Here is a 230,686-nt window from a genome sequence, read left to right on the forward strand (position 1 = left end):
TAGCAATTATTTCTCAAGGAACTGTTTCAGAAATTGCTCAAAGTAGTGATGAAAATCGTAGATTGATCTTTGAAGAAGCTGCAGGAGTTTCGAAATATAAATTTAGAAAACAAGAAGCTTTAAAAAAACTTGAACGTACTGATGCTGCTTTATCTCAAATAAATACTGTAATTAAAGAATTAGAAAAAAGACTTTTACCATTAAAAGCTCAAGCAGAAAAAGCGATCTTATATCGAGATAAATCTAAGCAATTAAAAGAAGTTGAAATAGCTTTTTTAGCTAATCAAATTAATGCTTTGGATAAAGAATATAAACAATTAGAACAAGAATTAGCAGGTGTTGGTGAAACTAAAGAAAGTTATAAAAATAACATTACTGATTTAAGTATGAAATTAGTTGCAAAAAAAGCTAATTTAACTGAAGTTAAAGCTTTAATTTCTCAAATTCGAGCTAAAAAAGAAGCGATTAATGCAAGATTAAATGACTTAAATGTTATTTATGCTAAAGAAACTCAACGTAGAGACATGATTGCTAAAGGTGAATTACAAACATCATCTAAAGAGCTTCAACAATCTATTATTTCTAAAATTAAAGATCTTGAACAAAAAGTAGTTTATTTTAATCAAGCTTATGATGAAATTCAACAAAAGTTCATAGAATCTACTTCTAAAATTAGAGATATTAATATTCAAATTAATAATTACAACATCACTAAACAAGAAGCAGAAAGAAAAATGATTGAGATACAAACCAAAATCAACATTTTTAATGAGAAAAAACAATCTCAATCTAATTTATTTAAAGGAACAAGAACTATAGTTCAAAATAAATCACTATTTCCTGGTTATAAAGGTTTAGTAAGTGATTTATTAACAGTTCCTGAACAATATGTAACTGCTATTGAAACAATTTTAGCTAATGCTACTCAACATGTGGTTGTTAATAATTCTAACACTGCAGTAAATTGTGTTAATTTCTTAAAGAAAAACAATGGTGGAAGAGCTACTTTTATTCCTTTAGAATCTATTAAAGGTAAATTCATTAGAGATGATTATTTATTAGTCTTAAAAAATCAAAAAGGATTTATTGGAATAGCTAAGGATTTAGTAACAGTTGATAAAAAATATAATGTTTTAAATGACTTTTTATTAGGAAACATTATAGTTGTAGATACTGTTGATAACGCTAATAATATTTCTAAAATTGTTGATAAGAAATATATGGTAGTTTCATTAGACGGTGATGTTATTCGTGTTGGTGGAATTATTGTTGGCGGAACTAGCGAATCTACTAATGAATTAATTGGTTTAGAATACAAAATTGAACAACTAAAAGAATTAATTCCTGGATTAGAATCTATTATTTATAATGCTGAACTTAAATCAAGTGAATTAAAAAATGAATTATCAAAATTACAAAGCTATAATCAAGAATATACCACTCAAAAAACTAGTGTTTCATTCCATTTAAGCACCACTAATAAAGAATTAGATGAATGAAAAGCTAAAATAATTGATTTTAATGAAGAAGATGATCAAGAATCAGCTTCTATTCCTACTTTTGAAACAATAGGTCAATTAAGTAAAGAAGTTAGATTATTAGATTTAGATTTACAAGCTCAAATCACTATTAAAAATGGTTATGAAGCTGAAATATCAAACTTAGAAATTGAGTTAAATAAATCTAATTCAATGTTAATTCAATTAACCGAAAGCTTTGAAGCTAAAATTTCTAAATTTAATAAAATAGAGTTTAATCTTGACCAATATCGTGAAAGATTAACTAATTTTTATGAACTAACTTTAGAAAATGCTTTAGAAAATTACCAATTAAATATGTCAATTGATGCCGCTAAAGAATTAATAGCAGAATTAAAAGCTGAGATTGCTAAATTAGGTAATGTAAATTTAGAATCTATTGTTGAATTAGAAGAAGTTGAAAATCGTTATGCAGATTTTTCAAGTAATTATGAAGAATTAACTGAAGCTAAAAACACTATTTTAAATGCAATTAGTGAAATAGATAAGATTATTATTAATCGATTAACTAATGTAATTCACGATGTAAACTTAGAATTTGATCGGGTATTTCACTCAATGTTTGGTGGAGGAAGTGCAAAGATTAAATTTATTGATCCAAGCGATCCTTTAGAAAGCGGGATTACTATTTATGCTCAACCTCCTGGAAAAAGTATTAAAAACTTAAAACTATTTTCAGGTGGTGAAAAATCATTGATCGCTATTTCTTTATTATTCGCAATCTTAAAAGCAAGACCATTACCGCTTTGTATTTTAGATGAGGTTGAAGCTGCATTAGATGAATCTAATGTTGTTAGATATGCTAAATACCTTCAACAATTAAAAGATCAAACTCAATTTATTGTAATTACTCATAGAACAGGAACTATGTCTAGAGTTGATTCTTTATTTGGTGCAACTATGCAACATCGTGGTATTACAAGCTTCTTTAGTGTTAAATTAGCTGATGCTAAAAACTTAATAGAACCTCAAACTAATCATAATTAAACAAAAACACTCTAATTAAATTAGAGTGTTTTTTAATTTGAAATTGCTATATGGGTTTTTGTGAAAATTATTCCACATACAAATAATTTGTTTTATAAAATAATATAATTATTATATGAAAGGAGAAATATGCGTTTAAATAAAAAGATAACAAAAATCCTTAATAAATTTTGAAAAATAAGCATTTTGATTCCTTGTATCTCGTTAGTTTCATCAGTTGTTGCTTGCAATAATATAACCAAAGAAGAGTCTAAACCATTAAATAAATATGAAAAATTTTTATCTTCAACTTATGATCTAGAATGAAAAAATCCTAATTTACTTGAACATTATACTAAACCCAAATGATGACTACCTTCAGTAAACAAGAATGATCCACACACTTATCTATATAACAATAAAAAGGTAATTAAATTATTAGAGTCAAAACAAAATATAGAACTTGTAAAAACTATAGATTTTAAATTAAACAAAGAAAGTCCTCGTATCATCAAAAGTATATGAAATAATTCAGAAGAAAGATTGCTTCCTTTTGATGTGAGTTTTGAATTTCAAAACGGAAATACAAATGTTGATATTATTGGAAGTTTTCCTGAAGGAAATGATAAGAGTTACCACGAAAATAAAAAAAGTGTTACATTTAATGACCTAAATGAAAATCATAATTGAGTTATAGAACAGTATCAAAAAATTGAAAACCAACATTTAATTTGAAAATTTATAAAGCGGATTTTAAAGATAATAATATACTAACAAGTGCCACAAAGAAAAAACAGTTTTTTATTGTTGAATATAATTATAATTGATATTTTAAATTAACTTGACATATACCTTTTAGATTTTATCTTTATGTCAAAGATAACACTCTTTATATTTTAAGAGAAATCTCAACAACGAATAATAAATATTTTAATACTAGTTATTTACATACTTCTTGATTAATTGATACTCCTGCGTATATAGCTCTATATAATCCCAAAGATTATAAAAGATTTGTTGAAAGAGAAATTAAGGACAAAAAATTATACACATTTAACGAAACTAAATTAATACCTATAGATAATATCCCGGAAAATTTAAAAGTTGTTATTGAAGATATAGGTATTAAAGATGGAGTAATCACCAAAATAGGTGATCAAACATTTGAATCGTTTGTAGGTGAAGATAACACTAACAAATAAATATTGGTATTAAAAAATTTTTAATTATTATTAAATTAATAACTAATTTAATAAATCAAAAGATGGACAAACCTTTGTCCATCTTTTATATTAGTTAGAAATTTATGAACAACTTTTATAAAAATAAAACTTATTAATTTGAAAATAATATAATTTTAAATACTTATTAAAGATATTTAAAGGAACAATATGTCAAAAAGAAAAATAATGAAATTTACTATCTTAACAATGATGAGTACTTCATTGTTAAGCACATTTATAGCTTGTTCAAATAAACAAGCTAATAAACCATCAAATCCATCAAAGCACGATTTAAATGATATTATCGACAAAATAAATGTAGAAATTAATCCAAACTCAAAAAATAAAACCATTGAGCAATTGAATATAAATGATTTTAATTTTAAGCAACTAGATAATAAACATCAAGTTGCTAATTTTAGTGTTAAAAAAGTTACTAATAAACAAATACAAGTAACTTTTAATATTAAAGACCTAGCAAACAATCGTTCAAAATTTAAATCTATAAATTTAAATTTTGAATCTATAAACGATATTCATAAGCCAATTGTTGATAATTTAAATGATTTAGTTGATCAAGTAGAGGTTAAATTAATCAATCATCCTAAAAATAATTTAATTTCTTTAGTTAAAATAACTGATTTTGAATTTAGTAATTATGATATAGCAAATTATAAGATAAAAGAAAAGAATATCTTAATCAACAACAATGCTATTAATTTAAGTTTTAAATTAGTTAATAAAACTAATAACGAAGAATCAAAACTTAAAACCATAGTATTTAATGATTTTAGTACCAAAAACACTTTATTAGAGCAATTAAATCAAGTATATAACCAACTTAATATTGAATTTAACGGTGATAAAGCAACTACTTTAATCAATAATGTAACTAAGAGTGATTTTAATGTTAATGGTTTAAATGATATGTATCAATTAGAGATTTTAGAGTTAGATATTCATAACAGCGATATTGTTTTAAAGACTAAATTATCATTTAAAAATGATTTAGATCTTTTTGTCAATAAAGATATTAGTATATCAGGATTTTTAACTAAAGAGTTAGTTATTAATCAAATGAATAGTGATTTAGCTAATCTTTCAATTCAATATAAGAATAATATTGAAACCACTTTAATCACTGATGTTAATCAAAATGATTTTACAATTAGTAATTTTAATGATAATAAATACACTTATCAAGTAATTTCGTTTTTAAAATCTAATAATAGTGTTATCTTTAAACTATTAATCACCAATAATCAATATCCAAGCATTGAAATTACTAAAAATTTAGTTCTTTCAGGGTTTAAAACTAATAAAGCATTGCAAAATAAATTAAATCAAGCATTAAATAATGTAGAAGTAAATTTTACTGCTCAAAAGGAATTGTATTTAACTAATAATCTAACTGTTAATAACTTTAGATTTAGCGACTTAAATAACAATTACACTATTGAAGATGTAAATTTAATTAAAGAAAACGGAACTGTTAGAGTAAGTTTTAGAGTAAAAGATTTAGAACATAATTTAGCTTCAAATATTAAAACCATTACTATTAATGGTTTTAAAACTAATGAGCAATTTATCAATCAATTAAATAATAAATTAAATGATATTCAAGTTCAAGTTAATATTGATAAAGGCCAAACATATACTAAAGACATAACTTGAGAAAATTTAGTATTTAGTAATTTAGATAATTTAACTATTGTGCCAGTAGATTTAATTAAACAAGATACAACTATAATAGTTAAATTTAAAATTAAGGATTTAGAAACTAATTTAATTTCAAGCGATACTAAAACACTTGAAATTAATGGTTTTAAATTATGAGTCAATTATCAAGAATTATTAAATCAAAAACTTAATCAATCAACCTTAGTTTTTAATAAAGATAAATCGAATACTTTAGTTAAAGAAGTTAATATTAATGATTTTGAATTAAGTTTAAATAATAATGAAAATTCTGATTATGTTTTAAATACTATAGAAATACTTAATCAAACTCATAATAGTGTGAGTTTGAAATATACTATTAAAGATATAGCTAATGATTTAGTTTCGAATTTTAAAACTATTACTATTAGTGGATTTTTAGATTATGAAGCAAATAATAGTAATTTAATTAATCATCTTTTATCAAAAGTTAGAATCATTGCATCAAATAATGGTTATTTTGAAAATAATAAAGACAATATAAATCTTAATCTTGCTAATGTTGATGCTAAATTAACTAATTTAAAATATCAATGATATTTAAATAATCAACCTATTTATAATGAAACTAATAATAATTTAACCATTACTAAAAATCAATTAATTAATAATTCGATAGTTAAATTAAAATTATTAATTAATTTTGATAATCAAGAGCTTACAGCTTTTACTAATGAGTTAAATTTATATCCTATTAACCCCTTAGAAAATATAACTTTAAAAGATAATAATCAAGGTTTATTGGTTAATAATTCAACTACATTAACCTTAGAAAATATTGATTTATCAAACATAAAACAAATTACTTGATATCAAAATAATCAAGTTATTAGTAATGATTTATCAAGTAATTTAACTATTAATTCTAATGGAAATTATTATGCAAAAATTATTAATAATAATGATATAAGTTGAACTACTAATCTATTAGAAATATCAAATTTAAAATTACAAAATAATGAAGTTGAATTTAGAAATAAATTAACAACTGAGTTAAATTTACAATCATTTAGTTCTAAAATCTTAAGAAGATATCAAAGAACAGCTAATAATCAATATTATGAAACTAATTTAGAAAAAGAATATGGTAAATATGGTTTTAAATATCCTGGATGAGATAATAATTATGAATCTAATGGTAATAAAAATCGTGATGAATATGTTGATAATGGAAAAAGATTAGATTATTTAAACTCTTGATTAAAATACACTGATGAAACTACCCATCAAACAAAATTTGTTAATATTTCAGATTTAGTTTTAAATGAAAAAAATGATCAAAATTTAGATTATGCTGATCCTAATTGAATTAAAGAACAAATTAAAAATAACACCTTAAAAAAACATCCAGCAGTAAAGAATTTTTATCAAAGAAATGTTTTAGATACTACTTCAGCTATTGATAAAAATATTCAAATAAGTTCTAATATCTTAGGATTTAATTCTACTGGAGCATATTTACCTGCAGGAGAAGTTGCTACTATTACTTTTAGTGATAGAACTTATGAAATATTAAAAAAATATTATCAAAACAACAATAATGATTTACCTTTTAAATTTATTATTAATGCTAATTATTGAGTTAATAGAGGATTTGATAATTCTGGAAGAATATCAAATAGATATCCAAAAATCCAATCTGAATTTAGATATAAATTTAGTGAAATTGATCCAGCAACTAAAAGTTTAAAAATAGCTACACCTTTTGGTGGATCGTTAACTATTGAATTAACTAATAAATTATTTAATGATGATGGTTCATATCATACAGTTAATTTAACTTTATCTAATGTAGTTGAGCAATTATTTTATTCATATAAACAAACTACTAAACAAGATTGAATAGAGCAATTAAATAAAGTTAAATCTGGAAAAATATCAGCTCCAGTATTAGCGATTCAAACTGATTATTCATCAATTTTAGTTCCCTTTACTGCTGAAACTTCTATAGCTTATGTACCTTTAGATAAAATAATTTTCCCTGAAGATGTTTTTAGAAAATGAGATTCATTTTACCAAATGTCATTTGCTTGAGGTGGATATAATGGAAGAAAAATAGTTTTAAATTATTGTAATGATGTCTGAGGAGGAGCTGGAGCTTGAGGAGGAAATGGTTATTTATATGCAGATACTAGTTGAGCAAGTGGATATTTAACTGGTAATACTGATTTTAGTTTTGCTAACTGAGGAAATTATCATGAAATTAACCATAACTTCCAAGATTATCAAGATCCTTTTAATATTAGAGATCATGGATGAACCAATATTCCTTCAGTAGTTGATTTAACTTATATTAATGATAGTTCTAGAAAAAGAAATCTCTTAAATGGTTCAGGAAGATGAGAATGAGGGTGAGCTAGATTAGCTAATGCTTATAATTTAGCTAATAATTATAATAAGGATTGATATTCTTTATATAGCTTTATGATATATAGCTTAGGTCCAAGTAATTTTGTTAAATGAGTTCAAAATTCCGCTCGTTTAGGACATAGCTATAAACAAACTAATACTGTTAAATATTTATCAGATTATTTTGGAATTAATTTTTATTATGCTTTAAGAACTTATAGTTATATGGCTGAGCATAATAATAAATTTAGAATTAATGTACCTAAATTAGGAACTGTAGAAGATGCAAATACTACTGCTAGAGCTATAGAAGAATTTAATAAAGCAACTAAAGGTTATGAAGATGCTAATAAAGCTTTAGAAGAAGGTAAACAGAATATTCAAGTTGAAAAAGATAAGATAAAAGCAATGAATTTACCTATTATGCAAAGTATTGAAAAGAACCTTGAATTAAATCAACAATTAAATGATTTAGCCTCTAAACAAAAAGAAGCGTTAAATACTTTAGCTAATACTAAAGAAGCATTAAGATTAGCGGATTTAAATTATCCAAAAGATAAAAAAGTAGTAACAAACATTAAACATATCCAAGAATTACCTGCAATGGATTTTGTAGCTAATTTATATGCTGTTGGTAATTATTTTTACAATCCTAAAACTCAAAGATATGAATATGATTCAGATGTGCAAGCTCCATTTTTAGTACCTGCTTTTGGTGAATATACTTTTGATTTTAATAAAGCAATAAAATCAATTAATCCTAATTTTAAATGATCAAGAATGAGATTTAGTCCAACTACTAAATGATTTGGTAGTTTAAAAGTTGATCCAAATGATAATAAGAAGCTAATTTATATTGCTAATAGCAATTATTTAGATCAAATTGATGAATTTGATCTAACTATTTATCCAGATGATTTTGATAATAAACCAAGTAATTATGTTCCAGGATATAAATTTAAAATCAAGATGCAAAACGTAGTTAATCGTCCAAGTTATTATATTTTTGATCAATTAGATCAAGAATATAGATCAATTGATCAAGCTATTAGTTATGCTAAAAATAATAATGTTAAAAGCTTAAAATTAGTTCAAGATTTTACCTTAGGTGATGGAGAAAATAATTACTTAGATAAAAAAGCAAAACAATTAACTTTATCTAAATTTAAATTTATCCCACCTAAAACTGGTAAATATACCTTTAAAGGTACAGTTGATGATTTAGCTAAAATTTATATTAATGGAACAAGTATGTGAACTGAAAATCATTGAAATGATCAAGCTAAAGATTTCTTTAGCTATGATTTTGATGTAAATCAAGTTTATGATATTGAAATTTGAGGATTTAATATTTCTGGAGCTGGAGGAGTTAATTTCTGATTAGTTAATGATGATAAAGCTTATAACTTTAAAGATTATGCTTTAGTAGATACCATTGATACTTCTAAATATACATTTAATCAGTTAAAATCATTTCTAACTGATAGTAAATATCAATATCAACCTAGATACATTGATTCTCATGATCGTTCAGAATTGCAAATTAATAAATTTATTCCTACTATTAATGCTAAAACTAAAATTACTGCAACAGTAAATGATACTGATGCAAGTAGTGTTTTAGATCAAAATAATGTTTATACTTCTAATGAAAAAGAAGTAACATTTAAATTCACTTTAGAGCAACCTACTTTATTAAATACTGTTTCGATTACCAGATTTGTTGATGTTAATAAAAAATTAACTGATGATAATTTTGAAGTTGAACCTGAAGATCATGATGAAAATAATTCAACAGTTACTTCAATAAAACCTAAAGATAATGAACAAGAAGTTGTGGATAATGAACAAATACCTTCACATTATAAATTGACTGCAGTTGATGAAAGTGGTAATAATGTAACTTTATTTGATTATTATGCTTCAGTAGAAACTCTAGGCCCTAGTTTTGATATTAGTTTTGATCAAAGTTTCAAAGCTAAATACTTGTATTTAACTGTTGATAAAGAAACTCCAGGAATTAAATTGGTTAATGTTAAATTTGGTTTAGCAATTAATGCTAATGCTATTAAACCAATCAATTCTAGTGATATTAATTTCTATGGAAATTGAGAATTAAAGGCTAATGATAAGGATTATGGTTCTTGAGTTAATGCTACTAGTGCAATTAACAATAATGCTAATAATTATTTTGAAACCACTATTAAAACTAACTCGTTCTCTATCATTGGTAAAAAATCACCTAATGGATCAAGTTTTGATGTTTATTTAGATAATAAATTAATAGGTTCAAATATTTCTACAGCTAATAGTGATACGATTTTAAATACTTTAATAGCAAGCTTTAATATTAATGATAATCAAGAACATATATTAAAAATTGTTAATAAAGAAAATAAAGAATTAGCTCTTAATTATATTGCTTATAATAAAATTAAATAGAGGATTTTATGAGAAGATTCGATAATACAAAAATAATTTATGAATATGAAAAATATCAATTACTTTTAAAAGGTGTTGAAGTAAGTAAGGAAAACTTCGAAAAGAGCAATTTATATAATAAATTACTTGAAAACAAAATATATAAAGAAGAAGATTACTACACTGCTAATATTACTTCAATGTGTTTAAAAACCAATCCAACATCAGTAAGAATTAGAAGTGATAAATTTTTAAAATCTTGCATTGAAAATAAAGATTTAAAATTTTTGGTATCCAGTTTTATAGGTAATGAGAACGAAATGATTCATTATATTGTTAGCTCTCATTGATTTATAGATTATAATAAGCAAGTTGATAAAAGCAATAGTTTTATTCATTTTGATGTACATGACTTAAAAACATTCTCTTATGAACCTGGTTTTCATTATAAGAAACTTAAAGGTAAGAATGTTACAAAGTTTGTATTCTTAATAGTTAAAGATAAGGAATTTAATATAGAACAATTATTTGATTACTTTAATTTATCAACTAACTGAAACAGAAGCACAAGTTATCTAATTAAAGATTCAAGAAATGACCCACAAATTCCAGATGGTATAAGAAAATTTCTATATAATAAATTCAATAATTCTTGTGCTATACATTATTTAGATAAAGAAAAATGTAGAACAAAAATAGATTGACAAAAAACAAAAGAAGCTTTAAAAGGAACAAATTTAAATACACCTTTAGATTTTCATCATTTTATTCCTAGATCAAAATTCAAAAATGAATGATTTAATAATAATTTGGATGAGTTGGATTGAAAAATAATCCACAATATTATAAATGTTGTGCCTTTGTGTCAAATATGTCATCAAAGTATTCATAATAGAGATAAAAAGTTAGTAAAAGATACTTTTTATAACATTATTCAAACATTTGATAATACCAATATGCTAGAAGCTTTTAAAGAATATTTAAAAGATACTAAAGTTATAAACTCGATAGATGAATTGCTAGAATACTATTTATCATAATTTTGTTATAAAAGAAAGGGGATTTTATGAAGAAACTAGTTGTTTGAGACCTTTTTGGAGGTGGACAAAATAGTGTTTATAATGGTTTAAAAGAGAATGATTTACTCAAATACTTTGATGTATATACATTTGATGTAACTGAACCAACTAGAGAAAAACACTATAAATTAGATTTATCACAAGATAATATTGTAGAAATCTTTAAAAAATACCCTAAACCAGATATTATAGTTTCATCTACTTTATGTCAATCCTTTTCATGTGTTTTAAATATGAAAGGTGGTGGTACTTGTTTTTGAAAATATAAAGACGATTCAAAAACAGAACTAGAAGAACGTAGTGTCGAAGAATTTGAGCGTCTTAAAGGTGGATTTACACGAAATTTAAAAAGTGATGTGCAATTATTTATTAAAAGATTAGGAGAAAGGTGTATTAATAATACAATCGAGTTAATCAAACACTATCAACCTAAGTTATGATATATAGAAAATCCTAAGCATTCATTGATTTGAAAGTATATTAAATTTAATAGAACAGATTTTTATGATGCTAATAAAATGTTTTTAAATGAAACATCATTAGGTAAATATGGTTTTTTTACTACTAAACCTACTATTTTCCTTTCTAATGTCAAATTAGAATTATTAAAAGGGAAAATTGAACCACCATATGAGGTCAAAGAAATAGATGGAGTTAAATATTATGTATTAAAAGATGATCCATCTGTCAAAGTTGAATATTCATTAGATAGCAGAATGATTGGATTAGCTTCGATTAAAAAGATGATTAAAGCAAGAAGTGTTAAGTCAGGAATGGGTGGAATGGATTTTGTCATGAGGTCTCAAAAACAATATACTCAAAAGAATAAAATGGTGAATGAACAATTGTCAGAAGCAGGTCCAGCTTCTTCAATTCCTCATCCTTTAATTTTTGAAATATTTAAACAATTTTTAAATAATATTGATGATAGTGGAGATTTCTTAGAATTACAATATATTCATCAAGAATTTACAACTTCAAGTGATTCTGAATAACAAAATGGCCTAGTGCCATTTTTATATACTTTTTTCACACAAGATAAGGGTTAGAGATGATTAAATTAAGAAATTTTGTTAATTAAATAATTTAGTATAAAAAATACAATAAATAATAATATGAATAACAATTTAAATAATTGTACTATCGTTATTGAATTTTTGTTAATAATAGCTTTCTATATATATATATATATATAATGTTTCTCACTTGTAGAAAGGAAGAAACAGATGAAAAAATGAAAGTTAATACCCATAACTATAGCAAGTACTGCTATTATTTCGTTATCAATTATGACTATAGCTTGTAATAATTCAAAAGTTAATAAAAAGTCAATTGATCAATTAAATACAAATCCAATTGATTTAAATAAGAAACCTACCAAACAAATAAATACAAAATCAAAGAATCCAGAAGTAAGTATTACAAATAAGGAATTAACAGAAAAGTTAATTTCATATGGTTTAAATGAATTAACGGCTTATGAGCTTGGTGATTGATTAGGTAATGAATTAAAGAATGGAGAAGAATTTTTAACACAATTAAAAGATCAGATACAAAACCCTGATAAATATTATAAACTTAATGAATCTAATGTTTTAAAATCATTAAGTTACGAATGAGAAAATCTAAAAATCTTATATATTCCAGATGCTGTTGATATAGATTTTGATATAAGACAGATTAGTTTGAAAAAACACAATGATAAAATTTCAAATTTAGAAATACTAATTCTACCAAACCTTCGTGTAATAAATGATTTCTTTAATGCAACAGGTCCTGAAAGTAAAAGTAATTTAAAAAATATCTATGCTCCAAAACTTAAAGAAATTGACAGAAATGCTTTCTGAAATACGAAACTAACCCACGTAGATTTTCCTGAACTGGAGAAAATTGAACCATATGCCTTTACAAAATCGAACCTACAATCTATCAATGCTCCAAAATTAAAAGAAATATCGGGTGATCCTTTTGATAGAACTCCTTTCCTTGAGAAGAATAAAAAAATTATTTTTAACAATAGTATTTTAATAAAATACGATAACAGTTTAATACCTGAGAACGGTATAGTGAATTTACCCGAAAATATCGAAGTTATTTCTGATGGAGTATTTTCTCAAAAAGAAAAAATAAAACAAATTAATGCACTAGGAGTGGTTAAAATAGGTGCATCAGCTTTTTTGAGTTCAAAACTAGAATTAATCAATGCCCCAAAACTTAAAGTAATAGGTGATCGTTCTTTTGCATATACCAAACTAACCCACGTAGGTTTTCCGGAACTTGAGAAAATTGGGCGATATGCTTTTGAAGAATCGAACCTAGAATCTATCAATGCTCGAAAACTAAAAGTAATAGGTGATAGTTCTTTTGCACGTAATAAACTAACCCACGTAGATTTTCCGGAACTTGAGAAAATTGGGCGATATGCTTTTGAAGAATCGAACCTAGAATCTATCAATGCTCCAAAACTTAAATTAATAGGTATTGGCTCTTTTGCATATACAAAACTAACTCAGACAAACTTTCCTGAACTTGAAAAAATTGGTACAAGTGCTTTCCGTGGATCAAACCTTAAAAAAATCAATGTTCCAAAATTAAAAGAAATTGGAACTGATGCATTTGAATCTACTCCAAAAGAAAAAGAACTTTATAAAATGATAAACGAACAAATTTCAAAAAACAAAAATGAAGAATAATAGTTAATCCTGAGTTTCCAAGTTTTAACAAAAAACGATAAAAAGAGCATTTTATTGCTCTTTTTTCAACTTTTTCAAAAATTTACATTGTAATTTATGGTTTTTGAGTTTCTAATATCTTTTTGATAATAACAAAATCATTTAAATGTTGCATATTATCTTTATTTTCTATTAATTTTTCAGTGATAATTTTTGAATTTACTACTTCAACATATTTATTAGCACTTAAAATTGCTTTTATTAATCTTGTGTTAGTAAATCTTTCGTTTTTAACACCTAATACAGGTTCTAAGTTTTTATTTACTAAAGTTAATAAATATCTCATAAGAACCAATGATATAAAGCATAAAAGGAAATATCCTTCAATGTGTTTGTCGCTTCGTACATACACAGGTCTAATTCTTAATGCGTTTTTTAATGTTCTGAAGTTTTCTTCAACTTGTCATTGTTTTGCATATAAATCAACAACATCTTGAACCGTGAGATCGTGTCTCGATGTTTCATAAGCATATAAACCATCAAACTTTTTATCTCTTTCGATTTTTTCATAATCTAACTTATATGAAGTTGTTTTACCATTTTCAATTTCTTTAAAGAATTTGTATTTTTTACCAGCAAGTAAATCAGCTTGAGCAACAATACCGTTTTTAGCTTTTTTGTTGAAATTATCAATAAGAATTTGTCTATCTTGTTTATCTTTTTTAGCACGTTTTTCACTATAAGTTATTATTCTACGTCTAGTTCTTCCATTTGGACGTTTTTTCTGTCATAGTGATTCATAAGTTTCTTCTTTGAATTTAAAATTATCTAAATCAACATATCCTTCAGGATCTTGAGCGAATAATTTAGTTCTTTTAGTAGCGATTTTTAATCTGTAAGAGATTATAAAATCTATATTATTTTGTTCTAGAAATCTAATGTTTTTATTAGTACTCATTCCTCTATCAGCAATTATTGTAACCATTCTAACATTGTAAATTTTCTTGATTTCATTGATAAATGGAATGAAAGTATTTGGATCAGCTGTATTACCTTTAAATAATTTGTAATGGATTGGAATACCATTTTCATCAGTGATTAAACCTACTACAATTTGATCTTCTTTGAATTTTCCATCTTTTGAATATCCTGGATGTTTAAATCCTAAACTTGTAAAAGTCTCAAAATATACAGTTGATGAATCAAATCACATTACATCAACAGATCTTAGGTTTTTAGAAATTAACGAATTATTGATGTTTTTTAAAATAGTTGTTTTATTGTCTGAAAGATAATCTAAAGAGTTGTAGAATGTTGTCTTTTTTGAATCAAATTCTATTTCATAATCTGGGATACTTTCAAAAGTTTTAATAAGACTTTGTTGTTTTAAGATACGTGTTGAAATTATAAATTTCAATATTTTTATTAATTCTTTTGATCTTGTTTCTTTAGTTTTCTCAAAAATATCCAAGTCATCAATTGTGTTAAATAAAATCTGATGACCATAATTTACAACTTTTGATTCAACAACTGAATTTTTAAGAACTCTATTTACTTCTTGCAAAATTTTATCTTTAGGTCATTCAGGATCTCAATTAACACAAGCTTCTTTTAAGAGATTAATTGGGTCTTTTGTAGATTTTTCTAATTTTTCTAAATTACCTAAACCAATACTTCGCTTGTAACCTCTAGCATGACCATTTGAGATAGCTGCTGTGATGTAGTATGTGTCTTTTCTTTTACTTCTAACAATAATCCACTTTTCTTTTTTCATACTCCTAATTATACCATAATTACAATGTAATTATGTGGAAAAAATAATTTTTTTACTATACGTAGTATAGTAAGTATGGAAAAGTGTTAAAAAATTGGTCAAAACTTGGAAACACAGGATAAGTTAGGTGTTTTTGAATGTTTAAATAAATATCAAACTGTAAAAGTTTTTAATTTGTTTAAAATTATTTATTTCATGAATAAAAAATAAAAAAATTCCTAAGTTTTATCCTTAGGAATTTTAAAAAAACTAAACTATTTTTTCTTTCTTGTAAATATAGCACCAATTCAAAATGCTATTGAAGCAATTAGTGCAATAGGAATTAAATATCAAGCGGTTTTATTGTTTGATTTCATTCCATCAATATCATTTATTACTCTTTCTAACAACTCTATAGCATTGTTTATTTGATTATGATCATTAGTTAGACCTTTGTTATTTTTACCTAAAATACTATTAGTTTTAATAAACTCAATAGCATCAGTAAGGTTAGTTTGTTTATCTGGGTTAGTTTTAGCAAATAAATCACTATCAATTAAATCATTTGCTTGGTTGAATTTATTAATTAATGTACCGTGTTTATCATTTAAATTACTAGAAGCATCTTTTAATTCAATTAAACTTGGTTCATTGTTTAATGATTTAGCTTTATTAGCTAAATCCTTAATTAATTCTGGTTCAAGATTTGGTAAATTGCTAATGTGATTTATAGTTTGATCAATTAAATCTTTGATTAGTTTAATTTCTTTATCAGCTTTATTTAATTGTTCTTTGATTTTATTATTTATTTTAGTTATTTGGTCTTTAACTTTAGCTGGATGGTTATTTAAAACATCAATTGCTTGGTTTATAGCATCGTTGATTGCTTTAATAATTGGGTCTTTAATATTGCTTAGTAAGAAATCAAAGTTATTATTTTTAATTAAATCATTTTTACTATCAATTGCTTCTAATATCGCATCTTCAAGCTTAATTTTGCCCACTAAATTGTTGATTTTATCTTTAGCTTTAGCATAATTGATTGCTGTAGGGCGTTTGATTTTATTTAATTCTTTATCGATATTATCCACTAAATTATTAAATTTGTCTTTAAGACTGTTAGATAAATTAGAATTATTAATTTCTTTTTTAGCTTTTTGTTTAGTATCTAAATAATCTGCTTTAGCTATAGCATCTTTAACATTATCTACAGCTTTATTTAACTGATTAATTAAATTATTAATATCAGTTTCACTAGCATCTTCATCATTAATCGAGTCATTAATTTGTTTGATTAAATCTTTAATTTCTTTAGATAAATTGATTTTATCTACTGGATTTACTAATGAATTGCTTAGATCTTTTAATACATCTTTAGCATCTTTGATTGATGCTTTAGCTTTGGTATTAATGATTTCTTTAACTAATTCCTTAGTAACTTCTTCAACTAATTTAGTATTAGATTTATCAAGGCTATTTACCTTATTAACAAGATCTTTGATCTTATTGATTTCATTAGGATATTTATCTTTTAATTTCTTGATTAAATCATTTGCGTCAATAATAGTTTTATCTAATTTAGCATTAGCTAAATCATTCAGTAATTTATTATTATTGTTGATTATTTGATTTGAAGTTTTATTATCTAAATTATCTAATGCATCCTTAATTGAATTATCTAATTTATCAATTATAGGATTATATTTATTGTTATCAATAGTATCTATATAATCCTTAATTTTGTTAATTGTAGCATCAATGATTGTTTCATTGATTGCTTTATCAACTTCTTCTTTAGCTTTTTCATAATCTATTGCTTTAGGATTAGTTATTTTGCTTAATTGATCTTTGATGTTATTTACTTTGTTAACTAATTCTTCTTTAGTTTTATCATCTAAAGAAGAATTATCATTTGTTAAATCATTAGCTAGATTAATACTATTTTCATAATCAGCTTTTTTAACTTCTTTATTTGCTTCAGTGATTGCTTGATCTAAATCATTAATTGCGTCAATTATTTCTTCTTTAGATAAATTATTAATTGCATCATTAGTTTTATTGATTAAATCATTGATTTTGGTAGTTAAATCTTGTTTTTGATCATCATTTAACAATGATTTATCTACTAGATCTAAAATTTCTTTTGCATCAGTGATTTTAGCTTTAGCTTTAATATCAATAACGTCTTTATTTAATGATTTAGTTGCTTGATCAACTAAATCATTAGCATCTTTATTGATGTTTGAATTATTATTGATGCTATTGTTTAATTGATCAATTAGATCTTGATATTTATTTGGATTTTTATTTAATTCATCTAATAAATCTTTAGCATCAATAATTGCTTTATCTAATTTAGCATTATCTAAATCATTAATTAACTTATTATTATCTTGAATGATTTCATTAGTAGTTTTATCATCATTAGCAATTAAACTAGTTTCAATAGCGTTGTTTAATGTATTTTTGATATCTTGATATTTATCATTATCTTTAATACTATTAATTCATTGTTTAGCATCAATAATAGTTTTATTTAATTTAGCCTTAGCTATAGCTTTAGCTAAATCATCAATCGCTTGTTTTTGTTTGTTTTTTAGTTCATTAGTCATTGCATTAGATGCTACTTGATCAACTACGTCTTGAGCTTGATTGATCGCTTGAGTTAAATCATTAATGATTTTGTTATAAAGATCATTACTATTTAATTGATCTTTTAATTTCTTTGCTTCAATAATTTGATTTTTAAGCTTAATGTGATCTAAAGCATCTTCTAAATCACTAGTAGCTTTAATAATAGTTGCTTGATCATCAGTGTTTAATGTTTGTTTTGCTGTTTCTATAGCATCATTTAATTCTTTTGTCAAATCAGTATCATCAATAGAATTTAAATAATCTTTACTTGTTTGAATCAGGTCTTTGAGTTTATCTAAAACAATACTTAATTGATCATATCTTCTATTAGCTTCAGTAAAAGCTAAGTTTAATTTCTCGATATCATTATTAATAGTATCTAAATCACTATTATGATTAATTAAATCGTTATAAGTATCATTCATTACTAATGGTAAATTACCTCTTAAATTAACTTGAGTATCTTTAGTATTAGTATTTAATCAATCATTAACTTGATTAATTAAATCTTTTAATTGACTTTTAGCTCTTGCTAGATTTAATAGTTCTGGGACATTAATTTTTATACTTACAATTTCATTATAAATAGCATTAACTTCATCATTTAATTTTGCTAAATCCTCTTTAGCAAAATTAGTTGTATCAGTAGCTTTTTTATGCTCTAGTTCAATGAATTTGTTAAAGGTATTTTTAATACCATTATCAAATTCATTATGGATTTTAGTTTTAAAATCTTGCTTAATAGCAGCTAAATTAGCTTCAGTAACTTTATCTGATGCTTTAGCAGTAGTAAATAAAGCATCAATAATAGCATCTTGTTCGTTTTTATATACTATATTACCATTTAAACCATTGCTATTATTGTCAATATCAACCATCTTAATTAATTGATCATAAGTATTTTTAACTATGGCTAAATCATCTTTTAGACCTAAATTAAACTTAATAAGTCCTTTAGGTGCTAAAGTTTTAGCAATTAAATCATTAATTACATCTTTTAAGTTATTACCTTTATCATCTAAGGTAGTATTTTTGGTAAATTTAGCTGAATTTTTAATACTATTAATTGCAACAATTAATGCATTAAGATCTAAATAAGCTTTATTTAGATCTTTAGCTTTTGCTTCTATTTCATAAACTTCAACATTAGTTTTAGCATTATTAATATCATTAGCTAATTTATTTTTAAGTGTAATATCAAGCTGTTTTAATTTATTAATATTGCTTATAGCAATACTTTGAGCAGCTTTTAAAATATCTAAACCATCTAAAGCTTTAGTTTTAGCATCTAAATCAATTGCTAAAGTATTTAATTCTTTAGCAGGATTATCAACCATAGCATCTTTAGCTAAACCATTATTGTTAAATAATTGATCTTTAGTAATAGTTGTATTAACTAATAAATTATTGCTTTCATTATTTAACTTACTATTAGCATTAGCTAAAGAAGCATCAAAAGCAATTTTACTTATTGAATCTACTACATTTGGATAATTACTATAATCTTTAGCATTAATATATTCAATAGATTCTTTAGTTTCATTAGCTTTATTAACTATATTAATTAAATGATTTGAAGAAGCATTTAATTCATTAATATTATCTAAAGCATTATTTAATTTAGTTGTAGTTATATTAAATAAATCATTGACTTTATTTTCAATTAAACCTTTAATATTAGTTTCATTAGTTACCTCATTATATAAATCATCAACTAATTTATTTATATTATCTTTAGTAGCAGAATCTACATTTGCTACATTAGATTTAACCTTAGAAGCTAAATCTAATAATCTTGTTGCTTGAATAATTTCTTCTAAGTTATAATCAAACATTAAAGTATTATTAGCTTGATCAAACATTGCATTAGTTAATTGAACTTTAATATTATTTAATTCATTAGCAGTTAAATTATTGAAGTTAGTATCATTAATTAAACTTAAAGCATAAGTTTTTGATACATCATTAAAGATTTGATTTAATTTTGCATTAAGTTTTTGTATTAAATTAGGTTGATGTAAGTATCTAATTAAATCTTCTTTAATTTTGTTTTGTTCTGCAGTTGCTGTTGTTGAATTACCATCATTAATTGCTTGAATTACTGCTTGTTTGATTTGTTCTAGATTATCATTGACATTTAAATTAACTTTAGTAGCTATTTTAGCTAATAAGATATTGTCTAAATTGCTTGTAATAATAGTATTAACTAAATTATTAATATTTGAAGTATCTAAAGTATTAGCTTTAGTATTTAAAACGCTATTAATAATGTCTTTATAAATTTGATTGTGCTCAAGTTTAGCATTAATTGCATTAATAATATCATTATCTGTTGCTAAAGTATCAAGATTTAATTTAGCTTTTAAAGCATCTTTATTAGCAATTAATTCTAAAGCTTTTGTAATGTTATTGCTAATAGTTAAATTGTTTAATTTAGCTAAATCACTAGCAGGTAAAAGATCTTTTACTAGATCTTTTAAGGTTTGGTTTTTAGCATATGAATAAACTAAGTTTGATTTAAGAACTTTATTAGCTGCTTGAAGATTATAATCATTAATGCTTGCTAATAGATCATAAAGCTTATCATTAGCATCACTAGCAGTATTTGCAGTAGTATTAATGTTAGCTTCAGTATTTAAATCAATCGCTTCTATTTCTTTAGTTTCATTAACTTTTGAACCTTTACCTTCTTTTCAATTATTAATAATCTTATTAATATCAGTTTTAACATCCTCAATATCATTTAATATCTCTTTAGCAATTTCTTTGAATCGATCATTGTTAAAGATTGGATTATTATTAATTGTGTTATCTAATTTATTAATTTTGTCATTAATAAATTCAACTTTATTAATGATTTCTACAGTTTTAGATTTTAAATTAGTAGCTTCATTTTTAGAATTATCTTTATCAATATTGTTAATTGCATCTAAAATTGAATTTTTAAGCTTTTCTTTAACATCATTATCTGTAATTACTGAATCAGTAATTCTATTATCTAAATCTTTTATAAGATTATCTTTAAAGGTTTTAGCTGATTCTTCTAATTTCGCTTTAGCTAATTTTAATTCATTTAAAATTGTATCTACTTGATCTTTGGTTAAATCATTACCATTTGTCTTATCTAAAACACTAGTAGCATTATTTAATGCTTGATCAAAAGCTAATTGAGTTTCTGTAGAAGCAAATTTATATTCACTAGCAGTTTTATTTTTATAAGTATCTAAGATTGAATTTGCTTGATCATTTTGGTTATTAGGATTAACATAGTCATTTAAAACTTGCATTGAATTATTTAATTTATTAGCTAAATCTAAAATTGAATTTGCTAATGGATGATTAATATCTCTATTATTCCCTATTAAATCATCAATGTAATTAGCAGCTATTACTTTTTGTTTAAATGATTCTTTTTGAGCATTATTAAGATAATTTAAGTTTTGAATTTGATCAATTACTTGATCTTTAGTTTCTTGTAATTTAGCTAATCCATTTAAATTATCTAAAGCAATAGTTAATTCATTAACTTTATTATTAATATCATCTAAATTGCTTGAAATGATTTTAGCATCTTCAACATTATTAATGTCATTAATAATGTTTGACATATTATTAAATTTAGCTTCCACTTCATTTTGTAAGTCTAAATCTGAATTATTAAATTTAATAGTGTTAGCTTTTTCATTGTTATATCGATCAATTACATTTTTAATACCAGTATAACTATTGTTTAAAGCACTAGCTTTAATTAATTGATCATTAATTAAAGTTGAATCATTTGATGAATCAATAATGTTATTAAAATTAGTTTTAATAACATTATCTAAATGTTCTAAATTATTGATTTCAAGCTTGGTTTTAGCTTTTAATAAAGCTAAATTAATATCTTCTAAAGCATTTTGTAATTCTTTAGCTTTAGCAACTAAATCATACCCTTGATTATTAGTTACTTTAAAGATATTACTATCACTAATGTGTTGCTTAATAGCGTCTTTAATAGTATTAAAGTCGCTATTATTATATTCATTTGATCCAAATTCTTCACCAGTAGTAAATTTATTTAATAAGTTATTATATTTTGCTAATTGTTCATTAATTAATTTAGTTCCAGCATTTTTTGCATCAGTTTTAAGTTTGTTAGTTCTTAAAATTAAATCATTATAATCACTAACATTAGTAATATTTAAATTAATATTATTACTATCAAACTTAGATTCATCATCTAAGTTTGAAGCTATAGATTTAATTAAATTATTGTTAGCTGGATTATTATTAGCATTATATGAAGCATCAAGCTTAATATCATTTAAATAATTATTTTCTCTAATAGCATTAATCGTTTTATAAGCATCTTTTAAAGCATTAATAAAGTTATCTTTAACTAAAATAACTTTAGCTTCTCCAGTTAAACTATCTCAAGCAGTATTTAATTTAACTCTAGAGTTTTCTAATTGATTTAAATAGTTATTAAAGTTTAAATCATTAGTTGTTAAATTGCTATGAGTATTAATAATATTGTTATTAGTGTATTCATATAATTTAGTTAATTCATCTTTAGCAGCAATAAATTTATTTTTATTGTTTCTAGAACTTAAAATATAGTTTAATGAATTATTTGAATTACTAAATTTAGTTAAATCATCTTTGATTAATTTAGTTTGTTGATCTAATTGATTTAATTTATTAAATACTTGAAGTTTATTTTCAATAGTACTATCATCATTAATTGCTTCTTTAAATAATTTATCTAAAGCTGTAGATAAATTATTTTTTGTATTAACAGCTTTAGATAATTCATTAATTAAAGCTGTTCTTTTTGTTTCTAAATCAGTAGTTTTATCAACTATCTCATCTGCAGGGTTATTAACATTCATTAAAGCATTAACTTGATCTTTTATAGTATTTAAATCACTAATAGCGTTAATTAATTGGTTGTTATCTAAATCTTTAACTATGGTATTTAAATTATTTGAATAATTGCTTAAGATCTTATTTAATACCTTAGCTGCAGCTATTTTATTTTTATCAATGTTAGTTCATTTATATAAATCTTCTAAATTAGCATCTATTTGATCAATTTTATTAGCAGTTAATAATGCTGTTTTAACATTATTGACTTTATTTTGTAAATCATCTGCTAAATCAGTTAAATCTAAAGATCTAAGCTCTAGAATAACTTTTTTAGCTTCAGTAATATATTCATTAGATTTAGTTTCAATTAATGCACCATGAAGATCATTAATTGCTTTATTTAATTCGGTTACATTACTATCATTATCTCTTTTACTATCTTCTGCAGTAGTGATTGAAGAAGATAATTTAGTTAAATTATCACCTGTTAATTTATTTGAATCTTTTAAATCTTTAGCATAAGTGATTAATTTAGCTAATGCATCATTAGCTAAAGCTACTGCAGCACTACCATTAAGGTTATCTTTAGTAGTATTTAAATTATCTTTAGCTTCAGTTATTTTTGAAATATCTAAATCACTGTAATTGTTATCAATGATATTATTAACTTTCTCTAAAGCTTTACCAAATTCATTTCTAGAAGTTTCATCAGCATTAATATAATTAATTGAACTTTTATCTTTTAAATCATTAGGAATATTATCTAGATTATCTCTTAAACTTTCCATTGCATTATTTAATTTAATCGCTTGATCTAAAATAGAGTTTAAACTAGGGTTATCAACATTATTGTTTGAAGTAATTTGATCTAAAGTAGTGGCTTTAGACACTTGATCTTTTAATGCTTCACGTTGTTTATTGGTTAATTTAAGCAACTTATCTAATTTGGTATTAGCTTGATCTTTAAGATCATTTAAACGCTTTTCTCCATCTAAAGCATTTAAAGTTGTATTTAGATTCTCAATTAATGGTTTAACAGTATCTAAATCAGTTGATATTCCTTTTAATGATTCAGAATCATTAATATTTTGGACTTTAGAGTTATCTAAAGTATTAAATGCTTGTTTTAAGTTATTTTGAGCTTCTACTGAGGAATTATTAAATAGATTTGAACCAAAATTATCTCCAGTTTTTGATTTTAAATCTTTAATAATATCTGCTAAATCTTTATATGCATTATCTAAATCTTTAGCTTTTGTAGTTATATTATTAATATCATTTTCATTAGCGATATCAATATTATTATTTAACTGAGTTTTAGCTTCATTTGATAAATGATTCAATTTAGCAATATCTGCTTTTGCTTTAGCTTTTAAGGTATCTAATTTAGCTTTAGATATTGCTTTATCTAATTCAATAGCAGCATTTACTTTAGTTAAATTATTAGCATTAGTTTCTGCTTGTTTAGCTTTAGCAATAGCTTGATTTAAGTTATCTTTAATCCCGTTAAAGAATGATGATTTATGCTCATCATTATCATATTCATTATTATTAACTCATTTATTTGCTTCATTAGTAGCATTAGTTATTGCTTCAGTTAATGCAGAATTTGCAGCTGTAGTTGTTTTATTAGCTAAAGTTAAGTTTTGTAGTTCTGTTAATTGAGCTTTATTAGTAATATTTACACTTAAACTAGTATCTACATCATCTTTAGTATTAATATTTCCATTTACTGATACTGCAGTAGTTACACTAGGATTAGTTGCTTTAGATATTTCTTCATCTAAATCGATATTTTTAGTTAAATTATTAGTATTATCTTTAATTAAATTATTAATTTCAATCGCTTCTTTTAAGTCATTAATAAATTTCTTTTTAGCTTCTTCAATTTCAGTTAAATCATTTAACTTATTATATTCAGTAGATAATGTACTTAATTTATTTTCTAAACTAGTTAAGTAAGTACTACTATTAGTTACAACATTTTCAGTAAATCCACTATTTGTAGCACTTCCTTTATTGTTTGAATCAATTAATTTCTCTACTTCTGCTAAAGCGGCTTTATAACTTGATCCATAAGGAGAAAGGTCTATTTTATTAGTATCTGTTTCAGTATAAAGAACCTTATTATCTTTAATCTTTTTAAATAACTTATCAATTCTTACAGCGTTATTATAAGCATTAATTGCATTTGTTAAATTATTATCATCATTAGAAATATATGTTTTAAAAGCATTAGCAATAGTAGCATCAATATTAGTTAAAGAATCAATTTCTTTAGCTAATTTAGCTCTTGCATCAGTTATAGAACTATCTAAAGCAGTAGCTTTATTATTAATATCATCCTTATTAACTTTAGGATAAACTAAATCTAATTGACTTCTAGCATCATCTACTGCAGTTATAGAATGTCTTAAAACATTATCCATAGGATAATCATTAATCATTACTGAAACTCTATTATCAACACCTTGTCCCATTTTATCTTTGATTAATTTAGCTTTTAATCTTGATTCTTGGAGTTTGATTTCTGCATCAAGTTTCTCAGCATATAACACTATAGTGCTATTATTTGAACCTGTATTTTGTAAAACTCTATCTAAATCATTAATCTTATTCATTAAAATACTTGATTCTTTAGTTAAATGATTATTATCTAATTGAGTTTTTAATATTTTAGCTTCTAGTATTTTTTGTTTAGCTTTAGCTTTAGAAATAGCTTTGGTTAAGCTTGCAATATCATTATTTAAATCTCTAACACTATTTTTATGAGCTTCTTTATTGGTTGTTGCAGTATTTATAGCGGTTAATAATTCTGCTTTAATGCTATTATCTAATTCATTTGAAGAATGTAAGGTATTAGCATTTGCAATTAAATTAGTAAGCTCATTCATTACATTTCTTAAAATTAAATTACCATCTAAATTGCTAATTGCAGTAGTAACTGCATTAGTTTGGTTTTCTAAAGTGGTTTTTGCATTATCTAAAGCATTAGTATTAGTTATAGAATTAATAGCTGATATTAAGTTATTTTTAATAACTCCTGAATCATTAATATTGGTTGATAATGTATTTTTAGCATTTTGTAATGCATTTTTGTTATTTGCTGAAGCGTTATTATAGTTATTTCTATCTTCTTGAGATAATGAAGCTGAATCTAGTACTAAATTATTATATTTATCAATTACAGCTTTAGTATTTGTTGCTTGAGTATCAATAGCTTTAAGTTTTAAAACATAATTATTGATATCTGCTTCATTTGAATTAGTAGTAATAAGATTTTTTAATCTTGTTTTTTGACCTTGATCAAAGTATTGTAATCTATCTATTTCTGCTTGTCTTTCTCTAACAAAGACTAATTTACCATCTAAAGCATCAATTTTTGCTTTTAAATCACTAGCTCAATCAGTTACTTCTCGTTCATTAACTAATTGATTAATTTTTAAATCATTAATTGATGTTAAAGAATTAATAGCAGTAGCTAATTTAGAATTAATTTGGTTAATTTTGGCATCTAAAGCATTTTTGTTAGATGCTTTAGTGTATACAATGCTATTTTTTACATCTAAATATCTTTGAACTTGAGTTCTAAAATCATTAGCTTTAGTATCAATTCTTTTTAATTCATTAGTTAAATCAGTTGCACCTTGAAGATAAGTTTTATTTCTTCTTGGTCAATCTCAAGAAGTTAAAGCATCCTTATAGGTATCTTTAATACCTTGAGAGAAGTTATTTAATCCTTGAATTTGAGATCTAAGATTTTCTAAGTTAGTTTCACCATTTAATGAATTATATGCATGAGCAATACTATTTGAAGTTGTATTACCAGCCATATATCTATCAATAGTATCTTTTGAAGTTTGGTTTTGTAAATTTGATGGAGTAATAAGTTTTAATTTATACTCATTACCATTACGTTCAAATAATGTCTTAAAACTTGTTAAAAGATCATCATAAACAGTTTTATTATTAGCATATTTATAATTATTTGAATTATAAACAGTTTGTTCAGTATTATCTTTAAGATATTTAATTGCTTTAAATAATGAATTATTATCTCTATTAGTACTTGGATCACCATTAAATTCAACTAAATAATTAATTAATTTATTAGCTTCATCAACTGTAGGTTTATTATAAACTTCATTTAAATAAAAGTTAGCTAAAGCAGTAGTAAATAAATCTAAATTCTTAGCTTTATTTAAATTAGTTAAACGATCTAGCCCATGAAGAGCATCATATCTTAATTTAACTTTAGTTAAAGTACCATTTAATGCATTAATTGTAGTTGATACATTTTTAATATCTAATGGTGTATTTACATATGCATTATGTTTTAGTTTATTATTGTTATCAAACTTCAATCTTAAATCAGTTAAATCTCTATCATAATTAGTTTTAGAACTATCAGTTGCAAATCTATAATTAGCTCTCATATCAGGTGTAACATACATTTCATTAGGTAAATCAAATTTGATAGCTACATATTGCTTATTACCTATTTCTACTGCATTTTTTCCATTATAAACTTGATCTGCTGAAGTATTTAATAAAACCGCATTGTCTTTAATGTGTTTAGCATCAGATAAACTTGAAGAGTTAGTTTTATTAAAACTTGCAACAAATTGAGTTTTAATAGTATCATCAATATAATTTAATGCTCTAACATTATCAGTTAAAGTATCAAAATGAGTTTGAATTGCATTATCTATTGCAGTAATTAAATTATTTAATTCTGTTACATATCTATCATAATTAGAAGTTTTATAAGGAACTACTATGTAGCTTCCAGTATCATTATTTAAAATATTTATTCCATCATTAGTACTATAAACTGCATTAGCAATAAATGATGATTTATTTTTGGCTTCAGTAGCATATCTTTTTAAAATCTCATTAGCATCAGCAACAAATTTAGCTACTTCTGCATTTTCTAAATATTTTTCATTATCTTTTAAGTGTTTATCTAAATCAAACATCTTTTTAAATAAACTATTTCAATCAAAGTTATAACCATTAAAAATATGAGGATCAGTACTATTGTAAAAATTATTTTTATAAGTATCTTTAGTATCTTTTGATACAGCTATAAGAGCTCTATTTCAATCAATACCATCTAATTCAACAACTGTAGATCCAATTCTAGAAAATCTAGTTCTAGGAATACTTCATTTTCTATTAGTTACAGTAGTATCAATATCTGAAGGAGCAGCAAAAACAAAGTTATTATCAACTTTAGGGTTTAACATTTTTGCATATCCATCTCTAGGACCTCAATTATGTTCTTCTCTAATAGAACTAGCGTGGAAAGTTATACCTGATTTTTCATATTCGTTTAAATCATAACTATTAGTTGCATTGTATGTGTTTCAATGAGGATCAGTGGTATGACCAAATACTTCTACTAAGTTACCATTTTGTTTTTGGTAATATTTGTAATTTGCTATAGGAAGTTTAAAATCAATATTAGTTGTATTTTTCTTATATGAATTAATTTTTACTGGAAGAGGTCTATTGGTTGTGCGTTGATGCACTCAAAAATTACCAACAGCTAAATTACCACCTTTATCTCTTCCTGAAAGATTATTTGCATCATAAACTAAATAATTAGTTGCTCCAATGTATGATGCATCTTTACTTCTACTTGCTGAAGAAGGTTTTCAAAAATCTTTCTTTTTGAACTTCATAGTTATATAAATATTTGTACCAGATTGCTCTCATGGTGGGATATCTTTTGCATTTCAACTAAGTTGTAAAGCACTACCAAAAGTAGTAGCAAGGGAATTTAATTGTTTAACTCCAGGCGCTACTTTTGTAACATTATTGTAATAATCTTCCCAAACATTTGAATTACGTAAAAATTGCCCTTGAAAACCTGCAGATAGTATATTAGAATTTAATCCATTAATATTCTTATCAACGTGATGAATATCTTGATCTAATAAATGTCAATTATTTACAACTTTTGGATAACCAAAAGTTAGTTTTTCATTAGAATTTCAATGAGCTGCATAAAATGTAGATCCTATATGACCAGCTTTATCAGAATCTCCATAATATTTAAAAAGTGGTAACCCTCATCCTTGTCTTCCAATTTCATCATTTTTTGAATTAAAATCAATTTTATGATGCTTTAAGTTAAAAGTAAATTCTTTTTTACCCTTATAGTCCCAATTATAGTTATTGTGTTGAGCAACTCAAGTTACTTTCACTTCTTGAGGAGTTCCATCTTGTTTAGTAATAACTGGTTCAAAATCATCTGATCAAATAATATTCATTCTCATTAATGAATTATGATAGTTTGGTAGATTTCCTAATCACGCATTACTTTGATTTCTTAATGTTTGCATCCCGAATTCAAATCTATAAGTTTGCTCATTAGCATTTAATCCACCATCATCAACTCTAACTACTTTAACAAATTGTTCAGCTCCACCTTCTCTAGAAGTAATTGTTTTAAATACTTCCTCTGGAAATTGATCACTTTTACTTAAAATAAGAAATTTATTTTGATCATTAAAGGTTTTTAAAGCGTTAGGATCATTAGTTGACAAATCACCAATATTAAAATCATTTAAATATTGAACTTGAGAGTTATTATTATTTAATAAATCAGGTTTATAGTAACTTTTTATACCTTGTGATCCGTAATTAACAAAATATCTATTATTTTCATCTCTTAAATTCAAATCTGAATTAAAATAACGCATATATGCATTATTAAAATTATAAAAAGTATTGTCAACCTTAAATAAATCAGTATTATTAATTAATGAAGTAAATTTTGTAATTGTGTCTCTCTTAAAGAAATATTTATTAACAGTGTTGTTGATATCTGTAGGTAAATAATCTGTAAACTTCTTAGTATTTGCATTATAACCATTGTTATTTGATGCAGCAATAGAAGCAAAAGAAGTAGTAATTCCCACTGTAGAAAGTATAATAAAAGGTACTTTTTTAAACTTGTTTTTATGCATAATGCCCCTTTTAAAATTATTAGTAAATAAATATTAAAAATATTGTGAAATACCAAAATTATATATATATATATATATATATGCAAGGGGTATTTGAATAGTTAGACAAAATTTAAAGTCTTAAAACTTTTTTATTACTTATATTTTTTAATTTTTTTGAATAAAAAATATAAGTTTTATCATTGTGTATTAAGCGATAGTTATTAAACCATTAAAGGAGTTTGTATGAAATTTTTTGATTTTTGTTCAGGAATAGGTGGAGGAAGATTAGGTTTAGAATTAAATGGTTTGGAATGTGTTGGGCATTGTGAAATTGATCCAAAAGCAGATGATACTTATAAATTATTTTTTAATGATTTTAATAATTACGGAGATTTAACAAAAGTAGATATTCAAAAATTACCTGATTTTGATTTTATGATTGCGGGTTTTCCTTGTCAAACTTTTTCAATCGCAGGTAAAAGAAAAGGTTTGCAAGACAAAAGAGGTCAAATCATTTATTCTTTAATCCAAATATTAATTAATAAGAATATAAAGTGTTTTCTTCTTGAAAACGTTAAAGGTTTAATAAATCATAATAAAGGCGAAACACTAAAAACTATTGTCAATGAATTAGAAAATGCTGGATACAATGTTTTTTACAAAGTTTTAAATAGTATCGATTATGGTGTAGCACAATCAAGAGAAAGAATCTATTTAGTAGGTTTTAAAAAAGAATTAGGAACAGAGAACTTTGAGTTTCCAAACGGTAAACAAAACAACTATGATTTTAATCAATTTTTAGATGAAGATAATGATCTAGAATTGCAAGAAAACAATCCTACTTTTTTAAAGTACTTATCAAATAAATACAACCAAAATAAATACACTATTGATGAGATAACAAATTGAGAAAATTGTGTTATTGATTGACGACAATCAGATCTTAGAAAATATAATAAAGTATTCCCTACTTTAAGAACCGGAAGACATGGGTTGTTATATATAAAAAATAAAAAAATCAAGAAATTAAACGGTTATGAAGCATTACTATTGCAAGGTTTTCCAAAAGAAATAGCAATTAAAGTTAAACAACACAAAATACCAAATAACACGGTATTATCTCAAGCTGGTAATGCTATGACTGTAAGTGTTATTAAAGAAATAACACATCATATGCTAAAAGAAATAAAAGGTATAAATTAATATGAATAAAATTGAATTAGGATCAATGACCGCTAAAAATGGTTTTAAAAACGAAATAGAAATAGTTAATAAATTTAATAATTGAAAAAATGATATTGATGCACAAGTTTGATTGAAAATAATGCAATATAATCTTGAAAATATTGAATATGTAAAAGCGATTGTTATTAGTGGTTATAAAGCTGATGTTAATCTAAAGGTACAAATCAAATTCAAAAATACATTGGATGTTGAAAACATTCAGGTTAAATTAGTAAGTAATAAAAAGGGATTTAATCAAATAGACAAAAGATGATTATCAAGTTATAATAATTTATGAGAAATTCCGCAAGATGTGTATTCAGTTTTGGAATACTTCACCGGAGAAAAACACCCATATAAAACTGGTACAAGAGATAATAGACGGATGTTTATGGACGAATTTACAGAAAATGAACAAAAAATCTTATTAGATTGAATAGATAAAAATAAAATTCTTATTCTTACAGATGTTTTAAGGGGTAGGGGTGAATTTTGTGCTGAATGAGTATTGGTTGCTCAAAAACTTGATAAAAATGCAAAATGAGTTCTAAAAAATATAAATGAAGTTATAAATCATTATTATGATGATGGAAAAATCACAATTAGTCCTAAAGGTTCTATAAAACTTGGCAAGGTTACTATTCAGAGAAAAGGTGGTGATGGTGGTAGACCATCAGCTAATATGCTACAATTTAAAATAGATCCAACAGAATTATTCTAATAAATTAAAATTTATTTGTAGTTTTAATTTAACCCAAAATGAACAAATTTATATTTGTTCATTTTTTAATCGCTCTTAAGGTCTAATTAGCACTAAACCTGCGTTTCCCACTTTCGTATTAAAATAAGCACTTTTTAAGCTGCTTATTTTTTATTATTATAAATACCTGAGTTTCCAAGTTTTAACAAAAAACGATAAAAAGAGCATTTTATTGCTCTTTTTTTAACTTTTTCAAAAATTTACATTGTAATTTACATTTTTTGAGTTTCTAATATCTTTTTGATAAGAGCAAAATCATTTAAATGTTGCGTATTATCTTTATTTTCTATTAATTTTTCAGTGATAATTTTTGAATTTACCACTTCAATATATTTATTAGCACTTAAAATTGCTTTTATTAATCTTGTGTTGGTAAATCTTTCATTTTTAACACCTAATACAGGTTCTAGGTTTTTATTTACTAAAGTTAGTAAATATCTCATAAGAACTAATGATATAAAGCATAAAAGGAAATATCCTTCAATGTGTTTGTCGCTTCGTACATACACAGGTCTAATTCTTAAAGCGTTTTTTAATGTTCTAAAGTTTTCTTCAACTTGTCATTGTTTTGCATATAAATCAACAACATCTTGAACCGTAAGATCGTGTCTTGATGTTTCATAAGCATATAAACCATCAAACTTTTTATCTCTTTCGATTTTTTCGTAATCTAACTTATAAGAAGTTGTTTTACCATTTTCAATTTCTTTAAAGAATTTGTATTTTTTACCAGCAAGCAAATCAGCTTGAGCAACAATACCATTTTTAGCTTTTTTATTGAAATTATCAATAAGAATTTGTCTATCTTGCTTGTCTTTTTTAGCACGTTTTTCACTATAAGTTATTATTCTACGTCTAGTTCTTCCGTTTGGACGTTTTTTCTGTCATAGTGATTCATAAGTTTCTTCTTTGAATTTAAAATTATCTAAATCAACATATCCTTCAGGATCTTGAGGGAATAATTTAGTTCTTTTAGTAGCGATTTTTAATCTGTAAGAGATTATAAAATCTATATTATTTTGTTCTAGAAATCTGATGTTTTTATTAGTACTCATTCCTCTATCAGCAATTATTGTAACCATTCTAAGGTTGTAAATTTTCTTGATTTCATTGATAAATGGAATGAAAGTATTTGGATCAGCTGTATTACCTTTAAATAATTTGTAATGGATTGGAATACCATTTTCATCAGTGATTAAACCTACTACAATTTGATCTTCTTTGAATTTTCCATCTTTTGAATATCCAGGGTGTTTAAGACCTAAACTTGTAAAAGTTTCAAAATATACAGTTGATGAATCAAATCACATAACATCAACAGATCTTAGGTTTTTAGAAATTAATGAATTATTGATGTTTTTTAAAATAGTTGTTTTATTATCTGAAAGATAATCTAAAGAGTTGTAAAATGTAGTCTTTTTTGAATCAAATTCAATTTCATAATCAGGAATACTTTCAAAAGTTTTAATAAGACTTTGTTGTTTTAGGATACGTGTTGAAATTATAAATTTCAATATTTTTATTAATTCTTTTGATCTTGTTTCTTTTGTCTTCTCAAAAATATCCAAGTCATCAATTGTGTTAAATAAAACTTGATGACCATAATTAACAACTTTTGATTCAACAACTGAATTTTTAAGAACTTTATTTACTTCTTGCAAAATTTTGTCTTTAGGTCATTCAGGATCTCAACTAACACAAGCTTCTTTTAAGAGATTAATTGGGTCTTTTGTAGATTTTTCTAATTTTTCTAAATTCCCCAAACCAATACTTCTCTTATAACCTCTAGCATGACCATTTGAGATAGCTGCTGTGATGTAGTATGTGTCTTTTCTTTTACTTCTAACAATAATTCACTTTTCTTTTTTCATACTCCTAATTATACCATAATTACAATGTAATTATGTGGAAAAAATAATTTTTTTACTATACGTAGTATAGTAAGTGTGGAAAAGTGCTAAAAAATTGGTCAAAACTTGGAAACACAGGAAAAATTATTTGTTTAATGAAAAAATTTCATAATATAAGGATAAAAAAAGCTATAGGTAAATACCTATAGCTAATTAAAAGATTTTGTTCTCATTTGCGTCTAAGATATCAAAATCAAATTTAGTATAAACTAAATAATAAGTTGATTCAGCAGAATAATCTTTAATATTGGTTTTGATAAATTTTAATAACGAAAGATTATCGCCAATAAATAAATATCCTTTTTGAATCTTTTTTAAAGAATTAGGAGTTAAACGTAAATATACATTATCAAATAAAAGAAAATCATGATTATTGTTAAATAAATTATTTTCATTAAAATTAATTCTTATATTTGAGTTATATATTTTATTAATTTCGTTAAATCTTAAGAATTTAGGGTCTTGATTTAAACTAATTCAAACTAGTTTATTGTAATTATTTGAATCAATAAGTAGTTGTTCAAAACTCTTATAGGGTTTTGAAACTCATTTGTATCTAGAAGTGGTTAAAATGGATGGAACATTTCAATAACTCCCATTAACATAATTAACTCTTAAAATTTCAAAATCACGACTAAATAATTTCATCTTCTAATTCCTTAATTTTAATTGCAACACCATCTTGGTCATTAGTTAAAGTTATATCTTTAGCTACTTGTTTTAATGATTCTTCAGCATTTCCCATTGCTATAGGATAACCTACAGCTTTAAGCATTTCTATATCATTATCTGCATCACCAAAAGCTACAGCATCATTAAGATTAATATTATAAATTTGAGCTAATTTGATTAACGTATTTCCTTTATTAGTTCCTTTTGGCATAATGTCTAGAACTTCTTGTTGGGAAGCTACAGTATAAATTGAGTTAAATTGAGCAAGAAATTGTTTTAAATCAGCGATTTTAGATTCATTTTTTTCACACAACACCAATAATTTTACAAAGTCTAAGTCATCACTGTTTTTAGCAATTTCTATTTCTCTATAATCTCATTTATACTTATTATCTTCTTTCATAAAAGGATAAATTCTTTGATTAAATCAAGAAGGATTATTAAAGTTTTTACCCACCATAAAATAAGTAGTATAACCTAAATAATCAATTTGATTATCTTCAAGATATTGAGTAATTAATTTAGCTGTAGGTTTATCAATCGTTGATTGATAAACTAATTGTTTAGTAGATAAATCATAAATGATTGAACCATTAGCTGAAATCATAGGGCCTTTGATATTTAAATCATTAAATAAACCTAAGTTCATATAATAAGGTCTACCTGTAGCTATAATAATTTGTTTCTTTTTATTTTGCAATAAATTTAACATTGATGCATTTGCAGATGAAACTTGTTTTTTAGAATTTAACAAAGTTCCATCTAAATCAAATACATAAGTGGTGTAATTAGTTTTTTTGTCCATAAGTTGCATTTTTTCCATGTTTTCTTTGATAATGTCTTTCTATGAGTGCTTCTTGAGCAGGATGAGAAGCATTATTTTCAATAATTATAGTATTAATTGCCATTTTTGCAACTTCTTCTAAGGTTAATGCCATATTTACAGCATCTTTAGGTGATTTATAACTTCATACAAAAGGTCCATGTTCTTTAACTAAAGTAGCTGGACAAGCTTTAAAATCAATCTTTCTTTGTTTAAAAGTTTCTAAAATCACCAATCCAGTATTATGTTCATATTGACCATTAATTTCATCTGGAGTTAAAGCTCTTGCACAAGGAACTGAACCATAGAAATTATCTGCATGAGTAGTTCCATAACAAGGAATATCTTTTCCTGCTTGAGCAAAACCTACAGCATAAGGACTATGAGTATGAACAATTGCTTGCATTTCTGGATTATTTTTATACAACAAAGTATGAGTAGGGGTATCAACTGAAGGATTGTATTTTGAATCATAAATATTATTATCCAAGTCAGTAATAACCATATCTTTGGGTTTTAAAGTATCATAAGATACTCCACTAGGTTTAATTACCATAAATTTACGATCTTTTGTAATGCCTGAAACATTCCCTCAAGTGTGTATTACTAATTTATATTTAACTAATAACATATTAGCTTCATAAACTTCTTGTTTAAGTTGAGTTATTTCATCTAAATATTCTTTAGGTAAAGCAAGCATTATTTATCTCCTTTAGCTAATTGTCATTGTCTATGGTAAAAATCTTTTGCATCAGCAATGTATTTTACTGCTTGATCATAAGTTTCTTTTGGATCATTTAATGACCACATTTCAATCATAATTGGTTGATTAAGTTTTAATTTTTTAAGAATTTTAAGCATAAAAACAAAATCAACAGTTCCTTGACCAAAAGGTGTATCTCTAAATTTATTTGGTACAGTATCTTTAAAATGAAATGCTACAATTCTATTTTTGGCAATTTCAAATTCATTATAAAGATCTTCTTTATTAACTCATTGGTAAATATTACCTAAATCAGGATAAATATTTAAATAAGGACTATTAATTAAATTAACATAAGTTAATGCTCTAGTATTTGAACCCATAAATCTTGTGTCCATAATTTCAAAAGCTAGCATAACTGAATGTTTAGTAGCAAGCTTAACTGCTTGTTTAATTCCTTGAATGAAATGTTTTTTAGTTAATGAATTAGATTTTTCATAATAAACATCATATCCTGCAAGTTGAATAGTTCTAATCCCAAGTTTTTTAGCTAAAATAATAGCTTTTTCCATTATTTCTAAAGCTTTTTGTCTAATTAATGGATCACTTGAACCAAAAGGATATTTTCTATGACCACTAAGTGTCATAGAGTTGAAATTAAAATTATGTTTAACCAATAGTTCTTGAACTTCTTGAATTTGATCATTAGTTCAATCTAATCTTGCTAAACGCTGATCAGATTCATCAACTGAAAATTCCATAAAATCATATCCAGCAGCTTTAGCTATAAGAATTTTTTGTTCTAGTGAGAATTTATTATTAATTGCTTTTTCATAAATTCCAACTAATCTATTATTTTCAGTATTTTGCAAATTCATTTTGGAAACTTTCTCCTGCTTTTAATGGATCATTCGCATCTCTTAAAGATCTACCTGCAATAAAAATATAAATTGGAATATCTTTAAATAGTTGAATGTCTTCTAAACTAACTCCACCAGTAACAGTGACTTTAAATCCCATATCAGCTAGACGTTTTACTGCATTAATATCTTTTTCTCCTCATTTAACTCCACTAGCTTGAGAATCTCTGCTTCGATGTCATACAATTTGAGGAACACCCGCAGCTTTTCATTGTTCTACTTGTTCTCAAGTGAAGTTTGAAGTCATTTCAATTTGAACTTCTTTATCTAAACCGTATTCTTTAGCTACTTTCATAGTTTCAACAATAGTTGGAACTTCTGCAGCACAAATACAAGTGGTGTAATCTGCTCCATTTTCAAAGAACATTTTTCCAAATACTTTTCCAGCATCTGCGATTTTACCATCAGCAACTATAATCTTATTTGGAAAAGCATCTTTAAGAGCTTTAATTGCTTTTTTACCCTCACTAGCAATTAAAATGGTTCCTACTTCAATAACATCAATATAAGGTTCTACTTTTTTTGCTGAAGCAATAGCTTCTTCTATAGTTAAGTTATCTAAAGCAATTTGTAACAATGGTTTAGCCATATATTCTCCTTAAGGTAAATATTTTGTGTAATCAACTGATTTAATAAAATCAATGATTTCTTGTTCAGTTTTAAATTCTTGAATCTTAGTTACATTATCTGGATCTTCAAAAACTGCAATAATTTGTGGGATTGCAATTTGAGTGTGGGTTTCTCCATCTTTTGCAGCAAGACCAATAAGAACACTTACTTCTTGATCATTTTCAAATACTACTGGGTGTCTTAAAGTAATTAAAGAAAATCCATTTCCAAATACACAATCTTCAGTAGCTGAAGCATGAGGCATTGCTAATTGTGGCGCAATAACATAATAAGGACCATATTTAGCAGTTTGATTTAAGATTTCATTGTAATATTTTTCATTAATAACCCCAGATTGCTCTAGAGGTAAGCAAGCTAATTTGATTGCATCTTTTCAATCTTTAGCTTCTAAGTGAACTCTAATTGATTTATTTTCAATTAAATTTTCTAATAAATTTAATTTACTCATTATTTAATACCTTTTGATAATGCATCACTTAATGCTGTTTTCATTTCTTGTTCACTCATTATATTTTTAAGTCCATATACTAAAGCTGAAGTTTTAACTTCAGAAACAAAGTTAGCAGTGCATAAAATAACATCATAATTATTAGCTACAGATTTACCTTGTCCTAATCCTAAAGCATCAACTGAACCTAAAATTCCAAGATCTTTCATAGCTTTAGAAACTTTCATTTTGATAATCATACTAGTTCCCATACCGCTACCGCATAAACATAAAACTTTCATTTTTACTCCTTAAATAAAATAATTAGTCGTATTGCTTTGCTACGACTAATTAAAAATGATTAACCTTCTGTAATTAATTGTGGTTTGATTTTAAATATATTTTGTAAAGCTGTTGCTTTGGTTTGTCTTCCTGAATCCATTAATTGAGCAAAGATAATTAATGATACTGGGATTGAGCTAAATACAATTATTCCAACTGTAGGATTGAATGCTGAAATTGCCATAGCTCCACCATAGAAGAAGTTTCAGTCAAACATACCAATGTATCCGCTTAAGAATGGTGAATTGATATCACCTTTAGAATTAAGTGCAAGTTGTAATGCATCTAATGATGTTTTGTGAGAACTAAATAAGAAGTTCATCATACTTAATCCTAAACTTGATACTATAATTCCAAAGAATCCTAAGATTGCTGGAACGATAAATGCAGCACGGTATCCACCTGAAGCATTTGCAAAAACTCCAATTGATCCAGAGTTGAAGAACAATGTAATAAATAATGGAATTCCAATTGCTAATTTAAATGATGCACTAGCAGGAATTGCAAATGATATTCCTAAAACAAGACCAAATGCTAAATATTGTGCTAAAGTACCACTGAAGAATCCATAAGTTACTGAGTTTGGACTAAATCCATATGTAGCAGCAACATCAACCGCAACTACTGAACCTGGGATTAATTTTTCTCCAATTCCTTGGAATGATTGTTGAAGTTCAGAAACGAACATTCTAACACCCATTTGGATTACTAAAATTGATCCAACAAGTTTTAATACTGTGAAAATAACATTAACTAATCAAAATGCATTTCCTCTTGCAGCTTTTCAGTTTCCAAAGTTAATAACTGCTCCTGCAATTTTTAAATCTTTATTAGATGCAACATCTATTAAATTTTTACCATTAACTTGGAATTTATCATCAACAAATTGACCTGTTTTGGCTTGAATAATAATAATTAATACAATGAAAAGAGCTAAAAGAATAATTACTTGTGAGAAAATATTGTCTTCAAAGATTTTTAATTTTGGATGAAGTTTCATATTTTCTGATGAGTTTTCTTTTTTACCAAAGAATCTACCGATTTTGTATGCAATAGCTAATCCTAGCATTTGTTGGTGACCAACACAAAATCCAGCATTTTCTGTAACAACATCTGATCCTTTAATAGTTGCTGAAGTTGCAACTGATCAGTAAGTACCTAAAATAATACTTCCAAGAACAATAACACCAACTTGAGCTCCAGTAGCATTCATATCAATACCTTGAAGCATAAAGAATGAAACTAAGATTACTGTAATAACAGTTGATTGTTGTAACATAACATGTCCAGTAATCATTAATGAGTGTGTGTTTGTATAACGACGGAAAATAACAAATAAAATGTTAATAAAGAATCCAATCATTAAAATAAATGAGATTGCTGAGGTGTAGAATACTAAATTAAGAGATTTTAATCAAGCGTCCCCCCCTGCTAAAGCAAAATAAGGATCTAATGGAGTAATTTGAGTTCCTAAACTAGCAATCGCTAGGAAAATAGGTTTTGCAGTTGAAACTAATACTCCTGCACCGATACTTAAAATAAGAACACCAATCATAGCCTTAATCATTCCTAAAAACGAATCAACAAAGCTACGACCAAGAACTAAATAACCAATTAGAACCATTAATCCAATTAGTAGTGGGTTAATACCAAAAAAGTTTCCAATTAAAATTTGATCAATGTAAAATTTAAAACCATTTGCATTAAATCCCTTTACTCCTAAAGTTGCAAGTAAAGAGATTAAAAATAAACCTAATACACTACCAACAAAGATTAATGCCCGTCAGTTAATATGAAATTTCTTAGCTGACATAATAACCTTTCGTTAATTAAGTGAAGTTAATTAAATTAAATTTAAATCTTTTTTAAGTTGTTGTAAATCTTCTGGAACTTTAGTTTCATCATAAACTCTTGGTTCATCAAAAGCTAAAATTTCTCTAGGGTTGTTAATTAACATATCTTCAATAGCATCATCCCCAACTCCTAATTGTTTTAAAAGTGGAATAAATCTATCAAATAAATATGCTAAACCAAATGTTTCTTTACCTTTAGTGATTCCATAGTTTCTTTGGTAAAGAATTCTACCTGCGTCTAAGCTTAAAGTAATGTGTTTTTGTAATCCTTTATCAACTAGATATTTAATATTTTCAGCTAGTGTTGAATCTGGATAGTATTTAACACGATCTGGTCCATCAAAACATAAAGTAACACCAGTTTCTTTAATAACTTTTTCATAGTAGTATTTATCTGGATTTTTGTTTAAGTGTGAAATTTGAATTTTACGTGGATTTGCTCCAAATCCAATTAAGTGATTAGCAACTTCTAATGCCATTGTTCCTAATTGAGTATGTACTAAAATTGGACATCCGGTTTGGATTGAAGTTCTTGCTGCAACTTCTAGAGCTTTTAATTCTAAACGATCAATAGCAGCATATCCTGTACCAGCTTTAATAATTCCGGCTTTAGCACTTGAACGCTTAACTACTGGTCCATTATAGTTGTAAATGTCCATTCCTTCTTCAATTTCTGCTACCATCATTTTAACAATATCTTCAGTAGGTACACAAGCTAATCATGAGCAGTATTTGTCATAGAATTTAGCTTTGTGAAATCCTGTAGACATAATCACATGTCCTCCAAGATCTTTAACCGCTGAAGCTACTTCTAATGTACGGATAACATCTCTACCAACATTAGGTGGATCCATTGTAACAATGGTGCTTCCTCCACGATTTATAAATTCTTTAAATTCTTTAATTGAAGCATCAACATTTAACATTAAGAAATCAATGTGTTCTTCTACTTCTGGACCACCATTTTTAATAAAGTGGTCATGGCAATCTGTTACTCCTAATTGAGAAGCTGGAATATCTCCAAAAACAGTTCTTGCAAATTTTTCTTTTTTATTCATAATCTCCTTTACAAAATAAACAGTTTAATTTATATTATTAGTAAGGCTTGTAGAAACAAACTTGCTTACATTCTTATTATTGCATTGAACAAATGCTTAAGTATGATAATAAATGTAAAAAAGTATCATTTTTATACTTATAAAAACCAAAAAACGCTAAATAGTCATATTTAGCGTAATATTTAACAAGTTTTATTAAAAATAATTAACATTTTTAAATAAAAAATTAATTCAAAATGTGGTAATTTCCACATTAAAAAATTCCTTTTAAAATTAAAATATTATTTGCTTAATATAATTAATAATATGCAGAAAAATATAACAAAGCCACTCATTGAACGTAAAAGTGGATTATCAAAAAATGATATTAAGATTTTAGATTTTATTAATAATATTAATAACAATAGGTTTAATTACACTATTAGAGAACTTGCAGAACTTGTTAATGTTTCAGTAGCATCTATTACTAGATTTGTGAAAAAATATGATTTTCGAAATTATCATAAATTCTCAATTGAGATAAATCGAAGAATGCAAAATTTTATCGATGTCTATAAGATCAATAGTAAAATCAATAATAACATTGATGTTATTATTGAAGCTAATAGATATGTTTTAAACACTATTAATAGTGAGAAAATGTTGAATTTAATTCAAGAAAGTGCTAAGTTAATAAATCATTCTAATAAAATTTTTGTTTTTGGTTGTGGTAGTAGTTTAAGAATGAGTCAAAATTTAGCTTCCAACTTATTAAAAATTGGTAAATCAGTCATTTTTGCAAATGATTTTCATATCTTTTTTCCTTCATTAGCTAATGGAGATAGTAATGATGTTTTAATTGTATTTTCTAATTATTTTAGTATTCCAGAAGTTCATTTTGTAATTAATGAAGCAACAAAGAAAGGGATTAAATTAATTCTAGTTGCAAATAATAGTAAAAATATTCAAACTAACATTAATGTTGATGTTGCTATTTTATATGAATTAATTGAAACAAGTTCAATTGACATACCTTTAGCTGGAAAAATGTCTCAATTAATTATTAGTGATCTTATTTTTGAAAACTGTTTAATAAATGATCCAAAATTAAGAAACAATTTAGAAAAAAGTGTGAGAATGATTGAAGATTGAAAAGAATTAAAAAATTCAATTCCATTTAAGGAATTGAATTAATTCTTATAATAAGTAAGATATTTATCTATTAACATTGTTATTATAAAATATAAAAAACTTATTAATAATTAAAATATTGGTTAAAAACCAATATTTTTTTATCAAAAATGAATAAGATTTCACTTTTGGATTTAGCTAAAGGATTTCTTATTTTCAAACACAATTTAAATCTTCGTTAAATGTTTTTATTTCCGTTTTATAAATTTGTAAGATTTCATTGTTATTATGATATTTTTGAGTTAAATCAAAATCAACAATTAAACTTAAATTATTTAAATAACACAAACGATTAAATTCTAAAATATCTATATTAGGATATTTTTGTATTATTTCATAATAATTCAACATTTTATCACTGTTAGATATAGTATTTTTTTGGATTAATTTATTAACCATTTCCTTAAAACGGGTTTGCATTAGTCTAATGATCTTATCATTATATGGATAATCATTTTTGATTTTATTGTCAATTAACAATCTTGTTAAATACATTTCATCATATTTATCATAAATTTTATTAAATATTTTAACTAGATAATATTGGATCATTTTATAAGGTATTAACATTTTTTGCCACCTTTATTTTACTCTTTTTAATATTTGTTCGTAATTTACTAATATCACCCGTTAGTAAAAAGTGATCAATACCATCGAAATATTCTATTTTAAACTCTGGATCAATATAATTTAATTCTAAATCGTATTTTAACTGCATTAAAAACAACAATGCTCTTCCAACTCTTCCATTACCATCACTAAATGGATGAATTTTTTCAAAGTAACAATGATATTTTAAAACTTCATCATATATTTCGTTTTTGTTTTTATTTTTGATTTCTTCTTTAAAACTATTATTAAGTTTTTCTAATTTATAGTTAATAACACTATAGTCATAAGGTATTGTTCTTGAATTATTTATTCTAACATTATGATTTCTAAATACACCATTATTAGTCAAAATGTTTTCCATAATAATTTTATGTATACTTCTAATAGTATCGATCGAAATATCTAAATTTGCATAATTTTCAACGATATATAACACAACATTTTTGAAATTAATTAACTCATAAACTTCCCTTGTGTCCTTATAAGTATCGGGTAAAATATTGTGTTCTAAAAGGTTTTTAGTTTCTTGATAGGTAAAAGTGTTGTTTTCGATTTTACATGAACTATATGTTAGCAATAAAGCTAATTGATCAACTTCTGTTTTAGTAAATTTCTTCATAATGATCACCTGATTTAGAAATGTATTTTTAGATTTTATCTATAAAAATATTATCTTATTTTTATAGAATATTCCTAAAACAAAAAACCAGTTTCATCATATATATATTTAAGAATTTTTAAAGCATTTTTGCAAAATAAAATTTTGCAAAAATATTATTTAATACACTTTTTTACATAAAATGCCTTATCTCTTACAAAATCCTTCAAATATATATATATATATATAATTTGTGTATGAAAAAGATAAAAAAGTTTTTATTAACGCTTTCAACTACTTCAAGCATCACTATTGCTAGTGCATTAGCAGTTGCTTGTAATGAAACTAAATCACAGACAGATAATACTAAAATTATGAAATGAAATCATAAAATCAATACATTTCTATCTATTAATGAATTTTTATCTAAAAAACCTGAGGAATTAGCTTTATTATCTAAAGATAAAGTCGATGATTTAAGAAATAGTTTCAATAATGAAGATGATTTTGAAAAATTAAGTGCCAAATACAATAGTTTATTATCAGAATATAACATTACTAAAGCATCATTAACCCAAATGGTTAATCAATTACTTGATACAATTAAACCTTTATTAACTAATGAATATTTATCAAAAAATGATGTAGATAAATATCAAAATTTAAATCAACAAGCTCCAAGCGATGATACAACTTTAGATGTGTTAAATAATCAAAAAACAACTTTAAATCAAGAAAAACAAGAATTAGAACAAACTATTAGCAATAAAACTAAAGCATACAATGATTATCAAACTTTAGCTACTAAAGCTAAAGATTTTGCTACTACTAATTATCTTGCACAAGAACTAGCAAAATCATTAAATGACAAACTTCAAGCATTGGATATTCAAAAAAATTCAACTCTAGAAGCTACTAATGATGCAATGCAACAACTAGAACAATTATTAAATCAAGCTCAAGTTGATTTAACCAACTTAAAACAAACTCAATTTAATAAACTTCAAGAAGAAATCACTAAAGCAGAACAAGTAGTTAATGGATTATACAACCAAGATTTAACTTCTTTATTAGCTACAGCTAAAGAATTAAATACCAATTCTTCATATGTTGATTTAACTCAAGCTACTTCTAACTTAGCTCAAGAAGTAGTTAAAGTTAATTTATTAAGAGAAGAAAATAAAGATGTATATCAAAAATTAACCGCTAAAAAAGATCAAGTTTTAGCTAAATTACCAAGTGATTTAACTAAAGATTATTTAGTTGATTTAGCTGCTATTAAACAACAATTATTAGAAATTAATTTAGATGCAAATAGTGATTTAATTAGCAAAAAACGTGATATTAATAATTTATTAGATGATTTAGCAACTAAAATTGATCAAAAATTAGCCGCTATTGAACAAATGAATACTGATTTAAATACAAAAGTACAAAAATCATTAGCTGCTATTGAACAATTTAAACAAAAACATCCTGATCAAGCAAGCAGCTTTAACAATTTAGATAGCATAATAAATGATTTAACAACTAATATGCAAGATAAAGATTATTCAAATGCTAAAGCTAATTATGAATTATTGTTAACCACTTATACAAATGATTTAAAAATTTTAGTATCTAGTTTAATTCAAAGCTTAAAAGCTACTTTAGAACAAAATAATCAACCTGATTCAACAGAAGCTAAAGCTAAACCTACTTTTGAACTATTAGAATCAATTTTTACTTCTATATCAAATGTTAATAATATAATGCTTCAAAAAATTAATTATGAATGATTATTTGATCAATTAAGTTTAATTAAAGCTTCAATAGATGGTAATGTTAAAGAGCTTGTTAAAAAAGCAAGAGATAAAGCTAATGAATTTTATGAAGCTAATAAAACTTACTATCTTACAGATACCTTACAACCACTTAAAGGCTTAATTGACAAATATACTAATGAGTACATTGAACAAAACAATGACCTTAATAGCTTAAAACAAGGCATTAGTGATTTAAATTATGAAGTAAATACCATTAACCAATTATTAGAGACTCAATTAGTTACATCAAAACAATTATTATCTACTGTTCAAACAGAAATTATTGATGTTTATAATACTGATTTAGCTACTGATATTGAAGACATTAAAGCAAAACATCAAGCATTAACAACTTTAGTAGAAGCAGCAAAAGATTATAATGCAATTGTAGCAGCTACAAATGAATTAGATGCTTTAGTAAAACAAGATAAATCAAAATTAGAAAATAAATTAAAAAATGTTGTTTTATTAAAACAAGTAGAAAAAGATGAGCCGGTAGTTCAAAATATTTTTAAAGCAGCATATCAAACATATGGTCCAGATTTTTATCCTATATGATTCCCTTCAAAAACTAAAGTAGATAAATTAAAAGCAAAACTTAAAAATGATGTTGATCAACCAAATAGTGAATATTTAGAAACATATAAAGATATTGTTCATGAGTTAAAAGAGCAAATGCTATGAACAATTGGTTACAATAGAGCTAGATATAAACAAGTTACATCTGAAGATTATAATCTTGCAGTTCAACAATTATCAACCTTTGATGTAGCTATTTTGCAAGAAGCAAAAAGCAAAATAGATCAATATTTTAACAATGATGGACCATTTAAGGACTCAACAACTTCAAGACCTAATATTGAAAGCTGAGATTTAGCAACAGCTACAAGTCAAATAGATATACTTGATGTAAAAGTGTCAACATTTATCTCTATAATGAATAAATGATATTCATCTCATTCAACAAGATCATAAAATTTCAATAAAACATAGAATTTTATTCTATGTTTTATTTTTCCAAGTTATTTTAAAAAATCATATTTTGATTAAAAAAAACTTATATATTGTGCGTTTTTGTTTGAATTTACAGTGTAAATTATGGATTCCTGAGTTTCCAAGTTTTAACAAAAAACGATAAAAAGAGCATTTTATTGCTCTTTTTTTAACTTTTTCAAAAATTTACATTGTAATTTACATTTTTTGAGTTTCTAATATCTTTTTGATAATAGCAAAATCACTTAAATGTTGCATATTATCTTTATTTTCTATTAATTTTTCAGTGATAATTTTTGAATTTACCACTTCCACATATTTATTAGCACTTAAAATTGCTTTTATTAATCTTGTATTAGTAAATCTTTCGTTTTTAATACCTAATACAGGTTCTAAGTTTTTATTTACTAAAGTTAATAAATATCTCATAAGAACCAATGATATAAAGCATAAAAGGAAATATCCTTCAATGTGTTTATCACTTCGCACATACACAGGTCTAATTCTTAAAGCGTTTTTTAATGTTCTAAAGTTTTCTTCAACTTGTCATTGTTTTGCATATAAATCAACAACATCATGAACTGTGAGATCGTGTCTTGATGTTTCATAAGCATATAAACCATCAAACTTTTTATCTCTTTCGATTTTTTCATAATCTAACTTATAAGAAGTTGTTTTACCATTTTCAATTTCTTTAAAGAATTTGTATTTTTTACCAGCAAGCAAATCAGTTTGAGCAACAATACCATTTTTAGCTTTTTTGTTGAAATTATCAATAAGAATCTGTCTATCTTGTTTATCTTTTTTAGCACGTTTTTCACTATAAGTTATTATTCTGCGTCTAGTTTTACCGTTTGGACGTTTTTTCTGTCATAGTGATTCATAAGTTTCTTCTTTGAATTTAAAATTATCTAAATCTACATATCCTTCAGGATCTTGAGCGAATAATTTAGTTCTTTTAGTAGCAATTTTTAATCTGTAAGAGATTATAAAATCTATATTATTTTGTTCTAGAAATCTGATGTTTTTATTAGTACTCATTCCTCTATCAGCAATTATTGTAACCATTCTAAGGTTGTAAATTTTCTTGATTTCATTGATAAATGGAATGAAAGTATTTGGATCAGCTGTATTACCTTTAAATAATTTGTAATGGATTGGAATACCATTTTCATCAGTAATTAAACCCACTACAATTTGATCTTCTTTGAATTTTCCATCTTTTGAATATCCAGGATGTTTAAGTCCTAAACTTGTAAAAGTTTCAAAATATACAGTTGATGAATCAAATCACATAACATCAACAGATCTTAAGTTTTTAGAAATTAATGAATTATTGATGTTTTTTAAAATAGTCGTTTTATTGTCTGAAAGATAATCCAAAGAGTTGTAGAATGTAGTCTTTTTTGAATCAAATTCTATTTCATAATCAGGAATACTTTCAAAAGTTTTAATAAGACTTTGTTGTTTTAAGATACGTGTTGAAATTATAAATTTCAATATTTTTATCAATTCTTTTGATCTTGTTTCTTTAGTTTTCTCAAAAATATCCAAGTCATCAATTGTGTTAAATAAAATCTGATGACCATAATTTACAACTTTTGATTCAACAACCGAATTTTTAAGAACTCTATTTACTTCTTGCAAAATTTTATCTTTAGGTCATTCAGGATCTCAATTAACACAAGCTTCTTTTAAGAGATTAATTGGGTCTTTTGTAGATTTTTCTAATTTTTCTAAATTACCTAAACCAATACTTCTCTTATAACCTCTAGCATGACCATTTGAGATAGCAGCTGTGATGTAGTATGTGTCTTTTCTTTTACTTCTAACAATAATTCACTTTTCTTTTTTCATACTCCTAATTATACCATAATTACAATGTAATTATGTGGAAAAAATAATTTTTTTACTATACGTAGTATAGTAAGTATGGAAAAGTGTTAAAAAATTGGTCAAAACTTGGAAACACAGGAAAAAATCATATTTTGATTAAAAAAAACTTATATATTGTGCGTTTTTGTTTGAATTTACAGTGTAAATTATGGATTTTAATATTTTGTGTTCTATATTTTATATATTTAAGAATAAAAAAGTAAAATATATTTATTCTTAAATTAGAATATTTTTAATATAAAGGAATTAAATATGGATAAAAACTATCGATTATTAGGTTTATATAATGTTGCAATTTCGTTTGTTATTTCGTTATTAGGAATGTTATATTTTATTTTTGGTTATGTTTATTTTATCCCTTCATTAAAAGGTGGTAAATATAAAATTGAGATCTTTTTATTAGCGGTTTCAGTTATTGTTTTTGTTATTTTTGCTATATCTTTAGCAATGAAACTTAAAAATTTAAAAGGATTAAATGCTTCGCTTAAACAATCTATTAAAGATGATGATGAGATCAAAAAAGTTGACTTTTTTGATCAAGAATGAGCTAAAAAAGAAGTGTTTATTTGAAAAGGTATCAAGAAATATTTATTTAATAAATATCAAGCATCATTAAAAGAAGCTCAAGAAACTGATGAATGATATACTATAAGAAAATCTTATTTAAAAGAAGCTTTATATAAGGTTGAAAAAAGATTATTAATTATAAATTCATTAAGAAAAATTCTAGGTTATTTAATTTTCTTACCATTTTTATCAGCTGCTGCTGTATATACAGTTTCAGTTGAAAGTAATGATTTGTTAATTATTATATCTACAGTTATTTCAACCATTTTTATGTTATTTTTAGAATTTATTGCTGAAGTAGTTTTTAGTTATATCAATAAAATGTATACCAATATTGTTAATGAAAATAATCTGTTAAATAAATATAATCAAGAACAAATAAATAAAGTTGATGAGTATATGAATCAAGTTATTTATAAAGAAAATCAATTATTATACTTTGCTGCAGCACAATACTTTTTAAATGAAGAAGATATAGCTAAAGCAAATGAATTAGACATAAAAAAATAAACTATTTTAATCAATAGTTTATTTTTTTTATTTAGATAAATTTATCTAAATGGGTTTTTAAAAGAATATAATTTTAATAGGTACAAATTTATTTTATAAATTTTGTAATTCATTAAAAATTATAAACATTACTACATAGATATAATCATAATACTTTTTTGGATAAAAACAAAATTAATTGTACCTAGAAAGAGAAGATTTGTGATGAAATCTAAATTTAGAAAGATATTATTTCTTTCATTTCTTGGTGGATTAACCACCACATTGCCCTTATTAACTTCTTTAAGAAGTAATAACGATCTTGATTTTTACAAATTTAACCGTATAACATACGATGAATATATGGAACTACCTAAGTACTCAGGTTATGGTTATCAAAGTAGATATAAAGTATATAAATCAGGAACAAAAAGAAATTCTATTAGTTATACACTGGGTTGAATGTTTAATCCACAAGATATTAATCGTTTAAATTTATGATTTTGATCATTATTTTACATTTGAAAAGATCATTCGTTCGATGAAATTAAAAGATATGTTGATATTTTTGATACTACGTTATCAGGGATATCTCATGAGAAAAAAAGAACATCATACGAATCAATTTATAACCATTTTCCATACAATGGTTCTGGATCTCCTACCATATCATTAACAGATAATGGTTTTTCAACCATTTCAACAATTGAGAAAGTAAAAATTGATTACAGTGATTATTCAGAAAAAACATTTGATTTTGCTTTTAAAATTAAGGATAATAAAGAATTTGGTGGTGCGTTAGAAGATATATTTGCTAAAGGTGTTTATATAGTTGAGAGTGACTAATATGAAATTTAAATTTTTACTAGGAGCTTTAGCAATCTCAACACCTTTAGTTTGATTAATTTCTTGTTCAAAACACATTAATAAAACCACCTTACTCAATCAATATTTAGCAAAAAATAGTGCAAGTTTCGCTTTTGTTTCAACTAAACCCAAAAATGATGAATTAATTACTAAAATCATTAGTGAAACAAATGAAAAAAAACAAGATCACTTTAGCATATAACTCTGTGATCGAAAATGATAAAGTGATCATTAAACCCAAAGATTCAAACTTAGTTAATTCTAAAGAGTATGTGTTTGATTTTGTTAGAAATGGTTATGGTGATGATAGTTTGATTTATCGCAAATTAAAAGAAGATAACATCGAAGTAGTCAAAGATCCTGAATTCTCAATGACTATTTTATGACCTTCTAACGACAATGTTAAAAGAATATTCGAAGAATATAGAAGACACAAATCATCAGATAGTTTCAGAAAATGAAGTGAGTTTAAAGCTACAGGTTTAAAAGATTTAGGCAAAGATGTAGAAATAAATGATAATGATCAGTATATGGTAATTTTTGCAACCCTTAAAGTTAAAGCGATTGATAAATATAACCCAAAAATTCCTCTAAAACAACTTATTAATGACGAAAATAAACAAATAGATAAAGAAGTTAAACAAAGGTTTCCTGAATCTTCATGGTTTTATTACGATACTAAACTTCAAGCGATAAACGATGGTGGTGAACTAAATTTATTTATTTCTGATGTTAATTATTATGCTGTGAATTCAGAAAACATACCTAGATATAACTTTGTAAGACCAGCAATTTATATACCGCCATTAACAAAAGAAGTAGTAGCGAATATGAAATTTGAACCTCAAACAAAATACTATAATAATGTTTATTTAGTAAAACTTGATAAAACTAATTCAAAAATTAAAAAAGTAAATATTTATAACAATACTATTATTAATGTTTTCAAAGATCCCTATAAAGATAACTTTAGTATAATAAACTGATTGTTTGGAAAAAGTGGTAGCAGGAGTGATGGTGATTATGACAAAGTTTTTGAAATTGTTGATAGTTTCATCGAAAGTCCTAAACTCAATTTATTATACAAATCTATAAAATAACAAAAAACCTAGTTTATAAACTAGGTTTTTTAATTATTATTTAAGACCTTCTCATTTTCAGAATCTAACTTCATCTTCATCGATTCCTACTTCTTTGATGTAGTTTTTGTGGTAAGCGATTTTTTCGTCCATTAATTTGACAAATTCTTCAGCTTTATTGCCTAAAACAGCTTTAGCAGCTGTAATAGACATATGGTATCTATCCATATCTGACATTAAACGAATATCAAATGATGTTGTAATATCTCCATTTTCTCTGTATCCATGAACGAATAAGTTGTGGTTTTTACGTGAGAAGAAGATATCTCTAATTAATCCTTCAAATCCATGGAAAGCAAAAACAATTGGTTTATCAGTAGTGAAAATTTTATTAAATTCTTCATCACTTAAACCTCTTGGATCTAAGTTTGGATGACGTAATTTAAGTAAATCAACAACGTTAACAAATCTTATTTTCATTGATGGGAAGTGTTTGTGTAAGTAATCAATGGTTGCAAGTGCTTCTAAGTTTGGTTCTGTACCAGAAGCTACCATTAAAAGATCTGGTTCTTCATCAGTTAAACAAGTTGAAGCCCAATCAATAACTTTTAATCCTTTATCAACTAATTCTTGAGCTTCTTCAACATTGTATCATTGTTCTCTTGGTTGTTTTGAAGCAACAATTAAGTTAATAACATCTCTTTCTTTAAGAGTTTTTTCTAATACAGCAAGTAATGTGTTAGAGTCTGCAGGTAAGTATTCACGAATTAATTCAGGTTTTTTATCTGCTAAGTGTCCTAAAATACCTGGATCTTGGTGTGTATAACCATTGTGATCTTGTTGGAATGCAGTTGAAGTTGCAATAACGTTTAATGATGGATAATCATTTCTTCAGTGAACTTTTCTTGCTTTAGCAACTCATTTCATGTGTTGTGTTAACATTGAGTCAACTACTCTTAAGAATGATTCATATGAAGCAAAGAATCCATGACGTCCTGTTAATACATATCCTTCTAAGAATCCTTCAGCTTGGTGTTCTGATAATTGAGAGTCAATTAATCTACCAACAGGTCCAACAGCTTCATCTAATTCAGCATCAACTCTTTCCATTCATTGTCTGTTTGTAACTTTTAAGATATCAAAAAGACGGTTTGATTTAGTTTCATCTGGTCCAAAAGCTCTAAAGTTATCTGGGTTTCTTAAAATAACATCTGCATAGTATCTACCAGCATTAACCATATCTTGATCTTTAATTTCTCCAGGTTTTGAGAATTTAAGAGCGAAATCTTGTCATTTACCTAAGTTTAATGGTTTTGGATCAACTCCACCATTTGTAATAGGAGCCATTCCCATTCTTTTTTCACCTTTTGGTGCAATTTCAGCATATTCAGCTTTAAAACTTCCATCTTCATTAAATAATTCATGAGGTTTATATGAAAGTAATCATTTTTCTAATTCATCTAACATTGCTGGTTTTTCTGAAGTTACTGGTAAAGGAACTTGGTGAGCTCTAAAGCTTCCTTCATAAACATCTCCGTTAATTTTGTGTGGACATGTTCAACCTTTTGGTGTTCTTACGATTAAAGCTGGTCATAATGGTCTTGTTGCTTCTTCAGCAGGTTTTTTACGTGCTTCTTCTTGAATTTTAAGAATTTTTTCAACAGCTAAATCAAATTTTTCAGCCATTTGAGCATGAATACCTTCTTGATCATTAACATCAGCTTCAACAAAAATAGCTTCTCAACCAAATCCATAAAGCATTGATTTAATTTCTTCATTTGTTTTTCTTGCCATAATTGTTGGGTTAGAAATTTTACCACCATTAATGTGTAAAATAGGTAAAACAGCACCATCATTAACTGGATTAATAAATGAAGTTGCAAATCATCCAGCAGCTAAAGGACCTGTTTCAGATTCTCCATCACCAATAACTGTTGCAGCAATAATTGATGGGTTATCTAATATAGCTCCAGTTGCATGAGATAATGCATATCCTAATTCTCCACCTTCATGAATTGATCCAGGTGTTTCAGGAGCAGCATGAGATGCAGTACCTCCTGGGAATGAGAATCTTTTGAACATTCTTTTTAACCCTTCTTCATCTTTAGTAATTTCAGGGAATAATTCTGTATAACTACCATCTAAGTAAGAGTTAGAAATCATTACTTGACCACCATGTCCTGGTCCTTCAATATAGAACATATTTAAATCATATTTATTAATAACACGGTTTAAATGTGCATAAATAAGGTTTTGTCCAGGGATTGTTCCTCAGTGACCAATTGGGTACATTTTAACATCTTCAGCTTTTAATCCGTTTTTAACTAATGGATTATTTCTTAAGTATATTTGACCCACAGATAAAAAGTTAGCAGCTCTCCATCAAGCATGAACTTTATCTAAATATTTTTGTTCGTCAAAAATTGTTTTTTTCATAAATTGTTAATCCTTCTATTTAATATAAATTTGGTGTGTGTTGACACATTAATAAATAGTAAATAGTTATTAATATGTACTTAAATTTTATTACATATATTTTTAAATCTAGTTAAAAATTCATATATTAAAAAATTGTGAAAAATTTTTCCCTTTAGTTATAAAAGTACATAATTTACTTTACTTTTATTTAAAATTTGATATATAAATTTACTAATGATATATACTATAAAACTTTTTAAAAAATAATATCTATGGTAAAATATTGCTATATTTATAGTAAAACAATCACGCTAAAAGCAAGATAAAAATATTATTTTTTTGATAAAATTATATTGCTATTCTAAAGGACAGGATCTAATTGAAAGGTTAGACATCGGTTGGTTTTAGCGCTAAAAACAAACAATTTTATTAATTATTAATATTAATATAGAAAGGATTCAAATGGCAAAATTAGATTTTGACCGTAGTAAAGAACACGTTAATGTTGGAACCATTGGACACGTTGACCACGGTAAAACAACTTTAACAGCAGCTATTGCTACTGTTTTAGCTAAAAAAGGATTATCAGAAGCTCGTGATTATGCTTCTATTGATAATGCACCAGAAGAAAAAGCACGTGGGATAACAATTAATACATCACACATCGAATATCAAACAGAAGGACGTCACTATGCACACGTTGACTGTCCTGGTCACGCTGACTACGTTAAAAACATGATTACAGGGGCAGCTCAAATGGATGGAGCAATCTTAGTTGTTGCTGCAACAGATGGGCCTATGCCTCAAACAAGAGAACACATTCTTTTATCTAAACAAGTTGGTGTTCCTCGTATCGTTGTTTTCTTAAACAAATGTGATATGTTAGAAGGTGAAGAAGAAATGATCGAATTAGTTGAAATGGAAATTCGTTCACTTCTTTCAGAATACGGATTTGATGGAGATAACGCTCCAATTATCCGTGGATCAGCTTTAAAAGCTCTTGAAGGTGATGCAGCTTACGAAGAAAAAGTTATGGAACTTATGGACGCTGTTGATCAATACATTGAAACACCTGTTAAAGAATTCGATAAACCATTCTTAATGGCTGTTGAAGACGTATTTACAATTACAGGACGTGGAACTGTTGCTACAGGACGTGTTGAACGTGGAACACTTCACTTAAACGAAGAAGTTGAAATCGTTGGACTTAAACCTACTAAAAAAACAGTTGTTACAGGAATCGAAATGTTCCGTAAAAACCTTAAAGAAGCTCAAGCTGGAGATAACGCAGGGTTATTACTTCGTGGAGTTAACCGTGATGATGTAGAACGTGGACAAGTTTTAGCTAAACCAGGTTCAATCGTTCCTCATACAGAATTTGAAGCAGCAATTTATGTACTTAAAAAAGAAGAAGGAGGACGTCACACTCCATTCTTCAAAAACTATAAACCACAATTCTACTTCCGTACAACAGACGTAACTGGTGGAGTTGAATTCGAAGCTGGACGTGAAATGGTTATGCCAGGAGAAAACGTTAACTTAAAAGTTAAATTAATCGCTCCTATCGCCGTTGAAGAGGGAACAAAATTCTCTATTCGTGAAGGTGGACGTACAGTTGGTGCTGGTTCAGTTACAAAAATTATTAAATAATATAATTCAAATTAAAAATAGAATACATCTGTATTCTATTTTTTTTATATCAATAATCAATTTAATTGATTTTATGTAATAAGAAATATGCTAAAAATAGCATAAATTTTACACCTTTTTCAATAATCAATTATTATTTTATGAAATAAATATATTAAGTATAATTAAACTATGTTAAATTTAAAAGTTAATTATCAAGAAAGAATTGATAAATATATTGCTAATAATAGCGATATTTCACGAAATGATGCACGTTTATTAATTGAAGAAAAAGCAGTAACTGTCAATGGTGTAATTGTTAATAAACCTAAATTTCAAGTTTATGAAGGACAAGAAATCCATATATCAAGAGTTATTGATAAAACAATTGATGTTTTACCACAACAAATGGATTTAAATATAGTTTATGAAGATGAACATCTTTGTGTTATTGATAAACCTTCAGGTATGATAGTCCATCCAGCTCCAGGGCATAAGGATAATACCTTAGTTAATGGATTGTTATATCATTTTAAAAATAATTTATCTAATGAAAATGGATTATTACGTCCAGGTATAGTTCATAGAATTGATAAAGATACTAGTGGGTTATTAATTATTGCTAAAACTAATGAGGTTCATAAATTGCTTGCAGATATGTTCTTTGATCATCAAATTAAAAGATCATATATTGCGATTTGTGATGGTGTAATTCAAGATAAGAAATTAAAGCTTGATTTACCAATTGGAAGAAATGTTAAAGATCGTCAAAAAATGGCAGTAACCAACACAAATTCAAAACACGCAATTACTTATGTAACTTTATTAAGTACATTTTATTTAGATAATTTACCAAAAAGTTTGGTGAAATGTGAATTAGAAACAGGTAGAACTCATCAAATTAGAGTTCATTTAAATTACATTAAAAATCCAATTTATGGTGATCCTATTTACAATCGTTATGTTGATGAATTTGGTCAAAGATTACATGCTTATAAATTAAAATTTACTCATCCAATTACCAAAAAAGAAATTGTTTTATTCTCTAATGTACCTGAAGAATTTAATGTAAGTCATTATGATTTTCAAGAATTTTTCAAAGAAGAAAAGAATTTATAATTTGTTAAAATTATTAAAGGAGAGAATCTATGTTAAAAAAATCAGAATACTTTAAATTCCAAACCAAAGAAGAATTATGAAGTCATGAAAAAGAAACCTTTAGATTTTGAGTTTTTTCTTTTTTAATAACTCTTGTTATTATTTTAGGTTTATATATTGCTCAAATTGTTCTTTTATCATTAGCAATATCTAATAATGTCAACAACATAACAGTGTCACCATTATTAACAACTAGTTTTATTGTGATTATAGGTTGTGCACTTTTATTTTCATATAGTAAATCATTAATTAAATCTTATAAAGAAAAAGATTTTAGATTTTTATCACAATATACTTTGAGTTTTGTATCTTTATTTGCTTTTATAGGGATTTTTATGTTGTTATTTAGTTTATTTGGATTAGCAGGATTTGAAAATATTAAATCAACTAATTCTTATAATAAAGCAGCATTTATAATAAATGCTATTTCTATAGCTTTTGTAATATTAACTTGATTTGTTGTTGGTAGAGAAGTAAAAGTTATTAGACAAGCTTTCTTTGCTTTTGAACTAAGAAAACAAATGGAAAAAGTAAAAGAAGAATATTTAAAAATATTAAAAAATGCAAATATCAATTTTGACAACCAAGCAACTAACAATACTAATCCTTTTACAGGATTTAATTTCAATCAAACACAAGACAATACTACAAACACTGAAAATAAAGTAGAAGAAAATACAAATAAAAATCAAGAGCTAAAAAAATTACTTAATTTACCAAATGCTCAACTTTTTGAGATTGCTAAAAAATTAAATATTTTTGGTTATGAAACAATGACTAAAGAAGAATTAGCAGAAACAATTTATAATTACACTAATATTAAAAATAAATAAAAAAATATTTTGAGTTTTAAAAAATAGTGCTATACTATTATCAGTGGTTATAGCAAAGGGGATCACCTGAATCCATTCCGAACTCAGTAGTTAAGCCCTTTAGTGCCGACGATAGCCGAAAGGTGAAAATAGGGAGCTGCTATTTTTTTATACCTTTTTTTAAGCAACCATTAATATGGTTGCTTTTCTTTTTTAAAAATAATTATCCTAATCAAAAAAATATCTGCATATTTTACCATAAAATATTTAATTTTTAACTAATAGAACAAGTTAATAAATGGATTTTATTATATAATTAAATATATTTATATATTTAATTAAAAATATTAAGAAGGACACACTATGAGCGAACAAAATAATAATTATAATGCAAGTAATATTAAATATCTTGAAGGTTTAGAGCACGTTAGAAAACGTCCTGGAATGTATATAGGAACTACATCTAAAGCTGGTCTTCATCACATGGTTTGAGAAATTGTGGATAACTCAGTTGATGAATGTATGGCTGGATTTGCTAAACATATTTATATTACTATTACCAATGATGAACACATTATTGTTGAAGATGATGGTAGAGGAATACCTACTGATTTACATCCAAGATTTAATATTAGTGCTTTAGAAGTGGTTTTAACTAAACTTAATGCTGGTGGAAAATTTGAATCTAACGCTTATAAAGTAAGTGGTGGATTACACGGGGTTGGAGCTAGTGTTGTTAATGCTTTAAGTGATAGTATGAAAGCATGAGTTAAGCGTAATGGTAAGATTTATTATGCTGAGTTTGCTGATGGTGGTAAAACTGTTAAACACACTGAAATAATTGGTGAGTGTGATGTTGAAAACACAGGAACTAAAATTGAATTCCATCCTGATTATGCAGTTATGGATCAAATACCTTTTGATAAAGAGCTAATAATTGATCACGCTAAGCAAATTGCTCACTTAAACAAAGGTTTATATGTTAGTGTAACTGATTTAAGAGATAATACACATCAAGAATTCCAATATGATAATGGAATAGTAGATTATGTAAAAGAACTTAATGAAGGATATACACCAATTAATGATGAAATTATCTATGCTAGTGGTGAATATCACGCTGGTAGTGATGAAAATGGTAATGAAATGACTATTGGAGTAGAAGTTGCTTGTCAATACTTAAGTGATTTTTACCGTAGCAACATTATTTCATATACTAACAACATTTCAACTCATGAAGGTGGAACTCATGTTTCAGGATTTTATGATTCTTTAATGAGATTGATTAACAATTATGCTATTGAAAAAGGTTTTATTAAAACTGATAGTGAAAAATTTGCTAGAGAAGATTTAATTGAAGGATTAACAGCAGTTATTTCAATTAAACACCCAGATCCTCAATTTGAAGGACAAACTAAAGGTAAATTAGGTTCAAAAGATGCTAGACCTGCAGTTAATAGAGTTTTTTCACAAATTTTAGAAAGAACTTTAAATGAGCAACCTGAAATAGCTAAGAAAATTATTAATAATGCTATTTTAGCTAGAAAAGGTAGATTAGCATCAAACGCTGCTAGAGATAACGCTAGAAGAAAAAGTGCTTTTGATAATGGGGGACTTCCAGGAAAATTATCAGACTGTACCAGTAAAAACGCTGAAATTAGCGAATTATACATTGTCGAAGGGAATTCAGCTGGTGGTAGTGCCAAAATGGGTAGAGATAGAAATACTCAAGCGATCTTACCACTTAGAGGGAAAGTTATAAATGCTGAAAAAGCAAGACAAGAAAAAGTGCTTGAAAATGAAGAAATTCTTTCATTAATTACTGCCTTAGGTACAGGTTTAGGTGATACTTTTAATATCAATAAACTAAGATATCATAAAATCGTAATTATGACTGACGCTGATGTTGACGGTGCTCACATTAGAACTTTATTATTAACCTTCTTTTATAGATACTTTAAAGAATTAATTGAATATGGATTTGTTTATATTGCTCAACCTCCTTTATACAAAATCTCACAAAATAAATTTGTGGATTATGCATATAATGATGAACAAAAAGATGCGATTATTAAAACCTTAAATCCAAATCAAAAAATTACAGTTCAAAGATATAAAGGACTTGGAGAAATGGATCCTGAACAACTATGAGAAACAACAATGGACCCAGAACGTAGAAAAATGCTTCAAGTTCAAATCCAAGACGCTTATAAAGCTGATTTAGCCTTTTCAACCTTAATGGGAGAAAACGTTGAACCTAGACGTGAATTCATTGAAAAGAATGCTAAATACGTTAAAAACATTGATTTATAATAACTAAATTAATAAATTACTAAGGATGAATATGAAATTATTAAATACCTTCCAATATATATATATATATATATATATAAACTTTAAATTCACAAAATCAATTAGTAATGGAGAATGCATAGTTTTTTAACTATGCTTTTTTTGCATTTTTAATGAAAACATTAAGAGTATTTGAAGCTTTTGCGGGAATAGGAGCCCAGCATAAAGCTGTTAAATATGTTAATAAATTAGATAAACCTGTGAATTTTAAAGTTGTTGCTATCTCAGATTGAGATGTTAGAGCTAATATTGCATATGCAGCAATGCATCATAAATTAACCAAAGAAAAGATTAATAACATAATTAAAAAACATCAAATTAATGACCTAGATGCTTATTTTAAAAATAAAGTCTACTCAATGAACTCGAAAAAACCAATTTTCAGCATTAAAAAATTATCTCCAGAGTTTAAAAAAGCTATTATTGCTTCAAGTTTAGTAACTAATAATCATAGCGATATTAATCAACTAAAAGGTAAAGTAATTAATAAATTAAAAATTGATTTATTAACTTATTCATTCCCTTGTCAAGGATTATCTTCAGCAAATATGGGTCGGGATAAAGGGATTAATAATGAAAAATCAACATCTAATTTAGTATGACAAATAGGAAGAGTTATTAATGAAACTGAACATAAACCTAAGTATTTATTGCTTGAAAATGTTAAAACCTTAGTTAAAAAATACAATGATGAATATCAAGAATGAGTTAATTATTTAGATACTTTAGGGTATAAGACCTTTACAGCAATTTTTAAAGCTAGTGATCATGGATCATTGCAAATTCGTGAAAGAGTTTTTGCTTTAAGTGTTTTAAAAGATATTAAATTGCCTTTTGAAGAAAATGATGTAGCTTATAAAGAATATGTTAATAACTTAGCAAAACCAATAGACATAAATAAAAAACAAGCAAAATATTTAAAGATTTTTGATGTTGATAACAACAGAATCAATGAAGCTAAAAGTTGTCTTATGAATAATACTCCTTCAAGAATTAAAATGGTTAAAAGTGGAATAAATCTAAGCGATATGTATAAAGCGAAAGAAAGAAAATACTTTATTAACACTCTAACCACTAAGCAAGATCGTTTACCAAATGCTGGACATATCCCATTAGCTAATAATGAAATTAATAAACTTCAATATAGATTCATTACACCAAGAGAAGCTTATAAAATAATGGGATTTAGTGATAAAGATTTTGATTTATTATTACCGTTTATTCAAGATAAATACCTAAACAATGATTGCTTATGAAGACAAGCTGGAAATAGTATTGATGTTAATGTTATTAAAGATATTTTCCAAGCAATAGCCAATATTGAAGAATTAAACAGAAAGGATAATGATGAATAAATTAGATTTTAGTGAAGTGGATTATTGAAACATAGCTACTAATACCTTTATTTTCATTAAAGAAGGTCTTTATAACTGAATTGATCCTAACGGTACTGTCACAAATATTGATTCCATTATTAAAAACAAAAATACTGAAATTAAAGTTATTGATATTGAAAATATTTATGCTAATGGGCAAAAATTATTTAATAATAATCGAAGAAAAAGTAACTGAAAAACTCAAGTTTATAGAGTTTATGAGTACTTAGGAGTTTTTAAAACTGATTATTTAACTCAAAAACACTATTTTACTAATGAATTTAGGGAACTTTGAAATCAAATTTCATTAAAAACTTATGATGAAAGTATGCGATATATTAATGATTTTTTGTTTAAAAATGTAATTAGTGGAGCAAATGATACATTTATAAAGTTTATGGTTCATAAAACTATTCAAAATTCAAAGTTTTATGCTAGCGTTTTTATCAGTATGATAATGGAGTTAAGTGAGCAAGATAATAATCCATATATTCAAGATTTTGTTAAGACAATTCAACAAGATAACAAATTTAAAAATATCAAGGATTTTAAAGATATCATTAAAGCTAATAAAGAAGGTTGAAAAGAAATGTGTGTTCATCTTTTAAAAGATAATAAAGTTCAAAAAACAAATAAAATTACTGAATTATTAAAATATATGTATAAAGAGAATTATATTGAAATAGAAATAGATTCTAAAGATGAAAAACCTCAAGTTAAAGAGAGTTTTAATGATTTTATTTTAATAACTAAAAGTGATATTTCTACTTACTCTTTGAAAAATTACCAAAGTAATATTGAATCAGAATCAGGAATTAAAACAATTAAAAACTATTTAATGGAACTTAACAATAATGGTTATGTAAATATTCCTATTTTTCAAAGAAATTATGTATGAGATGAAGAAATTGTAGAAATTTTATTAAGTGATATTGATGATAAAGTATCTAAAAATGATGTAGAAGAACATTTTTTAGGGAATGTCGTAATTTCTAATTCTAATAAAAAGATGAAAAACTGTCAAAATATCATTGATGGACAGCAAAGAACTACCACAATTATAATAATTTTATATGTAGTATACAAGTTCTTTATTAAATACAACTTTGATGTTCCACAAGATTTATACAATTGATTTAAGGTTGAAGAAACTTATAATGGTATAAAAACTCCTAATATTTTATCTAAATATAATAATTTAGATGATTCAATGTCTTACAAACATTTTAGAGAAATGTTAATGGATAATTGAAGTGATGAACTTAAAAAAGATGTGAAAAAAATTAAGTATAAAAGCATTAGTCCACAATTTATAATTTATAGAAATATGAAATCTATTTTTAATTTCTTAAACGATAAATTAAGTTCACTTGATGATGAACAAAAACTTAATTATTTAAATAACTTCACTTTTAAATTTTTAAACTGATTTATCATTAATGTTTCGATATTGGTTACTAAAAATGATTATGAATATTATCAAAAAATGAACCTATTAAGTAAACCTTTAAATGATGTGGAATTAATTAAATCCTTAGTTTATGGAAAAGCTTCATCATTAACCGGAAAAGATAAAGATAAGTTAATTAAAGAGCTGGATCAATATTTGTTAAGTCAGTTCTTAAAAACAAATAATGATACTGTTGAAGATATATTTAATGTTGTGATTAAATCGGTAGCTTTATACGAGCTTGGAGAAAAAGAATTTCTTAAAATTGATAATAGTGGATCAAAAAATAGAATCAGTAGCACTTATAAATATTTTGAAAAACTTTTAGATTTTAAAATTAATGAATTTCAAGATATTAAAAAAGCAATCAAATGAATTATTATTGAAGTTAATAGATGTTGTTTTGTATCAGGTTGCAAAAACACCATTTGACAACAACAAGATACAAGAATCAATGAAGCTAATTTTACTTTCTTGGAAAGAATCAAAGTGCATTTAGATTTAATTACAAATTATGGAGAAATTAAAGTTTTCTCACCTTTGATTTTTAGTTTATGTAAGAGATTTGATTTATTTAGTGATGAAAGATGTCCAAATCAAAATTTAACCCAATTTTGAAATATGTTATTTGAAATTGAAAGATTTGGTTTCTTTTGAAAGCACTATTGATTCAAAGGACAATCACTAACCAAGGTAATGAATGGTTTTGCACAAGATATTAAAGATAAAGAAATTAATGATGATATGACACTAAGAGATAAATTAATAGGATCAATCACAGGTTCAAACATCTTATTCAACAAGAGTAAAGATGAGCAAATTAATACACTAAAAGAAACATTACTTGAAAGTGATGTAAAAGGTTGAAGCAATAAAATTAGACTAAACTTTTTACTAAGAATAGAGTGATTTTTAATGAATCAAGGTAAATCATTAAAATGAAATAACGAAGTACCTAATGAAAATTTAGGTATATATCAAGATTATTTCAAAAAACAAATTTCATATGAACATATGTTTGCTAAGAAATCAAACAAAAATAATGTAAGTAGTCAATATATTGAATCCATTGGTAATGGAATTCCTGCTATTTTTGAAACAAATGTTAAAATGGGAAAAGATCCTTTTACTAAAAAGAAAGAAAAGTATTATACCCCAAACAATTTCTCTCGTTATTTCACTTATAAAGGATTAGATGAATACAAAGACCAAAAAGATGAATATCAAGATACCTCAACCAATATAAATCAATGACAAGATATTGATGATAAGAAGATCAAATGTCGTAGAGATGCTTTAATTAACATCTTAATTAAGATGTACTTAGATTAACCAAGCAACATCACAAACTTTGTGGTGTTGTTTTAATAAGGTTAAATTTATTTAATTTATATTAAAAACAATTATTTATTTTAATAAAATAGATTTAGTAAAAACAAAAAAGGAGAAATATGTCAAAAATTAACTTAAAAGACGATTATTATGCTTATGTTAATCAAAAATGATTATCAGAAGCAAAAGTTCCAGCAGATCGTTCATCAATTTCAGCATTTGATGAAATGGATTTAAATTTAGAAAAGTTATTAAAAAACTTAACAAAAGATTGAGCTACTGGAGCTAAAGAACTTCCGAGTGACATTTTAATACAACAATATGTTAAGTTTTATCAAATGATTTTAGATCAAGATAAAAGAAAAGAATTAGGTTGAACTCCTGCAAGAAAAGATTTAGAATTTCTTGAAAACTTAACATCATTTGAAGAAATTAAAAACAATTACAAAGAAATGGATCTAAAATATACTTCATTACCTTTAGCTTATGGAGTAGCAGAAGATTTTATTGATAATACTAAAAAAATCTTATGATTATATGAGTTTAAAACAATTTTACCTTCAAAAGAAACTTATGCTAATGAGCAAGAAAAAACAAAATTACTTCAAGCATGATCAAATATGATGATGGATTTATTAGTCGATTATGGTAAAAGTAAAGAAGAAGCTCAAAGATTAATTGATTTAGCAATTGAATTTGATAATTTATATAAAGATTTTGTTTTAAGTTCAGTAGAAGCAGCTGATTATGTAGCTAGATATAATTTATTTACCAAAGAACAATTAGCTAACAAATCAAAACAATTTGATTTAGTGGAATTAGGTGAAAAATTAGTAGATAATAAAGTCGAAAGTATAGCAATTTATAATCCTAGATTAGTAGATAACTTAGATCAAATATTTAACGAAAATACTTTTGAATCATATAAAGCATTTTTATTTATTAACAATTTACATCATGTAGCTCAATATCTTACAGAAGAATTAAGAATTAAAGCCGTAGAATTTAGAAATTTTGTTTATTCAGTAGATAAATACCGTTCATTAGAAGATTATGCTTATGATTTAGCTTCAAAATATTTTAAAATGCCTGTAGGTATGTATTATGCTAATGAATATTTTGGAGAAAAAGCTAAATTAGATGTTGAACAAATGGTGCAAAAAATGATTGGGATCTATGAAGATCGTTTAACTAATAACGATTGATTATCAAAAGAAACAATCCAAAAAGCAAAATTAAAACTTTCTAAATTAGGCATTATGGTAGGTTTTCCTGAAGAGATTAATTCATACTATAAAGATTTTATTGTTCAAGATTATGACCAAGGTGGTAGTGTTTATAGTAATGTTAAATACTTTAATAAATTAATGACAATTGATGCATTAAGTAAATACTTACAAAAAACTAATCCTAAATTATGATCAATGTCTCCAGCAACTATTAATGCTTATTTCCATCCATTCCATAATCATATAGTGTTCCCAGCAGCTATCTTATCTGCTCCATTTTATGATATAAATCAATCAAAAAGTGCTAATTATGGTGGTATAGGAGCTGTTATTGCTCACGAAATTAGTCACGCTTTTGATAATAATGGTTCTCAATTTGATGAAAATGGAAGTTTAAATAATTGATGAACTGATCAAGATCGCACAAACTTTGAACAAAAAGTTCAAGCAGTAGTAGAATTATTTGATCAAAGAGAAACATGAGTTGGACCAGTTAATGGAAAATTAACTGTATCAGAAAATATTGCTGATATAGGTGGATTTTTATGTGCCTTAGAAGCAGCACAATTAGAAGAAGATTTTAATGCTAAAGAATTTTTTGATAGTTGAGTAACTATTTGAAGAGCTATTTATAAAGAAGGAGCAGCTAAGAGATTATTAGAAAATGATGTTCATGCTCCTGCAAAAGAAAGAGGAAATGTGCAGTTAATGAACTGTGATTTATTTAATGAATATTTTGACCTACAACCTGAAGATCAAATGTATTTAGCTCCAGAAAAAAGAATTAAAATTTGATAGAAAAAAACAATAAACTTAAAAGTTTATTGTTTTTTATTGTTCGATTTCTGCATTAGCAGCTTTTTTCATTTGATTATTTTTGATTTTTCTTTGGGTTAATAAAGTAATAATAATTGATTGTTGAACTACTAACATAATAGAAAATAAGATTACAAAAATAAATAAAACATTAAATTTATATGATTCTCCTAAAATGTTTAAATTTACTTGATTTGGATCAATAAATAATAATGCAACAACCACTGAGAATAGTAAGATTAATAATGAAAAAACAAAAGTAAGTCTTTCCATAATTCTCATAAATAAACTCTCATCTTTTAAAAATAAAATAGAAAAGATTTGAGCACAAATTAAAATTCCATTAATAACAATTGTTGTAGTAGTGATAGCTTTTAAGATGTTTAATGTGTTGTTATTAGTTATATTTGAAGCAAAAAAAGCAAGCCCCATTATTGAAAAAGTTAAGCTTAAAATTATTACTACAATGATTAATAAATTTAAACCAATTTTGAAATCATGATTATATTTTTTAAGAAAATTCATTTATTCTCCTTTAACTTAAACATATTTTATCCTGTGTTTCCAAGTTTTGACCAATTTTTTAGCACTTTTCCACACTTACTATACTACGTATAGTAAAAAAATTATTTTTTCCACATAATTACATTGTAATTATGGTATAATTAGGAGTATGAAAAAAGAAAAGTGAATTATTGTTAGAAGTAAAAGAAAAGACACATACTACATCACAGCAGCTATCTCAAATGGTCATGCTAGAGGTTATAAGAGAAGTATTGGTTTGGGGAATTTAGAAAAATTAGAAAAATCTACAAAAGACCCAATTAATCTCTTAAAAGAAGCTTGTGTTAGTTGAGATCCTGAATGACCTAAAGACAAAATTTTGCAAGAAGTAAATAAAGTTCTTAAAAATTCAGTTGTTGAATCAAAAGTTGTTAATTATGGTCATCAAGTTTTATTTAACACAATTGATGACTTGGATATTTTTGAGAAGACAAAAGAAACAAGATCAAAAGAATTAATAAAAATATTGAAATTTATAATTTCAACACGTATCCTAAAACAACAAAGTCTTATTAAAACTTTTGAAAGTATTCCTGATTATGAAATTGAATTTGATTCAAAAAAGACTACATTTTACAACTCTTTAGATTATCTTTCAGATAATAAAACAACTATTTTAAAAAACATCAATAATTCATTAATTTCTAAAAACCTAAGATCTGTTGATGTTATGTGATTTGATTCATCAACTGTATATTTTGAAACTTTTACAAGTTTAGGTCTTAAACACCCTGGATATTCAAAAGATGGAAAATTCAAAGAAGATCAAATTGTAGTGGGTTTAATCACTGATGAAAATGGTATTCCAATCCATTACAAATTATTTAAAGGCAATACAGCTGACCCAAATACTTTCATTCCATTTATCAACGAAATCAAGAAAATTTACAACCTTAGAATGGTTACAATAATTGCTGATAGAGGAATGAGTACCAATAAAAACATTAGATTCCTAGAACAAAATAATATTGATTTTATAATCTCTTACAGATTAAAAATCGCTACTAAAAGAACTAAATTATTCGCTCAAGATCCTGAAGGATATGTTGATTTAGATAATTTTAAATTTAAAGAAGAAACTTATGAATCGCTATGACAGAAAAAACGTCCAAACGGAAGAACTAGACGTAGAATAATAACTTATAGTGAAAAACGTGCTAAAAAAGATAAACAAGATAGACAAATTCTTATTGATAATTTCAATAAAAAAGCTAAAAATGGTATTGTTGCTCAAGCTGATTTGCTTGCTGGTAAAAAATACAAATTCTTTAAAGAAATTGAAAATGGTAAAACAACTTCATACAAGTTAGATTATGAAAAAATCGAGAGAGATAAAAAGTTTGATGGTTTATACGCTTACGAAACATCAAGACACGATCTTACAGTTCAAGATGTTGTTGATTTATATGCAAAACAATGACAAGTTGAAGAAAACTTTAGAACATTAAAAAACGCTTTAAGAATCAGACCTGTGTATGTGCGAAGTGACAAACACATTGAAGGATATTTTCTTTTATGCTTTATATCATTGGTTCTTATGAGATATTTACTAACTTTAGTAAATAAAAACTTAGAACCTGTATTAGGTGTTAAAAACGAAAGATTTACTAACACAAGATTAATAAAAGCAATTTTAAGTGCTAATAAATATGTTGAAGTGATAAATTCAAAAATTATCACTGAAAAATTAATAGAAAATAAAGATAATATGCAATATTTAAATGATTTTGCTATTATCAAAAAGATATTAGAAACTCAAAAACCTTAAATTACAATGTAAATTTTTGAAAAAGTTAAAAAAAGAGCAATAAAATGCTCTTTTTATCGTTTTTTGTTAAAACTTGGAAACTCAGGTTGAACTTGATCTGCTTGTTTTTGATATGAAAGATCGTTTAAATTAACTTTTTGTAAAAAACTATCATCTCCTCATTCTTTAAATTGCTTATTTTTTGGTTCCACTACTGATAAAGCTTTATTTAAATTAGGATTTGTTTGATCAATACAACTAGCAACTAATGCTACAGATGTCATTGAACCTAAAACTAAGGATGATAATAATATTTTTTTAAGTTTATAAAAATTACTGAAAAGTTTTTTCATATTTTAATGTTAATTTAATAGATTACTAAATATCTAAAATAGAAAAACACTTGCACACGCAAGTGTTTTATTTTTTCATTTTGTTTTCTTTTTGCTTTTCTTTATTTTGTTTATAAATTTTATATTTTCTAAATGTAAAAATTGAACCTAAGCTAACTAATAAAATTCCAACAAATGAATATCCAACTATTGATCTTCAAGGCATTTTATTGCTTGTAGGAGTTTCTTTAATGAAATTAATAAAATTAAATAACTTATCATTATATTCTCTAACTAAATCATTATTATCACTAGTTCCTAAATTTTCTTGATTTAAAATAGTTTGATGGATTTCTTTAATCAAGCTTTGAATTTCACTTTTTTTCTTATTGTAATTAATTACATATTTTGCATCTTTTTGATATTTGTCTAATTCACTAATTTTAAACACAACATTTTGATACAACTCATTTAAATATCAAATATCTTTAATTCGTGTTTCATATTGATTATCTAACTTTGAACGATTTTGCTCATTGATTGATTTTTTTAATTCTTGCATTTCATTAGTCAATTGTTGTTTTAATTGATCGCTAAATAAATTTTTACCATTATTAATGTTTTGAATTTCTCAATCAATCTTTTGTTCTAAAGTTTTAGAACTTTTACTACAAGCTACAGTAGCAACTGTAGTAAAAGTTAAAATTGAGCTTGTTGAAAGTGCTATAAATGCTTTTTTTAGAGAATGATTCATAAGTCTCCTTGATTTGATAATTTTAATAAAAAGTATCTTTTTTTGTTTAAAAATAGTGCTTGACTATGCATAAAAAAGTTATTATATAAATATAATAGTACTAATTTATTAAAATTAAAGCACTATGAAAAAGAATTTGAAGAAAAAAATGTTTATTTTAAGTGGTATTTTATTAACCACTGCAACTCCATTAAGTATGGTTGCATGTTCTGTTGATAAGAAAATGCAAGAACTACAAACAAATATTCAACGTGAAAGTATGAAAACTGCTTTAGAAAGCGATTTAAATATCATTCAAAAAGCAATTGATTTTTACAAATCAAATAATATTAATGATCAACTTCCAAACTATGAAAAATTGTATAACCAAGTTAAAACTTATTTATTACAACCAGTTGAAAAACTTAATTTTTCTCAAATGAGACAATATAGTGATGTATTAAATAACTATATTGAAGCATATCATTCGTTAAAGGAGGATGTTTCTGTAAAAAAGCATAAATCAGCAATTTCACAAGAAATTGCTGATTTAAATGCTAAAGTTTCATCATTAGCTCCAGGTAAATATAACGATTTGATTCTTTTGATTAATAACGCAATATCTGAAGCTTCAAACATCATCTCCAAACCTTTAATAGCTAATTATGAACTTTCATATGCTAGTGATTTACTAAATTCATATATAACTAATTTTAATCATCTAAAAGATTTAGCTACTAAATTATCTGCAGCTAAATTGGCACTTTCAGCTTTAATTTTTGAATATAAAACCTTTAATCAATCATTATCAAGAATTCCTGAATATCAAACTATTTTAGATACAGTTGCTAATCAAATGAGTGCTTTAGAAGCATTAATTAGTTCAAACGATACTAACAATATCAATGAACAAGTTAAATTAGCTAAAGAAAAATTAAAAGAACTTAAAGCTTCAAAACAAAACTTAGATCTTAAAAATCAATTAAGAGATGAAATTAGCTATTTTAACCAATTAGATCAAAAAGTAACTACTGCAAAAAGATATAAAGCTATTGCATCAAATTTAGAATTATTTAAACAACAAAACAACTTAAATGATTTATCTAATGATAAAGATGCTCAAGTTGCTTTAATTTCTAAATTAAAAGATATTATTAACACTTCTTATGAATCAGTTAATGAAACTGATAGAATGATTCAATTAAGAGTAAATACTCTTTTATCTTTAGAAAATAAATTAAACAACTTAAACACTTCAATTAACAACGATAATAAATATCAAGATATCACAACTAAAATTAGTGATTTAAAAGATAAAATTAACGAATTAATGAATAGTGATTTTGATTTAAATGATTTAATGAATTTTACTACTTCTGCTGAACAAACTTATAACCAAATAGAAACAGATAAGAAAGAAATAGAAAAGAATGATAAAACTACTACAAAAGTAGATAAAACCACAGAAGAAAAAGAAAATAAAGTTGATAAGGAAGATAAAGAAAAAGAAAGTACTTCAACTACTGACCCAAATCCTAAAGAAACCACAACTGGTGATAAAGAAGTTGGTTCAACAGATAAAGAAACTGATTCTAAACCTAAAGAACCTGAAACAATTGATAAAACTCCTGAACCAGCAGATAAAGAAAACCCTTCTAATCCTAAAGAAACTGAATCAAATGATAAAACTTCTACAGACAAAGAAACAGATGGAAATACTTCAGGAAACTCAAATACTACTGAAGGTTCTGGTGATAAAGTTCCTGGAGATGGAACTTCAGTAGATAACAAACCTGATACACCTATTAAAACTGAAAAAGATAAAACTGAGGGAAATAATACTGATGATAAAAAGGATGAAACAACATCTGGTACATCAGATAAAACACCAGAAGTTGAAACTAAATATCCTGAAAAAGAAAAAATCGATCAATTAAAATCATCTAACTCAGAATTATTAACTAATTTAACTTCATCAACTAATGAATTAACTGATGCTAAATATAGTAAATTAAAAGAAAAATTAGAAGCAGCTATTACTGATTTAACTAATTCAAATAATAGCGAACAAGCTACTGAAGAAGATTTAAATCAAGTTAAAGCAAAAGCTCAATCATATATTGATAATATAAGCAAATACAAAGAAGTATTTGATTATTATGATCAAGAATCTCAAGCTTTAACTACAGTTAAAAACTCATTTTTACCTAATAGTGACTTTATGACTTTAGAGCAAACTTTGACAAGTTTAGAACAAAAAGTAACTAATGCTATTAGTTCATTTACTCTTGAAACTTTAGAAGTTAATGCTGAATTAAAATCTGAATTACAAACAGGTATTGAAAACTTAAAAACTGAAGTTAATAAACTAAAAACCACAAGAACATCATTAATAACTGTAAATGAAAATTATAATAATAATTTAACTAATATTAAAAATGCATTTAATACTAGTGAATGATTTAAATATAATCTAAAACATTTATATGAAAATTCTAGTGATGAATATTTACAAAATTTATCTACAGAACCTGCAAATACAGTATCTAATACAGATATTGAATTATCTAATGATGCAAAGAATAAAATTTACCAAGTTTATCAAAAATTTGATGAATTTAATAAATTGTATAAAGCTTTTGGTCTAACTGGTGAATTATCTACTAAACAAAATTTTGATGAATTAAATCAAAAAATTAGTGATTACATTAATCAAGAAAAACAACAATATCACCTTTATGATGGTACTTTAACAACTGGAGAAAATAAATCTGATTTATATACTAAAGGATGATTAGTTTGAAAAACTAATAATGATAATCCTACTAACTTTATACAACCAGATCAAGCATATGCTAATTTAGAAAAAGTTGGAACAATGACTGATGAAGATTTAAATCGTTTAAGAAGTACTTTATCCCCAATTATCTCTTTAACATCTGGAATGGCTGCTATTTTTGGTGCAAGTCAATCAAATGATTCAATCAGTAAAGACGATTTAAATTATAATGAATATGTAAGAAACGATCAAAACAATACTTATGCTTTTAGAAATTCAAACTATCCAACAGATAATAACAATGGTGATTGACAACATTTCAATCTAAGAGCTTTAGAAGCATATTTATTATTTGGTAAAGATAAATCACACTTAACTGAAAATGGAGATAATATTGCTCATTTAAATGGATGATTTAATGATTACATTAAAAAGATGGATGATTGAACTTCTATCTATAATGAAGCAGTCGAAAGAACAAAAGCATTTGTCAAACCTTTAATCAAAGAAGGACACACTGTTTCAGATGAAACTATTGAAAAAGCAGTTAAAGGAATGTTAGATCAATATGTAAATTTAGCTAAAATAGTTAAATTCTACGATAGTTATCAACCAACTGACTTACAACCTGAAAGTAAAATAAAAGACACTAATGTTACATTTGCTGAATTTGATGAAACTTACAAAGCTTTACCTAGTCAATTTAATAATTAAGGAGAGTCATGAATTTAAAAAAATATTTAATTAATGCATTGTCATTATCTTGTGTTGCTATTGCTCCAATTGCAGCAATAGCATGTTCAAATAATACTAAACCTACTACTCCAGCTCCAATTGAAAAACCTAAAACTCCAGAAGTAACTCAAGCTCAAAAGGATCAACTTGTACAAAAAGTACAAAACGCTAATAAAGAATTAAACGAAAAAGCTAAAACATTATATAACTCAATTAAAGATAATCCAGCTTTAGCAACTACTGCTAGCTCTTTAGATGCATTTAGTAAAAAAGCTTCGCATTTTACATTTGAATCTAGAATTGCTACAGTTACTACTAAAGCAGAATTGCAACAATTGCAAACCTTATTTACCACCGAAAACCAAGCTGCTTTAAATCAATTAAAACAATTTGAAACCACTATTAAAGAAGCTTCAAAAACCACAGATAACAATAATAAACCAGGTGATAACCAAGGAGATAAAAATAATAATGGTTCTTCAAATACTAATAAAACTCCTGAGCAAAAAAATCCTGATAACCAAGAACCACCTACAACTCCAAAAACTTCTACAGTAAATAAATTAGTTCTTTTAAATGATTTTTCAACCAAAGATCAAGCAACTAATACTTTAAATAGTGCTTTTAAATTTGTTGATGAATTAATCAAATATATGAATGATGCAAATGCAACTAATAATTTTGAATTCACTGTAGGATCAAAAGATTATTCATACTCAAAACAACAAATGATAGATATGTTTAGTCCTACATTAGATGCATTTAAACCTGGAGCTACTCACGGAACTACTACTAATACTGTTGCTCAATCATTAAATGGTAAATTAAATGCTATTAAAGATAAATTAACTAGTGCTAGTGATTATAATAATGAATTAAAAGAAGAATTAGAATCAGATTACTATAGCTTCTTTGATGATAATTTACACGGTATTTTAACTCAAGAAACATCTACTCCAGTTGAATCTGAACCTAAACCTCAACCTAGTTTATCAGCTACAGAAGTATTAACCAATACTATGAAAACTTTAGGTTACAATGAGCTAAATGAAGAAACTTTAAATCAATTAAAGCAAAATGTAAATGAACAATTTAATGCTTTAAATTTATTTGCAAATGATTTTCAAAATAATCAAGTATCTTGAGCTAGTGAAAATAAAACTAATGCTTTATTAGATCCAAGCAACTTAATTGACCCAAAAACCAGCTATGCTAATCTACCAGAATTACCAGATAATAAAAAAGCAATGTTATTAGATCAATTAGAAACTTATACTTCAACTTCTAACGCTATAGCTGCATTATTTAATATCCAAAGCTTACAAGAATTAGGCCAAAAACACTGATTAATCCCATTAAATAAAGTCACTAATGCAGAAGATAAATTCAAAGATGGAGAAGGATTACACATTAGAAAATTAGAAGACTATATTATTTTTGGTCATGATAACGCAAGTAACTTCTTTGATAATGATAAAGAAGGATTTAATAACTTTATTAATAATTTAGCTTCAAAATTATCATTAAATGATCAAAACCAAATAGTTGGAGGAGATTTAGCTATTGCTCAAGAACGTGCTATGAACTTATTAAATACTTTAGGTGTGAGTGATGTTAATGAACAAAACGTTAAAAATGCAGTTAAATATTTATATAATCAATATTTAAATCGTGCAAAAGTACTATTTTGATATCAAAAATTTGCTACTTTAAAAACTAAAGATAACCAAGTAACCAACATCACATTTGATCAAGTTAATCAAGAAATTAAAGCATATCAAGACGGCATAAAAGGTGAATAATATGAAAATACAAGTACTACAAGAAAAAAATGGAAAATACTATTATTTAAATAAAGAAAATAAAAAAGTTTATCTTAATGATGCACAAATTTATAATTATTTAAATTATGGTCATATTAAATTAACTCAAGATGATTTAGAAGTTAAAGATGATAAAAATAAACTTCAAGAAGCAGAAGATATTTTTAACTCAGAAGAAAATAGACGTCAAATTATTTAATTAAAAAATGAACTTCAATAAGAAGTTCATTTTTATTTACCATTAATTAAATAATATAACCCATATAAAGCACTATCATCACCCATTGTGTCAAATACTAATTTAATTCCGTTAAAATGATTAAAATCACTTAATGATTTAGCTTCTTCAAAAGCTTGTAATACCAGATCTTTTTGAGCTAAAGCTAAGCTTCCACCAACAAAAAAGTAATGAGGAGCATTTAATGCAGCACAAGTTGCAAAGATTCGTGTTAATACTTCTTTTGCTTGAGCTACTATTTCTTTAGCAATTTCATTAGTTTCAATTTGATCAAATACATCTTTAGCATTATTTCCTATTTGATAATGTTTAGCTTTTGCTTCAATACCACTACCAGAACAATGAAGTTCTAAAGCATAAGGGTTTTTTAAGCGATGTTCACCGTAAAAAGCTTTAGTCGCTAAAGGTAATTGAGCTATTTCTTGAGCATAATAATTATTCCCATGATACACTTGGTCATTAATTACTAATCCTGCTCCAAATCCTGTAGAAATAGTAAAAAATTGTGAAATTTGATCTTTAGTTAAATGATTAATTTTATGATTAGCATAAGCCATTGCATTAGCATCATTTTCAAAAATAATTTCTTGAACATTAGTATGATCTAAAAGGTATTTTTTAACATCTAAATTATCTCAAGTAGCACCTAGGTTAGGACTTTTAAGCACAATACCATTTATATAATCACTAGGTCCAGGAATACATAAAGCTAGTTTATTAATATTAAATTTATTTAATAAATCAACCATTCAATTTAAAGTATTTAAACTATTATGATAATCAGTTGCAGTTTTTTCTTTTAATGAAATTTTACCTTGATCATCAAATAAAGCAAATCTAGTATTGGTTCCGCCAACATCAATAGCAGCAAGATTGTTATTTTGTTTATTTAGTTTCATAATTTATATTATAAGGTAGTTTATTGATTAAACAATTGATATCTTGTATGTCTAAGTGTGTTAATATCCTATATTTTGCAATCTAAATTTAAAATAAAAAAGTTAGCTAAAGCTAACTTTTATTATATTATTGAACTTCGTGTTCTGTGAATTTTTCATTTTCAACAACTAAGAATTTATCACCTTTTTGAACTCCATAAGGAATTAAAGCTTCAACAGCTTTAGCGTGATCTTCTTTAATTACTGAGAATAAAGCTTCTGAATCAACCGAAGCAAACACTGATGAGTAAACTCCAAATGCTTTAATCATTTTTGGATCATTTACAACCCCAATGATTAATGAGTTTGGACGGAATTTAGCAACTTGTTTTAATAAAGCACCAGTTCTTGAAAGAGCAACAACAAATTTGTAATCACCAAACATTGCTTTTTGAGCAATTTCGTAAGCGATTTTTGTTCTTTTATCTTTTTGGTCTGAGTTTTCTCAAACTTTTTCTAATTGAATTGGGTAGTAATTTCTTCCATAGAATTCTTTTTCAGCACGTTTTGAAATAGCAGTCATTGTTTTAACTGATTCTACAGGGAAGTTTCCGTTTGCACTTTCTCCTGAAAGCATTGTTGAATCAGCTCCTAATTCAACAGCGTAATAAACGTCAGTAACTTCAGCTCTAGTAGGATGTGGTGAGTTTTCCATTGAGTCTAACATTTGTGTAGCAACAATAACTGGTTTTCCAGCTTCACGACATTTTCTGATCATTTTCTTTTCATAGTAAGGAACATCGTAGTAAGGAATTTCTAATCCTAAATCCCCTCTAGCAACCATAATTGCATCTGATGCTTCAATAATTTCATCGATGTTTTGGCATCCTAAGTGTGATTCAATTTTAGAAATAATTTGAATGTGTTCTCCACCATTTTCGTTTAAAAGTTGTCTTAATTCATTAACATTTCTTGCTGAATTGACAAATGATGCAGCAACATAGTTAATTCCTTGAGTAATACCGAATTTAACGTCGTTAATGTCTTTTTCTGCTAAGAATGGAAGTGTGAAATCTACACCTGGAAGGTTAATACGTTTGTTAGTTTTAAGTTTGTGTGTGTTTTCTGCTTTAACTTTTACATATCCTTTACCAACTTCTGTTACAACTGTTGAAAGTTTTCCATCATCTAATAAAACTTGATTTCCAACAGCTAAGTCTAATGACATATCATAAGCAACAGAAATTTCTGTAGAAGTTCCTTCTAAGTTTAAGTATTTATCTTGTGTTGTGTGAATTAATACTTCTGATCCAGCTGAAACTACTTGAGCTCCATCTTTCATTTTTCCAACACGAATTTCAGGTCCTTTAGTATCTAATAATAAAGAAACTGGAATTCTAAGTTCTTGAGAAACTTTTTTAGCTAAAGCGAATTTGTTTCCTTGTTCTTCGAATGAACCGTGGCTAAAATTGGCTCTAATACATGTAACACCGTTTTCCACAAGTGCACGCATTGTGTCGTAATTATCACTTGAAGGTCCGATAGTTGCGACTAATTTTGTTCTTTTGTCTGTAATTTTCATTGATTAGCTCCTGTTAAAAATATTTAGTAAATTAAATAAATTTAATTAACATTTTTATTTTAACATTTTATAAAAAAATTAATACCATTTTTTATATCTGCAAGCAGATAAAATGGTATTAATTTTATATTAAAAATCGTTAATTATTTAAAGGTGTATGTTTTTATATAACTGTGATTTGTTTTAACTAAAACAACTTTTGTTAAATCATTTTTTAAAGCAGATCTTACTTCAATTACATACGGAACAGTGAAATTAAGAGTTAATACTTTAGTGGCATTATCATAGTTAAATTCAATAGGAAAGTTTCAATTTTCTACTTTCATAACATTAATATCTGGAGTAATGCTTAAGATTGATTTATTGAACTCTTGTTTTCAATTATCATTATTATTTTTAGGATCATTGTATTCTTCGATTAATTTATCACCTGAAGTATATTTGCTAAATCCGGTATTTTTAACCATTACTTTGTCATAATTAACCAATGCATCATATATAGTGTTTTCTAAATCTTTTAATGATACTTGATCATTAGAATTATTAAGCTTTTTAAATCCTTCAATAATAAATTCTTTATTAATTGTTGTTTTATTATCAGGAAGTAATAATCTTAATGAAACAATTAATTCTCCTTTAAGGTCATTTGCATAAACATTAACTGATGTATTATTTCTTAATTGTTCTAATCCTTTATCATAAAAACTAGCTAAAGAGTTATATAATTTGCCATTTTTAGATTGTACATAAAATTGTCTTTGTTCTAATTGAGCTTGATCTAACACAGCATTTTGTATAAAAACTTGTTGTTTTCAATCAAAATCTCTTTTTAAAATTAATTGATTGTATTTAACTTCACCAATAAGTTGAACATCAGATACTAAAACACCTTGAAATTGTGAAGGTAAGTATTTTGATTTCTTTTCATTAAAAGAATTAGTTGAGTGTAATTCAAATTGTTCAAATTGTTTTTTAATATCAGCTATTTTATTACGGTGATCAATATTATTTTTAATTAAAACACCAACAGCTGCAATAGGTGCTATTAAAGCAACTGATGTTGAAACTAATAAAAAAGGTTTTAATCATTTTTTATTCATAATTTTCTCCTAGTTTTTGGTAAATTTGATTTCTTAATTCATTAATATTTAAATTAGTTTCACTAGAAACTAAGAAATATTCATTAATATTATGTTCCTTGTGTTGTGTTTTAATTTCTTTTAATAATTTTGACTTTTCTTTTTGTTTTAGTTTATCCATCTTGGTATAGACTAAAACAAAAGACAATTCCATTGATTGTAAATAATTTATTACTTCAAAATCAATTTTGGTAATTCCATGACGAGCATCAATTAATAAATATAAAGTAATTAATTCTTGGCGATTTTCTAAATATTCAGCAATCATTTGGTTCATTTTTTCTTTATTAGCATTAGATAATTTTGCATATCCATAACCTGGAAGATCCACAAAGATCCGATTTTGCTCATCACCAAAGAAATTTAATAATTGGGTTCGACCTGGAGTTTTAGAAACTCTTGCTATTTTTTTATTCATTGTTAAAGCATTTAATAATGAACTTTTTCCAACATTGGATCTACCTCAAAAAGCAATTTCTACACCATCATTTTGATATCAATTATCCTTATTAGTGGATGATTTAATAAATTTAAACATTTACACCTCATTTTTTAAATATGTTTAATAATAACATATATTAAATAAAGTTATTAATTGCTTTTGTATATTTTTGCTGCATTTTGAGCAATCACTAATTCTTCATTAGTTCTAATTACATAAACATCAACTTCACTATCACTGGTTGATATTTTTTTATAATCATCAAAATCCATCATATTTAATTCAGGATCTATTTTAATATTTTTAAAATATAAGCGATTGATAATATTTTCTCTAATTGAATAATCATTTTCACCAATTCCTGCTGTAAAAACTAATGCATTAGGATTTCCACCAATTTTATTAGCATAATTTGCTACATAATCTGCAATTTTTTGAGCAAATAAATCAATGGCAAACTTAGCATCTTCATTTCCTTGAGCCATTGCTTGTCTTAAATCTCTCATATCACTTGAAAGACCTGAAACACCTAATAAACCACTTTCTTTATTTAATAAATTGGTAAATTGATCAATATCCATTTGAGTTTGATTCATCACAAATTGATGAATTGCTGGATCTATATCTCCTGATCTTGTTCCCATCATAACTCCAGCTAGTGGTGTAAGACCCATAGAAGTATCAAACGATAATGAATCTTTAACTGCACAAACACTAGCTCCATTACCTAAATGCATATTAACAAAAGTAACTTTATCTTGGTTTAAAATACTTGCTAATTTACTAGTGATATATTGATGACTAATTCCATGCATTCCATATTTTTTAATATCAAATTGCTCCACTAATTGCTTAGGTAAAGCATAGCTATGATTGATTTTATTGATAGTGGTATGAAAAGCAGTATCAAAATCTGCACTTAATAAAGCTTTAGGAAATACTTTTTGAAATCCTAACATTGCTTGTACAGCTCCTGGATTATGTAAAGGTGCATATATTGAACATTTTGAAATAATATCAATCTCTTTTTGAGTTATTTTAGTAGTATCTTCAAAATAAGTTCCACCTTGAACAACTCTAAATCCAATATTTGATATTTCATCTTTATCTTGAATTAAATTAATTTCTTGCATTAATTGATAAACTGATTCTACGGCTACTTCATGATTTGGCATATTTACTTCTTTGGTGTGTTTTTGACCATTAAATTTAATAGTAATTAAACCATTATCTAAACCTATTCTTTCAGCGATTCCTGAAGCTATATTTAAAAAATTATCTTTTAAAAATAAACTAAGTTTAATTGAACTACTTCCTGCATTGATTACTAAAATTTTGCTTTGAAACATATTTTCTCCTTATATTTTGTAATGTTTAATAATGTTATTTTATTATTTTTTTATATTAAAAATATAAAGTGTGCTAGATATTTATGAAATATGGAACATTTTTGTATTAGGATAAATAAAAAACAAGGCTTACGCCTTGCTTAAAAAAGATCGAATAAATTACATAAATTTAAAGTTATACAACTTTTACAATAACTTCTTTTGAACCTTTTTTACCTTCCAAGTTATTTCTTTCAACGTGAACAATTTGAATTTTTTCATTAGCATTAGTGTGTTCACCATGCTTTTGCCCACGACGATATCCTTTAATTAAACCTTCTAATTCTTCTAGTGTATTAGCTTGAGCTACAATATCACCATGAGATAATAATTTTGCTTTATATTTGTACATAGTACCCTCCAATTAGAACTTTTTTTCTATATTTATATTAAATATTAACTTGAAAGTATATAGAAAATAGGTTATTTTCACCATTGCTGGTGGTAAGATATAAAAATCTTACTTTAAAATTTTACCCAAAATTTCCATTTTGATATTAATTTTTATAAATATAATAAATATCTAATTAATTAATTTATTAATGAATAAATATACTAAAATATTTATATTAATATATTAATTGATAGGAGTTTCAATTATGAACATACTTTATATTTTCTTAATTTGTCTTTGTGCAATAATTTTAGTTTTACTAGTAGTGGTTTTAATTAGAAAATTAATGTTTGATCATTATTCAAAACATAAAAATTTAACTTGAGAATATGTCCAAAAAAATACTAATTATGCAAAAATCACAGTTAATAAATGCGAAGTGCTAAAGCGAAGCACTAAGAAAAAATATGAATACATTTATTATGATTTGCATGAATTATTTACCGAATTAGAAAAAATTAGTAAAACTATTCTTACAAATATCACTACAATAGATACTAATTTAACTAATAAAAAACTTAGTGCAGTAATTAAAGAATATAAAAAACTTAAACAAAATATTAATTTATTTAATAAGAAAAACCAACAATTTAGTGAAAAATCTTCTTCATTTGAAATACCTTGAACTATGATTGATGAAGATTTTTCAAATTTATTAGACATATCACAACACATTATTAATGATTTAAAAATTAAACAACCTATCATACCTAACACTTATGATATTTGTGCAAAAAAACTTAATAACTTTAGAAATGACTTAAATTTAATTGAAAATTATAAATACAAAGCTGAATTTTCTAAAGCTTCTGAGACTCTTGAAAAATTAAAAATTAAAATTAAAGAATTATCAAAATTAAATAGTTCAATTGAAAAAATTGAATATACTCTATTTTCAAGCTTACCTTATACTTTAAATAAAAAATTATCTAATGCCACTAATGCTGATAGAGAATATTTAACTAAATTAGTAAATGAATTAAATGTTTTAACTCAAGATTGAGATAAATTAAAATTAGTTGATTTAATCGAACGTATTAAATCAATTTATCAAGTAATTTATGATATGCATTATCAAAAAATAGCTTATCAATCAATTACTAATTACTTAAATAAAAACTTTAGCATTATGACTAAAAATATTTTCATCAAAAAAGAAGAACAATTTAATCAATTAAGCTTTATAAATGATCAAATTAAAATTTATTATGATAAAATGCATGAATCACTCAAATCAATGAATCGTGATGAAAGCTATGAAATATTAAAACAATTAATTGAATCATTTTTTGAATATGCTTTTAAATTCGAAAATGAATATATACAATTAATGCTTGAAAAACAACAAAAAAAAAATAATAAACATACCAAAAAAGATAAGGTTAATCAATCAATTGATGCTTATTTTGCGGTTATATATAATCCGTACTTAGAACAAAATAAAGAAAATTTAGAAGTAATAGATTTATTAAAAAATATTTATCAACAAAACTTTGTAAATAGTTTTAATGCTGAGCAAATTTCTAAAATTTGAGATACTTGAGTGTTTAATATTTCTTTATTAATCTCTAAAATAGCTGAAGGTAATAAATATAAAAAATTATATTTTTTACTTGAAAATCATTTAGTTAATAGTTCTAAATACAACGCAAATATCAACGAATATAATGAACAAATTAAAATAACAAGGTCTTTAATCGAACAAAGAAAATTCAAAAAAGCATATTTTGAAATCAAAAAGATTGTTAAATAATAGGAGAGAAAATGTATCAAGATAAAATACTAATTAGATTTGGAGAGTTAGTTTTAAAGAAAAAAAATCGTAAAACTTTTATTAATCAACTTTCAAATAACATTTACCACATTGTTGGTGAAAAACCTGAAGTAGCATATGATAGAATGTACTTAACTTATTCAGAGCATAATTACAATAAATTAAACTATGTTTTTGGTATTAGTTCATATTCAAGAGTAAAAATGGTGAAAAATGACATCCAAATATTCAAAGACACTGTATTAAGTTTAGTTAAACCAAATGTAAAAACTTTTAAAATTGCTGCAAGAAGAAATAATAAAAACTTCATTCACACTTCAGATGAAATCAACCATATTCTTGGTGGTCATGTTTTAAAAAATACTGAATTAAAAGTTGATGTAAAAAATCCAGATCAAGTTTTTTATGTTGAAGTTAGAAAAGATTTTACATACATTTTTAGCAACTACACTCCTGGATTAGGTGGATTACCCGTTGGTGTTAGTGGTAAAGTATTACACCTAATTTCAGGTGGTTTTGATTCTCCTGTTGCGGCTTTTCAAATGATGAAAAGAGGTTTAAAAGTAGATTTTTTAACTTTTATCACTCCACCTCAAACAGATCAGAAAACAATAGATAAAATTACTAATTTAGTTAAAACATTAAATAATTACCAAGTTAATTCCAATTTAATCATTGCTAATTATGCAAAATTAATGAATTATATTTCATTTGTTTCAAAAGAGTCATATAAGATTACTTTAATGAGACGTAGTTTTTACCGTATAGCATCAAAAATAGCTAATAAATATGATCAATTAGCTATTTCTAATGGTGATAACTTAGGTCAAGTTGCAAGTCAAACTTTAGAATCGTTATCAGTTATTGGTCAAGCAAGTAAATTACAAATTCTTAGACCTTTATTAACATTTGATAAAGTACAAATTATTGATATGGCTAAAGCTATTAACACTCATGATATTTCAATAATTCAAGCAAACGAAACTTGTGAATTATTCGCTCCTAAACAACCAATTACAAAACCAAAATTATCAGAAGCTTTAAGATTAGAGGAAGAATTAAACCAATTACAAACCTTAGAGCAAGATTTATTAGACAATGAATTACAAATAATAAGATTTAAAAAAGAAGATTTAATTTAATAATTTAACTTGTTAAAAATCAACTAAACTCAAAAAAGTTCTAAATTTATAAAAAAAGTTATTGTATATTTATGAAAAATGATATATAATAATTTTACCTATGGCGATTGTGGTGAAGTGGCTAACACAGCGGGTTGTGGTCCCGTCATTCGCGGGTTCGAATCCCGTCAATCGCCCCATTTGAAAAAAACTACTTAAAAGGTAGTTTTTTTGTTTTTTTATTGTATAATTAATCCGCAATATTAACTATATTGCCTATTAGTGGAAGATATTTGCAAAAAATATCGCTAGACCACAATATCGAAAGGATACAAATTTAATGGCAAAAAAAGAAATTCAAAGAATTGCTAAATTGCAATTCCCTGCCGGACAAGCTAAGCCCGGACCTGCTCTTGCTGGTGTTGGTGTTAATATGCCCGAATTTACTAGAGCATTTAACGATGCAACTAGAGATAGAGGAAACGAACCAGTTCCTGTACAAATTACAGTTTATAAAGATAAAACATTCGAATTCAAATTATTTACAGCTCCTGCTTCATACAAAATTAAGCAAGCTGCAAAAATTAGTTCAGGAGCAGCAAATGCTAAAACTACAATTGTTGCTACAATTTCAAGAGATCAATTAAGAGAAATTGCTGAATATAAATTACCAGATTTAAACACAGATGATATTGATGCTGCTATGGCTACAATTGCTGGAACAGCAAAACAAATGGGTGTTTTAATCGAAGGATACGATGATATCTTTAAAGCTAAAGCTGCTGCTAAAAAAGCTGCTAAAGAAGCAACAATTGCTGCTGCTAAAGAAGCTGAATTAGATGCTGCTTTAGAAACATTACACGAAACAAAAGGTCAAGGTATTGAAATAAATACAATTAGCGATGAGGAAGAAGGTGAAGAATAATGGCTAAAAGAATCTCAAAAAACTTAAAAGCTGCTAGAGCTTCATTTGATAGAACAATTGCTTACGATTTAGAACAAGCAATTGATCTTGCTAAAAAAACTTCATACGCTAAATTTGATGCTTCTATTGATTTAGCTTTCAACTTAAACCTTGATGTTCGTAAAGCTGATCAACAATTGCGTGGAGCTGTATTATTACCAAATGGTACAGGTAAAAGCGTAAGAGTTTTAGTTGCTACAAACAACCCCGAAAAACAAAAAGCTGCTAAAGAAGCTGGGGCTGACATTGTTTTAGATGGACCAGCTTTAGAACAAAAAATTAAAGAAGACGACTTTGACTTTGATGTTATGGTTGCAGATCCTACAATGATGCCTTTATTAGGAAAATATGGTAAAAAATTAGGGCCTAAAGGTCTTATGCCAAACCCTAAAACAGGTACAGTTACTCCAACTCCTGAAAAAGCTGTTGAAGAACTTAAAAAAGGTAAAGCAAACTACCGTACAGATAAAGCAGGTATTGTTCACTCATTAATCGGGAAAGCAAGTATGTCTAACGAAGCTTTAGTAGAAAATGCTAAAACTTTAATTACACTTATTAAAAAATTAAAACCAGCTGCTGTTAAAGGAACATATATGCTTAACTTAACAGTTTCAGCATCAATGGGACCAAGTGTAAAAATTAAATTAGACAAATAATAATTTATATCAAAATAGATAACATTAGTTATCTATTTTTTTTATTATCGCTTTTGATCAAAATATATTATAATAATAGAGCCATTGGAACAATAACCCACTAACTTGGTCAGGTCCTAACCGAAGCAGCCACATGAGGAAGTGTTGTGTTCAGTGGTTTTTTATTAAATTTTTCATCAAAAATAACACTTTGATTTTTTTTATTTTATGTTATAATAAATACACATTAACTGGCACCATAGCCAAACGGCCAAGGCATGGGTCTGCAAAACCTTGATTACGGGTTCGAATCCCGTTGGTGCCTCCATTTATAACTAGCGCCCGTAGCTCAACTGGACAGAGTGTTAGGTTACGGCCCTAAAGGTTGCGGGTTCGACTCCTGCCGGGCGCGCCATATACTAGCAATAGTACCATCTTTCAACCACTATGGTTGTTTTTTTATACAAAAAATCTATGCTTTAGCATAGATTTATTTTTTAATCCTTAACAAAACAAATAAATAAGCTCTTTTAATTCTTGATGATGTATATCTTTTACTAGTACACGCTTGAATAAAATCATCGTATGTCGGTTGGTTAATTTGTTTTTTAAACAAATTTTCCATTCCTTCAGAAATCATTTTATATTGTGCAATAATTTCTTTAGGAGTATTTAAAATTATTTTTTGGAATTTAGGATAGGTATTTCTAATATCGTTCTTTGGTTTAATACCTTTAAGCTTCATTGGACTATATTTAGAGATATCTTGATTGTTGCTTAGCATTTGTCTAAGTTTTGAAGCACTAGCAAATTCACTTTCAACATCTTCAGAATGAAATGGAATAGTCCTTTGAATTGAAATAGGTTCTATATCTAAATCATTATCAACAATAGTTTTAACATATTCTAGACCTAAAATATCATTTGGCATTGATATATCTTTATTTGCTAATTCCATCAAAGCTAAATTGGTTGCTCTTGGAAAGCTATTACCTTTTTGTTTAAGATATTTTTTAATCAGTTTATTATATTCTTGCTTATTGTTTTTGATTAAGAGAGCTATCTCTTTAAAAAGTTCTATATCATTAGTTTCACTACCAAAAACTAAATACTTAATCCCTTTTTTAGCAAGTTTTAAAACTGCATTAGAAGCAAAAATATGAGCTGCTTGAGCACTAATATCTACTGGTAATTTCACAAAACCACTAACTCCATATTTTTTTGCAATATGTTTTCTTTGTCTATATGAAGCACAAGTGATTTCTCCCCGTTGGGAATATTTACCAGACATTGCAACAATTATTTTACTATTAGGAATATTTTCTTTAATTCAATTTAATTGATAAATATGACCATTATGAAAAGGGTTGTATTCTACAACAATTCCAACCTTTGTTTTTTTATTTTTAAAAAGCATAAAGTTATTATATAACACAATAATATAAAAGCATAGTTAAAAAAACTATGCTTTTTCTTAATCTTTACTAGGTCTAATTTCTAGATTCAAACCCCATTTAAAAAGATTAAATTCTGGTTTAATGTAATTTTTATATTTCTTTTTGAAAATCCATATTTAATAGTTCAATGCTTTTTAATTTAAAATTTTTAAATTCATCACCTGACAAATGTATCCCTATAGTTTCATAAACAGTTTTTAGTTTTGCTTCTATTATGACTTTCTTTATTAGATTAAATTAATTTGTTTATACCATATTTATTAAAAATCTCTTTAAGTTAAAAATCATAAAATATCATACTCTTGAAACTAGAAGTGTAATATCCTAATTTGAATCGAATATAGTTTTTTTACTATCTTTTTCAAAATTTACACTATAATCCATTTCTCATTCTAATCTGTTATATTCTGGTTTAATTAGGGTTTTATCCTTTAACAATTCTTTTTTAAAGTCTAAATTTAAAAATTCAATACCATTTAGTTTAAAGTTTTTAAATTCATCATCTGATAAATGGATTCCTAACGCTTGATGTAAAGTTTCTTGTTTTGCTCGAACATCATTAACATTAATAATTCCAAATTTATAAAGAGGACTATGTATAACATCATCTTTAATAAGATAATTTTCATCACTTCTGGTAAAATATTTTGTAACAAAAAGATGTTCTCTTTTACGATCTCCTATATCTTTCACTAAATATAATCTATTTTTATTAAATAAAGGTGTTACGTAATTTAAATTAGTTATTAGCAAATGGTTATAAAAAGATGTATATTTGTATTCTAAATCAATAATTAGAATGTTGCTTTCTTGAATATGCTTGGTGTTTTTGTCCATTAGTGATGAATATTCATTTTCATATTTCTTAAGATTATCTTTTGATATAAGATATAAATTAATTTTTAATTCAGGATTTGTGCTTTGTATTTTGTTAAAAATCTCTGGTTGATAAAAATCTAGATTACTTTTTTTGTCATTAGTACTTAATAGATAATAAGGTTGATGAAAAACAAGTACATCACTTCATTCATTCTTTGTGACTAATTGATTTGGTAAAAGTTTAAATCTATCTATGTAATTACCAGTAAAATAATTTATATTTATTATTTCATTATCATTCTTATTTGATACTCAGGTAGGTATCTTTAGGTCTTTATCGTTGAAAAACTTTTCATTAACTAATATATTCTTATCAATGATGCTTTTATACTCATTGTTTCATAAATTATCATCATATTTTTTAGTTAAAAAACCTAATTTATCAGTAGCTATTATTGGTAAAGTTTCTTTTGTGAAATTAATAGTTGTTAATAATCTAGCGTTTTTTATAAGTTTTTTATAAAACATCTGATACTTATTGTTTAAACTTTTATCATACTCATTTTGTTTTAAAATTTGTTTAGATTGTTTATCAAATTCCCAAGGTCAATAACCTATACTTTTAAAATCTGACGCATAAAGAGTATTCAATTTCAATTTATTTAATTGTTTCTCTCAATGATCTATTTCATTATCGTCTTTTATATTCATCATTTCTAATTTATCAATATTGTATTTCTTGATAATTAATTTAGAAATAGTTTTTTCTTTTTCTTGCGTTCTAGAACAAGATACAACAGACATTAAAATGGGTAATAATACTAATGGAATAAAAATTAGGTTTTTGAGTTTCTTAATATTTGGTTTTAGATCTATACTAAACATATTTTTTAAAAATTTCTTTTTCATGATGCCTTTCATTTTTTAGATAATTTTTTTATTAATGAAACTCCTTTCTACTTTTATTTTATTCTTTTCTATATTAGATTTTTTAAAATTCTTGCACCATAAAAAGTAAAAAAACATTATAAAAAGCATAGTTTTTTAACTATGCTTAATTATTTTAATTGAATAGAATTTTATGTATTTGTATAATTGTCTAAATCGTTATTATTTAACTTACTTTTTCATGTAAAATTCCAGGTACTGTTAATAATCATTAAATATAAACATCATTTTTTATTTATTTTGTTTTTTTAAGAACTCTTTAGAAAAATCAATATTTAAAAATTCTATATTTTTTAATTCAAAGTTTTTTATCTCTTCATCATTAAGACTTATAGCAATAGTGTATCTTGAAGTAATTAATTTTTCTGATTCGCTATTACTATCATTTTTTAAATTGTTATCAAACAAGAAATACCTTGCTCTTCATTGGTTGCTAACTCAACCTAATATAGTAAATGAAAAAGATGGTTTATCAGGTTGAACGTAGGAAATCCCTGGTGGTCTATAATGTTCAGATGTATCTTTTATTAAATATAGTGTTCCTTTATCAAACATAAATGCATTATAATCAAAATCATTAATTAATTCAGTTTCATAAAACTTCTTATGAGTGTATTCAAAATCTATTATTAATGAATGTTTTGGTAAATCCAAATTTTCAAAATAAGGATATTTGATTTTTTCTAAATTGCTCTTCTCTGTTAAAAATATATTGATTTTGAGATTAGGGTTATCTTTTTGAACTTTTTCAAATCAATCTGGGTTAAAGAGTCAAATGTCATATTCTTTATAAAAACTTGAGTAATTTACAGGAATTTGATGGAATATAAAAATATCTTTTCATTCATTCTTAGATACTTTAGGATTTGGTTTAAGACTAAATTTACGTATATATTCACCAGTAAAATAATTAATAAGTAACTTATTATCCTTTAATTTATTCAAAGACCATGGAATTTTAATTTCATTAAGTTCTTTATTAGTAAATTCTCCATTTATAAAAATGTTTTTATGGATTAAATTTTCATATTCTTTATTACTCAATTCAACATCATAATATTTTCTAGATACAACTCCATTTTTTGTTTCTTTGATAGGTATAAAATTATTTACAAACTCTATTGTTGTTAATAATTTTGAATTATCAAGAATCTTTTTTAAATGCCATTCATCAAGTACTAATTTATAATCTGGGTTACTTCAAGATCATGAACCTATACTTCTAAAATCATTTTTCAACCATAATCTTTTTTGTTTGTTAATATTTGATTTATTTTTATCTAAATTGAATTTTTCAACTATCAAGCTTGGAATAGTTGCTTCTTTTTTATTGTCGGGATTTTTAACACTTGTTGATGCACATGATACACTAACAATAGGAACAAAAATACCTAAAGTTGTGATGAATTTTCTAATCACGATAATCTCCTTATATATCAAATACAAATTAATATATTTTATTTGTTAATTATTGTGTCTAACATTTTTTATATACGATAAACTTACACATAAAAAATATCTCCCTACTTATATTTTATTCTTTTGCCAAACAACTTATAAAAATTTTTAACCCTAGAAAATAGGGATAAAAGTATAAAAAATATAAAAAACTTTAGCTTTTTTAATGTAAAATAAAAAAGCAAACTTTTTAGTTAAAAAATGCTTGCTTTTTTATATAAAAACGCTTTAATTTTGCAATTTTTATAATATAATTATTTTGCAATTTTAAAAAACCACAAAGGAGGAACCATGGCTATTGTACCAAAGCGTAAAACTTCAAAACAACGTAAACACAAAAGACAATCACACAGTGCATTAGATACACCTAATCTTGTAAACTGTTCAAACTGTTCAAAAATGATTGAACAACATGTTACATGTAGATTTTGTGGTTTTTACAAAGGTAAAAAAGTTTTAGGATACGTTGCTTTAGACGACCGTATCAATAAATAATTATGATATAAAGTCCATTTGGACTTTTTTTATTTTTTTAGTACTTTATTTGTTCGTTTCTTAATTTTTGTCTATTTATAAAACGGAGGACAAACAATGGTACTTTACAGAATCGGAGAAATAGTTTATAAAAACAAAAATAACATTATATTAGAATCTTATTCAACAGGATACGCTATAAATATAGCCAATGAATCACGTTTTGAAGTTGGTCAAAAAATTAAATTATTTTTATTTGAGCACCAAAGCGAATATTCAACACAAACTTATGGCTTTAAAGAATTCAAAGAAAGATTATTATTTACTGACCTAATTGCAATTGATAAAATAGGACCTAGAATAGCAATGAATGCTCTTGATAAAGGTTGAGAAGTAATTGCTAGTTATATTGTAAATGAAGATGTTCAACAATTAAGTAAAATCAGTTTTATTAGTATAAAAACAGCTAAATTAATTTGCGTTGAACTAAAAGATAAATGAACTAAATTAACATCAAATATGCAAATTAGTAAAAAAGAAAACTTAAATTCATTCAAAGAATTATCATCAACACTTGAAACTTTAGGATTTAAAAAGAAACAAATTGATTTAGCTTTATCAAAAATAGAATTAAACAATGATATTGACACTATGATTGAACAAAGCATTAAAATAATTGCAGAGAGTCAAAGCAATGCTATTAGAGAATAGACCACAAAATTTTCATAATTTTATAGGTCAAAAGAAATTAGTTCTTACCTTACAAGCAATGATAAAAAGCTCAATTCATAGAAAGGTTGTTCTACCCCATATTTTACTTTATGGACCTCCTGGGATGGGTAAAACCACTTTAGCAACCATTATTGCTAATGAATCAAAACAACAAATACACTATGTTCAAGGTAGCAACATTGAAAAGAAAGCAGATATCATTAACATATTATCAGTAATTAATGAGAACGATATAGTGTTCATTGATGAAATACATAGTATTAATAAAAATATAGTGGAATTTTTATATAATGCTATGGAAGATTTTGTGTTTGATTTAATAATTGGTGTTGATGGTAATAGTAGAGCTATGAGAATGAAAATTAAACCTTTTACTTTAATAGGAGCAACCACTAAATTAAGTGAAATTACTCAACCCTTAAAAGATCGTTTTGGTTATATAGGTAGATTAAATAGTTATTCAACGGAAGATATTATTAAAATTTTGATTAATAGTGCTAAAGTTTTAAAAATACCAATAGAGAATGATTACTTTAATCTTATAGCTTCATATTCTCGAGCAACCCCTAGATTAGCAAATCATTTATTATCCAGAATTTATGACTTTGCAATTTCATTAAACGATTCAATAATTAATAACAAAATCATTCACAAGACTTTTAAGCTACTTGATTTATATGAATACGGCCTAAATAAAGATCATTTAGAATATTTAAATATCCTAAAAGGATTTAAACAAAAATGTGTCTCACTAGACACTATTTGTGGTTTAATTTCTCACACAAAAGAAACAATTACTAATGAAATTGAACCCATATTATTATATTTAGGATTAATTCAGAAAAATTCTAGAGGTAGAAAAATTAATCAAAATGGAATTGACTATTTATCAAGACAAAAATACAAATAAAAAGTTCACCCAAGTGAACTTTTTATTTGTATTTTAATTCTTCGTGTTTTTCAACTGTATATTCTTTACAGAATTCTGTTAATAAATTTATAGCTGCATCAATATCAACTAATGAACATAATCCAATAGGACTGTGAAGATATCTTTGAGGAAGTGAAATGGTAGTTACACTAGCTCCTCCAGGAGCAAATTGTAATTCCGCAGCATCAGTTCCTCCACCTTCAGCAACATATTTATAAGCTAAAATTTCTTTGCTTTTAGCAATGTTCATTAAATCTTTAATCAATTTAGGATCAGGTAATGTTCCACCGTCTTTAACTAAAATATTTACACCTTTTCCTAAAACTGGAGTTCCAGGTTTACATCCTGTAGTATCATGAGCAGCTCCTGTATCTAATGCGAAAGCAACATCTGGGTTAATTATACTTACAGAAGTTTTTGCACCTCTAGTTCCTACTTCTTCCTGCACAGTACCAACAAGGTATAAATCACTATCTAATTCTACATCAGCAAGATTATTAGCAATAAACTCTAAAGCAGTAACTCCTGCACGGTTATCCATTGCTTTACCACCAATAATATTGTTAGCAAATTCAATTGTTTCACCTGTTAAAAAGATTTTATCACCAATTTGAATACCTGCTTCTTCTACTTCTTTTTTAGTTAAAAATCCAAAATCAACAAATAAATCATTTGTTTTGATTGCTTCATTAATTTTTTCACGGTCTAAAATATGGATTGATGTATGTCCAAATACTCCATTAAATCTTTTTCCTTCAGATGTTTCTAAAATAGCTTTAGTTCCTATTACAACTGTAGGTCATAAACCACCAATTGGAGTAACTAATATATTTCCATTGTCTTTAATACTACGAACCATATATCCAACTTCATCCATGTGAGCTGCAATCATAATTTTAGGCGCATTAGCTTTTTTTGATTTTTTAAAGAAAACAATTGAACCTAACTTATCTCTTGAAACTTGATAGTTTGATGATATATTGTTTCTTAATTCTTTGGCAACTGGTTCTTCAAATCTTGAAATTGCTTCAATAGACATATATTTGCTTAATCTTTGAGCAAGTTTTTCATATTTTTTATCCATTTTATCTCCTTATATACTTAAATAAAAAAGTCCTGAAATTGGACTTTTATGATGCTTATTTGCATATGGTACCTCAGACAGGACTTGAACCTGCACGGATTTCTCCAGTGGATTTTGAGTCCACGGTGTCTACCATTCCACCACTGAGGCATATTAAAAATCTACTTAAAATAGATTTTTAATTTATTATTTAGATTATATTTAGTGCTTGTAAAATGATTACAGTGATTAAAATACCATAACCCATAGCTAATAAGAAAATACCTCAATAGTTAAATCTTCTTGCTGTTGCTTCTTCAAGTAAATCTTCTTCTTTTTCTTCTTCAGTTTCTTCTTTTGGTTCAACTTCAACTTCCTCTTCAACTATAACAGTTTCTTGAACAGGAACAACAACATTTGTAACTACTTCGTTATTTTGAACTGGTCAATCAAATACAAGGAATTTTGATGATTTTTTAGCTTCTTGAGCAAAAATAGCATATTTATACTCATTTAATTCTACAAATCCAACATGATATTCATCAAGCACAACATATGAAGCTAATTCACTAAATCTTAAGTTTTCACCACAACAATTTCTTACATATAAAGCTTTAGAAGGAATAGCTTCTAATTCAGGATTAACTACAACTAATTCAGAGATTTTTTCAATAGAATTATTTAATGAATTATGAACTAGTTTTAATAATTTTTTAAAGTCTGCATCTCCATTAAAATCTTTATCTAAAAATCTAATTTTTGATAAAGTAAATCTTAAACTAACTTTAATTTCTTCTAAATCTTGTGCATAAGTTTCTTGTTTTGTTTCTAATTGAGCAACTAATTTTTCTACTTTTTTAGCATATAATGCTAAACTTTTAATTTGTTCTTCTTCACTTAAATTGTTAATAAACTCATATTTTACTAATTTAATTTCTGGTTTTGATTTTTCTACAACTGTTTTAACTTCTTTAACAACTTCTGGTTTTGATTGTTTTTCTGAAGCTTGACGAGCTTGTAATAATTCTAATTTTCTTTGTAATAATTCTTTGTCAGCATCTGATTCGTTTAAAAGTGATAATAATCTTTCAATTTCTTCATCTTTAGCAGATTTTTTTCTTTCGATTTTTAAATCTTCATCAGCAGGGAAATATGTTTCATGATCTGCTAATACTTTAAAGTCAACAACTTCTTCTAAAGCTTTTTTAGCTTCGTTTAAGTTTCTTAACCCTTCTGTATGAATACATAATTCTTTTAATGTTTCTTTATAATCTAATCCACCATCAAATTTATCAACATTTAATTCGTACTCAAACTCACCTGTTGTAGGTTCTTTTTCAGAAATTAATAAACCACCTCAGATTTTTTTATCAGTTTGGAATCAAGTTGCACAATCATAACCTAAAGATAAAAATCAATTCATTGCATCTTTACGAGTTTTAAATAATGCTAAAGGTGCATTAACTTTAGGGTGTTTTAATGCTCATGGATAATTTTCATCTTTATTAGGTTTGTATAAACATTGTAAACGTTTCATTCGTTCTCCTTTAATTGGAAATTTTAAATTTAAATTTAAAAAATTAATTATACAATGCTAAAAATTTTATTTTTATAAAACTAGCTTTATATTATTTTATATATCAATTATAAAGTATTTTTATTATAATATTGTGATATTTGTATTTAAAAGTATTTATTTTTTATAAATTAAATATTTAATAAACAAAAGCTAAAGAAAATAATCTCATATACATATCCTTTAAATAAAAATTAATTTAATAACTTTTAAAATATATAATATATTTATGAATATTAAATATAAACCTAATGATGTTTTAAATGGTAGAGTTAAGACTATAGGATCAAAATACATTAAAGTAGAATTAAAAAATGGTGCTGTATTTTGTATTACAAAAAATGAAATTACAGATTTTCAAAAAACCAAAATTAATCAAATTATTAATGTTAATGATCATATTTCTTTTGTGGTAATTAATTTTAACCCTAAATACAATATGGGAAACGGAAGTTTTAAACGTAATCATCCTAATTATCGAAGAAATCCATTTAATTATGGTATAAAAGAAACTAAAAATGGTTTTAAAAATCTTTTTGAACATACCATTCACACCTTAAAAGAAAGTTAATAATGATATTACCTTTAAATATTAAATTAAATAAAAATTATTTATTTGATTCTAAGGAAGAAAAAAGATATTTTGCACATTTTAAGCAAGAAGTTAATAATAAACTATCTAAATTAGCTTTTAATGATGCAGAATTTATGAATTTTGAAGATATAGCTTATAACTTTAAATTAAATGGTATTCATCAAATAATTAATTTTTGCAACTTATTTTATGAACTTAAAATTCATACTTTAATTATTTTTTGTAGTGAAGAAATTAAGCAATCAATTCAAAGTTGTATTAATTTCTTGCTAATGAATCAAATTAATAATAAATCAGAGTTAAAAATTAAATTAATTTTTATTAACCAAAACACTTCTATCAATCGTTTTGTTGATGTTTTAAATTCATTTAATCATAAAATTGGTTTATTGTATCTAGATACATTATTAGATTTACAATCTAACAAAATGTATTATTATAATCAATGAATAATTAATTTTCTTAAGCAAGAAAAAATTTCTTATGAACAATTTTATATTGGAAAAGATAATAAATTAATTCATAAACTTTTTAATGAAAAACATATTTTGCTTGTATCTGAATACTTTAATCAAAATTACTCAATATTTTCAGAAGTTGTTTTGGTCATTTTAGCAACTCAAGGTATTAATATTAAAAAAATTATTGATGGTTATGTTGCTTATACTGGTAAAAACAACCGTTTAAAATATCTTTCATATGAATTAGCTAGTTTTTGATCAAAATATCAAATCAACAATAAAACATTTAATGTATTTGCTTCCTGCCATCATTTTTTAAATGATTTATCTTCGCTATTTGCTTTTTTATTAAATAAATCAAGTTTAAATGAACATTTAATTAATACTAGTATTAATTTACCAAGTGATATTAGTAGTTTAGGACAATATTTACTTGATGGAAATCATAATAAAATCATTACTTATTTAGATATTAAACGTAGTTATTTTGATTTTCAATTTAGTGATAATGTTTTAGATGATGATATGCTAGACCAATGAAACATTAGTACAATTAACCAATACTATAAATACACTCATGAAGTTTTTAATACACAATTAACATCATTTAATAAAGATATTAAATCAATTAGCATCACTTGTGAAACCAACAATGAAATTTACCTTGGAGCTTTAGTTAGTATTTTTTATTTTGCTAAGATATATTACTGTTTGTATAATAATTTACATCCTTTTAAATAAAAAAATCTCTTGTTTTTACAAGAGATTTTTCTATGCCTCAATATCAGCAACTGCTTTACCTGTTCTTTTTCATTCGTCTAATAATTTTTCTCATTCATCATAACTTTTACACATTAAGTATGCAATTTGATCTGCGTCTTTAGAATTATCAAAACAAGGAGAAATATTAGTTGAAGTATATTTTTTATATCACTCTTCAACCATTGCAATATCATCCACAACCTCAATAGTATTAACTTTAAAAGGATAAATTTTAAAATTACGTTGTCTAATATCAACTAATTCAGGATGTAGATAATCATTATCTTGTAAGAATAAAGCTACAATATTAAAATATTTATTTCCATTTAAATAAGCATAAAGTTGTGCTTGTTTTAAATAAGCAGGATCAACTCCTTCTTTATCTCATTTTTCACGTTTTTTCTCTCCTGCGGTTTTTACTTCCAGAATACAATCTTTTTCAGGTAATAAACCATCAGGTACTCCACCAATACTTTCATATGGTATTTTTCCTTTAAAATAATCAAAGCCATAATCCTTAGCTACAAAGTTTTCAATTATTAAAGGTTTAGTTTGTTGAGCTTTTGCTACTTCTAGGGCTTTTTCACGTAAAAAATCAAAAATTTTAGGTTCTAAAATAGTTCCTGCATTAACGTATTTAGGTTGTAAAATTGGTAATTTTAATCTTGCAATATGACAAAATGCTGCAAATTCAGATTTAAAAGGTTGATTGCTTAATAAAATGTCAGGAATAGTGCTACCACCAATTTTTTTATATTTTAAAAATTGGTTATCACTTTGAAGATCTTTTAATAATGGTTCTTTTAAAATAATTCTTTTATTAAGGATATCCACATCATAGTGAATCCCGTTAAAATATTTTCTTTTAGCCATTATTTTAAAAAGTTTGCTATTACAACATCTGCAATAACATCCACATTTTGAAAATTAGGAACTCATTCACGATTTATTAAAACATCTTGCGGAACAATATGATCAAAACATATATTAACAATTTTATCGAAACTAATTTCAGTTGAATTATCATCAACTCCAGGTACAAATTTTTCAGCATCCATAAATTTTTCAATTCTAATTGAAACAATTCTTACTATATCATTTGGTTTTACAACCTCCTTGATTCGATTAATGTTGCTTTTAAAGAAATCTAATTCATTAGGAAAACGTAAATCATCAATTAAAAATAAACTATTTTTATTTTGTTCTGAGCTTGATTTAGCTATTGAAATAATTTTGTCATATACTTTTGAACATCAAACATTATTATCAATTTTTCTACCCACTTCACCCATTGCAATTCATAATGGTCTAACTACTTCTTTATCTTTTTTATCTCAATTGATTTCATCTAAGATTGGTTCAGTAATTTGCTTAATAGGCTCTGCAAAAGATAAAATATTAACATTATTATCAAAATCTATTAAACTCTTTTCTTTAATTTTATTGCTTAATAATCCTTTTCCACTTCTTCTTTTTCCGTTAATCAGTATAACGATATGTTTATTCTGTTTCATATTATCTCCTTAACATTAATTATATGTAAGTTATATTATATTGGTGTTTTATTGTTTTACCAATTAATTAATAAAGTTTTTCATAAATTTATTTTATCAGTTCATTTTTTGTCCTTTTTATTAAAGAACTTATTTCATTATTAGGAGGTAAAAAATGATACTAAACAAAAAACTCTACTGAATCATTGGTATATCAACCGCTAGCCTTATAGCAATAACTATACCAATAGTAAAATTTGCAACCAAAGCAAAAGATAAACCAAAATTTGACCAACCAAGCACTGAACCTAAGAATAGGTTCAAAGCAAATATTATTAATATTAATAACGATATTAATCAAGCAAAAAATAACAATAAATCATTTAAAGATGGTTGAGATATCAAAAGCACCAAAATATTAGGTGAAATTAAAAATCTTAATAGTAATTTAGATGTCTATAATAGCTCCATTGATAAAATTAAATCAATTCGTACTTACTTAGAAAATCATAGCATTAATATCTTTAAGCTTTATGAATCATTAAAAGAAGAACATCAAGATATTAATGATTTAATTTTCAAATATAAAAACAATGAATTAGATAATAATAGTTTACAAAGCATCATTACTACAAAAACAACTAATTTAGCTACACAAATTGTTTCATTATTAGAATTTCTTATTTCAAAAATTGATACCAATTTAAATTTCTTAAAACAATATGAAAATATTAAAAATATACCTGAAGAAATAATTAAGAATTTTATGGATTTTAATGTTAGAAATAAAAACTGATTGCTTGAAAGTAAAAAGAAATTAGAAAGTGAAGAAATTAATTTAAATAATATTTTAATTATTCATGAGTATATAGAATCATTGTTTAATAACTTATTTATCAATATTAGTTCTTTAGATAATGAAATCGAATTACTTGTTAAAAAAATAACTCATAATCATCAACTACTTATTGACAACAATGAAATTAGCAATATAAATAAATCTAACTTAGAATTAATTAATAGTAATATTGAAGTTAATAATGAATTAAATAATGTAGCAATTAAAGAAATTGAATCAAATATTACTTATTTTAATGAAGCTATTATTCAAAATAAAAGCTATGAAGAACAAAAAAGAATTTACCAAATTCTAGTTTTTATTTATAGTCAAAAGAATTTAACAACTATTGACACTTTTTTAAATCACTTAATTAATTTGAATAAGATTAATAGTGAAATCTCAACTACAGAAATTACAGAAAATTTAAATAAAATTAAAGAAAACATTAATCTTAAAGATGTATTAAATTATGATAATGCTATTGATGATAAGACTTTAAAAAACACATTATCAGATAATTTAAAAATCATAAATTTAATAACTAATTTCTTAAACAATTTAAACATTAAAATTAATGAAATAAACAATGAAGCCATTGAGCAAATTAATAATATAAACAAAGAAATTAATATAGCTTTTAACGAAGTCTTATTAGTCCAATATAAATCTATAGAAATTAGTTCAAAAATAAAATCATTAAAATATATTAATAAAGTTAAAAAAATCAATTTAGACAAATATAAAATCTTATTAAAAGACGCTTTAATTAAAAACGATACAGAAAAAATTACTCAATATAATGAGCAAATAACTCTCCTTGAAGACATTTTAAAAAATAATAATAATGAAATAGAAACATTAAATAATGCATTAATTGAATATGCTGATGAATCAAAAATTAAATCACAAGATTATGCTAATTTACTTGGTAATAAATCTGATTTAATATTAAAACTAAAACACAATTTTTCATTCTTGGGGTTTTTAGCTAATAATTTAAATAGTACTAATTTATTAATCAAAAATCAAGCTAAATTATTAAATAATTTAAAAAACCAAGATATTTATGATAATGATGAGTTAAATAAATTAATTGCTAAATTCAATGCTACTATATTAGACAAAGAAAATCAAATTGATTATTTAACATCAATTAATAAATTAATCAAAGAACAAAACGATAAGAATCTAAAAAACCTTTCAATAATTAATGAGAAATTTAATAATTTAACCGATAACACCAAAATCAATGATGATTTAGTTGAAAATTTAAACAATGAATTAGCCACTACAAAAACTAAATTAAATAATGCTAATAGCTTAATCACTTCATTAAGAGAACAAATTAAAAATAAACAAAAAGAATTAATAAATTTAACTAATACCAACAACGAAAGTAGTGATGTAATAAGCAATATTAGACGTGAAATTTTTGAAAAAGATAAAGAAAAATCAAACTTAGAATCCTTAATCACCGAAAAAGAAAGCGAAATAAATAATTTAAATACAGAAATAGAACGGTTTAAAAATGAGTTAATAACTTTAAATGAAACTAATACTAATTCAATTAATACATTAAGAAATAGTGTTACTGAAAAAGAAAACGAAATAAATAATTTAAACTCATCACTAAACGAAAAAGACCTTAAAATTAACGATTTGAACAGCAGCATCATAAGTAAAGATGAAATCATTAAAGAAAAAAATAATTCTTTAAAAGAATTAAATGATACTATCGATCAATATTCAAGAGAAATAAATAATTATAGAAATCAAATGGGTGAGCTTTCTGATGAAATTAGCAAATTACAAAATGCTATTATTTTAAATAATACAGAAATTAGCTCAAATAAAGAAATAATTAGAAATTTAAACGCTCAGATTGAAGCACTGAATAGTGAATTAACTACTGTTAAACAAATAAAATCAACACAAGAAATTAAAATAGCAGAATATGAAAAAGAAATAGAAAATTTAAAAAAAATAAAAACAGAAAACGAATTCACAATAGGTTTTTTAGAAGTTGAAAAACAAATGCTAACAGATGCGATTACTAGAAATGAAAAAACAATAGATGATCAAAGATTAACAATAGCTAACCTCAAAAAAGAAAATAACGATCTAACAAACAAGGTAAATGAACTTGAAAGATATTATATGAGCGAAATTAGAAATACTAGAAGAGATAACGATTCTAATATATTAATATTAACTGACGAAAATCAAAAATTAAAAATTAAAATCGCTGAACTTAATGAAATCATAGACACATTGAACAAGAACAATAATAACTTAGATAGCTCTTTAATTGCTGCAGGTAATAAAAATAATCAATTACAAATAGAAATACAAAGACTAAATAACGAGATAAATAATATAAATAACAAATATAGAGAACTAGAAAATAATCTTGCAGATAATATTGCTAAGAATAATGAAAAAGATATCGCACACCAAAACGAAATAAAAAGAATATTAAACGAAAAAGCTACATTAAATACTGAATTATTAGAATTTAAAACAATGAAACTTTCATATAAAGAATTAGTTGTAAAAGCAAATAACATAATACAAAAAGCTATAGGAATACTAGAAACAATGAAAAAGACCAAAATAAGTGTTAGATATTCAACAATAAATGAACCAGCTAAATATAAATGAGATATTGCGCCTCATGGTTATGGTTCAGTAGAAAAATTAGTTTCTCCTGCTAGATCATACACCACTACTCACTATGGACTAGACAAAGGGAATGAAGAAGAAATTATAACAGAAGTAAAAGCATTATTAAAAACGTTTGTTATACCAACCAATATTGCTGAAGATATTAAACGAATTGATGAAGAAGAAGCTGAGGAAGAAGAGGAAGAGGAAGAAGAATACGAAGAAAGAGATCCAAGATTAGACGAAATTTGATGAAGAGAAATATAAAAAATAAAACTAGGAGTAATCCTAGTTTTTACTTTGAAAATTAAAATCATAAAATTCTATTGATGCCTTTAATGATTTTCTTAAATTCAAATCACTTGGAACACCCACAGACTTAAAAATAATAAATTCAAAATCCAATACTTTTTTTTGAAAATATAAATATTCAAAATATTGTTTTTGATTTATTTTATTTCAGCAAATTAATTTATTATATTTTTTTAAAATCATTAAATCCAATCAAACACGCATAACATAGCCGTTTAAATATTTAAAAGGTAGTAATAAATTATATTCAATATATTTTTCAATCATCCCACTTATATTATTTATTTGAAATTGATCAAAAGCTTGTATGAACGAACTTATGTTTTTTGTTAAACAAAAATCAATTTTAGGGTTTTTGATTTCTACATTTCTATAAATGTTATTAGTAATATAACTTGTATCATTAATGATCAAGAAAAATATTTTTTTTAAATTTGTAAAATCAAATTTAAATTCGCTAATAAATTTTTCATCTTGATATATCTTAATTGTATTCTCAATAATTTGCTCTTGATCAATATTTAGTTTGTTCATATTTAAAATTATATATTAAATAAAAAATAAAAACAAGCTTACGCTTGTTTTCGGTCAATTTCTTGAAATGGTACGTCCTAGAGGATTCGAACCTCTGACCCAATGGTTAAAAGCCATTTGCTCTACCTGCTGAGCTAAGGACGCACATTATGGTGCCCAGAACTGGACTTGAACCAGCACGGTATTGCTACCGAGGGATTTTAAGTCCCTTGCGTCTACCATTCCGCCACCTGGGCATTTATAACTTGCTCTACTATTATATAGTATTTAATTTAAATTCAAAATATTTTTTTAATTTTTTTATTTTGTTTAAATTAGTTATTACTATCACTTAAGTAGTAAATATATTTTATAATAAATTTCAAAAATACCAAGAACTTTTTTTATTTTTTTATAACTAATTTTTAGCGTTTGACAATTATATTAATATTTAAATAAACACAATCAATATAATAAAGGATATAACAAAATAAAATAAATTTGATATCATTTTACTATGAAAAATTTAATAAAAGTAAAAATTGAAATTCCTAGAGATTCAAAAATTAAATACGAATACAACAGAAAAACAAAAGAAATTGAAGTTGATCGTATTTTAAGAGGGGATTTTGTATATCCGGCTAATTACGGATTCATTCCTGAAGCTCTTGATTGAGATGGGGATGAATTAGATGTTTTAGTTTATTCACAAGAAAAATTTGCTCCTGGTGTAGTGTTAAACGCTAAAATTATTGGAGCAATGAAAATGATTGATGATGGAGAAACCGATACTAAATTGATTGCTGTTCATGCTGATGATTATAGATTAGACCACATCAATAGTTTAAGTGATTTACCTGAGCCATTTTTAAAAAGCGTAGATACATTTTTCAGTACATATAAAAATTGAAAACGTGTAGGTATTACTGAAGTTAATGGTTTTGAAGATCACGAATGAGCAATGGAAGAATACAAAGAATGTGTTGAATTAATGGAAAAATATGGTTCAATGGACAAAAAAGAATTCATTGCTTTAATGATGGAAAAACATCCTGAAAAATATACAAAATAAATTATTCTCATTATAAAAGTTAGTTTTTCAACTAACTTTTATTTTTGTTTTAAAAAAAGATAAATAAAAAAATAGCCTAAGCTATTTTGATGGAATACATTTGTATAAATGGTGCGAACAAATGGACTTGAACCATCGACCTCACGATTATCAGTCGTGTGCTCTAACCAACTGAGCTATGCTCGCATATATGTATGTCTATTATACACCATTTTGTAAAATAGACAAACAAAATTATTAAATAAATTAACGTTTTGAGAATTGTCTTGCACGACGTGCTGCTCTAAGACCTGGTTTTTTACGTTCTTTAGCACGAGCATCTCTTGTAAGCATACCAGCAGCTTTTAAAACTGCACGGTAATCTAATGAAGCTTCTAATAAAGCACGAGCAATACCTAATCTAATTGCTCCAGCTTGACCACTTAAACCACCACCTTTAACATTAACAGAAACATCGAATTGTCCTGTTGTTTCTGTTAAAACAAAAGGTTGATTAGCATCTTTTAAATAAATATCTGAAGTTAAATATTCACGTGCTGGACGTCCGTTAATTACAAAATTACCTTGTCCTTGTGTTAATCTAACACGAGCTACTGAAGATTTTCTTCTTCCTAATCCACGGTATTCTAAATTTTTACTCATAATTATTTAACCTCTAATCTTTCTGGGTTTTGTGCTTCATGTTTATGATTTGCTCCTGCATAAACAAATAAGTTACGACGTTGTTTGTTTCCTAATTTTGTATGAGGAATCATTCCACTAACAGCTTTTTCAATTAAAGCAGTTGGTCTTTTAACTCTTAATTTTGCAGCTGTAATGCTTTTTAAACCACCTGGGTATCCTGAGTGTGAGTAATATACTTTATTTTGTTCTTTATTAGCTGTTAAAACAACTTTTTCAGCATTAATAATAATTACATTATCTCCCATATCAGCATGTGGTGTGAAAGTTGGTTTATTTTTTCCTCTTAATACAGATGCAACAAATGCAGCTAAACGTCCTAAAACTTGTCCTTCAGCATCGATAACATATCATTTTTTATCAGCTTGCTGAGTGTTAACTATTGTAGTTTGTCTCATTTTTCCTCCTACGTTAATTTAAATGTATTAAAAATTTATAAGGTGTTTATAAATTGCTTTATTATTATAACACACATTTTAAAAAAGCATATTTCTTTTTTTAAGTAAAAAAATATAAAAAAATAGTCATTTAATATAGCAAAATGAAATAAAAAAACACCTATTAAATAACAGATGTTTTCTTAGTTTTTTTTCTTATTACAAACCCAGCACCAAAAACTACTAATGCTAAAGTTGCGAAGAATACTCCTACTATATATCAAGTAGCGTCAGGACTTGAAACTTTATTTTCTTTTGTAAATACGTTTAATGCAGATACTATTACTTTTGAAGTATTTTCTAATTTAACGTTATAAACTTCATTTAATTTATTTTGCTCATAAATTGGTAAGTTTTTAATTTTTAAAAGTTTAAAATAATTAATATTTTGTAATAAACCAACAACATTAAGGTTTTCTTTAATTTCTGGAGCTAATACATAACCTTTAGCTACTTCGTCAAATATTTTTTTGTTTCCATAGGTTATTGAATCTAATAATTTAACTAAAAGTTGTAAATTAATATATGCATATGAATATTTCTCATATGAATTAAACACAGCTTGATTTAATGCTGGATTACTTACACTAAATGAATCATCATATGTTAAATATTGTCCAAATTCATTATTTATTCTCACAAGTAATTCTTCTTTAGCGTTTTCTAAAACGTGATAAAAGTTTTTATCTTTTACATCCATATTTGATAGTTTGCTAACAACTTCATTGTAATGGTATGTATAAATTTTAAATAACATTGCTTTTTTATATTCTTTAGTATCTACTCCATTACTTTGTAAAAAACCTATATATGAATATAGTTGTGCACGATTGCTTTTTAATGCTTCTTGAGTATTAGTTTCTGAATATAAAGTAGTGAATTCATTAATTGTTTTTTCTACGCTTGTTGCTGTATTATTAAAATTATCTTGAATTTTATTTGCGTTTGCATTATTTGTTGAATTTGTTGCAGCAGAAATTGTACTCATTGATCCAAGTGCAATTACTGGTGCTCCTAAGGTAAAGAATCATTTAAGTTTATTTTTGTTCATAGCCATCCTTTGAGAAATAAAATAATATTATTTGCTATTGTAATTATATAATAATTTTATAATATAAACTTTTATTTATAATAGATTACTTTAATTTATTCAAATATTGTTTTAATTCATTACATTTTTCAACTAATTTATCTGTGATTTTACTCTCTCACATAGTATGAGCAGCTGTATCTACAAATTCCAATGTACAATTATTTAAATGTTTACTAAGTAAATAAGCACCAATTGGTCTTGTATCAATATCTTGTCTACCGTGAACTATAAATGTTTTAATATCTTTGATCTTGTTAATATTTTCTAAAATATAATTGTCAGATTTTAAAAACGCTTTATTAACAAAATAATAACACTCTAACAAAGCAATTGCTTTAACTTTATTAATGCTTCTTGGAGTATTTTTTATTTCTTTATGTGGTTTAACACTAATTAAACAATGTTCTCAATTAGCAAATAACCTTAAACCTTCAGCAACTTTAGCTTCATTGGTTTCATTAATAAACAAATCATAATATCTTTCTAAGATATTATTACCTTTATAATTAGCTACATAGTTTTGATATTTTTCAAAAACATCAGGATAAAAATCACTTGCACCTTTGTGATATAAATAATCTATATCCTCTTCTCTAGAAAGAAAAACTCCTCTTAGTATCATTGAGCTAACATTTTTTGGATATTTAATCGCATATAATAAAGCTACAGTGGTTCCCCAAGATCCACCAAATAAAGCTACTTGATCTAAGTTTAAATGTAATCTCAATTTTTCTACATCTTCAACAATATCATTAGTTGTATTATTTACTAATGAAGCAAAAGGTTTGCTTTTACCACAACCACGTTGATCAAATAAAATAATCTTATAAAAATTTGGATCAAAAAATCTTCGACATTTATCATTTACATTTCCTCCAGGTCCTCCATGGAGAAAAATTATAGGATAACCATTAGGGTTTCCTGAAACTTCATAATAAAGTGAATGAATCTCATCGACATTTAAAAAACCTTTTAAATAAGGTTTAAAAGGTTTATATAATTTATTATTTTTCATTTGGTCTTGAAAATACATAATGTCCAGTTTCAGTAACTAAAACATCATCTTCAATTCTTGCTCCGCCTAGACCTTCAATGTAAATTCCAGGTTCTACTGTAATTATCATTCCAGGTTCTAATACTCATTCAGCTACTGAAGAAACATTAGGTAATTCATGCACATCAATTCCAAGTCCATGACCTGTTGAATGTACAAAATATTCTCCATAACCTTTTGAAGCTATATAATCACGACAGATTTTATCAATCTCACTACTTTTAATTCCTGGTCTTACTGCTTTTCTACCTTCATAAGCAGCTTCTTTAACAATATTAAGAATTTCTAACATTTTAGGATCTTTAGCTTTATCTTCTCCGCCTAAAATACTAGTTCTGGTAATATCAGCAGTATATCCTTGATATAAAGCACCAAAATCCACTTTTAATAATTGGCCTTCTTCAAGTTTTTTATCTGTTGGATGATGATGTGGTTCAGCACTTGAAGCTCCTGTAGCTATAATTTCATCAAATCCTTCTTTATCTGCGCCATTAGTTTTTAATAAATAGTTTAATAAAGCTGCAGCTTCTTTTTCAGTCATTCCTGGTTGAACTTTTTGCATAAATTCATCATATGCTTTAAGTGAAATATCAATAACTTCTTGCATTTTTTGAATTTCTTCTTTTGATTTAACAATTCTTAATTCTTGAGCATTTACTCAATGAACCTCTTTAGGATTAACCATTGACATAATTCTATTTTCAACTGATTTAGTTAAATAATTTTTTTCTAAAGCGATTTTTTGATAATTTCTATTTTTAAATCACTCACTCATTGAATTACCTTTAATTAAAACAATATCAACATTTTTAGCGTGCTTTCTAGCATATTCAATATATCTACCATCTACAAATAAGGTTGCTTTATTTTTTTCAATAGCAATAAATCCATCAGTAGTTTGCACATTAGCATATCATAATCTTGTTTGAGGAGCTTCTGAGATTAAAACTTCTACTCCTAATTGATCAAACATTTGATCTAATTTTCTACGATCCATATTTCTCCTTTTTAATTTTGTGTAATTAAATTATATAACTAAAAAAGTAGCATAACGCTACTTTTCTTATACTGATAATTCTTTTAATTTTGCTACAAATTTATCAAAATCAACTTGTTGCTTAATATCAGAATTAATTTGTTTATAAATAACTTTGTTTTCTGGGTCTAGAACAAACATTGCTCTGCCTAATAATTTTCACTCATGCAACAATAAACCTAATTGTTTAGCCATAACTCTATCTTTATGATCTGAATACATTGTAATATTACCTGTTGGATGGTTTGTTACATATTCATTAAGAGCAAAAGGAAGATCTTGTGAAAAACTATAGTAATTAAACATTGGAAATTCTTTAGAAATTTCTGAAAGTCTTAAAATTTGTAAATCACAAACATTAGTATTAATTGATGGGAATGTTGCAATTACAGTGTATTTTCCATTACTTAAAATTTCTGTTTGTTCAATTTCTCCAGCTTTAGTTCCTGAAAGTTCTAAAGTTGTTCCTAATTCAACTTCTTGACCTTCAAAGTGTAATTCTTTGTCAGCAGCGTTAACTTTTCTCATATTGTACCTCTTTGATTTTTTTATTGTAATTACAATAAAATTTTATCAAAAAGTACAAAAAAAGGACAAAAATGTCCTTTAATTATTATTTTTTTTCTTTATGTGAAGTGTGAGCATTACATTTTGAACAGTGTTTTTTAAGTTCTACTTTTTCAGGGTGTGTTTTTTTGTTCTTTTTAGAAATGTAATTTTCCATTTTACACTCTGTACATACTAGTGTGTATCCATCTCTTGGCATATATAAGCTCCTTCTTTAATATATTGTTAACAATTCTTGTATATTATAAACTAAAAAATATTAATCATAAAATTTTTTAGTTTAAGCAAAATCGTTATTTTAGTTTTTTTTATTCAATAACATTGCGATTTCTTCTTTATATGGAGATTTATTTCCAATAAAAGGTGTTTCAAGAATAATAGGTACATTATCAAAATCAGGGTCAAATACAAACTTTTGCAAAGTTTCAAATCCAATAAATCCTCGACCTATATTTTCATGACGATCTTTGTGTGAATTAAGTTCATTTTTTGAATCATTTAAATGAATTACCTTAACATTTTTTAGTAAATCATATTTAATTAAAGTGTTTTTGAATTCTTGATAATTTTTAAGGTTATACCCAGCATCTCATAAATGGCAAGTGTCTAAGCAAATTTGAACTCTATCAGATTTTACTCAATCTAAAACATATTTAATTTGTTCTAAATTACGACAAATTTCAGTTCCTTTTCCTGCCATTGTTTCTAAGCAAATTACTACATCTTCAGTTTCACTGATGATGTATTTTAAGCTATCAACTAATGTATCTAATGCTTCTTGAGCACTATAAGTAGTAAATGCTCCTGGATGAAGAACTAAATATTTATTCCCAATATAATTCATTCTTTGAATTTCTTTAATTAGAAAATCACAAGAATAATTTGCCTTAGTTGGATTTGCAGGATTAATAACATATGGTGCATGGACCACAATATCTTCTTTTGGAATTAAGTGCATATATTCCATTTCATAATCTAGTAATCTATAATTACTTACATCAGTTCTTAAAGTTGTTTGTGGAGCTCCTAGATATATCATCATAGTATTTGCTCCATTTTCAATAGCTTCTTTAGCAGCTCCAAAAAGATAGTTACTATCTTTTTTAAAAGAGTTAAAACTTCCTAATTTAATCATTTTGTTCCTTAATTGTTTTTATTGTCTTTTTTGTTTGATAAAAATTCTTTTACTTTTTTAGTTTCTTTAACTAAAAAAGTTTCATCTTTTGTTTCGTTTGTTTGTTTTTGTTCATTATTTTTTACTTTTGATTGCATTTCACCTAAGAAAGCACTAGCAACAATCCCACTAGGGATAGCAATTACGGCAATACCTAATAAAGCAATAAAGCTTACAATAACTTTACTAATAGGAGCATGAGGTACATAATCACCATATCCAATAGTGGTTAAAGTTATAGTGGTAAAGTAAAATGAATCACCAAAATTTTTAACATAACCATTGCTTAATGCTTGATATTCTGGATTTGATGCATAATCAACTACTGAAGGGTTATTTTTAATTCATTGATCTTGAATTTGTTTTAAATAAGCTTGTTCATTATTTCAAATTAATAATGAAAAAATTAAAATTAACACCAAAATTAAAATTAAAACTGAAGTAAGAATTTTTTTCTGTTTTCCATAAACATTACTTATTGCCTTAAAAGGTGAAAATAATGTTAATACTAAAAATAACCTAACAACTCTAAACATATTTAATGATTGTAAGGTCACTAATACATCTGAAAATGATTTATTGTTAATATGACCAAATGAATTAATAATATGTGCTGAAGCTAAAATGCAAAATAATATAACAAAACCATAAAAACTAAAGATAAATTTAATAGCAGCTTTTATGTTTGACATTTCTTCATTTTTCATATGGTATTTATAAGTGAATAAATGCAATCCATAATCAATAATAAAAATAAAGAATGTTAAAGTTTGTGAAACTTTAATTATTGCATCTAAATAAGGTTTTATTTCTTTTGAAGGTGTAAAAAGTGAAAAGAAAGAAATAAAACATGCAAATGAAATAATTAATGCATAAATTGTTCTAAATAATTTTATTTGTAAACAACGTTTTTTGTCTTTAAAATCAATAACATTGGATGATCAAGTAATAATGCTTAAAGCATTCATAAAATCTTTTTTCTTTTGAAGGAATTTAGTATTCTTAGTCATATTGTTATTATATAAAATAATGTAATTAAATTAAAAAAGTTGCTTAATTGCAACTTTATAAAATATCTAATTTAATAATTTTTCCTTGATTTTTTCCTTCAGCATTATGAATAATTAACATTTTTTCAATTTCTAGACCAATTTTTGCATAGTCTATAAAAATCTTAATTTTGTAATTATTGATTGAATCATAAATTGAAGAATAACCAATATCAGATAACCTTAAACCTCTTGTACCTATAACTGCTAAAGAAATGTATGCTTCATGTGAAGAACAAACAATGTTAGAGAAACCAAATTTTCTTGTATATTTATCAAATTCAATAATGTCTTTTTGTTTCTTTTTAGCTGGAATAGTATATTCTTCATAAATTACTCCAAGCTCATTACATGCTTGAACAAATCCTCTTCAACGATCTTGAATTTGCACTGGACTTAGTTTTAAATCTGATAAGAATAACATTTTGTCATTATCTTTCATTAAACTATGAAATTTCTTAGTCATTAAATAAAACGCTGTTGATTCATCAGGTTTAATTCAGTTTACTCCATTAACTTGATGTCCATATACAACTATTGAAACATCTTCAATTGTTTTAAGAAAATCAAAAAGTTCTTTATCATATTGTGGAATAAATATTACTATTGAAGTTGGTCTTCATGATAGTATGTATCTTACAGTATTAATATATTCTTGAGTTGATACACCTGTGTAGGTTGTATTTACTCTGCGATTGCTTTTTTTGCTTGCTGCAATAATTCCGTTAACAATATGAGTGTAAGCACTATCACCTCAAACAGGCATAATAACAAAGATTGAATTATCTTTACCTCTAATTAATCTTGCTCCATGATTTGGGAAATATTGATATCTTTTTACAACTTCTTCTATTTTTTCTCTTGTTTTCTTAGAAACATAACCCTTATTGTAATATCTACTAATTGTAGAAATAGAAACATTAGCTAGTTCTGATATGTCTTTATATGAAATTTGTTTTTTCATATAATGATTATATACAAATATGGAAACATTTTTCACAAATTTATATGAAAAATAAAAAACTCCCTAAGGAGTTTGAATCATTATGTGAAAGGCGGGATATATCGCAAGCAGTGATACCTTATAGATATCTCATTCTTGTTTATTCAACAAGCATTGATAATATTTTAACACATATTTCTTAAATGTCCAAGCATTTTTTTGAAAATTTGAGCAAAATTTTTGAAAAATATGATTATTAACTTAATGAGTTTAATTTATTCAAATAATAAAAAGGTTTATAAATCCATTCGATTTTATATCTAGTAAAATTGAATTATTAAATGTTATCCAAGGAGGATTAAATGAATAAAGAAAAAGAATTGTTAAAAGAATACTTGGAAAAAGTTGATAACATCGTTCCAAGCGATTTCAATGACGATCAAAAAGAATTAGCTAAATTAATGTTAGAGTTGATTTGTGAAAAAGAACCTAAACAACTTCAAAACGCATATCAATTTATAGTTAATCGTATTAAATTGGGTTTTAGGTTTGATTCAGCTCCCGACATTCCTGAAAAAGATAAAATTATCGTTTTAGAAAAAGATGACAAACGAAGTTTTACATTGAACGAAAACAAAGGTAGAAACCAATTGATTATTGGTGAAAACTATGACGCTCTAAAAGCCCTTATTTTAATAGAAGGAGAGAGAGAGAGAGAGAGAGAGAGAGAGAGAGAGAGCAAGCTAACGCTTGCTACGATATAATTTATATCGATCCTCCTTATAATACAGAACAATCCGCAGAAGAAGGTAATAATCAAAACAGCGATGATAAAGGTAAATTTACTTATAACGATAAATTTTCTCGCACAGGATGATTAAATATGATGAATGAGAGATTATTACTTGCAAAAGAATTATTAAGAGATGATGGTCTCATATTAGTATCCATAGACGACAACGAACAAGCGTACTTAAAGGTTCTTATGGATGAGATATTCGGTGAAAATAACTTTGTTAGTAATATTTCTTGAATTAAAAAACGTGGACCAGGAAGCAATACAAGTCAGGTACAAAAAATTGTGAAAAATTGTGAATATATACTTATTTATTCAAAAGATATTTATAAAGTTAAATTTAATTATAAAGTACACAATAAAGAAAAATTGAAAAAACTTGGTTACATAAATAAAGATGAATATTTTGATGAAAGAGGTTATTATAAAATAACTGATCTTTATCACCCAGCTTCTTCAGGTGCTTTTAAATATTCTGAATCTTTAGACTATCAGATTAAAGCACCTGATGGCACAGAGTTTATGCTGCACAAAAATTTAAACAAACCAAAAAGTGGTTGCTATACCTGATCTAAAGATAGCTTCGACATTGGTAATTCATTAGGCTTTATTTTAATTAAGAAAAATAGTAAAGGATTTTGACAAGCATATAGAAAACAATATCAATTTGTTAAATTTGACCCTAAATCTAAAACAATTGTAAATAAAGCTGCTGGTCAGGAATATGAAAATTACATTGATGAAAACATATACACATCTGAAGGGGGCGAAGATATCAAAAAGATCCTTATGGATAAAAATCAATTCACTTTTCCTAAACCAACATCACTTATTAAATATTTACTAAGTATAAGATCAACAAAAGATAGTAGAATTTTAGATTTCTTTGCAGGAAGCGGTACAACTGGTCATGCTGTTGAAGAATTAAATAATGAAGATTGTGGCAAAAGAACTTATACCTTGGTAACGAATAATGAAAATAATATAGGCGACAAGACAACTTATGAAAGATTATGAGTGAGTAAAATTGGAGTCACTTGAGATTGCTTTAAATAGCAATTACTTCCTATTTTTATTATAATTAATCATCGCTTAAAATGAAGCGATTTTTATATTTTGTTTTTATCATATAAATATGGAAACATATACATAAATTATACTTAAAAATAAGTAATTTTAAAGCAAAAATTCATAATTGATAAAGAAAAATAACACACTATATCAAAAAGTGCGTAAAACCTTATAATGATAATCATTATTTAAATAAATGTTGATTAACGCTAAATTACTTTATAGTAATATAACTTATCAACATATATATTTACCTACATCTTTAGGTCCTAACAACATAATCTTTTTAACAATAGAGACTATGTTATATCTAGAACTTCGTTTATGAATTAAACTTTTCAGCGAATTATTAACAAAACTTTCAGATGAAGATTTAACATCTACTTCAGCTACAACAAGATTAAAAATACCATTTCAGTTGTTCTTAACATAATTTAAAAACTTCTTAACTTTATTTGTTAATTTAGTTTCAAGTTTCTTAATCACATCATTTTTAATAAAATCTAAAACTTGTTTGAAGCCATTAATATTGTTATTATTGATAGATTGTTTAATATTTTGATAAAGATTAGTTTGATTATAAAAATACTCTTTTTCATAGAAAATGCTATTTTCTTTATTCTTTTTCTTTGTTGCTCCAAAAGTTTCAAAAGCAAGCTTCATAAAATGAAACTTGTCTAAAACAGGAATATAACCTTTTGAATTAGCTAATTTTTGAATCCATTTAGCTCCATCACCTTTTACTACAACTTTTAAACCTTTGTTATAAAGTGTATCTTTTATATGGTTGATTTTATTAACTAAAAAATTAATTGAAACTTTGCTAGGTGTATTAGAATCTTCTAAGAAAAATAACTCATTTTTATATTTTACTCGCTTAGTACTTGGATCTTTTTCTAAGTAAAATCTAAGCATCCTATTACGTTTAGAAACACTAGCACGATTTAATTGTGTTTCAAAGAAAGCATCATCAATTTCAACATAAAGATACTTATGCTTAGATAAAACATTATTAGAATAATCACAAAGATTGTTAATAAAGTTTCATTGTTTATCATTATTAAATTGAATTTCAGGATTTGACTTAGTTTCATTATTAACTCAAGCATATATCAATTGCTTAGAAGGGTAATTTTTAGAAGTTAAATTAGTAATCTTATTCCCTGAAAGATAGTTCTTAATAGCTATATCTTTTAATTCTAAAGAGAATTTAGAAGTTTTTAGTTCTTTTAAATATTCGTGATGATAATAAGTAAAAGTTCTATATTTACCTAACTCTTTATCATAAACTTTATATCTAGTAAGATTAAAATATTTCACTCCTTTTTCAGTTATGAACTTTCTTTTTACTCTTCTAAAGACCTTTCATTCAGGATGTTCTATTAACCTGGTTATAGTTCTAAACCTTTCTTCTAACTCATCAAAATAATAAACAATAATATCAGCTTGATATAGCATAATCTTCCCTATCTCATATATGGTGTCTTATTAAGACACTTTTTTTTATTCCATTAACAATTAGAAAAGAATGTTAATTCTCTATATAACAAAAGAAAACTAAGCTATATAAAACTTAGAACATTTCCTAAAACACGTTATCATAAAATGCTACTACATAGCTCATTTTATTCCCATTCAAAGTAATACTTTGTATTACTTTATTAAGGGCTAAAATTTGGGACTATTTAAAATATTTGCAAAGTTATCCTACAAAACTTAATAAAAATCAAATATTTTAACCATTTTTAAATGTTTTTACCTGCATTTACTTTGTATCGTGCTTTATGACCTGAAAAACAATTAAAAATAGTAGCATTTTCAAAGAACAAGCTCTTTTCCTTTTTTATTAAAAGTATTTTTTAACATCAATATTATAACGCTATTTTTTGTGAAACCATTTCCATTTTTTAAAATTATGCATATAATATTAATGTATGAAAACAATTCCACATATAACAAAGGAGTAAATCATTGTTTTCATAACTTTAAAAACAATAAAACAAATAACTTTTTTAGAACAATAATATTGCTAAAAAAAATATTTAGAAAGGAATAAAAAAATGATTACATCACTAACTAATCAATTTGCTGATGGTAATGCTGGTAATATCTCAGGACAACTAGGTGATACTTTAACTAATGCTGCTAAGTCAATAGTTAGTTCAATAGTGTCTCCAATTTCAACAATTGGTTTAATTCTTCTTTCATTAGCATTAGTTTTTTTAATAGGAAAAATTGTTGTTTTATGAACTAAGAGAAAAGATGGTAATGCAGAAGAAATTAAAAAATCATTAAAGTGAAATTTAGTAGGTATTTTAGTATGTATTGTTCTAATTACCACTTTTGCATTAATAGTTTCTACAGTATTGAAGTTCTAGCAACAATATAAAATATGGTACAAAGTCTTGTAAATGGTTTAATTTATGGTGTTAATTCAATAGGTTTTTTCTTATTTTTAAAATTACCTTTTTTAATACTAAGTATAGTATTTGCATTCTTTAATTTTATTGTTTATAACTTATTTAACTTTTTCTTTTTTGGAACAATTAATCCAAGTTTTAGTAATTTTTCAGTTAATCCAATTTTCTTAGCATTATTAATACCTAGTGTATTTATCATTATTTTCATTGGGATTCAAGCTTATAGAAAGAACTTAAAAGACCCAACTTCTAAAGCGTTAAAGAATTTTGTAAATAATTTACCTAAATACATTTTATTTACAATCATAATGCCATTTTTAGTTTATTTTTCTCAATTAGGACTAAGAATTTTACTTTTATTTATTCAAAATCAATTCACTACAGGTTCAAATGGTGATTTAGTAATAGATTCTTGAAATTTATTACATACAAGTGGTGCTTGAAAACCTCACGAATGAGAAGCATTAGCAAGAAGTGGTGAATTTTGACCTGATTATAATCATTGATGATATACCCATAATGGTTGGGGAATTGAAACTATGATTCTTTCATTATTAACTACTTTCCCTATTGTGTTTTTAATTATTTCGTTAACAGCTTCAGTAGGTAAAACAATATTAAGTTTAGTTTATAACATAGTTTTATCTCCAATGTTAAATACAAGTATGTTATTAGAGTTTAATGAAAATCATAAAAAATGGTTAAATAGCATTAAAAATGCTGTGTTATCCTTGCTGATTAATACCTTAGCATTACAATTATTTATCATTATGAGTTATTTATCAATTCATTGATTAAATATTGATGAATTAGCAAAGATTATTGGACTTTCAAAGAATTTAGTTTCTATTGTATGAAGAATTATTACTATTAATCTTTTAGTTGGTTTAGCTTATAAACTACCTGGGATGATTATTATGGCTTTTGGTGGCGAAATAGCACATACTCCACAAAATTATGGAAATAAAATATTAGCAAAAACTAAAGCTGTAGGTAAATTTATAGCAAAACCTGCAACAGGTATAACTTCAAAAGTTCTAGGAAAAGCTCAAAACAAAATAGCAGAAAGTTCTACTTCAGCTCCTAGAATGCAAGAAAAACAATCTATTTCTAATTTAGAGAATTTAAATAATAATCAAACTAATGAACCACCAAAATTACCAAAAACCAAAACATTTAAAGGTGCTAAATTATCTACAGCAACAACTAATGCTTTAAAAAATGCTGGCTTTAAAAACTTAAATGAAGTAGCTAAATTAGATGATAAAGCTTTAGGTTCAATTAATGGAATAGGTCAAAAAAGAATGACAGAAATTAAAGATAAAATTGCAAAATATGGACTTACAGCTACTGAAATTCCATTAAAACCAGAAGCTTCATCAACTAAAGAAAATAAATCTAATACTAAAACTAATACTACAAATGAAGCAGCTTTAGAATTTAATAATAAATTCCAAAAAGCTTTATATAACTCAATTAGTTTTGTAGATAAGAAACTTCAAACCAAAAAGAACTTTAATAAATCACCTTTAGCTAAAGCTCAAAACAAAATAGCTAAACAAAATGATGAATTAATTAATGAACTAAAAAGTATTAAAAGCATTATTTCTAATGATTCTAAGAAATCAAAAGATAATGCTACAAAATCAGCATCAATTAAATTAAATGAAACTAAATTAAATCAATCAAATTTAGAAATAAAACAAACTTCTAAACCTTATAAGAAAACTAATAAAAACAATTTAAATAAAACAACTCCAAAAATGGAAAATGAATTAAATGTTAAACAACCTAAGGAGAAAAATGAGCAAAATAATTAAAAAATTAAAGAATGAGTATTTAAAAACTACTTTTGAAGTTGAAATACCTGGAGAATATATTAATTATATTGACTCTTTAACTATAAAAGAAAAAAGATATAACCACAATATTTATCTTAAAGATTTATATAATGAATTTATGTTTGATTGAAACAATTTAATAAAATCAAGAAATCAGAAATACAATGATATTTACCAAGCAATAATAGACTTCAAAGAATCAGGAAAAATCAAAAATGAATTCAAAATACCTAATTTTGATAATTTTGATTCCAAATATAAAGATGAAATTCAAGTAAATATAAACTTCATCTTAATTGAAGTTTTAGAAAACCATTTAGATTATTTGTATGAAAATTATTCAAATACATATAAAAAACTTGATGACTATGATTTGGATGAAATAAAAGAAGTTTTAACATTCTTGAACAAATTAAAAAATATTGAATCTCAATTTGATACTACTACTTATAGTAAAAGTAATAAGTTTTTTAAAACTTATTCTAAAAGAGTAGAACAACACATTGAAGTTTGAAACAATTTATATCAAAAACTAGCAAAGGACGATACTAATGAACTGTAATTGTTTAGAATTATTTAAAAATAAAAGAAGTGTTGAACCTTATTTTATTGAACGAGAACATTTAACTTGGTATGAGTTTTGAGATCATAATCACTTTCGATACCTTAGAGAATGATCAACTAATGAATTAATTGAAGCTTGACATTATACTTCTGCTTTTATTTGTGATATTGAAGTTTTAAACTATAAATATTTTTCAAATGAAGCTCAAGATAAATGTCTTATGGAAGCTAATTTAGAGTTTTTTAATTATATTAATGCTGACTTAGAATGCAATATAGAAGATTTAGAATGTTATGCTAATAGCTCTAAAGAATATCAAGATAACTTAATTAAAATTCAATCTAGTTTTGAGTTATTACAAAACGAATTAAAAGATGCATTAACTCATCAATGTATTAAAGACTTACCAAAAACTAAAGCATTATTTGAAAATCATTTAAAATGCTTAAAAGCATCATATCCAAAGGAATAAAATGATACAACCTAGCTCATTATGAAATAAGAAAATAAGCTTATTTAATGACAAAATTCTTCCTGCAAAAGATAAGGTATATGTTTTAGTTATTGCTCTTTTTTCATTTGCTATTAGCTTTAGTGTTTATGATATTCTTTCAGGTTATATTCAGGCAATTATTGGTGGAAGCATCTTCTTATTCTTATTATCATTATTGTTTAAACCAAGTAATAGTAGTGAAAGAATGTATGTTTTAATTTATAAAAAAATTCAATTCTTATTCACTACTAAAAAGTATAAAGACAATGATTTTTTAAAATTAAAAAATATTAATGATAAAGGTCAAATTGAGATCAAAGATCAAAAAATGTACATTTTATCATTAAATCCATTTGATGTATGAAGATTAAAAGAAGATGAAAAAAGCTTATATATTAATGCTTTTCATCAAACTTTAGCTGAATTACCAAGAAAATACACTTATAAATTTGTCAAAGTTAATTTAGCTAATAAACTTGAACAAAATAAAGCTGATGCAACTAAGATTAATCAAAATCTTCAAGCAAATGATGAAAGTATTTATAACATTAAATATGATTATATTAATCAAGTGTATCAAGATTTACAAAACATAGAAACTTCTACTGTTTTTAAAAATATTAGATATTTTTTAGTAGTATCTGGACAATCAAATGATATAGACACAGACATTAATCATATTAAAATGAGTTTTAATACTTCTTTACCATTTAATGCTACTATTGTAAATGATAAAGAATATATTATTTCAATCTTTAATTCATTATTAAATAATGATATTTATAGTATTGAAAATAATAAAGTTGCTTCTAAACCTACAGATATTCAAATTTATAATGAATATGTCAAAATCAATGATAAATTAATGACTTTTAACATTCTCAAAGAGTTTCCTATTGAGTTAAATGATGATTTTGCTTTAAATATCTTTAACACTACTAATTCAAATAGTATTTGAACATTAAATAAACTTCCTGAAGATAAAATTGTAAGAATGCTTGATCGTGCTAGAGAATTACAACAATTTAATAGAATTGATGTTAAATCTTGAGTTAAAAACAAGCAAGAATCTTTAGAAGATAGTGCTATTGACTTAATCGCTGATGAATATGCTTATGAAAAAACAGCATTCTTTCAAGTTAATTTCTTAGAAATAAGATATTTTGATGAACCTAAAGAGTTAAACAAAATCAAACAAGAAATTAATAAGCGTAATAAAAATCATCGTATTACAACTCACTTTTTAGAATATCAACAACTTCAAGCTTTAAAAATATTATTATTTGACCAAGCTTTATCAAAATACAATCATACTTTTTCAAGTATGAACCTTGCAAAAACTTGACCTATGATAATTAGCTACTTCAATGATAAAAACTCATTTATATTAGCTGAAAATGCATATAGTAATGATGTTTTATTCTTTGATAATACTAAAAAGACTTTTAAACGTCCTTCAAGTAGTATGTTTTTTATTGGAAAAACAGGTAGTGGTAAAACTACTTCTATTTCTAAGTTTTTAAATCATCACATTGTTAAAAATGATTTAATTTATATCATTGACCCTAATGATGACTATTCTTCAATCGTTAAACGTTATGGTGGAGAAGTAATTGATTATGCTGATTTAAGTAATTTTAATTTAAACATTTTAGAAATTAAAAATGAGCTTTATGTCCAAGAAAGTTTCAAAGTTGAAAATGGACAAAGAATCAAAGTTGAAAATGTGGTTAATACCCCTATAACTTCTTTAGTTCAATTTAAAATTGAATTCTTATCATCGTTATTTAAAGTAATGTATCCTAATATTAAGGATGATGAGATTTTAGTTTTAGAAAAAGTTATTAAAGAAACTTTCAAAAAACACGGCTTTTTTGAACCTGATGCTAAGTTAGAAAACTTAAAACAAATTACTCTTCAAGATGTTATAAATTTCTTAGATGAATTAAATGCTAATGACTTATCTTTAGAATATAACAAAGACTTATATACAGAAGAACAATTAGTTAAAGCATTAAAATTCTTAGATGAAAACTTTAATAAAATTACAGGTAAATATCGTAGCTTCAATACAGAACAAAACTTTAACTTCAATGGTAATTTAATTTCATATAACTTAAAAGAAATCCAAAATAAATCTCCTGAGCAAACAAAAATTATTATGTTTATTCTTTCAAATGAAATTAAAAAACAAGTTTCAATGAACTTTGAATACAACAAACATACTTATGGAATGGAAAATCAACAAGATTGAAGACATATTGTTATTGTAGTTGATGAGATTCATAAATTCTTAGGTGGAGCAAGTGGTATTTTCTTAGTTCAATTCTTCTTTGACTTAATTAAAACTTTAAGAAAGTTCTGGGGATTATTAATCTTTGGTACTCAAAGTTTCAAAGACTTTGAACTTAATGAGAGTTTAAAGAATATGACTAAGCAATTACTAGAACAATCTCAGTACTTCTTTATTTACAAAATTGAATCTGAAGATGTTGAAATTTTCCAAAACTTAATGGGTAGTGGTTTAAAACTCTTAGATCACGAAAAAAGGTATATTCTTCAAGCTCAAGCAGGAGAATGTATGTTTATTCCTTATCAAGGTAATAAACATTTAATAAGAATGTATTACAACCCTATTGAACAAAAACTATTCTTCAAAACAAAACTTAAAAAGGATGAATTATAATATTATGCAATTAATTAACAAAATATTTAAAGCTAAAAACTCTCCACCTATAATTAATACTACTTCAAATACTAATACCATTAGTCCTATAATTAATCAAAATACTGAACAAGTAAATACTAATTTATCAAACTTAAAAATTATTTATGATGCTTCTGATAAAGAATGGTTATTTTCTACAGTTAAATTTGAACTTAAATATAACTTATTAATTTGAATTTTAAACTTAATTTGCTTTATAACTAATTCTATATTTATTGGATTATTTTTCTCTAAGGTCTTAAATTATGACTTTTCTAGTTCAATTGCTATCTTTTTATCAATTTTAAATATTGTCTTATTAGCTACCTTTTTAAAGTCTTTATTAACTTATATAAGGTTTAAAAAGCTATATAAGATATTATCTAAATATAAAGAAGATAATTCAATATTAGAATCTAAAACAAGCTATTTTTTTAGAGACTATTTAAAATTAAATAAAACTATTTTACATTTAATTTGAATTAATGTCTTTATTATTACTTTTTATGGTCTATTTAGCTTAATTGTCTTTGGTTTAAGAAATCAAGTATGAGTTTTAGGTTCTTTAGATAGAGATTTTTACTGAAAAATTGATTGAGCAAGTAAATTAGCTAATGCTTTTGGTGATGTAAATACCTTTAGCATTATTAATTTAACTAGCTTATCTGTTTTATTAGTCTTTACTATTATTTATATTATCTTTGCTAATTATCGTTTAAATAATATCTTTGTAGTATTTAAAAATGATGCAATTAATATTCAATCAATATGATTAGAAAGCAAGAAAACTATTAATCGCTATTATTTTATAGCATACATATTAAGCTTAGTATTTATTGTGTTTTTACCTATTATTATGATTTTGTATTTTGTATTAAGAAAGTTCTTATGAAGAAAGAAATAAAAGTCCAAATTAAGTTTTGGACTTTTTTATTCAACTTTTATTATTATGTTTTTTTAAATATCTTGCTTTAAAATATAAAAATTAAAGCAAGATATTTAAAAAGATATATCATTCTTAGTTTGACATTAATCAGTAATAAACAAAAAAAGAGTATCAAAAAACCACCATAATGGTGGTTAAATAATTAAAGAAACGCAAGAAGAAAGTTTTATGAACAAAACTTAATAAAATACTATAATAAAAAAATTTATTTATGACAATCAAAGAAATTAATGTACTACAGGAAAGGAGTATAAAAACTTTAGTTAAAAGAATTACAGAAATAGGAAAAATGTAAAGATTAAGTACAAAAGAGTTAAAGTTATTAGACCAATTACTAAAATGCTAATAGCTTCAAACAACATATTAAAAACTACTGATAGTAATGGCCTTAATAGAAGATTATGCTTCATTAGTTTTACTAATGAAAAAATAAGGGTTGATTTAAACCTACAAGAATTCAACACAACCTTTTGTTGATAAACCCACTAGGGAAAATTATTATTTTAAAAGTTTCTTTAATTATATACCATTTAAGGTACAATATTATTATAACAAATTATGGAAATGTTTTCATAATTATTTAAAAAAAATATTTAGGAGTAAATATGAACCCAAACACTTCAACAGATTTATCATTATATTTATATCAGTTTGATCAAAAGGTAAATAAAAGATTAAAAACACCTTATGAAAAACAATATGAATTAGTTTTACCTATCGTTCAAATAGAAGATGATTTTATTTTTGTTAATGTAATTAAAAGTAATAAAAACTTAATTAATCAATTTACTTTAAATTTAAATGAAAATGAAACATATTATATAGATTTTGATAACTTCTTTAGAATTAAGCAAGAGAATTTTGCTGCTATTACTCAAAAAACAAATTATGTATTAGATCCTATAGTTGAATTAGGAATTTTAGAGAAAACTAGTGAATTAATTAATGATGAGCAAGCTAAGTTCAGGTTATATTTTATTAATGTTAATGATAAATAATAAATAACGCACCCTAAAGTATATATATTTGGGTGTGTTATTTTTTTTAAAAGGAAATAAAAATACCATTGCATATGCAATGGTACCCATTCATGAGAGCCACGTACTTACTATACGCTTAAGATCGACTGACTTCTCCCTTTGTTCACGTAAACTTAATTACATATATATTATATATCGAAATTTTAAAGAGTCAAGAGTTTTTTAAAAAGGAAATAAAAATTTTTTCATTTCTAATTTATTTTCAATTTCATTCTTTTTATGAACAAATACAATATTTGCTAAAATATCTGCCATTCTTATAAAGGTAGAATGACACGAATTTAAATATTTAAGTTGTATTTCTCCTATATTGTTAAATAAAGCTGGAATAGGTTTTTTATAATTATTTGGTCAAACAGGTAAAAATAATTCTCTTATAATGCTTTCATATAAAGTATAATGGCCACTAGTTTTAGTACTTACATTATCTAAATTTAGATATATTTTAATTTTGTCATTTTTAGTTAAATTACCTTCTTTAATTTCTAATGCAAAATATCTTTTTAACGCTATACATATTGTTCAATTTATATAACGTCTTCTATTAGCTTTTGAAGACATAACATCATCATTAACCCTTTTTATATCAATTTCAGCACAAAACATATCAGCATCTTTAAATGTTCTAAAAAGGTCTTTTTTAAGACTTATAGGTAATTTGAAACCCTTTAACTCTTCTTCATTTGACATTTTCTTTATTTTTTTAATCTTTTTCTCTTTCTTCTCAAAAAGAGCTTTAGCTTTTGATTTATATTCTCTGTTTTTAAAAATCACAAATGATGTAATAAAAATATCCTTTGTTTTTGATAAAACACCAGACTCATCAGAATAAATAAAATATTCTTTTATATTATTATCATTTTTATCCATATTTCAATTATAGCTATAAACTAAAAAACTTTTTGACAAAAATATAAAACCATCTTATTTAATAAAATGGTTTTATATAATCCCACTTCAAGTTTCTACAATATTTGTATTAATTCCATTAACTAATTTGTTAATCGAGTTAATTTTAAGTTTTTCAACACCATTGTAGAAATGTACTAATTCTTCCCGGGGACAATTTGTCCCTATGTAGAAAAACAACTAAATTAGCAATATTAAATAAAGAGTTGGAGTTAATTACCATTAATACCTTTTCATTGCTTTAAAACGCATTCAAACGCTTGTTAGAACTTAAAACAAGACAGTAAGCTTTAAACTAAATAATACCATTTCAACTTATATTTACATTTGTATTAATTTTATCAACTAGTTTATTAATAGAATTAATTTTTAACATTTGAATTATTTGATGGAAGTTATATAAAATAAAGTTGTTTAAAGAAACATTTTTTAAATATCATTCAAATCATATTAAGATATTTTGAATTTTACTTTATTTTAATATCAAGATTATATTTAGATAAAAAAGTATTAATTAAGGTTTATTTTTTAAACTTAGGGAAATTTAGTTTTCAATTTGTATTAAATACTCTTGTAGAAACTTGAATAAAGTTATTTGAATCAAGATTTTGTAATATTTCTACTATAAATTTATATGACTCAATATTATATGCAAGAAAATCAGGTAGATTATCATATTTTTGTTGTTTATTTAATATAAAAGCACAATGAACTCATTTATTAAATACTGTTTGAGTATGTTTAATTAAACCATTTAAAGTTTTATCAAAATCTATTTTGAACTTATGTAATACATACTTATTTATATGATCATTATCTAGAACAACATTTTTATAAAAACTTTTTCCTGGTACTTTTTGTGTGATAATACTAAAAATAGAATATTCACCTATAAAACCTTTAATTATATTTTTAACTAATTCCATATTTAAAACTTCGTTCATATTAAACTCATCTAAATAAATGATTCCTAAACTTCTAAATCAATTAAGTAATTTAACTATTGAATTTAATTGTTTAGAACTACTATCTAATGCGTTATTATCAGCTACATAAGTTATATTATCATTTGAATAAGAAAATGTAATATTGTTTTTGCAACTTTCTATTAAAAATGTTAAGTAATCGATAAATATAATGTTAATGATATATTGACTTAGGTTTCTTAAATTAGAATAAATTACATTAAATTGAAAGTTATTGTTAATGATTAACTCTTCATTTTGTTTTAAAATTTCATTAATAAATGTTTCACCTTTAAATTTAACAGAATACTCACACATATTATTTATCTCATCATTCATCAATCTTTTATCTCTTATTAAGTCATTAGTTTCAATATTAGTTTTTTTGATTAATTTAGATAATTTATATAAGTTTTTGTTATTAAATTTAAAGATATCTTGAATAACATCCACTAATGCAAAATCCTTTCTTTTAAATTGAATAGTTGCAAAGAAAATATCACCAACAAGCTCAAAATTAATGTTTTTAGTTGTTTTTAATAAATCTTTTTCATCTAATTTAATTAAGAATTCAAAGATTGAATTAGTTTTAACATCATCATCTGCTTTGTGTTTATTAACTCACATTCTTTGCTCACTATCAAACTCTAAATCAATGATTTCTTTTAAGTTATATGCATTTTTAACTTTTAAATTAGAATAACCAATATTTAAAAAAGTGTTTAAGTTGCTTTTTGAATATTTAGAAACCTTGTTCTCATAACAAAACTCGTGAAAGTATGTTTTATAAACATTAGAGTAATCTTTATATAAATCATTTTTTCTCTGAAAAGATAATCTTGTTTCTAATGTACTATAATCCTTTTCATAACTTCATTCACTTTGACTAAAAGCTTGATACAAAAAGCAAGATTCCTTATAATCCTTATAGAACTCTTTTATAGTTTTACCAAATTTATTAAAGATATAATCTTTGTATTTAGCCAACTCATCAAGAGTTTTAATATTGTTTTCAACCATTGAAGTAAAAACGTTAGATAAATAAATTCCTTTATTATAAGTGGTTTTTAAATTAATTTCAGGAGTGAAAATATTATTAGAGACAATATTGTTAATTAATGTTTTATCAATATATTTAATATTAACTTCGTTAATGATATTGTTTTCTACATTTTTAAGATATTCATTAATTTCATCTAATTTATCAATATCTTCTTCGATTGTAGTAAAACCAAAATCAAATATATCTTGGTATTTTTCTTTTTGGTAAAGGAATTTTAAAATTAACACTCTTCTGTTTCCATCAACTACAATATCATTACCATTTTCATCTTGATAAACATAAATGTTTTCATTTGGATATCATTTATCTTTTAAAGATAAAAATAACTTATAAAACGCATTAACATCATAGTTGATAAGTTCTCAAATGATATCATCATCTATTTTATCTTTTAAAATGGTATTTTTAAACTTGTCATACTTTTGATTTTTATCTAAAAATTCTTTTAAAAAGTCTTTAGTAAAGTAGTTTTGCTCTGCTGTTCTAAAGTCAATTAATGATAATTTAAGATTTTTTAATTGTTCCAATGTCATAATTACTCCCCTAATTATTAAAATAAATGTATAAGGTTATTTAATATAATTTAATTTATTAAATTATATTAAATTTTAGAACAATATAAATAAATATACAAAAAATCACCTTAAGGTTAAAAGGTGATTTTTTAATATTTTAAAAGAAATAGATGTTATCGATTTTAATATTAAAAACTTATATATGAGTTTTAAAAATATTTTTTATTTCTATTATTCTGTTCCTTCATCGCTAATCCCAATATAATCTTTTAAAAAGATATCTCAAAGAATTTTAGGTACTGAATAAGTGTTATAGTCGTTTTCATATTGTTTTATGGTTGTTATAAAAGCACATAATCAGTCAAATTTTTCTTTGTACTTTTTAACGTTATTAAAACTCCCTTTTTGAAATTCTTTAATTAAGATTTCTTCATTAAAATCTTTATATTTTTCTTTGAATAGAATTTCAATCATTTTATCTAACTTATCACGTGTAATATCTACTTTTTCAATACTATCATCATTATAAATTTCAAATTCCTTAATTAATTCTTGTCTTTCTACATTAGTTGTTTTATCACTTCATCATCTAAAATCAAAATCACTATAATGATCTGGTATTTCATTATAATCATATGAAGAAAGTTTTTCAAATTTTGATATATAGTATTTTCTATCTTCATCATCACTTACTTTTAATAATAAGTTTTTTAAGATATATAAATAATCATTAAGCACATCGTCTAATTTTTCAAAGTTTTTAATAAAATTTCTCATAAAAGAATTTGTGATTTGTTTGGGATTTGGATTTTGTTTGTAATATCCATTTTTTATTCAATAATTTTTAATATTTATTAAACTTTTTGCTACAGCTCATTCTTCTCATTGTAATCCAAAATTAAAAAGTAAATTTTCTTTAAAAATTACATCCTTTTTATCTTTGTTATTAAGGTATTTTTTAGCTGCATATAAAAAAATATGTTTATATTCTTCATTATTATGTTCAATGATTTTTGTATCGTAATTGCTGTCATTATACTTAGGTCAATCAAATGGTCCAATTTTATCTAAATTCATTAATACACCATTATTAAACAATTCATTAATAATGTTTCTTAACTCATCATCTACTAATTTTAAATAATCTTCTGCTTTTATTTCTAAATCAACATTTAGACTAACATTTAAATCATTAAATTCTTTTTCTTTTTCTAGTAATCAGGCTATGTTTTTATTAATTTCATTTAACCTTTTTACATAATCATTACTATGAGTTTTTTCAATATGATTGTTTTCATCAGGATGATTGTCAAATCCAAACTCTGTATCAACAAATAAACGATTATCTAGAACTAATCATCATCAATTACTATGATCACCTTTTTCATAATAATCTTTAATATCACTAAAATTGAAATTTCTTGCATTGCCGTCTAATTTCTTTGTCATCTTAATAAATTGTAATTTTGGATTAAGACCATTTAATTCTTTAGAATTATCATTATTGATAACATATCAAGCTTTTTGCATTATTTTTTTAATAGCCCCATCCTTAATTTTAGAAACCAATGAAAAGTTTATATTATTGAATCAACGATTTGATAATGCAAAATACATAACATCATTACTTTGTCAATCTAAAACCTTAGGAATTGAATTTGAAAATTCAGCAAATTCTTCAAATAATTCTTTACCATTAAATTTACTATAAAAGTTTAAGAAGTATCAAACTTTATAAACGCTTAACATTTTTTCATATTTTTCTTCTTGAGAAAAAGCGTTTCAAAGATCATTAAATCTTCAAGCTGACATATTTCCATCATAACTAAACTCTAAATATTTATCAAAAGCTTCTAAGGTATTTATTAATTCTTGTAATGTGGTTTCTGCTGTTGGTACTTTATATTCATTAATCTTTATTCGCACAGGGTTTAAAAGTGTGTTTTCATCAATAGTTTTAATTTTATTAGGTTCTTTTAAAGAAATTTTTTCTTCTTTATTTCTTACATCAAAAATAAATTGTCCATAATATTCTAAATAACCTTTTAAATTTATTAAAAAATCTGGAATTCTATAATTGGCTCTATTTTTTAAGTCTTTATAATTTGAAAAACGATTTACATATGCTGTTATTGGATTATTACCCATATGTAAAGGTTTTGTCTCATATGTATTTAAATAATCACAACTTCTATCGTATCAAATGTTATTTATTTCACCTGATTTTGCAGCTTGAATAAAATCTATTTTTTGAATATTTTCTGCTTCTAAAGGTAAAGGGATTTTGACTTTAATATCATCTTTTTCAACTTCTAAAGTAATATTTTTGTTTCTTAAACCATTAGGAGTATATAAATCACTTACTATTCTAACTTTTAATTTATTATTTAAATCATCAACATTTGATAAATCTAATTTTTTATCTGTTGGGAAAGAAAAATCAATCATCTCATTAGGAATAATTAATAAATCTTCTAAAGGGTTAAAAGTATTATTTCCTTTTCTAACTTCTTCAGCTAATTTGTTTGATAATCTAATTGAATTATCTTTTAATACTTCATTAATAAAATAATTTTTTAATTCTTCTTGTTTATCTAAAACAATTGACAAACTAGTATTAGATGTATTATTATTTAAATTTTCAATAGGTTTAGTTTTAAGCTCATTATCTTTCTTATTACTACATCCAATAGCAACCCCAGTTGTTGTAATAACAATTGGAGCTACTATTGCTATTGGTAAGATTATTTTTCATTTCTTTTTCATTATATTTATCTCCTTAATAAAAAAATGTTAGTTCATTAATCTAAAAACATATTTTTAGGTTAATGAACTAATTGTTTAAATTGTTTGTTTTTTAAATAAAAAAACCATAAAGTAGTTATGGTTAATCAATATTAGTTATTGCATACATCTATTTTACCACAATATGAAAACGTTTCCATATTATTATTAATTGATTTTTGATAAAGAAAAGAAACAAATTAGTATTTAAAATAACGCACCCAAAGTGATATATTTTTGGATACATTATTTAATTAATAAAAAGTAATTAAACAGCTTTAAAAGTTGGTTTAAACTCAAAACAAAACAAAAAAAAATCACTCTTTAATTTAAGAGTGATTTTACTTTAGTTTTATTAATTAGATTAAATGAATTAACAACTTTAAATAGTTCTTTTGAACTATTTATAAAGTTAGTTATGTTTAATTTTGATAACATATATAAAATTCATTTATAAACTTTGATATTTTCTTCCATAAACTCAATTAAGTCATTATATTTATCTTGATTAGCTATTAAAAAAGCACAATGAACTCATTTGTTTAAAACATTAGTTGTAGCAAAAATTAATTTAGGTAATAATAACATTAAATCTAAATTGAATTTTTCCTTAACATAGTTATTAAAATCTGGATTATCAACAACAACCATATCAAAGAAATTTTGAGTAATAGTGAATTGAGTCAATATGGTATATTCTTTATTATATTTTCCTAAGAAGCTTTGAGTAATAGCAGAAACAAGGTTCTTATTAAAAACATCATCTAACATATTGTTTTGTATAACTTTTTTATTTAATTTATAAATATAATTTAAGATTTTTATTCTAGATTCTAAATGTTCTTCATTAATCTGGTTTTTTACTAAAATTATTTTCTTATTCATAACTTTAATAGGTTTATCATTTCTTAAAGTGATTAAGAATTTTAAATAATCTAAGTAAATAACATTGATAATATATTGAATAATAGATCTTAAGTTAGAATATAAAACATTAAACAAGAAATTATTATTTATTAATAAATCATCATTTTGTTCAAGAAGAAAATGTAAAAACTTTTCTTCTTGAAATTTATTTTGAAATTTATTAATATCTTCTATTTCATCATTGATTCTTATTTTAGTTCAAATAAGATCTTCAATTTCAACTTGTTGTTCATCAACCATATTATGTAATTTCTTTAAGTTATCAGAGTTAAATTTAAAAATATCTTGAATGACATCAGCTAATTTAAATTCTTTTTTAGGTAAGTGAACATATCTAAAAAATAAATTAGATAATTCATCAGGATTTATCTTTTTACTAGTAGTTAATAAATTTTCTTTATCTAATTCTAAAATAAATTTAAATAAAGAATACATAGTCTTTTGTTTGTCATCTTCTAATATGTTAAGTCATTGTCTTAAGTCATCATTAAATTGGAATTTGATTAAATCATCGAATTTATAATCGTTTTTTGTTAAACTTAATCCTGCATAACCATATTTAAAATATCAATTAACGTTATTTAGTGTGAATTTAGACACTTTATTTGAAAAGCAAAAGCTATAAAAACGGTTCTTGTATGAGTTGTATTCTTGGTATGGGTCTTTAGAAAGAACAAAAAGCATATTTTCGTCATCATATCAACCATAACCATTATCTTCATCTTCGATTCAATCAGTTTTTAAGAAAGTTTGATATAAAAAACAAGCATCTTGATAGTCTTTGAAGAATTCTTTTGCATCTTTTTTAAATGGGTTAAAGATTTTTGCTTCATATTCTTTGTATTGTTCAAGTGTTTTAATACCTTTTTCAATAAAAGTTGAAAAAATATTAAATAAATAAATTCCTTTGTTGTAAGAAAGTTTAAGTTTTTCACGGTCTGGGAACATATTTTCTAGAAGAATACTTTGGATATCTTGTTCATTTACATATTCAAACTTTACTTGTTCTATTAATTTTGAGTCATTAGAAAATTTTTTAAGTTTTTCAATGATTTCAAACCATAAGTTATTATTTTTTCAATCATAAACTCAATCATAGTCATTCATAAATTTTAACTTTTTGAGTTTATATAACAACATTAAAATCAATGCTCTTTTATTACCATCAACAATGATTTCATTACCTTGTTTATCTTTATAAACTTTAATGGTTTCTCTAGGGTCTCACTTTGATGAAATAGAATCAAAAAGTTTGTTAAATAAAACAGTATCTGTATATGCAATTACTCCAATAATATTGTTAATTCTATTGCTATTTTCTTCGTTATTTGGATCTAAATAACGCTCATTTACCTTTAAAAACTCTTTAGTATAGTCTAAATCGATAATGTTTCTTGCTGCTACTCTAAAATCTGTTAAAGAGAATTTAAGGTTGTTTAATTGTTCTAAGGTCATCATCACTCCTAATTATTAATATGAATATATAAGGTTATTTAATATAATTTAATATATTAAATTATATTAAATTCTTTAATAATGTCAATCATTAAAGTGAAATTTATTTATTTTATTAAGATAATAAAACCACTTAGTAGTTAAACTAAGTGGTTGATGATTTAATTAAATAGATTTTACCAGCAGATTTAAACAATTCTTTAGATGTGTTAGAAAAGTTTTTAACATTAATTGTTTTTAACATATTAAGTATATTTTTATAGGTGAATATATTAAGTTTTAAAAAAGCTACTAGATCTGCATAACTATCATAATTAGTGATTAAGAACGAACAATGAACCCACTTATTTAGTACTTGTTTAGTATCATTGATTAAAGATGGTATTAAGGTATTAAAATCTAAATTAAACTTGTCTTTAACATATTGAACAAAATCATTATTATTTTCCACTACTTCTTCATAGAATTTAGTAGTTATAGTCATTTGTGTTGCGGGTGTGAAGTTTTTATCATAGCTTCCAAAGAAACTTCTAGTAATATTAGAAATAATTTTATCATTGTAAAAACCACTTAAATTATAAGGTTCACCTAATTTTAAACCTGTTAATTGTAAGTTAAAATTACAAATTCTTATTTTAGAAGCTAAATGGGTATATTCAAAAAGAAGAGTTGGGTCAGCTATCTCAAATTTTTTATTTCTTTTTATATTAACTAAATTAATATCATTTTCAATTTCCTTAGTAAGAAATGTTAAATAATCAAGGTAAATAATATTAACAATATATTGGATAATAGCTCTTAAATTAGAATAAAAGACATTAAATTGAAAGTTATTATTAGTTAATAACTCTTCATTTTGTTTTAACAAGTAATTAATAAACGAATCACTTTTTAAATGACTAGAGAATTTATTAATGCGAGAAACACCATCATTAATTCTTTGTTTAAGATAGATTAGATCGTGAATTTTGGTTTGATTTAAATCAACTAAATCTTCTAATTTACTTAAATTTTTTGCATCCAATTTAAATATTTCTTGGATAATGTCTTTAATTTCGAACTGTTTTCTTTTTAAATTAACGTGTCTATAAAAATATTCTGTTAATGTTGTAGGTTCAATGGTTCTGGTTGTTTTTAATAACTCGTCTCTATCTAATTCGTGAATGAAATTAAAAATAGATTCAGTCTTTTTATAGTCATCTTTTTGACAAATGTTAATTCATTTTCTTGACTCAGTATCAAATTCAAACTTAATTACTTGATCAAATTTATAAGTGTTAGGAAAAAAGTTCTCTCTATAACCATATTTTAAATATCACATTATATTATTCATTGCATATTTAGAAACCTTATTTTCATAACAAAAATTGTAAAATAACTTTTTAAATACTTCATAATCATTATAAAAATCTTTAAAAAAGACTCAATCAAATGATAAAGGTTCAATATAGCAAAATTTATCATCTGGACAAGTAAGAGTAGATTGAAATACTTGATATAAGAAGCAAGCTTCTTTATAATCTTTGAAAAAGTCCTTTGCATCTTTATTAAATGGGTTAAAAATAAATGCTTGGTTTGCTTTGTATTGTTCAAGGGTTTTAATATCATTTTCAATAAAGGTTGAAAAGATATTAAATAAGTAAATACCTTTATTGTAGTTAGTTTTTAATTGTTCTTTTAAAGGGAATAGGTTATTTAAAATAGTTGAATGAATTTCATCTTTTTTAAGATATTCAATTTCAACTTGATTAAGCAAATCATTAGTAAGATTAAACTTATTAATCTTATCTTTAATATCAAATAAAACACCAAGATCTTTATCTTCTACCCTAAAATTGTAATTATAGTAAGAATAATCAGCTCAATCAACTAGATCTTTGGTTTTATATAAAAGCATTAAGATTAATGCTCTAACATTACCATCAACAATTAAATCATTACCATTATCATCTTGATAAACTTTAATGGTTTCTTTAACGTCTCATTTAGTCAAAATAGAATTTAAAAGTTTATCAAAAAGATAAAAATCTTTATAGATCATTTGACCTATATTAAAGTTTAATTTTCTAGTGTATTCATTTGCTGATTTATATAATTCATTTTCTTGTAAAAACTCATTTGTTAAATTGAAGTTAAACAAGTTTTTGTTTGCGATTTTAAAGTTAATAAGTGAAAGTTTAAGGTTATTTAATTGTTCTAAGGTCATTGTATTTACTCCTTAATTATGATGTGAATTTGTTAATGTTTTGTTGTTTAATTTAGTTAATTAAATTATATAAAAATCTAAGTTTTAGATCATTAGAAACATCAAAATCTTGATCTATTAGATAAAAGGTTTTTAGGTCATTTAAAGAGCTTTTAAAAAGCTTGTAAAGCGTTTTTAAACTCTAAAAGTAATTTATTACCATTAATATGTTTTAAGTGCTTTAAAACGCATTTAAACCCTTATTAAGTATTAAAAAACCACCTAGTAGGTGGTTTTTGTATCTAAATTAACCTAAATAGTTTTTAGGTCTTTTTCAGTTTAAAGCAGAATCAAAATCACTATCAATTGGGTCATTTTTGTGTAATTTACGATATTCTTTAGCTTCTTCTCTTGTTATAATTTTAGGTAAAAAAGGTTTTTCTTTAGTAAAATCAACTCCTACTCAAGAAGGACCATTAGCATAGATGCTTCTAGGTAAATATGGATATTCATATTCATCAGGGTTAGGATAGTTAATAATAGTTAAAATATATGAATCAGGACCTAATTTATAGTTAGCAATAATGTAATCATCATTTCTTTCAAAGATTAATCTATTAGGATTCATTTCAAATGCAGGAGAACCATCTGAAGCAGGGTCTAATTTAGTTAATTTAGCAATATCATAGGTAGTTCTATGTAGATTTTCACTAAAATCTGTATTAGTTAAATCAATTACTTTTCATCTACCATCCAAAAACACTTCATTTCAAGAATGAGCTGCATCTTGACCATTTTTATTAGTAATTCCACCTACTATTCTTACAGGTATATTTAATAAAGTTAAAGCAATAGATAAGTTTCTACTATAACCAACACATTCAATGCTTCTTAAATCTTGGTCAAATATTGTTGTAGAGTTTGTTATATTTTTCCCATTCGCATAAAAACTTCCATAACCAAAACTTAAACCACTATCATTTGAATAATAATAAGTATTAGTACAAATATAAAACATTACAGCTTTTATTTTTTGTTCATTTGTTCAATTTTTATCAATTATTTTAGGTAATATTTTTTTTCATTTCTCAATTCATTCTTTGTATTCTTCTAATGGATTAATATATATGTGATCGTGATTTTTGTTAAATTCTTTTAGTTCTTCAATTGTTTTTAATTGATTTAATAATGTAGGGTCTAAATGTTCTTTATGAAAATCCATAAAACTAGAACTAAAGAAGTTAGGTTGAGTAAATAATAAAGTAGATAATATATTTTCTGATGGGAAAAGTTGTGTTGCTTTATTTTCATTTAATCTAAATTCAGAATCTATATTAACATATTTAGCATACTTTTGATAATCACTTTCATTTCAATATATAAATTGCGAAAATGGATAATTATTTTCATATCTATAGGTTTTTTGAAGACTTGTAAGATTTTCATCAATAAAAATATCTCCTGAAGAAAACTTAATTTTATTTTTTAAATTATTAAAATAATTTTGATTTTGAGTTCAAAAACCTTTAAAAAAGCTATCTAAATATTTTTGCTTAATGTGAAAACTAAATACATCAGTTGAATACTCTTTTGGTTCTTTATAAAAATCTCCACCTTCTTCAAAAATGAAGTTGGTTCTATTTTGTAAATATTGAGCAATTAAAGGATTGGTATTTTCATATTTTTTATAATCATTTAAAGCAATAACATCATTATCATTTATTTCTCCAATACTATTATTCATATCAATAACCATTGATTGGATTTCAGGGGAGTTATAATATTTAATTCAATTTGTAAAATATGTATAGTTTAAAAATAATGATCTATATTCTCTATCTCTACCATAATCTTGGATTTCAGGGGAGATTTCAGGGGAGATTTTAGTTTTGTTTTTTTCATAATCAAAACCAAATCATCTAGTTAAATAATAATCATTAGAAATTGGTTTTGGTTGTTGTAAATAACCCATAGATATTCCATTATTGATAAAAGCATCTTGGATTTCAGGGGAGATTTCAGGGGAGATAAATTCTGTTTCTTCTAATGAAAAAACATAATTACTAGGTTTTTCTATAAAATAGGCACTAGATTCTCCATTTTGATCTAAACTATATGGGTTATTTGCTGAAGGACTATTAAAATAACTTCTTCAACCTGTAAAAATTATTTTTATCATCTCAATAAAAAAATCAATTCTTTTATTGATTTGTCAAAATAATTCACCATTTTTGTTGTAATATTCTTTAATTTTATTTAGTTCATAAATATAATATTGTCATTTTATTTGTTGTTCTAAGGGTATTTCTACATTAATAATTTTATTTTGTTCTTTTTTAAGAAATAAATCATAAGGAGTAAGGTCCATTCCGAAATTATCATCTGGGTTATTGTTTTTAAATTGTATAAATTCTTGTCAATGTTGTTCGTTTAAATATCCATTTTCTTGTTGAATAAAATCTTTGATTTTATTTAGTTTATCTAAATAAGTCTCTTGGTTTATTTGGTTTAATTGATTAATATAATTATCAGCACTAATATTAGAAGTAATCTCTTGTTTTAATTGATAAATTTTAGCATTTAATGCTTTTTCATTAAATCTAGTTGGTTGTAAATTAGAAACAAAATCATTAAATTCATTTTGTTTTGTAATTAAATTATTGTATTTAGAAATTCAATTGTTAATGTCATTTGTTTTTTGCAATATTTGAGATTTGGTATCGTTATGATTAAGATATCAATTTTGTTGTTCAAAAGTATTTTTTTCATTTTGGTTAATAATCTTTTCAAGATTTAAACTTCTATATTCTTTTATTTTTGAGTCTAAATTTTTATATAAAGTATCAAATTCTTGTTTTTCTAGTTCTTTATTAAATTCCTGTTTTAACTCTTCTAATTGAGTTTTAACAACATCAATCTTATTTAAATTTAAATTACTATTAATTGTATTTTTTAAATAAATAATGGTGAAATTATCTTTTGAAGGTTTATCTTTAATTGCATCAAATTCTTGTTTTAATTCTTCTTTAGTTTGGTTATGAACTAAACATAGTTGTTGTAATTCTTGAATTTGTGTATCTATGTCGTTTAAATCATTGTTTTGTAATTTATTAATAATAATAGAGTATAATGTCAAAACATTTTGTTGATTTTTTCAAGTAGTTATGTTTGGGTTTTTAATTTGATTTAAATAATTTTGTTTGGTTTGAATTTTAGTATTCAAAACTTGTTTTAATTGATTAATTTTATTATTTACGTTATCAATATTATTTGTCTGTAAATCGTTGGAAATCTCTTGTTGAAGGGTTTTAACTTCTGCATCATTTAATCAATCATTATGAGTAGTAATTAAGTTTTGAAAGTTATTTGTTAAATTTTGTTTGTGTTGTAAAAAAGATTGCTTTGCCTGATATTTAGTTAAACATAGTTGTTCTAATTTTTGAATTTTTGTATCTATGTCGTTTAAATCATTGTTTTGAAGTTGATTAACAATCTGATGATATAAAGATTTAACTTCCATATCATCTAATCAAGTAGTTATGTTTGGGTTTTTAATTTGATTTAAATAATTTTGTTTGGTTTGAATTTTAGTATTCAAAATTTGATTTAAATGATTAATTTTGTTAGTTAGGTTATTAATATTATTTGTCTGTAAATCGTTGGAAATCTCTTGTTGAAGGGTTTTAACTTCTGCATCATTTAATCAATTATTATGTGTGGTAATTAGGTTTTGAAAGTTATTTGTTAAATCTTGTTTATGTTGTAAAAAAGAATGTTTTTTCTTGTTTTTTATCCCAACAATAGTTGAAGGAACAATGATTGTAGTAATTCCTAATGTAGTAATTAAAGGAATTCAAAGTTTTTTAGATTTAATAAATGGTGTTTGTGTTAGGAGATTGATTTTATCAATATTTTTAACATTATTTTTATATAAATTATCAATTTTATTTGTTATATCTTTGGTATATTTTTCTTTCGAAATATCTTTGTTGATTTTATTATTTTTAGACATTTTGCTCCTATATATAAATATATATATTATTATATTTTAATCTTTTGCATTCATTTTATATTTATTGAAAAAATCTCCTAATGGAGATTTTTATTTATTAATTTTGTCATGGTATTGTTTGGTTTGAACTATCTAGAAATGAATAACCCCAAACACTTCCTTTTATATTAGGAAAAATAGCAGGAGTAGAAGGAAATCAAGTATCTGGTTTAATATTTATTACGTTATCTTCATATGTGGAACCAGCATAAATACTTGTTATTTTTTTAAGAGATTTTATATTAATTGTGATATCTAATAGAAGTTGTCTATTCAATCCAAATTTTAACGAAAAATCTACACTATATGTGACACTAAACACTGAATTTCTTTTATATTTTGATTGGTAATCAAATTGTATTTCTCACATACGAGATACACTAGTTGGTTCTGAAGATGTTGGTAGTGGTATATCTATGTTGTCTGATATAAGTCCATTACCATTAGTAGCACCAAAGCCACCGTGTATTCTAACAAATTGTATTTTATTAGGATTTTGATCAGCTACTCTTTCATAATAATTTAAATGGATATTATTAATGCCTCTTTCTGTTCTATAATCAGGGGTTTCTTGACCATATTGATTTGTTGTCGAAAGACCAGTAAATTGATAATCACGTGTTGTTGTTATTGTTGAAGATTCTAAACTGTTTAAATAAGTGTTATGGTTATTCAAAGGAGAAAAACTAGAGTTTGTTGGTCTAGGTCTATAGTTAGGATTAGGTGAAGTGCTAGTGCTTGTATATGTTTTATTTACTACTCATTTGTATTGTTTATTTTTATCTAGTGTATAGTTTGAGTGGTTTAATGTGCGAATAGAATCAAATAGATATGTTGGTTTAGATAAAATTAAATCTTTTTGTAATTTTTCTACTTTTTCATTTAGAACATCAATTTCTTTTTGTTTTTCTTCTAATTTTTCACTCATACCATTTGCTAATTCAATTCAAGCGGCTTTAGTTTTTTTAAATAATGATATAAGATCCTTTGGTGATGTTGAAGTAATAAATGTTCTTAAAAACTCTTTTAAATCTTCATACTTGACAATAGGTTCTTTTGATACACCCATTTTTTTGCAATATGCTTCAAAATCATTTTTGAGACTTTGGAGCTTTAAGTTTGTTTTAGTTATTGTTTCATCTACTTCATTTAGTCTTTCTTCGCTTCCCGCGTCTAGTGGTTCCAAGTACTCTAATCTAGTTCTTTCTAGTTCTTGTAGTAGTTTTTCAAAGATTTCTTTTTTAGTTGAATATGTTTCAGAAAAGTAAGTAATTGCATATTTTTCTTTTAATTCTTTGATTCGTTTTACAAAAGGAATGTTTTCTACTGATGAAGTACCATCTGCAGGGTTTAATATTCATAAAGATAATTTATTAATGAAATCTATAATTTCATCATAATCTCTTCCTTTGTTGTGTCAAAGTAATAACTCTTTGAGCAATCTATCTTGTTCAATCTTTTTAGATGCTAATTGTGCTTTTTTGTCATTAATATCTTTTATCTTATCTTCTATTATTTTATTTAACTTAGTTTTTTCAGTTTCTAAAGCATTTATCTCTTGATCTTTAGTTTTGATGGTTTCACCTTGTTTAGTGATGGTTTTACCTTGTTTAGTGATGGTTTTACCTTGTTTAGTGATGGTTTTACCTTGTTCAGTGATGGTTTCACCTTGTTCAGTGATGGTTTCACCTTGTTCAGCAATTTTAGCTTCTTTAACTTTTATCTCATTTTTTAAATTAATTACTTGACCATTCAAATCATTTATATTTCCATTAAGCTTTTGCTTAGTAGCTTCTAAGTCTTGAATTTGATCATTTAATGCTTCTTCTTTTAATTTAAAATACTCATTTTGGAATTCAATCATTTTGTTATTTAAATCATATAATTTATTGTTATACTCTGTAATTTTAGATTGAATAGTATTTAAGTTTTGGTTTTGAACATCATCTAATACAGTAATAGCATTAAACAAAGGTTCTAAGTTAGTCATTAAAGGTTTTAATGGAGACATATATGTCTCTAAGCTAGTTTCTTCAGCTTGTTTAACACTAGAAATATAAGTAGAGTATTTACTAATTAATTCTACTTCTTTAGCTTTTAAGTTCTCTAAGATTTCAATTGCTTTAGCTTTATTATTAGCCAATAATCTATTAGATGTTTCTAATTGCTCTTTAGTAGTATTTAGTTCTCTAGTTGTTGCTAGTAATTGAGTTTGGGTTTGAGCTAATTCAGCTTTTTTAGATTCTAATTCAAGTTTAATATTGTTTAATTCTAAAACTTTAGCATCATAGTTTTGTTGTAAAGTTTTTAAATCTTCTTGTAATTGATTAAATTGTGCTAAAAGCTCATTGTATTTAGCTTCTAAAGGTTCTAATCTAGTAGTTTTATATTCAGCAATAATATCATTGATTTTACTAATAGATTTTTCTACATCTGAACTAAAGTTATCTAAGTTATCTTCATTATTATCATTATTTAAAGCTGCTTCTAAAGCTGCTTTTTCATTTTGAATTAATTTTGATACTTGGTCTTTATTAGCATAGTTAGAATCACTATCAATAGTGTTTTTAATACCATCTAAAGCACTAATAATAGAACCTAAACTCTTATTTAAGTTAGTTTTAACATTAGCTTTTAAGTTAGTTAATGTAGTTTGAAGATCTACGTTTTTTGCTTCTAGTGTGGTATTTTGGTTTTCTAATTGAGTTTTTAATTCTTCAAGGTTAGCAATTTTTGATTCATTAGATGATTTAACTTCACTTAATTCATTAACTTGAGCTTTAGCAGCTTCAAGTTCTAATAAAGTAGCACTTAAAGTACTAGAAGTTTCATCAAATAATTGGTCATCTAAACTTGAAATCTCTTTGAAGAAGTTTTTAACATTAGCTGCTATTAAAGCTGTATCAATTCCATTAACCATAGTAAAATCTTTAGTTTCTTTAGCTTTAGCTAATTGGTCTTTAGTTTCAGCTAACATCGCTTGAAGTCTTTGAGCATAGATATTAACTTTAGATAATTTATCTTCTACAATTTGTTTAAAGCTATTAACAAATTGTACGTTAGTTAATAATGATAAGTCTCTAGTAGATAAGTTATTTAGTTTTTTACTATATTCATCTAAATGAATTAATTGTTGTTCTACAGTAGCAATTTGGTTAGCTATTACAGATTCTAAGTTAGTTGAAACTTGGTTAATTTCATTTAATTTGTTTGCTAAAATCTCTTTAGTTTTTTGAATTTCAGCATATAAAATAAGTTGTAATTGATTATTAGCATTATCTAAGTTATCTTTAATGCTATTTAGTTTTTGAATTGCTTTAATTACATCTTTACGATTATTAATTTCAATACTATCTACTTCTTCAAAAGATCTATTAATAATATCAATAATGACTGAGATATTATTTGAGATAGCTTCTGTTAAAGAAGAAGTATTAGCTTGAGCTTTAACAAAAGAATCTTTAACTAATTGTAGCTTAATCTTATAATCTTGAATTTGACGTTGAATTTCATTGTTAATTTCACTAAATCCTAATGAATTAATATCAATTTCATTATTATCATTAGTATTTGTATTAGAATTTTTAGATTTATCTAAAAATTCTTGTAATAACTTAATGATTTCATTTTGGTCAATGTTTTTAAAGTTATCACTTAAATTATTAATTGCTACTAATCTAGTATATTGGTCATTTAAGATATTCTTTTGAGTAGTTAGTTGTTTATGCTTGATTTTTCATTGTTCTAATTCAGATTGTAATCGAGCAATTTCGCTATCTCTAATAGCGATTTTTTTATTTAAAGGAATTAAAATTGAAGGAGTTGTAATACAACTACCAATTACTAAACCAGCTGTAGTAGCTCCTAAAATTATAAGTTTATTTTTTTTATTAGTGTTTGTCATATTTAATATATAAAAAATCTATCTTTATAAGATAGATTTTAATTAGGTGTTTATAAAACTAATATGTTTGATCGGTAGTATTTAAAGATGTTAAAATCAAACACATCTAAAAGTATATTTTTAGATGTGTTTGTTAAATAAGTTATTTATTATTAAATCAATACAACTTAAATTTAGCTTCTTCATTATTAAGTAAGCTTTGAATTTTGACTAAAATATTAGTATCAAGTCCTAAATCTAATATGTAGCTCGCTTTATCAGTAATTGATAAAAAAGTTTCTTTGTCAATTCTAAAAAAGTTATCTAAATCTACAAAATATAATTTTCTAGAATCATCATAACTTGATTTGATATTTAAAGCAATTTGATTTGTTAATTTATCGTTAGTTTTGATTAAATTAACAAAAATAAAATCATCTTCAATTTCAGCTATAGGTGTGATTAAACCAAATTTTTTATCATAATTACCTTTAAACTGCTTATTAACTTTTGGTTTAAATTGAAACAAAGCACATATTAAATCCATTGTGTTATTAAAACTCATTTTTACTCCTAGATTTTTCACAAAACAACTAATGAAATTATTTCCATAATTTATTATAGCATCATTATTGCTTAAAGTGCTTAATAATTATAAAAAGCTTTTAGATATTTGGTTTGGTTTTTGATAAATATGTTTTTTGATATCTTTTTTAAATATCTTGCTTTAAAATTAGAAAATTAAAGCAAGCATTTAAATACAACATATACAAAAGTAAGATGATGAACACCAAAATTTAATTTGATTTTATTGTTGTTAGAAGTTAAAAATGTAGATCCCTTTAGATAAATTAATACAAATTTATTATCTATTGATATTTTTAATTACTGAAGCCATCTAAACATTTAAAATATCATCAATGACAAAAATTAAACTATTTCATTATTTACCAATAATTGTTATAAAGCTACTTTTTTAATCATTTTTTATTATTTTTGATAATTCCAAAAATGAAAACAGAGTGAAAAAAGTTTTTAATTTTACATAAAAATACGTTAAAAAACTAATTTAAATTAAATTATTATATAATTTTAAAAATTAGAATTAAAACAATCAACCACTAAGGAGAATTGATATATGAACCATAAAACGAGAAGACAAATAAGAATAGAAATTATTCAAATTTTATATAAATTTGAACTATTAGAAACACCCATAGATTTAAAAACTATTATGGATGAATTCCCATATATCAATGATGAACAACTATTAACTATAAAGAAAATTGCCAAAAACTATGATTTTTTAAAGAAAACAATTTCCAAATTTATGAATCGAGATTGATCTTGAGATAGAGTAAGTCCTTTAATTCGTGGTATTTTATTAAACTCAGCTAATGAATTATTTTTCTTGCCACCAAGAATTGTCATCAATGAAGCTCTTGAAATTACTAAAACCTATTTCCCAAAAGCGAATCTAAGTGAAGAAGAACTTAAAAAAGATCGTGAATTTGATCACATTCAATATCGTTTTGTCAATGGTATTTTAGAAAACTACTATAAATTATTAGTACATTTAGAATACTATTCAGCTAAAGATGATGCTGTTTCAGAAAAAGAAAGTAAATAATTTAATACATTTATTGATTGATACACAAGGTTATAATTACAAGCAAAGAAAAATTACTTATAAATACTTTGCTAAAGTTCTTGCAGTTAATGAAATATTTAAGCAACAAAGCTTAATCATTAAGATTAACATCGATAATTCTCCAAGAGCATCCTATAATGATATAGGTGCTTTTATTTCATTTTTTGAAAGTTTAATTGAATTTAACAATAATATTAATGAAACTGAACAAGAAATGATTAAGAACTTTTATCGTTATGCTTTAATGCATTTAGCTTATAAAGCTTATGAAAAACAACAAGATTTACCTTTTTTATTAACCCAAGCTTATAATAAAGACAATGAAATAGAGTTAAATAATCAAAAACGTCAATATTATTATCAATTCCTTGATCAGTTCCAAAAAAGAACAATGTACAATCAAACTGTTATTAAATTATTAAGAAGTTTATAATGAATCAAAAAATTAGAGATCAATTTCCAATCTTACAAGACATCACTTATTTTGATAGTGCAGCTTTAGTATTAAAACCCAAAATAGCAATTGATGCAATGAATGATTTTTATTTAAATAAATCAATATCTTCTAGAACTGCTGATACACCTTTAGGTAATATAGTCAATCAAGTAATCTTAGAAACTAGACAAAAAGTAGCACATTTATTAGATGCAAAAGATAATGAAGTTATATTCACTAGTGGAACTACTGAATCAATTAATTATTTTGCTAATATGGTAAGTAGTCTTATTCAAGCAAATGATGTGATTTTACTTAGTGCTTATAATCATTCATCCAATTTAATTCCTTGGTTTGAATTAGCAAAAAGAACTAATGCAATCATTAAAATCTCTCAAAACATCATTGATGATATTGATGATAAAGTCAAAATTGTAGCCATTAGTCAAGAAACAAACAATTTCAACCAAAACTTTGATATAAATTTAATAGCTAATTATGCTCATAAGCATAATGCTATAGTGTTTTCAGATGCCGCTCAAGCAATTAGTCATCAAAAAGTATCATTAAATACCGTTGATGTAGTAGCATTTAGTACCAATAAGTTTTATGGACCTACTGGAATGGGAGTATTAGCAATTAAAGAATCAATTTTAAAACAACTTCGTCCAACTAAATTTGGTGGAGGAAGTGTTGATGAAATATTAAAAGATGCTAATTGAACAATGAAAAAAACTATTTCAGCTTTTGAACCAGGAACACCTGATTTAGCAGGATTTTTTATGTTTGATAAAGCTTTAGATTTCTTTAATTCTATAGGGTATGAAAAATCTCAAGCAATCTTATTAGAATTATCTAATTATTTACATGCTGAATTAAATAAATTAGATAATGTTCAAGTTTATACCAAAGCCGGAGATAATATTGCTTTAATTAATCTTTATTTAAAAGTAAATGATCAAAAAGTAATGATTAATCCTCAAGATGTAGCAACTTATTTAGGTGATAGAAATATTTATACTATTGCAGGAATATTTTGTGCTCCATATTTAAGAAATATTAAACAACAATATTCTTATTTAAGAATATCACTAGGGATTTATAATACTAAAGATGACATTGATAAATTAATCAAAGCATTAGCTAATGGAGGAGATTTTTATGCATTTTAACCAAAATCAAGCACGTGAAATCATAATGAATCACTATATTAACTCAAATAATAAACAATCTTTAACTAATTTTGATACAGTATTTAGTACTACTTGTTCAGATAAATTAGAAATTACTTTTACTAATAACAATAATGTAATTAGTGATATTAAATTTAATGGTCATGGTTGTGCTGTATTTATTGCTAGTTGTGATTTATTTATTGATTTAGTTCAAAATAAACCTTTAGCTGAAATTAAACAATTAGCAAGCAATTTTATTAAATTTATCAATCAAGAACCAATTAAAGATGATGTTATAGCTTCATTAGGTGATTTATGAGTTTTTTATAATGTTAAAACTCATTTAAATAGAGTTAATTGTGCAAGTTTGTGTGCAAAATACTTTTTAGATTTAGATGCTTAATTCATATATTTTTCATATTGATTTTGATTGCTTTTTTGTTAGCGCGATACGAAAAATTCGACCTAATTTAAAAAATAAACCAGTAGCAATTTGTAAAAATGCAATGCATGCAATTGCTGTAAGCATTAGTTATGAACTTAGAAATCTCGGGATTAAAGTTGGAGCTACTAAGCAAGAAATTTTAAAAAAAGAACCTAAAACTATATTTGTTGAAAGTCATTTTGAGCTATTTAACTATGTTTCAAGTGAAATTTTTGATTATATAGCTAAAAATATTTCAAACAAGATTGAAATTTCATCAATTGATGAGTGCTATATAGATGTTTCACATTTGGTTAATAATGATAATCAAGCTAAAGCTTTAGCTAAAAAGATTCAAAACATTATTCTAAAAAGATTTGATATTCCTGTTACTATTGGAATATCAAATAATAAATTTGCTGCAAAATTAACCACTAACATTAATAAACCATTTGGAATAGGTTTAACTAATCAAGAAAACTTTAAAAGCAATTTTTTTGATTTACCAATAGCTAAATATCATGGAATAGGCAAAAAAATTGCTTTTAAATTACAACAAATAGGAATTAATACTATTGGCGATTTAGCAGCTTGTAAAATAGATGATATAAGACTAGATGCGATTTTAGGTTCATTAACTTATAAGTATTTAGAAGTATTAAATCCTGATTTTACTCAACATATTAGTTATAAAGATACTCAACCTAAAGGGATAGGTAATGAAATTACTTTTAATAATAAGTTTATAAGTTTAGAAGAAATTCAAAATAATCTTAATAACTTAGCTAAAAAAGTAAGCACTAGAATGATTCAACATAATTTAGTTGGAGATGTATTAACTATTAATGTCAGATTAAATGGTAAAAAATGAACTAACAAACAAGTTAAATTAAATTCATTTACTAATGATTATTTAATTATTTTTCATAATGCTATGGCATTATTTAATGATTTTTTTGAAGAACAATTAATTCTAGGAATTGGTATAAGAATGAGTAATTTAACTAGTGTTTTTGATCATTATCAAAAACAATCATTATTTGATCAAATTCAAGATTCTAAAACATCATACCAAGTGCAAAAAATTATTAATCAAATCAATCGCAAAATTAAAAACAATATTACAATGACAATGAAAGATTATCAAAAGAAAAAATCACAAAGTGATTTTTTAGGTGAATTTAGTCAAACACAAGGAATATATAAAAAATAGGAGAATCAATGAAAATAGGAATTTATGGTGGAAGTTTTGACCCAATTCATCAAGGTCATATTAAATCTGCAAGATATGCAATTAAAGAGCTAAATTTAGATAAATTAATTTTTGTCCCAACTAATTGCTCACCTTTTAAAAAAAATAAATCAAAAACTTCTAATCAAGATAAACTAAATATGATTAATTTAGTTTTAGAAGATAAAATGGAAGTTAGTGATTTTGAAATCAAACGTGGAGGAGTTAGTTATACTATTGATACTGTTAAATATTTTGCTAACAAATATAAAAAAGATCAATTATATTTAATTATTGGTTCAGATAATTTAACTAAATTAAATAAATGAAAAGATATTGATACTATTAGTCAATTAGCTCAAATAGCAGTATTACGTAGAGAGGCAAAAATCAATAAATTAAACTTAAAAAAATATAATGGAATTTTATTGAAAAATCGTTTATACGATTTTTCATCAACTAACTTTAAAAAAGGATTTTTAGATTTAGTAGATGATAAAGTATTAAATTATATTCAAGCTAGAGGTTTATATTTAGAACAAATTATTCATAATAGTTTAACTGCTTTAAGAGCTAAACACTCAGTATCAACTGCAAGCTTTGCTGCAGAATTAGCTAAAGCACATAACTTAGATGCTAAACAAGCTTACACAGCAGGATTAGTGCATGATATTGCTAAAGAATGATCTATTGCTAGTTCTAGAAGTTTTATTCAAGAATATCAACCAGAATTAATTAATGCAAGTGATTTTGAACTTCATCAAATTTGTGGTGCTTTATGATTGAAATATGGATATAAATTACAAGATCAAGCAGTAATTGAAGCTGTAAGATACCACACTACTATGAAATTAGAAATGAGCGATTTAGATAAAATTCTTTTTATTGCAGATAAAATATGCCAAGGACGTAAATTCCCTGGAATTCAAAAAGTAAGAGAATTATGCTTTAAGGATTTAAATCAAGGTTTTAAAGAGGTAGTTTATCAAACTTATTTATTTAATATTAATAAAGGTGTAGAATTTAGTCCTCTTGCTTTAGAAATTTATCAAAAACATATGGGAGGAAAATAATGCAACCTGAAAGAATTCAAAAACTACTATCTAAAGCTGGTATAGCTTCAAGAAGAGAAGCAGAAAATTTAATTAAAGCTAAAAGAGTTAAAATCAATAATCAAATTGCTCAAATTGGTGATAAAGCTACCTTTAAGGACAATATTTTAGTTGATAATAAACCAATTCAAGAAGAAAACAAAGTTTATTTTGTTTTAAATAAACCACCAAAAACTATTTGTAGTTTAAAAGATAACTTCAATCGTAAAATTGTTACTGATTTAATTGATACACCTTATAAAATTTTCCCTGTAGGAAGATTGGATTATGATACTACTGGAGTATTAATTTTAACTAATGATGGTGATTTAGCTAATAAATTAATGCATCCTAAGTACAAAATTGTTAGAGTTTATCGTGCAAGATTAAATTCACCTTTAACTAAAATGGAATTAGCTAAGTTGAATAAACCAGTTATGATCAACAAAGCTTTTAGTAACCAAGATGTTATTCCAGTAGAAGGAACTAGCAAAACTTATTTTGTAATTTTAACCGTAGGAACTTATCACCATGTTAAAAAATTATTCAAAACAGTTAATAAAGAAGTTATTAACTTAAAAAGAATTGAATTTGGTGGAGTTACTGTTAAAGGAATACCTGTAGGAGAATATCGTAAGCTTAATTTTAAAGAAATTAAGATTCTTAAACAATTAACAGCTGATAAGTAATATAAATTAAGCTTAAAATCATGTGATTTTAAGTCTTTAAAACCAAAATCTCATTTCTTTCCAAGAAAAATGAAATTATTTTCAAAAAACTTCGATATACAATTTTAAACTTTATAATACTTTTGATTTAGATAATTCATAATGTAATATTATGAATTTTTTTATTAAATTTAAATATACAAATTTAAATTTAAAGCCTTATTTCATCTTTTCTTAGATGGGGTCCAATATATATATATATATATATATATAATGCTATGGTTTTAAAGATTTAAAAGAAAAGCTATATATAAAATATTTGTGATGTTCATTGGTTATTTTATTTATATCTTTTTGTATATTTAACTTTATGAAAGGATATAAAATGAAAAAAACAAAGTTATCGAAGAAAGTTCCTTTTGCAACAATTACAGTGATGAGTGCTTTATCACCTTTAGCTTTAATTTCTAGTAGTAATGATAATTATGATGCAGCTACTAAAACTTATACAGATTTTTATGGGGATACTTTATTAGGTAATAAGTACTTTTTTGATCAAAACAGTATTGATAAATATGTTGAGTTATCTAACACTAGACCACTTTTTGATGTAGATAACACTTTCTATAAATTCAACAAACAATATATTGATTATTATAATTCTGGTAATAAAGATAAATACTTTAAAGAATATAATGAAAATGGCAAAAAAAGATATCTTTGAAGCTATGATGATATTGATGGTATATCTACATACTATAAACCTGATTTATTAAACAATAATAATTCACAAGTTCAATATTTAAAAGATAATATTCTTAAAAACTATGAAGAAAGACATAATCTATCAACAGATAATACAACTGCTGCAATTAGAGAATTTAATGAATCAAGTAATTATAGAATCATTCATAAAAGTGATAATTTTGATCAAGAGATGTTTTCAACTTTTGCTGATAAAACATTTTCAAACCAAGGTGCAGCTCAATTAGTTAGAGTTGTTAGAGTTGATGATGGTGGATTAAATGCTCAAGAACAAACTTATAGATTTGAATTTGGTATGAATGTTACTAGATTTAGAGATCGAGCTTGAAAAGGTAATTTAACTAAATGAAACCAATTAATGAGAATGAGTATTATTTGATCAAATGATTTTGAACCTGTTTCACATCAAGATGTTGATGTAATTTGAACACCAGCAGATAACAATTATCAACCACATTTTAGCGGTAGAAAAGATTTTAAATTCCAATTAGAACCAAATAGACTTCAACCATTAAGACTAAATAGTCCTGATAATCAATATGGTTTAGGTAATCAAGGATCTACTTTATTTAAATACTATGGTGATCAAAATAAAAATGGTGAAAGTTGAGATAATAAATATCAAGCAGTTCATTGAAATTCTAATGATAAATTAACTTTTGGTTATATGAAGCTAATTAATCGTTATCAAGATTTAGAAGGAAAAATACCAACAAATAATTACAATGCTATTGTTGGTACAGATGTTAAAGTTGGTTTAGATACATTTCTTTCTTCATCACATACAGGTTTACGTCCAATTAATCGTGCTTTAGAAAATATTCCTATTGATATGAGTCAATATGCTAGACCTTTAAGTGAAACTTTTGGTAATGCTTTACAATTTTCATGAAACGCTAAAGATATAGCTCCTTGAGAACAATCTGGAACTAATATTTATATTACAATGAAGTTTAGAAAGAAAAATTTCTGACATCCTTCACATAAAATTAATGGTGATATGTCATATATAGGAGCAACTAACTTATATTCTCAAGATGCTAATAGTTTACATAATGCAGGATATGTATCAGCTGCAAATTTCTGAGTTCATAGACGTACCACCAATAGACCTTTACCTGTAAAATTAGTTTCAAATAAAGCTAATAGTACTGATATTAAATTTAACTTACCAATAGCTGATTATAACTATTATCAAAGCATAAATAATAAACTTGTTCAAGTTCAAGGAAGAATAAAAGATCCAAATCAAGATAAATATAGTGTTAATTCAAATCGAGAAGATATTGATCATTATGTAAAATCAGGTATAACTTTCCATGCTAGCTCTTTTAAAGATTGAGAACTTTGAGGTCCAAACCAGAGAGAAACAGGTATGTATAATCCAAACGAAAACCAACAATTTGTTTTTGCAGTACCTGGGGATATATCTGATAGTACTAGAAAATGAATTTTCCCAATCGATCAATTGCAAGGTATAGGAAGAAGTGTTGCTTCGCTTAGAGAAATAGAATGAAATAGAGCATTAAAAGCTACATCTAAAACCACTGATAGAGATTACTATAATGCATTTATGGGTGGAGGACCTAATGTTAATGCAGCTCCTAAGATTTTTAATGAGTACGATTTTGATTGAAATGATTTTTTCAAAACCACTTTTAATATTCAAAAACATTTAGATACCAAAGATAAATTCTTAACATTAAATCAAAAAGCTGACATTATTGCTAAAGCTGATAGTATTATTCAAAATTATGTTACTGAAGCTAAAGATCCACAAAACTTCAAAAATACCGATCATATAGTAGATGAATCAGGACACACAGTTGCTCCTTATGAAATCACTAATTATTCATCATACATTGCAAAAATGAAAGCAATTGAAAGCGAGATTAATGATTTAGTTGCTAAAAACTTTAGTGATTTAAGAGATGAAATTAATAATTTAGAATATCTAGGAGATAAATTTAAAAAAGAATTTAAGGATGTTTTAGTAGAAAATTCAACAGTTGCTAATTGATCATTAGAAACTGCAGTTCATATTAAAGATAATGCAGCAGCTTTAAATAAAAAAGCTAAAGATGCTTATGATGGTATAGTGGATGGAAACCAAATTGAATTTGGTTATAAACAGTATAGTGCTATTGAAAAAGCTCAAACAGTTGTAGGTGTAGCTTCTAAAATTGATGAAGCACGTTATCGTGCAAGATATCGTTTTTCAACAGAAGAGCCTAAAAAAGCTTATAGTGATGCAGTATGAAAATTATTTGGTTTATTTGGATATGATCAAAATGGAAATAGACATCAATTAGTTCATTCACCTGAATTAACTGATTTTAATGTTTCTAATATAGCTCCTGTAATTAATCAAATAGAAAAAGTAATAGGTGAAGCAAGATTAAAATTTAATTTATTAAATGGGCTAGATGCTATTAAAGACATTGATAAAATAGCTAAATTTGATTTATTTAGTGAAGAATTAAAAGAGTTTTATATCAAAGAAGCATATGATAAAAGTGATTATAATGATACAAATAAATTAATTGCTAAATTAATCGAGCTTAATGGAGAACCTAATACCAATAGAACAGGTAAGCCATTATATGATGCAAATCAATGATTAAACTCTAATGATGAATCTAATACTAGGTTATCTAACAATTATAAATACGCTGATACTAATAATCAAAATGCATATAATAAAGTCGTTAGTGATTTAAAAGCTTTATTTGATAATGATAAAAAGCTTAAATTATTAGATCCTAATACTCTTGAAAGACAAACTACTAAAGAACAATTAGATGTATTAATGGGTAATGATACTAAAGATGGAAGTATTGCTAAAGCTAAACACGATCTTAATGGTGATGCAAATCTTAAAGATTTAGAAAATAAAATTGATTCTTTACAACATTTATCAGATTGATTAAAATCTCAATATAAATCTTGATTAACTACTAGATATGAAAAAATTGCTGGAGGTAGAGCTTTATGAGAAAAACTTCCACCGTTTGATCAAGCATTAGTTAGATTAATAGATAAATTAAAAGAGTATAAATCTAAAGAAAATGATGTAGTTTATACTCGTTCAACGAATAAAGCTTTAGTTGATGCTAAAGCCAACGAAATTAAAACTAAATTCCAAAATGGAGCTAATAGTGATTTAAGTAATTTATCAAGCTTTAAATATAATGTTGATAATACTGCAACTGAAACCGATGCTATAACCTCTGCTTTTGATGCATTACTTAGAGCAATGGATGGTAAAGAAGTATTTGTTAGAGAAAAACAAGCAGAAATTAATAATTTACATCACTTTAGTGATAATGCTAAAAATAAATTTAAAGGATTAATCACTAAAGAAGCTAGTGTTAATGATATAAATAACTTAATTAATAAACTTAAAGATTTAGATAATCAATCAAATGATTTAACTACTAATTTAACTGATGCTAAAAAGCTAATTGAAGGAGATACTTCAGTTGATCCAACTAAATTAAGCAATTATAATAATGCAAGTGATGGTAAAAAGAATGATGTTGTAGTAGCTTATGATAATTTCAAAGATAAAATCAATGAAAATGGTCTTTATAGTGATAAATTATTTAATAATTTAGATAATGCTAATAAAGCTAATTCAATTGATACTATTAAGAATGATTTAAATTCAGCTAAAGAAACATTAAATACTGCAATTAATAATTTAGATGGTAATACTAGATTAGCTACTAAATTACAAGAATTAAAAGATCAAATAGCAAAAGCTAAAACTATTTCTACTGATGCTTCATTACCTAGCGAAGCTAAAACTGAATTAGATAATTTAATTAATAGTGTTGAATCAACCTTAGAATCTCATAAAACTAATATCAATGAATTGGAAAAAGATATTGAAAAAGTTAAAGATGCTATAGCTAAAGCTCAAGACGCAAAAGATAATAGCATTGATCAAGATAAAACTGATGCTAAAACAACTATTGAAGCATTAACTCATTTATCTACTAGTGCTAAAAAACATTTTACTGATGCAATTGATAAAGCTACTAGTCGTTTAGAAATACGTAATAAATTAAAAGAAGCTCAAGATTTAAATGATACTTATGCATCATTGATCCCAATTTTAACTGAAGCATATAATAAAATTGGTCAAAATAAAGATTCTAATGAGTTTCTTAATTCTTCAGATGATAAACAAAAAGCTTATAAAGATGCTTTAGCGGCTTTAAATACTTCAGTAATAGAAAATATTAATACTACTAATAACATTTTAGGAGTAAGCACAGATAAAACAAATGTTATAAGCTTAATTTCAAATTTATCAAATGCAATTAATGATTTAGATGGTAATGATAGATTGGCTAAATTAAAACAAAAAGCTAAAGATAAAATTAATTCATTAACTCATTTAAATAATGGTCAAAAAGATCATTTTATCAACCAAATTGATAGAGCTAATTTATTAACTGATATTGATCCTTCAAAAGATATTGATGCTGTTACTAGTGGATCAATTATTGATACTGCTTCAAAATTAAATGATAAGATGCAAGAGTTAAATAATTATTTAACTACTGAATTAGATCCAACATTAAAAAATAGAACTAGCGAAAATTATAAATTTGCTAATAATGATAAGAAAAATAAATTTGATCAAGTTTTAGATAAAGCATTAGATTTAACTTCTACTAATAGTGATAACAATGCTAATATAACTCAAGTTGAAAAAGTTTTAAATGATTTAAGAGATTCTTCAAGCAAACTCGATGGTTCAATTATCATTAATCAAGCTAGAAGTAATTTAGATCAAGCTATAGTTCAAGCAGAATCATTAATAAATAACAATGAAATAGATGATGAATTTCTAGAAGAATTAAATAATGCTATCGATCAAGCTAAAGCTAATAAAACTACTTATGTTGATGATATTGATAAATTAAAAGAAGCGGCTTTAGAGTTAAATCAAGCAACAGTAAAAACCAAAGCTAATACAATTGTTAAACAAGCAAATAAAGTTATCAAAAAACTTCAAGATGCTAAATTAAATGATTATGTAGCTCATTTAGAAAGATTAACTAATGAATTAGCTAATAATGCTCATAGTACTAGTGATTTAAGTTTATTAACTAATGCAATTAATGAAATTCACAATCAAATAGATACAGCAAATGTAATTTTTGAAGCATTTGAAGTATTAAATAAAATCACAGCTAAAGCAAATGATTTTTATGCTCATGATTTAACTTCTGATCTTACTGATAATTCTAATAGTGCTTTAACTAACGGAGTTAAAGAATTAAATGATGCAAAAAATAATTTAACAGCATTAATTAATGTATCAAACAAAGTATTTGATCAAACTCAAACAGCTAATATTAAATCAACTACAAGTGATTTAAAAGCTAAATTAGCTACTGCAGTAGCTAATTTAACAACTAATTCTAATAGTAAAACTAATTTATCAGCTAATTTACAAACAATATTTAAAGATTATATTAACAACTCTAACACTAGATATGATAATGCTTTAAGTGCTTATGATAAGATGAATAAATTAGATAATAAAATGATTGAAGTTGATAAAACATTAACTAAACATCAATCAACTAATAATACTATTAAATACATTTTAAGTAAATCATCATTACAAAATGATTTTGATAATAATATTAATTCACTAAAAGATTTAAAAGATTATATTAAAGATGAAATAGTAAATAAATATAGTAATTTAACTACCGATAATACTAATTTTGATAATTATTTATCAAAATTAAATTATGTAATTAAAAATATTGATACTTCATTTAATAATTTAAATGGTGAAACTAATTTGACTAATGCAACTAATAGTTTTATTGATGCATTAAAAAATGCCTTTATTACTAAAAAAGCATTATTAGATAATGGTTTTGGAGTTAATAAAGAATTTAAAGATCTATATAATAATTTAACTAATATAACAACTAATAATTTAATTAAATATCTTGGAGAATTAAATGATGAAACATCATTTAATATTACTAATATTAGTTTAAATATTAATACTAAAGATGATTACAAAAAATTACTAGAAGATACTAATAATTTAAATAAATTAGCTAAAAAAGCAGCTAAAAGCTGCTTAGATGATATATATGCTCAATATGATCAATTTATTAATTCATTAAACGCTAATGAAAAAGACGTTATAAAAAATAAAAATCAAACATTTATTCAAGAAAAAAGTATTTTTAACGTTAGAATTAATTCAAAATCTAATCAACAAATTATTACTAAAGCTAAAAAATTTGCTAGTGATTTATCTAAAATGAAGCTTGAAGTAATTAAATATAATGCTAAAGCTGAAATTAATTCATTAGAAAACTTAGATAGTTCATTAAAAACTGCAATTAATAATCAATTTGATTCAAAAACTGATGCAATTGAAATCAATAAAGTTAAACAAAATGCTAATAAATTAAATGAAGCTTATAATGATTTAAAAGCTACTATTATTAAATATAATCAAGCTAAAGCTAATAAATTATTATTTAATAATTCAGATCAAAACCTTAAAGATAATGCTGATAATGCTTATAAAGTAATAGCAGAAGCAACAAATCCTTATTTAAATGATTTAACTAATATTAATAGTGCTAAAGGTTTAATTGATAATTTAGCTGATGTTCAATCTAAAACTAAAGCATTAAACGATGCAGTTGATGCGTTAAATGGTTTAGATAAACTAGCAAACTTTAAAGATTCAGTTAAAGCTAAAGTTGATGCTTTAACTCATTTAAATAACGCTCAAAAAGAAGCATTTAAAACTCAAATTGATCAAACTAGTGATTTAAGTACTTTAGTTGGATCAAATATTGATTTAAATAATGTTCAAGAAGGATCAATTTTAGATCAAGCACATAAATTAGATACAGCAATGATGAATTTAAATAACTATTTAAATCCTGCAAATGATAATGATAAAGCAAATAGCATTATTTCTAGTTATAAAAACCATTTAGCAATTGAATATAAATATGCTTCCACTCAAACTCAAGATGCGTTTGATTTAGCAGTAAATACAGCTAGTGAATTATTAGATATAGAAAATGGAGCAAATAAAAATATTGCTCAAGTAACTGAGATATTAAATAATCTAAAAGATGCTAAAGCAAATATGGAAGCTAGTCAAGCTAAATTCATTAGTGATTTAACTAATGATTTAGATAATAGATTATCTAACACAATAGTGTCTAATCAAGGTAAGCAACACTTAAAAGATAATATTGTTAAAGCTATTTTTAACCTTAATAGTGATAATGCTAAAAAAGATGCTTTAGATTTAAAAGCTAAAGCAATTGATTTAATTAATAAACTTGATTTTATTAATTCTAAAGTTAATAAAGTTGATAATGCAATTAACAATAATCCTATTTTTGATAATCCTAGATTTAATGAAATTGCTAAAGAAATTGAAGCTGAGTTAAATAAAACTAAAACAGATATCCAAGCAATAATTAATAACTGAATAAATGGTGATGGTTCAAGCTATGATCCATTATTAGATGCCAATAGAGTATCAACATTAGAATTAAATACTGAATCAAACATTGATACTACTTCAAATGCAATTAAAAACATTAATAATAAATTATTTAACTTACTTCAATCATTAAAAAACTTAAATTATAATGCTGCAAATAGAGTAGTTAAATCAAACTTAGTTTATGATTATTCAAAATTAGCTACCTTAAAAGAATTATTAAAAGATTTAATTGATCAAAATGCAATTGATCAATTAAATGACATTAATTTTAGTAATAATATTAATAAAGCTATTGAATTATTAACTACTAATAACAAATTAGATCAATTTAGAACTAAATTAAATATTAATGCAACTGATGATTTAATTACAGAATTAAATAAACAATTGAAAGCTAATAATAAATTTAAAGAAATTGTTACTAGTGTTTTAAATATTAATCCTGATGCTGCTCCTAGTGATATTAATGATATTGATAATTGAGTAAATAATATTATTGATAACAATTTAGATCATACTGAGTTTATTAAACACTTAGCAAGTTACTTTGAAGATGTTCAAGCAAATGATATTGCAGCATTAAAATCTAATTTAATTCAAGCAATTAAATCAGGGATGCCAAATGAAGCTACTAGTGATGCTCATAAATTAAAAAATAGTTTAATATTAGATCTTTCATTACCAAGTTTACAAAATAATTTAGATGCTAAATTACAAGATATCTTTAACACTATTTCAAAAACTTATTTAAAAAATACTATTAATTCTAATAGTTTTAATAATTTAACTATTGATCAAATTAATGATTTTGTATTAGAGGTAGAAAATTCAAACTTTGATGCTTCAAAAATCAATTTAGCTGTTGATTATAATTTAGAAGTTTTAGCAGCAAAAATTAAATTAACTAATCAAGCAAATTCAATTAAAGCTCAATTAACTAATATTGATCCTTCTCAAGTAGCTATTATTAATGACGCTATTGATCAAATGGGTAATAATGCATTTAATGATTTAAATGATAATTCTGATATTGATACTTTATATAAAGAAGCAGAAACTAAATTAGTTAATGCAAAGAGCAATATTGATCAATTATTAACTAAAGTTCAAAGCTTTATTGATACTTTAAATAAAGCTATTGCAGTTAAAGAAACTCCAGTATATACCAATGCTTATAATTATTTATTTGGTGTTAAAAGTGATTCAGCAGCTAAACAAGCATTTGATCGAACAATCAAAGAAATCTTAGAAAATAATGTTATATCAACTAATGATCTCAATCATAAATATTTAGCTAAATTAGTTAATTTAAATCCAGAATTATTATTTGTTAATAATGGAGCAAATATTAATGATTATCAAAGTGTAATTAAACCATTACAAGATTTAACCGATGAAATTAATCAAAGAATTAATAAACTTGATGGATTAACCTTATTACAAGAGTTTAAAGATACAAATATCAACTATATTAATAAACAAAATAGTTTTACTAATGAATTAAAAGATGCATTAATTGCTCAAAGTAATGCATTAGATACTAATGAAAAACTATATAGTTTATATAAATCATTGTTTAATTTAAGTCATAAAGCTGATCAATTAGTCCATTTAATTAACTTAAAATATAGTTTAATTAATATTTATCACTGAAATAAAAATACTAATACTACAGCTGATGGAACTAATTTAAAAGAAGCAATTAATAATTATTTTGCAACATTAAACCAACCAAATAATTTATTAAAAAATAATTTGGTTAATAAAGATGATCTTAATGCAATAAATCAAGCAATTAAGCAAATTTTAGATTGATATAACTTAGATAATAATAATCAAACTGGATTAAATGGAACTAATGAGTTTATTAAAGAAGTTAATAAAGAACTTAGTCATTTATATCAAGATTCAATTAATAATAAAGTTACTTTAGTAGAAGTAAATGAAATTAAGGATGATTATTTAGCTAAATTAACTAAAGCAATTAAAGATAATTTAGCTAAAACTTGTGGCTTAGAAGATTCGTTATTTAATTTAAATAAAGCATTAATTGGAGCCAAACATAAGCAATATCATAGAATTTATAATGAAATTAAATTCTTAGAAGAAGAAAAAGCAAATTACACCAATACCTTTGATGATATTTATGAAAATGCTAAAGCTAAAGCCAAATTAAAAGCTTTAGCTACAGTAGTAGATTCTTGAATTGATGATATTTTAGTTGATCCAAGTTTATTAACTAATAACTTAGTTGGTGAATTAAATAATGCTATAACAATGTTTAAAGATAAAGTTGCTTCAACTAATAGCATTAATGATCAAATAGCTAAATTACAAGCTTTATTTGAAGCTTCGCAAGCTCAATTTAAAGATTTAGTTGATGCTAAAGCTAAATTAACTAAAGTAATTAATCTAGCAGATGAATATAAAGATAAAGTTTTAAATAATAACTTAAAAGATCAGTTAATTAATGAAATGAATAAAGCTAAAGAAGTATTAAAAACTACTGACATAGATCAAATTAATCATAAAACTAATGAATTAGATAACTTATTAACTAAAGTTAAAGCGATTAATGAATTAGATATAGCTAAAGATTTATTAGAAAAAGTGAAAGATGATTCTAAATATCAAGATATTAAAGATACTTTAGACAAAGCAATAGATAATGCTAATAGTAAAAAAGATTCTAATGATACTAAAGAATTAATTGATGCTAAAAATGATTTAGATAACGCTATAGCTAAAACTAATTTAGATAAAACTATTACTGATGCTAAAGATTTAATTAAGGAACTGGAAAAAGAAAATCCTAAATACAAAGATATTATCAATGACTTAAATAAAGTCATTGATAATAATTCAAATACTAATACTAAAGATATTATTGATGCAACTAAGGATTTAGCTAAAGAAATTGATAATTCTAAAGCTAAAAAAACAATTATTGATGCTAATAATGTAATTGATGAAATCAATAAACTTCCTGAAGATCTAATTGATAAAGATACTATTAATAGTGATTTAAATAATAAGATTAAAGAACTAGATAAATTAATCAACGATAAAGATGCAAGTTCGAAAGATATTAATAATGCAATTAAAGATTTAGAAAAAGCAATCACTGATGCAAAAGCTAAGATCGATAAAGCTAAATATGATGATTCAATTAATAAAGCTAATGACATTATTAATAATCCAAATATTGATTCAAAAATCAAAGATGATCTTAAAGATATCGTTGATAAAGTTAAAGATAATATTAATAAAATAACTGATCCAAGTTCTAAAGATTACATTGATGCTAAAGAAATTTTAGATAATGCAATTGAAAAAGCTAAATTAAATGATGTTATTAATCAAATCAAAGATTTTATTAATAACAACGATAACAAAACAATTAATAATGAACTTGATAAAAATATTAAAGACTCATTAGATAATATTGAAAATAAATCTACTAGTGAAATCAAAGATGCTAGAGAAAAATTAGAAAATGATTTAGCTAAAGCTAAATTAGATAAAGCAATTAAAGATGCTAAAGAGTTAATTAAAGAATTAGCTAAAGATTCTCCAAAATATGATGATTTAATTAATGATTTAAATAATCATATTGCTCAAAAAGATCATATTGATCCTAATGATACCCAAGCATTAAATGATTTAGCTAATAAGATCAATAAAGCAATTAAAGATATTAAAGCTAATAAAGCTATCATTGATGCAAATATAGTAATTAATAAAGTTAATGAATCAAGTATTGATCAAGCAACTAAGGATCAAATAGTAGATAATATTAATCATTTAATTAAGGAATTAAATGATTTAAAAGATAATAATGGTTCAAAAGACGATATTAATAATGCAATAGATAATTTAAATCAAGCAATTAAAGATGCAGAAAAAGAAATTGATAAAGCTAACTACAATGATTCAGTAGCTAAAGCTAAAGAAATTATTAATAATCCAAATATTAAACAAGACATTAAAGATCAATTAGACAATGAATTAGCTAAGATTGATAATGATTTAAATGCTATAACTGATCCAAGTTCCAAAGATTATATTGACGCTAAAAATAACTTAGATAAAGCAATTGAAAAAGCTAAATTAGATGATACTATTAATCAAATTAAAGACTTCATTGATCATTCTAAAGATGATTCAACTAATAGTGATTTAGCTAAAAATATTAAAGATGTATTAGATAACATTGATAATAAATCTACTAGTGAAATTATTGATTCAAATAATAAATTACAAAATGATTTAGCTAAAGCTAAATTAGATCAAGCGATCAAAGACGCTAAAGAATTAATTAAAGAATTAGCTAAAGATTCTCCAAAATATGATGAAATTATTGATCAGTTAAATAAAATTATTAGTAAAAAAGATACCCTAGATAACACTGATACTAACAAAGTTAATGATTTAACTAAAGAAATAACTAAAACAATCAAAGATGCTAAAGTCAAAAAAGCTACTATTGATGCAAATGACATTATTGCTAAAGTTAATGATTCTTCAATTGATAAAAATTCAAAAGATCAAATCATTAATAAAATTAATGATTTAGTTAAAGATGTTAGAGATACTAATAATGATAATTCATCAATTACAGATATCAATAATGCTTTAGATAACTTAGATCAAGGTATCAAAGACGCAGAAAAAGATATTAATAAAGCTAAATACAATGATTCAGTAAATAAAGCTAAAGATGTTATTAATAATCCTATAGTTGATACTGATACTAAAGACCAATTAGCTAAAGATCTAAAAGAGATAGATAATAAGTTAAATGATGTTATTAATCCTAGTGCAAAAGATTATTGCGATGCTAAAGCAAAAGTTGATAAAGCTATTGCTCAAAGTAATTTAAATAACGAAATAACTAAAGCTAAACAAGCGTTAGATCAATTACAAAATAATGGCGACTTTAAACAATTACCTAATAATTTTGTTAAATCTATTACTGATAAAATTAATAATTTAATTAAAGATGCAGAAGATACTTTAAATAATAAAGATGTTTCAATTAATGATTTAGATACCAAAGCTAAATCATTAAAAGATCAAATGGATCAAATTCTTAAAGAAGTTGCAGATAAAATTAATGCTTTAACCAAAATCATCAAGGATGCAATTGATAAAATTAATGGTTCAAAAAATCTTGAACCTGAATTAATTCAATCAATTGTAGATAAAGCTAAAAACTTAGACAATGAACAAGATCTTAATAATCTTGTTCAAGATACTAAAGATTTAGATGATTTAACTGGAGTATTTATTGATACATTAAATCAAGCTAAAGATCTTCAAAATGATGATCTTTATAATAAAGCTCCAATTGATAAGCAAAATAATTTAGATCTTGCAATTGATTTATCAACTAATAATAATCTATTAGGAAAAACTAATAAAGGTAATACTTTAAATAAAGATATTATTAAAGATACCATTGCTCAATTACAAAAAGCAATTAATGACATTAATAATCCAAATTCAAATAAACCTTGATACTTAATACCTGTTGGTATTTTAGGTAGCTTAGCATTTTGAGTTGGTGCAGTATTAACCAAAAAACGTAAAAAATAAACTTTTAAAACTTCTAAGTAGTGCTTAGAAGTTTTTTATTTAATTTTAGGGGCCTTTAGTGCCCTGCGTTTCCCACTTTATACCTAAAATAAAAAACCGACCAGATACCCTAGCGATCTAGTTGGTTTTTTTGTTCATTTTTAAAATTTCTAGGGTAGTTTTAATTAATTTCATTATTTGATAATGAGTTTCACGTTCTTCGTTTCAATTTGATTGTTCTCTTACGAGAATTTTATTTTCGTATTCTTTGTTTATTCAAACCTCTTCAATCGCTTTTACGATTGAGTTCTTTGTAATTGGTTTTTCTAGGTTTAATGTTGTATTAACTTTATAAGTTAGGTAAGTCATCATAACCAACGAAATAAAACATAAAGCTATATGACCTAAAATATGTTTTTCTGATGAAAAATAAATTGGTCTAAGTTGTAAGTTTCCTTTTCAAAACCTAAAGTTTTCTTCGATTTTTCATTGTCTTGCATAAGTATCAATAATTTTCTTAGCATCTAAGTCAAATCTATTGGTTTCATACACATAAAATCCATCAAACTTTTTATCTTTTTGTATTTTTTCATGATCTAGTGTGTAATAAACTTTATTATCACTTATTTTAAAATATTTGTGTTTTTGTGAATTTAAGCTTTTAACTGGTACTTTTCCATTCACAGCTGATCGATTAAAGATTTTTTCAAACACTTCTCTATCATGTTTATCTTTTTCGTATCTTTTTTCAGATCAAGTAGCAATTAATCTACGATTATGACCATTTGGACGATTTTTTAACCCGTATAAAGAAGGATTTGTAATTTCTTTATAAAATAGTTTTTCATCTAAACTTAAATAATGTGAACCATCTAAAACTCAATTTTTAACATCACTTTTTGATCCTTTTAATTTATAAGAGATTATAAATTTATAACCTTTTTGCTCTAAAAATCTTATGTTTGAACTAACGCTCATTCCTCTATCGGCAACGATAGTAACATTCTTGATTTTGTATATTTTTTCAAGTTCAATCATAAAAGGAATAAAAGTTTTGCTATCAGGGGTATTACCAGGAAAAACTTTATAGTGTAAAGGGATTCCGTTTTTATCAGTGATCATCCCGATAACAAACTGATCTTCTTTAAATTTTCCATCTTTTGAATACCCAGGTTGTTTCAATCCTTCTTTGTCAAAAGTTTCAAAATAAATTGTAGTGCTATCAAATCATAAAACTTCAACTTCACGATCTTTGTTTTCAATAATTGCATCGTTAATATTTTGTAACATTTGCTCTCTGTTGTCATAAATGTAGTCTAATGAGCGATAAAACGAGTTTTTGCAAGTCGCAAATTTATTAGTTTTCTTGCTATTTAAATATGTTTGTAGCATTGATTGTGGTTTTGATATTCTTTGAAAAATTTGATATTGAACCAATAAATTTAAATCTTTCTTTCTTGTATCTTTACATTTTCTAAATAGATCAAAATGATCAAATAAACCAGAAATTACTTCTAAACCAGGATATTCTTCAAAAACCTGTCTTTTTACATTCTCTTGTTGAGTTTTTTCGTTAATAAGTTTTAAAATATCTTCTCTTTCATAGTGTATTGGAGCGTCTTTCAATATACCTTTTAGGTATTCAACTGGATTTTCTCACTTTTCTTCATAAACTTTGATATTTCCAATTCCAAACTTTTTAATATAACCTGGTTTTGTTGAATCTTTTAAACATGCTGATAAATATGTTGCATATTGAGTTGTTTGTTTAGCAATAACTCAAGCTAAACCTTTATTAACTCTTTTTCTTCCTCTTACTTTTTTGGCCATTATACCTCAATTATACACTATTTTTCTATCTCTATACCGAAAAAAATTATTTTTTATTATTATTTATAATAATAAAAAATAAGCAGCTTAAAAAGTGCTTATTTTAATACGAAAGTGGGAAACGCAGGAGAATATCAAGAATCAAAAGCTAATAAAGAGCGAAATTAATATAACAAAAAGCAACTAACTATGTTAGTTGCTTTTATAATAATTTTATACTTCGATTAAAGAAACTACTTTAGTATCACCTAGTAAGTTTCTTCCATTTAGTTCTTTAAGTTCTAAAAGAACAATAACTTTTTCAACAATTACACCTTGAGATTCTAAAAGCTTAATAATAGCTTTAGTTGTTCCTCCTGTTGCAAGAACATCATCTACTATTACAGCTTTTTGACCTGGTTTAACAAATCCTTCTTGAATTTCTAAAACATTACTTCCATATTCTAAATCATATGACATTGAAATAACTTTACCAGGTAATTTATTTGGTTTTCTAACCATAATAAATGGTTTTTTTAAAACAGCTGCTGCTGGTGTTCCAAATAAAAATCCTCTGGCATCTGGCCCAACAATAATATCAGCATCTCCACAATGTTTAGCTATTTCATTGATAGTATAATGTAAAGCTTCTCCATTAGCCAATAATGGTGAAATATCTTTAAATAAAATTCCTTTTTTTGGAAAATCAGGAACATCTCTAATTAATTTTTTAATTTCCATTGTTATCCTTAATTAATTCTTACATCTTCAAAAAATTCAAGTACATCATCTTCTTCAATATTATTAAAGTTTTTAATATGAGTACCAAAATCTTTACCTTTGACAACTTCTTTAGCGTCATTTAATTCTCTTTTTAGTGAATCAATTCTACCTTCGTGTACTAATTTACCTTTACGGTAAACTTTAACTTTAGATTTTTCTCTAACAACTCCGCTATCCATTAAACAACCAGCAATTTTACCAACTTTTGAGTAGTAAAATACTTTAACAATGTGAGCTTCTCCAATTTTTTGTTCTTCATAAATTGGTGCTTTTTCACCTTCAAGTAATAATTGACAATCATCAATAATTTTATAAATAACACTGTGAGAAACAATATCAATTCCTTGATTGGTTGCATTTTGTTTAATTGCAGGAAGTACTTTGATATTAAAAGTAAAAATTGTAGCATTTGATGCTTGAGCAAGTAATAAATCTGAATCACTTACATTTCCTGCTGATGCACTAATGACTTTAATCATTGCATCATCATTTTCTAAACCATCAATTTGGTGCTTAATAGCTTCAGCAGTACCTGCTACGTCACTTTTAATAATAATGTTAATTACTTTTTTACCATCAGTATTAGTTGTGGTATTTTGAGTAATTGAATTCAATTTATCTTGATTGTATTTTTCTTGAGCTAATTTCTTAGCAAATTTTTCATCATTAAAACCAACAAACTTATCACCAGCATTAGGTGCATAATTTAAACCTGAAATAATAGCAGGAGATCCTGGAGTTACTTTGTCAATAATATTCCCTTGAGGGTCTTTTAACATTCTAATTCTTCCACATTTGCTTCCAGCAACTAAGAAATCACCTTTATATAAGGTACCATTTTCCACAATAATAGTAGAAACAGCTCCTACACCTTTATCAACTCTAGATTCAATAACTGTTCCAATTGGATAACGTTTAGGGTTAGCTTTTAACTCTAAAACATCTGCAAGTATCATAATAGCATCAAATAAATCTTTTAATCCTTGACCTTTTAATGCAGAACCATAAACAATTTGAGTATCTCCACCATATTCTTCAATAATCACATTACATTCTGCAAGCTCACCTTTAATACGATCTAGGTCTTTATTTGGTTTATCCATTTTGTTAACAAAAACAATAATAGGAACTCCTGCAGCTTGAGAGTGTTGAATTGCTTCTTTGGTTTGAGGCATAACTCCATCATCTGCAGCAACTACTAAAATAACAATATCAGTTACTTTAGCACCTCTTGCACGCATTTTAGTGAAAGCTTCATGACCTGGAGTATCTAAGAATGTAATCTTATTCTTTTTGTGTTCAATTTGATAAGCTCCAGTATGTTGAGTGATACCACTACTTTCAGTAGCTACAATATTTGAATTTCTAATTTTATCAATTAAAGTAGTTTTTCCATGGTCAACATGACCCATAATTGCAATAACAGGTGTCTTTTTAACTAAGTCTTCTTCTTTATCTTCGAAATTAACTTCATCTAAAAAGTTAGTTGCATCAATATTGGTTTCTTTTTGAAAATCAAAACCATTTTCTAAACATAATTCTGCGATTTCTTCTTCTTCTAAAATGTGGTTTAAATTGTACATTTTTCCTGCTAGGAAAAATTTCTTAATAATATCATTTGCATTTAATTTAGTTTTTGATGCAAAATCACTAATTGACATTTTTCCAGTAAAAATGAAAATCCCATCTTTAAGTTCTGTTTTAGTGGTTTGAAGTTGTTGTTTAATTTCATCCACGTTACTAATTCTATTTTTCTTGCTCATTAAGCACCTCCATAAGTTGTTGTTCTATTGTTTCATAAGTTTCCTTTGTAAAGTTGGTTCTAAATACACGATTTAAAGCTTTGGTCTTTTTTAATTTAGCTCAATTAGTTGCATTAGGAATAAAATAAGCTCCTCTATTAGGTAAATTTTTATTTAAATCCAATGTTACTTCTTGAGTTTTTTTATTATAGTTAAATCTAACTAATAAACTAATATCAACTATTTGATTAGTTACTATACATTTTCTTGTATAAGTTTTATTCATCTTCTCACTCATCATCAAAATCATTTAAATCTAGATTTGAACTAAGTCCATAATTAGCTAAATCATTATCCATTTTGAAGTCATTAAGTTCGATTTTTGATTTTTTGTAAGCTTGTACAGCTTTTTTAGGTTTTGCTTTAACTTCGTTTTCTTCTTTAGTTTCTACTTCGTCTTCAGCAATAAACTCTTCATCAAATATTTTATCAATTTCATCAACAAAATCGTATTCATCTTCATTTTCTTCAAGTTGAATATTTAAATTTTCTTCACTGAATAAATTATCTAAATCACTTGAATTAATAGTTTTATCTTTTGCTTTCTTTCTTGAATTACGTTTAGTTGCAGTTTGCTCTGATAATTCCAATTCCTCTTTTTCGCTATTAGCAATAAAATTAGCAACATCATTACTAAATTCACTTAAATCAATTTCTAGACCTTTAAAGTATTTATTAACTTTAGAATGTCTATGATTTGCTTTAGCAGTATGGAACATTGGTTTTTCATATAAATAACGTTCTTTGAATTCAAAATCTTTTTCTGTAGCTTCTTCAGTAGTTAAAATTTCTAATTTTACTGCAAGTAATTTTGAAGCTAATTCAATATTAATTCCTTGTTTACCAATTGCAACCATAATGTCATTTGGTTTTACAATAGCAATATATTTACGTCCTTGAGTAACTACATCAAGTACTTTTGCTGGAGATAAAGCATTTTTCACATATTCAAGCATATCTTCACTATAACGAATGATGTCTACTTTTTCTCCTTTTAATTTATCACTAATGGCTAAAATTCTTTTAGCTCCTTCACCAAAGATTGATCCAACTACATCATAATCAAATTCTTTTTTAGGATTACTTTGAATAGCAATTTTAGCTCTTACTCCTGGTATTCTTTGGATTTTAACAATTTCAATATCACCATTAGCAATTTCTGGGATTTCATTGTGCATTACATCAAAAATCTCTTGTGGAGAATCAGTAGATACTTCACAAATGCTTAATTTACTATCAGGATTAATACTCTCAAGATAAACATCAATAATTCCACCAAGTTTAATATCTAATTTTTTATTTACTTTATTTGAAGGTAAATAAGCAGTAACACCATCTTCAAATTGTAAGTTGTATGAACCTTTAGAGTTTTTATTTAAAACTTGGGCACGAATTTTTTGACCAATACGATTTGAGTATTTTTCAATAATTCTTTGTTTTTGAGCTAATTTTAAAGATTGAATAAATCCGTTTTTAATAGCAATTTTGGTTTTACCAGGTAAAACATCAAAATCAATTGGTTTTGAAATATAAACAATTCCATCTTCTTCATAAGTATCAGCTTTAAGCATTCTTGCATCATCTTCAGTGATGTATGAAATTCTTTGAATGTCAACTTCTTGCTCTTCTCCATCATGAAATTCAAAATCATTATCAACAATTTCACAACGTGAGTTTAAAATTAAAACACTTTGTTGGTCAATGTCTGAAATAATTTTAATTTCAGCATCAGGATCAATATCACGATTAATTGCTTTAGCTAATTCTTCTTCAAAAATTGCTAATACTTCTTCATATGGTAAATCATATTCTTTAGCATAACCAGTGATAATTTGAAATCACATTTTTTGTTCATTGATTAATGTTTTATTATTTTTTGTAACTTTACTCATTTTGCTCCTTAAAATTTAATATATTTTTCAACATCTTTGATGTTGTCTTTGGCAATTTTTATTTTTCTAAATTGACCTTTTTTGTTTCATTTAACTAAAATTTCATCACCTAAATCTTCTAATAATTCAACAACAAAGTGATTTAATCCTTCAAATGATTTAACTGTATTGATTTTAACCATTTGATTTATATATAAATTAATATCATCTAAATTAATCTCTAATGGTAATCCTGCGGATTGAATTGATAAAGACATTTTTTCTTCATCATATCAATCTTGCTCTATTATTCAACTAAAAATTTTTCTTGTATATTGTTCTACATCATTTAAATTAGTAGTATTAAGTGTGATTTCTAATAAATCAGACTTTAAACTTGCTTCTAAAATTATTGAGCCAAATTGATTAGTAATTGCTTTTTTGTAGTCCATTTTTGCTCCTAAAAAATATTAAAGAGTTGCATATAGCAACTCGATGTACATGAATTATTTTTATTATATCATTTTATAAATAAAGCCTTTAGACTTTTTATTTTAGTTATGAAATTTTGCTTGATATTTACATATTAATTAAATATAAATAAGCATCATTGCAGTTTAATTAATATTAAATTAATCATTTATAATATATATAAATTATAGAAAGTGATCAAGATGGATAAAAATAAAGTAATAGATAAAATAATAAATGAATCATTAGACAAAATTATGTCTGATAGATTTGGTAGATATTCAAAATACGTCATCCAACAACGTGCATTACCAGATGTTAGAGATGGTTTAAAACCGGTACAAAGACGGATTTTATATTCAATGTTTTCTTTAGGATTGGATAATGATAAACCATATAAAAAATCAGCTAGAATTGTTGGTGATGTTATAGGTAAATATCACCCTCATGGAGATTCTTCAGTTTATGAGGCGATGGTTAATATGAGTCAATGGTGAAAAATGAATATTCCACTATTAGATATGCATGGAAATATTGGTTCTATTGATGATGATCCTGCAGCTGCTATGCGTTATACTGAAGTTAAAATGGCTAAAATAGCTAATTTAATTTTAGGAGATATTAAAAAGAATACTGTGCAGTTTATTCCTAACTTTGATGATTCAGAAATTGAACCATTAGTATTACCTTCAATTTTTCCTAATATTTTAGTTAATGGTGCTAAAGGGATTGCTATAGGAATGGCAACAGAAATGCCACCACATAATTTAGGTGAAATTTTAGATGCAAGTATTGCAAAAATTAAAGATCCATTTATATCAAGTGATAAATTATTAAAAATTGTTAAAGGTCCAGATTTTCCTACTGGAGGAGTAATTAAAGGAACTAGCGGAATTAAAGAAGCTTTATTAACTGGTAAAAATGATAAAGATAAAATTAAACTTTTTGCTAAATATCAAATTTATCAAAAAGATAAGCATCAATATATTGAAATCACTGAATTACCTTATGGTGTTGTTAAATCAAAATTAGTTTATGACATTGATGTTTTAATTAATAACAAAGCAATTGATGGAATTATTGAAGTTAAAGATCAATCTGATCGTGATGGAATTAATATTTTAATTACGCTTGAAGCTCAAGCTAATGTTGATAGTATCTTAAGTTATTTATGTCAAAAAACTTCATTACAAGTTAATTACTCATATAACAATGTGGTAATTAAAAATAATTCTCCTGTTAGTTTAAATTTAAATGGTTTAATTGAATCTTATATTGAACATATTAAAGATATTAAACAAAAAACTTTAACCTATGATTTAAATAAGTTTCAATTACGCTTAGAAATTGTTTTAGGTTTTATTAAAGTGGCTGAAATTACTGATCAAATTATTGAAGTTATTCGAAAAAGTGAAGATTCAAAAGCTGGAGTTATTAATAATCTTCAAAGTCATTTTAATTTTAGTTTAAATCAAGCTAAAGCTATAGCTGAATTAAAACTTTATCGTTTAAGTAAAACTGATGCTAAATTATATTTAGATGAAAAATTAGAACTTGAACAAGAAATTAAACGTATTTCAAAATTATTGAATGATGAAAATGCTTTTAATCAATATTTAATTGAGCAACTTGAACAAATTAAAACTAATTTTGCTACTCCAAGAAAAACTAAAATCGAATCAGATGAGTTTGATTTTAGTTTCCAAGAATCGGATTTAGTTAAGGAAGAAGAAGTAAATATTGGTATTTCTCGTCATGGGTATATCAAACGTATTTCTCAAAGAATTGCTGATAGCAATGATTTTAATAATTATGTATTAAAAGAAGAAGATTACTTAATCCATTATGATAAAGCTAACACTTTAAACAATTTCTTAATTTTTACTAATTTAGGTAATTATGCAATTATTCCAATTTATAAAATCAATGAATCTAAATGAAAAGATTTAGGTATGCATTTAACTGATTTTGTTGATATTAAACCTAATGAAGAAATTGTCTCAATTATGGAAATTAAAAATTGAGAAGCTTGTTTATATGTGGTATTAGGTACTAAAGATGGAATGTTTAAAAAAACTTTATTAAAAGACTTTTTAGTTTCTAGGTTAAATAAAACTTATACAGCAATTAATTTAGCTAAAAATGATATTGTAGTTAATGCTTGTTTAAGTAATGGAATGAAAGATATAGTTATATTGACCAACAATGGTTTTTCATCTAAATACTCAGAAAACGATTTAGGTCTTTATGGACCTAAAGCTAAAGGTAATAAAGGGGTATATCTTTCATTAAAAGATACAGTTGCAAGTTTTGTGCTTGCAAGTAATGATGATGTAATTACTTTTATTACTGATAATGGATATCTTAAAAAAATTAGAGCTAAAAAAATTCCTTATATTCCTAAAAACATTAAAGGTAAACCAATTTTTAAAGATGAAAAAATGCTTGAGTTTAATATCTCAGATATGTATGCAACTTACAAAAATGATATGTTAATTATTAAAGATACTTTAGGATCTACTTTCTTACAACCTATAGAAACTTATAGTTTCTCTAAAGCTAATCCAAATTTAATTGAAATAACTGTGGATAATCTTTATAAAGTTCGTATTAAAAAACATTATAAAGATACTTTAATGAATCAAATAAATTCATATGTTCAAGAAACAATTGAAGAAAAAAATACTTTGATTAACAACAAAAAAGAATTAGAAAATATTGAAGATAATTTAAATGATTTACTCTCAAAAATTGAAGGTAAATTAAATAAAATCAAATAGATTATTTAATTAATATTATTAAAAGAGAAAATTACAAATAATCCAACTAAAAGCAAAATAAAATATTCTATGTTACTTATATAATGTGCATAATGAAATTAATTTAAAATAAATACCACAATTTATAACAATAAAGCTAATTTAAAACTAATAATCAAAATTCTTAATAGTTAATTTATACTTCTAGCACTAGAATACTAGCTAATATAAAATTTTTATATTTTGTTTTTTAATGTAAAATATTGTTATTAATTAACAAATAAGTTAATTATCAATTTTAAATACTTAATAATAAAAAATAGTAAAGGAAAACATGCGTAAAGTAGTTAGATTAAAAAATAAATTACGTGCAGAAAAACGTGCTAAAAAACTTGCTAAAGAATGTGCAAGAGATAAAAGAAGAGCTGAAAATGCTAATGCATAAAATATGTTGATTTCAACATATTTTTTTTACTTAACTTATGATTTGCTAAAATAATTAAAAGGTATTAAATTCAATAAAATAAAAAGGAATTAAAATGAGTTATAAAGCACTATATCGTAAATATCGTCCTAGTAATTTCGATCAAGTTATAGGACAAGAACACATTGTTGAAACTTTAAAAAACATTGTCCAATCACACAAAATAGGTCATGCTTATTTGTTTTCTGGTCCTAAAGGAACAGGAAAAACTTCAATGGCTAAAATCTTTGCAAATGTCTTAAATTGTATGCATACTGATGATTTAGTTTCATTATGTAATAATTGCTTAACTCAAAGTGAAAACAATTTTGATGTTTTAGAAATGGATGCTGCGTCAAATAATGGTGTAGATGAAATTAGAGATTTAAAAGAAAAGATTGAGCAAGCTCCAATTAATGGTAGATTTAAAGTTTATATTATCGATGAAGTGCATATGTTAAGTAAAAGTGCTTTTAATGCTTTATTAAAAACCTTAGAAGAACCACCAAGTCATGCAATTTTTATTCTTGCTACAACTGATGTGCAAAAAATTCCTTTAACTATTTTATCTAGAGTTCAAAGATTTAATTTTCATAGGATTAATGATGCTAATATCATTAAACACTTAACTAAGATTTTAGATTTAGAAAAAATTAAATATGAGCCTAAAGCTTTAAAAGCAATTGCAAGATTATCTAGCGGTGGAATGAGAGATGCTTTATCAATTGCAGATCAAGCTAGTGTATTTAATAATAATTCAATTACATTAGATAATTTAATGGAAAATTTTGGAATTACTTCTAGCGATCAAATTATTGAAATTATTAATTTAATCGCAAATCAAGATTTAATTAATCTATTAAATAAAATTGATCAAATGCAAAAAAATGGAGTAAATTGATTTGATTTTCTTTCAAATTTAATCACCATCAATAAAGAATGATTAATCTATGTAAAATGTCAAGACCCTTCAATGTTAGAAGAACTGAACATAGATCAAATTAAATTATTACAATTAAATGTTGATTTATCAATGAGAATCAATGATATTTTATATGATATATTTATCAACTTAAATAAAAGTGAATTTCCTTTTGAGTTTATTGAGCTAGGGTTAATGAAATTATTTAAACAACAAATTAATAAACCAATTGAAAATAATATTTCAATGGTGGAACAAATTACTCAAAAACGTAAGCAAGAAACTAAAAAGATTGAACCAGTTGCTCAACCTATAGTTAATCCTGCTCCAGTAATTCAACCAATAAAAACTCAAGATAAAGTTAATGTTGAACCTATTATTAAACCTGAATTTAAACAAGAATTTAATAATCAAGAAACAATAAATAATACTATTGATTATGAATTAGATTTTGTTCCTAAAAATATTAATAAAACTACTAGTAAAAATAATGAATATTCAATTGATGAAATAGCACATATAGCCTATTTTATTAATTCAAATAAAGAACTTAGACAACAAAGTTTAAATCAAACATCAAACTGGAAAAAGATTTTAGCTAGTGCTTCAACTAATCCTGATTTTCAAGGTCAATATGATATTTTTCGTAATTGTGCTTTAATTACCGCTCATGAAGATGTTTTTATTTTTAGATGTGAAAATGATGAATATGTAAATCAAATTACTAATAATAAAACTAAATGAATGCAGAGCTTTTTTAAAAATTATTATCGTAAATACATTAATTTAATTGCTGTAAATCCTAAGACCTTAAATGAGGTTAAAAATCGTTTTGATATTATCAAAAATGAGAATAAAATTAATAGTGCTTTCAAAATTCCATCACCTTTAATTGAATTAGATGAAAAATCTCAAATTGAACAATTAAATGAAGATGCACTTAAAATATTTGGTGATACTATAAATATAATTAAAGAATAAGGAGTTATTATGAATCCAGAATTTATCAAAAGAATGAAAAAATTACAAAAAGAATTAGAACAAAAACAAGCAGAATTAGAAAATAAAGAATTCACTGTTGAAAAACAAGGTATTACAGTTACAATGAAAGGGAACTTCCAAGTTCTATCAATTAATATTGATGAAAGCTTAGTAGATCCTGAAGACAAAGATATCATTGAAGATTTAATTTTAATTACTATGAATGAAATCATTGACTTAATTAAAGAAGAACAAGAAAAAATCTCACCACAAACGCCTAGTGGTCTTGGATTTTAATGCTTGATACTTTTAGTATCAATGATTTTATTGATCGAATTAAAAAAATACCAGGAATAAGTAAAAAACAAGCAGAAAAAATGGTGTATTGAATTCTTAACACTGAACAACAAGAAGTATTTTTACTATCAAACGCTTTTAAAAAAGTTAAAGAAAATGTTACTTTTTGCTTAGTGTGTGGGAATGCTGTTGAATTAAGTAATTGCAACATTTGTAATGATGAATCTCGATTAAATACTCTTTTAATTGTAGAAAATGTTGCAATTATTGATAAAATCGAAAAAGCTAATATTTACAAAGGTAAATATTATGTTTTTAAGCACTATTTATCAGATGCATCATCATTAACTAAGTATCAAAACGAAATTGATAAATTAATAAATCACGCTAAACAATTTAGCGAAATAATATTAGGTATTTCACCTGATTTAAAAGGTGAAATGACTAATATTTTATTAAAAAATAAGCTAGAAGCAGTTGGGTTAAAAACATCTCAATTAGCTATTGGAATACCTTTAGGTGCTTCTTTAGATTATATCGATCCACTTACATTAAAATTTTCATTATCTAATCGACAAAAATAAAGGAGTATATATGTTTATATCATTTGAAGGACTAGATGGTTCAGGTAAAACTACTATTATTGGTAAAGTAAGTCAAAAATTAATTAAGGATTATCCTTTTTTAAATATTGTTTCTACTAGAGAACCTGGTGGAAAAGACATTAAAGAAGCTGAAAAAATTCGTGAAATCATTTTAGATCCTAACTCTTTATTATCTCCTGTGGCTGAAGCGTTATTATATACAACTAGCAGAAGAATCCATTTAGAAAGAGTTATTTGACCTGCTTTAGCTAAAAATGAAGTAGTTTTATGCGATAGATATGTAGATAGTTTTTACGCTTATCAAGGATTTGCCAGAAACTTAGGTTATAGATTTGTTAAAGATATGACTCATTTTGCTATTGAAAAAACTATGCCTGATATCACTATTTTCTTTGAAATCACTCCAGAAGAAACTTTAATGCGTAGAGAAAGTAATAGATTAATTAAAGATCGTTTAGAAAATGAAGAACTAGATTTTCATCACAATGTTTATGAAGGATATCACCAAATCATTGAAGAGGATCCTAATCGTTTTGTTATTGTTGATGCTAATTTAACTATTGATCAAGTATTTGATCAAGTTTATAATCAAATCATTAATCATCCTAAATTTAAAGAATACTTAGCTAATTTAAATGTTAAATAATAATGTAATTAAAATGTTAAATGATGCCAAAAATAATAATAAATTGGCTCATTTATATTTATTAGATGTTCCAAAAGAATATTCTTGTGATAATGATTTATTAAACATAATTAACATTATTAATAATCAACAATTAGATAGCTTAGATGAGAATAACATACCTTTTAATATTAAATTAATTGATGGTAGTTATCAATCAATTAAAAAAGAAAGCTTGGATAATTTGTTTTATCAAGCTTCTTTTTACAATCATAAAGATTTAAAACAATTATTAATTTTAAAAGAAATTAATAATTGTTCAATTCAAGGTTTAAATTCAATCTTAAAATCAATTGAAGAGCCTACTGATAATACTATTATTATTTTAACTACTAGCGATATAGCTAATTTATTACCAACTATTATCTCTAGAGCTCAAGTATTAAAACTTCAAGCTTATAGTGCTAAAGATATTTATGCTCATTTTATTGGTAAAGGTTTTACTGAACCATTTGGTTTAATTAGTGGTTATTTAACTAATGATTTAGATTTAGCTTATAAATATGTTGATGATCAATATATTGCTTTGTTTGATGAATTATTATCATTAATCAATGATGTACAAAAAAATCCTTATGCTTTATATCACTTTTTAAATCAAAATATTTCAAAAGATGATATGACTAAAACTAATTTCTTGCTTAAAAGTATTAAATTAATACTACAAGCACAAACTAAGATACAACATACTACAAAAAATAAGTATGTTGTATCAATTTATAAAATCAATAATAAACTCTTAAAACATAATCAAGGTTTAATGACTTATATTTTAGATATTAATCAATTTTATAATGCAATTAAAAATGATGGTAATTTCACTTTACATAAAGAAGTTTTATTATTAAAATTAATGGAGTATTATGGCTAAACTTTATATTGTAGGTGTTCCTATTGGTAATTTAGAAGATATTACCTTAAGAGCATTAAAAACCTTGCAAGATTGTAATATTATTGCTTGTGAAGATACTAGAGTAACTAAGAAATTGCTTTCTTGTTATACTAATGCTCCATATAATTACTTAATGGATAATAAAAAATTATTAACTTATAATAATTACACTGAAAATAAATCAGCTAAAGGAATTATTAATTTAATTAACCAAGGAAATGATGTGGCTTTGGTTTCAGATGCAGGAATGCCAGTAGTTAGTGATCCAGGATTTGAAGTAATTAAGCAAGCTAGAGAAAACAATATTGAAGTTGAAATTATCCCCGGAGTTAATGCTGCTATTACAGCTTTTGTTGCTTCAAATTTTACTTCAACTTTTAGTTTCAATGGTTTTATCAAAGATAAAACCCAACAAAGAATTAATGAACTAAAAAAACTTGACATAGGTACTTATATTTTTTATGTTTCTCCACATAAATTAGAACAAACTCTAATTGATATTGATAGCGTTTTTGCTAATAATGCACAATTGTGTTTAGCTAAAGAATTAACTAAAATGTATGAAAAGTTTTATTATGGAACTGCGTTAGAAGTTTTAGAACAATTAAAAAATGATAATGCTATCAAAGGTGAATTTACTTTAGTTTTAAATATTCCTAAAATCAAAAGAGTGAAAGTTTCTAAATATAAAAAAGATGATAATTAAAAATACTAGATATGAAATCTAGTATTTTTAATTAAACTCAATTTTTTGACTTAAACGGTTATTAAGCTGAATTTTCTTCTCAGGAATAATAGGATTTACTTGTCATTTATTTCAATGACATTCTCTAATAAATTCATCAATACGATTTATTCCATTATGCTCTTTTAAAGTAATAACAACCCCAAACCTAATACCTTCTTTTTTTTCTTTAATACTTCTTTTAGAAGTTTTAATTTCTAAACCTCAAGTTTTACGAGAATATGATTTTTTTGCAATAGGTCTTTTGTTTATGCTTTCAGCAATGTATTTAACATTATCTCATTTTCGATATTGCTCTCTAACTTCAGTTTCATATAAATAAGGATTTTGCTTAATTTCATCATCATTTTGCTTTTTATTTTTAATATCAATAATTGTTTTATTATCATTAACTCTACCAAAATGTATATTTAACTCAGTATTTGTATAATCTACTCCTTGGTTTCTATTGCAACGAGGAAAATAACACATTGTTGCTTTTGCAAAATAATGAAATTTATCATCTTTTAAAGGTACAGGAAAATTATAATTAAACGTATTTCATTCTTTACTAATATCTGAAATCACAAATTTTATTTCATCTTTTTCTGATTTAATAATTTGGTTAATGTGTATAGGTACTATACCATGACCGTATAATGCTAATTCATCAGCTGATATTTGATCATTTCAACCTCTTGCAGCATCAATAATCATTGCTTTAGCAACTTCTCTATTAAGTTCTAAAACATCAATTAAGTATGATAGTTTTCTAGCAATTCAAGGTGCTGCGTATGAAGTACCTGTTACAAATACTTCTCCATTTGGATCATATGCTTTAATTTTACATTCTTTACTTCCACCATAATAACTAACATCTGGTTTTAAAAAGAATGATAGAGCTGGACCTTTTCTTGAATATACTGCACTTTCATTATCTTTAGTAACTGAATTTACAACTAGTGCATTTATTGAATCTGCAGGAGAACCAATTTTTAAATCTTTATCTCTAGATTTTTTATTAGTTCCTGCAATAACAAAAATTACATTATTTTTATATTGAATTTCGTCTAAAATTGCTGCTTCTGCTGAAATAAAATTATCATTAATTTCTTGATCGCTACCTAAAGATATATTTCATACTCGAATATCTCTATTGGCTGCAATAATTGCCTTTATTTTTTTAATAATACTAAATGATGAGAAGTTTTTACCATTGGTAACTCCAAAATGTCTAACTTTAAATCTTCCACATCCATCATCCAATCAAGGATTTAAGGTTGGTCCATCTACAATAATTGAAGAAACTGTTGTTCCATGAGCATAAGATCCTAGATCTGTAGATACATTATTTGAAACTTCATTTCTAAAATCTACTCATTTAGAAAAATAAACATTTTCATCAAATAATGTATCAATAACTCCAATGGTTGGTTCATTAGCAGGTTCAGGTATAGTTATAGCACTTTTTGTTTCTTGAGAATTGTAATTCTCACTATCTAATTTAGTTATATCAACAGTGCTCATTGAAACTAAATATGGTGCTTTTTCCATTAAAATCTTTAATTGATCATCATCCAAAAACACCGTATTATTGTCTAAAATCCTTGTGCTTAAAATATCTATCCCTAGTTCTTTAAACAAAGAAATAGTATCTTGCTTGACATCAAAGATTGTTATTAAATTTTGTTTTAAATCAAATGATGCTTTTTCAATGCTAAAACTTTCAATATATGAAGCATCTGCTATAACTCCTTTAAAAGCAGAGATTGATAAATCGTTTTTATCAAATAAATTGGAATTGACTATATTTTTATTGTCAAATGTTTTATGATCCATTTTACCATTAAAGAACTTATCTAATTTAATTCTTGTTTTTTGTAATAATTTAATGCTTTTATTTAAGTTTTTGGATCTTATAAGATAAGTGATTATATGTTTTGTTTTTTCTTTATTAAATTTTGCACCAACTACAGCTTCATTACTTTTATCACCCATTAAAAGTGTTCTAATACGATTACTTTTTGCTGCAATTTTATTGTAATTAACACTTAATAATATCCCTTTAAAGAATCTTGATTCATTATTTCAAAAACTTTGTATGTCTTGAAGTTGTTTCTCCAATCTTAGTAAAAAACCTGAAGTAACAACAAAATTACCATTCATTTTAATATTAAAACCAGTATGTGATGGTCAGGAATTTTGCTCGAAATGAATACTTTTAAGTTCTAAAACGTTATTCATTATCCATTACCTCTTTGTTTAGTTTTCTTGCTACAGAACTTTTTGATTGATTTTTTAATTTTTCAATTTCTCTAATGGTAAACCCTTGTTGATAAAGCTCATCAATAGTTTTATCATCTAAATTACCAATTAAACTATTGTATAACCTTTTTAAATAGTTAAATTCATCATCTAAATCACTAAAAGCTAAAGATGTTCTAATAATATTCTTTAATTCCCCAGGATTTGGTAATTCATTAGCTAAGTTAAGAATCTTTTTAAATAAACGAATGTCTTTAGTGGTGTTTTTAAAATTCTTGATAAATAAAGATAAACAATTTTGAGCAACTTCAATTAAATCTTCTTTTTGATATCTATTAAAATCAATGACTGCATCAAATCTTCTAGTTAATGCCTTATCCATATTTTCATATAAATTAGTTGTTGCAATTACAATAACATTTTTATTAATATAGTTTAATTTATCTAATTCTTTTAATATAGTGCTAGTAGCTCGACCCATTTCTCTAACATCATTACTATTAATTCTATCTAGTGCAATTGCATCAATTTCGTCAAATAAAATAATTGCATTATCATGATTAGCAATTCAATTGATATCTTTAAATAATTCAGTGATGTTTTTATTAGTTTGTCCTAATTTACTATCAATTAAGCTTTCAAAATTAACAATAAATAAAGATCTTTCAAGCATTCTTGCTATATTTTTAGCAGCTTCAGTTTTACCAGTTCCTGGTAGTCCTTGAAATAAAAATCTATTCACTCCAACATTGTGATTAATCGCATTTAAAATCCCTTTAATATCTTCAAAAATAGGATATGGTAAGTTTAAAGGTTCAAGTTTTTTTGTATCAACATAATTTATAAAATCAGTATCAAATTGCACATCTTGAGGCACAAAAACTTGCAATTCAGTGATTAAACTTAAAATATAATCACAAATATCTTCATCACCAATGCTATCAAAATACCTAGCAATAATCTTAGCTTCGTTTTTGAATGATCTTTCATCTTTATCATAGTGATATTTAATTAAATTAACAACATTTCTCTTTTCCATTTTTATGCTCCTTACATACAAAAATTATAGCACATATGGGACATTAATTTTATATATGGGACAATTTATCATAAATATTTAAAAAGTACTAGGTTAATAAAATCTAGTACTTTTTTGCTTTTTGGATTAATAAATGTTTGTTATTTATTAGATCAAAAATGTTTTTTTATATTCATTTAAGTTTAAAAAATAGAACTTATACATATATGTAATTTTAATGTTAATGAATACAATATTCATAAACACTTAGCTATACCACTTAATGCTTTGAATATATATATATATATATATATAATAAAAAATATTAGCTTTATATTTATTCAAAATAAATAAGCACAACAAATAAAAAGGAGAATTAAATAAAATGGAATTATATTCAGTTATTGAATATTCTGGTGGTACAGACCCAGATTGATTAGTATGAAAACATCCTAACTCAATGGTTAATCGTAAATCTAAATTAATTGTAAGACCTGGTCAAGTTTGTGTTGTTATTAAATCATGTCAATTGCTTAAAGTTGTAGAACCAGGTACTTCAAACATTGATTCAGAGTGATTACCAATAGGTAAAAAAGGTTTCACTCGTTTATTTGGTGGTTCAAATGCTTATCCACTTGAATTTTACTTTGTAAACAAAAGATTAAAATTAGATTTAAAATGAGGAACTGCTACTGATATTAAAGTTATTGATCCTAAATTTAAAATTAGTTTTGGATTAAAAGCAAGAGGTCAAATGGGAGTTTCTATTTCTAGATATGACTACTTAATTGACCGTTTAATAGGTTCGTTTGATGAAGATGGAATTGTTAAGTTTTCATTTATTAGTCAACAAATTAGAGGTTGAGTTAATCAAAACATTAAACGTGTTATCTCAACAGCTATCCAAGTTAAAAAATTAAGTTATTTTGATATTCTACCTAGAATTAATGAAATTAATGAAGACTTTTTAGCAGCAATTAAAGAATTTACTGATAGATTAGGTATTGAAATAGTTACATCAAGTATTGAAAGTATTGATGCAAGTGATAAAGATATCGAAAGATTAAACTTATTTGTTGATAAAGGTGCTGCTTTAGATTACTATGGTGAAAATTATGAAAAAGTTCGTGGTTATGATGTTTATGAAAATATGTCTAAAAACCAAGGAACTGTAGGTGCTATATTTGGAATGAATACAGCTAGCTCAGTAACTGCTGGAGCTAATTTAATTCCAAATAAAAAATCTAAAAAAGAAACTAAAATACTTATAAAATGTCCTGAATGTAATAATAATGTTGAACAAAATGCTAAGTTCTGTAATGAATGTGGTACAAAGATGATCAATAGTTGTAAATCATGTAAAGAAGTTTTACAACCTAAAGCTAAATTCTGTGTAAACTGTGGAGAAAAAGCTTAATATGAAATCAAATTTCTTACAAAATCTTAAAAGTTATTGATTATTCTTATTTATTAGTACATTAATATTAGCTATTTTTGTTGCTATTCCTGCAGTATTAGATATTCAAGATAAATTTGGTGAAATTACTGTCTATCCTGATAATACAGGACAATTAATTTGATATATAGTATTTAAAGCTTATGCTATATCATTCTTTTTATTTGTTGTTTACTTTATTGCATTTAGCAATAAATGTGCAAGAACTGTATCAATTTATTTAATTATTATTACCTTAATTTTACAATTTACACCTTTACTTGCTAGAACATATACTTTAATGCTATTTTCAATGGGGCTAACAGGTGCAAACATTACTTTATTTATTCTTATGACTATTGTTTTAATTGCTTCATTGCTTTCATCATTTATTTATATTAAATCAAGTATTAAAATGGCTAATGTTGATAAGAAATTTAAATCACGTGAAACATCACTTAGATCACGTTATGAATCAGATGATCAAAATCACTACAAAGGATTATATTAATTATGTCAAGTCAAAATTGTGCTCACTGTAATGCACCCATTACTTCATTAGATGCAACCAAATGTGAATATTGTGGTAATATCGTTAACTATGATATTCAAAAAGAAAAACAAAAGAAAGAGAGAAAATCTCCAAAAGCAGAAGTTGTTAAAATAATTAATCACTACTACCAAGCACCAGAACAAACAGAAGAAATTCCTCCAATTTCATATTTCTTAAAAGAAATTGAAGCAAACACTATTTGATTTAGAGTTTGAAAAATGTTTGTTTATATGATTCTATTTGCTATTTCAGCAACAGTTTCTATAGTTTTATGACAAATAAAATCAGTTGGATATTATGCTTTAATCCCTTGATTTATTGCTATATTTACAGGTTGATTCTTTTTAGGAAACTTAAGAAAAACAAGAAGATTATTCATTGGTGGTACAGACATTATTAAAGCCTTAGGTTTAAAACATAGTTGTAGATTAGGAACATTCCCTGCTTTTTGAGGAATGTTCATTACTGGATTTTTCTACTATATCACTTTAAGTTCCACAATACTTATTGGTACAGGTCATTTTCCACAACCTATAGCTTGACCTATAGTTTGTTTAGCAATAACATTAACTTTAATGGTAGTATTTTTCATCCTTCAAAGAATCACATATAAAAGATTAGAAAAATTTATTAATCAATACAGAGATTAATTTAAAAATACTAGATATCTATCTAGTATTTTATTTCTTACTTTATATTTAAAATAAAACTTCATCAGATGATGAAGTTTTTAATTTTATTTTTCTTTATATTTGTAGTTACTTATTTGTCCATAAACTAAAGGATTTTCTAAATATTTTTTATAGTGTTTTTCACTTTTTAGTGTTCATAATAAATATGGAATATTAAATTTGTCATACTCTTGAGCATGTTCATCATAAATATCAATTCAAGGATTTAAGAATGAACAGATTTCTAAAATTCTTAATGGATCAATTTCTTTAAATGCTGTATGTTTCCATCATAAAAATCCTAATTTATATGATGGATCTAATTGATGCATTCTTTCAAGAGAATTAAAGTTAAATGATGAGAAAACGATTTTATCTTTTTTCTCATAGTATTTAAAACTAATTAAATTATGAATGTGTCTTTCAATATCTGGATATTCATAAACATCAGTTTTAATTTCAATGTTAATAATTTTAAATTTATCTATATATTTATCTAAAAAATCTTCTAAAGTGAGTAATTTTTGACAAGGAGTAGTAACTTTAAAATTTGAAGCATAATTTAAAGTTCTTAAAGTTTTAAGTGATGAACTTTTAATCACGTGATTGTGATTAGCTGTACGTTTAGTATCTTCATCATGGATAATAACTAAGTTATTATCCTTAGTTAAATGTACATCTAATTCAACTCCATCAAACCCAAAAATATGAGCTAAATTAAAAGCTAAATCTGTATTTTCTGGAGCTATAGAACTATAACCTCTGTGGCCTAAAAGTAATTGTTTTTTAATCATTTTCTAACTTTCTTCAACGGTGGAATGTTAAATTATATCTACTATTAAATCTTGCATTTGAAATATATACTGCTAATCCTGCAAGTAGTCCTATTATTGCTATAACAGCACCTATAGCAATAATAATTTGATAAGCAGTAGGATCAGTATAAGTAAAAGTAGGGCCTGCAGAACTTGCAGTATAGTTAAAGTATTGACCATGACCTGCAAGTGCATTTGGAATTTCTCTTTTGAATGATGAAACTATTGGTGTTGAGATTTGGAACATTCAGGCATCAGAACTAAACCCAACAAATGATAAGATAGCTGTAATGGTTCCATATGTTTTTTTAGGAATCTTAATTTCTCCTTGTTGTGCATATCTTAAAGTTACCATTATTCATGAACAAGAAACTATCATAAAGAACAAGACATTCATCACAATGAATAATATTCACATAACTGGTGTTGAGTAAGTGATATATGATCCATTAAATCCAGGTATAAACATAAATGTTAATACTAAAATAACTCCAACTCCAGTAGTCATAACTAATAAAAGAACAAAGGATCTAAATCCATCAGATAATTTAGCTAATACACTAGACATAGCCATTCTTAGACCATAAATCCTTAAAGCAGCTAAAATTGTAAATGTTAATGCCGGAATAGATAATGAAGCTCCTAAGGTATTAACCATTAATTGGTTTAAGTAGTAGGTAAATGTTGATTGGAACATATACATTCCAAGCAATAACACACTTAAAGCTCATACTTTTCAATCTGAAATAACTTTTACAATAGTTTTTCACTCTAAGCTTGATTTATCTTGCGATTCTTTTTCTTTAACCAAGAAAATCAAACCAAGAAGTAATATTAATAAAAATCCTGAAAAGGCAAAGATATAACCAGCAAAAATAGCAGAAGTTTTAGCATTAACTGCTTTAATTGCTTCTGTATTAGTGTTATCTACACCTGCTTCAACACCTTGAATAATAGAAAGAACAATTACTCCACCAATACCAGTGAAAATAACTCCCATTAAACCATTAAATCCACCTTGTAAGCTATAAGCTAAAGCTTGATCTTTTCCTTTAGCTTGTTGAGACACAAGTTTTCATAATGGAGTTCAGAAAAATGGAGTAGTACTTACTCCTCAAAGAGCATAAATAGCATAATATTGATAATTTAAAAGTGGTGTTTTTTCAATTGATCCACCATATAAAATTAATAAAGCAAATCAAACAGCTCCCACTATTGTAAGTGAAACACCGATTATCAATAATTTCTTAACTGAGAATTTGTCAGCTAATCAACCTCCAGGAAGTTGAGTTATTAAAGTAACTCAACCAACTATGGCTGCCATTTGGGTAAATGTAGCTTCATCTACGTGTAATTTGGTATAAGTATTCGGAATAAAATTTCTAATGTAATATGGTAATGCTATAACAAAAACATCTAAACCTGCAAGAATAATCAAAATGATTATTTTCTTTCAACCCATTTCCTTCATTCTAGAGATTAAACCCATTATAAAACACACTTAAAGTTTTTATCTCTTGGACCTTTGATCGCATGATAAATATCAACAAAATAATAACTTAGTCCAATGGTAATAAAAATTGGTGGAAAGATTGAAATTAAAATAGTCATTTGGGTGATTGTATCTTTTAGTGCTTCGTTGTTCATATTAGCATTTTTATAACTAACAAAATAGTAAATCCATAAACCAACTAAAATGTTAATTACACATAAAAACATTAGTTTTGTTACTCCTGAAATCTTTTTACCTAAATAAAATCTGTCTATTCCAAAAAATCCAAGAAAAATTGAATAGTAAATTACTTTTTGCTTTGATAAATTTGGATTAGAATCTTTACATCAGTAATCAGGGATAACATTTTCTTTAATTATCCCTTTTTCAACTAATTCTTGACCTCTTTTGATGTCATCTTCAATTTGTTTTTTTGTAAGAAAAAATTTTCCCATATTTTTCCCTCCATATTTATCATAGCACTTATTTTGATTTATTAAGTAATTGTTTCCATATTTTCACAAATTTTTCATAAATTTTTATTTTTCTAGGAAGTCTAACACCACCTTTACTGCTTCTGCTTTATTTTCATATCATAAATTATGACCACATTTAGGTACTTCAAACACTTGGATATTAGGTTGAACGCTTTGAAAATATGCTTTAATCTTTAAACGATTAATAATATCATCTCCTACACCGTATATTAAAGCTAAAGGTTTATTAAATTCCTCTATAGCTACTCTAGTTTGAGCTAGAAAATCATAATCTAACATACTATTACCTAAGTTTCTATAATAAGGTAAATCATCTTTATGTTTAATAAATCATTCTTTAGTATTTTGATTAATTTGTTTATTAAATAACATCTTTAAAGGATGATAATATGATCTTTTAACAAAAGCTAATTTAGCTAATAATGTTTTAGCTTCAAAAGCATATTTTAATTGCTTTTGTATTTCCATTGATGTTTCATTCAACGGAGCAATTAATATCATCTTCTTGATTAAAGGTTCTATTTTAGCACTTAACACCATTGCTATAGCTCCACCCATAGAATGACCAATTAAATAAATATTATTAAGCTTTAATGATAGTATATATTGATATAAAATATCAATATAACTATTAATATTCATTAACTCGGGATTACATTGACTATCTCCATGACAAGGTAAATTAATTGAGTAAATGTTATATTCTTTAGATAATTCTGGATAAAAATCATTGAAGTTACTATAATCCGCAGTTACTCCATGAACAAAAAAGACATTCTTGTCTTTTTTGTTATCTATTTCTAATGTTTGTAATTCTAAATTCTTATAAATAAACATAAGGCCTCTTTCTTTTTTTATGCTATAATATTAGAGAAAACGCCGTCATAGCTCAGTCGGCAGAGCACATCCATGGTAAGGATGGGGTCGCTGGTTCAAGTCCAGTTGTCGGCACCATTTCATTTTTGACCAATTAAGACCTTATTAGGTCTTTTTTATTTACCCTTACCTACTATTATTATAATATTTTAAATAGAAAAAGCAGACCATTTGGTCTGCTATGATTATTAAGACATATTATTAAAAAACCGATTTATCAAATTATATTTAAAAGAAAGGTCGAAAATATAAATTAAATAACACAAAAGAAAACTTTAATGTAAATATAACTTTGGAGTATAAAAAACTATAAAAACTATCTAATTAAAATGATTAAATTTTAAGTATCAAAAACAAAAGAGGTACATAAAATTATTTAAATTAGTGATAAATCGGAAAGGGAATTTTAAAAATAAAAACAATAAAAACTTTAATTACAAATAAAACACTTTTATTAAATGTGAAATATAATGAGTGCCACCATAACTCTACGATGGCCATATTATTATAATTAAATATAAGTACTTTGTTTTAAAAATTGAATGTAATATACACCTTTTTAACAAGATTTTTGACCATACATATTAAAAAATGTCTGTTTAAATTAAGTTGTTTTCAAATTTTTAATTTTAGGCTTAATCTATTTAGTAATTAATTCTTTAAATCTAATATTGATTAAAGCTATTTAATTAATATTAGATGCATACATTTATTAGTTTATAACTAATAAAAAGTTATATAATGTATGCATGTTAGAAAATTTTACAAATAAACAAACTGATGAATTTGTTGTTGTAAAAGATAAAAACAGAACAATGTTTTATGGATTAACATTAACATTCTTTTCTATTGCAGTATTGTTAATGTTTGGTTTATCTTTTGCAACATTATATATTCTTAGATCACAATTCTTTGTTGAATTATTTTTAAGTAATAAAGGTCTTTATTTAACTATAGGCTGAGCTGTATTACTTATTGCAACTATATTTATTATATGATTTTTAAATAGAATGAAGCTAGTTGGGTTAATTATTTCCTTCCCAATTGTCTTAATTACATTATCTTCTGGTATTGGTATTTTATTAAATCAATACCAATACTTAAACCCAAATACTGATGTAGTTAAGTTATTAGGAATAATGTTAATCCCTGCAGCTATTATGTTAGTAGCAGGTATTCTTGGAACATTTAATTTAGTAGATATGAGAGCTATTTCAATTGTTTCTATTTTATTATTTGTTGCATTTATTATTGCGTTTATTGTTTCATTCTTTGTAGATCGTGCAAACTGATGAATTGCAGTAATAGGAGTTGCATTATTAAGTATTACATCTATTATTAATTGATACATAATTAGAAAAGAAGCTGATTTAGCTACTTATAATACACCTAAAGAAGTTGTTACTAAAGCATTATATTTTGGTATTAATACTTTTATATTATATGCACAACTACTATGATATATATTAGAAATGTTCATCGGCACTAGTAGAGAATAAAAAAACTAGAGTTTAATAACTCTAGTTTTTATTTTATATTTAGGGCGTATTATATTATTTGTGAAATTCTAGCTTGATACACTTGAACTACTACTTGCGTCTGCAGCAGGTGCAGCTGCTGGAGTAGGTGCTGATGTGCTAGAAGTAGACATTGTTGAAGTACTTGTTGATGATGGAGATGTAGCAGGACTAGTTGCTGCCCCCCCACTTTCTGCTGGAGCGACAACGGCTGCTGGTTGAGCAGTACCTAATTTAGTTTTTACTTCATTAAGTGTAGCTAACTCAGCTTCTAATGATTGTAAAGCGGCTTTAAGGTTTTCTAAAGCTGTTTTATTATCTTTTAGAACACCTTCATTTCCTGTTCTATTTCCATCTGTTTCAATTTTAGTAATTGCTGATTTTGTGTTAGCAATAGATGATTTTTGTGTTTCAATTAATGAATTTACAGCTGTAATTGCAGCTTCATTCATTTTTACTTGAGCTGTTACAATAGCTGTAGTTGCTGTATCATAATCGTCTTTAGTAGGAGTTTCTGATTTAACTTTAGCACTTTCTAATTCTGTTGCATATGTAGCAGATGCAGTTTTATTTAATTTTGCATATAAATCTAATAGATTTGCTGAATTTGCATAAGCAAGAGCTGCTTCATATTTAGTTTTAGCATCATATCTAGCTTGTTCAGCTTGTGCTTCATTGTAAATAGCGTCAAATTGTGCTTCAGTTTTACCATATTGCATTAGGTTATATTCTGTAATAGCATTAGCTTTAGCAATAAGTGGTGCTTTTCATTCTGCAGGCATTGTTAAAGCATTAATTTTGTTAATTGTTTGTGCTTTTAAGTATTCTAATTGTTCTTGACCATATGAAGCTCTTAAAGCTGTAACTCTTTCGTATGAATCATTTAATGTTAATTTTAATTCATTAACCATTGGTGATTGAATTTGATTTTTGAATACATCGTTTGGTTCAATGATTCCTTTTGAAGCTTGATCTTTAATAGCTTTAATCATCGTTTCTGTAGGATTTGTTTCACCAAGAGCCATTAATCCTGCTTTAATTTCATCATCTGATAAAGTAGGTACTTTTGTTGTGGTGAATCCAACACCTTTTACAACAGCTACAATTTTTTCAATTGTATTTAATGCTTCAGGTGTTGCGTTATCTCCATTAGGAGCAAACACAGCTAATAGAGCTTCGTTTAATTTATCTTTAATTGATGAAACTTGATCAGCAGTTAATCCACTATCTGTTTTATCAATATTTACTAATAATTCTTTTACACTGTTAAATGCTTCAGCAGCTACTGATAACATATAAGCTGGATAAATATTGTCATTTACTAATTGTAATGTTTCAGTAACTTTGTCATTTACTTTTTTAGCAGCTGTAGTAAATTCATTTTCCATTGTATATGTTTTAGATTTTGTTTGTTCATCATTAATTAATGTTTTAAGTGCATTAACAACTGATGTAACGTTTGTTGTGCTTAATGGTGGTTGAGCTAATAATTGAACTAAACCATCTGAGAAGTATAATGCACCTGTAGGGTTAGTAAATAATTCATTTGCTTTATTGATTGCTTCAATTAATGGTTTTGCATTCTTGTTATATGTGTCTTGTTTTGTAGCTTCTTCTACAACTTTATCAACATCTGTTTTAAAGTTTGTATTTGTTAAGAATCCTTCAACTGCACGAACTTGAGTAATGAATCCTGCTTTTTCTTCATCTGTTAAATCTGCTAATGCATTAATTTTATCAATAGCTTTATCTTGGTTTGCTCTAGTTAAGTATGCATTTGCTGTTGATTGTAAAGCATCAAAGTTTGCTTTTGCTTTAGAAATATTAACATCTGCGTATGCAGTTACCATAGCTGTTTCAAACGCTTGTGTTTGATCAGCTACTGCAGGCATTGTATCTGCAGGTTTAACAACTTCTGCTTTAACCGCTTCTAAGTTTGCATTGTTTAAGTATGTAGTTAATGCTGTTAAAGCTGCTTGTTTTAATCCTTCTAAATCTGCATCTGCAGTTGTTGGAGTATATGATTCATCTTTTCACATTCCAAATACTGCATCTTTAGCAGGAGTAATGAACATAGTTTTAATGTTTTCATTTGTTGCTTTAACAGCTGAATCTAAAGCTGCGGATAATGTTTTAGTACCATCTTTAACTTGTTCTTCTGTTAAAGTATTAGCAAGTAATCCTTTAGCTGTAGCAATTGCTGCAACCACTTTTTGATTTTCTGCATTTAATTTTGAATCATTTTCATCCGCAGGAGCAACATATAATTTTCCTTGTTCAGAAATTGCAGCTTCTGCTTTAGCAATTTCAGCTACTAAAGGAGCAATAAGTGTTTTTCTTGCTTCATTAGCAGCAACTGCTTGTTGGTAGATTTTTTCTAATTCATTTTGTAATTGGTCATTTGATGGTAGTGCATCCATTTGTTTGATGTAAGCTTGTTTATCACTGTCTAATAGTGAATCTAATGCATTTACTTTAAGTTTGTATTCTTCTTTTAATACGTTTAAGTAAGCATTAGCTGCTGCTTGAGTTCTGTTGTAAACTTCTAAGGCACTAATTGAACTTGAAGCGTTAGTTGCTGCTTGAGCAAAAATTGTTTTAGCATTAGCAACACTTCTAGCAACATTATCATTATATTGAGAAATAATTGGTTTTAATTCTAATCCTTGAGTTAAAGCATTAACTGCTTCTTCAGCTAATTGACGTGTTTCAGCTGATAATTTTTCATTTGTAGAAGCTTTTAATAAGTTTCCTAATACATCTGCATTAACTGAGTATCAGTTTTCTTTAATGCTGTTGTATGTTGTATCAGCATTTTGAATTAAACTTTCTGTTTGAGTAATAGCTTCTTTTAATTGATCAGCAGTTACTCCTTTAGTGTTTAATAACACTCTGTTTGAAACTACTTTTTGTGATAATGTATCATAAACAGTAGGTTTATCTCCTCCAACAGTTACATTAGCTTCAGGAGTAATGTAGTATTTTCCTGTTGGGTTAGTTGTATCAATAGCTAATTGATTAGTAATTTCAGTTAATTTGCTATTGTATGTTTCAGCATCTTTAATTCCTTCTAAAGCTGCTAAAAGATCTTTTTCCACTTTTGTGAATTTTTCTACTTCTTTAATTGAAGTATTTAATGTACCAGCTTCAGTGATTGCGTTTTGAAGTTGTGTACGTAATGCTAAGTTTTGTTCAGTTGGAATAACGAATGATAAACGTTCTTGTGCTTGAGCAACGAACTTGTTAATTCCATCAATTAAAACTTGAGCTTGTGCAGGTGTTACCTCATTTTTAACATTGGTTCTTGGTGGAGCAATCGGAGGCACAATTGGAGAAACGGGATTAGAAGGGGTTTGTCCTTTATCATTTGCTTGACTTAAAAGTGTAGCAAGTACAGGGACAGCAACCAGAGCTCCACCTCCCACGATTCCAGCACCTAATATAAGTGCTACTTTTGATTTTTTCATAATATTTCCTTTCAAAAATATTCAACAATTCTTGAAATTAATCTTATTTAATTCTTAAGAATAAATTGCAATTTGAATATATATATATATATATATATTATATATAAATTTAAAATTAAAAAAAGTGTAGCAAGCTTTATAAAATTGCTTGACTACACAAGTTTATTATTAGTAGTTTTTTAGTATATTTTCTTGCTAAAATAACTTATTTTAGTAGCCTTGTGGGAATAAAGCTGTTGTTCTGGTTCCGTCAGAGAAACCATTTTTATAAATAAGTCTTAAATTATCTCTAAATGAATGAGTTTGTTCAGGGAACAGATTTTTATCTGTTCCATCAATTAAATTATATGCATATATAGTTCCAATAGGAGTAGAAATATTTGCTGTTTGTAAAAATGGAGCAAAGGTAGCACTTTTTAATAGATCACCAAATTTAGTACTTTGAGAAGTATTATTATAAATACCTACAATTTCTCCAAAATCATTATACGCAACTGAACCACTAGCTCCAAAGAATAATGATGAGAATCTAATGTTATAGTTAAATCCATAGAAGTCTACAAATGGTCTATTTCATACATCAGTATAAATAGATATATTACCTACTTCAATCTTACTATTAGCATCATTTGTAGAATAAGCAAAAGCATCTACGTTTTTTGGCGGTCTAAAGTAACTTATAGTATTACCATTTCTTTCAGTAGGATTATTTTGCATTCATAAAGTTGTACCATCAGTATTTCTTGGATATCCTGCAATATAAATATTTTTAGCATTAGATAATCCAAAAGCATATTCAGGATTAGTTTGAGATAAATCTCTTCCTTTAGATAAGTAATCTAAAGTCATAAAGTTTGAACCAGTTAATGTATTTGGTAATCCTGATTGTTTGGTTCTAGCTATATAGTTATCTACTGCAGATACAGCTTTATTAATTCAACCTCTAAATGTTTCATCAGCATGATCTAAATCAACATCAAATTCAATAACTCCAAAGTCTGTATAGAACGGAATTTTCTTATTGGTTAATTTATTATATCCTTCTACTGCTTCAGAATCAGGGTATTGTTGTTTATAAGTATTTCATAAAGTATCAATCATTGGTTTAAATTGATTATATGCTTTATCAGAAATATAATCTACTGCTGCAAACACTATTTGTGGAGATGAAGTATATACATTTGGTGTATAAGTAGTACTGTTATAAGTACTACTAAATCCTCTATCGGTGGTAAAGAATTGTTCACTTCCATAATATTTAACACTTCCACCACGTTGATTAATAAATTGACTATAAGATAAATTAGGTATAGATGCAAAACTTGTAGGTGTATGCTCAGTTTTACCTAAAGCTACACCTGCAGGTGTATTACCTGTAGGATCAACATAGTTTAATTCATTTAATACTTGTTGACTATTAGCATTACTAAAGTTTCCTAAAACGTGTAAGTTAGTAGCGATAAATAATTTGTATTTATTGGTATTGGTATATCTATGATAATCTAATAATCAACCAGTACCTTGATTATTAGATAATATGTCATTTGAAAGAGTAGGATCGTTTAATCTTGTTGGTAATTGAAGTGAGAAGGTTCTGTCATAAATTTCTTGATAAATAGTTTCTGCAGAAACAAATTTACTATTGTATCTACTAATATAATCAGGATAAGAATTTTGTTTAGTGTAATTTTGATTAAAGAATGGTGGAATTACTGGTGGTTGAGGTGGATTTGTTCCTCTGTTGTTTTCTCCCCCCCCTTGGTTTGATGATCCCATGTTAGAGCTTCCGCCTTGGTTACCGTTTTCAGGATGAGAATTTTCTCTAGTGTTTCCATTATCACCTTGATTATTTCCGCCTGGATTAGTATTTCCTGGTTGATTTCCATTTCCTAAACCATTGTCATTTTTAGGTTTTTCAATAGGGTTAGGGAAAACAGGAAATTTCTGATCTTTATTCTTTTTGTTAACAGGACTATTTGAAGAATCAGTTTGATTTTCTATATCAGTTAATTGACGTTTTAAGTTAGATAATCTATTATCTAAGTTGTTTAAGCTATTTTGGATAATATTTTGTTTATGTTCAAGTTTAACTAATTCTCTTTTTACTTCTTTGTATGCATTGTTTTTATCATTGTATTCTTGATAATCAAAACGATCATTAAGTAGTTTGATGCGGTTTTTTAAGTTGGTAATTTCAGTATTGTCAGTTGAAGGATTGTAATTTCTTAATGAATTAGTTAATTCAGTTCTTTGTTGTTGTAAAGAAGTTCTTTGAGTAGTTAAATCTTGTTTAGCAGTAGTTAATTGAGTTATTTTTTGTTCAGCATCAGCAATTTCTTGATCTAAATTAGTGTTTTGTTGATTGTAAGACTCTAGTTGTCTTTCTTTAAAAGCTAAATCATTTTTTAAACTTGATAATTCATTATCAGTTTGAAGAGATTGATTTAATTGATCTAATTCTTGTTGTTTTTGAGCAATTTCATCTTGTAATGCTTGTATTCTAGCACTTTTATCAGATTGGTCATTATTATCTAATACTCTAGTATTTTGTTTAATAATGTTGTTAGCTTGATTTAATTGATCTCTAGCTTCAGTAAGTTTTGAGTTTAATAAACTATCAAAATCACCTAAGTTAGAGTTGTTTGAACCTATAACATCATCAATTGGTTTTAGTTTTTCAATTTCTTTAGCTAAAGCAGCTTTTACAGGTTCAATTTGAGTTTGTAAATTAGTTCAAAAAGTACGAATTTCTTCTGTTTTTTGATTAATAATAGCTTGTTGATTAGATGTTAAGGTTAATAATGCATTACGAATTCTTTTTCTTTGGATACTAGAACTAATAGCTCCAGATATTGGTTGTCTTCTTGTATTTTCATTAAATAAAGCAAGAATAAAATATCTTACAACTTCTATGAAGTTGTTTAATGATTCATTATAAACAACTCCTATTGAAGAGTTATTAACAGAAGTATCAAATCAATCTAAAACATAAGTATCAAATAAACTTGATACTTCTGGATTAGAAGTAAAGGTGGTATTAATAAAGTTTTTAATAAAAGTTTTTACAGTAGCTATACTAGTAAATAACTCTTGATTGAGTGTAATAGTTTCAGTAATATTGGTAATTTGAGATTCTAATTGAGCTTTTAATTGTTTAGCTTTAGCAAGATTATCTCTAGCATTAGTTATAGCATTACTGTCTGAAGAGGTTAAATTTCTTAATTGATTTTGTAAATCTCTAATTAAGGTATTTAAAGTATTGATTCTTCTTCTATTATTAGCAATAATTTCTGATGAATTTAAAGGAGTAGATGCTTCTTTAGTTTGAATTTTTTGTTTTAATTGATTAATTTCTGTTTGTAATCTAGCAATTGCAGTAGTATTAGAAGTTTTAGTTCTTTTATTTCTTTGAATCAAATTATTATTTGATTCAATATCATTATCTGCTTGGGTTATTTTAAAATTAATTGTTTGGATATCGTATTCGATATTTTTGATTTTTTGATTAATCGTTTCTACTTGAGTTGCAGAGTCTTTAGATAATAATGCTTTTAAATCATTAACTAATTTCTCTTTTTCAGAGTCTAAAGTATTATATTGAGCTTGTAAAGGTTCAAATAATTTATAAGCTTCTGCAACTTTAGTTTGTTGATTGATTACTTCTCCTTTAATAGTAACTAAATCTTTTTTAGTAGTTTGAATATCAATTAAAACTTTAGCGATATCATTTTTAATTTCACCAATTTTGATTTGGTCATTTGTGATTGTGTTATTTTTCTTATCTTTACTTAGATCATTTGTAATTTGATAATTATTGGCACATGAACTCAAAATCAAAGAACCGCTAAGCACATTAGCAGCAATTAAAAATAAGGCTTTTTGTTTTAAGTTCTTCATATCTTATCCTTTATTTATTGTTATTAAATTTGTATTCATCAGGTACTGTATTTAAACCATTAGGAAATAAATGTGTCTTAAAGGTTGATTCGGGATAAATTTTTAACAATTCTTGTCTATATGAAGTTCTTTGATTTCTACCTCCTCCATATATCAAGTCATATTGTTCAAGATTATAATCACCATAAGCTCCACTGTAATTAAATCCATTACTTCTAAAAGCTTGACTAATCGAAACTTTAGAATTACCAAAACTATCTCCTGAACCATAAGTAATAGCAAGCAATCTATTATCTCCAGTTCTTACACTGCTTCCACTAGCTCCTTGAAGTGGTTGTCAAGCACTTAAAGAATAACCTAAACCATAGTTTAAGTATGCTCTACCTTGATAATCTCCACCTTTTTCTTTAAAGTTTCCTACATCAAATGCAGGTTCTTCTTTATTGTTCTGAATAATAGGGTTAGTAATAAAGATATCAGTAATTCCACGGTATTGAGCATAATTTCTAAGACCTAAAGAATTGCTTAGACCATATCCTTGATCATTGAATGTAATAGAAGGATCTTTAGGTTTATTAACTCATAAACTAGTTGTGAATCTTAATTGTTTCTTTTGTGATTCTAATCAACCAGTTTGATCTATTTGGTTATCACTTGCAGCATTAGGGAATCCTAAAGCATAAAAATCAGTATTAATTTTTTCTGTTTTAACATTTCTACCATTAGTTAAAGTTACATTTGTAGGTTGATTTTGAAGTTGATAATATTTTTCAAATAAATCATAATTAGCAAATTTAGGTTTTTTGTCTTCAGGTCAATTAGCAAAGTTATTGGTTACTAATTGAGCATAGTTAGAAGCACTTAAAGCAGTTTTTTCAGTAGCTACTCCTAATCCTTCAGGTGTTAAGCTTTCATTACTACGATATTGTAAGTTAGTTTGTTTGCTAAAATCAAGTTCTAAAATAGCAAAATCTGCCATTTCTTGTAATGGGGCATATTTACTATTAGCAGATAAATATGAACTAGGATTAATATTTAAGAAGTTTACTCCAGCATAAACTATATTAACTTGATCAGGTCTTAATTCAAAAGTATCAACACTAAAGGCTTTATCAGTAGTTTCTAAAGTTTGATTTAAAGGTGTATTTTTGTTAAAACGATTAATAGTAATTGAATTGGTTTGTCCTTTAATTTTTGAAGTAGCTACTTTATAAGCATTATTAGCCTCAGTATATTCATCAGTTGCAGCTTTTTCTTCTTGTGAAGCTTTTATATATTGATCACTATTTTGACCATATTTTTCAGCATCAAGCATTTTATATAATGCTTCATAGTACTTATCATAAGCAGCCTTTAACCTATCAAACGCAGTAGTTAATTGATCTGCTTCTTCTTTTAATTTTGGAAGATTAGTATAAGGATATTTAGGATCATTAGCAGCTTTAATTAAAGCAATGGCAACATGAAGGTTAGTTGCTACATATCATTTAGTTGGATAACCATTTGACATATCTTTTGGATCAGTACTATAATCCAAGATTCAAGCAGTACCAAATTCTAATCTACCAGGACTTACATTTTCAAATGGTGCTTTTTGTTTTGAAGGTGTTAATTTGTTATTTGCAGATTGTATTTCTATATTTAATGCACTTACACGTTTAGATAAAGCATCTAAATCATTATTGTAGTTATTAAATCCTATTGAAAAACTTTGAAGTAAGATGTCTTTATATTTTTCATTAGGTACATATCTAGCTCTACCACGATCAATTCTATCAGCATTAGGACCATAAGGTTTTTTACGTAAGTATTGACCTACAGGATTTAATTCTAGTTTGTTGTCATTTTTGATGACACTAAAGTTTTTGTAGTATGAATCTTCAAAGAAAGAAAAATATTTGTTTTTAGCAATATTATTGAATTTTGAAATAGTAGCTTCACTAAATTTATCTGGTGAAAAAGGTTCATTAGTAAATTGATTTTTTAATTCTTTTAAATAAGCTTTTTCATATTGCTCATATCTTTTTAATTCTTTTTCAATATCATTATAGTTTGGTTGATCTGGATTAGTAACATAGTTTTCAAGTGTGTAATCAGGATTTAATATAGGTCCATTAGGTGTATCTACAACTGGTGGTTTTGGTCTATTATCAATGGTTCCAGGATTTCTTCCACCATTTCCTGGGTTTCCTCCAGGATTTCCTCCAGGATTGCCTCCAGGGTTGTTCACTACGTTATCAGGATTTTTTGGATTTGAATTACCTGGTTTTTGATCTCCTGGGTTTTTTGGTTTATCACCTGTTCCATTACCAGGATTTGTTGGTTTATCTCCATTATTTGGAGCAGTTGTTTTGGTATTAGCACATGCTATAGCGGTTAATGAAGCACAACCACTAAAAACAAGTAAAAAAGTTTTTAATTTATTTTTAATTTGCATGATTATCACCTACTTTTTTAAATCATTAACAGAACTAATGTATAAAAATTCAATAGGGTTAACATCAATAAATTCTCCACTTAGAATTCTAGTAACTGAATCAACAGTTTCTTCCATTGGTACAAATACCCCTTTTTCATGGGTAAAGTGTTCTGTAGTGAAGAAATATTGAGAGAAGAAGTTTTGTAATTGTAAAGCTTTTTTAACAATGATTTTTGATTCATCATCTAATTCATCAATACCTAAAATTAAAATAACATCTTCAAGTTCTTTGTGTCTTTGTAGAATTTTTTTAGTTTCTAAAATTGCATCATAGTGTTTTTGCCCAATAATTTCAGGTTTTACACTAGCAGAAATTGATTCTAATGGATCAAATGCAGGATAAATATTTTTAGCTGTAACTTCCCTTGAAAGCACCAATGAACCATTTAAGTGGTTAAATACCGCAACAGCAGAAGGATCAGATAAATCATCCATTGGTAAGAAAACTGTTTGGAATGAAGTAATAGCTCCATTTTTATTAGTGAATAATCTGTTTTCAATTAAAGAAATATCAGTATTTAAAGTTGCTTGATATCCTCCAAGTGATGGTTTTTTATCTAACGAAGCAGAAACTTCGTTTCCTGCTTGAAGGAATCTAAAGATGTTATCAATGAATAATAAAACATTTTCTTTATCATGATCTCTTAAATATTCAGCAGCAGTAACCCCAACAGGCACAATGTTCATTCTTGATCCAGCACTTTCGTTCATTTTAGAAATGTACATAATTGAGTTTTTCATTAAATCTGATGATTTAAGATCGTTATATAGCTCAACCCCTTCTCTAGAACGTTCTCCTGCACCAATAAAGATTGATGAAGTTCTTTTTTGAGTTTGAGATAAGTTGAAAATCATTTCCTTCATTAAAACTGTTTTTCCAACTCCAGCTCCACCAAAGATCCCAATTTTAGAACCTTTTAAAATCGGAATGAAAAAGTCAATTGCTTTAATTCCTGTTTCCATAATTACAGGTTCAGTTGAATAATCATCATTAGCAATAACAGTTGAATCCATTTCAACTTTAAATAGCTCTTTATCTGGTTGATTTAATGAATTACCATTAACATCAAAAATATGACCTTTAGCTTTTTGTCCAACAGGTACCATAAATGAATTATTAGTTGTAATAATTTCATCATCAATAGCTAAAGAAGTATTGTTTTCAATTACAATAGCATATAAAGTATTATTGTCAATAATTTTTTTAACAATAAAAGTTGCTAAATTATCAGCTGTTTTTAAAATGGTGTTGAATTTAGGTAATTCTTCTTTTTCAAAAGTAATTTCAACAACATCAGTTCAAATTTTAGAAATTTTAGCACTCATTATTTAACCTCCATTTTTTGAATAATTGTTGCTAATTCATCTTTTGATAAAGGAATAAATTCAGCAGCAGGTTTAATATTTCAATTTAAATCTTGACTTTTAGCAAATTCATCAAGTCTATATGTAAAGTAGTTTTTAGCTAAAGTATCATTAGCTTGTTTTTGGTGTAATAAGTTGCTAAAAATCTCTCTAGCAGTAGCATTAACTTTAATTAAAGCATCAATGAATTTTAAAGCTAAAGGAATGTCTAATACTCCTTTAAATACACCTCAAGCAATTAATTTTGAAGTTAAAAACATAGTATCTTCTGAATATACTGATACACCTTTTTGGATAAACATATTTTCAACTAATGCACCGTTAGTAATTAAGCTATTAGTTTCATCATTTAAGTCATATTTTAATGAAGCAAGTTTAATTTGTCTCTTGTATGCTTTATAGATTTTTCCAACTTCACTAGCTACTTTAGAAATGTGAGCTTTTTGAACATTACCCCCAATTCTACTTACAGATAAATCAATATCAACTGCAGGTAATTTAGCTAAAGCAAATAATTCACTATTAGTTACAATTTGACCATCAGTAATTGAAATAATGTTTGAAGCAATTAATGAAGTAATATCATTTTCAATAGTTTGAAGAATTGGTAAAGCAGTAATTGATTTTTTACCTTTGAATTTACCACTTCTTTCTAATAATCTAGAATGAGCAAAGAACATATCCCCAGGGAATGCTTCTTTACCTACTGGTTTATTAGTTAATAAAGCAATTTCACGATAAATGTTTGCATGAGCACTTAAATCATCAAAGATAATTAATACATCACTATCACTTACAATATTTTCTGCATGAGCCATACCAACATATGGAGCTAAAAATTGATCAAATGGACTACTTGAAGTTGCTTCAATAATAAAAGTATAATCCATTGCTCCATTTTGTTTTAAAGTTTGATAAATGTTAGCAACTTGAGATTGTTGTTGTCCAATAGCAACATAAATACATTTAATGTTTTTACCTTTTTGGTTGATAATAGTATTTAACGCTAAGTGAGTTTTACCAGTTTTTCTATCTCCAATAATTAACTCTCTTTGACCTTTACCAATTGGAATTAATAAGTCAATTGATACATAACCTGTATGTAATTGTTCTTCTAATGGTTGATATTCTAATAATCCATTAGGTTTATTAAAAATTCTACTTTCTGTTTGATAATAACTATCACTTAGTTGATAGTTATTTGGGAATAATACTTGGTTTGAAATGTTTAAAATAGTTCCAAAAATGTTTTTGTTAGTTTTAATTACCCCTTCAAAAGCGATAGGTTCTACTGCTTGACCAATTAAAGATTGAGTAATATCACCATTAAATAAACAATAAGCTTTAGTTTTAGTTGCTGAAACTAATAATAATTTATGTCCTTGGTTGTCATTAACTAATTGGAATAACTGGTTTTGTTTGTAATTAAATTCACCAGTTAGCTCTAATACATAATCAAAAATCGCACTAATTACTGGTAATTTTGAATTAGCTTTCATTTTATATACCTCCTAATACAAAAAAGACAATTGCAACAGCAATAGCTAAAACAGCAGTAGCTGAAGTTAAAATAATTTTATTTTTTGTATTTTTAATTTTTCATTTTTTCTTTATTGCTAATAATAAAACACTAATTAGTGCTAGCATTGCACCTAAAGCGGATAAAATTCCACCAAAGATGTAGTAAATTAAGTTTTTGTTTAATGAATCACGATATGGTTTTAAACTTAATCCTTTATATGCAGATTCAAAATCCTTATAGTTTTCTTTATCTACATCTTTTTCTTGTGATAAGACTGATAAATTATTAAATGAGGTTTGAATTTCATTTAATACTGCATTGTAAGTTAAATATTGATTATAAATATTGAATTTCTCAGTATTAGAAATACCACGTAAGTAATCAATATTATTTTTTAAAGTTTTTAATGCTAAATCAAAGTCTTTAATTAAAAATGGTTTTGATTTATCAGTATTTAAAGCATTTAAAGTTTTAAAGTTTTTTGTAATTCATTGTCTAGTAGTATCTAATTCTAAATATTTAACATATCTAACATATAAATTATTATATGTATCAGCTAAATAACCAAAATAAGGTAATCCAACTTTTGGTTTTTTCTCTTCAGGAACTGATAAATCTAAAATTGTAGAATTGCTTAAGCTTCTAATAAAGAAATCAATTAATTTTTGTGCATATTGACTATTACTATAAGTTAAATTATTGATATTATTAACTGAATTTTGATAAGTTTTTGCAAAATTATCAAATGTTTTTTGAAACTCTTTATTATTATCTAATTTAACTGCAGCATAAATCATATTAAACACTGTGGTAGATAATGCATTGTTTCTAAGTTGTTTAAGATTAATTTCATCACCTATTCCTAATGCTTGATAAAAGTTGGCATAAGTTCGAGAAATAATGTTAATTCCTGCTTCATAACTTTTAGTATATTCTTTAGAAGCTAATTTAGTTATTTCTGCTTCATAAGGTCTAAATAGATTTTTATCTAATTTATCAACAATATCAACATTAGCTACTATTTTATTATCTTTTAACACTAGAGATTTAATCTCGTATAAATATCTAGTGTTAATTGGGTTATTAAAGAAGAAATTAGTATTTCCTTCTTTTTCGTTTTTCTTAAATTGTGCAATAAAATCATTCATTGATGCAGTATTATTTAAATCTACTTGATCATAATAACTAAATGAAACAATTGGACTTAAGTTTGGAATGTTTTCAGTATCATCATCTTTAATGTTTGGTGGTGGAGTTTCTTCATCTCTAGGTAAAATTGGTGGATTTTCAGGTTTCTTTTCTTGTTTATCTTTAGATTCTTCTTGGTTAGCCATTAAGTCAAACTTTAAGAATCTATTAGTAACTTTTGAAGCAATATATTGATTTCAATCATCATATCCTGCAGGTACTTTTAAATCAAGATTTCTACCATTATTTCCATTATCGCTATAAACCAAACTACTATTAGCATCAGTTCCAGTAACTACTGGAACATCATCTGAATTACGTAAAATATCATCTGATTGATCTTTTAAACGATTGAAATAATCTTTAGTTTTTTCACTAATTTCAGTAAAAGTTAAAGTGTTTTTAATGTCTCTTTTATTAGTTTCAGGATTATAGTCTTTATTTGGTCCTTCAACATATTTACCTGTAGCAATAATTGAATAATCAGTTGATAAGCTATCACCTATATCAACATTATCAAAGTTTTCTCCATCATAAACAATAGTACCTTTGTTATATTGTCTATCATCAGATAAGATTTTTGGATAAATAATAGTAAATCCAAACTTAGATGGATTTTCTAAAATTTGATCTTTATTTTTAGATAAATAATCTGCTATTTTAGTGTAATACAATGCTTGAGCAACATCTTGACTTGTTGCTTGATCATCAGTTAATACACTATTAGCATCTTTATTTAAAGATTCAATTTTTTCATCTATTAAACTTGATATATTAGCTTTAATAATATCTGCTTGTTCACCTGCAAAAGTATCAAAATCAGCAGCTACTTCTTTTTTTTCATTATTAGCTTCATTGCCATTAGTATTATTAGAGTTATTATTAGATCCATTATCTCCTGAAGTATTACCTGAAGTGTTTCCTGAAGGATTATCATTAGAACTTGTTGGATCTGCAGCTACTACTGTAAGTGGTATCATAGTGCTAGTTAATAAAATAGAACCAAGAAATAGTGATTTTATTTTTCTTTTCATGATACCTCCTTAGGTTGTAATGAGAAATTATAGATAGCTTTATGTTTGTACATTTTATCCATAATTTGATCAATGTTGCTATTAATGATTGAGCTTACATTTAGCTCGTTAGTAGCTTTTAAGTATTGTAATTGATTGTTTAATTGAGTTAATTTTTCTTTAGTTTGTAAAATAAAGTCATTTTTATTTTCGCTAATTACATAGCTATAAAGTTTACCATTGTATTTGATTTTAATGGTATCTTCTAGATATAGCATAAAAGCATTTTCTAGAATAAAGTAAATTACTTGTTTATCAATAGTTGTAATTCTAAATAAACATTGTTTAAAACTAGCTACTGAGTTATGTTTAAATACTGTTCAACTATCTTTTAAATTATTATTAATTTCTAATTTAATAATTTCAATTTTATTAGTATCTAGAGTTTGTGAAACAAACTCTAAAGTTAATTGTTTAGTCATTATTACCTCTTAACAAATGTAATAAGTCTTTCTTCTTAGACAAGAGTGAAATTTGTTCCACTTCATATTCTCTTTTAGCTCTTAAAGTAGCTAGTCTTAGTTCTTTTTGTTTTTGTTCTAAATCATTGATTTTTTGGTTTTCAGCCACTAATTTATATTTTTGATAAATAACTGCTGATTCACTTAATAAGGTTAAAGTCATATATGTTAAATATGAATTTAACTCATTTTCAACAAAAGAATCAACATTAGGATAAATGTGTAATTTCTTTAAATCAACTCTTTCTTCAAGATCCATTTTGTTTTGCTTTAAGTTGAAATTAAGTTCATTTAAAGGTAATATCTCTAAATATGATTGTTTTAATTTTGATGAGTTAATCACAAATCTAACATTATGAAAACCATTTAATTTAAGATAATTTTGGATAATTGAAGGTAAGATCTTGGTCAATCCTTCAACATCATTTTCATCTTGTGAATAAATTAAGTTCATATTGTTATTAGTACAAAATTCCATCGCTCTTAATCCAATTGCGATAATTGGATCTTCAACTTGAACATTAGCTAATAACGCTTTTTCATGTTTTGAATATGAGTTAGTCTCATATTGTTCAATCTCAGTAATATAAATTCATAAATTTTTATTGAACTTAGCTTTATTTTTACTAAATAATGAAAAGAAGCTTCCATTATCATGTTTTAATAATTCTAAGTCAATAGCATATTTTTTGGATAAAACTTCAATTAACCGCTTTGATTCACTTGCTCTTTCAAAATAGAAACTAATTTGTTTTGATAGTTTCAAAATATTGATCAAAGTAATGTTTTTCTTTGATTCAACAATTTTAATTATTTTGCTTAAGCTTTGTGCTTTTTGTTTAATTTTCTTAATTTGCATGATTAATTAGTTCTTTTCCAAAGAATACTTTATATTCTTTTAAAGCAAAATCATATCTTAAAACAATATTAGGTAGAATTTCAACACTAAATTGATTTTCTATTAATAATCTATTTAATAATTGATTAAATTTTAAAAGTTGGTTATTGGTTAAAGTGTTATTTGAAGTTGTTAGATTTAAATTACCAACTCTAACATTAGCTGTTTTTTGTACATCAGGTACTAATTCATTTAAACTAAATCTTAAGTCTCTAGTAAAAGTAATAACAAAATCTTGGTAAATAAATTCCTTCTTTTCTTTTAAGTTTTGGTTTACTTTAGCAAATACTTCGTGATATATATCACTTTGGTTTGAAATATTGTTATCCAATAAAAACTGGTTTAATAACATAGCATATGGAATAAAATTGTTAGATTTAATTACAGCATCATACTCATTAAAAACTAAATTTTGATATCTCTCTTGTTCTGGGTCAATATGGTGATTAGTTTCATTCTTTTTAAATAAGTGTTTTAACTTTTTCATTTTGATCTCTTTTCATTTTGGTATTAAATTGGTAAATTACCAAACTAGCATATAGTCACTTAGTGATTTGGATTGCATTAAGTAATAAGCTAATAGTAATGATAATTGCTAATAAAATATCACTTAGGTTAATTACTGTAGGTATAGTTGCAATTGAGTTATTAGCATTAGCTCTAATTTGAGGTTCAATAGTTTGAATAATTACTACTAAAGCAGCCACTATTCAAATTAAGGTAATGTAAAAATTATTTAATAAGTTGTTGTTTTTATTTCTTAAATGATAAATTACATAAGTAATTAACATACTAAGAATTGTAATTAATAAAATGGTATATCTAACAAAGTCATTAATGTTAATTGAAGATACTCTAATTCCAAATGCAACACTGGTATAAATTAAAATTAAAGTATAGAAAATAAATGAGTTAATATTGTTTTTTAACTTAGCAAAAATCTTAATTTTATTTTGTAAAGCATAAAGGACATTCATCACTAAATACAATACTAATAAAGTAATATAAATATAGTGTCTTGGTTTAGTTTGATCAATAATTCCATCATTAACATTAACTTTAAAAATATTTACTATCATTCATATAGTTAAGCTAACCACAGTTAATAAACTAAATAAGTTTGATTCTTTTAATAATTTAACTTTAGTCTTATTTGGGTTTAAAAAGAATTTAATTCCACTTAAAAAGATTAATCCAATAATTCCAATTAAACTAATTACTTTAACAATTAAATATCCATTGTCATCATTTTTAAGATATGTATAAGTTGAATTTTCTGTTTCTTTAAAAATATCACTAATTACTAAATCACCAGTAAAAGTATCTAAGAAAACTATGGCTAAAGCTAATAAAACAAATTTATAAATAAATAAAGCTAAAGTTAGAAATTCATTTTTATTACTGGTTGGATTAGATTTATAGGTTCTAATTCAAGAAACAACAAAGAAAATAAAATTAATTAATACTACTGCTACAAAAAATAATGAGCTAAAAATAATAATATTTGCTTTAGTTGTTAAATCGTAGTTAATGAAAAATAATCAAACTACACTACCAATTCCAACTAATAAATAACCTAAATATCAAGGCAAATATCATAATAATGAATAAATATTTTTATTCATATTGTGATAATTTCAAAATAAAGCACTAATAAAAGTTATTACTACTATTACTATATTGAATATGACAACAAAGTTTCTTCCTTGTCATACATCACCTAAAGTATCAAATAAGTGTCTATAACCCAAAAATGATTCAATAGGTTGATTGAAGTTAGTTCCTATTAATTTAGGTAAGCTAAAGAATATTAAAAACAATAATCCAATTAATACTAGTAAGTTAATATTTTTTAATATTTTTGTTGCTGTTGCTATGTTAAAGATATTAGTGGTGGACCTTGTTTGTTTAACTAAAGATTCCTTCATCACCACCTCCTTGTTGATTGTTGAATATTTCTACATTAACACCACTACCTAATGCTTGATATGCCGCAGAACTTTTAATTGTATCTAACATTTTTTGGTTATCAACATATATAGTTCTTAGAGTTTGGGAATTAAGCATTCCGTGCATTAATGCATATAATTGAGTATTTCATCCATTGGTTAAATCCACAGCATTACCAGTAATACGTAGTGAATCTACATCTCTATCAAAAAATACTTTTGGATTTTTTTCATTTGGTGCTCATTGAGCTTCTAAATGTTCAAATTGACTTTGACCTAAATCTTTACCATCTATTGTGAATCATCTATTATCTGAATGTAATTTAAGCACTTTAAAGTATTTGTTGTATAAGTTTATTCCTTTAAGACTTGTTAATTTGGTTAATGAAAGATCTATTTTAATAGGGAACCCTTCATCTCCTCAGTTACCATTAAATATTTTTCAACTTCTTTTTGTGTGAAGAGCTATTTTAAATCCTTCATTTACATCACTTAAAGTTGAACCTTTATCAGGTCTAATGATATTGAATGTTATTCCCCCAGCTGTTTTTTCTGTTGCGCCTTGGTTGTCTCAACCTTTTACTGGATTGTAATTCTTTGGAGCAATTTTTGTATTTTTGAACATAATTGGATCAATTCCTCATCCATAAATATATGTTCCTACTCCTTGATTATCTAATGGACCAAGCTTGTCATCATTGTTATTAATATCTGCAACTAATTCAATTTCATCAAATCTATGATTTTTCAATTCACTTAATCCTGTTGTTTTCTCACTTGAGAAAATTAATGTTAATTTCTTAACATTACTTGGTATTTGTTTATATATTCAAGCTAAATCTTGGTTTGCAACTTTAGCTCCAATATCTCTAATGGTTAAACCATATATTTCTTTTTGTCCATTTAATAAAGTAATTAATTTGTTCAATCCATTTTGATTTGTTGCATTAACATCTACTACAATCTTTGGATTTCTATCTTTAGGTATTGTATTTGATGCATCAGGTGTATATTGATAAATTCTAATACTATCATCTGCTGTAGATATTGTTCCATCAGGATTTAAAGTAGTATTATTTCTATGGTTTGGATTTGTAATATAGTTTTTAAATCTGTCTTCACCTGATATATCGCTTTTTGTTCAACCTTTATAATCTCCATTTAATAAATCAGCACCTGTTCTTGGTCATCTTTGACCATTTGCAAAAGCTCTTTCTTTATTAACTTGAATATCTCTTTGAATAACAGGGTTATTATCATCACTAGGATATCCAAAGTTTGGACCTAAATTATAAGTCCCAAAATGTCATACTGGAACACGACCTGCTTTTGCTTCACTATCAATACTATTTAAAGCTTGTTCTAATGATATTTTAAGTAAATTCTTTCTTTGTTCAGGTGTTAATCTATCATCACCAATTCCTATTGGTTTAGCACCTGTACCGTTTAAGAAATCAGCATAAGCTTCAACTAAATGTAAACTTTCAGGAGCAAGTTTTTCAATTATAGGTCTTAACTCAGCAGCTGTTAAATTACCTTTATTTATAACATCTATGAAAGATTGAATATTAGCTTTATTTTTAGCAATAGTATCTGCACTAATGTTTGCTTTAGGGACTATAGGGTTTGTGCTTGGTGTTTCGATGTTTGCTACAGGAGTAGCATTAGCTCCTGCATTCCCAGTAAAACTTTTATTTGAATCTGCATCATTTACCGGTGGTTTTACACTTGGTGTTTGGTTACTTTTATTTTTCTTAACAATAGTCAATCCAACTGTTTCTCCAGGTGTAATGTTGGTTACTTCGTTTACATTTTCTAATTTATAACCTTCTGGAATATTTTCAAGTATTTGATTTAGCTTAACTGGGTCATTATTGTTTGTGATGATTGAAAATGTTTTAAAATATCCATCACTACTTGATAAGCTTATAATTGTTTTATGTTGAACCACAAGTTCTGTCAACTCTATATCATTTTTTTGACCAATTTTTATATTCAAATTATTTAATTTTAGAGTTAATTTAACTAATTTTCCGTTATAAAAAGTATCCCTAGGAGCATATGATCTAATTTCAGAATCTGAAATAGTTTGAGTACCTGTAGTAATAAATGGAGTTTCTTTAATACTTTGACCCATATATACATAATTTATAATAGTTGTTTTTGGTTGTTCAGGAGCAGGGTTTTTAATAACAGGAATATAAAAGTTTTGATTTTTAGGGATAACTGATGCAGTAAACCCTTGTTTAACAATATATCCTGAAGGAACAAATTCTGTATATGAACGAGGTTGCTGATTAGGTAAGAAATATTGTGGTCCACTATTTGAGATAAAATTATTCTTATCCGCTTCTCCATTACCTTTATCTTCATAGTAAATATAATTAACGTAATATTGAATTTTTGTGACAGCAACAACGTTGTTTTCACCAATTTTAACTTGAAAGTTTTTATCTACTAATTCATAACCTTCTGGTACATAATCAGATAATTTGATTTGATTTTGCTTAATTGTTTCAGTCTTAATGACACTAGTTCCTTCTTGGAAAACAATAGTTGTTGTTTTAACTGGATCAGGTATCTTATCTAGTTTAATGTTGTAAACATTTCCTGATAAATATGAAGCAAGGTTTTCTTTTGCGATAGTATAACCAAAAGGTTGAAATGGCGTTAAATCAGTAATGGGAATTAATGCATTTTGTTGTCTAGGTAAAACAGTAGATTGAATTTTTTTATCATTATATGTAAAATTAAATGTTGTATCTACTATTCTTACAATAGCGGTAATAGGTACTACATTAGTTCCATCAATGATAATATCTTCAACATTAAATCCACTAGTTAATTGATAATATTGAGGATTAGGTAAAAGGTTTTTAATTTGATCTAATGTAATTTTTTGATCATCTATTGTTTTAATAATTTCGGTTGAAATATTTTTACTAGTTTGAATATCTCTAAATATTATTGTTGTTTGGTGTTGAGTAGGAACTGGAACAACGTAAATCTTGTTTAATTCTCCTACTTTAATATTAACAGGATTATTTACATCTAATTGATAACCTGAAGGTATATAAAGATCTAGCAATATTGGTTCAGTTTCTGGTTGAGTAATTTCTCTATTAAATACATTTTTATTATCTTTAGAATTTATGAAAACCAATTCTGTAGTTACTTCATTAACTTTCTTTTGCACTTGAAATCTATTAGTTACCCCAATAACAATAGCTTGACTGGTACCAGGTACTATTTCATAACCTTTAGGTATATATTTTGATATATCTACTTGATCATTAAGATGTAATTCTAAATTAACTTCTGAACCTTTAATTTCTTCACCATTAGCAAAGAATGTTAAAGTAGTTTTAAATGTTTTCATTTGAGGGACTACAAAAATCTCCTTGGTTGATCCAGGAGTTATCTCAATATTTTGATCACTTGTATATTTTTCAGGATCTAAAACATAACCATCAGGTATTTCAGAGTTAACATCAAAAACTAGTTTTTCATTTGATTTAGTGATAATTTGTCTTCTTTTAACTACCATATCATTATATTTGAATAAAATAGTTGTGGTTACATCATAAATTTCTGGTTTTAAATTTGAATCGGTATTGGAATTTTGAGCAGCTTTAATAACTACTTTAACATTTGAAACCAAACTTGGTCCTAGACCACGGTCGTGTCTTATAGAAACATTTGATGAATTATATTTTTTTAATAAGCTATAATAAGTTCCCAAGGTAGCACCAACTACACCAACAGCTAAAGCAGCTCCTAGAGAAATAACTTTAATAAGTTTAATTTTTTTGGCTCTAATCATGGTTTTCACCTCAAATTTCTACACTTAAATTTATATTAATTTACATCAATATAAACGGAATAATTTGTGTATATTTTTGTTTTTATTTATATATATAAATTTTATTTTTATTTTTGCAAAATTTATCGTTTTTTTTTTTTTTTTTTTTGAAAGGGTTCAAGAACCTAAAAACAAAACTTTTAGCCCTAAAAAATAGGGATAAAAGTTTTGTTAGACAACTTGATAACTCAAATTTACTTTCTTAAGATTTTTTTAAGAAATTTTAAAGTGATATCATTGTGATTTTTGTGGAAAAAACGCACTTTATCAAACGGATTATCTTTGGTTTTAAACACAGTTTTAGGATGAGAAAAAGTTAAAAAACCTTGATATCCATGGTATTGACCAAAACCACTTTTTCCATACCCTCCAAATCCATAATTATGATTTGATAATTGTACCAAAATGTCATTGATACATACAGATCCTGTTTTAAAATTATTAATAAATAAATTAATTAGTTGTTTATTTTTTGAAAATAAATAAACAACTAAAGGTTCTAAAGAATTAATTTTATTTCATATATCATTAATATCATCATAACCTATGATTGGTAAAATTGGACCAAAGATCTCTTGTTGCATTAGTGGATCTTCTCAGTTGCTTTCATATACTTTTAAATCAATTTTTTGATTAATGTCATCTTTGATCAAATCATCTTTTAAGCTTAATATTCTTTGATAATGTCTAGATGAAATAATTTTAGGTAAATAAGGATTTTTTAATGAATTTGATCCAAATTGATCAATATATTCTTGTTGTAATAATTTTATTAATTGATTTTTGATACTATTATGAACTAAAATAAAATCTGGCGCAACACAAGTTTGACCACTATTGATCATTTTTGCTCATACTATTTTTTTAGCACTAGATTTTAAGTTAGCTGATTGATCAACAATAACAGGAGATTTACCACCAAGTTCCATTACACAAGGTATCATTTGTTTCGCTGCTTCTTGATAAACTATTTGACCTATTTTATTATTACCAGTAAAGAAAATAAAATCCCATTTTTGTTGTACCAGATTGCTTGCTACTACACTATCTCCTAAAACTACTGATACATCTTTTGCATCAAATGTTTCAGAAATAATTTTATTAATTAAATTAGAACTATGAGTTGAATATTCTGAAGGTTTGATTACAACTTGATTACCTGCAGCAAATGCATTAATTAAAGGAATAAATGTTAAGTTAAAAGGATAATTTCAAGGACTTATAATCAATACTTTACCATAAGGTTGATAATGGATTTTGCTTTTAGAAAAAAGCAAATATATTGGAGAAGCAACTCTTTTAGGTTTTGATCATTTATTTATTTTTTTAATAAATAAATTAATTTCTTTAAATATAAGAGCTAACTCTGTCATTTCGCTTTCTATTTTGCTTTTATTTAAATCTAAATACAATGCTTGATAGATATCTTCTTGATACTTAATCAAGTTCTCTTTTAATTTCTTTAAGAAATCAATCCTAACCTTAATAAAATCTTTCATAACATAAAATTATAGTGATATTTATAAAATAAAAACAAAAATACCAAAAAAGAGATATTTTAATCCGTTTTTTGGTATTTTTGTTTTTTCAAAATTGGTGCGCGAAGAGGGACTTGAACCCTCATGCCATAAGGCACTAGAGCCTAAATCTAGCGTGTCTGCCAATTTCACCATCCGCGCTTAAGAAAAGGTTAAAAAAAATAAGCTTATGCTTAATAAGTGGTGCCGTCTATAGGACTCGAACCTACGACCTACTGATTACAAGTCAGTTGCTCTACCAACTGAGCTAAGACGGCATGGTGGAAGATGAGGGGCTCGAACCCACGACCTCCGCCTTGTAAGGGCGATGCTCTCCCAACTGAGCTAATCTTCCATAAAATGGCAGTCTGTACGGGGATCGAACCCGTGCATGCATGGATGAAAACCATGTGTGTTAACCGCTTCACCAACAGACCAAATGGCGCCGATTATTGGGATTGAACCAATGACCAACTGGTTAACAGCCAGCTGCTCTACCGCTGAGCTAAATCGGCATTTGTTATTTGTATGATAATATTATAACACAATAAAATTTTTTCAAAATAATTTTTTTATTTTTTTATTTATTGTTTATCACCATTACTTAAGTGCTAACATATTATATATAAAAATTTATAAAGTACAAATATTTTTATATAAAAATTACTCTATATCACTTGATAAAAATAATTAAATGTATCAATAGGTTAAAAAGATGATTTATTTTAAATATCTTGCTTTAATTTAATTATTTTAAAGCAAGATATTTAAAATAATATTCAGTCATAACCTTAACTATCAATATTTATACCAATTACTAAATGCAATTTAAAGTAATAAAAAAATGGACAAAGTCCATTTTGTTTAATTTATATTGAAATATCTAAAGAGTTAATTATTCTTTTAACTCTATTAAAATCTAATCTTCTTCTATATTTATTATTTTTAGCTATACCTTTAAATGACGCTCATAAATAATCACATTTATTTTTTCTTAATTGATTTATCTTATTATTTAATTCATTAATGATTTTTGAATCAATTGTTAATTCATTTATCGTTATTTTGACTTTGTTTCTACTTGTGTTTTTAACACTAGAATTAGGAACTTCATTTTTATCTCTAAACTTAATATTTTCAAAATTCTTATTATTATCAGTACAAAAAATACTTATATTACCTGATTTAGTATTAAACTTAACAAGTAAATTATTTCTTTGTTTTAAAATACTATTTTCTAATTTAATTAAATTAGAAAATGAATTAATTAATTCATTGTTTTCATATAACCAAAAATCATTAGTTGATTTTTGGTTATCAAAATAAGCTATAGCTACAGGATGTTCTGTATCACTAAAATTATCTTTATTAGGTAATAGTTGAAAATGAGTAATTTTTTTGATTAATAGTTTATCTTTTTTTCTATTGCTATTAATTAAAGTGGTTGGTATTATAGCTATTACGAATCTTACGTTTTCTAAACATTTTGCTAAACAGGTTTTATATATGTCATCATAACCATTATAGTTATCTATAGGAATATTAAGTCTTTTAGCAGAATTAGAAGCTAAATATGGAGGGTTTGTTATGACTAAGTTAAAATTTGTATAATTTCAGTTTTTAAGACTATCATTATACTCAACATCTGGATGATTAGGTTCTATGTCATAACTTTTATAAGTTATTTTAGGGTTAATTTTTTGAACAAATCTAATTAAATTATTAGCTCCTGCAAAAGGTTCTAATATTGTTTGATTTCATAGATTATTATCATCCATAAACTTTTTGAATACTTGATTATTCTCAAAAACATCAAACTCAGTATAAAATTGTCCCATTTGTAACTTCTTCATCATAACCTCTTTTTGTTATTATATTATATTTAAATCCTTTCAAAATTTCGAAGTCAAAAAAGTTGAAACAGTTTTTCATTCACATAATAAAACAAGTCTTTTTTTGAAAATTTATTTTATCAATAAACATATTTAACGATGAATATTATTATAATTAATATATGGATAAATATTATAAAGAAAAGATAAACAAAATGATTGAACAAAGCAGAGATGCATTAATAAAACAAATTGAAGAAAAAGGAATTGAGAAATGATTAGATAATAAGATTGATCTATATATAGAACGTAATGTTTTACCTCTTGAGTGAAAAGAACAAATTATTTATGAGTTAAAAAATAAGAACTTGTTTTACTTATCAGTATTCACTAAAGACATTAAAAAACAAAATATATACGAAAATATACTTTTACATTTCTTAAAAGATAATAATATAGATGCTATAAAATTACCTCAAGCTGGTAAAAATGCATTGTATGCTTATAATTCAATTATTACCAACGACATTTCTGATAAGCCATTAGAATTAAAATCTCTTGATTTTGAAATAAACTTAAATAACAATAAAATTTATTTAATGCATAAATATACTGAAGAATCTGGTGGTGCTCAAGATAATCAATTTAATGATGTAGTTAATCAAATTAGAAATTTAGATACTAACCTTATAAATAAGGTTTGGTTTTGTTTAGATGGTAAATACTACACCAAACAAAAAATTAATGAATTAAAATCTTTAAATAAAAATATCATTATAGTTAATATTCATACCATCTTACAAACATTAAAGAAGTTCAATAAATAAAGTTAATATAAAAAAATGGACAATGTCCATTTTTGCATTTCATTATTTAGAATATTAAAATTAAGAATTGTATGTCATAATTAATTAAGATACTATCTACTTAATTTTTCTAATTGTTGTTGCATTGAAATTAATACTTCATCTTTATTTTTATGGTTTCATAAAATTCAACCTAATAAAATATCTGACAACAACAGTGGAGCAATCTTAATACCAATTGAAATAACATCAAAACTTGAACAATAAGCATCAAAATATAAAGTACTTGTAGCTTTTGATTTAAAGTCTTTGTATTTCTTTAATGTTCATAAACTATAAGTTAAACCTTTATTTTCAATATGTTCAATTACCTTAGTTATTTCACGACTTTGAACATCGTCTGTAATTATAGTAATATGAGATTTTGTTTTATTTAAGAAAAATTCTGATGCAAAAAATTCATACATACTACACACTTCAAACGAACAAATTCCAATTTTATTTAAATTTTTAGCAAAATAAGAAGCTGCCATTTTGCATTCATTCATTCCTAAAATTAAATTATGTTTTTGTACAATATCATTAATATATTGATGAATGTTTTTAGAAGTGTTATCTTTATATAAATCAACAGTTGTGTTAATTGAATGTTTGTAATGAGCATTTACTTGTCTTAAAACTTCAGTTAATAAAACTGTTTCATTTTTATCTAAATCTCTAATACGATCTTGATCTGCAATATTTCTTTGTGCAACATAAATCTGTAATGATCTAAATGAATCAAAACCAAGATTTTTAGCGAATCTTGATACTGTTGGTTGAGAAGTATATAGAATTTCTGCTAATGATGCAGTTGATTGTAGTAAGAACTCTTCAGTATTGTTTTCTATATAATCTAATAAATATTGGTTAGTATCATTTCGTTTTAATTTCTTTATTTTAGATTCTTCTATTATTGAATATTTTCTCATAGTTCACCACATATAATTATATTTTAATTAAAATAACTTAACATTTTAATGTAAATTTTATAAGGTGATTTGAGGAATATTTCCATTTATTTTTTTCACATTCCCATAATTGAATAATATATACAGATAAATTTTAGAATATGGAAAAAATGGTATAAATTATTTAAATAAATAAAAATATATTAAATTATAAAAAATAAGACTATAATAATTTAGCATCATTAGCTCAGCAGGCAGAGCAGCTGGCTCTTAACCAGCGGGTCGCAGGTTCGATCCCTGTATGATGTACCATATCATTTATTGACCACTGCGAAAGCAGTTTTTATTTTTTAATTATGTAGTTATTTTAGTTTTACATAATTAAAAAATAAAATTCAATAAGAAAAATAAAAGGAGGATAATGTTTTTTAGAAAAAATGAAGAAGAAATAAATTGTGATATTGATGATCAAGAATGTTTATCAAAACACATGAGTCATATTGAAAAGAAAAACACCGTTTACAAAAGAACCAAAATGTCAAATTTTGGTCTTAAGTTAAATTCATTATACTCACAAATGTCAATGTTTAAAATTATTAGAATTACTATAATCTCAGCTATTTTCTTTGGAATTATTAGTGTTTTCTTTGTTAAAAACGTTGGTATTTATAATTTTGGTCTGGCTGCATTTGGACAATCATTTGCCAGAATTTTGACCACAGTATTAAAAGAAGATCAAGTATCAATAGCTGTAAGAAACTTAATTGATCAATTTGTCTTTTGAATTGCATATATTATTTTAAGTATTCCTATATTTATATTCGGATATAAAAAAATTGGTAAAGTATTTACCAATATTACAGTGTTATTCTTAGTAGTTTCATCTGTAGTTTCATTTAGTATTGGATTAATTCCAGGAGCTAATAATATTTACTTAATAGGTAATTTTGATAACAATCAAATTAAAGCAATATTACCTGAATACAAAAAACCTTTAAGTGGTATAATACCACTTTTATGAAATGATGGTGGAAATATTATTGCTTTAATGATATACTCAATTGCTTATGGGTATATGTTAGCTTATGTTTTTGCAATTATTCAAATCATTGGCGGAACTGCTGGAGTTACTGGAGTTATAGGTGAATGATATGCTAATGAAAAGCAAAAATCATTCGGTTCTATTTCTGGGTATATGAATATTATAATTGTTTTTATATCAGTTTTAGTAGGTTCATGATTACCTGGATCATTATTATTAAAAGAAGCTCAAACATTAGAATATAACAAGTTAAACTTAGTTTTAAAAGAAATGGTTCATAGTAATGCAAATGTTAAATCAGTAGAAGCGTTAATTAATAGTATTGAATCAGGCAAGGTTAAAATTAATAATGGATTAGATACTTTAAGTGCTATCGGTGAATTAAAAGATTATGTATCTACTTTAAAAATAACTTCTAAAGCATGAACTTTTGAATTATATTTATCACCTAACTTTGTAGCAACAGTATTAACAAATATTGTTTATATTATTGTGTTAAATAAACTTTACCCTAAATTTAAACTTGTTAGATTAGAAATTTTTTCTAATAAATGTGAAGAAATTCAATCTAAAATTAATAAAGATAAAAAAATTGTTACAGGAATGACTATTTTTAGTGCAAAAGGTGGATACACTGGAGAACCAGTTAAAGTAGTTACTTCAATTGCTTTATTTAGACATGTAGTTAGAATTATGAAAGATGTAAGAAAAGTTGATTCTGAAGCATTTATCTCTGTTAGTGATGTTTCAAGTATTGACGGATTTATTTATTTACCTGAGGATAAATTTTAGTAAATAGCAACCATTTTATATGGTTGTTATTTTTTATAAAAGACTTGATTAATAGGGTGTTGTCAAATATTAGCTTTATTTATCATTGCTTGATTTTGAGCATTAATTAACTCATAATATAAATTCTTACTAAAAACATCTACAACATTAAATTTACTTTTAGGACTATTAATATCAATAAATTTCATCCTTGCTAATCCATTGGCTACTAGTAAATAATTTAATGATTTTTTAGCATCTAATTGATCATTAAATAATATTATAGCCACCAAACGATTATATTGATCTACTGAAGTTATATAAAATCATAAGGTTTGATTTTGACATAGTTGTTTTACATATTCTTTAGCTTTTAAAGCATAATAATTTTCATATTTAGCTAATTTATTGCTATTATCATGTTTAAGTGTTTCAGGTGTATCAATTCCTAAGAATCTAATTTTTTGTTGATTTTCTAACCCTAATGTATCTCCATCAATTACTTTAGTAACTTTCATTTGAATTAATTGATATTTTTTAATAGGAGCATTAATACAACTTACTAAAGTGCTTAAACTAGCTATAAGAGGAAAACTTATCATTCATTTCATACATATTTAAAATAAAAAATAGTAAGTTACCTTACTATTTTTGAACTAATTATTAAGCTTTTCCGTTTGAACCAAATTCGTGAATTTTTGCTCTTACTGTTTCACACATTGCTTCATAACCTGGTTTGTATAATTTTCTAGGATCAAAGTTTTTACCTTTAAGATCTTCATTGCTTTCAATGTATTGTCTTAAAGCTTTATGGTTAGCTTGTTGTAATTCTGTATTAACATTAATTTTTGTAATACCTAAGCTAATTGCTTTTTGGATTTGATCACTTGGAATTCCACTTCCACCATGAAGCACAATACCAATTCCAGCAGCTTCAGAAATTTCTTTTAAAGTTTCAAAACTTAAAGATTTTCATGATGAAGGGTAAGGACCGTGAATATTACCAATTCCAGCAGCTAAAACATCAATTCCTAAATCAGCCATTTTTTTAGCTTCAACAGGATCTGCAAATTCTCCATCACCAACAATACCATCTTCTTCACCACCAATAGTACCAACTTCAGCTTCCATTGACATGTTTTTTGATTTAGCTAATTGAACTAATTTAGCTGTTTTTTCATAGTTTGAAGCAAAATCTTCATGAGAACCATCAAACATAATTGATGTATATCCTTCATTTTCAATTGCTTTTAAACAACCTTCGTATGAACCATGATCTAAGTGTAAAGCTACAGGAACTGTAATTTTAAGATCTTTAATTAATCCTAAAACCATTCCTGAAACAACTTCTAATCCACCCATATATTTAACTGCACCTTCACTTGTAGCTACAATAACTGGTGATTTTTCAGCTTCTGCAGTTAATAATACTGCTTTTGCTCATTCTAAGTTGTTGATATTAATGTGAGGAATTGCATATTTTCCTTCTTTTGCTTTTTTAAGCATTTCTGTTGCATTAACTAATGCCATATTATCTCCTTTAAATACATTGATTATTTGACATAAACTTCAATAGTTTTACTTTGTCAAGTACCGTCAAAATTACGATGAAATCTTTTATCCACTGTTAAAAGACGATATAATTCACCCATTTTTTTAGTTTGAATTTTTTCATAAGGTGTTGAATCGTTAACAAATTTTTCTGTTCAATCATCTTTTAATTCATCCTCAATGATATGAAATAATTCATCAAATGTGAATTGTTTTTTAGTATCTTCAGAAATTGCATCGATTGCAATTTCAAGCATTGTTCTTGTTTTCATTATAGTGTCCTTTCACAATACTTCTTAATTATAATATATGTTTTAGCAAAAATAATTTATGCTTTTTTGTTTTTAAAATAATTTTTCGTGGAATACTTACCATAAAAATTACATTTTTGATGGTGCACTAACTCCAATTAAAGATAATCCTAATCCTAAAATAATTTTAGTAGTTTCAACCACTGAGGCATAAACTGTTTCATCTTGATGTCCAATTAATTTAGTTTCAGAATAAAAACTATTAAAGTCTCTAGCTAAATCAATTAAATATTGGCTTAATAAATTAACTTTTGAAGTTTGCACAATGGTACTAATTAATTCTTGGAAATTATCTAATTGAATAATTAATTTTTTAGCTTTATCACTAAAATCAATTACTTTTAATTCATTATTCGCTAATTTAGCTAATAATGAAACAGTTCTAGAATAAGCATATTGCACAATAAAGACTGAACTGTTATTATCTTGTGAATTAGCTAAATCAATATCAAAATCAAACTTATTATTAATTTCTCTAGTTAACATTGTAAATCTTATAACATCAGAGCTAGACATTTCTAATAAATCTTCTAAAGTAACACTAGTACCTAATCTTTTAGACATTTTAAATTCTTGACCATCTTTGATTAATCTAACTAATTGAATGGTTAAAATATCTAATTTTTCAGGATCATGACCTAAATATTCCATTGCTACTTTCATTCTTTTAATATAACCACTATGATCTGCTCCTCAGATATTAATTAATTTATCTGCTTTAGCATATTTAGTTTCATGATAAGCAACATCAGGTAATAAATATGTATAAGTTTGATCACTTTTAACTAAAACTCTATCTTTATCATCGCCTTTAGCTTCAGTTTTCAAGAATAAAGCTCCTGATTCATCAACATAAGTATCATTTTTTAATTTATCTAATACCGGTTCAATCATTCCTTGTTCTTTGATAAATTTTTCACTTGAATAAGTATCAAAAGTTACATTAATTCTAGCTAGATCAGATTTAATTTTTTCTAATAAGATTTTTACTGCTAATTCTTTAAGTTCTTCTTTAAAAGCTAAATCTAAAAATTTATCTCCATATTGATCTTTAATTTGATTAGCTAATCAAACAATATCCATTCCACCATAACTATCTTCTGGTAATTTTGTATCTATTCCAAATAAATTTTGATATCTAACTAAAGTAGAATCAGCAAGAATATTAATTTGATTTCCTGCATCATTAATGTAATATTCTTTTTCAATATTAAATCCTGCGTGTTTATAAATTCTAGCTAAAGAATCTCCATAAACTGCTCCTCTAACATGACCTACGTGTAAAAAACCTGTTGGATTAGCTGAAACAAATTCAATATTAATTCTTTCTTTAGTTAATTCTTCATCCATTTCTCCAAAAGTTTCTTGATTTTTTAAAATATTTTCTATAACTTTTGTAAAAGCTTCATTATTTAGAACGATGTTTAAAAATCCTGGCATTGCTATATCAATTTTTTGAATATATTGATTTTGATTTAATAAATTAGTAATTTCACTAGCAATTTGCGTTGGTGCAGCTTTTTTATATGCTTTTAAAACAAAAGCTACATTCGAAGAATAAGCATAAAAATTATTTTCAATATTTAATTTTTCAGGAACATTAGGCTCTGATAAATTAAATTTAACTTGATTTGCATCAAATTCAACATCAAAATAATTATCATTTTGTAACTTAATAATTGCATCAATAATTGCTTTTTTAATCAGTTGTTTAAGACCCATTTTTCTCCTATTATTATTTAAAAAGTAAATTAAAAATATTATTTTATATTTATTAAATAAATTATTTATATATTATATAGTTATTTAACTACTAAAAAAACAAAAGACTAATATAATAAAATTATGTTAAAAATATATGTTTGTGGACCTACTGTTTATAATGATGTACACATTGGAAATTTAAGACCTATAATTACAATGGATTTAATTTTAAAAGCTGCAAGATACTTAAATATTGATTTTAAATTCATTCATAATATTACAGATATTGATGATAAAATTATCAATCGTGCTCTTGAACAAAATAAAACTGAATCGGAAATTGCAAATTATTATGCTGATGAATATTTAAATTTATTAAATAAATTTAATGTTAATACAGTTAATCAATTTGAATATGTAACTAAAAATCTTGATGTTATTAATAATTTTATTAAGCAATTAGTTGCTAATAATAATGCTTATTTAGATAGTGAAAATAATGTTTATTTTGATGTTCAAAAAAACATTAATAACTATGGAATAGTATCAAATCAAAAAATTGATAATATGATTTTTGAAGAAAATAATAATTTAAATAAAAAATTCCAAGCTGATTTTGCTTTATGAAAAAATACTAATGTTGGAATTAAATATGATTCAAGTTTTGGACCAGGTCGTCCTGGATGACATACTGAATGTGCAGCATTAATTTATAAACATTTTGGTGATCAAGGAGTTGATATTCATGGCGGTGGAATGGATTTAACTTTTCCACATCATGAAAATGAAAACATCCAATTTTATGCATTGACCAATAATAATTTAACTAAAAAATGAATTAGAAATGGTCAAATTGATCTTAATGGAATTAAAATGTCTAAATCATTACAAAATGTTTTTTTAGCTAAAGACTTTTTAGAACAATATCCTGCAGATTACTTAAAAATGATTTTCTTACTTAATAATTTAACTAGCATCATTAATATTGATGATAATTTATTTAACAATGTTAAAAAAATCTATCGTAGAATAAAAATGATTTATTTTAATTTTTATTTAGAAAATAAAAATTATCAACCTAATTTTGATCAAGTAAAAACAATTTTAAATTATGTTTATGAAATTAAATTTGCCAATTTTAATAAAGAAATTAACCAATTAATTAAAAATATCAATATAAATAATGATGCTATAGATCAATCAACTTTAATTGAAATTTTTAATGCTTTAGGTTTTGATTTTAACAAAATCAATTATGCTAAATATATTGCTATTTACAAAGAATGAAAAGAATTATTGGCTAATAAAAATTATCAAGAAGCAGATATCTTAAGAGATAAATTAACTAAAAAAGAACTAATATAGGAATCAAAGGAATGAAAAATATGAAACAATTATATATGTGTGGGAAAAATTCTGTTATTGAAGCTTTTGAAAATAAATTAGCTATTGAAAAAATTTATTTAAGCAAAAAAGAGAATTTAAAATACTTTAATAATGCTAAATTTCCAGTATTAGTTAAAGATAATAATTTTTTAAATAATTTAACCAAAGAAAATCATCAAGGATTTGTTGCTATATGTAAAAATGTTGATATTTATGATTTAAATTATTTAATTAAGAATAAACCTGAAGTTATTTTGATGCTTGATCACATTCAAGATCCACATAACTTAGGTGCTATAATTCGTACAGCTAATGCTGCAGGAATTAATCATATTATTTTACCTAAAGATAAAGCAGCAGATATTAATTCTACTGTGTTAAAAATATCTTCTGGTGGTATGGTTAATACCAAAATTACTAAAGTAAGTAGTTTATCAGCTTCAATTACAAAATTAAAAAAAGAAGGTTATTGAGTATATGCAACTACATTGGATCAAAATGCTATTGCACACAATGAAGTTAGATACAATAAACCTACAATTATTGTTATGGGTTCAGAAGGAGAAGGTGTTTCAAAAAGCGTTTTATCAGTTTGTGATCAAACAGTTTATATTAAACAATTTGGAACAGTGCAATCTTTAAACGTTTCTGTAGCAACTGGTATCATTCTTTTTGATTACATCAACAAAAACAATGATTAAACTAATAGATTGCTCTAATTGAGATATTAGAGCAAAAGAATATTTCAAAATCAAAAACAATAAAATTAATCAAAATAAATTAATGTGAGATTTTATAACTTCCAATCCTGAGAAGTTAAATCTCTTTGTTAATAAAATTAAATGATTTGTTCACATAGGTAATTATAGTACTGAAGAAGTTAAAAATGTATTCTTATCATTTTTAGTGGAAGTAATTAATAATTACACTAATTATTCAAAATTTAATTTTGAATACTATTTATGAGAACAATTAAAAACCAAAACATTAAATTACTTTAATAAGCAAAATTCACAACAACAAATTTTTGAAGTTAAATTAGCTTTCCAGAGAATTAATTTAATGAATTTAAAATTACAAATTAGACATACTTTTTGTAAAGATTCTAATGATAAAGACAACGAAGAAAGATGAACAATAATTTATGAAAGATTTATAAATAAATTATCTAAGTTAGAAAAAGACTTTATTTCGCTAAATCATACTCAAAGAAATATAGCGTTTTCTAATACTAAAAGTAAAAGAATTATAGATAGTTTGAACCAAAAATTGCACCAATCTCTATAAATCAATAATTTATAAATTATGTTAAAATATATAATATTATGAAAAACAATAATAAAGTTTCAATAGCTTGCCAAGAATGCAAGAAAAAAAATTATACAAAGAACAAAAGTTTAGGTAGCGATAAAAGAATTGTTATCAAAAAACATTGTCCTCATTGTAAAGTTCACACAGTGCATAAAGAAGAGGTTTAATTTTGAAAAAAGATAATCAATCAACTGAAGTTAGCAACAAAAAAGAAAAACGTAAAAAATGATATTTTTTCCGTAAGGTTGCTAAAGATATTAAACGTGTAAGATGACCTGATGCAAAAACTAATACTTCAAACTTTATAAAAATTATTGTTTTTACAGTTTTATTTGCTCTTTTTGTGTTTGCTATTACATTTGGTTTCACACATCTTTGAAACCATTTTCACATTACATAGAGTATTGATTTTAAGGAGAAATAATGAATAATAATTACAAATGATATATGATTTCAACAATTAGAGGTAAAGAAGATCACGTTATTGAATCATTAAATAACAGAATTGTTGCTGAACAAGTTGAAGGTTCTTTTGATTTAGAATTTTCAGAAAATGGTCCTTTTAGAATTTTTAAAAAACCTACTTTAACAGCTAAAGAAATTGATAAAAAAAGAGAAGGAATGCCTTACAAAATTAAATGAATCAATATTTATCCTGGATATATTTTTGCAAAAATGGATATGACTGATAAAGCTTGATTCGTTATCCGTAATACTCAATATGTTACAGGGTTAGTAGGATCTTCAGGTAAAGGAGCTAAACCAACTCCAGTAAGTAATTTAGAAATTAGAAAAATGGAAAAAGCTGAAAAAGAAGCAATTGAATTATTTAACTCAGGAAAAAACTTATCATCATTAAAAGTTGGTGATTTAGTTGAAATAGTTGCAGGACCTTATAAAGGTGAAATTGGACCAATTACTTCAATTAATTTAGAATATAATACAGCTGTTGTTTCACTTGAAACATTTGGTAAAAAAACTCCTGTTGAAATCGATATTGATTCATTAATTTTAAATTAAATAACTTTATGTAATCTTAATTAGATAATAATTTAAAACAAAAACTAACTAGTTTAACTAGTTAGTTTTTTATATCTATTTTGCTTATTTGTTCAATAATCAAAGTGGATTTTTTAAGAATGTGTTTATTGAAATGATTGAATAAATAATAATACCTAATAAAGAAAATATCAATCATACAACACAAGAAATCAATAATGTAAAGCTTTCATCAATTGATAAATATTGAGTTAAACCAAGATTTTGTAACACTATATTTTGCACACCATTTGAAACCATTAAAGTTAATAATAAAGTGATAAATGACAATAATATAAATGTTGCTAGATGATAAAATAATGCTCAACCCACTTTTGCTTTCAATACCTTTAAAATACCAATATCTTTCTTTTTAGAATCAATAATTAATTTACTAATAACAGTGATAATTAATAAAAATAATAGAATAATACCCACTGAAGCATATACAAGTATTTGAATTGATTTACTATTAGAAGCTAAAATTCTACTAATTACTGAATTACTGAATTTATATATATTGAAATATTGATCATTATTATTTAGAGTTGTTAATAAATTATCATTAGAATATAATTCTAACCCTATAGGTAAAGGAGTTGTGTTGATGTTTGTTTGATAAAAGGTAGGAGTTTCATCATTTGTAATACCTACTATTTTTACAATCTTATTATTTATTAAACCTGTTAAAAGGTAATCTTTATTAAATTGAATTCTATTTTTATTTCTTTCATAAAGACTGTTAGATATTACTATTTCGTTAGAATTAGTAGGTTTTTTACCTTGAATAATAGGTTGAGAATCATATTTAACAATATTAAAAGCATCAATTGAATAGATTAAACCTACATGATTTTTATTAACCTTAGTTAGTGAAAAAGATTTTGAACTTTTATAACTTTCAACATCAATCATCTTAATTAAATCAGCATTTAAATAAGTATATGATATTCCATTTATTGATGAATTTGTACTAATATTAGTCACTTTTAAAGGGTATTTGTTATTAGTTCCTTCAACAAATAAATCTAACATAACATTATTTTGGGTTATATTTAACTTGTTTGCAACCTCTTTAGAAAGGATAATTTCATTTGTTTTTAAACTAAATCCTTCATCACTTAATTGAATTCTATCTTTATAGAAATCATTATTGCTAATTTGTTTTATTTCATTATTTTTTAAACTAATATTAATATCTTTATAAGATAAAATTAATTCATTTTTTAATTGGTATTTTGGTTGAATAAATTTAATTTTTTCATCTTGTTTTAATTGATATATTAGTTGATTACTAAACCCAATACCATTTTCTTTACTTGCAATATATAGGTCATTATTTGCTAATTTATCATTTTTAGTTTGTATTAACTTAGCACCACTTGCAAAAATAAATGAATTACTTACCAATTGAATACCAACTAAAAAAGTCAATATTATTAAGATAAATTGAAATCATTTTTTCTTAAAATCACTAAAAACTAATTTTAATGTTGGTTTTAATTTTGTAATAAAATTACTAGTTTTTTGAGTTTTAATAGTTAAATCTTGACAATCATTGTTGTTAAATTTAGGTTGATTTTCGGTTATAACATTGTTTTCTAAATCAATTATTAAATCTGCATATTTTTGAGCAGCTGCTAAATCATGTGATACTATAACAACAGTTCTTCCTTGCTTTAATGAAGCAAAAAGCTCAAAAACAAAATCACTATTTTTTTGATCTAAATTGCCTGTTGGTTCATCAGCTAAAATAATTTTAGAATCTCTACTAATTGATCTTAAAATAGCTATTCTTTGTTGTTCTCCACCTGAAAGGTTATTAATAGTATTATTTAGTTGATCATTACTTATTGATATTTTTGACGATAACTCTTGTATATCATCATTTGTTATATCTCTGTTTATTACTTGGTTAGCAATTTTAATTGTGTCAATTGCTTTGATATTAGATAATAAATTAAATGATTGAAAAATATAGTCCATATGATTATTAGTTAATCATTTGCTATGTTCTTGATCGTTTATAGTTATCTTTCCTTCATAATCACTATCCATACCACTTATAATATTTAATAAAGTACTTTTACCACTTCCTGATCTACCTACTATAAATGTAATTTTATTTTCTGGTAAATCAATATCTAAATCCTCGTACAATATTTGTTTTCCAAAAGATTTGGAGATGTTTCTAAGTTTAATCATTGTTTCCTTCATTTAATAGATAACTATAGTATTTTTTACTAAGTTCATCTATTTGGTTTAGTTTACTTTTAATAATTTTCCTGAGTTTCCAAGTTTTAACAAAAAACGATAAAAAGAGCATTTTATTGCTCTTTTTTTAACTTTTTCAAAAATTTACATTGTAATTTACATTTTTTGAGTTTCTAATATCTTTTTGATAAGAGCAAAATCATTTAAATGTTGCGTATTATCTTTATTTTCTATTAATTTTTCAGTGATAATTTTTGAATTTACCACTTCAATATATTTATTAGCACTTAAAATTGCTTTTATTAATCTTGTGTTAGTAAATCTTTCGTTTTTAACACCTAATACAGGTTCTAAGTTTTTATTTACTAAAGTTAGTAAATATCTCATAAGAACTAATGATATAAAGCATAAAAGGAAATATCCTTCAATGTGTTTATCACTCCGCACATACACAGGTCTGATTCTTAAAGCGTTTTTTAATGTTCTAAAGTTTTCTTCAACTTGTCATTGTTTTGCATATAAATCAACAACATCTTGAACCGTGAGATCGTGTCTTGATGTTTCATAAGCGTATAAACCGTCAAACTTCTTATCTCTTTCGATTTTTTCATAATCTAACTTATATGAAGTTGTTTTACCATTTTCAATTTCTTTAAAGAATTTGTATTTTTTACCAGCAAGCAAATCAGCTTGAGCAACAATACCATTTTTAGCTTTTTTATTGAAATTATCAATAAGAATTTGTCTATCTTGTTTATCTTTTTTAGCACGTTTTTCACTATAAGTTATTATTCTACGTCTAGTTCTTCCATTTGGACGTTTTTTCTGTCATAGTGATTCATAAGCTTCTTCTTTGAATTTAAAATTATCTAAATCTACATATCCTTCAGGATCTTGAGCAAATAATTTAGTTCTTTTGGTAGCGATTTTTAATCTGTAAGAGATTATAAAATCTATATTATTTTGTTCTAGAAATCTGATGTTTTTATTGGTACTCATTCCTCTATCAGCAATTATTGTAACCATTCTAAGATTGTAAATTTTCTTAATTTCATTGATAAATGGAATGAAAGTGTTTGGGTCAGCTGTATTGCCTTTAAATAATTTGTAATGGATTGGAATACCATTTTCATCAGTGATTAAACCTACTACAATTTGATCTTCTTTGAATTTTCCATCTTTTGAATATCCAGGATGTTTAAGACCTAAACTTGTAAAAGTCTCAAAATATACAGTTGATGAATCAAATCACATAACATCAACAGATCTTAGGTTTTTAGAAATTAATGAATTATTGATGTTTTTTAAAATAGTTGTTTTATTATCTGAAAGATAATCTAAAGAGTTGTAGAATGTAGTCTTTTTTGAATCAAATTCTATTTCATAATCAGGAATACTTTCAAAAGTTTTAATAATACTTTGCTGTTTTAAGATACGTGTTGAAATTATAAATTTCAATATTTTTATTAATTCTTTTGATCTTGTTTCTTTAGTTTTCTCAAAAATATCCAAGTCATCGATTGTGTTAAATAAAACTTGATGACCATAATTAACAACTTTTGATTCAACAACTGAATTTTTAAGAACTTTATTTACTTCTTGCAAAATTTTATCTTTAGGCCATTCAGGATCTCAATTAACACAAGCTTCTTTTAAGAGATTAATTGGGTCTTTTGTAGATTTTTCTAATTTTTCTAAATTCCCCAAACCAATACTTCTCTTATAACCTCTAGCATGACCATTTGAGATAGCTGCTGTGATGTAGTATGTGTCTTTTCTTTTACTTCTAACAATAATTCACTTTTCTTTTTTCATACTCCTAATTATACCATAATTACAATGTAATTATGTGGAAAAAATAATTTTTTTACTATACGTAGTATAGTAAGTATGGAAAAGTGCTAAAAAATTGGCTAAAACTTGGAAACACAGGATTTAATAGATAACTATAGTATTTTTTACTAAGTTCATCTATTTGGTTTAGTTTACTTTTAATAATTTTATTAATTTTGTTTTTAAAGTCAGTGATATTATTGTTTTCTAGCACTAAATTTAATAACATCAATTGATTTATGTTTAAATTTTGTAAGCTATCATCAACTTGTAATTGTTTTTTAATTATATTAATAATATTTTTATCATTAATTTCTAAGATATTTATTAGGTTTAAAATATAAATATTTTCACTTAAAGGAAATTCTTTAGTTCTTTCATTTAATGATTTTGTAAATACAGATAAATTAGAATGACTAATATACACATTTTTAGCTAATTTAGACAAGTTATATAAAGCCAATACTAATCAGTATCAATTTGAAATTCTTATATCCATTTTTAATAAATTGTTTATATTTTTAGTTATTGCTTGAGCTTTATCTACCAATAAACTTGGTTTGATTTTTATTAAAGACATTATTAAATAATAATAATTTTTAGATATATCTTTTGTGAAGAAATTATTTAAATAATTATTAAGTGTATTTTCTAAATAGGGTGTTATTTTATTAATGTATTGTTTATCACTATAATTTAATAATATTGATAAGAAGCTATCTTTAGCATTAAATACAACTTCTTGGAAGTTTCTGTTAGAAATATAAAAATTAATTTTATCCTCTATTTCTTTTATTGGTAAATCACCATCAAAAGTTTCGATATACGCTTTAAATAACGAAATGCTATCTTTACTATTTCCTAATATTTGTCTAAGTTCTTTCAATAATGATTGATTATCGTTTAAAAAGTATTTAACATTTAAAATGTGTTCATCACTTAAATTGCTAACCTTTTTAGTATTAATAAGTTTATTTTTAAAACTATTTAATACGTTTGTAGGTATTGTATTAATGCTTTTTGTCAATCTTATATATGTCATATAATTATCAATATATTTATCATTAGCAGTATCAAAAATCAAGTCATATGAAGTTTTTGGACTATATCTTTGGATAAATTCATCTAATTGATATGTGTAAAAAAACATTAAAAACTCCAATTGTATAAGCAAAATTTATTTCATCATTATCATATACTTTAAAAACACTCTTATTTGCATCTCATAATTTATCAAAGTATTTAAAATACTCTTTTAATGCAGTTGTAGATATTCTATTAGCTATTATT

General features: G+C 25.1%; 159 protein-coding genes, 14 tRNA genes, 1 rRNA gene and 1 other RNA gene (2 of these 175 cut by a window edge). 80 read left to right on the plus strand and 95 right to left on the minus strand.

Going from position 1 to position 230,686, the window contains the following annotated elements; translation table 4 throughout:
• From GE118_RS03130 to GE118_RS03160, 7 genes are all read left to right on the plus strand, one after another.
• Nucleotides 1-2,525: the 3' portion of an AAA family ATPase gene (locus tag GE118_RS03130; RefSeq protein ID WP_158763982.1), read on the plus strand. The gene continues 415 nt to the left of window position 1, outside the view; only the last 2,525 of its 2,940 coding nucleotides appear in the window; its start codon lies beyond the left edge, outside the window; the stop codon is at nt 2,523-2,525.
• A gap of 129 nt (nt 2,526-2,654) precedes the next feature.
• Complete coding sequence (locus GE118_RS03135; protein WP_158763983.1) at nt 2,655-3,278, plus strand: hypothetical protein; 624 nt, start codon at nt 2,655-2,657, stop codon at nt 3,276-3,278.
• Nucleotides 3,236-3,706 (plus strand): hypothetical protein, encoded by a 471-nt coding sequence (locus GE118_RS03140; RefSeq protein WP_158763984.1) that lies wholly within the window; start codon nt 3,236-3,238, stop codon nt 3,704-3,706. The genes GE118_RS03135 and GE118_RS03140 overlap by 43 nt, the downstream gene beginning before the upstream one ends.
• A 189-nt stretch (nt 3,707-3,895) precedes the next feature.
• Complete coding sequence (locus tag GE118_RS03145) at nt 3,896-10,237, plus strand: M60 family metallopeptidase (protein ID WP_158763985.1); 6,342 nt, start codon at nt 3,896-3,898, stop codon at nt 10,235-10,237.
• Between the two features lie 8 nt (nt 10,238-10,245).
• Complete coding sequence (locus GE118_RS03150; protein ID WP_158763986.1) at nt 10,246-11,256, plus strand: HNH endonuclease; 1,011 nt, start codon at nt 10,246-10,248, stop codon at nt 11,254-11,256.
• Between the two features lie 26 nt (nt 11,257-11,282).
• Nucleotides 11,283-12,290, plus strand: coding sequence for a C5 methylase (MAV1virus-like) protein (locus tag GE118_RS03155; protein WP_199267018.1), 1,008 nt, complete (start codon nt 11,283-11,285; stop codon nt 12,288-12,290).
• A gap of 231 nt (nt 12,291-12,521) precedes the next feature.
• Complete coding sequence (locus GE118_RS03160) at nt 12,522-13,988, plus strand: leucine-rich repeat domain-containing protein (RefSeq protein WP_158763987.1); 1,467 nt, start codon at nt 12,522-12,524, stop codon at nt 13,986-13,988.
• 94 nt (nt 13,989-14,082) lie between these two features.
• Here GE118_RS03160 and GE118_RS03165 read toward each other — a convergent pair whose 3' ends face one another.
• On the minus strand, nt 14,083-15,741 hold the full coding sequence (locus GE118_RS03165) for an IS1634 family transposase (RefSeq protein WP_158763988.1): 1,659 nt from the start codon (nt 15,739-15,741) through the stop codon (nt 14,083-14,085).
• 254 nt (nt 15,742-15,995) lie between these two features.
• Nucleotides 15,996-30,182, minus strand: a complete 14,187-nt coding sequence (locus GE118_RS03170) for an FIVAR domain-containing protein (RefSeq protein ID WP_158763989.1) — start codon at nt 30,180-30,182, stop codon at nt 15,996-15,998.
• A gap of 225 nt (nt 30,183-30,407) precedes the next feature.
• Here GE118_RS03170 and dcm point away from each other — a divergent pair, with 225 nt between their 5' ends.
• Nucleotides 30,408-31,367, plus strand: coding sequence for a DNA (cytosine-5-)-methyltransferase (gene dcm / locus GE118_RS03175; RefSeq protein ID WP_158763990.1), 960 nt, complete (start codon nt 30,408-30,410; stop codon nt 31,365-31,367).
• A 1-nt stretch (nt 31,368) separates the two neighbouring features.
• Nucleotides 31,369-32,109, plus strand: coding sequence for a type II restriction endonuclease (locus GE118_RS03180; RefSeq protein ID WP_158763991.1), 741 nt, complete (start codon nt 31,369-31,371; stop codon nt 32,107-32,109).
• A gap of 251 nt (nt 32,110-32,360) precedes the next feature.
• On the opposite strand, the gene GE118_RS03185 is transcribed toward GE118_RS03180, so the two are convergent.
• The 10 genes from GE118_RS03185 to GE118_RS03230 form a co-directional block, all read right to left on the minus strand.
• Nucleotides 32,361-34,019: an IS1634 family transposase gene (locus GE118_RS03185; protein WP_158763992.1), complete on the minus strand. Its 1,659-nt coding sequence runs from the start codon at nt 34,017-34,019 to the stop codon at nt 32,361-32,363.
• Nucleotides 34,020-34,211: 192 nt separating this feature from the next.
• Nucleotides 34,212-34,706, minus strand: coding sequence for a hypothetical protein (locus tag GE118_RS03190; protein WP_158763993.1), 495 nt, complete (start codon nt 34,704-34,706; stop codon nt 34,212-34,214).
• Entirely contained in the window at nt 34,693-35,535 is an 843-nt protein-coding gene (locus GE118_RS03195) for an HAD family hydrolase (protein WP_158763994.1), read from the minus strand. Before GE118_RS03195 ends, GE118_RS03190 begins: the two co-directional genes overlap by 14 nt.
• A complete protein-coding gene (locus GE118_RS03200; protein ID WP_158763995.1) occupies nt 35,519-36,253 on the minus strand; it encodes an L-ribulose-5-phosphate 4-epimerase in 735 nt (244 codons plus the stop codon). Before GE118_RS03200 ends, GE118_RS03195 begins: the two co-directional genes overlap by 17 nt.
• Nucleotides 36,253-37,134 (minus strand): L-ribulose-5-phosphate 3-epimerase, encoded by an 882-nt coding sequence (locus tag GE118_RS03205; protein ID WP_158763996.1) that lies wholly within the window; start codon nt 37,132-37,134, stop codon nt 36,253-36,255. Before GE118_RS03205 ends, GE118_RS03200 begins: the two co-directional genes overlap by 1 nt.
• Nucleotides 37,109-37,765: a 3-keto-L-gulonate-6-phosphate decarboxylase UlaD gene (locus GE118_RS03210; protein WP_158763997.1), complete on the minus strand. Its 657-nt coding sequence runs from the start codon at nt 37,763-37,765 to the stop codon at nt 37,109-37,111. The genes GE118_RS03205 and GE118_RS03210 overlap by 26 nt, the downstream gene beginning before the upstream one ends.
• Before the next feature lie 9 nt (nt 37,766-37,774).
• Nucleotides 37,775-38,254 (minus strand): PTS sugar transporter subunit IIA, encoded by a 480-nt coding sequence (locus tag GE118_RS03215; protein ID WP_370452036.1) that lies wholly within the window; start codon nt 38,252-38,254, stop codon nt 37,775-37,777.
• Nucleotides 38,254-38,535 carry a PTS sugar transporter subunit IIB gene (locus tag GE118_RS03220; protein WP_158763998.1) on the minus strand — a complete coding sequence of 94 codons (282 nt, stop codon included), beginning with the start codon at nt 38,533-38,535 and terminating at the stop codon, nt 38,254-38,256. Before GE118_RS03220 ends, GE118_RS03215 begins: the two co-directional genes overlap by 1 nt.
• Before the next feature lie 59 nt (nt 38,536-38,594).
• Nucleotides 38,595-40,388 carry a PTS ascorbate transporter subunit IIC gene (locus GE118_RS03225; protein WP_158763999.1) on the minus strand — a complete coding sequence of 598 codons (1,794 nt, stop codon included), beginning with the start codon at nt 40,386-40,388 and terminating at the stop codon, nt 38,595-38,597.
• Nucleotides 40,389-40,418: 30 nt separating this feature from the next.
• Nucleotides 40,419-41,486 carry a phospho-furanose lactonase gene (locus GE118_RS03230; RefSeq protein WP_158764000.1) on the minus strand — a complete coding sequence of 356 codons (1,068 nt, stop codon included), beginning with the start codon at nt 41,484-41,486 and terminating at the stop codon, nt 40,419-40,421.
• A gap of 306 nt (nt 41,487-41,792) precedes the next feature.
• Here GE118_RS03230 and GE118_RS03235 point away from each other — a divergent pair, with 306 nt between their 5' ends.
• Nucleotides 41,793-42,659 carry a MurR/RpiR family transcriptional regulator gene (locus tag GE118_RS03235; protein WP_158764001.1) on the plus strand — a complete coding sequence of 289 codons (867 nt, stop codon included), beginning with the start codon at nt 41,793-41,795 and terminating at the stop codon, nt 42,657-42,659.
• Nucleotides 42,660-42,806: 147 nt separating this feature from the next.
• On the opposite strand, the gene GE118_RS03240 is transcribed toward GE118_RS03235, so the two are convergent.
• The gene (locus GE118_RS03240) at nt 42,807-43,226 is read right to left on the minus strand and encodes a hypothetical protein (RefSeq protein ID WP_158764002.1); all 420 of its coding nucleotides are present in this window, start codon (nt 43,224-43,226) and stop codon (nt 42,807-42,809) included.
• A complete protein-coding gene (locus tag GE118_RS03245) occupies nt 43,210-43,887 on the minus strand; it encodes a Fic family protein (protein WP_158764003.1) in 678 nt (225 codons plus the stop codon). Before GE118_RS03245 ends, GE118_RS03240 begins: the two co-directional genes overlap by 17 nt.
• A 236-nt stretch (nt 43,888-44,123) precedes the next feature.
• Here GE118_RS03245 and GE118_RS03250 point away from each other — a divergent pair, with 236 nt between their 5' ends.
• Nucleotides 44,124-46,646, plus strand: a complete 2,523-nt coding sequence (locus GE118_RS03250) for a hypothetical protein (protein ID WP_158764004.1) — start codon at nt 44,124-44,126, stop codon at nt 46,644-46,646.
• A gap of 216 nt (nt 46,647-46,862) precedes the next feature.
• Here GE118_RS03250 and GE118_RS03255 read toward each other — a convergent pair whose 3' ends face one another.
• The gene (locus GE118_RS03255; protein WP_158764005.1) at nt 46,863-48,521 is read right to left on the minus strand and encodes an IS1634 family transposase; all 1,659 of its coding nucleotides are present in this window, start codon (nt 48,519-48,521) and stop codon (nt 46,863-46,865) included.
• Between the two features lie 291 nt (nt 48,522-48,812).
• Between GE118_RS03255 and GE118_RS03260 the strand changes: the two genes are divergently transcribed.
• The 4 genes from GE118_RS03260 to GE118_RS03275 all read left to right on the plus strand — a co-directional run bounded on the left by GE118_RS03260 (nt 48,813) and on the right by GE118_RS03275 (nt 51,583).
• Nucleotides 48,813-49,637 carry a hypothetical protein gene (locus GE118_RS03260; protein ID WP_158764006.1) on the plus strand — a complete coding sequence of 275 codons (825 nt, stop codon included), beginning with the start codon at nt 48,813-48,815 and terminating at the stop codon, nt 49,635-49,637.
• A 204-nt stretch (nt 49,638-49,841) separates the two neighbouring features.
• Complete coding sequence (locus GE118_RS03265) at nt 49,842-50,462, plus strand: hypothetical protein (protein WP_158764007.1); 621 nt, start codon at nt 49,842-49,844, stop codon at nt 50,460-50,462.
• Nucleotide 50,463: 1 nt separating this feature from the next.
• Nucleotides 50,464-50,685, plus strand: coding sequence for a hypothetical protein (locus tag GE118_RS03270; protein ID WP_158764008.1), 222 nt, complete (start codon nt 50,464-50,466; stop codon nt 50,683-50,685).
• Nucleotides 50,654-51,583 carry a hypothetical protein gene (locus tag GE118_RS03275; protein ID WP_158764009.1) on the plus strand — a complete coding sequence of 310 codons (930 nt, stop codon included), beginning with the start codon at nt 50,654-50,656 and terminating at the stop codon, nt 51,581-51,583. Before GE118_RS03270 ends, GE118_RS03275 begins: the two co-directional genes overlap by 32 nt.
• Nucleotides 51,584-51,619: 36 nt before the next feature.
• Here GE118_RS03275 and GE118_RS03280 read toward each other — a convergent pair whose 3' ends face one another.
• The gene (locus GE118_RS03280) at nt 51,620-53,998 is read right to left on the minus strand and encodes a phosphoketolase (RefSeq protein WP_158764010.1); all 2,379 of its coding nucleotides are present in this window, start codon (nt 53,996-53,998) and stop codon (nt 51,620-51,622) included.
• 444 nt (nt 53,999-54,442) lie between these two features.
• Here GE118_RS03280 and tuf point away from each other — a divergent pair, with 444 nt between their 5' ends.
• The 8 genes from tuf (at nt 54,443) to GE118_RS03320 (ending at nt 66,116) form a co-directional block, all read left to right on the plus strand.
• Nucleotides 54,443-55,630, plus strand: coding sequence for an elongation factor Tu (gene tuf / locus GE118_RS03285; protein ID WP_158764011.1), 1,188 nt, complete (start codon nt 54,443-54,445; stop codon nt 55,628-55,630).
• Between the two features lie 171 nt (nt 55,631-55,801).
• Entirely contained in the window at nt 55,802-56,728 is a 927-nt protein-coding gene (locus GE118_RS03290; RefSeq protein ID WP_158764012.1) for an RluA family pseudouridine synthase, read from the plus strand.
• A 29-nt stretch (nt 56,729-56,757) separates the two neighbouring features.
• Nucleotides 56,758-57,600 carry a hypothetical protein gene (locus GE118_RS03295; protein WP_158764013.1) on the plus strand — a complete coding sequence of 281 codons (843 nt, stop codon included), beginning with the start codon at nt 56,758-56,760 and terminating at the stop codon, nt 57,598-57,600.
• Nucleotides 57,601-57,639: 39 nt separating this feature from the next.
• Nucleotides 57,640-57,745, plus strand: a 5S ribosomal RNA gene (gene rrf, locus GE118_RS03300).
• 197 nt (nt 57,746-57,942) lie between these two features.
• On the plus strand, nt 57,943-59,892 hold the full coding sequence (locus GE118_RS03305) for a DNA topoisomerase subunit B (protein WP_158764014.1): 1,950 nt from the start codon (nt 57,943-57,945) through the stop codon (nt 59,890-59,892).
• Nucleotides 59,893-60,044: 152 nt separating this feature from the next.
• Nucleotides 60,045-61,286 (plus strand): DNA cytosine methyltransferase, encoded by a 1,242-nt coding sequence (locus GE118_RS03310; protein WP_158764015.1) that lies wholly within the window; start codon nt 60,045-60,047, stop codon nt 61,284-61,286.
• Nucleotides 61,279-64,089 carry a DUF262 domain-containing protein gene (locus GE118_RS03315; protein ID WP_158764016.1) on the plus strand — a complete coding sequence of 937 codons (2,811 nt, stop codon included), beginning with the start codon at nt 61,279-61,281 and terminating at the stop codon, nt 64,087-64,089. Before GE118_RS03310 ends, GE118_RS03315 begins: the two co-directional genes overlap by 8 nt.
• A gap of 119 nt (nt 64,090-64,208) precedes the next feature.
• Nucleotides 64,209-66,116, plus strand: a complete 1,908-nt coding sequence (locus GE118_RS03320) for a M13 family metallopeptidase (RefSeq protein ID WP_158764017.1) — start codon at nt 64,209-64,211, stop codon at nt 66,114-66,116.
• Between the two features lie 33 nt (nt 66,117-66,149).
• On the opposite strand, the gene GE118_RS03325 is transcribed toward GE118_RS03320, so the two are convergent.
• Nucleotides 66,150-66,659: a hypothetical protein gene (locus tag GE118_RS03325; protein ID WP_158764018.1), complete on the minus strand. Its 510-nt coding sequence runs from the start codon at nt 66,657-66,659 to the stop codon at nt 66,150-66,152.
• 148 nt (nt 66,660-66,807) lie between these two features.
• Here GE118_RS03325 and GE118_RS03330 point away from each other — a divergent pair, with 148 nt between their 5' ends.
• The gene (locus GE118_RS03330) at nt 66,808-68,466 is read left to right on the plus strand and encodes an IS1634 family transposase (RefSeq protein WP_158763429.1); all 1,659 of its coding nucleotides are present in this window, start codon (nt 66,808-66,810) and stop codon (nt 68,464-68,466) included.
• 53 nt (nt 68,467-68,519) lie between these two features.
• Here the strand turns inward: GE118_RS03330 and GE118_RS03335 are convergent, their stop codons facing one another.
• Nucleotides 68,520-68,798, minus strand: a complete 279-nt coding sequence (locus tag GE118_RS03335; RefSeq protein WP_158764019.1) for a hypothetical protein — start codon at nt 68,796-68,798, stop codon at nt 68,520-68,522.
• 67 nt (nt 68,799-68,865) lie between these two features.
• Entirely contained in the window at nt 68,866-69,531 is a 666-nt protein-coding gene (locus GE118_RS03340; protein ID WP_158764020.1) for a hypothetical protein, read from the minus strand.
• Nucleotides 69,532-69,655: 124 nt separating this feature from the next.
• On the opposite strand from GE118_RS03340, the gene GE118_RS03345 reads away from it, so the two are divergent.
• From GE118_RS03345 to GE118_RS03355, 3 genes are read left to right on the plus strand one after another with little or no spacing between them, the layout of a single operon-like run.
• Nucleotides 69,656-73,003: a hypothetical protein gene (locus tag GE118_RS03345; protein WP_158764021.1), complete on the plus strand. Its 3,348-nt coding sequence runs from the start codon at nt 69,656-69,658 to the stop codon at nt 73,001-73,003.
• Nucleotides 73,004-73,011: 8 nt separating this feature from the next.
• Entirely contained in the window at nt 73,012-74,826 is a 1,815-nt protein-coding gene (locus GE118_RS03350; RefSeq protein WP_158764022.1) for a hypothetical protein, read from the plus strand.
• 1 nt (nt 74,827) lies between these two features.
• Complete coding sequence (locus GE118_RS03355; RefSeq protein WP_158764023.1) at nt 74,828-75,046, plus strand: hypothetical protein; 219 nt, start codon at nt 74,828-74,830, stop codon at nt 75,044-75,046.
• A gap of 32 nt (nt 75,047-75,078) precedes the next feature.
• On the opposite strand, the gene GE118_RS03360 is transcribed toward GE118_RS03355, so the two are convergent.
• The 6 genes from GE118_RS03360 to GE118_RS03385 all read right to left on the minus strand — a co-directional run bounded on the left by GE118_RS03360 (nt 75,079) and on the right by GE118_RS03385 (nt 80,866).
• The gene (locus GE118_RS03360; RefSeq protein WP_158764024.1) at nt 75,079-75,984 is read right to left on the minus strand and encodes an ROK family protein; all 906 of its coding nucleotides are present in this window, start codon (nt 75,982-75,984) and stop codon (nt 75,079-75,081) included.
• 127 nt (nt 75,985-76,111) lie between these two features.
• On the minus strand, nt 76,112-77,545 hold the full coding sequence (pyk, locus tag GE118_RS03365; RefSeq protein ID WP_158764025.1) for a pyruvate kinase: 1,434 nt from the start codon (nt 77,543-77,545) through the stop codon (nt 76,112-76,114).
• A gap of 143 nt (nt 77,546-77,688) precedes the next feature.
• Nucleotides 77,689-78,645, minus strand: a complete 957-nt coding sequence (locus GE118_RS03370; protein ID WP_158764026.1) for an MAG1430 family protein — start codon at nt 78,643-78,645, stop codon at nt 77,689-77,691.
• Entirely contained in the window at nt 78,638-79,222 is a 585-nt protein-coding gene (gene yihA, locus GE118_RS03375; protein ID WP_158764027.1) for a ribosome biogenesis GTP-binding protein YihA/YsxC, read from the minus strand. Before yihA ends, GE118_RS03370 begins: the two co-directional genes overlap by 8 nt.
• Before the next feature lie 53 nt (nt 79,223-79,275).
• The gene (locus GE118_RS03380) at nt 79,276-80,475 is read right to left on the minus strand and encodes an acetate/propionate family kinase (protein ID WP_158764028.1); all 1,200 of its coding nucleotides are present in this window, start codon (nt 80,473-80,475) and stop codon (nt 79,276-79,278) included.
• Between the two features lie 175 nt (nt 80,476-80,650).
• Complete coding sequence (locus GE118_RS03385; RefSeq protein WP_158764029.1) at nt 80,651-80,866, minus strand: MAG6790 family protein; 216 nt, start codon at nt 80,864-80,866, stop codon at nt 80,651-80,653.
• A 247-nt stretch (nt 80,867-81,113) separates the two neighbouring features.
• Here GE118_RS03385 and GE118_RS03390 point away from each other — a divergent pair, with 247 nt between their 5' ends.
• From GE118_RS03390 to GE118_RS03425, 8 genes are all read left to right on the plus strand, one after another.
• The gene (locus GE118_RS03390; RefSeq protein WP_158764030.1) at nt 81,114-82,661 is read left to right on the plus strand and encodes a hypothetical protein; all 1,548 of its coding nucleotides are present in this window, start codon (nt 81,114-81,116) and stop codon (nt 82,659-82,661) included.
• Between the two features lie 11 nt (nt 82,662-82,672).
• Nucleotides 82,673-83,824, plus strand: coding sequence for a tRNA uracil 4-sulfurtransferase ThiI (gene thiI, locus GE118_RS03395; RefSeq protein ID WP_158764031.1), 1,152 nt, complete (start codon nt 82,673-82,675; stop codon nt 83,822-83,824).
• Between the two features lie 103 nt (nt 83,825-83,927).
• Nucleotides 83,928-84,003: transfer RNA gene (locus GE118_RS03400), tRNA-His, on the plus strand.
• Nucleotides 84,004-84,143: 140 nt separating this feature from the next.
• A complete protein-coding gene (gene rplK / locus GE118_RS03405) occupies nt 84,144-84,728 on the plus strand; it encodes a 50S ribosomal protein L11 (protein ID WP_158764032.1) in 585 nt (194 codons plus the stop codon).
• Nucleotides 84,728-85,423: a 50S ribosomal protein L1 gene (rplA, locus tag GE118_RS03410; protein ID WP_158764033.1), complete on the plus strand. Its 696-nt coding sequence runs from the start codon at nt 84,728-84,730 to the stop codon at nt 85,421-85,423. Before rplK ends, rplA begins: the two co-directional genes overlap by 1 nt.
• A gap of 73 nt (nt 85,424-85,496) precedes the next feature.
• An RNA gene (gene ffs, locus GE118_RS03415) (signal recognition particle sRNA small type) lies at nt 85,497-85,593 on the plus strand.
• 62 nt (nt 85,594-85,655) lie between these two features.
• Nucleotides 85,656-85,730: transfer RNA gene (locus GE118_RS03420), tRNA-Cys, on the plus strand.
• Between the two features lie 10 nt (nt 85,731-85,740).
• Nucleotides 85,741-85,817: transfer RNA gene (locus GE118_RS03425), tRNA-Arg, on the plus strand.
• Between the two features lie 75 nt (nt 85,818-85,892).
• Here the strand turns inward: GE118_RS03425 and GE118_RS03430 are convergent.
• The 3 genes from GE118_RS03430 to GE118_RS03440 all read right to left on the minus strand — a co-directional run bounded on the left by GE118_RS03430 (nt 85,893) and on the right by GE118_RS03440 (nt 90,045).
• Nucleotides 85,893-86,819: a nucleotidyltransferase gene (locus tag GE118_RS03430; RefSeq protein ID WP_158764034.1), complete on the minus strand. Its 927-nt coding sequence runs from the start codon at nt 86,817-86,819 to the stop codon at nt 85,893-85,895.
• Between the two features lie 364 nt (nt 86,820-87,183).
• Entirely contained in the window at nt 87,184-88,587 is a 1,404-nt protein-coding gene (locus GE118_RS03435; RefSeq protein WP_158764035.1) for a hypothetical protein, read from the minus strand.
• Between the two features lie 270 nt (nt 88,588-88,857).
• Complete coding sequence (locus GE118_RS03440; protein WP_158764036.1) at nt 88,858-90,045, minus strand: hypothetical protein; 1,188 nt, start codon at nt 90,043-90,045, stop codon at nt 88,858-88,860.
• 330 nt (nt 90,046-90,375) lie between these two features.
• Here GE118_RS03440 and rpmF point away from each other — a divergent pair, with 330 nt between their 5' ends.
• The 3 genes from rpmF (at nt 90,376) to ruvB (ending at nt 92,200) form a co-directional block, all read left to right on the plus strand.
• Entirely contained in the window at nt 90,376-90,579 is a 204-nt protein-coding gene (gene rpmF, locus GE118_RS03445) for a 50S ribosomal protein L32 (RefSeq protein WP_158764037.1), read from the plus strand.
• 96 nt (nt 90,580-90,675) lie between these two features.
• Nucleotides 90,676-91,269, plus strand: a complete 594-nt coding sequence (gene ruvA, locus GE118_RS03450; RefSeq protein WP_158764038.1) for a Holliday junction branch migration protein RuvA — start codon at nt 90,676-90,678, stop codon at nt 91,267-91,269.
• Complete coding sequence (ruvB, locus tag GE118_RS03455) at nt 91,253-92,200, plus strand: Holliday junction branch migration DNA helicase RuvB (RefSeq protein WP_158764039.1); 948 nt, start codon at nt 91,253-91,255, stop codon at nt 92,198-92,200. The genes ruvA and ruvB overlap by 17 nt, the downstream gene beginning before the upstream one ends.
• 22 nt (nt 92,201-92,222) lie before the next feature.
• Here ruvB and GE118_RS03460 read toward each other — a convergent pair whose 3' ends face one another.
• From GE118_RS03460 to GE118_RS03470, 3 genes are all read right to left on the minus strand, one after another.
• Entirely contained in the window at nt 92,223-93,305 is a 1,083-nt protein-coding gene (locus tag GE118_RS03460; RefSeq protein ID WP_158764040.1) for a M42 family metallopeptidase, read from the minus strand.
• 66 nt (nt 93,306-93,371) lie between these two features.
• Nucleotides 93,372-93,455, minus strand: a tRNA-Leu gene (locus GE118_RS03465).
• Nucleotides 93,456-93,495: 40 nt separating this feature from the next.
• Nucleotides 93,496-94,821, minus strand: a complete 1,326-nt coding sequence (locus GE118_RS03470; protein ID WP_158764041.1) for an MAG3090 family protein — start codon at nt 94,819-94,821, stop codon at nt 93,496-93,498.
• A 268-nt stretch (nt 94,822-95,089) separates the two neighbouring features.
• Here GE118_RS03470 and GE118_RS03475 point away from each other — a divergent pair, with 268 nt between their 5' ends.
• Together GE118_RS03475 and GE118_RS03480 are read left to right on the plus strand one after the other, a co-directional pair.
• The gene (locus tag GE118_RS03475; RefSeq protein ID WP_158764042.1) at nt 95,090-95,431 is read left to right on the plus strand and encodes an RNA-binding protein; all 342 of its coding nucleotides are present in this window, start codon (nt 95,090-95,092) and stop codon (nt 95,429-95,431) included.
• Between the two features lie 2 nt (nt 95,432-95,433).
• Entirely contained in the window at nt 95,434-96,657 is a 1,224-nt protein-coding gene (locus GE118_RS03480) for a hypothetical protein (RefSeq protein WP_158764043.1), read from the plus strand.
• A gap of 30 nt (nt 96,658-96,687) precedes the next feature.
• On the opposite strand, the gene GE118_RS03485 is transcribed toward GE118_RS03480, so the two are convergent.
• Nucleotides 96,688-97,551, minus strand: coding sequence for an MAGa7180 family putative nuclease (locus GE118_RS03485; protein WP_158764044.1), 864 nt, complete (start codon nt 97,549-97,551; stop codon nt 96,688-96,690).
• A complete protein-coding gene (locus GE118_RS03490; RefSeq protein ID WP_158764045.1) occupies nt 97,551-98,192 on the minus strand; it encodes a hypothetical protein in 642 nt (213 codons plus the stop codon). The genes GE118_RS03485 and GE118_RS03490 overlap by 1 nt, the downstream gene beginning before the upstream one ends.
• A gap of 154 nt (nt 98,193-98,346) precedes the next feature.
• Between GE118_RS03490 and GE118_RS03495 the strand changes: the two genes are divergently transcribed.
• Nucleotides 98,347-101,943, plus strand: a complete 3,597-nt coding sequence (locus tag GE118_RS03495) for a hypothetical protein (RefSeq protein WP_158764046.1) — start codon at nt 98,347-98,349, stop codon at nt 101,941-101,943.
• A 21-nt stretch (nt 101,944-101,964) separates the two neighbouring features.
• Here GE118_RS03495 and GE118_RS03500 read toward each other — a convergent pair whose 3' ends face one another.
• The 3 genes from GE118_RS03500 to GE118_RS03510 form a co-directional block, all read right to left on the minus strand.
• Nucleotides 101,965-102,522, minus strand: a complete 558-nt coding sequence (locus GE118_RS03500; RefSeq protein WP_158764047.1) for a hypothetical protein — start codon at nt 102,520-102,522, stop codon at nt 101,965-101,967.
• A 68-nt stretch (nt 102,523-102,590) separates the two neighbouring features.
• A tRNA-Lys gene (locus tag GE118_RS03505) sits at nt 102,591-102,666 on the minus strand.
• A 6-nt stretch (nt 102,667-102,672) separates the two neighbouring features.
• A tRNA-Leu gene (locus tag GE118_RS03510) sits at nt 102,673-102,758 on the minus strand.
• Nucleotides 102,759-103,018: 260 nt separating this feature from the next.
• Between GE118_RS03510 and GE118_RS03515 the strand changes: the two genes are divergently transcribed.
• Complete coding sequence (locus tag GE118_RS03515; RefSeq protein WP_158764048.1) at nt 103,019-103,573, plus strand: inorganic diphosphatase; 555 nt, start codon at nt 103,019-103,021, stop codon at nt 103,571-103,573.
• Between the two features lie 109 nt (nt 103,574-103,682).
• Here the strand turns inward: GE118_RS03515 and GE118_RS03520 are convergent.
• From GE118_RS03520 to GE118_RS03570, 11 genes are all read right to left on the minus strand, one after another.
• Nucleotides 103,683-103,759: transfer RNA gene (locus tag GE118_RS03520), tRNA-Ile, on the minus strand.
• Nucleotides 103,760-103,819: 60 nt separating this feature from the next.
• Nucleotides 103,820-104,215 carry a 30S ribosomal protein S9 gene (gene rpsI, locus GE118_RS03525; protein ID WP_158764049.1) on the minus strand — a complete coding sequence of 132 codons (396 nt, stop codon included), beginning with the start codon at nt 104,213-104,215 and terminating at the stop codon, nt 103,820-103,822.
• Between the two features lie 2 nt (nt 104,216-104,217).
• Nucleotides 104,218-104,652 (minus strand): 50S ribosomal protein L13, encoded by a 435-nt coding sequence (rplM, locus tag GE118_RS03530; protein WP_158764050.1) that lies wholly within the window; start codon nt 104,650-104,652, stop codon nt 104,218-104,220.
• 163 nt (nt 104,653-104,815) lie between these two features.
• Nucleotides 104,816-105,742 carry a hypothetical protein gene (locus GE118_RS03535; protein ID WP_158764051.1) on the minus strand — a complete coding sequence of 309 codons (927 nt, stop codon included), beginning with the start codon at nt 105,740-105,742 and terminating at the stop codon, nt 104,816-104,818.
• An 85-nt stretch (nt 105,743-105,827) separates the two neighbouring features.
• Nucleotides 105,828-106,799: a prolyl aminopeptidase gene (pip, locus tag GE118_RS03540; RefSeq protein WP_158764052.1), complete on the minus strand. Its 972-nt coding sequence runs from the start codon at nt 106,797-106,799 to the stop codon at nt 105,828-105,830.
• Nucleotides 106,789-107,835, minus strand: a complete 1,047-nt coding sequence (locus GE118_RS03545; protein ID WP_158764053.1) for a M24 family metallopeptidase — start codon at nt 107,833-107,835, stop codon at nt 106,789-106,791. The genes pip and GE118_RS03545 overlap by 11 nt, the downstream gene beginning before the upstream one ends.
• A 66-nt stretch (nt 107,836-107,901) precedes the next feature.
• A complete protein-coding gene (locus GE118_RS03550) occupies nt 107,902-108,402 on the minus strand; it encodes a redoxin domain-containing protein (protein ID WP_158764054.1) in 501 nt (166 codons plus the stop codon).
• An 85-nt stretch (nt 108,403-108,487) separates the two neighbouring features.
• Nucleotides 108,488-108,640: a 50S ribosomal protein L33 gene (gene rpmG / locus GE118_RS03555; protein WP_158764055.1), complete on the minus strand. Its 153-nt coding sequence runs from the start codon at nt 108,638-108,640 to the stop codon at nt 108,488-108,490.
• A gap of 99 nt (nt 108,641-108,739) precedes the next feature.
• Nucleotides 108,740-109,576 carry a deoxyribonuclease IV gene (locus GE118_RS03560; RefSeq protein WP_158764056.1) on the minus strand — a complete coding sequence of 279 codons (837 nt, stop codon included), beginning with the start codon at nt 109,574-109,576 and terminating at the stop codon, nt 108,740-108,742.
• An 8-nt stretch (nt 109,577-109,584) separates the two neighbouring features.
• Nucleotides 109,585-110,625, minus strand: a complete 1,041-nt coding sequence (locus GE118_RS03565; RefSeq protein WP_158764057.1) for a potassium channel family protein — start codon at nt 110,623-110,625, stop codon at nt 109,585-109,587.
• A 55-nt stretch (nt 110,626-110,680) separates the two neighbouring features.
• Nucleotides 110,681-111,628: a LacI family DNA-binding transcriptional regulator gene (locus GE118_RS03570; protein WP_158764058.1), complete on the minus strand. Its 948-nt coding sequence runs from the start codon at nt 111,626-111,628 to the stop codon at nt 110,681-110,683.
• A gap of 341 nt (nt 111,629-111,969) precedes the next feature.
• Here GE118_RS03570 and GE118_RS03575 point away from each other — a divergent pair, with 341 nt between their 5' ends.
• Together GE118_RS03575 and GE118_RS03580 are read left to right on the plus strand one after the other, a co-directional pair.
• Nucleotides 111,970-112,371 carry a type III restriction endonuclease subunit M gene (locus GE118_RS03575; RefSeq protein ID WP_158764059.1) on the plus strand — a complete coding sequence of 134 codons (402 nt, stop codon included), beginning with the start codon at nt 111,970-111,972 and terminating at the stop codon, nt 112,369-112,371.
• A gap of 5 nt (nt 112,372-112,376) precedes the next feature.
• Nucleotides 112,377-113,459, plus strand: a complete 1,083-nt coding sequence (locus GE118_RS03580) for a site-specific DNA-methyltransferase (RefSeq protein WP_233262771.1) — start codon at nt 112,377-112,379, stop codon at nt 113,457-113,459.
• Nucleotides 113,460-113,708: 249 nt separating this feature from the next.
• Here GE118_RS03580 and GE118_RS03585 read toward each other — a convergent pair whose 3' ends face one another.
• A complete protein-coding gene (locus GE118_RS03585) occupies nt 113,709-114,932 on the minus strand; it encodes an Mbov_0401 family ICE element transposase-like protein (RefSeq protein ID WP_158763478.1) in 1,224 nt (407 codons plus the stop codon).
• 602 nt (nt 114,933-115,534) lie between these two features.
• Between GE118_RS03585 and GE118_RS03590 the strand changes: the two genes are divergently transcribed.
• From GE118_RS03590 to GE118_RS03620, 7 genes are all read left to right on the plus strand, one after another.
• The gene (locus tag GE118_RS03590; protein WP_158763477.1) at nt 115,535-115,852 is read left to right on the plus strand and encodes a hypothetical protein; all 318 of its coding nucleotides are present in this window, start codon (nt 115,535-115,537) and stop codon (nt 115,850-115,852) included.
• A gap of 14 nt (nt 115,853-115,866) precedes the next feature.
• Entirely contained in the window at nt 115,867-117,714 is a 1,848-nt protein-coding gene (locus tag GE118_RS03595; RefSeq protein ID WP_158764060.1) for an Mbov_0396 family ICE element transmembrane protein, read from the plus strand.
• On the plus strand, nt 117,698-118,297 hold the full coding sequence (locus GE118_RS03600; RefSeq protein WP_158763475.1) for a hypothetical protein: 600 nt from the start codon (nt 117,698-117,700) through the stop codon (nt 118,295-118,297). The genes GE118_RS03595 and GE118_RS03600 overlap by 17 nt, the downstream gene beginning before the upstream one ends.
• On the plus strand, nt 118,287-118,772 hold the full coding sequence (locus GE118_RS03605) for a hypothetical protein (RefSeq protein ID WP_158763474.1): 486 nt from the start codon (nt 118,287-118,289) through the stop codon (nt 118,770-118,772). The genes GE118_RS03600 and GE118_RS03605 overlap by 11 nt, the downstream gene beginning before the upstream one ends.
• A 1-nt stretch (nt 118,773) precedes the next feature.
• Nucleotides 118,774-121,479 carry a helicase HerA domain-containing protein gene (locus GE118_RS03610; RefSeq protein ID WP_158763473.1) on the plus strand — a complete coding sequence of 902 codons (2,706 nt, stop codon included), beginning with the start codon at nt 118,774-118,776 and terminating at the stop codon, nt 121,477-121,479.
• A gap of 4 nt (nt 121,480-121,483) precedes the next feature.
• Nucleotides 121,484-122,404, plus strand: a complete 921-nt coding sequence (locus tag GE118_RS03615) for an MSC_0882 family membrane protein (protein ID WP_158763472.1) — start codon at nt 121,484-121,486, stop codon at nt 122,402-122,404.
• A gap of 647 nt (nt 122,405-123,051) precedes the next feature.
• Complete coding sequence (locus tag GE118_RS03620; RefSeq protein WP_158763471.1) at nt 123,052-123,444, plus strand: hypothetical protein; 393 nt, start codon at nt 123,052-123,054, stop codon at nt 123,442-123,444.
• Between the two features lie 204 nt (nt 123,445-123,648).
• On the opposite strand, the gene GE118_RS03625 is transcribed toward GE118_RS03620, so the two are convergent.
• The 8 genes from GE118_RS03625 to GE118_RS03660 all read right to left on the minus strand — a co-directional run bounded on the left by GE118_RS03625 (nt 123,649) and on the right by GE118_RS03660 (nt 142,788).
• A complete protein-coding gene (locus tag GE118_RS03625) occupies nt 123,649-124,356 on the minus strand; it encodes a DUF3800 domain-containing protein (RefSeq protein WP_158763470.1) in 708 nt (235 codons plus the stop codon).
• Nucleotides 124,357-124,916: 560 nt separating this feature from the next.
• The gene (locus GE118_RS03630) at nt 124,917-126,956 is read right to left on the minus strand and encodes a hypothetical protein (protein ID WP_158763483.1); all 2,040 of its coding nucleotides are present in this window, start codon (nt 126,954-126,956) and stop codon (nt 124,917-124,919) included.
• Between the two features lie 213 nt (nt 126,957-127,169).
• The gene (locus tag GE118_RS03635) at nt 127,170-129,704 is read right to left on the minus strand and encodes a hypothetical protein (protein WP_158764061.1); all 2,535 of its coding nucleotides are present in this window, start codon (nt 129,702-129,704) and stop codon (nt 127,170-127,172) included.
• A 342-nt stretch (nt 129,705-130,046) separates the two neighbouring features.
• Entirely contained in the window at nt 130,047-132,104 is a 2,058-nt protein-coding gene (locus GE118_RS03640) for a hypothetical protein (protein ID WP_158763485.1), read from the minus strand.
• A gap of 145 nt (nt 132,105-132,249) precedes the next feature.
• Nucleotides 132,250-134,310 carry a hypothetical protein gene (locus GE118_RS03645; RefSeq protein WP_158764062.1) on the minus strand — a complete coding sequence of 687 codons (2,061 nt, stop codon included), beginning with the start codon at nt 134,308-134,310 and terminating at the stop codon, nt 132,250-132,252.
• A gap of 286 nt (nt 134,311-134,596) precedes the next feature.
• Nucleotides 134,597-138,301, minus strand: a complete 3,705-nt coding sequence (locus tag GE118_RS03650) for a transglutaminase domain-containing protein (protein WP_158764063.1) — start codon at nt 138,299-138,301, stop codon at nt 134,597-134,599.
• A 97-nt stretch (nt 138,302-138,398) separates the two neighbouring features.
• Entirely contained in the window at nt 138,399-142,244 is a 3,846-nt protein-coding gene (locus GE118_RS03655; RefSeq protein ID WP_158764064.1) for a hypothetical protein, read from the minus strand.
• Between the two features lie 142 nt (nt 142,245-142,386).
• A complete protein-coding gene (locus GE118_RS03660) occupies nt 142,387-142,788 on the minus strand; it encodes a hypothetical protein (RefSeq protein WP_158764065.1) in 402 nt (133 codons plus the stop codon).
• A 573-nt stretch (nt 142,789-143,361) separates the two neighbouring features.
• On the opposite strand from GE118_RS03660, the gene GE118_RS03665 reads away from it, so the two are divergent.
• From GE118_RS03665 to GE118_RS03700, 8 genes are all read left to right on the plus strand, one after another.
• Nucleotides 143,362-143,853 carry a transcription antitermination factor NusB gene (locus GE118_RS03665; protein WP_158764066.1) on the plus strand — a complete coding sequence of 164 codons (492 nt, stop codon included), beginning with the start codon at nt 143,362-143,364 and terminating at the stop codon, nt 143,851-143,853.
• Entirely contained in the window at nt 143,825-144,307 is a 483-nt protein-coding gene (locus GE118_RS03670; RefSeq protein WP_158764067.1) for a hypothetical protein, read from the plus strand. Before GE118_RS03665 ends, GE118_RS03670 begins: the two co-directional genes overlap by 29 nt.
• A complete protein-coding gene (locus tag GE118_RS03675) occupies nt 144,307-145,482 on the plus strand; it encodes an aminotransferase class V-fold PLP-dependent enzyme (protein WP_158764068.1) in 1,176 nt (391 codons plus the stop codon). The genes GE118_RS03670 and GE118_RS03675 overlap by 1 nt, the downstream gene beginning before the upstream one ends.
• On the plus strand, nt 145,472-145,888 hold the full coding sequence (locus tag GE118_RS03680; protein ID WP_158764069.1) for an iron-sulfur cluster assembly scaffold protein: 417 nt from the start codon (nt 145,472-145,474) through the stop codon (nt 145,886-145,888). Before GE118_RS03675 ends, GE118_RS03680 begins: the two co-directional genes overlap by 11 nt.
• A complete protein-coding gene (locus GE118_RS03685) occupies nt 145,881-147,122 on the plus strand; it encodes a DNA polymerase IV (protein WP_158764070.1) in 1,242 nt (413 codons plus the stop codon). The genes GE118_RS03680 and GE118_RS03685 overlap by 8 nt, the downstream gene beginning before the upstream one ends.
• A gap of 8 nt (nt 147,123-147,130) precedes the next feature.
• A complete protein-coding gene (locus tag GE118_RS03690) occupies nt 147,131-148,213 on the plus strand; it encodes a nicotinate-nucleotide adenylyltransferase (RefSeq protein WP_158764071.1) in 1,083 nt (360 codons plus the stop codon).
• The gene (locus tag GE118_RS03695; RefSeq protein WP_158764072.1) at nt 148,213-148,920 is read left to right on the plus strand and encodes a pseudouridine synthase; all 708 of its coding nucleotides are present in this window, start codon (nt 148,213-148,215) and stop codon (nt 148,918-148,920) included. Before GE118_RS03690 ends, GE118_RS03695 begins: the two co-directional genes overlap by 1 nt.
• 364 nt (nt 148,921-149,284) lie before the next feature.
• A complete protein-coding gene (locus GE118_RS03700) occupies nt 149,285-162,787 on the plus strand; it encodes a GA module-containing protein (protein ID WP_158764073.1) in 13,503 nt (4,500 codons plus the stop codon).
• A 117-nt stretch (nt 162,788-162,904) separates the two neighbouring features.
• Here GE118_RS03700 and GE118_RS03705 read toward each other — a convergent pair whose 3' ends face one another.
• The 6 genes from GE118_RS03705 to GE118_RS03730 form a co-directional block, all read right to left on the minus strand.
• Entirely contained in the window at nt 162,905-164,596 is a 1,692-nt protein-coding gene (locus tag GE118_RS03705) for an IS1634 family transposase (RefSeq protein ID WP_158763962.1), read from the minus strand.
• Between the two features lie 213 nt (nt 164,597-164,809).
• On the minus strand, nt 164,810-165,316 hold the full coding sequence (locus GE118_RS03710; protein ID WP_158764074.1) for an adenine phosphoribosyltransferase: 507 nt from the start codon (nt 165,314-165,316) through the stop codon (nt 164,810-164,812).
• Between the two features lie 8 nt (nt 165,317-165,324).
• Complete coding sequence (gene infB / locus GE118_RS03715; RefSeq protein WP_158764075.1) at nt 165,325-167,121, minus strand: translation initiation factor IF-2; 1,797 nt, start codon at nt 167,119-167,121, stop codon at nt 165,325-165,327.
• Nucleotides 167,105-167,386, minus strand: a complete 282-nt coding sequence (locus tag GE118_RS03720; protein ID WP_233262747.1) for a YlxR family protein — start codon at nt 167,384-167,386, stop codon at nt 167,105-167,107. The genes infB and GE118_RS03720 overlap by 17 nt, the downstream gene beginning before the upstream one ends.
• Nucleotides 167,379-169,052: a NusA N-terminal domain-containing protein gene (locus GE118_RS03725; protein WP_158764077.1), complete on the minus strand. Its 1,674-nt coding sequence runs from the start codon at nt 169,050-169,052 to the stop codon at nt 167,379-167,381. The genes GE118_RS03720 and GE118_RS03725 overlap by 8 nt, the downstream gene beginning before the upstream one ends.
• 8 nt (nt 169,053-169,060) lie before the next feature.
• A complete protein-coding gene (locus GE118_RS03730) occupies nt 169,061-169,483 on the minus strand; it encodes a ribosome assembly cofactor RimP (RefSeq protein WP_158764078.1) in 423 nt (140 codons plus the stop codon).
• Between the two features lie 222 nt (nt 169,484-169,705).
• Between GE118_RS03730 and GE118_RS03735 the strand changes: the two genes are divergently transcribed.
• The 7 genes from GE118_RS03735 (at nt 169,706) to rsmI (ending at nt 177,812) form a co-directional block, all read left to right on the plus strand.
• The gene (locus GE118_RS03735) at nt 169,706-172,282 is read left to right on the plus strand and encodes a DNA topoisomerase IV subunit A (protein WP_158764079.1); all 2,577 of its coding nucleotides are present in this window, start codon (nt 169,706-169,708) and stop codon (nt 172,280-172,282) included.
• A 518-nt stretch (nt 172,283-172,800) separates the two neighbouring features.
• Nucleotides 172,801-174,627 (plus strand): DNA polymerase III subunit gamma/tau, encoded by a 1,827-nt coding sequence (gene dnaX, locus GE118_RS03740; protein ID WP_158764080.1) that lies wholly within the window; start codon nt 172,801-172,803, stop codon nt 174,625-174,627.
• Between the two features lie 9 nt (nt 174,628-174,636).
• Nucleotides 174,637-174,924 carry a YbaB/EbfC family nucleoid-associated protein gene (locus GE118_RS03745; protein WP_158764081.1) on the plus strand — a complete coding sequence of 96 codons (288 nt, stop codon included), beginning with the start codon at nt 174,637-174,639 and terminating at the stop codon, nt 174,922-174,924.
• On the plus strand, nt 174,924-175,508 hold the full coding sequence (locus GE118_RS03750) for a toprim domain-containing protein (RefSeq protein ID WP_158764082.1): 585 nt from the start codon (nt 174,924-174,926) through the stop codon (nt 175,506-175,508). Before GE118_RS03745 ends, GE118_RS03750 begins: the two co-directional genes overlap by 1 nt.
• A gap of 10 nt (nt 175,509-175,518) precedes the next feature.
• Nucleotides 175,519-176,175, plus strand: a complete 657-nt coding sequence (gene tmk, locus GE118_RS03755; RefSeq protein WP_158764083.1) for a dTMP kinase — start codon at nt 175,519-175,521, stop codon at nt 176,173-176,175.
• Nucleotides 176,165-177,085, plus strand: a complete 921-nt coding sequence (locus GE118_RS03760) for a hypothetical protein (RefSeq protein WP_158764084.1) — start codon at nt 176,165-176,167, stop codon at nt 177,083-177,085. Before tmk ends, GE118_RS03760 begins: the two co-directional genes overlap by 11 nt.
• On the plus strand, nt 177,078-177,812 hold the full coding sequence (rsmI, locus tag GE118_RS03765) for a 16S rRNA (cytidine(1402)-2'-O)-methyltransferase (RefSeq protein WP_158764085.1): 735 nt from the start codon (nt 177,078-177,080) through the stop codon (nt 177,810-177,812). Before GE118_RS03760 ends, rsmI begins: the two co-directional genes overlap by 8 nt.
• 27 nt (nt 177,813-177,839) lie before the next feature.
• Here rsmI and GE118_RS03770 read toward each other — a convergent pair whose 3' ends face one another.
• Together GE118_RS03770 and GE118_RS03775 are read right to left on the minus strand one after the other, a co-directional pair.
• The gene (locus tag GE118_RS03770; RefSeq protein WP_158764086.1) at nt 177,840-180,074 is read right to left on the minus strand and encodes a S8 family peptidase; all 2,235 of its coding nucleotides are present in this window, start codon (nt 180,072-180,074) and stop codon (nt 177,840-177,842) included.
• A complete protein-coding gene (locus GE118_RS03775; RefSeq protein WP_158764087.1) occupies nt 180,067-181,134 on the minus strand; it encodes an ATP-binding protein in 1,068 nt (355 codons plus the stop codon). Before GE118_RS03775 ends, GE118_RS03770 begins: the two co-directional genes overlap by 8 nt.
• A 364-nt stretch (nt 181,135-181,498) precedes the next feature.
• On the opposite strand from GE118_RS03775, the gene GE118_RS03780 reads away from it, so the two are divergent.
• Genes GE118_RS03780 through GE118_RS03790 form a run of 3 tightly spaced genes read left to right on the plus strand, consistent with a single transcriptional unit; the run spans nt 181,499 to nt 183,751 of the window.
• On the plus strand, nt 181,499-182,530 hold the full coding sequence (locus GE118_RS03780) for an SPFH domain-containing protein (RefSeq protein ID WP_158764088.1): 1,032 nt from the start codon (nt 181,499-181,501) through the stop codon (nt 182,528-182,530).
• Nucleotide 182,531: 1 nt separating this feature from the next.
• Nucleotides 182,532-183,059 (plus strand): hypothetical protein, encoded by a 528-nt coding sequence (locus tag GE118_RS03785; RefSeq protein WP_158764089.1) that lies wholly within the window; start codon nt 182,532-182,534, stop codon nt 183,057-183,059.
• Between the two features lie 2 nt (nt 183,060-183,061).
• Nucleotides 183,062-183,751 carry a hypothetical protein gene (locus tag GE118_RS03790; protein ID WP_158764090.1) on the plus strand — a complete coding sequence of 230 codons (690 nt, stop codon included), beginning with the start codon at nt 183,062-183,064 and terminating at the stop codon, nt 183,749-183,751.
• 86 nt (nt 183,752-183,837) lie between these two features.
• On the opposite strand, the gene GE118_RS03795 is transcribed toward GE118_RS03790, so the two are convergent.
• From GE118_RS03795 to GE118_RS03810, 4 genes are all read right to left on the minus strand, one after another.
• Nucleotides 183,838-184,566 (minus strand): glycerophosphodiester phosphodiesterase family protein, encoded by a 729-nt coding sequence (locus GE118_RS03795; protein WP_158764091.1) that lies wholly within the window; start codon nt 184,564-184,566, stop codon nt 183,838-183,840.
• A complete protein-coding gene (locus tag GE118_RS03800; RefSeq protein WP_158764092.1) occupies nt 184,559-186,058 on the minus strand; it encodes an MFS transporter in 1,500 nt (499 codons plus the stop codon). Before GE118_RS03800 ends, GE118_RS03795 begins: the two co-directional genes overlap by 8 nt.
• Before the next feature lie 17 nt (nt 186,059-186,075).
• A complete protein-coding gene (locus GE118_RS03805) occupies nt 186,076-186,534 on the minus strand; it encodes a TM2 domain-containing protein (protein ID WP_158764093.1) in 459 nt (152 codons plus the stop codon).
• A gap of 84 nt (nt 186,535-186,618) precedes the next feature.
• On the minus strand, nt 186,619-187,413 hold the full coding sequence (locus tag GE118_RS03810) for an alpha/beta fold hydrolase (RefSeq protein ID WP_158764094.1): 795 nt from the start codon (nt 187,411-187,413) through the stop codon (nt 186,619-186,621).
• A 41-nt stretch (nt 187,414-187,454) separates the two neighbouring features.
• Between GE118_RS03810 and GE118_RS03815 the strand changes: the two genes are divergently transcribed.
• Together GE118_RS03815 and GE118_RS03820 are read left to right on the plus strand one after the other, a co-directional pair.
• Nucleotides 187,455-187,530: transfer RNA gene (locus GE118_RS03815), tRNA-Thr, on the plus strand.
• A 671-nt stretch (nt 187,531-188,201) separates the two neighbouring features.
• The gene (locus tag GE118_RS03820; RefSeq protein ID WP_158764095.1) at nt 188,202-188,951 is read left to right on the plus strand and encodes an MAG0110 family membrane protein; all 750 of its coding nucleotides are present in this window, start codon (nt 188,202-188,204) and stop codon (nt 188,949-188,951) included.
• A gap of 68 nt (nt 188,952-189,019) precedes the next feature.
• Here the strand turns inward: GE118_RS03820 and GE118_RS03825 are convergent, their stop codons facing one another.
• The 18 genes from GE118_RS03825 to GE118_RS03910 form a co-directional block, all read right to left on the minus strand.
• Nucleotides 189,020-192,436: a hypothetical protein gene (locus GE118_RS03825; RefSeq protein WP_158764096.1), complete on the minus strand. Its 3,417-nt coding sequence runs from the start codon at nt 192,434-192,436 to the stop codon at nt 189,020-189,022.
• Nucleotides 192,437-192,646: 210 nt separating this feature from the next.
• A complete protein-coding gene (locus GE118_RS03830) occupies nt 192,647-196,333 on the minus strand; it encodes an MIP family Ig-specific serine endopeptidase (RefSeq protein WP_158764097.1) in 3,687 nt (1,228 codons plus the stop codon).
• 10 nt (nt 196,334-196,343) lie between these two features.
• Entirely contained in the window at nt 196,344-198,770 is a 2,427-nt protein-coding gene (gene mip, locus GE118_RS03835) for an Ig-specific serine endopeptidase MIP (RefSeq protein ID WP_158764098.1), read from the minus strand.
• Nucleotides 198,771-198,779: 9 nt separating this feature from the next.
• Nucleotides 198,780-200,138 (minus strand): MSC_0618 family F1-like ATPase beta subunit, encoded by a 1,359-nt coding sequence (locus GE118_RS03840; RefSeq protein WP_158764099.1) that lies wholly within the window; start codon nt 200,136-200,138, stop codon nt 198,780-198,782.
• Nucleotides 200,138-201,676, minus strand: coding sequence for an MSC_0619 family F1-like ATPase alpha subunit (locus GE118_RS03845; RefSeq protein ID WP_158764100.1), 1,539 nt, complete (start codon nt 201,674-201,676; stop codon nt 200,138-200,140). Before GE118_RS03845 ends, GE118_RS03840 begins: the two co-directional genes overlap by 1 nt.
• A gap of 1 nt (nt 201,677) precedes the next feature.
• Entirely contained in the window at nt 201,678-203,921 is a 2,244-nt protein-coding gene (locus GE118_RS03850) for an MSC_0620 family F1-like ATPase-associated subunit (protein WP_158764101.1), read from the minus strand.
• Complete coding sequence (locus tag GE118_RS03855) at nt 203,906-204,382, minus strand: MSC_0621 family F1-like ATPase epsilon subunit (RefSeq protein WP_158764102.1); 477 nt, start codon at nt 204,380-204,382, stop codon at nt 203,906-203,908. Before GE118_RS03855 ends, GE118_RS03850 begins: the two co-directional genes overlap by 16 nt.
• Entirely contained in the window at nt 204,375-205,280 is a 906-nt protein-coding gene (locus GE118_RS03860; protein ID WP_158764103.1) for an MSC_0622 family F1-like ATPase gamma subunit, read from the minus strand. Before GE118_RS03860 ends, GE118_RS03855 begins: the two co-directional genes overlap by 8 nt.
• On the minus strand, nt 205,270-205,806 hold the full coding sequence (locus GE118_RS03865; RefSeq protein WP_158764104.1) for an MSC_0623 family F1-like ATPase-associated protein: 537 nt from the start codon (nt 205,804-205,806) through the stop codon (nt 205,270-205,272). The genes GE118_RS03860 and GE118_RS03865 overlap by 11 nt, the downstream gene beginning before the upstream one ends.
• Complete coding sequence (locus tag GE118_RS03870) at nt 205,781-207,247, minus strand: MSC_0624 family F1-like ATPase-associated membrane protein (protein ID WP_158764105.1); 1,467 nt, start codon at nt 207,245-207,247, stop codon at nt 205,781-205,783. Before GE118_RS03870 ends, GE118_RS03865 begins: the two co-directional genes overlap by 26 nt.
• Nucleotides 207,228-211,091, minus strand: a complete 3,864-nt coding sequence (locus tag GE118_RS03875) for a putative immunoglobulin-blocking virulence protein (protein ID WP_158764106.1) — start codon at nt 211,089-211,091, stop codon at nt 207,228-207,230. Before GE118_RS03875 ends, GE118_RS03870 begins: the two co-directional genes overlap by 20 nt.
• A 233-nt stretch (nt 211,092-211,324) precedes the next feature.
• Complete coding sequence (locus GE118_RS03880; RefSeq protein ID WP_158764107.1) at nt 211,325-212,629, minus strand: aldehyde dehydrogenase family protein; 1,305 nt, start codon at nt 212,627-212,629, stop codon at nt 211,325-211,327.
• 95 nt (nt 212,630-212,724) lie between these two features.
• Nucleotides 212,725-212,809: transfer RNA gene (locus GE118_RS03885), tRNA-Leu, on the minus strand.
• 40 nt (nt 212,810-212,849) lie between these two features.
• Nucleotides 212,850-212,925, minus strand: a tRNA-Thr gene (locus tag GE118_RS03890).
• Between the two features lies 1 nt (nt 212,926).
• Nucleotides 212,927-213,002 (minus strand) — tRNA-Val (locus GE118_RS03895).
• 6 nt (nt 213,003-213,008) lie between these two features.
• A tRNA-Glu gene (locus GE118_RS03900) sits at nt 213,009-213,084 on the minus strand.
• A 3-nt stretch (nt 213,085-213,087) separates the two neighbouring features.
• Nucleotides 213,088-213,162: transfer RNA gene (locus tag GE118_RS03905), tRNA-Asn, on the minus strand.
• A gap of 354 nt (nt 213,163-213,516) precedes the next feature.
• Nucleotides 213,517-214,500: a hypothetical protein gene (locus GE118_RS03910; RefSeq protein ID WP_158764108.1), complete on the minus strand. Its 984-nt coding sequence runs from the start codon at nt 214,498-214,500 to the stop codon at nt 213,517-213,519.
• A gap of 161 nt (nt 214,501-214,661) precedes the next feature.
• Here GE118_RS03910 and GE118_RS03915 point away from each other — a divergent pair, with 161 nt between their 5' ends.
• On the plus strand, nt 214,662-215,306 hold the full coding sequence (locus tag GE118_RS03915) for a hypothetical protein (protein WP_158764109.1): 645 nt from the start codon (nt 214,662-214,664) through the stop codon (nt 215,304-215,306).
• A 92-nt stretch (nt 215,307-215,398) separates the two neighbouring features.
• Here GE118_RS03915 and GE118_RS03920 read toward each other — a convergent pair whose 3' ends face one another.
• Nucleotides 215,399-216,256 carry a MurR/RpiR family transcriptional regulator gene (locus GE118_RS03920; RefSeq protein ID WP_158764110.1) on the minus strand — a complete coding sequence of 286 codons (858 nt, stop codon included), beginning with the start codon at nt 216,254-216,256 and terminating at the stop codon, nt 215,399-215,401.
• Nucleotides 216,257-216,471: 215 nt separating this feature from the next.
• On the opposite strand from GE118_RS03920, the gene GE118_RS03925 reads away from it, so the two are divergent.
• A tRNA-Lys gene (locus tag GE118_RS03925) sits at nt 216,472-216,547 on the plus strand.
• A 109-nt stretch (nt 216,548-216,656) separates the two neighbouring features.
• Nucleotides 216,657-218,069, plus strand: a complete 1,413-nt coding sequence (locus GE118_RS04375) for a YitT family protein (RefSeq protein WP_370452044.1) — start codon at nt 216,657-216,659, stop codon at nt 218,067-218,069.
• 26 nt (nt 218,070-218,095) lie between these two features.
• On the opposite strand, the gene GE118_RS03935 is transcribed toward GE118_RS04375, so the two are convergent.
• The 4 genes from GE118_RS03935 to argS form a co-directional block, all read right to left on the minus strand.
• A complete protein-coding gene (locus GE118_RS03935) occupies nt 218,096-218,650 on the minus strand; it encodes a thermonuclease family protein (RefSeq protein WP_158764111.1) in 555 nt (184 codons plus the stop codon).
• A 61-nt stretch (nt 218,651-218,711) separates the two neighbouring features.
• Nucleotides 218,712-219,578 (minus strand): class II fructose-1,6-bisphosphate aldolase, encoded by an 867-nt coding sequence (gene fba, locus GE118_RS03940; RefSeq protein ID WP_158764112.1) that lies wholly within the window; start codon nt 219,576-219,578, stop codon nt 218,712-218,714.
• Between the two features lie 23 nt (nt 219,579-219,601).
• On the minus strand, nt 219,602-219,871 hold the full coding sequence (gene rpoE / locus GE118_RS03945) for a DNA-directed RNA polymerase subunit delta (RefSeq protein ID WP_158764113.1): 270 nt from the start codon (nt 219,869-219,871) through the stop codon (nt 219,602-219,604).
• 108 nt (nt 219,872-219,979) lie between these two features.
• A complete protein-coding gene (gene argS, locus GE118_RS03950; RefSeq protein ID WP_158764114.1) occupies nt 219,980-221,632 on the minus strand; it encodes an arginine--tRNA ligase in 1,653 nt (550 codons plus the stop codon).
• Between the two features lie 123 nt (nt 221,633-221,755).
• Between argS and GE118_RS03955 the strand changes: the two genes are divergently transcribed.
• From GE118_RS03955 to nusG, 6 genes are read left to right on the plus strand one after another with little or no spacing between them, the layout of a single operon-like run.
• Nucleotides 221,756-222,979 carry a class I tRNA ligase family protein gene (locus GE118_RS03955; protein WP_158764115.1) on the plus strand — a complete coding sequence of 408 codons (1,224 nt, stop codon included), beginning with the start codon at nt 221,756-221,758 and terminating at the stop codon, nt 222,977-222,979.
• Nucleotides 222,980-222,999: 20 nt separating this feature from the next.
• Complete coding sequence (gene rlmB, locus GE118_RS03960) at nt 223,000-223,701, plus strand: 23S rRNA (guanosine(2251)-2'-O)-methyltransferase RlmB (RefSeq protein WP_158764116.1); 702 nt, start codon at nt 223,000-223,002, stop codon at nt 223,699-223,701.
• A complete protein-coding gene (locus tag GE118_RS03965) occupies nt 223,673-224,287 on the plus strand; it encodes a hypothetical protein (RefSeq protein ID WP_158764117.1) in 615 nt (204 codons plus the stop codon). The genes rlmB and GE118_RS03965 overlap by 29 nt, the downstream gene beginning before the upstream one ends.
• A 38-nt stretch (nt 224,288-224,325) precedes the next feature.
• A complete protein-coding gene (gene rpmG / locus GE118_RS03970) occupies nt 224,326-224,478 on the plus strand; it encodes a 50S ribosomal protein L33 (protein ID WP_158764118.1) in 153 nt (50 codons plus the stop codon).
• Between the two features lie 2 nt (nt 224,479-224,480).
• On the plus strand, nt 224,481-224,711 hold the full coding sequence (secE, locus tag GE118_RS03975; RefSeq protein ID WP_233262748.1) for a preprotein translocase subunit SecE: 231 nt from the start codon (nt 224,481-224,483) through the stop codon (nt 224,709-224,711).
• Between the two features lie 23 nt (nt 224,712-224,734).
• Nucleotides 224,735-225,331 carry a transcription termination/antitermination protein NusG gene (nusG, locus tag GE118_RS03980; RefSeq protein ID WP_233262749.1) on the plus strand — a complete coding sequence of 199 codons (597 nt, stop codon included), beginning with the start codon at nt 224,735-224,737 and terminating at the stop codon, nt 225,329-225,331.
• Nucleotides 225,332-225,415: 84 nt separating this feature from the next.
• Here nusG and GE118_RS03985 read toward each other — a convergent pair whose 3' ends face one another.
• The 4 genes from GE118_RS03985 to GE118_RS04000 all read right to left on the minus strand — a co-directional run.
• The gene (locus GE118_RS03985) at nt 225,416-227,554 is read right to left on the minus strand and encodes an ABC transporter ATP-binding protein (protein WP_158764119.1); all 2,139 of its coding nucleotides are present in this window, start codon (nt 227,552-227,554) and stop codon (nt 225,416-225,418) included.
• Nucleotides 227,555-227,719: 165 nt separating this feature from the next.
• On the minus strand, nt 227,720-229,378 hold the full coding sequence (locus tag GE118_RS03990) for an IS1634 family transposase (protein WP_158764120.1): 1,659 nt from the start codon (nt 229,376-229,378) through the stop codon (nt 227,720-227,722).
• Between the two features lie 55 nt (nt 229,379-229,433).
• Complete coding sequence (locus GE118_RS03995) at nt 229,434-230,546, minus strand: hypothetical protein (protein ID WP_158764121.1); 1,113 nt, start codon at nt 230,544-230,546, stop codon at nt 229,434-229,436.
• Nucleotides 230,500-230,686 carry the 3' end of a hypothetical protein gene (locus GE118_RS04000; RefSeq protein ID WP_158764122.1) on the minus strand. 374 nt of this gene lie beyond the right edge of the window, so only the last 187 of its 561 coding nucleotides appear in the window; the start codon falls outside the window, past its right edge; its stop codon occupies nt 230,500-230,502. Before GE118_RS04000 ends, GE118_RS03995 begins: the two co-directional genes overlap by 47 nt.

Origin of the sequence: Mycoplasma sp. NEAQ87857 (assembly GCF_009792315.1) — a bacterium.
Lineage (GTDB): Bacteria > Bacillota_I > Bacilli_A > Mycoplasmatales > Metamycoplasmataceae > Mycoplasmopsis.